This window comes from Proteus sp. fly-1013 (assembly GCF_040140245.1).
GTDB lineage: Bacteria > Pseudomonadota > Gammaproteobacteria > Enterobacterales > Enterobacteriaceae > Proteus > Proteus mirabilis_B.
Map to the genome: position 1 here is coordinate 21,997 of NZ_JBEEWD010000002.1, position 230,686 is coordinate 252,682.

The window sequence follows — 230,686 nt, forward strand, 5'->3', positions numbered from 1 at the left end:
TGGTGCATCCTGGAGGATTCGAACCTCCGACCGCTCGGTTCGTAGCCGAGTACTCTATCCAGCTGAGCTAAGGATGCAAATCTAAATGGCGGTGAGAGAGGGATTCGAACCCTCGATGCAGCTTTTGACCGCATACTCCCTTAGCAGGGGAGCGCCTTCAGCCTCTCGGCCATCTCACCATATTTAGAACCACTCGAAGAAGTTCTTACTGAACATCTCGTCTCTGTGTGGCGCACATATTACTTTCTCAGCCTAAGAAGTCAAACAATTTTTCTCAACTTTTTACGAATATACGTTTGTTTGAACACTTCACAAACAAACTGATGCGTTTATCATCAAGATTGGCTAAAAAAGTTCTAAACACAATGATATCGCTGATGAAAAATCATTCAAGTATTTTGTTCTCTTAGTAAATAAATTTATTCACACAGCAAATAATTGTGAAGCGAATGATTAGAGGTAAAAAGACTTTCAATTCTGTCAATCAGAATAAACGGATAGTGTAATAATAAATACAGCTCAAGGAGAGCAAAGATAGGAACAAAGAAGGGAATCAAAAGTCTTATAAAGAGAAAAGCGCCCAAACCCGGCAAAAGTGTGGACGCTTACGAATGAATTGTAACTAACTAAAAATAGGAATTAGTTTAGTAGTTATCAGTAGGCTGAGTTTTCTCGGCCTGAATTCGTTGATAGATCTCTTCACGATGGACAGATACTTCTTTGGGTGCGTTTACGCCAATCCGTACCTGATTACCTTTAACCCCTAAAACGGTTACGGTCACATCATCGCCTATCATAAGCGTTTCACCAACTCGACGAGTTAGAATAAGCATTCTTTGCTCCTTGAAAATTTACAAGAGTCGGGTCTCTAGAATTTCCCGGCCATTATCCATCATACATTGTCAATTCGTATAATCATTATTTATCACAAGTAACTCACACTTCATAACAAAATATAAATTTAGTGATTGATTATTTAACGGATTACCAATATCTCTATAAGGCGTTATCCCTACACTAACAGGGATAGCGCCTTTTTTCAGGTTGCTATCGCTTACAGATGCGATTCAACCCACTCGTCAACACTTGCCAAAGCTGCTGGTAAGGCTTCAACGTCAGTACCACCAGCTTGAGCCATATCAGGGCGACCGCCACCTTTACCGCCAATTTGCTGTGCTACAAAACTAATTAGCTCACCAGCTTTAACTTTAGCAGTTAAATCTTTAGTGACCCCAACAATTAAGCTCACTTTACCATCAGAAATAGTAGAAAGCACAATAATTGCAGAACCTAATTGATTTTTTAAATCATCAACCATTGTTCTTAACATTTTTGGCTCAACACCATTAAGCTCACGAACTAAAAGTTTGATACCTTTCACGTTTTTAGCTTGACCACCTAAAGAGGAACTCTCTTGAGCAGCTTGCTGATCTTTTAGTTGTTGAAGTTCTTTTTCTAATAAACGATGTTTTTCTTGGACTGTTTTGATTCTTTCGACCAAGTTTGTACCATCGCTTTTTAGAACTTGTGCAACAAGAGAGATAAGATCTGATTGTTCATGAATACTCTCAATTGCTGCAATACCAGTAATCGCCTCAATACGACGAATACCAGCTGCCGTACCTGACTCACTGACAATGCGGAATAAACCAATATCACCCGTTCTAGAAGCGTGAGTACCGCCGCAAAGCTCAGTAGAGAAGTCACCCATGGTTAAAACACGAACTCGTTCGTCGTATTTTTCACCAAAGAGCGCCATCGCACCTTTTTCTTTTGCATCTTCAAGATCCATTAACTCAGTGACAACTGGTGAGTTAAGACGGATTTGCGCATTTACAATATCTTCAATTTGTCGTAATTGTTCTGGTTTAACCGCTTCAAAATGAGAAAAGTCAAAACGCAGATACTTATCGTTAACTAAAGAACCTTTTTGAGTAACATGCGTACCCAGAACTTGGCGCAATGCTGCGTGCAATAAGTGTGTAGCAGAGTGATTTAAACGAATAGCATCACGACGAGCAATATCGATAGTGGCATTGATTTTATGGTTAACAATAAATGACCCTACGTTAACTTTACCAATATGACCAATAGCTTTACCGTATTTTTGCGTATCTGTGACTTCAAACAGGCTATCTTTACCTGTTAGAACACCTTTATCACCAACCTGACCACCAGACTCTGCATAAAATGCGGTTTTATTTAAGAAGATAATACCTTCTTCACCTGCTTTTAATTCAGTGACTGATTGCCCGTTATGGAAAATAGCGGTAATTGTGCCCTGCTGTTCATCATGATCATAACCAGAGAACTCACTGCGGCTATCCACTTTAATTAAACTATTATAGTCAGTACCGAAACCGCTGGATTCACGAGCACGTTTACGTTGCTCTTCCATTGCGATTTCAAAGCCTTTTTCATCAACTTTGATATTTCTTTCACGACAAACATCAGCGGTTAAATCGATAGGGAAACCATAAGTATCATAAAGGCGGAAAGCAGTCTCACCAGGAAGAACGTCATCTGTTAATTGAGCAAGCTCTTCATCTAATAGTTGAAGACCACGTTCTAATGTACGAGCAAACTGCTCTTCTTCCGTTTTTAATACTTTTTCAACGATAGCTTGTTGACGTTTTAACTCTTCACCAGCTTCTGCCATAACTTCAATTAATGGAGCTACTAACTTATAGAAGAAGGTATCTTTTGCGCCAAGCATATAACCATGACGTACTGCACGACGAATAATACGACGCAATACATAGCCACGACCTTCGTTAGAAGGAATAACACCGTCGCAAATAAGGAATGAACAAGAACGAATATGATCTGCAATAACGCGTAATGATTTATTACTTAAATCTGATGCATTAGTTACTTTAGCAACTGATTCAATTAACAAGCGGAATAAATCAATGTCATAGTTAGAGTTTACATGCTGTAAAACAGCTGTAATACGCTCTAATCCCATACCAGTATCTACAGAAGGCTTTGGTAATGGGTCCATTGTACCGTCTGACTTACGGTTAAATTGCATGAAGACGATGTTCCAGATCTCAATATAGCGATCGCCGTCTTCTTCTGGTGATCCTGGAGGTCCGCCCCAAATGTGGTCACCATGATCATAAAATATTTCTGTACAAGGTCCACAAGGGCCTGTATCCCCCATTTGCCAGAAGTTATCTGATGCAAATGGTGCGCCTTTGTTATCACCAATACGGATGATTCTTTCTGCTGGAATACCAATTTCTTTATTCCAAATATCATAAGCTTCATCATCTGTGGCATATACTGTTACCCAAAGTCTTTCTTTAGGTAAGTTGAACCACTCTTTGCTTGTTAATAATTCCCAAGCAAAATTGATTGCATCATGTTTGAAATAGTCACCAAAACTGAAATTACCTAGCATTTCAAAAAAGGTATGGTGACGAGCGGTATAACCCACATTTTCTAAATCGTTATGTTTACCACCAGCGCGCACACAGCGTTGCGCGGTTGTCGCTCGGGAATAAGGTCTATTATCCAATCCAAGAAATACATCTTTGAATTGGTTCATCCCTGCGTTTGTAAACAGCAATGTTGGATCGTTATTTGGAACCAAAGAACTGCTAGGTACTATTTGATGTCCTTTAGTATGAAAAAAGTCGAGAAACGCCTGACGGATCTCAGCGGTGCTTTTGCTCATAATTATCCCGAAATCAAGCTGGAAAAACAGAAATTAGAAATCTAGTTAGTGGAGGTTTATTGTTACCTCTACTTAGCCAACGAATACATAAGTAGGGATAAGATAGAATTTCTTCTGTCAGAAGTAAAACCCCCGATAAACTTATTCGTGTTGACATTGTAAATCGTCTAGTTTTTTTCTGAAAGTGGGATTGTTATCTGAGAATGGGACTTTTCTCTATTTAAGAGCAATTATCTTGGGAAATGTTAACAACTGAAAGTATTTTCATTTTGTAATTATTAAAAAGTATTTGTTATTACTGATTTTTTATGGAATTACTCTCTATACGTTTCTTTTCTACAAATAATCTCTTTTTCTCATGGTAATTAGTTATAAACACATAAGCACCATTACTTAAATAAGATATTAAGAGCACGATAACTTACTAAAATAAAAGCGCTTGTCAGTATAAAATTCACCTTACATCTCAACAAACCTTTAAATACAATTTAAATTAGATCCAAATATCTTGAAGATATTTATCTTTATATGTCAATTATTTACTATCTGGTGCAACCAGATTATCGTAATGATTCTTATTTAGATTAATTATTGATAAGAATATATCACCAAAATTTCACTATATAAAATTTCATACAACTACAAAAAATAGATTAGTAAAAAATATCGTTATATTAAATAAAGTAGTGTTAAAGGCTATTTTTTATAGGAAGAAAACAAAATAAGGCTAATTTTAACCCTATTTTGAATAAAAAATACGACATATAGCAAAAAGGAAGCCTTTTTAGAGCTTCCTTTTTAAGTGAGTTAAATCACATTAATTGACTAGTGTTTTACAACTACGATAATCGTAATATGTTTTAATACGCATTCAATTTAGCAATTTAGGTATTTAGGTATTTAGGTATTGGCAAAAGAATTATTCTTCTGTTTCTTCAATATCTGCTGCATTATCGCTATCGTTAGTAAAATCAGCTGCGCTAGTAAATTCGCCAGCATGATTTAATAACATTTCACGTAATTTGGTGTTTAACTCATTGTACATTTCAGGGTGTTCTTTTAGGTAAGTTGTTGCATTGGCTTTACCTTGACCAATTTTCTCACCATTGTAGCTGTACCATGCACCTGCTTTCTCTACCAATTTATGTTTAACACCTAAATCAATCAGTTCACCAAAGGTATTGATACCTTCGCCATACATAATTTGGAATTCAGCTTGTTTAAATGGTGCTGCAATTTTATTTTTCACCACTTTAACGCGTGTTTCACTACCAACAACTTCATCACCGTTTTTAACAGAACCGATACGACGAATATCTAAGCGTACAGAAGCGTAGAATTTAAGTGCATTACCGCCTGTTGTGGTTTCTGGGTTACCAAACATAACACCGATTTTCATACGAATTTGGTTGATGAAAATAAGTAATGTATTTGAGTTTTTCAGGTTACCCGCTAATTTACGCATAGCTTGGCTCATCATACGAGCCGCTAAACCAACGTGTGAATCACCAATTTCGCCTTCAATTTCTGCTTTTGGTGTTAAAGCGGCAACGGAGTCAACAACGATAACATCAACAGCACCAGAACGAGATAATGCATCACAAATTTCTAAGGCTTGTTCACCAGTATCAGGCTGAGAACACAGCAGGTTATCAATATCTACGCCCAGTTTTTTAGCATAGATAGGATCTAAAGCATGCTCAGCATCGATAAATGCACAAATTTTGCCTTCACGTTGAGCAGCTGCGATAACTTGTAGAGTTAAGGTAGTTTTACCAGAAGATTCTGGGCCATAGATTTCAACAATACGACCACGTGGTAAACCACCAGCACCTAAAGCAACGTCTAATGATAAAGAACCCGTAGAGATGGTTTCAACGTTCATGGAACGATCTTCACCCAGACGCATGATAGACCCTTTACCAAATTGCTTTTCAATTTGACCAAGTGCTGCGGCCAATGCTTTTTGTTTGTTTTCATCAATAGCCATGTTATCTCCCTCTGGGCAGTGAAACATAAATATGGGTCACTACCATTAAAACGTATATGATTTTGCTTGTTGAAACTCATTATACTGTATAATCATACAGTATCAAGTTAATTATTAATAATTTCTTTAAGTATTGATTTTAAAGAAAAAACAACAGATTCAGCTCTTACTTGCTCTCGTGAACCACTGAATATACAGTGTTTTGCCGTAGTTTGAATACCTGTTGGTGTTTTCATTGCAAAGCCGAACCAAACTAAACCAACAGGTTTTTCTTCACTCCCACCACCGGGTCCGGCAATACCACTAACAGATACTGCAAAATCTGCATTAGCTGTTATTAGTGCCCCTTTAGCCATTTGAAGAACGACTTCTTCACTCACCGCGCCGTATTTAAGCAAAGTTTGTTCATCAACACCTATCATTTCATGCTTTGCTTCATTGCTATATGTTACAAAGCCACGGTGATAATATTCAGAACTTCCTGCGATATCCGTGATAATTTTCGCAATCCATCCGCCAGTGCAAGATTCAGCCGTTGTTATCGTACTCTTCTTTTCAATTAACGCTTTACCCACCTCAATACTTAGGCGGGTCATTTCATCGTAATTTATCATTAAGGTTCATCTAACCTCTATTCTAAATCTCACTGTTTAAGATTTTTTTCTGGTGCAATCCCATAACCATAAACCACCAATTGCTAAGGCAAAGATAGCACCAAAGCCAATCCCGATAGCAACGACAGAGACACCAATGCTCGTAACTAGTGAGAATAATCCAAGCATTAATAGCATTGCCGTATTTTCACCTAAGTTTTGTACAGCGATAGCATTACCAGCACCCACACTGTGCTTTCCTTTGTCTTGTAATAACGCATTCAAAGGAACGACAAAGAAGCCACCAAAAACACCGATGATGATAAGGATTAGATAGGATGGAATAATTGAAGTTTGCAATGAGAAGTAAACAACACCAAGACCAATTAAAATACCGGCAGGCATGCAGCGGCGTACTGTTTTTAGTGTCACAAATTTAGCGGCTAATCCAGCACCGACCACAATACCAATGGCAACCATCGCATTTAATACAGTAGGTGTTGTATTATCAGTCATACCTAAAGCAATAGGTACCCATTGAACCAGTAAGAAACGCAATGTGACTCCCGCGCCCCAAAACATGCTGGTTCCCACTAAAGAAAAGCGACTTTCTTTATCAGCCCATAAAGTACGTGTAGCTTCAAGAAACTGAATAAACATTTTTTTAATGTTCCAACCACGACCAATTTGAGCTGCTGATAATTTAGGTATACCAAAGTTAACAAATACCGCTAAGGCATACATTGCCGCGCAAACACCTAATGCAAAAACAATGTTCCAATCTGAGAGCAAACCACCAATGACTGATCCCAATAAAATAGCAGCAATGGTAGATGCTTCCATTAAGCCATTTGCTTTAACTAAACGCTCGCCATCTGTTAATTCACCCAAAATGCCATATTTAGCAGGAGAATAAACAGCTGCGCCAATGCCGACTAAGGCATAACCAAGGAAAGGGTCTGAGCCTACACAAATAAGAAATGCACCTACGAATTTTAAAAGGTTGCCACTGAGCATAACCCTACCTTTAGGATTACGATCAGCAAACTGTCCTACAAAAGGTGCTAAGAGAATAAAAGCCAGCACAAAGACCATTTGTAAAACAGGCTGGCTCCACTCTGGGTAAAGCGCCGATTTAAACTGAGCAAGGATCGCAAACAATAATGCATTGTCAGCAAAAGCAGAAAGAAATTGCGATATCAATACCGCTTTCATTCCTTTACTCATTAAAGGAGGCTGGCTAATATTCTCTGACATTAGTTATTTTCCTGTTCAGCAAGTTTTTTCAATGAGACAAAATCCGTTTTCCCACTTCCTAAAACAGGAATTTCTTTGATAAAACGAATATCCTTTGGTACAGCAATTTCAGCAACACCTTCCGATTTTGCCAATGCTGACAGCGTACTACGATCTAATTGCTTATCGGTTGTGAACAGGACTAATGATTCACCTCTGCGCTTATCACTTATAGTCACAACAGCGTGCTCACCTTTAGATGCTTTACGTGCAAGTTGCTCAACACCCTCAAGAGAAACCATTTCACCCGCAATTTTTGCAAAGCGTTTTACACGCCCTTTAATAGTACAAAAACCTTCACTATCAATAGCAACGATATCACCAGTGTCGTACCAACCTTCTTCGTCAATACCTTCAGCATTGGTTGCTACAGGGACTTCCAGTTTTTCAGGTGATTCAACGCGTAAATATCCCATCATTACGTTAGGACCACGTAGTTGTAGTCTACCGCCTTCGGCAATACCATTCATTGGAATTAAGCGCCCTTCCATACCGGGTAACAAACGCCCCACTGTATGAGCTTTGGCACTCATAGGCACGTTGATTGAAACAACAGGTGCGCATTCTGTTACACCATAACCTTCTAAAATACGAATACCGAATTTCTCTTGCCATAAAACACGAGTCGATTCAGAAAGCTTTTCAGCTCCAGCAACCACATATCTGACTCTGGCAAAATCATAAGGGTGGGCAAATTTTCCGTAGTTTCCTAAAAAAGTTGATGTACCAAACAACACCGTACAGTTTTGGTCATAGACCAATTCAGGCACAACTCGATAGTGTAACGGACTTGGGTAAAGAAAAACGCGCGCCCCCAAGCAAATTGGAGTCAGTAAACAAGCGGTTAAACCAAATGCATGGAATAACGGCAATGCTGACATAAATTTGTCTTTCGGTGAAAAATCAGCAATAGCGCGAATTTGATCAACATTAGCCAATAAACTTGAATGACTATGAACAACACCTTTAGGCGTACCTTCAGAGCCTGATGTAAATAGAATAACGGCTGCATCATGTGCGTCTTGCGGTAACATCGCTTTTTTAGGCGTAACTAGGTGTTTGAGGACCCAGCGTTTATCTTCACTGGTAACAGTATCTTTTAGATCCTCAAGATAAATCCAATTCGCTTCTGGGGTTTGCTCAGGAATATGTAATAAATTCCCTTTTTCTAAAAATTGACGTGATGTAAAAATGATTTTGATTGATGCGGCTTTCATCGCATTTTGTACACCTAAACTACCCGCCGTATAGTTAAGCATTGCCACAACACGTTGACGCATTGTTGCACCTAATAGTGCAGCCGCAGTGACGGTTGTATTTGGAAGCAGTAAACCGATACGCTCTTTGGGCTCTGTATAGCGCTCAATTAATCGGCTGATCCCTAACGTTTTTTTCAGTAACCCTTGATAAGAATCTTCTTTTAGATTGATATCAGAAATTAGCGGACTAAATCGACCATATTGAGACATTGCCTGTAAAAATGCTTCATACAGCGTGATATTAGGGCGCGTTTGCATGATGGCTTCCATCATGATGTCACGCATGGCTTCACCCGCTAATCGGCGACGCTCAGAAGACTTTTCAGCTTTTGGCATCGGTAAATCAACAGCAGGAAGTACCTTGATGGTGATTTTAGGAAAGAATTGAGATTTTACTCGTAAGCTTTTACGTACTCGTGAAAAATAGCTGAATTCAGCTCCTTCAATTCTAACAGGAACAACTTTAGCGCCTGATTTTGCGGCAATAAAAGCAGCACCTTCATAAATTTTCATCAAACCATTTGTTACTGTGATCCTTCCTTCTGGGAAAATCACAACAGGACGACCTTTATCCACTTCTTTAACTAACTGACGAACAGCCATTGGGTTGGCGGGATCTAAAGGTACGATATCAGCATAACGACCTAACCATCTTGTCGTTTTTGCAGAAGCAACAGAGGTATAAACAGCAAACACAGGATTAATAGGCAGGAATAAGCGTAATAATATACCATCAATAAAAGAAGTATGATTTGGTGTAATTATACATTTTTCATATTGTGAAAACTGATTAACAAGTCCTTCAATTCTTATTCTAAATAAGAATTTAAATAGTGTTTTAAAAAACGCTATCAACATCATATCCATATCTCATTTTGCTATAATTAGCCTTACTATAAATAGGATGTGATGAAAATAAAATAGATGTTCCCTGTTTTATCCTTTATATCAGACGACTTCTTAATTATTTCGTGAGTTTTGCGAGAATTGCCTCAATAATCTCATTAATAGGTAATCCAGCATCCACAATAATATCAGCACATTGCAAATATAAAGGTTCACGTTTAACCAAAACGTCATTCATTTCTGAAACTAACGTTTTCCCCGTCAAACTTGGTCTTTGTGCTTCATTCGGATCTTGGGACAAACGCTCAACTAAAGTTCCAAGAGATGCCTGTAAATAAATAGTAACACCTGAAGATTTCATATAAGCACGATTTTGATCTGCCAAAATCATACCGCCACCTGTTGAGATAACTTGATTAGGTTGGCTAACTTGGACGAGCGCTTCTGATTCAGTTTGTCGAAAAAAATCCCAACCTTTCTCTTGAACCATAGTCGATATAGTTTGTTGATATTTTTGAGTTATCCAATCATCCGTATCAATGAATCTATAATTTAACGCGAGGGAAAGTGCTTTACCTACTGTTGTTTTGCCTGCACCTCTAGGTCCGATAAGGTAAATTGTACTATCCATAAAATGCACTATCTCCATAGTGTGTTCCCTTTTAGGGGTGTAATTAAAAATTTACATGCTGTAAAGTATAAAATATCATACCTGATGTAACAAAAAAATAAAGCCACACTTTAGAAAAGTATGGCTTATTTATTCATATTAACAATTAGCTACGAATTGTATTATCGCCGTAGCCAATCCATTTATAGGTCGTTAGAGCATCTAATCCCATCGGGCCTCTAGCATGTAATTTCTGTGTACTAACAGCAACTTCGGCACCTAAACCGAATTGTCCACCATCAGTAAAACGCGTACTTGCATTAACATACACCGCAGCCGAATCAACTTGGCGAACAAAGCGATCAGCATTTGCAATAGATTGCGTTAAAATAGCGTCAGAGTGTGCAGTTCCATAACGGCGAATATGACTAATTGCTTCAGTTAAACCACTTACCACTTCTACATTTAAATCAAGTGATAACCATTCATCGCAATAATCTGCATCTTTCACATCAACAACAGTAGCTCCGCCTTTTTTCAGCCCTGCCAGTGCCTTTTCACTTGAATGTAAAGTCACTTTTTGAGCTGCCATAGCATCGCTTAACAGTGGTAAAAATAGATCTGCAATATTCTCGTGTACTAAAAGCGTTTCTAAAGAATTACACGCGCTTGGACGTTGTACCTTTGCATTTACGATAACCGTTAATGCTTTTTCTAAATCTGCACTCTCATCCACAAAAGTATGGCAAACACCGATACCACCAGTAATAACTGGAATGGTTGATTGTTCACGGCAAAGTTTATGCAGCCCTGCTCCGCCTCGTGGAATAAGCATATCAATATACTCATCCATTTTTAGCATTTTAGCGACTAACTCACGATCAGGCTTATCAATTGCCTGAATAGCGCCGGCTGGAATACCACATTTTTCTAATGCTTGTTGAATAACCGCAACAACTGCTTGGTTAGTGTGATGAGTTTCTTTTCCGCCACGAAGAATAGCCGCATTACCTGTTTTCAAACATAAAGAAGCAACATCAATCGTAACATTAGGGCGAGCTTCATAAATAACACCCACAACACCCAGCGGCACACGGCGACGCTCTAAACGTAAACCGCTATCTAACATACGACCATCAATAACTTGACCCACAGGATCTTCTAAGCGACACACTTGTCGAACATCATCGGCGATCGCTTTTAAACGTGCTGAATTAAGTAATAAACGATCAAGCATAGCGGCATTGATATTGGCTTCGCGAGCCGCTTGCATATCTTTTTCATTTGCTGCAAGAATTGACGCTTCTTGTTGTTCTAATAAATCAGCCATAACTAATAATGCCTGATTTTTTTGCTCTGTTGATAGTTGAGCTAAATGCCAAGATGCCTCTCTTGCAGATTTACCCATTTGTTCTAACATCAGAAGGCTCCTTAGCTAACAATCATATCATCACGATGCACAGCAACACTGCCATACTCGTAACCTAAAATTTGACTAATTTCTTGTGAATGGTGCCCTGCAATTAAACGCAATGCATCACTATTATAGTGCGCAACACCATGAGCGAGATCTTTACCTTGTAAACTTTGAATGCGAATAACACATCCACGAGAGAAATCGCCTTTAATCTCTTTGATACCTTTTGGTAAAAGGGAGCTACCTTTTTCTTTAATTGCGTTTTCAGCCCCTTCATCAACTACTATTACACCAGCAATTGGCGCACCAAAGATCCACCGTTTACGCGCTTCTAATGGACTTTGTAAGCCATGAAATAATGTTCCAACAGGTTCATCATTGATCACTTTGGCAATAACTTCAGGTTGTACGCCGGCGGCGATGACAACATCAATACCCGCGCGTCCTGCAACGGTTGCTGCTTGCAATTTTGTTGCCATACCACCCGTGCCTAGACCAGATACGCTATCACCCGCCATTTGGCGTAACTCATCATTGATATCAAAAACTTCAGGGATCAGTTTAGCATCTGGATTACTACGAGGATCAGCCGTGTAAAGCCCTTCAATATCCGTTAGTAATAACAGCTTATCAGCACCACCTAAAATAGCGGCTAATGCTGACAAGTTATCGTTATCACCCACTTTAATTTCAGCAGTGGCAACAGCATCATTTTCATTGATAACGGGAATAATATGGTTATCTAACAGCGCATGTAATGTATCACGCGCATTCAGGAAACGTTCTCTATCTTCAATATCAGCACGTGTTAATAGCATTTGACCAATATGAATACCGTAGATAGCAAATAACTGTTTCCATACTTGAATTAAGGCACTTTGCCCCACAGCCGCAAGCAACTGCTTTGACGCAATAGTTGCGGGCAAATCAGGATAATTCAAATACTCACGTCCTGCTGCAATTGCACCAGAAGTAACAATAATAATCCGGTGCCCTTTTTCGTGTTGTTTAGCGCATTGGCGAACCAGCTCAACAATATGAGACTGATCCAGACGTCGTGAACCACCAGTAAGTACACTCGTCCCTAATTTAACAACCAGCGTTTGGCTGCTACTCATAACATTTACCATTCTTGTTGATTATTTAAAAAGATAATACACAGTTTTATCAGGAGAGAAGCGTTATGCCAACTGACATAACGCAAAATCTATGAAAAGTTGCCCTAACACAAAATTAGGGCTGAATGGGAAGAGGAAATTTGTTCATTTTTTCATCGGGGATGAGTGTCATCTCTAATTCACTCACCGCAAGTTGAAGAAATTCATGAAAACGAATAAGTGTTTCATTGATTGACTCAACAACATCATTCTTACTTATGTTCTGATGGAGCCAATCACCATTTTTATCGAATAGCCCAATTTGATAATGATAAATAAGCTGTTCATTATTACGTTCTAATTCCATCCACCAGCCCCAAAACTCTCGTTTTTCCGGCGCGACTTTTTTATTTACACAAACTGCTAAACAGTCAAAAAAGAACTGGCTCTCTTGGCATTGTTGCTCTCGGATATAAGGCCCGATTTGAGCAAAACGCTTTAATAACTTACCTCGGGTAGGGTTCAAAGATGAAGTCATAAATTCAGTCTCCTTAGAAACTCTACTGTTATATAATCTAATATAATTAGCAAGTTATTGTTCAAAATTAATTATATTAATTTATCATAGATCCAATCTGCACTTTTTTGTAACGCGAGCTCTAAACCTTCATAAAGCGGTTTATCATTAATAGCAAGAATGTCACCATCCATAGAGGAGCGTGCAATTAATTGCGAATCCTCTTTAGGGCTCATTTCATCCCCTTTCCAATAAACCCCCATCATAGGAACAGGCATACGTCGCCCAATCAAACCTTGGTTTTTCAGAGAATAACTGCTTAACGATAATCGAAGATTATTCTCGTCAATATTCCATAATCCTAAGCGGCTTGCTAACACATCAAGATACATCACAGGAATTTTTTTCTGTAATTCAGCTTGGGTAAAGAAAGTGTGGATCAACGGACCTAAGGCAACAACACCTTTAATCAATTTTGGGTAGATATAAGCTAAACGCACAGCAATATTACCGCCAAAGCGAAACCCCATCACACCAACACGAGTATGATCAATCCAAGGTACTTCAGAAAGTTGCTTTAGAACTTCACCTTGTAAATGGCATGTATCTTCCGTTAGTTTTTGTTTTACTGAATAACCAATTGCGGGCATATCCAGAGTTAACATTGCAATACCTTTAGGGGAAAGATAGTCACGGAAGAAGCTAACATAATCGCTTTGTAAGCCGTCTAATCCGCCGCAAAATAACACGGTAGGATAAGGGCCTCTACAATCTTTGGGTAAATGTAGAAAACCTGTTGTCGTCCCTTTTCCTTCTAATTTAAATGTCAGTTTCTTGACTTCAAAAGAAGAAAATTTCGTCGCATTCTCAAAGGCTTTCATCGACAAAATAACGGCTTGATCCGCTAAAAAATCACCATTAATAAAGGGATATGCGGCAATACTATAAAGATGAGCGGCTTGTAACCAACAATCTGCTGCAGCATCACCAGACTCTTCACGTAATGCTTTTTGTTGCCAGATCATCGCTTGATGCGACCACTCAAATGACCAACCACCTTTACGATACCCGATAACAGTATCAATAAATTTATCATCACTACGAGGGGCATCCTGTACCGCAATTCGGCTTAACACCTCTTCTATCTCAATAGGAGAAATTCCACGCCAAATCCACAGTAAACGTTGAATAGTTCGATACCAATTTTGTTGGCTCGTACCATTAAGCACGCTATAGGTATTAATATTCGATTTTGGATGGGTATACTGAATTAGCGTTGAGGTTTCAGCGTGTTTTGCTCGTGGCTTAAATAAAGTTTCAGAAAGATTCGTATTGTTTGCCATATCACTCTTCAAATCAGTGGATATCGTATAAAGGGGCTTAAAAGTCTGGCTTTATCATAGCATGAAATTGACTGGAACAATGTGTATCACGACAAGCAATCGCACGAAGACATCATTAAGAGGAAGAGAAAAAAGCTTCAAAACAAAAATCCCCGCCTAAGCGAGGATCTCAATTAAAACAGCAAAACGAATGCTATCGACTTATTTTTGATCGCAAACTGGTGGAATAAAGGCAACACCCATATCCCAAGGCTGTTCAATCCATGTATTTTGCGGAATATCAACCACAAAATCATCCACTAAAGGACGCCCTTCTGGTTTTGCAAAGATAGTGACGAAATGCGCTTTTGGATACATGTCACGAATAACTTTAGCAGTACCACCAGTATCAACTAAATCGTCAACAACGATAAAGCCTTCACCATCACCTTCTGCTTTTTTTAAGATTTTGAGGTCGCGCTGATGATCGTGGTCATAGCTAGAAATGCAGACTGTATCCACATGACGGATACCTAATTCACGAGCAAGTAATGCAGCAGGGACTAATCCCCCACGGCTGACAGCAATAATGCCTGTCCACTGTTCGACTGGTAATAAACGTTGCGCCAATTGACGGGCATGTATTTGCAACATATCCCACGTTACAACATATTTTTCGCTCATAATATTGTGATCCTAGCTACTTGAATTTCGAGAGAAGCTTTTTTGCGGAAAAAAAGGTTGCGCGAGATTATAGTGATTTGAGCGCCTAAAAACCAGAGAAAACGTGAAAACAGGTGAGATTATCCTCATTTTTTTCTGTAATGTCTTTTTATGATTAAAAAACGAACTATATAAAAAATGAATGCAAATAGAGATCTAATTTCTTAGATAGAGATGTGAATAGAATGACGCATTCATCAGAAGAAAGTGATATTCTCAACTATATTGGCGTATAACGCTCAGAATAATAAAGCTAACCCTTAAAATAGCGGTAGGCTATCAATAACACAGATGCTGTTAGAGGAGATCCATCGTGTCTGAACTATCTACTCTATCCCCACAACCACTATGGGATATTTTTGCAAAAATTTGTTCGATTCCACATCCATCACATCATGAAGAAGCCTTAGCTTCCCATATTCTTTCTTGGGCAAGTGAAAAAGGTCTTTTTGCACAGCGCGATGCAGTTGGCAATATTTTAATTCGTAAACCAGCAACTAAAGGCATGGAAGATCGTAAAGCCGTTGTTTTACAAGCACACTTAGATATGGTGCCACAAAAAAACAACGACACCGTTCACGACTTCACTAAAGATCCGATTCAACCTTACATTGATGGTGAATGGATCAAAGCTAAAGGCACTACATTAGGTGCTGATAATGGCGTAGGTATGGCATCTGCATTAGCTGTTTTAGCTGACGATACTGTTAAACACGGTCCATTAGAAGTCCTGTTAACTATGACTGAAGAAACCGGCATGGACGGTGCATTTGGTTTACAACCAGGTTGGTTACAAGCTGATATTCTTATCAACACAGACTCTGAAGAAGAAGGTGAAATCTACATGGGTTGTGCGGGTGGTATTGATGTTAAAACCACAGTAAGCCTTTCTTACGATGCTATCCCAGCAGGTCACATTGTTAAGCAACTGGTTCTGAAAGGATTAAATGGTGGTCACTCAGGTGGTGATATCCATTTAGGTTTAGGTAACGCAAATAAATTATTAGCGCGTTTCTTAGCGGGTCATGCAGAAGAATTATCACTGAAATTAATTGATTTCCACGGTGGTACACTGCGTAATGCTATTCCTCGTGAAGCAAACATTGTTTTTGCAATTCCTGCAGATAAAGCAAGCCAACTAGACGCAGTAAAAGCGAAATTTGAAGCTCTGTTAAAAACTGAATTAGCTATTGCTGAAAAAAATCTGAAAGTTGAATTAATTGATACAACAACAGATAAAAAAGTTTTCACCGCAGATTGCCAAGAGCGCTTAATCAACCTACTTAATGCTATGCCAAATGGCGTTATTCGTATGAGTGACGACGTTGAAGGTGTTGTTGAAACTTCATTAAACGTAGGTGTTGTTAGCATTGTTGACGATAAAGTAGAAATCCTATGCTTAATTCGTTCTCTGATCGATAGCGGTAAAACCTATGTTGTTAGTATGCTGACAGCATTAGCAAAACTGGCTAAAGCGGATATCGAAACCAAAGGCGGTTACCCAGGTTGGAAACCAGATGCAGACTCTCCTGTTATGCATTTAGTTCGTGACACTTACCAACAACTGTTTGATAAAGTGCCAAACATCATGGTTATCCACGCGGGTCTTGAGTGTGGTCTGTTCAAAAAACCTTACCCAGATATGGATATGGTTTCTATTGGGCCAACAATCCGTGGTGCTCACTCACCAGACGAGCGCGTTCACATTAAGAGCGTCGGTCAATACTGGCAATTATTAACTGCAATTTTAAAAGCGATCCCTGCTAAATAATTTTGCTTTAATGTTAATAATGAAACCCGCTTAATTGGCGGGTTTTTTGTGCCTAAAGCTATCACCAAAAAATAAATTATCCCCTCAAATCACACGCCATTTCCCTTAAAGATCATAATTTATTCCTCATATAGCCAATTCCACAATCACTTATTCCATTATGGAATAAAAAATAAATCTTAATAAATTAAACATATAGAATGCTAATCATTATCATTAGCATTAATATTTCCGGAGTGATATTTTCATGGCTTCCGCATTTAAAGTTAAAAAATAAAAAATCAAAGGGTTCTATTGTGTCTAATAAAAATTACGTTGCTAGCGTCTTTCTCGCCTTACCTCTAAGTTTACTCTCTGTTCAAATTCATGCGGCAGTCAATCAAAATGTCCCTGAAAAGATAATTGTTACAGCATCTCCATCGCAAGATCCTCAAGCGCCTGTTTCCGGTTTTGTGGCAACAAAAACGTTATCAACAAATAAAACACCGAGTGAAATTGAAAAAACACCACAATCCATTAGTGTGATCACACGTGATCAAATGGATGCTCAAGATGTCAGTTCAGTTTCTCAAGCATTACGTTATACGCCCGGCGTTTTCACAGAATATCGTGGAAGTTCTAATCGTAATGATGAGGTTTTTATTCGTGGATACAGTTATGCACCCCGTTTTCTTGACGGCCTAAGTTATGGAATGGGCGCTTCATCATCAACTGGTGCAATTGATCCCTGGTTATTAGAGCGCGTTGAAGTTGTTAGAGGGCCAGCATCCGTTCTTTATGGCCAAGTTAATCCGGGTGGCCTCGTGGCAATGACAAGTAAAAGACCAACCGCAACCCCTATTCGCCATATTCAAGTACGAGCCGGCAATGATAAATTAGCAGAAACTGCTTTTGATTTTTCAGGTGCATTAAGTGATGACAATCGAGTGCTTTATCGCCTAAACGGTGTTGCAAAAACACAACACACTCAAATAAAAAACTATAAAGAAGAACGTTTTGCACTTGCACCTGCTATTACTTTCTTACCTAATGAACAAACTCGTTTAACACTGTTAAGCTTTATTCAGCAAGAGCCTGAAGCTGGGTATCGTAATTTTTTACCTGCTTATGGAACGGTTAAAAGTACTCCAGCAGGTACTATTCCCTTTGATTTTGATGTTAACAATCCCGATTACCATAAATCATGGCGTCAACAATATGGTATAGGCTATGAATTTGAACACGAATTTAGTGATTCACTAAAAATTGTACAAAATGCTCGATATAGCCATATTAATCAGAAATATAAATATCTTGTATTTGGCTCTTTAAGAAAAGATAACCCTTATGTTCTTGAACGCCGAGCGCAACAAGAGCAGCGTGAAACAGATACTTTAGGAATAGATACTCGTTTACAAGCCGATTTTACCACTGCAAAACTTAATCATACTGTGATTGCTGGTATTGATTATCAGTGGAGCAAAGATCAAGATAATTTGCTCCGAGCAATGGGTTCAGAGTACCATCTTGACTGGCGTGATCCTAATTATCACTATCCAATTGATATGAGTTTACAAAAACCTGCGACCGATCAGCTACAAAAACGTGATCAAATCGGGTTATATCTACAAGATCAGATCCAATGGAAAAATTGGATCTTACTTGCAGGCTTACGCCAAGATTGGGCTCAAGTTCGTACTCATGATTTCTTAGCGAAAAGCTATGATCAACAAGATGATAATAAGTTAACGGGTCGTGCAGGACTTTTATATGCTTTTGATAATGGTATTTCGCCATATATTAGTTATAGCACTTCGTTTGAGCCTAATTTACAAACTCGCCGAGCACCAGGAAGTGCCCCTTTTGAACCTAGCGAAGGTCGTCAATTAGAAGCAGGAATAAAATACCTCACACCAAATGAGCAAACATTGGCAACACTCTCTGTTTATCAATTACAACAACGTAATGTTACTAACTACAATGCTGAAAAAGCGTATTTCGAACCAGTGGGTGAAATTAGAAGTCGTGGTGTTGAAGCTCAAATTAATAGCCAATTAACTGAAAATATTTCATTTATCAGCAGTTATGCTTATATCGATACTGAAGTAAGAAAAACCATTATTGCGGGAACACAAGGAAAAGAACTCCCTAGAGTTCCTAAGCATATGGCATCACTTTGGGGTCAATATGATGAAACATCTGGACTATTTAATGGCGCTAAAGCGGGTGTTGGTGTCAGATATGTAGGTGTATCTCAAGGCGATACCAAAAATACAGTTAGCGTACCCGCAGTGACTCTTTACGATGCGATGATTGGTTATTCATTAGGTGAGCTATCACCTTCTTTAAAAGGTGCTGAAATTCAGCTTAATATGAATAATATTGCGAATAAACATTATGTTGCATCTTGTGCTGGTGATACTGCTTGTTTTTATGGTATTGGCAGGACAATGACAGCAACTATGAATTATCGCTGGTAATACTATATAAATTAACTAAATAGATTAACTACATACATTAACTGCGTTAACCATAGTCTATCTGTTGATCGACTATGGTTTTTTTAGTTTTTATAGCGCCAAAAGAAGTTGTCGTTCTATTTGTGGATCTTGCAAGGTGACATGAAATCCGATCAAGCGCACACCTCTGCCATTTCGACGCTCATGCCATGCTTGATAGGCAATATTGATTAAATCGGCTTTTTCTAAAATAGGATGAGTATGCTCTTGTGTTGTTAATTGAAAATCATCAAATTTTAACTTAACGCCCTGCCTTGCTATTCTTAGATCCGGTTTAACTTTTGTTAGTCGCCTTTCCAATTCACTATATAATCCGTCAAGTAATGCCAAGCAATCATCCCAAGAATTAATATCTGAAGCAAAAGTACGCTCAACTCCGACTGATTTTCTAAGTCTATCTGGGTTAATTTCGCGTTCATCGATACCATGACTGCGTTCCCATAAATTTTGACCAAATTTTCCAAACGTTTTTACTAAAGAAATGACATCAGTGCGACGAATATCAGCGCAAGTTTCTAACCCCATTTCTTGCAAACGAGCAAATGTCACCTTACCTACACCCGGTATTTTATTAAGTGGTAATTTTAAAATAAAATCATCGACTTGTTCTGGTGTAATAACAAATTGCCCGTTAGGTTTATTCATATCAGAGGCAATTTTTGCAAGAAATTTAATCGGTGCAATACCTGCGGATGCCGTGAGATTTAACTCATCAAAAATTTGTTGGCGAATTTCTTGAGCCATCAACGTTGCTGAGCCATGACAATGCTTACTGTCAGAGACATCAAGATAGGCTTCATCGAGTGAAAGAGGTTCAATAAGGTGAGTATAACGAGAAAAGATTTGACGTATTTTTGCTGATGTCTCTTTATAGAGAGCCATCCTACCGGGTAGCACTTTTAAGTGAGGACATAACTTCAACGCTGTTGCTGTTGACATAGCACTACGAACACCAAAACGACGAGCGGGATAATTCGCCGTGCAGATCACACCTCGACTAGAGGCATTGCCTCCAACCGCAATTGGGATCTCTTTTAGTGCTGGATTATCTCGTATTTCAATCGCAGCATAAAAACAATCCATATCAACATGAATAATTTTACGCATACAATCACCTCACTTATTTACTGTTTAAATATACAGTAAATAAATATTAACTACAATTTTTATTCGCTCTTATCTCCCTCTATTGAGGTGTATTTCTCATAAAAATCTGAATTAGTCTGTTTATTTATAGAATTGTCACAAAGTGATGATAGATTGTTTTTGCTCGTTGATTAATTACATTAATTTTAAATATTGTTTTGTAACTATATATAAAACAAGGAAATAATTTTTCATGATCAAATTATTCATCGCTATTTCTCTCTTTTTTTATTCTGTAATCCTTATGGCATCTCCTAAAATTATCGCACATCGTGGTGGCACAGCTGATGCCCCTGAAAATACTGAAATTGCTATAAAAACAGCGCTCTCTAATCAAGCTGATGCAATTTGGATCACTATTCAATTATCGAAAGATAATATTCCTGTCCTTTATCGCCCTAGCGATTTAAAAAGCTTAACGAATGGGCAAGGTAGTGTTTCTGACTTTACTGCACAACAACTGAAGCAATGGGATGCCGGCTATAAATTTGGTGAAGCTCAGCAATTTCCTTATCGAAATAAAGGTGTCACCATTCCGACATTGGATGAGATCTTAACTCTATTCCCCACAACACAATTTTATCTTGATTTAAAATCACCAGATGCTGATCCAGCAATCCAAGGAGAAGCATTAATAACCGTACTTCGTAATCATAACGCACTGGATAGAACTCGCGTTTATTCTACAAATACCGCATTTCTTGATGCCTTACCGACTAATGTACAACGTTTTGAAAGCCGTGATATCACTCGTGATATTTTAGCCAATATCACAATGAGCCATGTTTGCCTGTTACCTGAAAATTTAGATATTACTCGTTGGTACGGACTTGAGCTTCACCGCAAAGTCGAGGTTGTTGAGAAGTACACATTAGGAGAAGCGCGTTCCGCTTCAGTTCTGAGTTGGGATAAAGATGCAATGTCTTGTTTTCGTGCTGGTGGCAATGCTCATATTGTCCTTTTTGGGATCAACACAGAGAAAGACTATATTCAGGCTACTGAATTAGGTGCTGATGCGGTTATGGTTGATTCACCCGCAAATATGAAAGCATTTAGAAAAGAGTAAGCGCCCTCACTTTTATCTTAGTTTTCTTAGAAAGAAATAAAAAAGAGTGATGTAAATATATACATCACTCTTTTTCTTATTCTTATATCTTACTCAAAGAATTCTATTTTTATTAAGCAATTCTTCTCTTGCTGCATCTTTTGCCATACGTTTTTTACGTGCATCACAAGGTTCTGGGCAATCACACTCTTTCTCAATGCCCATAGCACCTAAACCACCACAGCTACCTTGAAGGCTTTTACGTTTTACAATATAGCCTAATGCCATACCAAAGAAGGCAATCAAGAATAAGATGAAGGCAAATAGAAATATTTTTAACATAACCTTCTCTCCTTAAATTCTACTTTTTCAAGAATGGGGCAAACGCTTTACTATAACGCTCTTCAAACCCATTTTCAGTTTTCACTATCATAAAGACAGGAATATTTAGTTCGTTTGCTACTGCTAACCCTTTTTCAGGCCCTAAAACATTCAACCCTGTTGAAAGACCATCAGCACTCATGCAAGTTGGCACAATCACAGTAATAGAAACAAGGTTATGTTTAATAGGGTGACCTGTGGTTGGGTCAATAGTATGAGAAAAACGAACACCATTTTCTTCAAAATAGTTACGATAGTCACCAGAAGTGGCAATTGAGTTATCACCCGGTTCAATAATTAACTGAACACTCTGTTTTGTACCGTCATTTGCTGGTTTTTCAATCGCTATACGCCAAAGCTTGTCATTTCCATTCACGCCTTGGGTTCTTACTTCGCCACCAATATCAACCATATAGTTAGTGATATTCTGTGAAATTAAATATTCAGCTACAGCATCAACACCATAGCCTTTAGCAATTGAAGAGAGATCAACATAAAGTTCAGGGATCTTCTTAATTAACGAATTACCTTCAACAGCAAGATAATCAATTCCAATCCACTGTTTACGTTTTGCTAATTCATCTTCAGAAGGTTGATGCGTAAATCGGCCTTCTGGACCAAATCCCCATAAATTCACTAACGGCCCCACAGTCACATCTAAAGCACCATCAGTCATTTTATTAATGCGAATAGCTTCACTAACTACTTTTGCTGTCGCAGGTGAAACAGGAAATGGAGTATTAATTTCACGGCTTTGATTGAAACGACTGAGTTCAGAATGAGGACGATATGTTGACATTTGATCGTTAACTTCTTCAAGAATACGATCAATCTCTGTTTGTAAGACGTTTTGTGGAGGTGAATTACTATCAGGAACATATTTAATCGAGTAATAAGTTCCCATGGTTTCGCCTTCTAATACCTGCTGTTTTTCACCACATGCAGATAATAGAACTAATGCAGACAGCATCACTATCCAATTTATCATCTTTCTTTTTAACATAACTCTCTCTTCTGATCATGAGCGCCCACATAAGTGGGCGCTTGTCATTTCATTCATTTATGCTTTATCGGAAGTTAGGATCAACCTCCAAAGTCATCCAGCATAATGTTTTCATCTTCAACGCCTAAATCTTTGAGCATTTTAATAACTGCTGCGTTCATCACTGGCGGTCCACACATATAGAATTCACAATCTTCTGGTGCTGGATGATTTTTGAGGTAATTCTCAAACAACACATTGTGAATAAATCCAGTATAGCCAGTCCAATTATCTTCAGGTAATGCATCTGAAAGTGCGACATTCCATGTGAAGTTTTCGTTTTCTTTTGCAAGCATATCGAAATCTTCAGTGTAGAACATTTCACGAACAGAACGTGCACCATACCAGAAGCTGATTTTGCGTTTAGAATGTAAGCGCTTCAATTGGTCGAAGATATGTGAACGCATTGGCGCCATACCTGCACCACCACCAATAAAGATCATCTCAGCATCGGTTTTCTTAGCAAAGAATTCACCAAATGGTCCTGAAATTGTCACTTTATCGCCCGGTTTTAATGACCAAATATACGATGACATAATTCCTGGTGGCACATCAGGATTACGTGGCGGAGGTGTTGCAATACGCACGTTTAACATGATGATGCCATGCTCTTCAGGGTAGTTCGCCATTGAATAAGCACGTACAGTGGTTTCTTTAACGTCAGAAACATAACGGAATAAATTAAATTTATCCCAATCTTCACGATACTCTTCTGGTACATCAAAATCTTCATAACGTACCGTATGAGGAGGACATTCGATTTGAATAAATCCACCAGCACGGAAAGGTACAACCTCACCTTCAGGGATTTTTAACACTAATTCTTTAATGAAAGTGGCTTTATTATCATTTGAGATAACTTCACATTCCCACTTTTTAACACCAAAGATTTCTTCTGGTAATTCTAATTTCAAGTTGTTTTTTACGTTTACCTGACATGCTAAACGACAACCTTCTTTAGCTTCACGCTTGTTAATATGCGAAAGTTCTGTCGGTAAAATATCACCGCCACCTTCCAGCACTTTAACGCGACACTGACCACAAGAGCCACCGCCACCGCAAGCTGATGAAATAAAAATACCTTCGTTTGATAATACGTTAAGTAATTTATCACCTGCTGGTGCATCAAAACTTTTTTCTGGGTCTCCATTGACCTCAACTGAAATATCCCCTGTATTGACCAGTTTTGATTTTGCGAACAAAATCAACGCTGTTAACACCAATACAATCAGGGTAAACATCACGACACCTAGAATAATTATATCCATGAGTTCTTCTCACCCTTTATAGCTGAACACCAGAGAAGGACATGAAACCTAATGCCATCAACCCTGTGGTGACAAAAGTAACGCCTAACCCTTTCATACCTGCCGGTACATCCGCGTACTTCATTTTCTCACGAATAGAAGCCAGTAATACGATGGCTAACATCCAACCAATCCCAGAGCCGAAACCATAAACAATAGATTCACTAAAGTTATAGTCACGTTGTGCCATAAATGACACACCACCGAAAATGGCGCAGTTAACGGTAATAAGTGGCAAGAAGATCCCTAGTGCGTTATACAGCGCAGGGAAATAACGGTCTAAAATCATCTCTAGGATTTGTACCAGTGCCGCAATCACACCAATGAAAGTGATAAAGTTTAAGAAACTTAAATCAACACCTTCCATCAATGCATTATCACGTAACACATAGTTGTAAACCAAGTTATTCAACGGTACAGAAAGACCCAGAACAACAGTAACAGCGATACCTAATCCAAAAGCTGTTTTTACGTTTTTAGAAACGGCGAGAAATGTACACATCCCTAAGAAGAATGCGAGCGCCATATTCTCAATAAAAACAGCACGAACAAACAGGCTTATATAATGTTCCATGGCGATTAGTCCTCTTCAACCTGTGCAGGTTTTAATGTACGTAATCCCCAAATTAGCAAGCCAATAATAAAGAACGCACTTGGTGCTAACAGGAATAAACCGTTTGGCTGATACCAGCCACCATTTTGGACAGATTCCATTACTGTAATGCCGAATAATTTACCAGAACCAAAGAGTTCACGTAAAAAACCAACAAGGATCAAGATAACGCCGTATCCTAAGCCGTTACCAATACCATCCATAAAGCTTTCAACAGGAGGTGCTTTCATCGCATAAGCTTCAGCACGACCCATTACAATACAGTTAGTAATGATAAGACCAACGAAAACAGATAGTTGCTTAGAAATTTCATACGCATAAGCTTGTAGTATTTGGTCAACAACGATAACTAATGAAGCAATAATCGCCATTTGAACAATAATACGAACACTACTTGGTATGTAATTACGAATTAGTGAAATAAAGAAGCTTGAGAATGCAGTAACCAAAGTTACCGCTATTGTCATCACTAATGCGGTTTCAAGTTTTGTTGTTACCGCCAATGCAGAACACACACCTAATACCTGTAAGGCAATCGGGTTGTTATCTAACAATGGCCCAAGTAAAACTCGTTTAATTTCTTTTGTATCAGCCATTGATCTCTCCTTCACGAACTTTTTTCAGGAATGGGCCGAAACCTTTTTCACCTAACCAGAAATCGAACATATGCTGGATACCATTTGAGGTCAGTGTTGCACCAGAAAGTCCATCAATGCCATAAGGATTACCAGCCGCTGCGCCGCTACGCACAATTTTAATTGCAGGTACGCCTTCTTCATTAATTAAGCGCTTACCTTTCCACTGTGCTTTCCATTGAGGGTTATCAACTTCACCACCTAAGCCTGGCGTTTCACCATGAGCATAATAGGTAATACCTTTAGAAGTCACACCATCAATATCAACCGCAATAAATGCATACATCACAGACCATAAGCCAGAACCATAAACAGGTAGAACGACTTCTGTAGTTTTGCCTTGTTCATCAAGAACAAAATACACTTCTGCGGTATTTGCACGTCGGCGAATTTTTGCTGCATCGTCTGCTGGAGATAATGCAATGGAAGTATCATCACTACGTAATGCAGTATTTAAATCAAAATTGCCTTTACTATCAGTCAGTTCACCTGTCTGGAAATTAACAATTTTTGCTTTAATACGAGTGTCATACACTTTCAGTACATCTGTAGCACTCATTTTAGGTACGAGCAGACCCGCAACATCAAGAATATTACGTTGTTTATCAAGAAGTTTTTGCTCTTCTTGTTTAGACTTCAGTCCAACAGCCGCTCCTGCTACTACCACGGAACACACTAGACATAGAATAAATACAACGAGGAACGTTCTTGCGACGCTATCTTTGTTTTTCTCTTTAGCCACGAGCTTTTCTCCGCTTAATATTCGCCTGAACAACCACGTAATCGAACAGTGGTGCAAATAAGTTTGCGAATAAGATTGCCAGCATCATACCTTCTGGGTAAGCCGGATTGACGACACGAATAAGCACAGCCATTACGCCAATCAAAATACCGTAAGCCCATTTACCTTTATCAGTAAACGATGCGGATACTGGATCTGTTGCCATAAACATCATACCGAAAGCAAAACCACCTAATACTAAGTGCCAGTGCCAAGGCATTGAGAAGAGAGGATTGGTATCTGAACCGATGAAATTAAATAGGTATGACATTGCAATCATGCCCACCATTACCCCAGCAACAATACGCCATGAAGCAATGCGAGCAAAAAGAATGACAGCACCACCGATTAAAATCATCAGTGTTGAAACTTCACCGATCGACCCTGGAATATATCCAAGGAAAGCATCCATCCAAGAGATAGGTTGTTGAGTGACGGTATTTACTAATGCACTTTCACCCGATACAGACCATTGTGACAATGGTGTTGCACCAGAGAAACCGTCAGCCGCAGTCCAAACTAAATCACCTGAAATTTGAGCCGGATAAGCAAAGAACAGAAATGCACGACCTGCCAATGCTGGGTTTAAGAAGTTACGCCCTGTCCCACCAAAGATTTCTTTCGCGATAACAACACCAAACGTAATACCTAATGCAGCCTGCCAAAGTGGTAATGTTGGCGGTACGATTAAGGCAAATAAGATTGATGTAACAAAGAAGCCTTCGTTAATTTCATGACCACGAATAAAGGCAAAAAGAACTTCCCAAAATCCGCCAACCGCAAAAACAACTAGATAAATAGGTAAGAAGTAAGTTGCACCAAGTAGCATCTTACTTGCCCAACCCGCATCTGTTGTTAATGATGCGCCGAGGAATTCAGCAAGGCGATAGTGCCAATCTGAAGCAATGATTTGCTGTAATTCAGCACCACTATATAACTGATTAAGTGCAGGGATCGCTTGATGACCTACGTTATACATCCCCCAAAACATTGCTGGGAAAACGGCTAACCAAACTAAGATCATCATGCGTTTTAGGTCAATGGTGTCACGAACATGACCGCCATTACGCGTGACAGTACCTGGCGTATAAAATACCGTGGTCACTGCCTCATAAAGTACGTACCATTTTGCTAATTTGCCACCGGGCTCAAAATGGTGCTCTACTTTTTCAAATAAATTTTTCAAACCCATGAGTTACCCTTCCTGCTCAATTTTGGTCAATACTTGGCGCAGTGCTGGGCCATACTCATATTTGCTTGGGCAAACATAAGTACATAATCCCAAATCTTCTTCATCCAATTCCAAACAACCTAATGCTTGAGAACTGTCAGTATCACCTACAACTAAATCACGTAATAAATGCGTTGCCATAATGTCTAACGGCATCACACGCTCATAGTTACCAATTGGTACCATTGAACGTTCGCCACCATTCATAGTGGTTGTGAATGCAAAGCGTTTATTTTTTAAGAAGTGACCGATAGTGGTACGAGTGATAGAAAATTTATCGCTACCCGGCATACCCCAACCAAATAACTCTTTATCACGACCTTCACGTAATACAGAAACTTGGTTATGGAAACGACCTAAATAGTGATGAACCTCATCAGATTTCCATCCCCATAATACAGAGCCAGAAATAATGCGGTTTTCACCATCAACTAATTGATCTTTAGTTAACTCATAGAGATCAGCCCCTAAACGAGTACGCACTAAACGAGGTGCTTTTACTTGAGGGCCAGCTAATGCAACAACACGTTCTGTATATAAAGAACCTGTTGTAAACAGATAACCAATAGCAATAACATCTTGATAATTTAAATGCCAAACCATTTTCTTAGTACTAACAGGTTCTAAGAAATGGATATGCGTACCGACTAATCCTGCTGGATGTGGGCCTGCAAATTGGTTATAGCTAATTTGTCCGTCATTTAATTTTGTCGGTGATTTTTCACCATGACAAACATAGACTTTCCCTTCGGTTAAACGAGTTAAAACAACAAGGCCATCATTAAATGCCTTCTCATTTTGCTCAATAATAACCATAGGATCTGCTGCAAGCGGATTTGTATCCATTGCAGAGACGAAAATGGCAACAGGTGTTGTGCCTAAATGCGGAGTACGGCTATAAGGACGAGTCCTTAACGCAGTCCACATTCCCGAATTAACAAGGTTAGTTTCAACTTGTTCGCGGGTCAGGTCTGAGAGCGTTGAGCTATCATAACGGTTAAAGGTAATTTCTTCGTCGCCATCAATTTCGATAACGATAGATTGGAACACACGACGTTCGCCGCGGTTAATTGCAACGACTTTACCACAAGCTGGGCTGGTGAAAACAACACCGGCATTCTTTTTATCTTCAAAAAGAATTTGCCCTTTCTTTACATGCTCACCTTCCGAAACCACCATAGAAGGACGCATACCGACATATTCTTCGCCTAGCAATGCTACGCGTCGAATCGCGGGTCCGTCTTCTATCACTTGGGCAGGCGCTCCTGCAATTGGGAGGTCGAGTCCTTTTTTAATTTTAATCATAAGATTTGCACAAGTTTATCAGTTAAACCCTAAGCTACAAATTCACCCCGAAAATGTAGCGACTCTGTAATAAAAACATCTTAAGGTGTTTTTGAACCCTAAGTTATTTATCTCCGATAATTGTTACTATTTTCTCTTATTCTGCCGAACTGAATTTTATCATCTCAGCCTAAACCTGTCTGACTATTCGAGTGATTTAGCTCAAGCAAATGGGAATATTATTTTGACTGAAACGTTAACAACTCGTATAAACCGAATTAAAATATCATCTTTTTCGACGAGCGATTAAATTTCATACAGAATATTTTGTAAAAGAAAAGAAACCATATCAGATTTTAATTTACAAATTTATTGCTTCATAGCAATCTACGATCTACTTTATCAACAAATTTTAAGCTATTTTTCTGATAAAACCATGACCAGTCACGCAAAACTACTAATCAGTTTTTTAACATTAATGTTAACTTCCTTATTAGTTAACGCTGAAAACAGTTCAAAATTTCTAATGAAACCTGTCACAAAAAGTACAGGTCAGCCTATCTATATTCAGATTTTTAAAGAAGAGAGCTTACTTGAACTTTATACGGAAAAATTAGATGGGCAATTAGAAAAAGTACGTACTTACCCTATTTGTAGCTATTCTGGAGGTCTTGGTCCTAAAAAGTTTCAAGGTGATTTAAAAAGCCCGGAAGGTTTTTATCAGGTCAACTTTTCGCAATTAAATCCGAACAGTCGATTTTACCGAGCTATTAACCTAGGATTTCCTAATCAATATGATAAATCAAAAGGATACACCGGCGACTTTTTAATGATCCACGGAGCATGTAAATCGGTTGGTTGCTATGCAATGACGGATTCGGTGATGGACGAAATTTATCAGTATGCGGAATTAGCGCTACAAGGAGGTCAATCTACGATTGATATTCATATTTTTCCATTTAAGATGACCGCTGAAAATATGAAAAAACACCAGTACTCAAAAGATATAGATTTCTGGCAACAGCTTATGCCTGCCTATCAATATGTTGAAGAACGCAAACAAATTCCATCTGTGACCGTTCAAAATGGGCGTTATTCCGTTAATAGTACGTTGGCTTCATCTAATAGCGTAAGTCCTGTCCTTAACTTATCGCAAAATAGCGAAAGCAAATGGCTACAGAATACGCACACCACGATCAAATAAGACAAACTCGCCAGCGGGAATACGCTGCCAAGATTCATTTCCAGTCAATGGTAATGTTGAAATAACAGAAACCACATCATCTGATTGTGTGTGTTGCTGGAAATCAATTTCTACATCTTGATCAAGCAATTTTGCTTTGCCAAAAGGTGCCTTACGCGTGATCCAGTGTAAGTTAGTTGAACAATATGCCATTACAAATCGACCGTCCGACAACAGCATATTAAAGACCCCTTTTTGCTTTAATTGAGAGGCTAAAATAGCGATAAAACGAAATACAGCAGGCCAATTCACAGGAGTTCGTTTATAGCGATTTTCAAGTTGATTTAAGATCCAGCAAAAAGCTTTTTCACTATCTGTCTGCCCTATCGCCCGAAAACGCCCTGTCTCAAGAGATTGATAACCTTTCAGTTGACCATTATGCGCATAAGTCCAGTTTTTTCCCCATAATTCACGGGTGAAAGGATGGGTATTTTCTAAAGAGACATTACCTCGATTCGCTTGGCGAATATGAGCGATCACAGCCTCTGATTTAATCGGGTACTCTTGAACAAAGCGAGCGACTGGTGAAATTGCGCTGGCTTGAGGATCTTTAAATGTACGACATCCCAATCCTTCGTAGAAAGTAATTCCCCATCCATCTTTATGAGGTCCTGTCTTTCCACCTCGAGGAATTAAGCCACTTAGACTGAAGTTAATATCTGTCGGTACATTTGCACTCATGCCTAACAACTCACACATCGCTCACTCCTTCTTGTCGATGTTTATTGCTAATTTATAGCAATATCAACAAATTATTTTTCCATTTCTTTTTCAATTAATTGGATCAGAATATGGATAACTTTGATATGAATTTCTTGAATACGATCAGCGTAACCGAAATGAGGTACACGAATTTCAATATCTGCTGTACCGTCCATTTTTCCGCCATCTTTCCCCGTTAACGTAATGACTTTCATGCCTTTCTCACGCGCAGCACTAATTGCTTTGATGATATTGCCTGAATTGCCTGAGGTTGAAATACCCAGCAGAACGTCACCTTCTTTACCCACTGCTTCAACATAACGAGAGAAGATATATTCATAGCCAAAATCATTACTCACACATGAAATATGGCTTACATCTGAAATAGCAATGGCAGGATAACCAGGGCGATTTTCACGATAGCGTCCGGTTAACTCTTCTGCAAAATGCATTGCATCACAATGAGAGCCACCATTACCGCAAGATAATACTTTACCGCCTGCTTTAAAAGAATCTGCTAATAACACCGCAGCTTTTTGGATAGCTTCAATATTTGCATCATCTTGAAGAAAGCGAGAGAGTGTATCTGCTGCTTCTGTTAATTCACCACGGATAAGATCTTGGTACATAGGATTTTTACTCCAGAAAGGGTAATCGAAATTTTCTGTTTCTCAGTGTAACGGATTAAATGTCATGAAAGAAGATACCTATTATCGACAAATGCTAACTTCTCTCATTTACGAATAATTTGTGAGCTATATTGTAATTAGAATGTAAATATATTGATAAAAGTTAGTGACTGGATTAGATCTAAATAACAAACAACAGGTCTGACCTCTGATCTCTTGCTAAATACAGGAGTTTATTATGACACTACTCAGTATCGTACTTTTTATTGTTCTTGTTGGCGTACTTAGTTATCGCAAATTCGGTATTGCGGTAAGTAGCCTCGCACTTATTGCTTATACATTAGTAATGGGTATCGCCAATATTTGGAGTTACTGGTTACTCCTCCCCGTTGCATTGGTTTTATTACCCTTTACTATTCCTTCTATTCGTAGAGCTTATATCTCAGTACCTGCACTTAAAGCATTTCAAAAAGTCATGCCTTCTATGTCTAAAACAGAACAAGAAGCTATTGATGCAGGTACAACATGGTGGGAAGGTGAGCTTTTCCGTGGTGCTCCCGATTGGAAACAACTTCATAATTACCCTAAACCACAGTTAACAGCTGAAGAACAAGCTTTCCTCGATGGACCTGTCGAAGAAGTTTGCCGTATGACAAACGACTTTGAGATCACACATGAATTAGCTGATTTACCTCCTGAAATTTGGCAATACCTTAAAGATAATCGCTTCTTTGCGATGATCATTAAAAAAGAGTACGGCGGATTAGAGTTTTCAGCCTACGCTCAATCACGCGTATTGCAAAAACTGTCGGGAGTATCTGGTATTTTAGCCATCACCGTGGGTGTGCCTAATTCTTTAGGTCCCGGCGAACTGCTACAACACTACGGTACTGATGAACAGAAAAAACGCTATTTACCCGGTTTAGCCAAAGGCGATGAAATTCCTTGTTTCGCATTAACAAGCCCTGAAGCGGGCTCCGATGCAGGAGCTATTCCTGACAGTGGCATAGTCTGTATGGGTGAATGGCAAGGCGAGCAAGTACTTGGTCTTCGTTTAACATGGAATAAACGCTATATCACGCTTGCCCCTATCGCAACCGTATTAGGATTAGCATTTAAATTACGCGATCCTGACCATCTATTAAGTGATGACGAAAACCCAGGCATTACCTGTGCGTTAATTCCAACTGATGTCAAAGGTGTTGAAATCGGTCATCGCCATTTCCCACTGAACGTACCATTTATGAATGGACCGACTCGCGGTAAAGATGTTTTTGTTCCTATCGATTACATCATTGGTGGACCAAAAATGGCAGGTCAGGGCTGGAGAATGCTGGTGGAATGTCTCTCTGTTGGTCGAGGCATCACTCTACCTTCAAACTCTACTGGCGGATTAAAAAGTGTGGCTATGGCAACAGGCGCTTATTCTCGTGTCCGTCGTCAGTTCAAAATTCCAATTGGTAAAATGGAAGGCATTGAAGAGCCATTAGCTCGTCTGGCTGGTAACGCCTATCTTTTAGATTCGGCGGCAACCTTAATTACTACGGGTATTATGCTGGGAGAAAAACCTGCCGTATTATCCGCTATCGTAAAATATCATTGTACTCACCGAGCACAACGGGGCGTTATTGATGCAATGGATATCGTTGGTGGTAAAGGGATCAGCCTTGGGCCATCAAACTTTGTCGCACGCTCTTATCAAGGTTCTCCAATTGCCATCACGGTTGAAGGTGCCAATATTTTAACTCGTAGCATGATCATTTATGGTCAAGGTGCTATCCGTTGCCATCCTTATGTATTAGATGAAATTGCAGCGGCACGAGATAACAATCTACACGATTTTGACCGTGCTTTATTTGGTCATATCGGTCACGTGGCAAGTAACACCTTACGCAGTCTATGGTTAGGTATCACCAATGGACGATTAAGTAATTCGCCAACTAATGATGAAACTCGTCGTTATTATCAACAAATTAACCGTCTGAGTGCCAATATGGCGCTGTTATCTGATGTTTCAATGGGTGTTTTAGGCGGAAGCTTAAAACGTCGTGAGCGTATTTCAGCACGCTTGGGTGATATATTAAGTCATATCTTCCTCGCATCTGCCGCACTTAAGCGTTATGAAGATGAAGGTCGCCATACCGCCGATTTACCTCTCGTACATTGGAGCGTAAAAGAGTGTTTATACCAAGCTGAAAATGCGATTGACGAACTGCTACGCAATTTCCCAAGCCGTGCTGTTGCTGGCACTATGCGAGCAATTATTTTCCCACTGGGTAAAGCTCAAAAATTACCATCAGATAAATTAGATAGCAAAGTGGCGCAACTTATCCAACAACCGTCTGAAACCCGTGATCGCATTGGTAGAGGTCAATACTTAACACCAAGCGAGCATAATCCACATGGTTTAATGGAAGAAGCACTGCTGGATATTTTAGCGGCTGAACCTATTTTCGACCGTATTTGTCGTCTCTATGAGAAGAAATTTAACTTTACTCAATTAGATAAATTAGCGGACAAAGCACTGGCTGATAAACGAGTAACTCAAGAAGAAGCTGATATCTTACGTAAAGCAGAACAGAGTCGCTTACGGAGTATCAATGTTGATGAATTTGACTTTGATGCATTGGCGGTGCCAGCAAAAAAGCCGAAAGCTGACAAAGTCAAAACAGACAAAGCAGCCTAACAATCGAGATAAAGGGAAATATTTCCCCTGATAGAACACAAACACCTCATCACTTTTAGTCATGAGGTGTTTTTTTATTAAGAACAAACTATTAAGACCAAAAAATTAATTAGAGATCTAACTCCAATGCTAATAACTCTTCTATTGTTTGGCGACGACGAATTAATTGAGGAACGCCTTCTGTTATCAACACTTCAGGAATAAGTGGTCGGCTATTATAATTTGATGACATTGACGCACCATACGCCCCCGTATCATGGATCACTAAATAATCGCCCACCTGTGCTTGAGGCAATAAACGAGGAACAACCGTACCGCCCTCTTGCTGAGTAAAAACATCACCCGATTCACACAACGGACCTGCCACAATAGTCTCTTGTAATTCTATCATTGGTTTTATTTGACCATGACTGTCTAAAACTGAAATCTGATGATAACTGCCATACATTGCAGGACGCATTAAATCACTAAACCCAGCGTCCACCAGCACATAATGACGGCTTCCCATTGATTTAACTGCTCTCACTTGTGAAATCAATACACCGGATTCAGCCACTAAAAAACGTCCCGGCTCAATCTCTAACTCAACAGAATGCCCTAAGTGTTGTGCAATACGTTGGCGTGCTTTATCCCATAAAGAAAAATAGTGATCCAAATCGACCGTTGCATCACCTTCTTGATAAGGCGTTGATAATCCGCCTCCTGCCGAAATCGCTTGAATATCAACTTGAGAGGTAAGCACTTGCTCTACCATTGCATCGCAGACACTAGCAAGATGTTGATAGTCAACACCCGAACCAATATGCATATGAAAACCAACTAGAGTTAGATTATATTGCTGGATCACAGCTAACGCTTCTGGCACATCTTCATACCAAATACCATGCTTACTGTTTTCACCACCTGTATTGGTTTTTTGACTATGCCCATGACCAAATCCGGGGTTAACCCTTATCCAAACTGCATGACCTTGGTTACGCTCACCTAATTGACGGAGCATATCAATAGAGCCAGCATTAACAGGAATATCTAACTCAACAACACGTTCAATGGTTCTTTCATCAAGTAAATCAGCCGTAAAGACAATCTCACTTTTTTCTCTGCCACCTTGATAACCGGCAACTAAAGCGCGTTCAATCTCCCCCAATGAAACAGAGTCAACTTTGACACCCTGTGCTTTCATTAAACGTAAAATATGAATATTGGAGCACGCCTTTTGAGCAAATCGAACTACATCAAAAGATTTAAGCTGGGCAATACGCTGAGAAATTGTATCGCCTTGATAAATCCATAATGGCGTTCCATAGGTTTGTGCTAATTGGTATTGAGCCATAGTTATTGATGTTGTCATGTTATCTACTCATAGAAGTCACTGGTGAATAAAATCATTATTTATGAACTTACAAGGGAATAAAAATATCAAATAAGCTACACTCTATTCATCTGTGATATAGGAATACAAGATGAAAGCTCCTTTTAATTGGCGACATATTGAAATTTTTCATGCAGTGATGACTACTCAAAACCTTACTGAAGCCGCAGAGTTACTGAAAACATCACAACCTACTGTCAGTAGAGAGCTATCTCGTCTTGAACATCTATTAGCATTTAAATTATTTGATAGAATAAAAGGCCGCTTACAGCCCACAACTGAAGGATTACGCTTTTTTGAGGAAGTACAGCGTTCTTATTATGGTTTAGATAGAATAATTAACGCTGCTGAAAATATTCGCCATTTTAACCAAGCAGAATTGAATATCACCTGCTTACCCGCATTTGCTCAATCATTATTACCTTCAATCTGCCGACAATTTCTAGATAAATATCCTGACGTCAATTTAACTATTGTCCCTCAAGAATCCCCTTTATTAGAAGAGTGGTTATCCGCACAACATTACGATTTAGGATTGGTAGAACACACACAAACACCAGCAGGAACTCAACAAGAGACTGTGCTTACACTCAATGAAGTTGCAGTTTTACCCAAGTCACATCCATTGTGTAAAAAACCATTGTTGTACCCTACTGATTTTCAAAATGAACGTTTTATTAGCCTGTCAGCCAATGATAGCTACCGACAATTAATTGATACCGTATTTATTAAAAATAGAATTGCACGGCAGTTAGTGATGGAAACGCAAAGTGCCGCCTCTATTTGTGCAATGGTGAGTGAGAATATCGGCATTTCAATTGTTAACCCTATTACCGCACTTGATTACCTAGATAAGTCTATTTGCCTTCGTCCTTTAAGCTTTACTATCCCTTTTACCATCAGCTTAATTACCCCATCACATCGCCCTTCATCACAACTTGTTACCTATTTTATTGATGTGATGAAAGAAACATTATCAGATTATCCTAAACGGCTAACCCAAGCTTTTACCCGATAAAGCAAGCCAATAAGGTGATGATGAAAACCACTCTACTAAGAAATCCAGCAATACTCTAACGGCTGCGGGCATATTTTGCCGGCTCGCTAAAACCGCATAAATTCCCATCGGCTGAGCTTGATAGTCAGACAAAATTTGTTCTAATTCACCACTTTCAATATAAGGTTTGGCTGAGTAATAAGGTTGTAGCGATATACCAGCTTCTTTTAACGTAGCTTGCAATAAAACAACCGATTCATTTGCGCTTAAATTCCCCCCAACAGGTACTGAATAACGTTCGTCACCTAAATTAAATTCCCACAAGCTACGACCAAAAAATCGGTAAGTTAAACATTGATGCTGAGCGAGTTCATCTGGCGTTTGAGGTATACCTTTTTTTGCTAAGTAATCTTTATGAGCACATACCACAGAAAGACATGTCGCGAGCGAGCGTGCGATTAAGTTAGGCTCAAGGTGATTCGTAATACGCAATGCGATATCAATACGTTCTTCCACCAAATTCACGGTTTGATTAGTAATTTGCAAATCAACCGCAATTAAAGGATAACGCTGCATAAATTCACATATTGCCACTGACAAAATACTATTTGCTAATGATTGTGAACTGGTAATACGAACAAGCCCACTGATTTGATGACGCTCTTTAGGAATATTAGCGGGTATACGTTCGGCCATTTCTAATAGCTGTACACTCTGTTCATATACCATTTCGCCTACTGATGTTAGGCTTTGTTTGCGTGTTGTTCTATGCAATAAGCGCACTCCTGCCCACTCTTCCATCTCATTTAAATAACGCGTCACCATAGCTCTAGACATACCTAGATAATCAGCAGCTTTTATCATGCTCCCCTGCTTCACAATGGTTACAAACACTTCTGATGCTTTTATTTTATCCATTTGATTTACTCGATTTACGCAACAATCAATTGCCTAAAATAGGGTTTTTCTCTTGTTTTATGCAACATATTATAGTCAGCAACAACATTATGGAGAAAACAAAAGATGAAAAAATTACTTCCTTTAACACTTGCAACTACCGCATTCTTCGCAACATCAGCATTAGCAACTGATTTAACATTAGATATATATAACCCAGGAGAAGCGAGTGTTTTCCCTGTTTCTTCTGAAATTATTTATGGCGATAAAGATGCCGTTTTAATTGATGCACAATTTCAAAAAAATGATGCTCAAGCATTGGTTGATAAAATAAAAGCCTCTGGAAAAAATCTGACTTATATCTATATCAGCCATTCTGATCCTGACTTTTATTTTGGGTTAGATGTCATTACTGATGCATTTCCAAATGCTAAAGTGATTGCAACAGCACCCACAATTAAAGCCATTAACGAAACTCAAGCAGGAAAACTTGCCTACTGGGGACCTGTACTTAAAGAAAATGCCCCTCAGAAAATCATCATTCCTGAAGTATTAAAAGGCGATAGTTTTTCTCTAGAAGGTGAAACCATTTCAGTCAAAGGCTTAGATGAGCAATCTCCAGATAGAACATACCTTTATGTTCCAAAACTTAATGCAGTAATGGGTGGTGTTTTAGTCTCTGAAAATATTCATGTTTGGTTAGCCGATACTCAAACTGTGGAAGAGCGCCAACATTGGGTTAGTTCGTTACAGCAAATAAAATCGCTATCCCCAAAAACCGTTATTCCTGGTCACTATTTACCAAAAGCAACGTATGATCTACAAGCCGTTGACTTCACAATGAATTACCTAACTGAGGCTGAGAAAAATCTTGAAAAAACGAAAAATTCAGATGAATTTATTGCAGCAATGGAAAAAAATCATCAGAATTTAGCAGATAAATCAAGCCTAGAACTTAGTGCAAAAGTACTAAAAGGAGAGATGCAGTGGCCTCAGTAGCAAGCAATACAGGTAATACCCAAGGTACTAAAATATTGCACTATGTTTATGATCCTCTTTGTGGTTGGTGCTACGGCATTGCTCCCCTGATTGAAGCGGTAAGCAATACGTTTCCAAATTCCATTAAGTTACATGGTGGTGGATTGTTTACACCAGCTAGAGCTGTAACGGGTGGTCAATCATGGAAAGAGCATGTTACGCCAATTGATGAGCGTATTAGTCAATTATCAGGTCAAGTTTTTAGTCATGCATATCATGACGCTCTTGGTAACACTGAAATGGTATTAAACTCACTGCTACCTATTTCAGCCGTTCTTGTTGCTGAAATAATGGGAAAGCGAGATGTTTATTTACTAAAAGCATTGCAAGAAGCCTATTACCTTGATGGCTTAAATATCAGTGATAAAGACACTCTGCTATTTATTGTGAAAAAACTTGGTTTTGATGTTGAGCAGTTTGCATCTTTACTGTCTGAAATTAGCGAAACACAAATTCAGCAACATTTAAGCCAGACACAACAATTAATGTCCCAAGTTAATGGTCGCGGTTTTCCGACTTTATTTATTGAAGATAACCAAGGTTACCACCTGATACCAGTTGAAAAATATTTAGGTGATACAAAACGTTGGCAGCAATTTATACAAGAAAACCTATAATCTTCTTTTCAGTGTGCTGATTAATTTCCGCACACTGTTTTCTTTATTTCGGTTCTTATTATTTTCTTTTTTATACACATCTAGAAACTTTAAATCTCTTTAAAATCAAACAATTGAAGTCAATTAGTTGAAATAACTGTAAGGCAAAAAATTGAAACCTAATACCATCAATGTTGAAAATGAAAGGCAAGAGCCAAATGCCACTTTTTTGATATGGTCTTTTGTTGCTATTAATACCGCACAATACACACTTAACCCTAAAAAAGAGCCCAGCAAAAGAATATACGGTAATTTTTCAAATCCACACCATGCCCCAATAGCACCAAATAATTTCACATCACCAAAACCTAAAACACATTTTTGGCAAATAAAATATCCCCATAAATAGATGCTATAAAAAAGTCCAACACCTCCTAAAAAACCATAAAAAGCATGATTGAAAGATATTAATCCATATACTGTGTAATTACACAATAACCCTAAAAATATTAGCCAATAAGTCAACGTATTAGGCAGAAGAAAATAATCAGCATCAAAGAAAGAGAGCATCAATAAATAAAAGCTTAATACTGAAAGTATTATCAATAAAGAAAATGAGTTAATTGAAAAAAACCAGTATAAACAAACGATAATGTAACTCAGTGTAAGTTGTTTCCGTCGAGTTTTAGGTAACAAAAATAATAATGGAAAAGGTAGGCAAAACTTAATAAAAACAAAAAAATCAGTCAAAAAAGAAAACAAAGGTGTTTTTATAAAACAAGAACGGCTTAATGGCATAAATATCTACTCCTTAGATACATCGTTATCCTTGTTAAGCAACTGTATAAGAGGCTCCATTTAATGCCGAGATTTTTCTTTAGAATGACAATGAAAACATGAAATTTTGCGACAAAACACGCAATAAGATCCACGCTATAATAACGACAAAAGCAAAGTGATAACTTGCATGCCATAATGTCATGCGTATGATGCATATCACATATTTTATTTATCACGGTTAACCATCTTTTACGTAAGGGTTTCACGTTATGCGTATTCCTCGCATTTATCATCCAGAACCACTCACAGCGGGTACTCAAACAGCATTAGATGAAGAAGCATCTAATCATGTTGGGCGTGTATTAAGAATGTCTACGGGGCAAAAACTAGCACTGTTTGATGGTTCAAATCAGGTATTTGATGCTGAAATCATAGAAAGCACAAAAAAGTCAGTCACTGTGCAAATCAATGAAGGCATTGTTGATGATAAAGAATCCCCTCTCGACCTCCATTTAGGACAAGTGCTTTCACGAGGCGAGAAAATGGAGTTTACTATTCAAAAATCAGTTGAGTTAGGTGTTAATACGATCACTCCACTGATCTCAGAACGCTGTGGTGTTAAACTTGACCCTAGCCGTTTAGAGAAAAAACATCAGCAATGGCAAAAAATTATTATCTCGGCATGTGAACAATGTGGCAGAAATAGCATCCCACAATTAATGCCAGTGATGTCATTAGACGAATGGTGTGCTCAAGATGATGGTAGTTTAAAACTCAATTTACATCCTAGGGCTAACCAAAGTATTAATACCTTACCCTTACCTGTTAAAAAAGTGCGCTTATTGATTGGCCCTGAAGGTGGACTTTCCCCTGAAGAAATCGCCATGACAGCAGAGCACCATTTTACTGATATTTTATTAGGTCCTCGTGTATTAAGAACTGAAACAACAGCGCTCACCGCAATCACCGCTTTGCAGGTTCGGTTCGGCGATCTGGGATAAAGGAGAAGTAATGATTAAATTAGGTATTGTGATGGACCCAATTTCATCCATCAAAATCAAAAAAGACACCAGCTTTGCCATGTTATTAGAAGCGCAACGTCGTGGCTGGGAAATTCATTATATGGAGATGAACGACCTTTACCTACACCAAGGTGAAGCACGCGCTCACACTCGTTTACTCAGCGTAGAAGAAAACCCAGAAAAATGGTTTGAGTTTGGCAAAGAGCAAGATATTGCTTTAGGTGAACTTGATACCATCTTAATGCGTAAAGATCCGCCTTTTGATACCGAATTTATTTACGCAACCTATATTTTAGAACGCGCTGAAGATATGGGAACACTGATAGTTAATAAGCCACAAAGCTTACGTGACTGTAATGAAAAACTCTTTACTGCATGGTTCCCAACATTAACACCAGACACCTTAGTGACTCGTGAAGCTAAGCATTTACGTGCTTTTCATGAAAAACACGGTGATGTCATTTTCAAACCATTAGATGGCATGGGTGGAGCATCAATCTTCCGCTTGAAAAAAGACGATCCTAACGTAGGTGTTATTATTGAAACACTCACAGATCACGGTCATCGTTTCTGTATGGCACAAAATTTCCTACCTGAAATTGTCGATGGTGATAAGCGCATTCTAGTTGTCGATGGTGAACCTGTTCCTTATTGCTTAGCGCGAATTCCTGCAAAAGGTGAAACTCGAGGCAACTTAGCCGCTGGTGGTCGTGGTGAAGCTCGCCCATTAACAGAAAGTGATTGGGCTATTGCGCATCAAGTTGCACCTATCCTTAAACAAAAAGGTCTTATTTTTGTTGGATTAGATGTTATTGGCGATCGCTTGACTGAAATTAACGTCACAAGTCCAACATGTGCGCGTGAAATTGAAGCGGCTTATCCTGATGTTTCTATTACAGGCATGTTAATGGATGCAATTGAAGTACGCTTAAACAAGAAAAACTAACTTTTAGACACTGAGATTAAAGGGTTTAAAAGTATGAACCTAGCCCCCACATATTAATCAATAAGCGGTATACATTAAGAAATACAATGTATAAAAGGGCTAGGTTTTTTAATAAAAATGATCAGGGAACAGTACTACTATTATGAATTTACTTAACCATTTTCTTATTGCTATGCCTTCATTAAGCGATCCGTTATTTGAACGCTCGGTCGTCTATGTTTGCGAACATAATGAAAACGGTGCGATGGGTTTAATTATTAATAAACCTATTGAAGATATCTCTGTGGAAGGTGTATTAGATCAACTGGAAATTTTTTCGACTGATAGAGATGAAGCAATTAGCTTACAAAAACCCGTGATGTCAGGAGGCCCTGTTGCAGAAGAGCATGGTTTTATCTTGCACACTCCAGTTTCAGGCTTTAGTTCTAGTATCAAAATTAGTGACAGCACGATGATCACAACTTCCAAAGATGTATTAGAAACCTTAGGTACAGCAAGACAACCAGAAAAAACATTAGTCTCTTTGGGTTATTCTAGTTGGGAACAAGGTCAATTAGAGAAAGAAATTTTAGAAAATAGCTGGCTAACCGTTGAAGCTTCACCTCAAATTATTTTTGATACCCCTATTGCTGAACGTTGGCATAAAGCCGCTGAATTAATTGGGATTAATATCCACACCATTTCACCGATAGCGGGTCACGCATAATGTCAAACAGAACGGTAATGGGCTTTGATTTCGGCACAAAAAGCATTGGCGCCGCTATCGGTCAAGAAGTTACAGGAACAGCAAGACCTTTAGCCTCATTTAAAGCAAAAGATGGTATTCCTGATTGGACTCAAATCGAAAAAATCATAAAAGAGTGGCAACCTGATCTCGTGGTTGTCGGCTTACCTCTTAATATGGATGGCACCGAACAGTTAGTCACAACTCAAGCTAAAAAATTTGCTAATCGCCTTCATGGTCGATTTGGTGTACAAATTGCCTTGCATGATGAACGCCTTAGCACCGTAGAAGCTCGCGCTCATCTTTTTGAGCGTGGCGGTTACCGCTCCTTAGATAAAGGCAGTGTAGATGCCGCATCTGCCGTTATTATTCTTGAAAGCTGGTTTGAACAGCAACTCTAAAAAATAGCTTCCAACGGATCATAGTCGCCTATTTTTACTTATAAGTTATCACTCAGCTTGAATTAAACCTTCATGTTGGCGTTGCTGCCGACTTAACATGAAGGTTTGCATACCGTATTCACTACCTGTTTGCATTAATGTTGTCACTTGGTGGTATTTTCCTTCTCTAATAAGATGTGAAATACCCTGCGTGACCTGCATTATTTCAAATAACGCCACACGTCCGCCTTCAATTGAAGAAACTAACTCTTGTGAAATTATCGCCCTTAAACTGCTCGCTAATTGTGATGAAATCCATTGTCGCTCATTACCTGTAAATACATTTGTCACGCGCTCAAGTGTTTGTGCCGCCCCTTGAGTATGCAATGTAGCCAGCACCAAATGCCCTGTTTCTGCTGCCGTTAATGCCAACTTAATACTTTGTGCATCTCTTAACTCGCCTAACATAATGACATCTGGATCTTGGCGCAGAGCGCTCTTTATCGCATTTGCAGTATGTTGAACATCTCGCCCTATTTCCCTTTGCTGCACAATGCTTTGCTTATTGCTGTGTATAAACTCAATAGGATCTTCTAATGTCAAAATATGCTGACGTTGATATTGGTTTAAATGATTGATCATTGCCGCTAATGTCGATGATTTCCCACTTCCTGTTGCACCAGTCACCAAAATAAGTCCATGAGAATAGTTGTCTAAAAGTGTTGAAACCGACTTGGGTACTCGAAGTTTATCTAAAGAAGGAATTTGTGTTTCAATTATTCTTAATACAGCTGAAATGCCTTTTTGTTGGCGAAATAAATTAACACGAAGTCGCTGCCCACAAGACAGCGTGAGTGCTGTATCAACTTGCCCTTCATTCTCAAAAATTTGCTTTTGAGTGTTGCTCAAAAAAGGCAAAAACCACGCTAATAGACTATCGGAAGTGATAGGTTTACATTGATTTTGTTGATAAAGTATTCCATTGATCCGCAATCGTGGTACATCACCACAACAAAGGTGCAGATCCGAGGCGTTATGCTTTACACTATATGCAATTAAATTTTCCATTTTCATCTTATTATCTCCTGAGTTGCCATGAATACTATTAAACAGAATCTCGTCAATGTCAGGTCTCACATTGACACAGCAGCGCAGAAATGCGGCCGTTCTTCAGAAGAAATAACACTACTTGCAGTGAGTAAAACAAAACCTGCGAGTGACATCGAAAAAGCAATAGCGTGTGGACAAACTGAATTTGGTGAAAACTATGTCCAAGAAGGTGTTGATAAAATCAATTATTTTGCTGATAACCACACCTTAGTTTGGCACTTTATCGGCCCTTTACAGTCAAATAAAACACGTCTTGTTGCTGAGAATTTCGATTGGTGCCATACCATTGATAGATTGAAAATCGCTCAAAGATTAAGTGACCAACGTCCTGACTCATTGCCACCAATAAATGTCCTTATTCAAATCAATATTAGTGATGAGAACAGTAAATCAGGTATTAATCTGACTGAACTTGATGGGCTAGCGGCACAAATTTCTATTCTATCAGGCATTAAATTGCGCGGATTGATGGCTATTCCAGCACCTGAAAGCAATTATGACAAACAAGTTGAAGTACTAGAAAAAATGCATCTTGCATTTAAACAATTGCAATCTCAATATCCCGATATAGATACCTTATCTATGGGAATGACAAGTGATATGGAGGCTGCTATTGCTTGTGGTTCAACACTCGTTCGTATTGGAACAGCAATTTTTGGCGCAAGAGATTACGCGACTAAGTAAAAATAGAGGTTTATATGGAACATCGTAACATCGCATTTATTGGCGCTGGAAATATGGCTCAAGCCATTATTGCAGGATTGGTTCAAGGTGGATATCCAGCAAATAAAATAACCGTCAGCTCACCTTCTGCCATTCGCCGTGAACCACTAGAAAAAGAGTTCGGTATTCATAGTACTAATAACAATATTGATGCGGTTCAGAAAGCGGATGTTATTGTGTTGGCAGTAAAGCCACAAATGATGGAAGAAGTTTGTAAGCCCTTACAAAATATCGATATGAGCAAAAAGTTAGTCCTCACTATCGCTGCTGGCATCCCCGCTACTCGTTATAACGACTATTTTGCAACTCAATTACAGCTTGTTCGTATTATGCCAAATACTCCGGCTCTTGTAGGTAAAGGCTTAAGTGGTATGTTCGCTCACAATTCACTTTCATCTCAAGATAAACAGTTTGCCGATGAATTAATGAAAAGTGTCGGAACAACCGTTTGGGTAGAGCAAGAATCTGCCATCAATGATATTATCGCCGTTGCTGGTAGTGCACCCGCTTATTTCTTCTTGTTTATGGAATCAATGCAACAAGAAGCAGAACGTTTAGGTTTTTCACCTGAAGTGGCAAGAGCTATTGTGCAACAAGCAGCAAGTGGTTCTACCGCCTTAGCAGAGAAACAACACATGTTACCTTTCTCAACTTTACGCGAGCAAGTAACATCAAAAGGTGGGACGACCGCAGCTGCACTTATGCAGTTTTATGAAGGTAAACTACCTGAAAGCGTCGCTTCTGCCATGCAAGCTGCGATTAAACGTGCGCAAGAAATGGAAAAACAATTTTAATTTCATCAGGGCCAACTAATGAATTTTTTAAATTTCGTCATTCTGACTCTTCTTCAACTCTACACATCCGTACTGCTATTACGTGTTTGGATGCAATGTGTCAGAGCTGATTTTTATAATCCTTTTTCACAATTTATCGTCAAGATCACACAGCCAATTGTTCGCCCATTGAGAAGTATTATTCCTTCTATTGGTCCTATTGATACAGCTTCAGTTTTATTAGCCTATATATTAATTCTGCTAGGTATTATTATTCCATCTTACTTATCAGGAACATCAATTCCTTTCTCTTTAATGTTCCCATTTGCCTTTATTGAACTGCTCACAGCAGCAGGTAAGATGATTTTCTGGTTGATCATTATCCGCGCAATTCTTAGCTGGGTAAGCCAAGGTCGTAATCCAATTGATCGCCTTTTATTTCAATTAACAGAACCTTTAATGGCTCCAATTCGTCGTGTCATTCCAGCGATGGGCGGTTTAGATTTCTCTGCAATGATTGTTATTCTTGTGCTTTACGCCCTGAATTATCTGCGTGTAGACGTTTTACAATGGCTACTTAGCGTAACGCTTTACTAAGGATAACACTCATGCAAAAAGTAGTTCTCGCAACAGGAAATCCGGGAAAGGTCAAAGAGCTAGCCTCTTTGCTTTCTGATTTTGGTTTAGATATTGTTGCTCAAACAGAGCTTGGTGTTGATTCTGTTGAAGAAACAGGCCTAACTTTTGTTGAAAATGCGCTGATTAAAGCACGTCATGCAGCAAAAGTAACCGGTTTACCGGCCATTGCCGATGACTCAGGTATTTCAGTAAATGCTTTAGGCGGTGCTCCGGGAATTTACTCAGCACGCTATGCGGGTGTTGATGCAAGCGATCAACAAAATCTGGATAAATTGCTTGATGCAATGAAAGATATACCTGCTGAAAAACGCCAAGCACAATTTAACTGTGTATTAGTTTATATGCGCCATGAAAACGATCCAACTCCGCTGATTTTTCACGGTATTTGGCACGGTGTATTAAGCACAGAAATGCATGGTGAAGGTGGATTTGGCTACGATCCTATTTTCTTTGTTCCGGAATTAAATTGTACTGCAGCACAATTGACTAAAGAGCAAAAAAATCAGCATTCGCATCGTGGTAAAGCACTTAAATTAATGTTGGATGCCCTTAAGAATGCTTAAGTTGCCTCCACTAAGTTTGTATATTCATATTCCTTGGTGTGTACAAAAATGCCCTTATTGTGATTTCAACTCACACACACTAAAAGGCGAAGTTCCACATCAGGAATATGTGCAACATTTACTCAATGACTTAGATGCCGATCTTATTCACGTTGGTTCACGTGAAGTCCAAACTATATTTATTGGTGGTGGTACACCTAGCTTATTAAGTGCTGAGTCAATGGCTGATTTACTCTATGGCGTCAAAGAGCGCATTGCGGTCAGCCCTAATGCAGAAATTACCATGGAAGCTAACCCAGGAACCGTAGAAGCTGAACGCTTTGCTGGATTCCAACGTGCGGGTGTAAATCGTATTTCTATTGGTGTGCAAAGTTTTGGTGACGATAAGCTTATTCGCTTAGGGCGCATTCATGATGCTGATGAAGCTAAAAATGCAGCTCGTTTAGCCAAAGAGTTAGGCTTACATAGCTTTAATTTAGATTTAATGCATGGATTACCAGACCAATCATTATCTCAAGCGCTTTCGGATTTACAGCAAGCAATAGAGTTATCTCCACCGCATTTGTCTTGGTATCAATTAACCATTGAACCCAATACACAATTTGGCTCTCGTCCACCGAAATTACCTGATGACGATATGCTGTGGGATATTTTCTCAGAAGGCGATAAATTACTGACAGCCGCAGGTTATCAGCAATATGAAACATCGGCATATTGCAAACCAGGCTTTCAATGTGAGCACAACTTAAATTATTGGCGTTTCGGGGATTATTTAGGTATCGGTTGTGGTGCTCATGGAAAAATAAGCTTTGAAGATGGTCGCATCATGCGAACAGTAAAAACCAAGCACCCTAAAGGTTTTATGGAAGGTCGTTATCTCCACCAGCAAAATTTTGTTGATAATGATGACCGTCCATTTGAATTTTTTATGAACCGTTTTCGTCTATTAGAAGCATTTCCAAGACAAGATTTCAGCGATTACACTGGGCTTTCTGAAGACGTTATTCGCCATCAAATAGATGAAGCTTTGGCCTTAGGTTATATCAGTGAATCAGACACTCACTGGCAAATTACACCTCATGGCAAACTCTTCCTCAATTCATTGCTTGAGTTATTCCTTTAATATTGCTGATTTCAAATAACTAGCTTAAAAAAATGCCCATACTGATTAATCACAGTTGGGCATTTTTCTTTATTACAAACCTTAAAACATCATAAAAATCTTAAGGTTAAATCAATTAAAGTGCGTTTTCTACCGCTTCAATTTGTTTAGTTAAACTGTCTAAACCACCGCCAGAAAGATACCAAAGATCAGCTTGTAGATAAATAATACCGCTATTTTTATAAGCCGAGGTTGTTTTGATTACCTCATTTTCAAATGTTGCTTTGTCTAATTTATCAGCGCCAATAGCTTCGCTACGATCCACAATTAAAATAACATCAGGATTAGCTTTTGCGATCATTTCAGGTGTTACAACACGACGTTTGCCTTTCTCTTCTTCAGCAACAGGCGGTAATTCGGCTCTTTTGGCTTTAATAACATCATAAACAACACTTTGATTATTAGGCATTAAATTGCCAGCGTTATGTAATAGTACTAAAACTTTTTTGTCAGATCCTGCTGCTTTTTTCTGGGCTTGCTCAATAACAGTATTTAATTTAGCAATTTGCTCTTGAGTCACTTGTTGTTTATCAAATAATTCACCTAATAATTTGATATTTGACTCAACTGAATTGAGATAGTTTGCGCTGTTAGTACCTAAATTAACGGTTGGTGCAATTTTCGCTAAAGCCTCATATGATGCACCTTGGCGACCCGTAATAATAATTAAATCAGGTTTAATTTCGGCTAATTTTTCTAAGTCAGGCGCTTTCATACCACCTACATTAGCAACGTTGCTTGCAATACTTCCTTTAATATAGGCAGGCGCATTACCTAACGGTAGCCCAACTACTTTATCGGCTAAACCTAACTGAATTAAAGAATCATAAAGACCAAAATCAAATAGAACCACTTTTGAAGGGTTCTTAGTGACCGACGTTTCACCTAATAGATGTTTAATCACCATCTTGTCATTGTGCTGGCTAATAACTTGGTTAGGTTGGTATTCGATTGGCGTTTTGCTTAACGCAGAGAAACTGGTTACAGAAAGGATAGATGCGATAACTAAAGGAAGGATCTTCTTCATTAATTTTGCCCTGTTTAAGTGGAATACTCAAACAGGGCATTCTAAACAGCTCATCTCATAAGTCAATTGAATAAGAATGATTTTCATTATTGTTTTCAATTGTTGTGAGATAGAAATTTATATACTCTAAATAATTCAAGATCTCGCTTGAAGAATGACGAGTATCATTATTTTTTTAGAGAATTAACAAGCTCCACTCGTTGACTCTCCATTTGGGTTATTTTGCTACAAGCTTGCTGACCAAATTGAGTAAATGCAGCTTCTTGCTGTTTCCACTCCTGATCTATAATTTTTTGAAAACCATCTAAGTTTCCTAATAGTCCGCCCAAGGCTTTTTTACTGTCACCACCAGCTGCTGCTAATAACTGTTTTTTTCTCAATTCATTAATGCTGTCTTGCAACATACCACCTAGGCTACTTTCTACGATTTCACGACCTTTGGCTTCGACTTCTTTTATGGCTTGAGAATGGAATGTAATGTTATTCGGTTCTATGCTGACCACTCTATCCATTTGCTGATTAAGATCTTTCTCTAATCTACTTAATCTATTAAGGATATTGCTATCTTTACCAAAAGCTTCAATCACCACTTTATCAAGCACTTTGCGAGAATCTTGCAGTTTTACCCCTGTTTCAGTTCTTAACCAAGGTACGTCTCGTCTTACTGTGGCTTGATATTTCTTTGCTAGTTCTTGTTGCTGTGGTGTCAATGAGGCACTTTTTTCATTTTGAAACAATGTACCATCAGGATAAATCACCATTAAACCATGTGAACCTGCGACTTCAACAAATTCAGAGGTTATGCGTAAATCATCTTTTGGCATTACAGCGCAATCAAAACTTGGTGATGCATTTGCTGTACCCGCAACAAAAAATAGTGTGACAGCAATATTTCTTAAATTCATAACAACTCTCCTGAAAACACACCTAAAAAATTGAACGCCCTACTTTGTTTGCTAATAATTCAAGTGCTGCACAACCTGCTAATGAGTTACCTGATTTATCCAGCTCTGGTGACCAAACTGCAACTGTAAAGGCATCTGGAACAACAGCAATAATGCCACCACCTACGCCTGATTTTCCGGGAATACCGATACGAAACGCAAATTCACCGGCACCATCATACATGCCACAAGTTAACATTAACGCATTTATTTGGCGGGTTTGTCTTGGCGTAATAATCTGATTTTTATTACCCACACATGTGCCTTGATTAGCCAAATAGCTAAAACATTGCACTAACTCAGTGCAACTCATCTCTATTGAACAATAGTGAAAATAAGTTTCCAGTACCGTAATAACATCGTTCTCAAAATTACCAAAAGATTTCATCAAATAAGCGATAGAGGCATTTCGACTAAGATGCTCCATCTCTGATTTTGCAACCACTGAGTTATAACAAATATCAGGAGTATCAGTGAGAAAACGGATCACTTCTAACATTCTTTGCTTAGGCGCACTTAATCGAGACTGCAACATATCAGTGATAACAATGGCTCCCGCATTAATAAAGGGATTGCGCGGTATTCCTTTTTCCATTTCTAGCTGTATTAAGGAATTAAAAGGCAGCCCTGATGGCTCTTTTCCTACACGTTGCCAAATTTCATTTTCTTCATAACGTGTTAAAGCAAGCGTTAAGCTAAGTACTTTAGAAATTGATTGGATTGAAAAACGCTTATCTGCCATGCCTGATTGATAGAGTTCACCATCAACCGTATAAACAGCCATAGCAAGCTGCTCTGGAGGTACTTGAGCTAATGCGGGGATATAATCCGCGACTTTTCCTTGCCCGATTAATGGGCGAATTTGTTGCAAAATATCTGACAGTAATGCATTAGATAACGTTGTAGTCACAGTCCCTTCCCCAGACAGACAAGGGCATCCTTTTGGATGCCCTTGTTATTATTTGCTAAATGTATAACTTTCTATCAATCCCACCAAACATCAAATAGTTCAGAGGTCTGTACATCTTGCATTTTGCTTTCTTTTAGGAAGTTTTCGACTAATTGGCGATGCTCTTCTGTACATTTACCAATTTGTTGTAAGCAGATTAAGCCTTCCCAGCTCAGGTAACCACTTGCATCAAATGCCAGCCCATTTGGCTCAATAACTTTGAGGATCAGTTCATCAACAAAGCGATCTACTTCCTCAATTGGGGTATTTTCTGGGAAAGTCCATTTAACTGAGAAACCTAATTCCTGAAATTCATCGATACGCATTTTTTTGCGTAAGCGGCGACTACGTTGTTTAGCCATTATTTTACCCTCTTAAACATAAGATCCCAGACACCATGCCCTAAACGATGACCGCGTTTTTCAAACTTAGTCACAGGGCGTGTTTCTGGTCGTGGTACATAATCCTGAGTTTCTGACAAATTCTGATAACCTTCAACACTTGTCATTACTTCAAGCATATGTTCTGCATATGGTTCCCAATCTGTCGCCATATGAAAAACACCATCTAACGTTAATTTTTTTAAAATTAATTCTGCAAAAGGCACTTGAACAATACGGCGTTTATTATGACGCGCTTTGTGCCATGGATCAGGAAAGAATAACTGAACCATTTTTAAGCTATTATCAGGGATCATATGATTGAGTACTTCAATCGCATCGTGACACATGACTCTCAGATTGCTTAATTGTTCTTCTTCAGCACTTGCAAGACAAGCACCAACACCCGGTGCATGTACTTCAATACCGAAATAATTATTTTCTGGTGTATTTTTTGCCATAGTCACGAGCGATGCGCCCATGCCGAAGCCAATTTCTAAAATTACAGGCGCTTCGCGTCCAAAAACCTGACTGAAGTCGATGGGTTCCGGTTGATATTCAATGCCAAAGGCAGGCCACTGTGTTTCTAATGCTTGCTCTTGACGAGGTGTTAAACGACCTTGTCTACGAACAAAACTACGAACGCGTCGTAAAGCACGCCCCTCTTCATTGAATTCCGGAGAAATTACATTCTTGATCATGTCTAATACTGTCAGTCGTTAGGCCAATTATTTACTTAAAATCGTTATAATGTCGCAATAGTGCAACTTAACCGACATTATCCAAAGATCACTAAGTTTAGCAAGAGTCACACATAGAAGCATCACTCTATAAGATAAATATTAAGAGTGTTTACAGTTTATTCTCTCTGTGGTGCAATCTTACCTTAATCAGAACATGAGTTAATAAAATAAAACATGATGGAAGCTCTGCAATTTTCGCAAGTCGTACTCAATTGGTATCACAAATATGGGCGCAAAACGCTCCCTTGGCAGCAAGAAAAAACGCCTTATCACGTATGGTTATCTGAGGTAATGTTGCAACAAACTCAAGTTGCGACGGTTATTCCTTATTTTGAGCGTTTTATTGCACGTTTTCCTGATGTCAACGCATTAGCTAAAGCGCCTCTCGATGAAGTACTTCATCTTTGGACAGGCCTTGGTTATTACGCAAGAGCCAGAAACTTACATAAAGCAGCACAACACATTGTAGATAAACATCAAGGGCAGTTTCCTGATACCTTTGAGGACGTTTGTGCCTTACCTGGTATTGGGCGTTCAACTGCTGGTGCTATTTTATCGTTATCACTGAAAAAACCTTATCCAATTCTCGATGGTAATGTGAAGCGTGTTTTAGCACGCTGTTATGCAGTCGAAGGCTGGCCGGGTAAAAAAGAAGTTGAAAATAAGTTGTGGGAGATCAGCGAAAATGTCACCCCAATCGAAGGTGTAGAGTATTTTAATCAGGCGATGATGGATTTAGGTGCAATGGTTTGCACAAGAAGTAAGCCTAAATGTGAGTTATGCCCATTAAATACTGGCTGTATTGCTTATGCTCAAAACAATTGGGCAGATTATCCTGGGAAAAAACCGAAAAAAGTTATCCCAGAAAAAACAACTTATTTTCTTATTTTACAATATGATAATCTTGTTTGGTTGGATAAAAGACCACCAGCAGGAATATGGGGTGGGTTATTTGCCTTTCCTCAATTTGAAACAAAAGCGCTTTTAGAGCAGTGGTTAACTGAGCATGGGCTCGATAATAATGAATCAGAGCAACTGATTTCATTTAGACATACTTTTAGCCATTTTCATTTAGATATTGTGCCAATTTGCGTAAAACTCTCAGCGTTTACCTCTATGATGGAGGAGCAAAAAGGACTTTGGTATAACTTACAGACACCTGCAACCGTAGGGTTAGCAGCACCTGTAGAGAATTTACTTAGACAATTAGCCTAAGCTAATACCTGCGATATTGAGGATTTATTATGAGCAGAACTATTTTTTGTACTTTCCTTAACAAAGAAGCTGATGGACTTGATTTTCAGTTGTACCCAGGAGAAATTGGAAAGCGCATTTTCAATGAGATCTCAAAAGAAGCATGGGCTCAATGGATGGCAAAACAGACCATGCTTATCAATGAGAAAAAACTTAACACCATGAATCCTGACGATCGCAAACTATTAGAACAAGAAATGGTGCGATTTTTATTCGAAGGTCATGATATTCATATTGACGGCTACACACCACCTGAAAAATAATATTCACTTTTCCAGAGCCTTTAAGGCTCTGGTATTTTATTCACCATAGCGATGCAATTGACCATGAAAAAAATCCTTCTCTTGCTGATTATCGCCCCTCTACTCATTTCATGTAGTAGTCAACCATCAAAAACATTTGAACCCGATTACGCAAAGGATACCAATGCGTTCGATATTCTTATGGGGCAATTTGCCAATAATATCGAAATGATTTGGGGTATGAAGGAAGTATTAATCGCAGGCCCTAAAGACTACGTAAAATATACCAATGCTTATAAAACACGTAGCCATATTAATTTTGAAGCCGGTACGATCACCATAGAAACTTTAGGTGATGATGCACCTCAATTTCAATTGCATAAGGCGATAGTCACAACGTTATTGATGGGCGAAGATCCAGGCTCAATTGATCTCTACTCTGACGTTAATAATATTCCTCACAGTACAGAACCTTTTTTATTAGGACAAGTACTTGATAACACAGGGCAATCTATACGTTGGGAGTGGCGTGCCAATAAATTTGCAGATTATCTGATTGCCAATAAATTAAAAAAACGCCAATCCGGTATGAACACTATTTGGTATGTCACCCTTAATCTTGTTCCTAATCACCTTGATCAACGTGCTCATAAATATTTACCGTTAGTACAACAAGCTGCGGCTAAATATGGTGTTGAACCATCATTGATCTTGGCAATTATGCAAATTGAATCAAGTTTCAACCCATATGCGGTGAGCAGTTCTGATGCACTCGGTTTAATGCAAATTATGCCAGCAACGGCAGGACGAGATGTATTCCGAATGCAAGGCAAATCAGGACAACCAAGTCGTAGTTACTTATTTGATCCCGCTAATAATATCGATGCAGGTGCAGCTTATATTTCGATACTGCAAAACAGCTACCTTGGAGATATCAAAGATCCTGTTTCACGCCGTTACGCCGTTATACAGGCTTACAACGGTGGTGCAGGTAGCGTGTTGCGGATATTCCACAACGATAAGAAACAAGCCGCGGCTATGATTAACAATTTAGAGCCAACGCAGGTGTATACCACATTACGTAATAAGCATCCTGCCGACCAATCTCGTCGTTATCTTGAGAAAGTCAGTACAGCTCAACGTAACTATCGATAGTTGATACTTAGTCTAAAAATAAAGCTTCCTCAATGAATTTGGGGAAGCTTTTTTGTTATTAAGGCTCTATAAATGGCTTTATCGTCATGGATTTTTTAAGTATCACAAAACACTTTCAGCTTTATTTTTACTCATTTTCTGCGACAAATAGCGTTTTATTAATCAATAAGTTTAAAAAAACAGCAATCAAACAGTTTTGTGATAAATAACGTTGACGAGCAAGGCGATATCGGGTTTAATACGCCCCGTTGCCCGAATAGCTCAGTCGGTAGAGCAGGGGATTGAAAATCCCCGTGTCCTTGGTTCGATTCCGAGTTCGGGCACCACTATTTAGAGAAACCAGCCTTAGGGCTGGTTTTTTGCTTTCTGCGCTTTATAAATTTTTTAGATCCCCTTTTCTTAAAGTCTACCTTGATCCTTAACTTGTTCACTCAAAATATTATTTTTTCTTTATGCTTCTGATAATGACTTCATGTGAATTGCTACAGTATTTAGATAGCAATCTATTCTCTTTTTAATATAATGAATTCTTAAATTAATCTAATGTAATTAACTTTAGAATAAATTTAGCTTTAGGTGAACATGAAGTTTAATTATACAAAAAGGAAAATAATTAATGTCTAATAATATTTATTTAAGAATAAATGGAAATGTTCAAGGAAATATTTCAGCTGGATGCTCTTCTTACGATTCACTTGGCAATAAATACCAAAGCTCTCACTTAAATGAAATATTAGTTATAGCGTCCACATTTGATATATCAAGAAGACAAAATTTAAGTCATGCTCCTCTTTCTATAACCAAACATGTTGATAAATCAACACCATTACTAATTACGGCAATTACAAATAACGAAATTTTAAAGTGTGAAATTGATTACTATAGAACTTCTCATACCGGCGCCCAAGAGAAATATATGACGGTTGTTTTAACAAATGCTTCTATTGTCAATTACTCACAAATACATGCAAGTACCTTAACTCAAAGTGATTCATTACCTAGCGAAATTATCACTATACAATATGAAAGTATTACCTGTAACCATATAATGGCAGGAACGTCTGGATATAGTATTTCTGAACTAAGTTAATCAGTAAAAATTTAATGGTGAATTTAATATCTTGATTCACCATGAATTAAATCTATTTTTCATAAAACATCAATATGATAAATTATTTTTTTTTGCCAAATGTCAGTGAGATACAAAGGTAAAGTGCAAAAAAGAGACAGCTATAGCGAATAATATCTTTATTACCAGACCTTATAAATAATTCACCAATAAAAAATTTATCACCAAATTTGAATATAATAAGACAACAACTTCCACATAAACCAACAACTGCAAGATAAATAAGATCTAAAAATCTATTTTTTTTACAAAGAATATAGAGTTGAGTTTTATATAAAATGAAAAATAAAAAGAATGAAGATAGATAAAATAGAAAAAGCTCCAACCAGCCAAAAGGAAAAGGTGATAATACATCAAAATCATTCACTTTTATTTCCCTCTTCATATAAATCGTATGTAGAATAAATAGCCATACCGTCAAAGAAAATTTCTGACATAAGAGGCACTCTATCCATTGTTTTCCATGATGTTATAAAATCACTCTTTATATAGTGAAATAGTTTCCATGAATCTTCTTTAAGAACTGGTTTCAATAATGATGCACCAGATAAACTTAAATCAACCACATTATAAAACATATCCGCTTCATTATCGCCATAACCTAAAGCTTTAGATGCTGCTCTATATCCGTTTCTTACAGGTCCACTATATTCTTCTCTAAATAATAAATAATATCCATTTTCAATCATACTATTTACACCTTGAGATACCATTCCAACCCCTAAACTACTACATAATGTTCCGACAGATCCCACACAAGAACCTCCCCCTCCATATATTTGCATTGCTCCGCTGACAAAACCTACTTGTTTGAGTATTAATTTATTATTTTCCTCATTTTCTTCTTTTTTACGTATTGTTTCAAAAAGTGCATATTGCATTATACTTCGATTTCTTAGTAAATTATCCTGTAACTCCAATCTTTCAATTTCATCGGAGATATTATCTAATCCTGCTGATAAACTTAAGCAATAACTACTTACCTCTAACTCTGTTCTAGCAATCAGTTGTTCTATATCATTTAAGAACATCATTCTTGCAAAAGAATCACCAATATATTGATAGGCAAATTTCATTGCTATTTTTCTTAAATAACTGGATTCTCTTCTTAATGTATCTCTATACACATCACTATAACTATAGTCTAGCTCATACTCAGTCATTTCTTTCACATCCTTATTGAAAATAAAAACTTAAGTGATATCTCATCCGAATTATCGGCTACTATAGTGTAATGTTTAACAACCCTTATCAATAGTGAATGTTTAGTTTTCTACTTATTATAGAGATAAAAGTTCATTCAACTAAAAAGATAAAATAAATAGACTATAAGCCTAGATATATAAGATAAGTAATTATTCACCTTAACAGTTGGAAAGTTAAATTTATATAAACACCTCTATATATTTACACGTTATTTATGATACTTACAGGTAAACCCAACATTTCCCTGATAATGTTATAAATATTATTTAATATAAAAACTGATATCTTTATTAATACAAAAAAAGTCAGGAATATTTTTAATCATCTTTATTATTAATATATAAATCACAATTTAAGTAATTTTTAAAACAATAAATTTACTACCAATAATAATTCTTATTTTCATTTTTAAATTAAAAATATAATTTTAAATATTCTTAATATAAAAAAGCGATCGCTTTTATAACATTTATCACACAAATTAAGTTCATTTAAGAAATACTCTAGATATATATCTCCTTTTAATTAATACCTACCTCACAGAATATGAAATTCACCTGAATTGTCATTGACGAAATATAGCTACAGCAGTAAATATAATAAGCAATGATCATAAAAACAGTGACCATCTTTAAAGATGGCTTTTTTAATCCTTAAATTGTCTCATTTTTTAGACAAAGAGATATTACAGAAACCACGGGAGAATTCTCTTATGACTCAACAAGATACAGCACCTCATTATTCAATTGATGATATGAAAGCGTTAATTGAAACAATGCAAATTTATAAAAAAGATAACAGTGGCAAAGGGATCACTCGTATTGCCTATGGCGAAGAAGATGAAGCCGCGCATCTGTATCTTGCTGGTTTAATGAAAGAAGCTGGGCTTGAAGTTTATCGTGATGGTATTGGTACACTTTACGCACGTTTACCAGGTAAAGATCGCTCACTACCCGCAGTAGGTACTGGTTCTCACCTTGATACTGTACCTCAAGGTGGCGCTTATGACGGAGCTTTGGGTGTTATCGCTGGTTTTTATGCCTTAATGCAATATAAACCACAACAACTTAAACGAGACCTTGAGCTGGTTGTTTTCCGTGCAGAAGAATCTAGCCGTTTTGGTTTTTCATGTATTGGCAGTAAGGTTTTAACAGGCAAAATAGATAGAGCTCGCTGGGAACAAAATAGAGATGATGATGGCAATAACTTCTTTGAAGTTCTGAAGTCTTTAGGCTACCAACATGATAATTTTGATAATTGCTTAATCAAAAAAGATCGTTTTAGCGCCTTTGTTGAGCTGCATATTGAGCAAGGTAAACGTCTTGAGAATGACAAGAAAACTATCGGTATTGTCAACGGAATAGCTGCGCCAACTCGTTTCTCGGTTACGGTTAATGGCCATGCAGATCACTCTGGTGCGACACCAATGTATCAGCGCCAAGATGCTCTAGTTGCAAGTGCAGGCATTATTACAGACATCAACCGCGCGGCATGTACTGAAGCTGTTTATGGCACTGTTGGTACAGTGGGTAAGCTCAATGTTGTACCAAACTCCATGAATGTTATTCCAGGACAAGTAAAATTCTCAGTGGATATTCGTGGTATTGATACTGAAAGTATTCAACGTGTTGTACAGCGTTTAAATAATAGTGTTGAAAAAGCAGAAAAAGATTTTGGTGTCGCTATTGATGTTCAACCGATTTCTGCTGAATCGCCAGTGAAACTAGATGATTCAATTTGCCAAGTTATTGAAAGCTTGTGTCAAAAACACGATATCAACTATATGACAATGCTAAGTGGTGCTGGCCATGACTCAATGAATATGGCTCCGCTTTATCCAACAGCAATGATTTTTACACCATCTGTCGCGGGTATTAGTCATCATCCTGATGAATTTACCGAATTTAGCGATATTGCTGTTGCAGCGGATTTATTAGCTGAGACATTAGGTACACTAGCAAATCAATAATGGCTAACTATTTGTTTTAAAAGATTAATAGCATCATCACCTTTAGTGGCTTTTAACCATAACTTATCAAAGAGGGATTGGTACTGAAATATTGCCTCAGTTGAAGAAGTCACTGTCGCGATGCCCGTACTGACATTAGGAAACTCACCTAAACGGAACGGGCTAACGGCTAAAGAAAGAGGTACTTTATCTTGATAAAATAATTGGAAAGTTAGAGACGGCATAGTATCTGAAATAATTGCAATATTAAGATAACTATTTTTTTGTTCTAACTTTTCAATTAAATGAAGAATTTCATTTTTTGCTCGCTCTTTTCTTTCTTGTTGCAGTGTTTTAGTTAAATTAACCGAACCTAGCATGCCAACATAAAGAAATTTTTCAATTTGCTGTTGGCTAATAAGGTTATAAATATGGGGTGAATGTAAGGACTGATGTTTCTTACGCTCTTTTAAAATAGATAAAACTTCTTGTTGTTTTTCAGACAAAAGATTTAAGGGCGATGCCTCTGTTAGCATTTCAACCAATGTTTTGTCATAACAATCTGAAGTTAATAAGTAAGAGAACGGTTCGAAGTGGGTATAAATATGTGAAGATTGAGTTTCAAGTTGGCGCATTCGTTCAAAAAAGCCATTTGCACTTGAATAATATTCAGTATTAATGCCTAACAAACTGGTTAACGAGGTATTTAATAATCTAGCAAGATTATCTAGTGTCTCAATTTTAACGATTTCGCCTTTTTCTAATCGATATACAGCAGCACGAGAAATGCCCAAGCTTTCGGCTACATCTTCAGCTTTTAATGAAGAGGCTATACGGTAAGCACGCAAGCGATAGCCAATGGATTGGTAATCTATTTTTTCTCTAGGTATGTAAGGCATATTTATAATTGGCTCCCAAATGCACAAAGTACCAGGGTAAAGTAACGGCACAACAATAATACGTTAGTTCAGATAGTTTAAATTAAACCAAAAATAAAAAGAATCACCTTCCTCACAATGAGGTAAATAAAAGAAGTTTGCAGTAAAAAGTTAGTCTATATCAATAAACCTGTCTCCTAGCAGGTAACCTCACCAGGGTTAAAGTAGCAAAAACAAACAATAATAAAAAACTAAAAGGCGTTGTAATTGATATTACAGCGCCTTTTTCATTATTTAATTAACTAAATGCTCTAATACCATTGCGCCAGCCCCTTGAGATACGATTTCATAAGCGTGGCTTGCTGGATAAACTTCTGTTTTTATATTTGGGAAAAGTGCGAGTTTAGTTTCAATCGTTTTTTTAACCGTATCAAAAAACGTATATTTAGGTATTAATGTTCCACCACAAACCACAATATCAGGTTGGAGCATTAAAATCGTATTGGCAATAGCAAGCCCGTAGTAATAAGCGGCTTCTTCTAATGCATCAATACACAAAGGATCACGCATTTCAATTGCCTGAAAAATAGTGTGATAATTAATTTCATCATCAACACTAACAAGCGATGTTAATAAGGAGGTTTTTCCTCGCCTTATTTGATGAATAACGTTATTTTTTATAGCATCTAAAGAACAGAGTGTATTTAAACAACCGTAAGAGCCACATTCACATAATGGCCCTTTTACATCAATCGTCATATGACCAAAACAATTCATAGTCGCTGAAGTATCAGTTAAAAACTGATTGCCAATAATGGCACATCCTCTTACTTCGGTATCACAAGAAGTAAATAAAAATCGTTGTGTTTTTTGGCGGTAATATAAACGAAATTCAGCTAAAGCGGCAAAATGTACTCCGCTTCCTACAGTAACGTAAGTAGGAATTTTTTTACGTAATAACGTCTCTAATTCGCTGAACTCTTCATCAAGGGATTTTGAAGTCAATTGATGCTCAACAACATGCTCAATAGAAATTCCTAATCCTAAAATTTTTTCATAGCTGATTTTATTTTTTAATAACAAGGCATCAATTTTAGGTAATAGCTTATCTGTCATTTCATATGCAGATAAATAAGGCTCTGGCGATATTTTAATTTTATCCAGCATATTAAGTTTTAAGTCCATTAGCACAATGGTTGAATAGACTTTGCTTAATTCAATACCAATCAAAAACACCCCTTCTGTATTAATATTATACAAAATAGGTTTTCGTCCACCGGTTGATTCCCCTAATTCTGCAGTTGTAATTAATTGAAGCGCATTTAACTCGTCCAATAAACGAGCACAAGTCGCAGGCTTCATTTGTGCTAATTCGGTCAACGTTTCTGTTTTTATCGGTCCATTTTCTGCCACTAATTTGTAAAGGCTTTTTAGTTTCAATGCTTTTGAAGTCTTAGAAGACTGAAGTTCTTTTAAATTTTTCAATAGCATAACGATATCCTTTATTAAATTATTGAGAAGCAAAAAGAGGGATATCGCTATCTTACTGTAAAAAAAGCAATAGTTCCTTAATCAAAACAAACAACATGATCTTAATCTCAAAATGAGAAAAAGAAAGTTGTCCATTTTTGTTTATCAGGCAAAGTACTCTCAACCACTATTTAAAACGTAATGACGATTTACACAGGAGAGAGTCATGCATCAGGTTTCTGAAATTAATAAAGCAAAAGAATTTGTTCAATCTAAAACCACAGAAAAACCAACGATTGGGATCATTTTAGGCTCAGGTTTAGGCCCTTTTGCCGACACATTAGAAGATGCAGTACATATCCCGTATCACACCATTCCACACTTTGCAGCATCTGGAGCCGTGGGACATGCTAATGAATTAGTGATTGGTAAAATTGCAGGAAAAACAGTTGTTGCAATGAAAGGTCGTTTTCATTACTACGAAGGTGTATCACTTGATGAAGTCACCTTTCCTGTTCGTGTAATGAAAGCATTAGGTGTTGAAAAACTGATTATCACTAACGCATGTGGTGCCGTAAACACTGAATTTAATCCGGGCGACCTTATGCTAATTACGGATCACATTAACCTGACTGCAAATAACCCACTGATTGGGCCAAATAATCCTGAACTCGGCGTTCGTTTTCTGGATGTTAGTGAAGTTTATAACAAAGCAATGCGCCAAATCGTTCTTGATATTGCTAAAGAACAAGACATTACCTTACGTCAAGGTGTCTATGCATGGTGGACAGGTCCAACTTATGAAACACCAGCAGAGATCCGCATGATAAGAACATTAGGTGCAGATGCCGTAGGCATGTCAACCGTTCCTGAAGCACTGATAGCTCGCCATTCAGGTATTGATACCATTGGTATTTCATGCTTAACCAATATGGCTTGTGGCATTTTAGAACAACCTCTTAGTCATGATGAAGTCATTGAAACAGCAGAACGCGTAAAATCTACCTTCTTAAAGCTTATCAGTGAAGTGATCTCTCGCTTATAACTTTCTACCAATAAGAGAAAAAGTGGATCATAGATAGCTGCCTATGATCCACTTAAATCAATATCCCCAACAGTGGAGATTGTTATGGGTATAAAAATACAGCTCAAAGGCATGATGTTTATGCAATATTTTATCTGGGGAAGTTGGTTGATTACCCTAGGTGCATACATGATGCAAACATTAAACTTCACAGGGATTGAAGTTGGATTAGTTTATGGCTCTAAAGGTATTGCGGCTCTAATTATGCCTGGTTTATTAGGTATCATTGCCGATAAATTTATTCCTGCAAATCGCTTATATATTATTTGTCATCTTATTTGTGCTGTTGCTTTATTCTTTGCCGCTTCAGTGACAGATCCTTCGATTATGTTCTGGGTTATGTTTATTAATGCATTAGCATTTATGCCAACCATTGCACTTTCAAACTCCATTGGCTATTTTTGTTTAAATAAGCATAAATTAGATTCAGTTGCGCATTTCCCCCCTATTCGTGTATTTGGTACGATAGGCTTTATTGTTGCAATGTGGTGTGTCAGCTTATTTAGATTAGAGCTTAGCAATACTCAATTATATATTGCATCCGTTGCATCGCTTTGCTTAGCGCTCTATTCATTCTGTTTACCTAAAATTCCAACAGCACAGCATAAACAATCCACATCTTGGGCTTCTCGCTTAGGGTTAGATGCTTTTGTTTTATTTAAAAAACCAGTCATGGCAATCTTCTTTTTATTTGCGATGTTATTAGGTGCTGTACTTCAAATTACAAATACTTTCGGCAGCCCATTTATTCATGATTTTGCTAAAAATCCTGAGTTTGCAGATAGTTTAATTGTTCAATATCCATCAATTTTACTATCAGTATCACAAATGGCGGAAGTTGCCTTCATTCTAGCAATTCCTTTCTTCCTAAAACGTTTTGGCATTAAAAAAGTCATGCTAATAAGTATGATTGCATGGACTTTACGTTTTGGATTATTTGCATATGGCGATCCTTCTCCTTGGGGTTTTGTATTGCTGATGCTTTCGATGATTGTTTATGGCTGTGCATTTGATTTCTTTAATATTTCAGGCTCTATTTATATTGAAAATGAAGTTAAACCTGAAATAAGAGCCAGTGCTCAAGGACTCTTTATGACCATGGTAAATGGCGTTGGTGCATATGCGGGCTCTATTTTAAGTGGTATGGTTGTTGATCATTTTACTGTCAATGGTATGAAAGATTGGCAATCAATTTGGTTAATATTTGCATCATATACATTAATACTAGCAATTATCTTTGTGTTTGCTTTCAAGGAAAATAGAAAACTAGCGCACTGATAATCTTTATACATCACTTACTATCTTATATTAATGATAATAAATCGATAAAAAGGTTTATTATCATTTTTATTTATAATTAATTTTAAAATTTAATATATTTCGAAGAATTCCTTTTTTAAAGGCAAAAAAACCATTAACACATAATATATTAAAGAAAAATGGACTTTAAAAAAGGAAATGAAATGTCACAAAATAACCATTCACCAGAATTTATTACTGTCATCAATGTAATAAAAAATTACTCACCTTTTAAACGATGGAATAAGAAAAATAAAGACGATATATTTACAGAAATAACGTATAGCTTTCCCGATTGGAGTAGTTTGAGAGGTGACGAGTATAAAACAATCACTACGCTAAATAAGTATCAAGAAGAAATAGCTGAGAAAATATTACAACAATGGTCTGATATTACAAATATTAAATTTATAAAGAAAAACAATAAATACGACACCAATATAAAATTTGGTGTTTATAACAATGTGAATGAGATAACGAAAGACACCTCTCATTTAGTCACCGGTGTTGCTACTTTTCCAGATAACAATACAAATCCAAGTAAAAGAATAGAGAAAGTCATCGATTACAGTGATGGCGGACATGTTTGGATCAATATATCCTCGACTGTATGTATAAAAAAATTTAATAAAAAAGAAATGACATTAGAACAAAAAAATGAAGTTAATTTATTTAAAGAAAAGTCAGACAATATAAAATATTATTATTTAGAAACAAACTCACATATCACCTTATATAAAAACAGTAATGAAAATAGCCATATTAACAATCAACCTATAATATTATCCAAAGGAAATGGAGAAACTCAAACTTATATACATGAAACAGGGCATGCTCTTGGTCTACCTCATACCTTTAAATGGAATGACTATAATAATCCTGATGTTGAAGCTAATACTTTTAAATATACAGTGATGACATATCGATATCCCCAAATAGAAGAAGCTGATTTTGGAGGGCTTTACCCTATCTCTCCATTATTAATTGATATATATGTTATTCAGAAATTCTATGGGGTAAACGTAACGACTCGAACGGATGATACTATCTATGGTTTTGATTCTAATACGCAAAGAGACCATTATAGCTTAACTTCACCAGATGATGTCATGATCACCTGTATTTGGGATGCCGATGGTAATGATACTCTAAATTTTTATAAATATAACAAAAAGCAAAAAATAGATCTCAATGAAGGCGCTTTTTCTGATACTGGAGGGTTACGAGGTAATCTCTCTATCGCATATGGTGCCATCATTGAGAATGCTATTGGTGGTATTAATGATGATATTATTATTGGTAATAATGTTGATAATCATCTTTATGGTAATAACGGTAACGATATTATTTATGGTAATAATGGCAATGATATACTTCAAGGAGGGAAAGGCAATGATTGGCTTTATGGCGGCGAAGGTGATGACATTCTGTATGGCTCTGATGGCAATGATATTCTTTGGGATGACAATGGATGCAATCAACTTAGTGGAGGAAAAGGAAGGGATATATTTATATTAAGTCTTGGTCATAATAATAGCCATAATAAAATTATGGACTTTAATAAAAATGAAGATCTCCTGCTATTCTCTGATGAAGATGATCATATTTTTAATATTATCGATTTAATTAAAAATAAAAAAATCATTGTTTTTAATGACAATGAAAACGTAGAAAACACTACAAAAATATCCATTTCAGAAGAAATTAAATCTATAAACCATCTTCATACAATAGAACTTGTTGGTTATTTTTCTTTTGATGATATATTTAATAGCTAACACATAAAGTAAATAAAAATTAAAACAAGATTATGATATAACTTAGATCAATTAAATATAATATTTAAGTTATATCTTTTCCAACAAAAATAACGAAATAAAATAATAACAGAAAAAAAGATCCCACTAGGAAAGATAACTTTATTTTTATTAACTTAATTAAATTATTCTGACTTAAAACACACCTCACTTCACAATTATTTAAAAACATATTTTCCCCCTCTAGATTAATATCAATAAGTGGCTATCTTTATTATCGCTGGCGCTCGCCAGATAATTAAACTATTTTCAACATGAAAATAAACTTAACCTAAACTTGATATCCGGAGGATATTATGGGTTCTTCTTTATTAAAAAAAGCAGTAGGATTATCTAATGTTTCTGATTTATTAGATAAGAGTGGAATTTTTTATAATTTCTCAGCTAAGACTCTACCTTCTTTTGATTATGATACCGCAGGAAAACATATCGCACGTGAAGATTCCACATGGAATGGGAAATATGTTATCGGTCAAGCCGCAGAAGTAACGTATTCATTCCCAACTTGGGCAGGTAAAAAGTTTAATGATTTTGGTGATAAAAATCCCTATGGATTTAATTCAACACAGAAAGAACATGCAAGACAATCTTTAGATGCATGGTCTGATATCGCAAATATTAAATTTACAGAAGTAGGACCAAATGTGAAATCAGATATTACTTTTGGAAATATTACTGATCCATATGGCAAATTCCAAGCTTATGCAACATTACCAAATACCCATGATTATTATGGGCGTGATGTTTCAGGCCAAGCTTGGTTTAGTGATTATTATTATGCAGGTAATACAACGCCTGAATTAGGTAATTATGGTCGCTTAACTATTATCCATGAAATTGGTCATGCTCTCGGTTTAATGCACCCTGGAGATTATAACGCAGGGCAAAATGTACCGGGTTATTTAAAATCTGACTACGCTGAAGACAGTCGCCAATATACTGTTATGAGTTATTGGGAAGAATATGAGACAGGTGCGCATTTCCAAGGTGCTTATGCAGGCGCTCCTTTACTTCATGATATTTCAGCAATGCAATACCTCTATGGTGCAAATACAACAACCAGAACAGGTGATGATGTTTATGGTTTCAACTCAAACACGGGTATTGATTATTACACTGCAACAAGCAGTAACGATAAATTAATATTCTCTGTTTGGGATAGTGGTGGTAACGATACTTTTGACTTCTCAGGATATTATCAAGATCAAGTTATTGATTTACGCGAGGGTCATTTCTCTGATGTTGGCGGACTACAGAAAAACGTTTCTATTGCACAAGGCGTTACAATAGAAAATGCAATCGGTGGCTCTGGTAATGATATTATCTATGGAAATGATGCTGATAATATTCTCATCGGTGGCGGCGGTAACGACATACTGTATGGTGGCGGCGGCCAAGATACATTATGGGGTGGTACAGGTAGCAATACCTTTGTTTATAAAGAGATCTCTGACTCTTTAGTCTCTGCCGCTGACAAAATAATGGACTTCAAATCGGGTATTGATAAGATTGATTTATCAGAATTAATCGAAAATACCTTTAGCCATAAATTCCTTAATTTTGTTGATAATTTTACAGGTCGCTCAGGTGAAGCAACCATTAAATATGATCAATCAACAAACTCAAGTGAACTTGCTATTAATGCTTATGGTTATGGAAATAGCCCTGATTTCAAAATTGACATTGTAGGATTTGTTAATTACGAAACTGACTTTATTGTTTAAGTTGTCATTGGGTAGGAGAGAAGTATTTCTCCTACCTTTTTACCTATACGGAGCTATTTTTATATTTTTTTATTAAAAAAAAGATAGATTTATCGCTCCGTATAGATAGAAGAAATGCAGTAAATAGCAATAAACAGATAGGAATAAAATCAGGAATAACATTATGCCAGCAAGTAAACACAATAATGAAATAACAAATATTATAAAAAAGAGAAAGAAAGTATTTCTTTCCATTGGAATATTCACAGCCTTAATAAATATTTTAATGTTAGTTCCTTCCATTTATATGTTACAAGTTTATGATCGAGTCTTACCGTCAGGCAATGAAATGACTTTATTAATGCTAACGCTCATTATGTTAGCATTATTTATTTTTATGGGCGGATTGGAGTATTTAAGAAGCATTATTGTCATTAGAATGAGTAACAAACTTGATTTATCCTTAAACTCAAGAATTTATACTGCTGCATATCAAGCAAAATTGAATAAAACTCCCGGTATTAATTCCTCTTTAGCATTTAATGATTTAGTGACTATTAGGCAATTTATTACAAGTCATGCTATTTTTGCTTTTTTTGATTTACCTTGGTTCCCTATTTATCTTCTTGTTATTGCATTATTTAATCCATGGTTAGGATTATTTGCATTATGCGGTGCGCTCGTTTTATTTTCATTGGCAATTCTTAATGAGTATTTATCTCGATCATCATTAAAAAAGGCCAATGAGTTTGCTAATCAAGCACAAGTAATACAAGGTCATCATTTTGAACATCCACAGCCTATTGAAGCAATGGGAATGCTAGGTTATTTACGAAACCAATGGCAAATTGCTCACTTTAAATACCTACAAGCACAAACTCATGCAAGTGATAATGCAGCCGGTGTCAATGCAATAACAAAAGTCACTAGAATGGCACTGCAGTCCTTAATGTTAGGATTAGGCGGATGGTTAGCAATAGATAATACAATTAGCCCAGGAATGATGATTGCAGGATCAATACTATTAGGTCGTGCTTTAGCCCCGATTGAACAAGTTATTGGTGTATGGAAAAACTGGGATAGTAGTAAAGAAGCTTATAAAAGATTAACCACACTACTAAACGCGTATCCTGAAGAAAATAAAAAAATGGCCCTACCTGCCCCTAAAGGTGAATTAACGGTCAATATTAATCAAGCTCAATATCCTCAAACGGAACGTACTCTATTAAATAATATTCATTTTTCACTCAGCCCGGGTGATGTACTTGGTGTTATTGGCCCTAGTGCTTCAGGAAAATCCTCTTTAGCTAAATTTATTGTTGGCATATGGGAAGTTAAAACGGGTGCCATACGCCTTGATAATGCAGATATATATCAATGGAATAAAAGTGAAGTTGGTCAATATATTGGATACCTTCCCCAAGAAATCGCTCTTTTTCCCGGTACAATTGCCGAAAATATTGCTCGTTTTTCTGAGATAGATCCTCAAAAAGTCACTCAAGCTGCAATGATGGCAAATGTTCACGAGATGATTTTACGTTTTCCTGATGGATATGAAACCGTTATTGGTGCTCATGGTGAAGGATTATCAGGTGGGCAACGACAACGTATAGCGTTAGCACGCGCATTATATGGCAACCCTACACTGGTTGTTTTAGATGAGCCAAATTCTAATTTAGATGATTTGGGCATTAAAGCGTTAATGCAAGCAATTCAAATGCTTAAACAAAATAAAAAGACCGTTATATTAATTACGCATCAAAAACAATTACTCTCAGTGACCAATAAACTCTTAGTTCTTTTCGATGGTCACACTAAATTATTTGGCTCTACGACAGCCGTTATTGCTGAATTAAATAACTCATCAGCAATAAAGAGTACGCCAACGCCAGCAACCACACCTATTACTCAAAGCAATATTTAATATTGAGAAAACTATTATGATCACAAAAAAAAATGAAATCGATATCGTTCATGGCATTTCAGATGATCCTAGGAAATTCTTAATAATAGGATGGTCAGTTATTCTTTTAGGTCTTACTATTTTTATTTTTTGGGCAGCCTTTGCCCCCTTAGATAAAGGGGTATCAGCGAAAGGAAATGTTTCAATTTCAGGTAATAAAAAAAGTGTTCAAGCTTCAGTAGAAGGTATTATTACTGATATTTTAGTAAAGAATGGCGATAATGTAACCGAAGGTCAAACACTTATTCAATTAAGCCCTATTCAATCAAAAGCTTTAGTAAAATCCCTATCAGAACAATATGATAATTTACTTATTACTCAACAACGCTTATATGCTCAATTAAATGAAAAAACAGAGTTCACCTTAGATCCTAATGAAAAATATTATTCTCCTTCAGAGAATTTAAATAAATTATCACTACTTCAAAACAAGTTACTTAATGAAAAATATATAGAATTGCATAGTGAAATAAATGGCTATAACGCTATTATTGATGGAGTTTCTAATCGTTTAGTTCATTTAAAAAGATCCACACAAAATAAACAGCATCAAATTAATAGTTTACAAAATCAAATCAAAGATTTATACACACTTGCTAATGAAGGCTATATTCCTCGCCATCGTTATCAAGAAATTGAGCGTGAACTCGCTGAAAATAATAACCATCTTAATGATACATTTGGACAAATAAGTACATTAGAAAAACAAAAGTTGGAATATGAGCAAAAAATATTGCAACGCAATGCTAATTTTTACCAATCAGCACGTACTGAGCTTAATCAAGTTCAATTACAAATGAGTGAAACAGAAAAACAACTTATCATCGAAATAGATAAACTAAAAAAGATGCAAATTACTGCCCCTATTTCGGGAATAGTAATGGATTTATCTGTTTTTACCCAAGGTGGTGTTGTAAGAACAGGTCAAACATTAATGGAAGTTGTTCCTCAAGATCATCAATTAATTATTGAGGCACGTTTAGCCCCTCACCTTATTGATAAAGTCACCCTTGGTCTTCCTGTTGATTTAATGTTTAGTGCATTCAATCAAAATACAACACCTAAAATTCCTGGAGAGGTAACATTAATTTCAGCGGATAGACTTATTGATGAAAGGACAACAGAACCTTATTACCAAGTTTTTATTAATGTTAAAGATAATACTCTTCTTACAGAAAACAAAAATAAATTAAAAGCAGGAATGCCGGTTGATGTATTTATTAATACAGGCGATCGCTCATTACTAAATTATCTCTTTAAACCTGTTTTAGATAGGATCCATACTTCATTGACGGAAGAATAATGATGCGAATAAAAAAACTCTCTGCCATTATATTTATATGGATGCTAAGTTTTCACGCTTTTGCCATCAGTTTGTCTGATCTCTATTTCTTAGCAGTAAAAAATGATCCTACTTTTAATGCTGCGATTAAAGAACAGGTTGCGGGGAAAGAATATGAAAATATTGGACTATCTCAATTACTCCCAAGCGTACATGTAAACTATCAAAACAACCCACGAAATTGGCAACGAAAAGTTTATCCTATTAATACGAATCAAGGAGAAATGGAACGCACTGAATACCAAAATTATCAAAGCCATTCTGTCAGTGCCATTATTAGCCAACCACTCTTTGATTACACCGCTTTTAGTGATTACAAATCATCAGTAATAAAAACATTATTATCTGACAGTCGTTATCAAGTGAAGTTTTCCGAACTTGTTATAAGATTAGTGGATAATTATATAGAATTGGCTTACGCACAAGATAAATTATTATTGAATCTTTCACAGCAAGAGATTTATAAAAAACAACTAACATCAAGTCAGCGTTTATTCGAGTTAGGCGAAGGAACAAAAACAGATATCTCAGAGATCCAAACACGATTATATTTAACTCAATCTCAATATACAGATATTCAGCTTGAGTTAGATAATGCTAAAAATAAACTAAGCTCAATGATTGGTACATCACTACCTTATGCAGAGCATATAGCAAAATTAAGCAATAATCGTTTTATATTACAACCTATCACACCCAATAATTACGAGTCATGGGAAAACGAAGCTATGCAAAGCAATCTCAATATCCAAACGGCTCGTTATGAAATGGCAATAGCAAAACAAGAAGTAGAAAAAAATAGAGGTGAATTTTTCCCAACAGTACAACTCTATGCTTCTTATTCTAATAGCGATTCCGATAGCAATAATACCGTAAATCAGAAATATCAATCAGCGAACGTTGGTTTTTATGTCAGTTTACCTCTATTTAATGGTGGAAAAACAACAGCTTCAATGCGCCAATCTACTGCACTATATCAAATGAGCGCTTTTGAAAGAGATGCAATTATCCAGCAAATTAGACAAGAACTACGTCATCAATACCAAATATGCACAACGAGTAATATTAAATTGAATGCCTATGAGCAATCTGTTTCTTCTGCTAAATTGCAATTAGATGCAACTCAAAAAAGTTATATTGGCGGACAAAGAACAATGGTCGATGTTCTTAATGCCGAAGAATTATTATATCGTGCTCAACAAGATTTAATTAAAGCTAAATATGATTATATTCAGGCTTGGACATTATTACATCAATATACTAATACATTAGATATTGAGAAAATAAAATTAATTGAAGGCTATTTTCAATAGAATTGCTAAATTTTTTAATAAGAAATATTAATGTAATTATAAAAGTCCTAGATCATGGATAGAAATAGGACTTTTAATTATAAGCAACTGTTGATTACTTATTTTAGCTAGCGGGTATCATCACTTCTTTTTAGTACCGTACAACATTAATACACGGTGAGTAAGAGCAATTGATGCTAGACCGATAAAACATTCAGCTAGGAAAATCAGCATAAATTACCCCCATTCATAAGTACATTTTGTTTGGGCGGGGGTTCTGATAAAGTAAAGTGACTTGTCATATAGTGCTTAGCTAACTCCGATTTAATGGACACGTTTTAAACCTACCATTAAAACTAAAAAGAGCAAAATATATTTCTCAACAAAATCCATTTCTGGGCTTTGATCACATAAAAACAACACAAAAAATCAAATCTATGTCATTTTAAAGCTAAAGTTAAATTTACTTTTCTTTGATAACCATCTTTTGAAAAATAAAAATAGACTTTTAAATCAGTTAATTAAAGAAAACGAATGTTAAATTACCCTGTTTTTCTACAATAGGTTTTACCTTTAATTGACTTATCACTGATAATATTTCTTTTCGCTCAGGTCGAACTAAAACAATCGCAAGCCCTTGATAGTTATTCTCTTCAATTAAGTTAACTAACTGGTTAAGATCATAATATTTATTTTGCACATCAGGATATGCCAGACCGTAAGCAAGCTCCCCCTTCGTCTCTGTTAAACGAATATCAGTGCGTTTTAATCCCCACGCTAAGGACGTTCCGATCCCGATTTCATCGGTTAAAATATAAGGCTTATCGGCTAGCTCACTATAATAGTGATTAATTGCTTTTTCAGGGGTACTTTTGCTTTCTATTTTATGAGGAATGGCATACCCAATTGCTAGACTTAATCCTATCGAGCAAAACAGAGTCAGTAAACGTGTGGGTTTAAAGAATGACGCAATTCCCATCACACTCCAAAATAAGAAGCCCACAATACCCAGCAGCGCTTTATATTGCTCATTTGTTTCATATAACGTAAATCGTGTAGAGAACAGCGAATAAACAATAATAGAAACACCAACAAGCCCAAAAACCGTGTTTATGGTCGCATTAATATTATGAATTTTTTCATTTTGTTTATTTTTTAGCTCTTCTATGTAATGTGCAATCAAGATAGAGAGTGGCACAAAACAAGGTAACATATAGGTTAATAACTTACCGCTGGAAGCGGAAAAGAATGCAAAAAATAGGAATAACCAAAACGAAAAATAAAGCGTTCCCTTTTTCAAGAAAATAGCCGATTTAAGAGCACCAAATAAAAACCCTAACCACGGCAAAATACCCAAAATAACAATAGGTAAATAAAACCACATAGGTTGCGATCTTGCTGAATCCTTTTCAACAAAGCGTTGAACGTGTTCAATCCAAAAGAAGTAGTGCCAATAATCAGGGGCTTGAAGTGCAACGGAAATCACCCAAGGGCCTGCAATAACAAGCATAGAGATAAGCGCTATTGGCGCATAACAAAGGACTTCTTTAAAACGAGATAAGCTAATTGCGGTTACAATAAAAACTAATGCAGGTAATACAACAGCAATAAAACCTTTAGTTAAAAAACCTAATCCACAGAAAACACCGACTAAAATATAAGCACCGGTTTTTGACTTTCTATTTTGTGCAGATAATCCACTTAAGAAGTAATACATCGCAATAGTGACAAACATTGTCACTATTGGATCAAGAATATTGTAGGTACCAATTGCTAACACAAGAAATGAAGATAAAAAGACAACTAGCGCATTAAACGCCAAAGCACGGTTATGCCAAACGAGCATAGCAGCACGATAAACAAATAAGCCAGTTAATAAGGTTGAAGTCACAACAACAATACGAACAGAAAAATTACCGCCACCAAATAACCATTGTGCAATACTGTTTAACCAATACCCCAATACTGGTTTTTCAAAATAGCGAACATCCAGCATGTAAGGTACAGACCAGTTACCTGATACCAGCATTTCTCGGCTAATTTCAGCATAGCGGATCTCATCTGGTTGCCAGAGTAGTCGCGTTTCAAGAGGAATTAAATAAGTTAAAAATATAAAAATAAAAAGTAGAAACCATTTATATCTTTCTACAAAATCAACACGCATATATTCCCCGTTAAAATAAAACAATATCATCTTATACGAACTACTCACTTAGAATAGCTATCCTATAAAAGATTCAATTATTATTTATTAAATTATAATTAATTAATAACTTGCTTTATTTTTAACCAACCGAAATGATACTTAAGAAACATTTTACCCATAGAAATCAATACAATGAAGCATTCTCATTGAAAATTAAAATAATGAAAGATTAATCTTTTATTAAATAACCGGCGTCTTTTTATTAAAATATTATCTAGATAATATTAAAAAATAGAGGATAAAAATTAAACATAAACAGAAAATAAACAAAGTCTATAAATAAAAAAACCAGAAGGAACTTATTCTGGTTTTTGATTACTTTATTTAATTATATGATGATAAAAATCTTATTTACTAAACTCTTTAAAAGCGCCCATGGTGTTGGATGCATACATAACTGAAGGGCCACCGCCCATATAAATAGCAACACCTAATGCTTCAGCAAGTTCTTGTTCTGTTGTGCCAAGCTCCACAAGTGTTTTTGTATGAAATCCAATACAACCATCACAACGATTCGCGACAGCAATTGCAATGGCGATCAATTCTTTTGTTTTTGCATCTAAAGCGCCTTCTTTACCACCCGCTTTTGTCGTGCTCATAAACGCTTTCATCACTTCTGGAATATTTTGAGACAACGCCCCCATGTTGCTGGCAATGTCTGTTACTATTTCTTTGTACTTGCTCATTTTTGATCCCTTGATAATATATTTATTTATATAATATAAAAATATAATATCAAATTATATAATCTAAGCAAGTCAATTTAATTTGAGGTGATCTTTTCTATTGCGATAGTTACCAAAAAAGAGGTTTAAAGTGTCTATTTTAGATGAATGGGCTGAACGCCATATCGAAAAAGCGTTACAAAAAGGGGAACTTTCATCACTAAAAGGTGAAGGGAAACCACTGATCCTTGATGATAATAGCCATGTTCCAGAGTCACTTAGAGCAAGCTATCACTTATTAAAGAATGCCGGTTTTTTGCCACCTGAAATGCAAGACAGAAAAGAAGCCTTATCTCTAGCAGAAATCCTAAGTACGTTAAATGAAGCGGGAATAGAAGATGGATCACTGCAAAAGCGTTTGACATTACTTGAGTTAAAATTGCAACAAGCAGGTTTAGATACCCAATTTTTACATGCAGACTATGCCACACAACTAACAGAAAAATTGGCAAATCATAAAAAAGAAACCAGACAAAAATAATGAAATATCAAAATAGAAAAAGCCTATACATCCCTGTATAAGCTTCCGTCATCGCAGAGAATTAACCTGCTGTTGGAGAATAATACGTTGGTGAGCCAGGTCCTACTGGTAAGTTGAATACAAATACCCATAAGTAGAACAATAATGACCAACCAATTAAGAAAATCACGGAATATGGCAACATCATAGAGATCATGGTGCCAATACCTGTGTCTTTCTTATATTTTGTTGCGACTGCTAATATCAAACCAAAGTAACTCATCATTGGTGTAATAATATTAGTGACAGAATCGCCTATTCGATATGCCGCTTGAATTGTCTCTGGTGCATAACCGGCAAGCATTAGCATTGGTACAAAGATAGGTGCTGTCACAGCCCATTGTGCCGATGCTGAACCAATCATTAAATTAATAAAAGCACAGATTAAGATAAAGCCTAAGAACAGCAACCCACTTGGCATATCAATACTATTAAGTAGCGCAGCACCCTTAACAGCAATAACCTGACCAATGTTTGTCCAACCAAAGAACGCAACAAACTGAGCCGCAAAGAAAATAATCACTAAATAGAGGCCAAGCGTACTCATCGAATTCGCCATAGCGTCAACGATATCTTTATCTGTACGCATTGTCTTAGCAATCCATCCGTAGACAATACCCGGTATTGCAAAGAATAAGAAAATAAAGACAACAATAGATTTTAAGAAAGGAGAATTACCAATAAGCCCTGTTTCTTGGTTTCTCAATATGCCATTTTCAGGAACAACCGTTAGCGCCAAAATCACGCCCATCACAATAAATGTCCCTGTTGCAGCCCATAGTGCTTTCTTTTCTAGTGGCGTAACTTCAGCAGCATTCCTTAAATCATTTTCTTCATCATCAAGTTCGTTACCGTTATAAGGCCCTAGTTGAGGCTCAACGATTTTTTCCGTAATGAAGTAACCTAAGAAAGTAATAAGGAATGTACTGACAAACATAAAGTACCAGTTTGCTTCAGCACCAACGATATAGGTTGGATCTATAATACGCGCAGCTTGCTGTGTAATACCCGATAATAACGGATCTATCGTTCCTAAGAGTAAGTTAGCAGAATAACCGCCTGAAACCCCTGCAAATGCAGCCGCTAGACCAGCAAGTGGATGTCGTCCTAACGAATGGAAGATAATCGCTGATAACGGTATCAGTACCACATAACCTAATTCAGCCGCAGTATTAGACATAATACCAGCAAACACAATTGCTAATGTGGTCATCTTGCGAGGTGCTTTCATTACCACTAAACGCATCACCGCAGATAATAAACCTGCTCGTTCAGCAATACCGACACCTAATAACGCCACCAGCACCGTACCTAAAGGTGCAAATCCAGTAAAGTTTGTAACGATATTTGCCAATATACGACGGATACCATCCGCATCTAACAAACTAATAATATGGATATAGCCATCTTCTGCACGTCCTTTTGCGCCTTCTGGTCGGGGATCTTGTACCGTAACACCGAAGTATTCACCAACTGCCGAAGAGACAAGTAAAATAGCAATTAAAATAATAAATAAAATAACGGGATGGGGTAGTGCATTTCCTAGCCATTCCACCGTGCGTAGAAAGCGACTGCCTCCCTGTTTTTTTGTTTGCATCATTTATCCTTTTTATAAAAAAAACAGAAAATGCACAGTACACAACCCTTTTTATTATGACTATCTGTTAATCCTATTTATAAATACCTTATTTAAGATAAAAGCCATGACAAAATTGTTAAATAAAATATTTTTTACCATAATAAACAACTAATTAAAAATTAATCATACAATTACAAATCACTTGCATTAAAATTAATTTATAATATCTAAAATTAAAAAATGTGCATAAGGTAACATTTTTTAACATTTTCATGATTATTTATTAACCTTTTCCGACTAAAAATATCTTCAATTAATAGTCAGAAACGATTAAACACTCAGATAAACCTGATAGTAACGGTTGTAATTACTATAAAAGGGAAAATAATGACGAATAAATGGTCAGGATAGGTTAAAACTTTAGATTATTTGTAACATGAACAACTAATATTGCAGTAGATATTGAACGTTCAACTATACGTAGAATGAAGAATTGCTGATCTGAGCAAAGAAAGAGAGAAATCGTAAATTAAAGATTTAAAAATAATGATGTTGATATTTTAAAGATAAAAAAAGAGGACAAAATTATATTTTGCCCTCTTTATCTACTACTCAATGAGAAAATATTTGTTGATTAGAAGATAATATCTGGCGTAGTTTCTGCCATAAAATATATACACTTATTTGCGTGTCTATCTTCAATCTCTTCTTCAATGTGAAAACAATCTTCAAAAAACCAGTAAATTGGGGTTCTTAAATAGACAGCTAATGTCACAAGGTAACTCAAGTCTATTTTATTTAACCCGCGTTCATAACGTGAGAACTGTTGTTGGCTAATTCCCAATTGATCGGCAATATGACTGCCTGTATAACCAAGCTCTTTGCGTTTTTTCTGTATTCTTTTGCCAACTAGTTCATTCACATTGATGTCTATAAGATCATAATCCATCATGCTTTAACCTACTCTATTTCTACTATGGCAATGTTAAAATCATAGCCCCAGAACCTGAGAAGAATCCAGCATCTACACGGCCATTAGTGTGCAATTCTGAAGTCACGGTTACAGGTGTTGCTCTATTTTTAGGAACATAAATGATTGTGCCATCTTCACCAAGATATTCTCCTGCATCGCTTCTTAAATATAAGTCTGCATATAAACTATTATCTGGGCGTAAAGGAACGTGCTCACTCGCCATACCCGTTGCAATAACTTTTACCGTCATATCTTTATTACAGGTGACATGGATCGTTTGTGAACGACGGGCGTTCTCTATTTCATTCTCATTAATTTGACCGTAATCCAAATCCACAGAACCATTGATAATTTGGCAAGCACCTACAGGTGGAGGGGCAATACCACATGATGATCCTGGTAATAAATACCCATCATCAGAAATCCCCCCTGAACTTTTTTGATAAAACAAGCCCACACATTCTTGAATAGTATCAAGAGGAACACCTCTATGCTTTGCAACATCCGGGCCATAAGGTAATGGTAATCTCCCACTATTGCGAACTGCAATGCGCAGTTCTTCCATGGTTCTATATTTTTCAGCATCTCTAAGAATAACTTTTGTTCTTGAACCACCGGAACCATCAGCTTGGTGTCTGTGGTTTATAGTGATATAGCATTTTTTCCATCCATAGCATGGATTTAATGTACCCGGAGGTTCAGGGTCCCAGCGCTGAATAATAAAGGTATAGTTAGCACCATCATTATTATTCCCTACTGGTTTTGATTCCGTAATATAAGAAAATATTGCTGCCATTGATGATGCCGAAAAAAGCATCATCACACTAAATATAAATAATGCTGATAATCGTTTTGGGGTAAACATATTAACCTCAATCGTAAAGATTAATCATAATTCAGATGGAATGTGGCTATTGCACTAAAACGACCTCGTTTTATTGATTCATTTGCAATAGCATTGGGTTCTGCTTGTATAAATGCACGGAACCTTAAAATCGAATCCCCTGAATTTAAGGCGATATTGCTGGTTTCCTGATTAATCCGCAGTGGACTACCATCAGAATTCTCTAAGCCAATGGCAATACCTTCAGCTTGGCTTCCTACACTTAATGCAAGAAAACCTCGTCCTATCATTGCCTGATTTTCAGTGCCACTAAATGTCACCCTGACTTTCTTATTAATAGAAAGATCACATTCTGATAAGTGAATTTGAAATGCTTGGCTATTTGTTCTGCCCGCACCAATATAAAATGTCTTATCAGGCACATTACCAAATTCAAGAGAAATGGTTTCATCACCCGGCTTTATCACACAAGGTTCATCCACCAACGTGCCATAAAGTCGCATATTATTCGGTGCTGCATTGGCTGTTGCCATACTTCCTATCAGTATCGTTAGCCCGTAAATAACAGGAAGCGATAATGTCTTGATTTTCATTTTCACTCTCCTATTGATATTCAGCGAGCAATGTTGCAGTGACTTCAAATGGACCTTTTGCCAATGTGCTTCCTGGTTTTTTGACAGGTACAGCTTGAATAATTGGTGGTTTACTTGGCGATATAATGACACGTTCATTTAAAATAAAAGGTTGGCCATCTCGTATCATATGAATAGCTAGATTTGCCATATTGGTTTGTAGTCCCGCATCATCAAATTGGCTTTTAGGGCCAATGATTGACAAGGTAAGATCCCAACCTTTTATATTTTGATCGCACTTTAATGTGTAATTCACCGGTTTTGTGTAATTAATTCCATCAATCCGATTAATCCCCACATTGTCGCCAAAAAAAACTTCGATTAAGTTATTATTTTCGATCACACAAGGTGGTGGTATTAATAATGTTCCAAATAATTTTAGATTAGGTTCGTCTGCTGCATTGACTGATAATGGAGCCATTACAAGTAGAGTCATCAAACAAACATGTTTCAATTTGCTATACACAGTCTCGGCTCCTTACTGATATTCAATGCGAAGTGTCGCGATTGCCGAAAAATCACCACCGCTTAATGTTGCTGAATAATCGCGAACGGGGATTGCCTCAAGAACCGGTATATTCGGATAAGTAAAGTTTACAGTTTGCCCTAATCGCAACAATTTATTTTGATAGAGAATACGGACACCCAACCCAGTAATATTTGTTTTTAGCGCATTACTATCAAATCCAGCACCCCCACCAACAACCGAGATTTTCATCGCATTAGTCGGCATTTTTTTACATTCAACTTTATAATTAATGGGGCGTTTATAGTTAGTACCATCAATACGCGTACTCATTACTTCGCCAAAATCGACCTCAACCATCTGCCCATTATTAATGACACAAGGAGGCGGCGCGATAACATAACCGGTGATATTTATAGGCACCATACCGGGTGTAATAGGTACAGCTCTAGGCGCAAATGTACTTGATGATGTATTTGCAACAGCAGCTGAACTCAGGACACCAGTAAATGTTGCCATTAATAAAATCAACACTGCTTTGCTTGTGTTTAACCGCTGTTCCATATCCATAAATAAACCTATTAATTTCCTGCTGCTGTTTCTACAACCTTACAGTCATTACCACTACAGCTAAATTTTAAACGAGGGCGTCCACCGTAATCATTGATGTAACTTAATACAGGTGATGCACCAAATGCAGAGGCTTTCAAATTAAGATTTGCACTACCTTTAGGCTCAACCATTAAAGGTACAAATCCATCCAAGCTCTCTCCTTTTAATCCCGTTAATCCATCAACAATAGTGACATAATAAGGTGTTGGATTATTAACTTGGTAGGTATCTCCTTTCTTTGTTAAGGTGATTTTTTCCTGCCAAGGATTTGTTAAATCTGTCTGCGTTGCATAAATAGCTGCTGGACGATAAAAGAGTTTAATACGCGTTTGTAAAGCAATTTGTAAAACATTCGCTTTATCGCTACGTGGTGGAATTTCACGTAAGTTAAAATAAAACACACTTTCTCTATCTTGAGGTAACTTAGCGACATCAGGTAGCCCTTGTATTTTTATTTGGCTTTTATCACCTGGTTCAATACGCTGAATAGGTGGCAGAACGATTAATGGACTTTCTACTTTTTGCCCATTGATATCTTCCATCCAACCTTGTGCTAAATAAGGTAGATCTTTATTTTGATTACTAACATTCAGGCTGACAGACTTATCAGCTCCATTAAAAATGACACGAGTTCTATCCAATGCAATCGCAGCAATGGCTTGTTGAGTGAATACCATGCCAGTTAATAATGTGGTTGCTACAATGAATGAGCGCTTTAATAACATCATCTTTAATTACTCTTTTGTTTATAAAATCGTTTAATTTTTCCCTTCTCAACCTTCTGTTTTAACAAGCTGTGGTTGAGATGGTGATTCGGTTCTCTCTTCTGCTGGAGAAGATATTGATGGAGTGGCTCCACAAGTTAATAATAGTGAAGAAATAAAATAACCTTCATCTAATTTAGGAACTTGTACTGTGCACTGTTTTTTACCACTCCAACGTACGTCTAAAATATCACCTGAATTTATTCCACTGAGATAAACATTACCGCTATCATTCACGATCCCCAATTCACGCCCTTTCGTGGTGGTAATGCTTGCTCCAAATGGTGGATAAGTACCGTCTTTCAAACGTACGATTGCCATCGCTTTTTGCCCTGCAATAACATCAAACTCACGGTAACCAATAGCCCCTTCAGTCAGGGTTAATTGTTGTATTGAACGTACCGCATCGACATCATCAGGTAATTTATCTAAATCGATTGTTGCACTATTGCGATAATAGTTATTAATATCTGGAAGTACTGCTTTACCAAAGGCATTGGTGTAGCTTACTGCCCCTAAACTTCTCACTGGGACTCCAGAAACGCCATTAGTATCAACTAATAGCCGCGCCGCTCCCGGCATTGCTGTACGGTGGAATGCGCCACCTTTTGGTGTCAATGTTGCCCCACCTTGGAATGAAAGTGATGCTGAGGTATTTTCACCTTGAATATGGCTTGCACTTGCAGTGACTAATGCAGTATCACCATAACGAGTATAATAAGCGTCAGCTGAAGGACGACCACGGCTACTTAAACCAGCACCTAAACGATAGTTATTATTGTCATCAAGACGGTCGAAATAACTTACGTTATGTGAATTACCGTGTTTATTAATCACAGTGTTATAGCTAATTGTGGCTTTATCACTCCACGGCATACTGACGTTCAGATAAACACCATCATCATTCGTGCCATTAAATTTGTTGCGATATGCTGACAAGTTAAAGTTAATATTTTTAAACTTACCAATATCCATAAACTTAGATAAAGATAAGTTGTAGTAATCGTTATCAGGCTTATTCCAATAAGTTTGGTGGTTATAGTTAAGATAAGCACTCAAACCTATATCTGGGAATTGCTTACTTAATGTTATGGTATAGAGCTCTTTGTTATTATCGCGGTTATTGTCACGATAACGACGATCCAAATATTGATCCATACTCATAAAGTCACGTTCTGAGAAGCGATAACCGGCGAAAGTTACCTGACCATTAATTTCTTCAAAACGTTTAGAGTAACTGACTCTATAAGAACCACCGTGATAGTTGTTACCATCATTAGGAATTTTTGCCCATGAATGTGTCGCATCAAATGAAATTGCACCTAATACCATCAAGTCACGACCAATACCTAAAGAAACAGAATTATAATCCCCTGCAACTAATGACCCCCCATAGAGTGACCAACCATTAGCAACACCCCATGAAAACTCACCCATTGCAAAAACAGGCCCTTCTGTCTTGTGATCCATATCAGAAGGTTTACCTGCTGATAATTTATATTGCACACGACCCGGACGTGTTAAGTAAGGGATACTTGCGGTATCCATTTGATATTCTTGTACTGAGCCATCTTGCTCTTCTACTCGAATATCAAGCTTACCACTCACTGCATCATTAAGGTTTTGAATACGGAATGGACCCGGTGCGACTTGAGTTTCATAAATAACACGGCCTTGCTGACTAATTGTTACTTTAGCATTAGATTTCGCAACACCCGTTACTTCAGGAGCATAACCGCGTAAGTTTGGTGGTAACATCTGGTCATCAGTCAGTAAGCTGATACCTGTAAAACGGAAATTATCAAAAACATCAGAGCGTGAGTAAGTTTCACCCATAACAAGGCGAGCCCCCCACTGAGTGATTGCTCTATAAAGATAATACTGGCTCCAATCCCAATCATTTTCTGAACTACTATTAACGCCTGTTGTGTGTTGATAGCTTGCTTGCCAATCAGCACGAAAGCGCCAAACACCTAAGTTCGCACCCGCAGTACCGCTCCCTGTTACTTGTTGTGTTTGCTTACCGTTTGCAGGATCATTAACGTTAGCATTGACGTTATAGTCAAAAATAAGACCTGAAATCCCCTCATCCCAACGAGAAGGCGGGTCCCAGTCCTCAGTTGAATATTCGACATAAGCTTGAGGAATGGTAACTATAAAGCTACCCGCACCTAAGTTAGTGCTTGTTGTCATACCCGGTAATGAAGATTCATCAAGACAGGCGTCGCCATCTTTCCACGTTACCGCTTTAAGCCACTCAGGCTTCAACGTAAATTGATTGACCAATTCGCGAGGAATACAAGGAATACTCGCTTTAGGATCATTTTCGGGAACAATATAATTAACAGTATAGAGATCGGGTAATTCATTATTATTAACTTTAACAATGAATTCATATTTTCCCGGCATAATATAGCCAGCACGAGAGAAGTCAGATAAATCAATATTTTGTTTATCTTTAAGATCAAGAATATCAGAGTTAAACTCGATGTCACTAGCAGCAAATACCATATTAGAAGCACTTGCCATACCAGCAATAATTAAATAGATCAGTGCCGCAACAGGTCGAATAGTATGCTGATTACTCTTTTTTTCTGCGTTTCGTGAAGCAGTTTTGAATGATTTAGCCATAAATAATCCAACCAATCCATTTAATAATATTCGAGTTTAAAACGCAGGGTTGCTTGATAATTACCTGCTCGTGGAATTTCGTTATTTTTGACGAGCCTTGCTTGATATAGCAAAGACAACGATTTTGTATCAATATCCACAGGAGGTAGAGGTTTCCCTGGTATTGCCAATCTTCCATAACGGTCAGCAATAGCTAACGAAACACCTTTCGCGTCACCAAAAAGTTGGAATAATCCGTTCTGTGCGGGGCCTTCAAAAGTAGCAATAAAACGAGGACGTTCAGCTTTCGTACCTTTTTGGTCAACAAGAGAACATTCTGTTAATCGAATAGAGAAATATTCAATAGGTCCTTGGCCTTCGACGGCTAAGGTAGGAATAGACACGGTACTTAAAGAAATAACTTGCTCTCGGCTTCCTGCTGAGATGGTACATGTTGGCTCTAAAATAGAACCTTGTAGACTAACCACGCCGAATCGCTGATGTGATTTTACATCTTGTTTTATGTCGGTCACTGCCATTACAGGTTTAACAAATAATCCTGTTGCAACAAGTAATAATAGTGGCACCATTTTGCGATTCATTGCACTCTACTCCATAAAATAAACCATAAAAAAATAATGCTAGAAATGAAGCCCTATACATCCTTATACAGGGCTTAAAAAAACATCTATTATTGGTAAGTTAATGCGAAAGTTGCGATCGCAGTAAAGTCACCTGGTACAGCTGCATCTGTTGCAGAACCTTTTAAGTAAGCTGCAAAGTTCAGATCGTTGTTACCATCACGTAATGTTTGAGCTTTAGTTGGTTCACCTAATTTGATTTGTGTACCACCTGCATCAGTAATAACAACTGCTGCATTTTGTGCTAAACCTTCGATACCTAAAGAGCCAGGCAGGATAGCCGCTGCTTCAGCACCAGTGAAAGTAGTTTGAACTGTTTTATAAGTTTCAGTAGAGCATTGCAGTAATTTGATTTTGAAAGTGTTAGAAACGCTACGGCCGCCATCTTTCAGTGCATTTGCTGAAACTTGTCCTAGTGGAACACGTTGGTCACCTGAGTTAGGATCAATTGAACATGGAGCATCGATGATTGAACCCCAAAATTCTACAGTACCATGACCTTGATCAGCCGCGAATGCAGAACCAGCAGCAACTGTTAAGCCTAAACCTAAAACTAAACCTAATTTATTTAATTTCATCTTTATGTTTCCTGAAAATATAAGAACGAAGATATTTAAAATAATAAAATTCAATATAAGCAAATTGCTTAAATGAATGACACACTAAATAGAGTTTCTATATTTTGATAAATTTCATCTAACCAATTTCATATTTAATTATGAAACTAGATAAAGGAACCGTATCAAGTTGGATATATTATTCGCTCGGGTTTTATTTAAGTCAAACCACCCAAAATTAATTAAACCTATTTTATTAATTTACTGATATTAGGTGTATTTTTTACATTTTCATACAAAATATTACTTTTTGAAAATGACGAAATGGAATTTAAAACTAATCAAATACTCTTAAAAAGAGAAATATGAGATTTAAATTCTGCCATCTCAAAATTTAAAGTTAAAAGATCTAACTGTCTTTTTACGAATAGGAGTAATTGTCAATTAAGTAACATTTTATTATTTATTTATCTTAACCTAATATAACCAAAATTTTACATATTGAAACAAATCAAATCTAATATATTGATTTATAAGTAGATCAAAATAATGAATTTGTTAATTGATTTATTATCATTATTTACTCCCATGCGGAAATCACATTAAATAAATCTTTTAATAATAATCTTAAATTGAATTGAATATTAAAAAACCAACCCTAATAACACATAACTCATTGTATTTGATTGATAAATTAATAATTACATCTTTTATAGTTACTCATATTTACAATAAATAACATAAAAAGAGTAAAAGCATTATAATGCATTGATTTATAATTAATTATACAAATAAGTCAGTCAATAATAGAGTGTTTTGATAATAATTTAACACTTAGATATAAGCATTTATACTTAAGAAATTGAAGTCAAAAAGCGAGTTTTTTATACGACTTGCATTTTTTGATTAAGAACACTCCTATATGTTAACTAGCTGATAATTCAAAAAAGAAATTCGTGTAATGCTCATTTCCCCCTCAAAAAAACCAAAAATCTAATCATTTGATTGAGAATAATTACGCCTTTTTTGGGTAAAAAATTTAATGTATTTACTAAGAGCTACTTCAAACATTTAAATTATTTATTTATTGGATTATTGACTATTTTACGTATTGCTACTAATTTTATTATTAGCTTATTCATATTATTACTTCCCCACAGAATCCACATATTTTTATCCAAACAGAAACACATTAAAATACATTTTATTCACATTAAACATATATTAGCTTAACATTACTCATTTGAAGCGTATATATATTAGTCGTTATTACTTGTTTTTTAATTATCAAATCTTTTTCAATAAGAATATTGGAATTTTTTTATCTTTACGATAAATTAGGAATAGTTTTATATTATCTGAATAGATTTAACTCATTTTCGAATAGTTAATTAATTTAAAGAAGTAAGTTTTAAGGTATATATTGGAAACAATCTTTTATCGACTAAATGATAACAAGTTAATAATTTAAATAAAAATAGAGAATTCCATTAATATTATTTAATTATTCAACTCACCACCTCTTAATAAGAATGTCATTATTAGAAGTTCTTTATTTAATAAATTAAGTTAGCTTTATTTATCTTTTTCATGATGTAATAAAAAAAAGACATTTTTAACCTAATAGAAGCCTATATTTGCAAGACACTCGCTTTAAGAGTATTCCGATCCCGCTTTTCAAGAAAAATACCTGTTTTAGATAATTATTATCATCATAAAATGATAACTTTACTTTTATGACCAATTTTTTCCTCTTATCAAAGTGTAAAAATTGATTATCTATCCTCACTCTTTTTTGCTGATTACACGATCAATAACTCAAGTTTAACTAACAGTACTTAGTATTTTTTAGCATAAAAAAAGGGCAGGGTTTCCCCTGCCTTACCAATTTGGTAATCAATCAAAGAAAAAGCATACGCTCTAAAACACCAAGTTTGAGTTCCTTTTAGCGATATGCATTAGTATAAAAAAACATCAGGCATCGCTTCAGCAGTGATGCTACTGCGTTTATCAATTCGCTGATTTTCAGATGAAGATTTCGAGGTAAAGCAGTCTTCGAAAAACCAATAAATAGGAGTATTCAAGTAATTCGCTAACAAAACGAGGTAACTTAAATCTATTTTATTCATTCCTCTCTCATAGCGAGAAAATTGCTGTTGGCTTACACCTATTTTTTCAGCAATCTGCACACCGGTATAACCTAATTCTTTACGTTTTTTCTGAATTCTCTTGCCAACTAATGCATTAACATCAATATCTGTAAAATCGTAATTCATCATAATATTCACCCATTATCATGATTAAGGCATCGTTAAAATAATTGAACCTGAACCAGAGAAATAGCCCGGTGCAACGCGACCATTGGTATGTAAAACTGATTTAACCTCTACGGGTATCGTTCCATTTTTAGGAACATCAATGACAGACCCCTTTTCTCCCGGGTGTCCATCAAGAAATAAATCGGCATAGAGACTGTTATCTGCTCGTAATGGCACTCGTCCACTATCTGAACCTGATGCAATAACCAGAACTTTCATTGCCAAGTTACAAGTCACATTAATATTTTGAGCGCGTTCCGCATTTTCCAAACTCACTTCATCAATATCGCCATAATTTAGGTTTACAGCTCCTTCTGTTATTTTGCAGGCACCTACTGGTGGCGGCGCGATACCACATAGTGATCCTGGTAATAAACGTCCATTTGGAGACCAACCTCCTTCCTTAGATTCATAAAATAGTCCAACACACTCTTGATTTGAGGTTAACGGATCACCATCGTGTCTTGCCGTTCCTTGTATTGGAAAACTTTCAACTTTCATTACTGCTTCACGAACCCCTGCTAAATACTGTTCCTTTTCAACACGAACAATACTTCTTACTGCCGACCCCGGAGAACCATTAGCATCATGTTTATGGTTAATGGTTATCCAGCATTTACTCCAGCCATAACAAGGATTGGGAGTATAAGGATCTTCAGGATCCCAACGCTGAATAACATAGGTATAAGTGGCGTGAGCTGGCTCACCTTCAGAATGTGTAATATAAGAAAAGATAGATGCCATCGTAGGTGCTGAAAACAGCAAACCTATTGCAATACATAAAGCCGGAAGTCGCTTTAATATGGACATATAAAACCTCAACCCTAATAATTAGTCATAATTCAAATGGAATGTGGCTATTGCGCTAAATGGGCCGCGTTTAATGGACTGATTAGCAATCGCATCCGGCTCCCCTTGAATAAAGGCATAAAAATTTAAAATCGTGTCATCTGCATTTAATGACATTTTGTCTGTTTCTTTATTAACAGGTAGCGCATTTCCATTTTCAGATTCCAGTCCAACAGCAATACCCGCCGCTTGACTACTTGGGCTGATCGCTAAAAAACCTTGTCCTGCCATGGCTTGATTTTCATCACCTTTAAAGGTGATTTTGACGCTTTTACCAATCGTTAAGTCACATTCAGACAAACGTATTTGAAACAACTTGCTGGGTGTTCGTTGATACGCATAAAGGTTTTTATCCGGAATATTGCCAAAATCTAACTCAACGGTTTCGTCTCCGGGCTTTATGGTGCAAGGCTCATCGACCAGTATGCCGTGAAAGCGCATATTATCTGGCGCAGAGAAAGCGGTTGATGTTAATCCCATAAATGTGGCAAAACCCAATACGAACGGGATCGATAATCTTGTTATATTCATCAATACGCTCCTATTGGTATTCAGCAAGCAGTGTTGCAGAAACTTCAAATGCACCTTCAGGCAAAGTGCTCCCCGGTCTTTTAACAGGTACTGCTTGGATCACCGGTGGATTATCGGGTGATATCGCAATACGCTCGTTTAATTTAAAAGGCTTACCATCTTGCGTGAGATGAATACCTAAATCAGGAATATTGGTTTGTAGCGCTGCTTCATCAAACTGTGTTTTAGGGCCAATAATAGAAAGCCCTAAATCCCAACCTTTTAAATTTGGATCACAGACCAATCGGTAATTCACGGATTCGGTGTAGTTAATGCCATCTACTTTATGAATACCTACATTGTGCCCAAAATAGACATCAATCAGTTCGTTGTTACTGATGACACAAGGTGGTGGCACTAATAAGGTGCCAAACAATTTCATATTAGGTGCGTCTGCGCTCATGACAGAATAAGAATTCAGTAATGCAATCAGGCACATGTACTTTAATTTATTCATCTTCTGACCTCTTACTGATAATCCACATGCAGTGTGCCACTTGCGACAAAATCACCACCCACTAAGGCTTCATTCTGATCACGAACAGGAATAGCTTCTAATTCAGGTAAGTTGGGATAGGTAAAATTCACCGCCTTACCTAAATCTAATAAGTTTCCTTGATACAGAATACGCACGCCCAATCCTGTAATATTTGTTTGTAGCGCATTTGAATCGAAGCCAGTTGCGCTACCCGTGACATAGACTTTCATCGCATTTGTCGGCATTTTTTGGCAAGTCGCGGTGTAGTGAATAGGCTCTTTATAACGAACACCATCAATACGTGTACTCATCACCTCACCAAAATTAACTTCGATCATTTTGCCGTCATTAATTAAGCAAGGCGGGGGCGCAATGACATTCCCCGAAATATTGATATAAACAATTCCCGGAATGACATCTTTCACCGCTCTAGCGGGTAAATTCGCAACAGCAGTAAAACTTAGGCCTCCAGTAAACGTTGCCAAAATAAGAATCAACACTGCTTTGCTTGGGCTAAACCGCTGTTCCATTTTCATAAAATAGACCTATTTAGTTTCCTGCTGATGTTTCTGCGACTTTGCATTCATTGCCATTACAAGTGAATTTCATCTGTGGGCGTCCACCGTAGTCATTGATGTAACTGAGTACAGGTGATGCACCAAATGCAGAAATATGCAGATTTATCGTTCCTGTGCTTCTAGGGGCAATCATGATCGGTTCAAAACCATCGAGGCTTTTTCCTTGTAATCCTGTTAGCCCATCCACTAATGTCACGTAATAAGGTGTTGGGTTATTCACTTCGTAGCGATCACCTTTCTTTATTAAGGTGATTTTTTCCTGCCAAGGATGGGTGAGATCCGTTTGTGTGGCATAAATTGATGCTGGGCGATAAAACAGCTTAATTCGTGTTTGTAATGCAATTTGCAACACGTTAGGTTTATCACTACGAGGTGGAATTTCACGCAAGTTGAAATAGAAAACGCTTTCTCTATCTTGTGGTAACTTGGCAATATCTGGTAATGACTGCACTTTTACTTGGCTTTTATCGCCCGGCTCAATACGCTGAATTGGAGGTAAAACTAATAATGGGCTGTCAATACGTTCTCCATTTTCATTTTCCATCCAGCCCTGAGCCAAGTAAGGTAGCTCTTTGTTTTGATTGCTGACATTTAAGCTAATAGATTTATCTGCACCATTAAAAATGACGCGCGTTCTATCTAAAGCAATCGCAGCAAGGGCTTGACTAGTAAAGACCATTCCAGTCAATAAAGTGGTTGTTACAATGAATAAGCGCTTTGATAACATCATTTTGAATTACTCTTTTTGTCTGAAATTATTTTTATCTTTCCCTTCTTTCCTAACCTTATTGTGTAATCAGTTGAGGCTTAGGTAAGGGCTCTGTTCTTTGATTGATTGTCGAAGGTGTTGTATCTCCATCACCACAAGTCAGTAATAATGAAGACATAAATAATCCTTCAACTAATGTTGGAATACGGACTTTGCACTGCTCCTGACCATTCCAACGCACACTCAATACATCATCACTATTAATCCCCGTCAGATAGACATTCCCACCATCATTGACAATACCAAGCTCACGCCCTTTCTCGGTTGTGACACTGGCACCAAATGGTGGATAAGTTCCGTCTTGTAAGCGAATGACAGCCATGGCTTTTTGTCCCGAAACCACATCAAAGTGGCGGTAGCCTATTGCACCTTCTGTTAGGGTTAATTGTTGAATTGAGCGTAATGCTTCAGCGTTATCTGGCATCTGATCAAGGTCGATACTGGCACTGCTGCGGTAATAATCATTGATATCAGGTAGTACGGCTTTACCAAAAGCATTGGTACGAGTAATAGCGCCGATACTTTTCACTGGTACATCAGAAATACCATCTGTATCAACCAATAAACGAGTACTACCAGTACGACTTGTTCGGTGTAATGCACCACCTTTTGGTGTTAATGTTGCTCCACCTTGTAGTGATAATGTGGCTGATGTGTATTCGCCATTAATATGGCTCGCACTGGCAGTGACCAATGCAGCATCAGCATAATGCATGAGATAGGCATCTGCGGATGGTTTACCGTTACTGCTTAAACCAGCACCAACACGATAGCTACTATTGTCATCAATACGATCGTAATAACTGACATTATGTGAATTACCGTGCTTATTAATCACAGTGTTGTAGCTAATGGTCGCGCGATCACTCCAAGGCATACTGACATTCATATAAACGCCATTATCATTGGTGCCATTAAATTTATTGCGAAACGCCGACAAACTGAGATTGATATTTTTAAAGCTACCAATATCCATCGTTTTGGCTAACGATAGGTTATAGTTATCATTATTAGGTTTATTCCAATAAGTCTGATGACTATAGTTTAAGTAAGCACTCAACCCCCATTCAGGGAACTGCTTACTAAACATAATGGTATAAAGCTCTTTATTGTTATCTTCTTCACCACCACGATAACGGCGATCTAAATATTGATTCATACTCATAAAGTCACGTTCAGAGAATCGATAGCCTGCGAATGTCACTTGGCTATTTATTTGTTCAAAACGTTTTGAGTAACTTAAGCGATAGGAACCACCGTGATAACGCTTATTATCACTTGGAATTTTTGCCCAAGAATGTGTCGCATCAAAAGAGATAGCACCCAGCGCCATCAGGTCACGACCAATACCAGCAGAAACCGAGTTATAATCTCCCGAGACTAATGAACCACCATAAAGTGACCAACCGTTACTGATCCCCCATGAGAATTCACCCATACCAAAAATAGGGCCTTCTGTATTACGGTTCATATCCGACGGTTTACCCGCAGATAATTTATATTGCACTCTGCCGGGACGTGTTAAATAAGGAATACTTGCAGTATCCATTTGGAACTCTTGAACAGATCCATCTTGCTCTTCAACACGCACATCTAATTTGCCACTTACTGCATCATTGATGTCTTGAATACGAAACGGTCCCGGAGCCACCTGAGTTTCATAGATCACACGACCTTGCTGGCTAATCGTTACTTTCGCATTTGTTTTTGCTACTCCCGTTACTTCAGGGGCATATCCCCTTAAGTTAGGCGGTAGCATATTGTCATCCGTAGACAAGTTAACCCCAGTAAAACGGAAGTTATCGAAAATGTCAGAGCGTGAGTAGGTCTCCCCCATTACAAGGCGAGCCCCTAATTGCGTAATTGCTCTATAAAGATAAAGCTGGTTCCATTTCCAACTATTTTCAGTGCTATCAGGAAGACCCGTTGTATGCTGATAACTTGCTTGCCAATCGGCACGGAAACGCCAAACACCAAGGTTTGCTCCCACGGTTCCTAAACCTGTAACTTGTTGGCGCTGTTTCCCTTTAGCAGGATCTGTCACGTTAGCATTGACGTTATAGTCGAAAAGTACGCCTGAGATACCATGATCCCAACGAGACGGTGGATCCCAGTTTGGTGCTGAATATTCAAGATACGCTTGAGGAATAGTAAGAATAAGATTGCCATTTCCCAGACTTGCATTTACCGTCATTCCGGGAATAGAAGAGATATCAAGACAACTTCCATTATCTTGATATTTCACTTTTTCAGCCCATTCAGGTTTGAGCCCTATTTGGTGGATCAATTCTGGTGGTAGGCAAGCCTCGCTACCTTTAGGATCATTAGCTGGCACAACATAGTTAATGTTATAAAGTTCAGGGAGTTCATTATTATTCACACGAACAACAAACTCATATCGGCCGGGCATAATATAGCCAGCACGAGAGAAATCTGATAAGTCGATATTTTGCTTATCTTTTAGATCCAAAATATCGGCATTAAATTCAATATTACTATTTGCTAAAGCTGAACTTGAAATACTGGAAGCGCCAGTAAGAATTAAATAGATCAGTACAGCAACAGGCCGAATAGTATGTTGTTTTTTCTTTTTTTCCGTCCCTAAACCAACGGTTTTGAATGTTCTAACCATAAGTTATCCAACCCGATCCATTTAATAGTATTCCAGCTTAAATCGCAGCGTTGTTCGGTAATTTCCAGCTTTTGGTATTTCGTTGTTTTTGACTATTCGCGCTTGGTAAAGTAACGCCATTGATTTAGAGTCAATACCAACAGGGGGTAATGGCTTACCCGGAATTGCTCGTCTGCCATAACGATCAGCTATCGCTAATGACGCACCTCTTGCTTCACCAGAAAGTGCAAAATTACCATTCCCGTTAGAGGGGCCTTCAAACGTTGCAATAAAACGAGGGTTGTCCGCTTCCTGACCTTTTTGTTCAATTAGCGTACATTCCGTTAATCTGATAGAAAAATACTCAATAGGTCCTTGCCCTTCAGTCACCAGCATTGGAATAGAAACCATTGTCAGTGGAATAACTTGTTCACCACTTCCTGCTGCAATCGTGCAAGATGGTTCTAAGATCGAGCCTGAAAGATTAAGTACCCCAAATCGCTGATGCATGTTTTTATCTTGTTTTACATCACTCGCTACTGCTGTTGTTGTCAGTAAGCTGGCAATAAGGCATAGCCATAGTGGTGTCATCTTGCGATTCATATTTTTCTCCGTAAGAAAAAAATCGTTAAAAATAGACACAGGAAAAAAAGCCCTGTACATCCTTGTACAGAACTTATTTTTTCTTACTGATAAGTCAGTGCGAAAGTTGCGATTGCAGTGAAGTCACCAGGAACAGCAGCTTCTGCAGAAGAACCTTGTAAGTAAGCAGCAAAGTTCAGATCGTTATTACCATCACGTAATGTTTGAGCAGCACTTGGTGTGCCTAATTTGATTTGTTTGCCACCAGCATCGGTGATAACAACAGCAGCATTTTTAGCAATACCTTCAATACCTAAAGAACCTGCTAAGATGTCTGCATCTTCTGAACCAGTGAAGGTTGTTTGAACAGTTTTATAAGTTTCTGTTGTGCAATTCTCTAAAGTGATTTTAAAATCACGAGAATTACTACGACCGCCATCTTTTAATGAAGCAGTAGAAATTTGACCTAATGGAACAGTTTGATTTTCTGAATCAGGATGAATAGAACAAGGTGCATCAATAATTGAACCAACAAATTTAACTGTACCGTGACCTTGATCAGCAGCAAATGCAGAACCTGCAGCAACAGATAAACCTAAGCCAAGAACTAACGCTAATTTATTTAATTTCATCTTTTTTGTTTCCTAAAATATAAAGGACGAAGACATTAAAAATAATAAATTCACTAGGAATAAATAATTCCTAATTGAATGACTCACTTATTGAGTTTTTGAATTTTGGTATATCAATGCCCGTCCTAAACGAAATTAAATATCGTTAGAAACAAAACAAAATACACCAAATTGTTTTGTTAAAAATTTTCATCTCGAAATTAAACACATTTAGATAATCAATCTTTAAATATCGGAAAAAGAGTTTATAATTCTAAGTGCAAATACTATAATTTGTGAAAAAAGTAAAAAAATTTATTTCTGGATTTTAAACAAAGTAACCAATCATGTTCGCTTTTTAAAATAATGATAAATATCAATATGTTAATTAAGTTGTGATATGTAGTTAACATTAAATTTGACTTAAGTGAGAAGCCAGAGAATAATAGTAAACAATTTGGTGTATTCTGTTTATTTCTCTAAAAATGCTTGAATTCCTATCTCTGCTCGTTTTTCACTTTTCCAATCAATAACTTTCATTTTCTAAAAATAAATAAGCTTTCAATAAACTTGTTTAAAATGAACAAGTAAAAGTGAAAGCATAAAAAAAATACAACTCTTTATTGATGCATATTACTTGTTATAGTGATGCAACAATTGACTTTTGTTCCTTGTTATCTCATTGAAAAGGTTATGAAAAATGAAGCAACGTAAGTTTCTTACACGTTTTGAGATCAATTCTATTTTGAAGCAAGCCAAGGAAGGACGGTATCCAGAAAGAGATTACTGTATGTTTTTAATGTGTTTTTTACATGGATTTCGCGTTAGTGAGCTATGTAGATTAACCCTCAGCGATATTGATTTGGAAAGTCGGATACTCTATGTCAGACGTTTGAAGGGGGGGTTATCTACAACGCAGCCAATTATCGAAGAGGAGTATGAAGCGTTAGTTAACTGGTTGAAAAAACGAGAAACATGGAGAGAAGCAGATTCTGAATGGGTGTTTTTATCTCAAAAAACGGGTCCAATTTCGCGTCAACAAGTCTATGGATTACTTCGCCGTTTAGGTAAGAAAGCTAATGTATCCATTACTCCTCACCCTCATATGCTGCGCCATGCATGTGGCTATGCTTTAGCTGATTTGGGGCGAGATACACGTCTAATTCAAGATTATTTAGGACATCGTAATATTTCACATACCGTTATCTATACCGCTAGTAATTCAAAACGCTTTGTTCACATTTGGGATATAAGAAATTAACAATTACTTTTTTATTAGTATACACTATGAAGATTAATACACTAAATATAGTAGGCTATATTTTTTCAATAAGAATAAAGTTAATTTTTAATATAATTAAGAAATTTAGGATTTGTTTTATACTAAATAAATAACTGCGGTTGTAGATATTAATAAGTTATTAATAATTCCTTTTTAATTAAAGAATGACTCAATATAAGTATTCATTTTATGATTATCTTTATTGGTCAATAATAAATTTAATATCAGAGATTATTTATTAATAATACTAAACATTAATTGTTTGAATTTTGAACAGTAAATAAGGGCTTAATTTAAAGATCACTTTAATTCTTTAACTTGTATTCATTTGCATATCAGCACACGCTTTCATATCTCACTATCCCCAACGTTACCGTTTGGGGATAGTTATGAATTATCTTAAAAAAACACCATTATCCTTTTACACAAACAACCTGCCGTAGTGTATGAACAACCTCAACAAGTGATAACTGAGCCTTCATAACAGCATCAATATCCTTATAAGCCATCGGAATTTCATCAATCACATCTTCGTCTTTTCGACATTCCACATGGGCTGTTGCTCGAATTTGGTCTTCAACACTAAAGGCTTTTTTTGCTGCTGTTCGGCTCATTACGCGTCCTGCGCCATGGCTACATGAACAGAAACTTTCGGCATTTCCCTTACCTCTAACAATAAAGCTCTTCGCTCCCATTGAACCCGGAATGATCCCCATTTCACCTTTTTGAGCAGAAACGGCACCTTTTCGAGTCACCAGAACTTCTTCACCAAAATGCATTTCCTTTTGCACATAGTTATGGTGACAGTTCACTGCCTGTTGCTGAGTCGTAAAAGGTTTAGTTATTTGTGTTGATAATGCCGCCAACACGCGTTCCATCATGATTTCACGGTTATGACGTGCAAAATCCTGTGCCCATTCTACGGCTTCTATATAGTCATCATAGAAAAGCGTTCCTTCTTTTAAGTACGCTAAGTTTTTATCTGGCAAGTTAGCGATATGTTCTCTCATGTCTTCTTGTGCCATTTGTATAAATAACGTACCGATAGCATTACCAACACCGCGAGATCCACTATGTAGCATTACCCAAACATTATCTGATTCATCAAGACACAACTCGATAAAGTGGTTTCCTGTTCCTAATGTACCTAGGTGACGATAGTTATTCGTATTTCGTAAACGTGGGTACTTATCCGTTAAAACCTTAAAACGCCCTTCAAGTTGTTGCCAATGTTGATCAACAAGTTTAGGTGGGTTCTTCCATGAACCACGATCGTTCCCTGACTGATAACTTGTTCGTCCATGAGGTACTGCTCTTTCTATTGCCGTTCTTATGGCAAATAAATTATCTGGCAGATCATTTGCGTGTAATGATGTTTTCACCGCAATCATTCCACATCCAATATCCACACCAACAGCAGCCGGAATAATCGCACCTTTTGTTGGGATAACACTTCCTATTGTTGAACCTTTCCCTAAGTGAACATCGGGCATTACTGCCATATGTTTAAAAATAAAAGGCATCTTGGCGGTATTGATAAGTTGCTTTAGAGCATCTGCTTCAACAGGTACACCATTTGTCCACATTTTGATTTCCGCAGTCCCTGCTTCTTTTACTATTTGATGATCCAATATCATGCCTGTGCTCCTTTAATTTGTACTAGCCCGTTTAATACTTGGTCTAAACCGCCATAAACGGAAATCTTATCAATACGTTCTGCAATACGTTCTACGGTTTCTAGCTCTTTTAATCGTAGAGCTACTGGATTGTTTTCCATCACTTTCGCCGTATTTAATAAAGAACGTGTCGCGGATGTCTCTTCTCTTCGACGTATAACATTAGCCTGAGCTGATTTTTCAGCCTCAACCACTTGCGCTAAAATCGTTTTCATTTCGCCCGGTAAAACAATGTCTTTTACCCCTAATGAAGCCACTTCAATACCATATCCTTTAGTCACTTCACTGATTTTTTCACTCACTAAACTATCAATCAGTGTTTTATTTTCTAATAATTCATCCAACGTTCTTGTTCCTACGGCTTCACGTAACGCAAATTGCAACTCTTTATATAAGAACTCAAGAGGTGAACTCAGCAGTTGGTACGCTAAAAGCACATCGCGATAACGCCAACTCGCTGACAAATTAATGCGTAATGTCACTTTATCTTTCGTTAAGATCTCTTGACCACTGACATCGAGTGTTTGTAACCGCATATCAACGACTTCAACATCAACTTTGTGCTGATAACGCCAATAACCTTTTAATCCCGGTGGTAATAGTGATTGAGTTTCGCCATTAACACGGATAATGCCCGCATGCCATGTCGGAATATCCACACTTAATACACCTTCACTGCCTTTTATCGTCTGGTTACGTAATTTTGGATGCTGTAATTTTTTAACCAAAGCTGGCGAAACTTCCAATTCATTTGCTGACAACACTTCCATTGAGCGCTGTGCATAATTCCAATAGAGACGTCGAGTGCTCGGCGCTAAGATCTCTTTGAGTGAGCCATTTTCATAAAGTAAGCCAATCTCTTCATCAGATAGCACAATATCAAAACAATATTCACTCACCCATTCTGGATGATATTGGCGTAAAAATTCGGCTTTCTCTCTTTCAATTGCAGGACCGTTCAATTCCACCGGCTCAACACTTAATTGACGGCGAAGATCGAAAAATTTATGTTCACCCATAGTAAGGACATCAATATATTCATCGTCCTTCTTTAATAAACCCAGTTGTCCCTGTTTCACTTTTATTGTTGTTCTTATCATCATTGCTTCCTTTTTCTCTTCTTTATTATTGGCTTTCTTTTATTACCATTTTTATCGTGACTTGCTTTCCACGAACAAACTTGGCGAAATCGAAGGGAAAACAAGAGAGGAACGATACTTTGTTTGTCTCTTCTTCTGCCTTCAATCCAGCGTAGTTGCTGGTGGATAAGCAAGGTGACGATACTGCTGTCACAACGATTTTTTATATTTAATTTTACATTTGGATTTGTAATGGTTTTGGTGTCAGGAATCGAACCTGAAAATAACCCTCTTCACCTACAGAGTCCCGATGTGGAGGAACACATTTAGATAACACCACAAAGTGTTCTTTATGTGCCTACCAGATTTAAAATCTGCTCAAGACATTAATAATATTGCGATGATCGTGCCAAGTTTTTAGAATCCACCAAGAATATTTTTAATGCATTGTTTTAATTGATAAAAATATCTTTAATTCGATTTTCAAATATTTAGCTATTGAATTAAAATCGATAAAAACTTATCTTTTTATCTATACATTTATAAATATAGATAAAAAGATAAGTAGGGATAACTTAATGAAACGCAAAGTGGTAATTGGTGTTTTAGGTACGACATTAGATAAACGAGGTAAAAGCCATAAAAGATGGAATTCATGGCGTCCAACAATTTCTATTTGCCATCAAAAAGATTTCCCCGTTAGTCGATTGGTCATGATCCATCAACCCAATGATTCAATGCTAGCGTCAAAAATCACTGAAGATATTCATACCGTCTCTCCTGATACAGAAGTATTACCTTACGAAATTGATATTTGTGATCCTTGGGATCTGGAAGAGGTTTACAGTCACTTTCTTGATTTCGCAGTGAATTATCCATTTGATACTGAGAATGAAGAATATTATGTCCATATCACAACGGGTACTCACATCGCTCAAATTTGCTGGTTTCTACTGACTGAAGCGCACTACTTACCTGCAAAACTATTACAAACCTCCCCTTCTTCTAAAATCGAAAATGAAGATGGTATCAAAACAATACAATCAGCCACGGGAAGTTATGCTGTTATTGATCTCGATTTAAGCCGTTACACAAAACTAACGAGCCGATTTGAGCACTACCATAATGAATCACTCTCTTTCTTAAAATCAGGGATAGCCACACGCAATGAACGTTTTAATGCTTTAATCGCTCAGATTGAACGAGTGGCATTACGCTCTGTTGCACCTATTTTATTAACCGGTCCCACTGGAGCCGGGAAATCATTCCTTGCTCAGCGTATTTATGAATTACGACAATCTCGCCATTTTGTAAAAGGCCGTTTTATCGCTGTTAACTGCGCCACTTTGCGCGGTGACAATGCAATGTCCACTTTATTTGGCCATGTAAAAGGGGCATTTACAGGTGCGTTGCAAGCCAGACAAGGCTTATTAAGGGAAGCCGATAAAGGAATTCTATTTCTTGATGAAATAGCGGAATTAGGACTTGATGAACAAGCGATGTTACTGAAAGCAATAGAAGAGAAATCTTTTTATCCTTATGGCTCCGATACTGAAGTGCAAAGTGATTTTCAGCTAATTGCGGGGACGCATCGAGATATGGACAAGCAAATTGCGAAAGGCCTTTTTCGTGAAGATCTCTATGCGAGGATCAACTTATGGTCTTTTTCTCTGCCCGGTTTAGCCGATCGTAAAGAAGATATTGAGCCTAACATCGATTATGAATTGCATCACTTTGCCAAGCTTTATCAAAAAGCAATCCGCTTTAACTCTGATGCAAAATCACACTATATTCGATTTGCAACATCTGAACAGGCATTATGGCGTGGTAATTTCCGTGAACTTAGTGCTAGTATAACGCGAATGGCAACACTTGCCGAAAATGGTCGTATTACCCTTCCTCTTGTTGATGAAGAAATTAATCGTTTAAAACAAAATTGGGGAGTTGCTTCCTCTTCTTTATTTAATAGTACTGATATTGATCTTTTCGATCTTAGCCAACTCAATACCGTTATCAAAACGTGCCAGCAATCATCAACACTCTCAGAAGCCGGTAGAAAACTTTTCGCAGTATCAAGACAAAATAAAAAACAACCCAACGACGCCGATCGCCTACGTAAGTATCTTGCGAAATTCGATTTAAGTTGGGAACAAATTCGACATGGAGAATAATATTTCATTATGGAGCTCACTTTTTTAGGCACTAACGCAGGCGTTCCTTCTAAAGAGAGGAATGTCACCAGTATGGTGCTTGATTTACAAAATAAACAAAAAAGTATGTGGATGTTTGATTGTGGCGAAGCGACACAACATCAAATATTGCATACCCGCGTAAAATTACCGCGTTTAAATAAAATTTTTATTACCCACTTACATGGCGATCATATTTTTGGTTTACCGGGATTACTTTGTAGTCGCTCAATGGGCGGAACAGAAACACTGTTAACAGTGTATGGCCCTACGGGTATCAAAGCCTTTATAGAAACAGCGTTGACATTAAGCCAATCCTATTTAACTTACCCTATTAATGTTGTCGAAATTGACGAAGCGGGTTTTCTGTTTGAAGAAGAAGGTATGAAAGTAAGCTGTGAAGCACTTTCTCATCCTGTACCTTGTTTTGGTTATCGCTTAGAAGAAGAAAACAGCCCAGGTAAATTAGATGCAGAAAAACTGAAAGCCAACAATATTCCTGCGGGTGCTTGGTTACAAGAGTTAAAACAAGGTAAAACCATTACATTGCCAGATGGAAGAGTCGTTGACGGCAAAGAGTATATTGGCCCTGAAACAAAAGGTCGTTGTATTGCAATTTTCGGTGATACGCAACCCACACCAAATGCATTAAAACTGGCTAATAATGCAGATGTTATTGTTCATGAAGCGACGTTTAAACATGAAATGGCAGAGCAAGCGAATAGCCGTGGACACTCAACTACTGTGCAAGCGGCACAGTTAGCTAAAGAGGCTAATGTCAAAAAGCTGATTATCACGCATATTAGTAGTCGCTACTCACCCGAAGACTGTGTTGAATTACTCAAGGAAAGCCAACAGATCTTTAGCCATACTGAAATGGCTTCTGATTTTGAGGTATTTAAGTTGTAGTTGCGTTTTCACTAAATAGCAGTGGCGATATAAATAACAGTGGCGATATTATGTCGCCATTGTTATAAGTCATACTTCACTCATCGACGTATATTTTAATGAGTTATCTATAACGTCGTGCGTTTTATCTTTCCATCTTGCAAAATAAAATTAACTTTTCCATCCCAGAATTCAGCTAAGAAAATATCTTCTGGTTTCTCAATATGTTGATTTTTCATCTCTTCTTGAAGCCATGCTTCATCTTTTTCTATTTGCGCTAATTCTGATGTTCGAATAACACCATCTTTCATAACAATAATCGAAGGCATTTTTGCACCGTCACATACCACAGTGATTTGTCCATCAGGTTCAATTTGCGCGTAATTAACCTCTTGAAACGAATGAATACCTTGTGCATGAAGACGAGACGTTATATTTAAAATGTCTATTTTGTTCTTTTTCTCCATGATGTTTTCCATTATAAATTCGCCTTTCTTTATAATGGGAATAGGATTACCAATAGTCACTGCACGGAAAAAATTGAATCGCTTACTGATATAATTAAGCAACGAGATAAAACAGACACCAATTAAGAAGACGGTAATATATTGATAAAGAGGGATCGCATCGGTGTAAATCACCCCACCCATAATGCCTCCGAGTACAAAATTACCAATAAAATCAATAGGTGTTAATTGAGAGAGTTGAGTTTTACCCGATAAATTCATATGGGCTAATATGATAGTAAAACCAATAATAAATTTGATAATAACCAGAAAGTAATATTCCATTTGCGTCTCACATTTCCAATAATTTCTGCACTTATTATAAAGCAGAAAATCTCACCCAGATAAAAATCTAAATTATTTTTGATGATATTTGACTAAGAAAAAACACTTAATATACTTAGGTTTGTTGATTTTAAGACTCACACTATACTTATTACGATCATTTATTCGTAATATCTTACTATCAACTCGATAGCTTCTCGCCTTTTCTAGTTCTTACGCGGGATATCACTGAATTGTTTTTGAACACACATTTTGGAGAAAAAAATGAATAAAAAACTACTTACTTCATTGGTTCTAGCGGGTCTTGTTACTATTACAGCAGGTTGTGATGATTCATCTAAAAAAGTTGATGAAGGTATTGATAAGGCAAAAGAAACAGCAACTCAAGTAACTGAAACGGCGCAAGATAAAGCCAAAGAATTGACGGAACAAGCCAAAGATAAAGCTGCCGACTTGAAAGAAGATGCATCCGCAAAAGCAGATGAATTAACACAACAAGCTCAAGAGCTAAAAGATAAAGCTGAACAAAAAGCGGCTGAGCTAAAAGCGCAAGCTGATGAAAAAACAGATGCCCTGAAAGAGAGAATTTCACAAAAAACTGATGAACTAAAAGATGCAAGTGCTGCAAAAGCAGAAGAAATTAAACAAAGCCTAGAAGCTGAAAGCAATAAATTATCTGAAAAAGCCGCTGAGCTAAAGCAAGATGCGAGCAAAACAGCAGATAACCTGATGCAAGAAGCAGACAACAAGGTTGATCAGCTAAAAGGTGATGCATCAAAAACCAGCGATGATGTGAAACAACAAGCTCAAGAGACTGAAAATAAAGCGCTTGATAAAGCAGATCAATTAACAGATCAAGCCAAACAAAAAATTGATGATTTAAAAACTGAAAATAAATAATCTGATTTCAGTTTTTTTGATGGATCTAGAGCCAGTAAATTTTTACTGGCTTTTTTTGTACAAAAAAAAGACAGGGGTTGATCGATTAAGCAAAAAATGTAACCATGTTCTCCTTTTTTCAACAGGAGAAACCTATTAAAGAGCGAAAGCATCTAGCATAAAAAGTTATTAATAAATTGATTTAACTGTGTTTTTCTTCATTTTGCGGAAAAGATAATTTACTTCCGTTCTTTTATAAAACATCTTTCCAATTTGGTGTTTTATTCAAATTTTCTTATGAACTTTTCTTTTCTGATGACATAAGCAATCAGAAAGTGGGTAGCGAAAAGTCTCTTTCTAGGAAAATAACAAAAAATAGGTTAACTATGAGTCAACAAAACGATATAACCCCTCAAAAAGTTAGGATGAAAATTAATCCTCCCGTTTTTTATACATCTGCACTGTTAATTTTACTGGTCGTTGGTTTCTCTGCATTATTTCCAGAGTTGGCTAATGATAAATTAGGTCATCTTCAGGAAAACCTCTTCACGAATGCGAGCTGGTTCTACATTCTAGCCGTTGCATTGGTTTTGCTGAGTGTGACTTATTTAGGCCTTTCTCGTTTTGGTCAAATCAAGTTAGGGCCGGATCATGCCCGTCCCCACTTTAGTTATTTTGCTTGGTTTGCCATGCTCTTTTCAGCAGGAATGGGAATTGGCTTAATGTTCTTTGGTGTTGCTGAACCCGTTATGCATTACCTTATGCCCCCGACAGGTGAAGCTCAAACCATAGAAGCCGCAAAAGAAGCGATGCGATTAACCTTTTTCCACTGGGGATTACATGCATGGGCAATTTATGCCATTGTCGCTTTGATCTTAGCGTTTTTCTCTTATCGTCATGGCTTGCCGTTAACACTGCGCTCGGCACTTTATCCAATCATTGGTGATCGCATACATGGCCCTATTGGTCATGCTGTTGATATTTTTGCCGTTATGGGAACCGTATTTGGTGTCGCAACTTCTCTTGGATTTGGTGTTCTGCAAGTTAATGCGGGTTTAAACCATCTTTTTAATGTCCCCATTAATCCAACCGTGCAAGTCATATTGATTGTTGTGATAACAGGGCTTGCAACTATTTCAGTTGTTTCTGGATTAGAAAAAGGTATCCGCTTTTTATCTGAACTTAACTTAGGATTAGCGGTAATTCTTCTTTTATTAGTCATTATTCTTGGTCCAACCGTATTGATATTAAAATCATTTGTTGAAAATACGGGAGGATATCTATCCGAAATTGTCAGTAAAACTTTTAATCTTTACGCATACGAGCCAAAATCGAGTGATTGGTTAGGGGGATGGACGCTACTTTATTGGGGTTGGTGGCTTTCATGGTCTCCATTTGTAGGGATGTTTATTGCCCGCATTTCTCGTGGACGTACTATTCGTGAATTTGTTGTGGGTGTTCTGTTTGTTCCTGCCGGCTTTACCTTACTTTGGATGACCGTTTTTGGTAACACAGCAATTCATTTAATCAAAGATAAAGGTGCAGAAGCTCTCGCAAATATCGTACAGCAAGATGTCTCATTGGCTTTATTTGAGTTCTTAAATTATTTTCCATTTTCATCTGTTTTATCTTTCTTTGCGATGTTGATGGTTGTTGTCTTCTTTGTGACTTCAGCCGACTCTGGTGCAATGGTTGTTGATACTTTGGCTTCAGGTGGTGATAGCGAAACACCTGTGTGGCAACGTATTTTCTGGGCGGGCTTAATGGGCGTTTCTGCAATTACTTTATTGCTAGCGGGTGGTTTAACTGCGCTACAAACAGTCACCATTGCGAGCGCACTTCCCTTCTCAATGGTATTGCTTGCTTCTATTTATGGATTAATAAAAGCATTGCGAGTGGATGTATATAAACGTGATAGCCAACAGCTAACGACAATTGCGCCACCAGCAAGCCGTAATCCGATCCCTTGGCAACGCCGTTTAAGAAATATTGCCTATTTCCCTAAACGTTCTCATGTAAAACGTTTTATGGATGAAGTGATCCAACCCTCAATGGAAATGGTATCTGCTGAGTTAAGTAAACAAGCGACGCAATGCATTATCCATAACGAAGAAGAGGATCGAATTGGTTTTGAAGTCGATTTAGGCGATGACATGAATTTCTTCTATGAAGTTCGTCTGCGTTTTTATACTCAACCTGCCTTTGCTTTAGCTGGATTAAGTGATGAAGAAAGAGACGAAGAACATAAATATTATCGCGCTGAAATTCATTTAAAAGAAGGTGGACAAGACTACGATGTAATGGGTTGGACGAAAGAACAAATCATTCACGATATTCTTGATCAGTACGAAAAACACATTCACTTCTTACATGTATTAGGTAAGCAATAATTTTGCCTGAGTGAAAACAACAAAAAGGAGATGCCATAGCATCTCCTTTTTTCTTATCAAATAACTTATTTCTCTGATTGTTCAACATCATCTGGATTAAGTGCAATCAACTCTTTTAATAATCCAGTTAGTCGTTGTAGTTTTTCAGTGGAAAACTTTTGCTCAAGTAATTGATAGCCTTCTTCAATTTTAGGCTGAATTTTATCGTATAAACTTTGCCCATTGGCAGACAGTGAAACGAAAAGTTTACGTTGGTCACTCACAGGTTTTAAACGACAAATTAGCTCATCTCTTTCCATTCTAATAAGAATACCCGTTAGACTTGGTCGAAGAATACACGATTTTTGTGCTAATTCGTGGAAATCAATAGAGCGTTTATCCGCAAGTACGCGAATGATCCGCCATTGCTGTTCTGTCAGATTATGCTCTTTAAGAACAGGTCGAAAAAAACCCATCGCAGATTCCCGTGCTTGTAATAGCGCGATAGTTAATGATTCATGCATAATCAAGAAGCTCTTTATATGGTGTTATAGGTGAAATGACAAAATATCACTCAATATAGACAGTGAAAAAGTACCGCTGTTTATGGTTTATAAAATGACTATATTCTAAGAATAGACTAATTGTTACAATTATTCATATTAACAAATAAATAAAGTTGACTCAATTTTTGCAATTTTATTCCCTTTGTGCAATTTATCACCCATGCTTCTTTTTCGTGTTAATTTCACCTTCTGCAACATCTTGACCTATACGCAATTTTCATCAATTGGCAATTTGTGTTATCTCTCAACCAACTAAAAAAAGTAGCCTGATTTGCCTATTACCCTACCTCTAAATTAGGAATAATGGCGCTTAGCGATAAGGTTGTCTCACAGTTTTTCGAGATAAAGTTAACAGGTTGTAACAAAGAAAGATTGCTATCTTTGTTCATGCGCGGTAGCGTTACGGCTTTAAAACAACGCAACAAAGAAACCGGCAATAACATTACAACTTTGTTAGCGGAGTAGTTAGGTAATTTATTAGTTATCTAACTAATAATTATTTTAAGTGAAGACGCCCACAGACGAGAAGTCTGGCAGTAGGAGTAAATAATGTCTGAGGAAAAACAGGCTAACCCACTTTTTCGGGATGCAATGGCAAGCTTAGGTGCCGCAGTCAATATCGTGGCAACAAATGGCGATGCAGGATGTTGTGGCTTAACAGCAACAGCGGTATGTTCTGTTACTGATAACCCACCTACCGTGATGGTTTGCATCAACAGTAAAAGTCAGATGAACTCTATTTTTCAAGAAAATGGAAAATTGAGCATCAATATATTGAATCATGAACAAGAAGAAATGGCATGTCATTTCGCCGGAATGACAGGACTCGCGATGGCAGATCGCTTTACTCAACCTGGATGGCAAAACGGACAATTACAACAACCCGTATTAATAAATGCGCTTGCCTGCCTTGAAGGTGATATTTATGATGTGCGCCAAGTTGGTACACATTTTGTTTATATGACCGAAATTAAGAATATTTCTGTACGTGAAGATGGTGATGGACTTATTTATTTCAAACGTCGTTTCCATTCTGTTAAAAATGAACAAGTACCCATCCCTGTTTAAATTTCACTTATTTTACCTCAAGATAAAAACGCACTTTTAATAAGGGCGTTTTTTATTGATTATCATCACAATATAAAATTAAATATTTATTTATATTAAGTGAATACTTATTTAATTAAATAACATTAGCTAACTTTTAGGTATTTATTAAATATTTATTAACATCTGTTTGTTATAAAAGAATAATTTTTAATTATAATGAAAAATTTCTTTCTAGAATCAATCAGTCACATAATCAAAAACATTTCCCCTCTACTTTTATTCTTTCTCTTTATTTAATTTACTCAGATTAAAATATAAACAAACAATAATCTAATTGGTTATATTTTATACCAAAGATCAATTAAATGACTTTATTTGAAAATAAACTAATGAATATTTTTTTCAATCTGGTATTAATCTTACCCACAGTGTGATCAACCTTTGAGAAGTCATTCTATCAATATATTAGTCTACTCGACTTGCTGATTACCTTCTTAAATTTGCAAACATCACTCTAAATGCGACAGATAATGTTACCGTTGTGTAACATTCCTCGTGAATGTGAGTAAATAACATCGTTGTTGAAAATAAATAATAATTAGGGGCATTACAGATATGGATAAACCCGCTCAAGTCGGTTTATTACAACAGCCTAAACCATTCTTTATGATTTTCTTTGTAGAATTATGGGAACGTTTTGGTTACTACGGCGTACAAGGTATTCTTGCCGTTTATTTTGTTAGTAAACTCGGTTTCTCTCAAGAACAGGCTTTCATTACTTTTGGTGCATTCTCTGCATTGGTTTATGGGCTTATTTCTATTGGTGGTTATGTTGGTGACCACTTATTAGGAACAAAACGAACAATTGTTTTAGGTGCTATTGTCTTGGCTATCGGTTATTTCATGACTGGTATGTCAATTATGTATCCTAATTTAATTTTCTATGCATTAGGAACTATCGCTGTAGGTAATGGTTTATTTAAAGCCAACCCTGCCAGCCTATTAGCAAAATGCTATCCACCTAAAGATCCCCGTCTTGATGGTGCATTTACGCTATTTTATATGTCGATAAATGTTGGCTCATTAATTTCTTTATCTATTGCGCCAGTACTTGCCGATCATTATGGATATGCACTGACTTATAATATTTGTGGTATTGGCTTAATTATCGCCTTATTGGTTTATTTCTTCTGTCGTAAGATGGTAGCAAATATTGGTTCTGAACCAGACCATTTACCAATGAATTACAACAAACTGCTATTAGTCATTGCAGGATCTGTTGCAATGGTATTTGTTTGTGCATGGTTATTGCACAACGTAATGATTGCAAATATTGTTTTAGTCAGCTTGTCTATTATTGTTGTCTTCATTTATTTCCGTGAAGCATTTAAACAAAAAGACCGTGTTGCGCGTAATAAAATGTATGTTGCTTTCGTTCTGATGTTAGAAGCGGTTATTTTCTACATCCTTTATGCACAAATGCCTACCTCACTGAACTTCTTTGCTATTCACAACGTTCATCATAATTTATTGGGTTTTGAGATCCACCCTGTCAGCTTCCAAGCCTTAAACCCATTCTGGATTATTATTGCGAGCCCAATCTTAGCCATCGTATATAGTCGTTTAGGCGCGAAAGGCAAAGACTTCTCAATGCCAGCGAAGTTTACCGCAGGTATGCTTCTGTGCTCGTTAGGATTCCTTACAGCGGCAGCTTCAGGTATGTGGTTTGCCGATGCTCAAGGCTTAACATCACCTTGGTTTATCGTTCTGGTTTACTTATTCCAGAGCTTAGGTGAACTGATGATCAGTGCGTTAGGTTTAGCAATGGTTGCAGCGTTCGTACCGCAATACATGATGGGCTTTATTTTAGGTATGTGGTTCTTAACACAAGCAACGGCTTACCTGTTAGGCGGTTATGTAGCAACTTTCACAGCTGCACCAGAAGGTATTACTGATCCACTACAAACATTACCTATTTATACTGATGTATTTGGCAAAATTGGTATTGTGACCTTAATTGTAGGTATTGTTATGTGGGCAACCGTACCTTTATTAAATCGTATGATGAAAGAAGAAAGCAAAGACGCTAAAGTCACAGGCTGATCTTCCAAATAATATATTGCTCAATTTAAGCGTCTATTTATCAATAGGCGCTTTTTTATATCTGCTTTATCTCAACGTTAGGTTTCATTTCGTATTGGCTAGATATCCCTAATAGGGCCGCATCTACATTCCCTCACACCCAATTTTAATAATAAATATTGCCATAGCCAAACTACCTAATCGCTTTTTATCAGGCATAAAAAAACCCGCCAAATAAGCGGGTTTAGTTTAATCTTTAAGAATGACTCAATTACAGAACATCAACTGAATTCAATTCTTTAAATGCTTGTTCTAAACGAACAACCATTGATGCTTGTGCTTGACGTAACCAGTTACGTGGATCGTAGTATTTCTTGTTAGGTTTATCAGCACCTTCTGGGTTACCTAATTGGCCTTGCAGATAGCCTTCGTTCTTTTTGTAGAACTGTAAGATACCATCCCAAGTTGCCCACTGAGTATCGGTATCGATATTCATTTTGATAACGCCATAACCAACAGCTTCTTTGATTTCTTCAGCAGAAGAACCAGAACCGCCGTGGAAAACGAAATCTAAGCTATTGTGTGGCAGATTGAATTTCTGTGATACGTAGTCTTGTGAGTTACGTAAAATTTTTGGCGTTAACTGGACGTTACCTGGTTTATAAACACCGTGAACGTTACCGAAAGATGCCGCGATAGTGAAACGAGGGCTTACTGCGCTCAGTTTTTCATATGCGTAAGCAACATCTTCTGGTTGAGTATAAAGCGCAGAGCTGTCCATACCTGTGTTATCAACACCGTCTTCTTCACCACCAGTACAGCCTAATTCGATTTCTAAAGTCATATCGATTTTAGCCATACGCGCTAAATATTTAGCACAGATTTCGATATTTTCTTCTAATGATTCTTCAGATAAGTCAATCATATGAGAAGAGAACAGTGGTTTACCTGTTTTAGCGTAGTGTTTTTCACCCGCATCTAACAGACCATCAATCCATGGTAATAATTTTTTAGCACAGTGGTCAGTATGCAGAATAACAGGAACACCGTAGTATTCAGCCATTTGATGCACATGGTGAGCACCAGAAATTGCGCCTAAAATAGCAGCTTGCTGTGGTACATCAGATTTAAGACCTTTACCTGCGATAAATGCAGCACCACCGTTAGAGAACTGTACAATAACAGGAGAACGAACTTTCGCAGCAGCTTCTAACACAGCATTGATTGAGTCAGTACCTACACAGTTAACCGCAGGCAGAGCAAATTTGTTTTCTTTTGCTACTGCAAATACTTTTTGTACATCATCACCAGTGATGACACCCGGTTTCACGAAATCAAAAACTTTAGACATGTAATAAGATCCTATATTTGGAACAGGTAGAAAATAACTTTCTACCTGTATGAGCTGACTTAATTACTGTTTAGCGCGTTCTTCTAACATTGCAACAGCAGGAAGTTTTTTGCCTTCAACGAATTCTAAGAAAGCACCACCACCGGTTGAAATGTAAGAGATTTTGTCTGCGATATCAAATAAATCAATAGCAGCCAGCGTATCACCACCACCTGCGATAGAGAATGCGTCGCTATCTGCGATTGCATTAGCGATGATTTCTGTACCTTTGCGGAAGTTAGGGAATTCGAATACACCTACTGGACCATTCCACAGGATAGTTTTCGCATTTTTCAGGATTTCTGCTAAACGCTCAGCAGTTACATCACCGATATCAAGTACTTGTTCATCATCTTTGATGTCACTTGCTGATTTTAAAACAGCATCTGCAGTTTCAGAGAATTCAGTCGCAACGCGAACATCACTTGGTACTGGAATATCACATTTTTCCATCAGCTTTTTAGCATCATCAACAAGGTCTGCTTCATATAAAGAGCGACCTACTGGATGACCTTCTGCTGCGATAAAGGTATTTGCGATACCACCACCAACGATTAATTGGTCAGCAATTTTTGATAAAGAATCTAATACAGTCAGTTTAGTTGAAACTTTAGAACCACCAACAATCGCAACCATTGGGCGAGCTGGTTTATCTAATGCTTTACCTAATGCTTCAAGTTCTGCTGATAACAGTGGACCCGCACAAGCAACTTGTGCAAATTTAGCAACGCCATGAGTTGACGCTTGAGCACGGTGAGCAGTACCGAATGCATCCATTACGAATACATCACATAATGCAGCATATTGCTTAGACAGAGTTTCGTCGTCTTTCTTTTCGCCTTTGTTAAAACGAACGTTTTCAAGAACAACTAATTCACCTGCATTGACTTCAACACCATTTAAATAGTCTTTAGCAAGGCTAACTGGTGCAGTTAATTTGTCTTTCAGATAGTCAACAACTGGTTTTAAAGAGAACTCTTCGTTGTACTCACCTTCGGTAGGACGACCTAAGTGAGAAGTTACCATCACTTTAGCGCCTTGTTTTAACGCGGCTTCAATTGTTGGTAAAGAAGCACGGATACGCGCATCTGAAGTCACTTTACCATCTTTAACTGGAACGTTCAGGTCAGCACGGATAAGAACTCGTTTACCCGCTAGGTCTAAATCGGTCATCTTAATTACAGACATGATGAATCCTCTCATTGATTCTCTAAAATTTAGTAATCTTCTGTTCAGTGCGTCGTATTATTACGCGACACCGTCATTAAAACATGATTATTTAAAACCAGTTGCAGCCATTGCTAACGTTGTATCAAGCATTCTGTTAGCAAAGCCCCATTCATTATCACACCAGACTAAAGTCTTGATCAGGTGTTGCCCACTGACTCTTGTTTGTGTGCCATCAACGATTGCACTATGAGGGTCGTGGTTAAAATCAGTTGAGACTAATGGCAATTCTGTGTAATCCACTATACCACGAAATGCGCCAGTTGCTGATTTTTGAATTAACCGATTGACATCTAACACATTTACAGCAGTTTTTACAGTGACACTTAAATCAATTGCCGTCACATTAATTGTAGGAACTCGTACAGAAATTGCCTCAAAATGATCCTTAAATTTCGGGAAAATTCGAGTAATTCCTGCTGCCAACTTCGTATCAACAGGAATGATAGATTGTCCTGCTGCACGAGTGCGGCGTAAATCCTTATGGTATGCATCAATCACGGGTTGATCGTTCATGGCTGCATGGATTGTTGTTACTGTTCCTGATTCTATATTAAACGCGTCATCCATCATTTTAATAATGGGAATAATACAATTCGTTGTACAAGATGCGTTTGAAACAATTCGGTGCTCTTTTTTTAGTTCGTGTTGATTGACACCAAAAACGACAGTTGCATCTAAATCAGTTGTACCGGGATGAGAAAAAAGTACTTTCTTTGCGCCTTGTGCAATATGTGCTTCACCATCAGCACGAGAGCCATAAGCACCACTACAATCAAGTACGACATCGATACCAAGTTCACCCCAAGGTAAATCAGTAATATCAGCGTGGTGAAAAAGACGAATAGTATCATCACCCACTTGCAATAAATCGTTATTAATTCGTACATCCCAAGCAAAACGTCCATGACTAGAGTCATACTTGAGAAGATGCCCAATACCTTGTGCATCAGCCAATTCATTTATTGCAACAACCGTTATTTCAGCTCGTTTACCTGATTCATAAAGCGCTCTTAACACATTACGCCCTATACGACCAAAACCGTTAATAGCGACTCTGATTGTCATGTGACTCCCTTGATAACTTGTGATTCGCAACCGCTTAGAATAATAGAGCAAGATACTAATCAACAACGATAAATCAAGTAAATCTAGAAATTGTGCAGTCACCGACACTTTAGGATTAACTGAAACGGTTCAGCTTACTGGTAATCAGATTACGAGAAATGAGAGAAGATCGCAATAGTAAACAAAGATGGAAGGATAAAAAAAGAGCACATCTGAGAAATTCTTCCCAAAAATGTGCTCTTGTTAACACTTATTGATTATTTAAGTAAAGATTTTGCCTGTGTAACCACATTTTCAACAGTAAAACCAAACTCTTCAAATAGTTCGTTTGCAGGTGCAGATTCGCCGAAGCTACGCATACCTACAATCGCACCATCTAAACCAACATACTTGAACCAGTAGTCAGCAATACCTGCTTCGATAGCAACACGAGCTTTCACTGATGTTGGTAATACTGCTTCACGGTAATCTGCATCTTGTTTATCAAATGCATCAGTTGCTGGCATAGAAACAACACGTACTTTACGGCCTTCCGCTGTCAGTTGTTCATAAGCGCTAACCGCTAATTCAACTTCAGAGCCTGTTGCGATAAAGATTAATTCTGGAGTACCAGCGCAATCTTTCAGGATGTAACCACCCTTCTCGATATTTGCCAATTGCTCTGGAGTACGTGGTTGTTGTGCAAGATTTTGACGAGAGAAGATCAGAGCTGTTGGGCCATCTTTACGATCAATTGCATATTTCCATGCAACAGCTGATTCAACTTGGTCACATGGACGCCATGTGCTCACGTTTGGAGTTACACGCAGGCTAGCCATTTGCTCAACAGGTTGGTGAGTTGGACCATCTTCACCCAGACCGATAGAGTCATGAGTATAAACAAAGATACTGCGGATCTTCATCAGTGCAGCCATACGTACAGCATTACGTGCATATTCCATAAACATCAGGAAAGTCGCGCCGTAAGGAACAAAACCGCCGTGTAATGCAATACCGTTCATGATTGCGGACATACCGAATTCACGAACACCGTAATGGATGTAGTTACCCGCTTTGTCTTCGTTCAGTGCTTTAGAACCAGACCACATAGTCAGGTTGCTTGGTGCTAAGTCCGCAGAACCGCCCATGAATTCTGGTAATACTTTACCGAATGCTTCTAATGCATTTTGAGATGCTTTACGGCTTGCAATGCTTGAAGGGTTTTGTTGCAGATTTTCAATAAATGCTTTGGAATCTTTTTCCCAGTTTGCTGGTAATTCACCAGAAACACGACGTTTGAATTCAGCCGCTAATTCAGGGAACTGTGCTGCATATGCAGCAAATTTAGCATCCCATGCAGCTTCTTTTGCTTTACCCGCTTCTTTTGCATCCCACTCTTTATAAATTTCTTGTGGAATTTCGAATGCGCCGTATTCCCAACCTAACGCTTTACGTGTTTCAGCGATTTCTGCATCACCTAATGGAGAGCCGTGAGAATCAGCAGTACCTGCTTTATGAGGAGAACCGAAACCGATAGTGGTTTTACAAATCAACAGTGAAGGTTTGTCAGTGATTTGTTTTGCTGCTTCAACAGCGGCTTTAATGCTTGCTGCATCGTGACCATCAATGCCACTGATTACATGCCAGCCATAAGCGTCGAAACGTTCTGCTGTGTTATCAGTAAACCAACCATGCACTTGACCATCAATAGAGATGCCATTGTCATCATAAAATGCAATCAGTTTACCTAACTGTAATGTTCCCGCTAAAGAACACACTTCGTGAGAGATACCTTCCATCATACAACCATCGCCCATAAAGGCGTAGGTGTAGTGGTCAACGATGTCATGACCAGGACGGTTAAATTGAGCCGCTAATGTACGTTCTGCAATTGCAAAACCCACTGCGTTTGCAATACCTTGACCTAAAGGACCTGTTGTTGTTTCAACACCAGCGGTGTAACCATATTCTGGGTGACCAGGTGTTTTAGAATGCAATTGACGGAAGTTTTTCAGATCATCTAAAGAAAGATCATAACCAGATAGGTGCAGTAAGCTGTAAATCAGCATTGAAGCATGACCATTAGATAAAACGAAACGGTCACGATCAGCCCAGTTAGGGTTAGTTGGGTTATGATTTAAAAAATCACGCCATAATACTTCTGCAATATCAGCCATACCCATAGGGGCGCCAGGGTGTCCTGATTTAGCTTTTTGCACAGCATCCATACTTAAAAAACGGATCGCATTAGCAAGGGTTTTACGAGTGGTCATTTTCTACTCCAAGTCGGATAAAAAGCATCTAGATAGCTGATTCTCTCAATGCGGGCAAAAAACCGCAATATAAAAAATCCACAAAGGTGGCTATCGTAATTAGCATAAAGCAATAATTCTTTGATTTGCACGGCATTTTTTACGATCAAAGCGGAAAATAACATTACACCACCGCATTGTTGCGCAACAAAAAGCAAAAAAGACAATGATTTGCGCAATTGAGAAGCGTGCTATTAAACCTTAGCTTGATATGACTAATCAAGATAAAATTTTATTGCTGAATTATCCATCAAATCAAATAAATACCGTATTTGTTTTAATTATAGCCTAATAACTGACTGAACTTGTTACAAGGACGTAGAATTATAAGAGCTTAAAAAAGATAAAAAGCAGATAATTCACTGATTCAGTAATAAAAATTTTATTTACATCATATATAGCTAAAAGGAAAAATCAGCGTAACGTAAATGTTACTTTTTAATATCAATAGCAAAGAATAAATTTAATTCTATTTGTCCCTGTGAGTGAAAACTCTTTTTAAGCAACTGACGATTAAATCACCACTAATTTCTTTTTATAAAAACCTATCGGAAAATGACCTTGGTAGTAAATCTGAATGATCTTTTCCCAGCTGTCACCATAATTGAAGTATTTTTCAGTAAGATACTGCCTAAATGCGTAACATATCGCATTTCTTGCTGCAATTTTGAAGTTATGTGCATCGTATTGAAATTGACTATCTGGTACAGGGAAAGCTTTTAGACTCTCTATCACAGCTTTACTGACGACTAATCGCATCTCGACCAAATCTTTGGGATATTCTTGTTTTATATAGAAAGGATCATCTTGCGTGGGAGAAGTTGGCAACCATTCGACACTTAAAGAGGATTCAAAACAAGTTTGGATACTTTGAAAATAGATAATTTTCTTATCATCAATGCTTCCCTTTCCCATATTAGAAAAGAAAGGTGTAATGCTGACTTTTTGTTGGATTTCGTTAAAAAAGCTCATGGATAATAGACTCAATTATTTCTACGTTAACTCTGTCTGGTTTCAACAAATTTCATATTGCCAAAAAAAATATAACCTCTTCTTCTATATAAGAATTAAAGGTCATAATTCTGAAAAAACACCTTATTTATTATTCAGATCCATTCCACATTTTAGCTTAACTATTATTATCTTCCACTAACGCTAAAAAATGATCTTGAAGATCACCTTGTATTTCTTCGTTATCATAAATAAGCCGAAAATCTTCATCAATATTATTAACGAAATGAGTACCGTCTAGCATTCCGAATATTGTTGATGCCGTATCTGTCATCACGATTTCCATCATATTAATCACTGACTTTCTTTCTTCTTCTGATAAATTAACAAAAATCTTATTCACTTGAGAGAAAGCACCTTTATGATAACTTTCTGGATCTTGTCTATTTAACCTTTCACTATATTGCTTAAGATTATCTTCAAATAACTCTTTGTATATTTCATTGATAACAAGTTTATCTTTTTTCATTATTTTCCTTTGTATTAAAACCAACGCCCCATAGGTGAATTCTCTCTCAAATTTTTGTCAATCAATTCTGGCGTAATGATATTTTGTTCAATAACAGGAAGCATGATTTCATCTAAAATTTCGCAATCAATATGACAACCGGTATTATGAAATATAAGGTTTAGAGCTTCATTAATTAATTCTTGCTCACCCTGTTCTTTCATTTCAAGAATAAATTGAACAATTGCTTGTTTTATCTCTTTATTTTTACTGTATTCGGCTTGTTCAGTTTCAAATTCTTGATAATAAAAATGCTCGAGCGTTTTAGATAGCATACTTAAACGCAAATAAAATTCCGTGTTCATAAATTAATCCTAAATATCCCTAAGACTATGATTTGATACCGCGCAGGCTGTCTTTCACCAATAGCAAATAAACCAAGCAACTGCATATTTTCTTTTTTTGATTTTTGAATATCACACATTACCGATAAACCATCATAGGTATAGCGCGTTCCTAGATTTAAAGTAAGTCCTTTTACCTTATTTATTACCTGCTGTTTTACCTCTTTATCTAGGCTGTTTAAGTCTCTTAATTGCGTTACGCTAACTGACATATCCTCATCATAATAAGGACATTGAATAAGGTGATTTAGCTGATAAAAATCATCTTCAAAACCATTATAAACTAGCTCTTTTTTCTTTATATTTTTCATCTTATTCAGGTTTTAATTGATGCCAAAATGAAGTTGTTTGAGATGAGGTTAGGTCAATAATTCTATCTGGTGAAATATCAGTTAAAAACAGTGTGGCAACTGCGCGAAAAAAAGCAAAAAAATTCACTGCAATATGTTCAAAACTATCCATAGATGACTCACTTGTCATTGCAAAAACATTCCCAGTTAGAGTATTTAATAAGATGGTATAAGGATCTGACAATGCAATAACAATGATGTTTTCAGGTCGTTTATCACCAATCCACCATTGAGCAAACTCATTGGGGCTATTTAGCATAAGAAGTCTTTCAAGATAATCTTCACCACAGCCAAAACTGATATTAAATAATGAGAAATTATCTAAATTATAGAGAGAGATAAAAGAGGTAAAATCATCAGGAAGAGAGAGTGTTAGCGTCTGTTCTAGCAAACCGAAATCTGTAAGTGGTGTTTTTCTTTTAAAAAGCATTAAATCATTAAAATCCTCTCCTAAAGGAGAAAATTTATCTTCTAGCGCTTTTGTGATTTCATCAAGCGTTAATAGCATGCTCAGCCCAGCCTAAATTAATTTTTAAACCAGCTAATCACCATTATATTCGCCAATATAATGTAAATTATTATAGGTTTGATTATTGCTCTTTTTGATAACAAGTTCAGGATCTTGATACCAAAATATAGCGTTAGCACTTTTAATTCCTAGTTCTTCACATTTAGCTTTAATAAACGATATTTCACTTTCATCAACAGCAGCATCTACCAAAACTTCATCAAGCGTAACATTGTTATCAAAACGAGGGATAACACCAATAAAATCTTCGTCGTACCACACTATCCCCAGATCTTTGCAGAATCCACATACTCTATAATTAGGAGAGTCAATTCCGTCTTCCTCAGAGTAATCTAACTCAAAATAATGCATATACTCTTCTTCAGAAGAAAAATTACTGCCAATCCATAAATGTACTCTATTTTCCATATTGATTACCCTGCGAAATGCCATTGTGCATAGTATTAATATCATTAATAAATTCTAAGATAGTGATATCAAATATTGAAAGCAAGAAATAGTGGCTTAGAAAAATACGGGAAGAGAAAATTGCTGAGGCTGTAAAACGCAAAAACCCCAGCATAAATGCTGGGGTTTGGAATGTTGGCGGAACGGACGGGACTCGAACCCGCGACCCCCTGCGTGACAGGCAGGTATTCTAACCAACTGAACTACCGCTCCGCGTATCCTTTCGGACGAGGTGAATATTACGAATCTCTTGCCTTGTCGTCAACTGTTTTTCTAACAAAAAGATGCATTTGGATAGTTTTTAATCTCAACTAACCATTTCTGCTTTTTTTATATTCAGACTGCCTCATCATTTGATGCCGGACGCCATAAACAATGTCCGCCTTTCTTTTCAACTAGGTCTAATCGAGACTCATGCTCGGCAAGTTCTTCTGCAGTTGCTCTTATTACTCTTAATCCTAAAACGGGGCGTTCAATACGCTGAATATCATTTTGCTCTTGTTCGTTACTTGATTCACCATCCATTGAAAATGCTAGTGCTGTTTGTCCACCGGTCATCGCCAAGTAAACATCAGAAAGTATTTCAGCATCCAATAACGCGCCGTGAAGAGTACGTTTAGAGTTATCTATTAAGTATCTATCACACAAGGCATCAAGGTTATTTCGTTTACCGGGGAATAATGCCCTCGCCATTGCAAGGCTATCGGTAATTTGGCAGAACGTTTCAGTAGGCGGAATATCCCGATTAAGCTTTCTAAACTCATAATCCATAAAGCCGATATCGAACGATGCGTTATGAATGATAAGCTCTGCGCCACGAATATATTCTAAAAATTCATCAGCGATATCAGCAAAAGAAGGACAATCCTCTAAAAACTCATCACTAATACCGTGAACTTCAAACGCTTCGGGATCAACTAATCTTTCAGGCTTAATATAAACATGGAAATTTCGCCCTGTTAATCGACGATTGATAACCTCTACGGCACCAATTTCAATGATATTATGACCTTCATAATGAACGCCCAGCTTATTCATACCGGTGGTTTCGGTATCAAGTACAATTTGTCGTGTGATTGGAGTGCTCATAATCCGTTTTTATGTCAGACTTAGGGTTAGTTTTTCGTATTAATCAAAAAGGATAAGTCGCCTTTATGCACAAGCAGGTAGAAATATTCACCGATGGTTCATGCTTAGGCAACCCAGGCCCCGGTGGTTATGGCGCTATTTTACGCTATCAACAACATGAAAAAACCCTGAGTGAAGGTTTTTTTATGACCACCAACAACCGAATGGAACTTCTTGCCGCTATCGTAGCATTAGAAACATTAAAATTCCCTTGTAAAATTACACTGACAACAGATAGCCAATATGTCAGACAGGGTATTACGCAGTGGATCCACAGCTGGAAAAAGCGCCAGTGGCGTAAAGCAGACAAAAGCCCTGTGCTTAATGTCGATTTATGGAAACGCTTAGATAATGCTATTACTCGTCATGAAATTGAATGGCATTGGGTAAAAGGCCATGCAGGTCATGATGAAAATGAACGTTGTGATGAATTAGCAAGAACGGCGGCTCAATCACCCACACAAGAAGACACTGGCTATATTGAAAGCCAGAAAGATAAAACAGCCAACGAGTAATGTTTTATGGCTCTGAGTGATTGCGTGTAGCCCCTAAAACTCGACCTTTTACACTCATGCGAGGCAATGCAAATTTCAACGCTGTGGGTGTTAAAGGAAGCGTTCTTTTGCGAGCAATAATTAAATTTAAACAGCCACCAGTGTGATAGCGGCTACCATCACGTTTTATTGGTCTTGAAAATGGCATAATCTGAAAGTTCTGTTGTGTCATCACTTCGTAATTTAGCACACTAAGCCAATCAATTTGGCGACGAAGTGAAAACATACGACTTGAATAAGGCTGTTTTTGTCGCAAAAGAGGCGTGCATTTACCCAGTCCTAGTAAACTAGTAGGGTTAAAACTCGTTAATACTATCCAGCCATCATCAATTAAAACACGATCAGCTTCTCTTAATAGCCAATGGGGATCTGCACTATAATCAAGTACATGAGCCATAAGGCAAACATCAACCGATTTATTTTCAAAGGGTAGATAATCTAAAGACGCGATAACATCCGCATTTATTGCATTCGATGTCACATTGACTTGATGTGAAACGATACTTAATTTGGTATCCAGTTCGGCACTGAGTTGACCGAGTTTCAGCAAATGAAAGCCATACATTTTCGGCCACCAGTTTTGTAAACGCAGTTCAATCGCCATGCGATAATATTCCCCCCAAGGAATATCACGCCAAGAATCCGGCATTGTAATTGGTTTTACTGAACGCGCTGCTTTCATCGTTTAACCCTTTATATTTTATAAGTAAGGTAACTTATATGGAGCTTATCAGAATTCCTGCTTTATCCGATAACTACATTTGGCTATTAAGTAATGAAAATAGTGAATGTGTGATTGTAGATCCGTCACAAGCCAAACCTGTTATTGAAATGCTCTCACAACGCTCACTAACACCTATCGCGATTTTATTAACCCATCATCATGACGATCATGTTGGTGGTGTTGCTGAACTTGTAAAAAAATATCCTAACATCGACGTTTTTGGCCCACAAGAAACACAAAGTAAAGGGGCTGAAAATATTATTCATAATCAAGAGCGCATTATTGTTGGCTCTTTTACTTTTAATGTGATTGGCACACCAGGCCATACATTGGGTCATGTTGCTTATTATTGTGAGCCCTATTTATTTTGTGGCGATACACTTTTTTCTGGTGGTTGTGGTCGTTTATTCGAAGGCACCGCACAACAAATGTTCAGTTCATTACAAAGATTGAGTTCTTTACCTGATAACACATTAATTTGTTGTGCTCATGAATACACCCTATCAAATATGACCTTTGCACATCATATCATGCCAGAAAATGCACTTATTACCGATTATTTAGCCCAAGTTAGTGAAATGCGTAAAAATTTACAACCTACTGTGCCAATAACACTGAAAAACGAAAAGAACATTAATCTTTTTTTGAAATCTGACGATATTGATTTGCAAAGGATTTTAGGTATAACCACTAATACTTATGCTCCAATTAAGACATTTACAAAATTAAGAGAATTAAAAGACAACTTTTAATTCCTATTGGTTGTTTTATTTTGGCACACTAAGTATCATTTGGTTCAAAAAACACACAGGATGAATTTTTCTATTATGAAGACAAAAGCGATTTTGTTCTCCATATTGCTACTGGCAGGTTGCCAGCAATCGGAGAACATTAAACCTAATTTGTCTGCGATCACACCAATATCAACGAAAGGGACTTCAACTTCTCACCAACCTCAATATGATGTAAAAACCAATTTATGGGGTTATGTGGTAAGTGAATTGAAAATGGACCTCCCTGAAAATGAAAGGATCTCGCAGCAAGAATTATATTTTTTAAATAATCCCAAACATATACAGAGCGTTGCTGCTCGTGCTGAGCCTTATATGTATTCGATTATTGATGAAATTGAAAAACGTGAATTACCGATGGAGCTTGCACTTGTTCCTGTCGTTGAAAGTGCGTTCAATCCCCATGTTACCTCTTCTGCAAATGCAGCGGGTTTATGGCAATTTGTACCAATAACTGGTAATTACTATGGTTTGGCACAAAACCAATGGTATGACGGTCGTCGTGATGTCATGGCATCAACTAAAGCGGCACTTGATTTGCTAGAGCGCTTGTATGTGATGTTTGATAGTGATTGGGCACTTGCCCTTGCTGCTTATAACGCTGGTGAAGGCCGTGTTATGCAAGCAATAAAGGCAAATGAGAGTCAAAACTTACCAACAGATTATTGGTCGCTTTCTTTACCTAAAGAAACGATGAATTACGTACCGAAAATTCTCGCGTTAAGTAAGGTTATTCGTGAAAACGAACAAGATATTACCTTTCCCAAAAGCAACTATCGCGATAAAGCATTAGCTTCATTTGATGTCGGTGAGCAAATCACGTTAAATAAAGTCGCTGAATTAAGTCAGTTACCTATTAATACCGTGAAAGACTATAATCCCGGCTATAAACGAGGAATAACTGCACCGAATGGCCCTCATGTCATTATGTTGCCTCGCAATAAGCTTGACCAATTCCGTAACGCTTTTGAAGATGAAGCTGTATTAGAAACTATTCGCTTGGCTGTTGCCAAAACGAATCAATCTATTAAGCAAGAAGGCGTTTATAAGGTTCGTTCAGGGGATTCGTTTTACGCTATTGCTCGTCGCTATAATATGAGTATAAAAGACTTACAGCGTATTAATGGGTTAAATGCAAAGAGCACTTTGCTGGTTGGTCAGACATTAAAAATTCATAATGCAGGTAGTGTCAGTAGCACTACAACAACGAAACCAACAAAACCTTCACCAAGCTATTATAAAGTGCGCCAAGGTGATTCTTATTACAGTATTGCCCGTCGCCACGGCATTAACCTAAAGCAGTTAATGAGCTGGAACGCTGACATTAAAATGTTAAAACCGGGTACTCAATTAACACTGTATGTAAAATAGTCTTCTGTACTTTAGTTTCTTTAAAGCCATCAATATATTTAATACCTTAGAGGTGATAAATAGAGATGGCTTTTTTCTTTCTTCTCTATGGGTGATCCCTCCCAAGAAAAACGCATCTTTCCATTCTTTTAATTCTTTTCATTCTTCCCTTTATTCCTTTCCCTCTATTTGAGTTCGTATGATTACGACGCCATCTATTACTCCAAATGATAGGCAATAAAAAAGCGCCTGATATTTAACTATCAAGCGCTTCGTTTTTATCTCTATTTGATTAATTTAGCGTACTAACTTATAGCCAGAAGAACCAAGCAAACAGAGAGATAACTAAGATACACACTAAGTTCAGTACACCACCGACACGTACCATCTCTGTCTGTTTAATATAACCAGAGCCAAAGACAATCGCATTTGGTGGGGTAGCAACAGGTAACATGAACGCACAAGATGCACCGATACCGATAATCATAGTTAACGCCATTACTGGCATACCTAATGCTTGTGCAACTGTTGCAAAGATTGGTACTAATAACGCCGCACTCGCTGTATTACTGGTAAATTCAGTTAATACGATGATGAAGGTTGTTACTGCAAGGATAATCACGAACCAGTGGCTTGCACCGAAGGTTTCTTTCATGAAATCTGCCATTACAAGGCTTGCACCAGAAGACTGTAAAATAGCGCTCAGTGTTAAACCACCACCGAACAGCATTAATACGCCCCACTCTGTGTTTTCTTGGATTTGGCTCCAACTTGCTACACCTGTTACACCGATAACAATCGCTGCACTGACTGCAATGACAGTATCTAAATCTTTTACACCACCAAAAGCACTGCTGATGAAAGAGCTGAAGATCCAACATACTACGGTAACTAAGAAGATAATCATGGTGATAACACGTTTGTTATTCCACTCTAACACTTCTAATTTCAGGTCAAATTTATGTTTTAAGTTAGGGCGTAGCATCAGGTACATCACAATAAACATGATAGGCAATAACACCACCATGATTGGAATACCGTACTTCATCCACGTGATGAAATCTAAGTTCAACTGAGCCGCTGCAATCGCATTTGGTGGGCTACCAACCAGCGTACCTAAACCACCGATACTTGCACTATAAGCAACACCTAATAATACGAATACAAAAGTATTGCGCTCTGAACGAATATCTAAGTTAGATAAAATACCTAACACTAAAGGTAACATCATCGCCGCTGTTGCTGTGTTACTGATCCACATTGAGAGTAATGCGGTAACACCAAATAACAGCAATACAGCAATTGAAAGTTTACCTTTTGCAATCATCAACAAGCGGTTAGCAATTAAGCGATCTAGCCCTTGAATATGAAGCGCTGTCGCTAATGCAAAACCACCGAAGAATAAGAAAATGATGGGATTCGCAAATGACTTTAATGACTCATTGGTATTCATTAGCCCAAGTACAACGGCTAAAATAGGTATAAATAATGCTGTTATCGTAACGTGAATGGCTTCTGTCAGCCATAACACCCCCACAAACACCATTAATGCTAAACCTGCATTGGCCTTTGGATCATAAGGTAAAAATTCTAGCAGAAGCAGTAATAACACCACATCAATAGCTAGAATGATTAACCCTCGTTTGTTTATCGGGCTCGACTTCGCCGATGGGGCTAAATTGGACGCGTCCATGATAATACTCCACATTAGCTGATATGAACATTAGGTTCACTAAGCCATAATTGTTAACGAAATAGGTTATATGTGAAATATAAAAACATTTCTCGTCATTGAAAATGCGCAAAACTAATAATTGGGATCTCATCCACGAGAATTAACCAATTTATTAATAAAAGAGTAATAATTGAACACTATTTCCTCTTACACATCACACTTTTTCAAAGATGTTAAGAATAAATATTCTGTTTTTTCTGAAAAAAAATTAAAAAAAAGAGGAGAACTTAAGGTTCTCCCCTTTCAAATTAATAAGATTTTTTAATCAAAAGTGCAAGATTATGCTTGGCCTTTAACTTCTTTCAGACCGTTGAAAGGTGCTTTGTTACCTAAAGCTTCTTCGATACGGATCAGTTGGTTGTATTTAGCAACACGGTCAGAACGGCTCATAGAACCTGTTTTGATTTGGCCTGCTGCTGTACCAACTGCTAAGTCAGCGATAGTTGCATCTTCAGTTTCACCAGAACGGTGAGAGATTACAGCTGTGTAGCCTGCATCTTTCGCCATTTTGATTGCTGCTAAAGTTTCTGTCAGTGAACCGATTTGGTTGAATTTGATCAGAATTGAGTTAGCGATGCCTTTGTCGATACCTTCTTTCAGGATCTTAGTGTTAGTTACAAACAGGTCGTCACCAACCAGTTGGATTTTGTCACCAAGAACTTTAGTTTGGTATGCGAAACCATCCCAGTCAGATTCGTTTAAACCATCTTCGATAGAAACGATTGGATATTGTTTAGTCAGTTCTTCTAAGTAATGAGTGAACTCTTGTGAAGTGAAGGTTTTGCCTTCGCCTTTCAGTTCGTAGTTACCCGTTTCATTGTTGTAGAACTCAGAAGCTGCACAGTCCATAGCCAGAGTAACGTCTTTACCTAAAACGTAACCTGCTTTCTCAACTGCTTCTTTGATAGCAGCTAATGCAGCAGCGTTAGATTCTAAGTTTGGTGCATAACCACCTTCGTCACCAACTGCAGTGTTCATACCTTTTGCTTTCAGCACTTTTGCTAAGTGATGGAAGATTTCTGAACCCATACGCACAGCTTCTTTCAGAGAAGGTGCGCCAACTGGTTGGATCATGAATTCTTGGATATCAACGTTGTTATCTGCGTGCTCACCACCATTGATGATGTTCATCATTGGCAGAGGCATAGAATATTGACCGTGAGTACCGTTCAGATCAGAAATGTGCTCATACAAAGGCATACCTTTCGCAGCAGCTGCTGCTTTTGCGCTTGCTAAAGAAACCGCTAGGATTGCGTTTGCACCAAAGTTTGATTTGTTTTCAGTACCGTCTAAATCGATCATGATTTTATCGATGTTAGCTTGGTCTTTTGCATCCTGGCCAAGGATCGCTTTAGCGATTGGACCATTAACAGCTGAAACTGCTTTCAGAACACCTTTACCTAAGAAACGTGATTTATCACCATCACGTAATTCTAAAGCTTCGCGAGAACCTGTTGATGCGCCTGATGGAGCAGCCGCCATACCAACAAAACCACCTTCTAAGTGAACTTCTGCTTCAACTGTTGGGTTGCCACGAGAATCAATAATTTCACGACCAAGTACTTTAACGATTTTGGACATTCGGTTTTCCTCTGTACAAGTTAAATTTCCGAGAAGAGATACCCTATCTCTTCTCATATATCCTATTTCAGCAGGCCTTTTTGGTTATCAAAGGCTGCTTTCACAAAGCCTGCAAATAACGGATGGCCGTCACGCGGCGTTGAGGTAAACTCTGGGTGGAACTGACAAGCAACAAACCAAGGATGGTTTGGATTTTCAATAATTTCCACCAGTTTGTTATCTACTGAACGACCTGCAATACGTAAACCCGCATCTTCGATACGTTTTAATAGTAGATTATTTACTTCATAACGGTGACGATGGCGCTCTGTAATGGTGTTTTTGCCATACAGTGTACGAACTAAGCTATCACCACTTAAATGGCAAGGCTGAGCACCAAGGCGCATCGTGCCACCTAAATCACTTTCATCTGAACGCACTTCAATGTTGCCATTTTCATCGCGCCATTCAGTAATTAATGCGATAACTGGATATTTGCAATCTGGTGCAAATTCAGTGGAGTTTGCGCCTTCCATACCAACGACATTACGTGCAAACTCAATCATAGCAACCTGCATACCTAAGCAAATGCCTAAGTAAGGGATTTTATTTTCACGCGCATATTGAGCAGCCATAATCTTGCCCTCAACACCACGTTCACCAAAACCACCTGGTACTAAGATTGCGTCTAACCCTTTAAGCATTTCTACGCCACGGGTTTCAACGTCTTGTGAATCAATTAATTTGATATTTACAGTAACACGGCTTTTGAAACCACCATGTTTTAATGCTTCAATCACTGATTTATAGGCATCTGGTAATTCAACATATTTACCAACCATACCAATGGTGACTTCGCCTTCAGGATTAGCTTCTTCGTAAATAACTTGTTCCCACTCTGCAAGATTTGCAACTGGGCAATCTAAGCTGAATCGTTTACAGATATAATCATCTAATCCCTGTGATTTCAATAGTGCAGGGATTTTATAAATGGAATCGACATCTTTTAATGAAATAACCGCTTTCTCTGGCACATTACAGAACAGTGCAATTTTAGCACGTTCGTTTGCAGGAATAACGCGGTCTGAACGGCAAATCAACGCATCAGGCTGAATACCGATCGACAGTAATTCTTTTACAGAATGCTGAGTTGGCTTGGTTTTCACTTCACCAGAAGCGGCTAAATAAGGCACCAATGTTAAATGCAGGTAGAATGTGTGCTCACGGCCCACTTCTGCAGCCATTTGGCGAATCGCTTCTAAGAATGGTAAAGATTCGATATCACCAACCGTCCCGCCGACTTCAACTAAAACGACATCATGGCCTTCACCGCCACGGATGATGCGTTCTTTGATTTCATTAGTGATATGAGGAATAACTTGAATTGTAGCCCCAAGATAGTCACCACGGCGCTCTTTGCGTAATACTTCAGAGTATACGCGACCTGTCGTGAAGTTATTACGACGAGTCATTTTCGTGCGAATGAAGCGCTCATAGTGTCCTAAGTCGAGATCAGTCTCAGCACCATCGTCAGTGACGAAGACTTCCCCGTGCTGAATTGGGCTCATAGTACCTGGATCGACGTTGATATACGGATCCAACTTCATCATGGTGACATTGAGTCCACGGGCTTCGAGTATAGCCGCCAGAGAGGCTGCGGCAATGCCTTTACCCAGAGAGGATACGACCCCGCCGGTCACAAAAATATAATTCGTTTTCATGCTGAACCTGAAAGTTTAGGTGTATTAGGATGATGGATATAACTGGACGGGAACACAGTATACCCGAACCTTATTTTCGCTACAAACATTCTTAGTAGTATAAAGTTCTTTTTCATCACGCCACTTATCCGTTTAAACACGAAAAAACAGTAAAAATTCAATAAACTAAACCCGTGAAAATATTTCTCAAGCATTTTAGCTTAATCCTTTCAGCTAAGATACCACTTTTAGAAAAGAGATGCTTTATTTTTTTCACGACATTAAGTGTAGCAGGTTTATAGCGAGATCTTTTGCTTATGATCATGCTTTTAATTTTTTTGAGGTTAATCACATTTTTAATGCAATAAAATGTAACTACAATATTTAAAATCACCTAAAAACAAAAAAACGAAATTACCTTTTATAATTTCGCTTTTTAAAATTTTTTATAAAAATAGCTGAAAAAACGAGATGTTACAGGCTATTTTTATCGCATTTTATGTCACGCTAGTGTTAATTTGCGAGTCACTATTCACTCAATCTGTTGTTTCTTTGCTTTCTGCCAACAGATCTCCATCTCTTCCAATGAAGCATTTTCTATGCCTATGCCATCTTCCGAGAGTGTTTTTTCAACAAAGCGAAAGCGTTGTTCAAATTTACGGCATGCTCGATTTAATGCTTGTTCTGGTTTTTGTTTTAAATGCCGAGATAAATTTACAACTGAAAATAGTAAATCACCCAATTCATCTTCAATTTTAGACGCATCTTGAGGCGTTTTTTTCACCTCAGCCATCACTTCATCAATTTCCTCAAACACTTTACCTAAAACAGGTTCAAGTTCATTCCAATCAAATCCAACAGAAGCACATCGTTTCTGAATTTTTTCTGCTTTCATCAAAGCGGGTAATGTGGCGGGAATATCATCTAATAATGAAAATTGTGCTTTTGCCTCACGCTCTTGCGCTTTAAGTTTTTCCCAGCGATGTTTTTCTGTTGATAAATTGTTTTCGCTTTCAGAGGCAAAAATATGAGGATGACGACGTTCTAGCTTATTACTAATGGCGTCACAAACATCATTAAAATCAAATAACTTTTGCTCTTGCGCCATGCGTGAATAAAAAACAACTTGATAAAGTAAGTCGCCTAACTCTTCTTTTAAATCAGTAAAATCTTTACGAGTAATAGCATCTAACACCTCATACGTTTCTTCTAATGTATAAGGTGCAATAGTGTCAAAAGTCTGCACTTTATCCCATTCGCATCCAGTATTAGGATCACGTAGCTGCGCCATAATTTCTAATAAACGAAAAATTTCACGATTTTCTGACATCATATTGCCTTTTAAATAAGAGTGAGCTTTATCCTGTTTAACACATTTTTAGATAAAAAAATGCCGAGAACAGTTGTCTCGGCATCTTATCATTTTAATGTTTTAGTGAGAAAAGCGTTTCGCCTCTATCACATCAGGCAACTGATTAAGTTTTGCCAAAATACGACCTAATACTTGGAGATTATAAATCTCAATATTCATGTCGATTGTCGCAATTTGTTGCTTCACATCACTACGGCTACTGACGCCTAGTACATTCACTTTTTCATTCGCTAAAATAGTGGTGATATCACGTAATAATCCACTACGATCATTGGCAACAACACGAACGACTAATGAATAACCGCTAGAATAATTCTCTCCCCATACCGCATCAACGATACGTTCTGGTGCATGAGAAAGCAGTTCAGCAAGTTGCTCACAGTCTGCTCGGTGAATCGAAATACCACGACCTTTAGTAATAAAGCCGACAATATTGTCACCCGGAATAGGTTGGCAACAACGTGCGATATGATGCATTAAGTTACCCACACCTTCGACAACAATGCTTCCACCTGATCCTGTGGCTCTAGGTGCTGGCGTTTTGTTTTCAAGTGTCCGCAGAGCTTCTTTATCTTCATCTTCCGCAGTGGCTTTATTTAATTTACTTTGAATAAAGTTCACTAACTGGTTAATTCTGATATCACCGACACCAATACCAGCTAATACTTCATCAACACTATGCACGTTATAACGCGCAATCAGCAGTTTTTCTGCTTCTTTCATGTTGATATCCATATGCGCCAATTCGTTATCTAAAATCTGGCGTCCAGCAAGAATATTTTTATCGCGATCTTGCTTACGGAACCAATTATGAATTTTCGCACGCCCACGACTTGTGGTGACATAGCCTAAGTTAGGATTTAACCAATCACGACTTGGATTAGGGTGTTTTTGCGTGATAACTTCAATTTGATCGCCCATCTGTAATTGATAGCTAAACGGTACAATACGCCCGCCAATTTTCGCCCCAATACAGCGATGTCCCACATCACTATGAATATGATAAGCAAAATCAAGTGGTGTTGATCCCGCAGGTAAATCAACTACATCACCTTTTGGTGTAAAGACGTAAACCCTATCATCAAAAACTTGGCTCCGGACTTCATCCAACATTTCGCCAGAATCTGCCATCTCCTCTTGCCATGCAATCAGTTTACGTAACCATGCAATACGGTTTTCATAACTGCCTGTACCGCCTTTCGTTGCAGCGCCCGTTGCACCTTCTTTATATTTCCAGTGCGCAGCCACACCCAATTCGGCATCTTCATGCATTTGGCGAGTACGAATTTGAATCTCAACTGTTTTGCCTTCAGGTCCTAACACAACAGTATGAATAGATTGATAGCCATTAGGTTTTGGATTTGCGACATAATCATCGAATTCATCAGGTAGATGACGGAAATGCGTATGCACAATCCCTAATGCCGCATAGCAGTCTTGAAGGCGTTCAACGACGATACGTACCGCTCTCACATCAAATAACTCATCGAATGCGAGATTCTTTTTCTTCATTTTGCGCCAAATGCTATAGATGTGTTTGGGACGTCCATAGATATCTACATCGACATTCTCTTCTTTCATATAACCACGTACTGTACTGACAAAATTATCAATATACTGTTCGCGATCGATACGACGCTCATGAAGTAAGCTTGCTATTTTTTTGTATTCATCAGGATGAAGATAACGGAAACAAAAATCTTCTAATTCCCATTTTAATTGACCAATACCCAATCGGTTGGCTAATGGTGCATAAATATTAAAACACTCTTTAGCAGCCAGTACGCGCTCATCTTCTGTGGCATCTTTCACTTCACGTAAATGGGCAATACGTTCTGAAAGTTTAATGACCACACAACGGAAATCTTCCACCATAGATAACAGCATACGGCGCACGTTATCTACCTGAACCGAACTTGTTTCATTAGTGTGTGTCGCTTTTAATTGGCGTATGGCATCCATCTCCATAACACCACGCACTAAGCTCCAAATAGCATCACCAAAGTGTTCAGTAATAATTTCCTGATCAATAAGATTTTCTTCAGCAAGTGGGAAAAGAAGCGCTGCCCTCATGCTGTCTTTATCCATGCTTAGTGTCGAAAGAAGCTCAACCATTTCAACACCACGCCACAATAACAGTTCGGCATCTTCACGCCCTTGAACAGTACGATGGCAGTATTCCCAGGTTTGCATGATTTCACTACCCGCATTGACATGGGTTAAGTTCAAGCTATTGACCCATTTATCAACAGCAAACTCTCCTGCAGGTGTTAAGTGAGCACTTCTTACTGCAACCATATTCTCTCCCTACACGGTATAAATCTTATTTGCGACTTATTTACTGGCTAACTGTTTATTTTCGACTAAACAGTGCCATTGATTCCAGATGACCCGTTTGTGGAAACATATCCAACATTTTTAAACCGGTTAGCTGATATCCAGAATCTAATAATATCTTACTATCTCTGGCTAACGTGGTCGGATTACAGGAGACATACACGATTTTTTCTGCGGATAACTTCACAATATGTGACATTACCTCCAAAGCGCCAGCTCTCGCGGGATCTAACAACACTTTGTTAAACCCTTCTTTCGACCACGACATCGCAGAAAAATCAGCCGATAAATCTGCATGCCAAAAATACGCATTACCTAGTTGGTTTAGTTCTGCATTCTTTTTCGCCATTTCAACTAGCGCAGGTACACCTTCGATACCCACTACTTCACTGACATGTTTTGCGATAGGTAAAGTGAAGTTACCCATACCACAAAACAGATCTAACACGCGATCTTCTGGCGATAAATCAAGCCATTCAATAGCTTGAGCAACCATCTTAGGATTTATTTCATCGTTTACTTGAATAAAATCAGTAGGTGCAAAACGTAAATTTAGACCTTCTATTTGATAGAAGGGTTCCTTCTCAATTGAAGTTAATCGTGCTATCTCGCTATTATCACCTGCAAGATACATCGTAACTTGATGAGTTTGAGAGAAATCACGCAAACTCTGTTTATCACTCTCTGACAATAGTGATAAATGACGTAAAATCACCAACGGCCCATTATCAGCGAGCACCATTTCAACATGCCCTAAATCACGTACTGATGTTAATTGTTTAAGACATGTCCAAAGAGGAGACAATAAATCATTTAACTGAGGTTTTAATACTGGGCATTTTTTTATCATGACCAAATCATTAGAGCGTTCTTGGCGAAAGCCCATTACCAACCCCTTTTCAGGCTGATAACGCAAACCCAATCTTGCTCTACGACGATAACCATATTCAGTCCCAGCAATAACAGGCTCCGCTGAAATTACCACACCCGTTTCACGTTTAATAAGATGTGATAACACACTTGCTTTTGTTGTACGTTGTAGCGCAATCGGCACATGTTGCTGCTGACAACCACCACAACGCTCATAATATTCACAATGAGGCGTTATACGCTGTCCACTGGTAGTTAAACGCTTAATAACCTCGCCTTTAGCAAACTGGCGCTTTTCTTCTGTTAAACGAATACGAGCAGTTTCTTGTGGGAGTAATCCTTTTACAAAAATCGTTTTGCCCTCAGCATGAGCAATACCTTGACCATTTGCATCCAATGCACTGGCGGTCACTTCCAGAGTTGTCGCCTGTTTTTTCGCAGGACGTTTTTTAGGGGAATAAAACTGCACCATAGTATTAAATTAAGTATCAATGACGGATTAACAGTGAAATGACATCGTTTTAGAATACGCTGTATGTTTTTCAGCGTTACATGAATGACTATGCATTTCAGAAGAAAACATGGGGAGAGTATAACATCGAACAAGTTATTTACTTAACTGATATAAGCAATATTTTTGTTAAATTGAGAAAACTTTTAATGATAACAACCTAAGACACTCGTTTTATGGATTTTATATTGTTCTATAACTAACAAATATTATATATAACTTTTATATTGAATATATTTACAATTAATAACATCTATTTTCTGTTATTTTAATAAATCTTTATTATCTCTAAGAAAAGTCTAAAAATTATCACCAATCAATTAGATAGCATTTTTCTTAATGATTACAAATTAATCACAAACCATTAATTTTCTATATTCTTCATAAGCATAATGATCAGTCATTCCACTGATATAATCTTGAATTAATCTGGTACGATAATAAAACTCTAAAATTTTTCCTCTTTCAGTATTTATATCATTTAGCTTTTCTAACATTTCGTTATAAGCCAGTTTATGTTTAACAGAAAGCTTATGATATAACCGCGTCTCAATGACATATTTAGGATGTTCGTTATATTTATGCAATTTTAAAAAATCTTCAGTTGATAATAAAAGCAAGGGCTTATAGATATCGAGTAATCCACTGATCACGCGATACCCTTTCATTTCAAGCTCTTCAACTTCAGGATGGCTAAACACCCATTTTTTAGCGACACTTTTTAAGGTTGTTAATAAACGATGCTCAGCACTATTCCCTTCCAATAATGCATGGTTAAAACTTCCTTCATAAACTTGAGGAAGATTTTTTATAAATCGATGTGCCGTATAAGGGACTAATTTCCCTGTAATATAAACTCGTAAATACATAAAGAATTGATCTTGCATACTGCGTTTGGCTTCATTTTGATCGACTTTTTTATAAGCACGATTCACAGTAATATCGAATAGATCACCTTCGGTCACATCACCATTTTCACGCCACGCATCTCGTAAAAGCTGAACAAGGCGGTTGATATCAAAAATCCCCTTTTCTACTGCATCATCTAAATCTGCAATGCAATACGAAATGTCGTCAGCAGCTTCCATAATATATGTGAGAGGAAAGCGACAGAACTCACCCATATTTAGTTTTTCTTGTACTTCTTTTACGAATGCTAATTCAGACCAGTAATACCCCGGTTTCTTCATTAAATAGCTATATTCTTTAGGGACTTCACCTTGCCAATAAGCAGGACGGGTATATTTTAATACACAGCCAATTTGAGCATAGGTTAAATTCAATTTAAGAAGATGATGCGCCATTCGAATAGCTTGAGCATTACCCTCAAATTGACATAAATCTTGGCGTAAAGTTTGTCGCAATTCATTTAATTGCACTTTAGCTGAATACTGCATAGGGATAAACGGACAACTATCAAATTCGGCTGTCGCCTCTGGTGATAATACTTTTTGAAACCAATGCTTAATCGCAGCCTCACCAAAATGACCAAAAGGTGGATTACCAATATCGTGCATTAAGCACGCCATCTCAATTAAACTTTCAAGGCTATCGATGCGATCAATTAAGCCATACACTTCAAGCTTATTTTGTTTTTTTAATTCACCGATAATTTGTTTAGCGATATAACGACCAATTTGCTGAACTTCAAGAGAATGAGTAAGACGGCTACGTACTGCGGAATTTTGCTCTAAAGGAAAGACTTGTGTTTTCTGTTGTAAACGTCGAATGGCTGCTGAGTTAATAATACGGCCACGATCACTTTCAAATTGACGAGAAACCTGTATTTCATCGTTAATATCGATATCACTGCTGTTATATTTGCGTTGATAATTTAACTTCAGCTTAAAATCGATCATTTCTGTCCTCTTTCTGGTTTCGATGAAACGAATTCTCTATTCTTTGTGTTATATCGTGTTTTTCCGATAGATGTTAAACTCTATTTAAATTTCTATTTATTATTAACCTACAAGTGAGTATGACACAATGAGAGTTGGCGTAATAGGTGCAATGGAGCAAGAAGTCACACTTCTGCGTGAGAAAATTGAAGATTGCCAAATCTTATCTCGTGGCGGTTGTGAAATTTATACAGGCACAATCAACGGTGTTGATGTTGCATTATTAAAATCAGGTATTGGTAAAGTTGCGGCTGCGATTGGTACAACCTTATTGCTTGAGCATTTTCGCCCTGATGTCGTTATCAATACTGGCTCTGCGGGTGGTTTAGACTCGAGATTAAATGTCGGTGATATCGTTGTTTCAACAGAAGTTCGCTATCACGATGCAGATGTGACTGCGTTTGGTTATGAACCAGGTCAAATGGCGCAATGCCCACCTGCTTTTATTGCAGATCCTAAACTTGTTAGCATCGCAGAAGAGTGTATTGAATCGCTAAAATTAAATGCTGTTCGTGGTTTAATTTGTAGTGGTGATGCATTTATTAATGGTGCAGAGCCTTTAGCGCGTATTCGTCGTACATTCCCAGATGTTGCTGCCGTAGAAATGGAATCCACCGCGATTGGTCATGTTTGCCATCAATTCAACACACCATTTGTTGTGGTTCGTGCTATTTCTGATGTGGCTGATAAAGAATCGCATTTAAGCTTTGATGAGTTTTTATCTGTTGCTGCAGAACAATCGAGCTTAATGGTGACAGCGATGTTGGATAAATTAAAAGACTAATTAAGTCGAGATAATCCTAATATCGTTTTATCAATACCCCACCTTTATTTTTTGTTTATTCTAAGATAAAAAATAGGTGGGTATTTTTTATTATCGGAAAAGTAATGCGTTTATTTATCAATCTTGGATTATTACTCTGTTCATTATTTGGGCTAAGCTTTGCCATTGCTATCACACCTGCTGATCGTGTTATTACATTATCGCCATCAGCCACTGAAATGGCTTACGCCGCAGGTATGGGGGATAATATTGTCGGAGTTAGTGCTTACTCCGATTATCCAGAGGCTGCCAAAAGTATTGAACAAGTCGCTAATTGGCAGGGTATTAATATCGAACGCATTCTATTATTAAAACCTAATTTAGTGATTGCATGGCAAGGCGGTAATCCACAACGCCCATTAGATCAGTTAAAAGCTTTGGGTATTCCTATCATTTATTCTGATCCACAAAGTATTGAAGAAATCGCAGACGATCTCGTTACTCTTTCCAGTTATAGCCATCATTCTGATATTGCAATAAAAAATGCACAAAAATTACGCCAGCAATATCAAGTGTTACAACAGCAATATGCATCAACTATATCGAATCACTCCAAGAAAAAAGTATTTATTCAATTTGGGATGCAGCCGTTATTTACTACATCAAACAGCACATTACAAAGCCATATCACTGAACTTTGTGGCGGTGAAAATATCTTCGCTAATAGCCCTGTGGCATGGCCTCAAGTAAGTCGTGAGCAAGTACTTACAAAGCAACCTGATTTAATTATATTTAGTGGTAAAGCAGATCAAATACCTACAGTACGAGCATTTTGGCAACCTCAGCTTACTGTACCGGTTATTGCTATTGATGAAGACAGTTTTAGCCGACCTGCACCGCGCATTATTAATGCAGCACAGCAAATTTGTGAAGCAATAGCAACGAACCATTAGCAAAATAATTAATTACTCAATAGCCACTAATACACAACCCTTTAAACAACCACATTGCACTTTATGCCCTTCTAATGCGACGGGAATTAAACAGGCAATTTCATATATTTGCTTTGCTAATAAAGAACCGCTTAATACGGTTCCTTTAGTATTGGTAGTATCATTTTTTTAAATAATTTTTCGTCCTTGGATTGTGCTACGCATGTTTATATATCCTTTTATAAACTATAAACAGTAAACTTAGCTAAAAAATCTAAATAGAATGCTTAATTGCTTCCGATAATTTATCTTCGATTTCTTTACAAGGTGGCAACTCTTTATCAACCAGAACAACTTGTTGTTCTATTTGTTTATCAAGATCTTTGGGAATAGGCGCTTCTCTAAAAATAGAATATTTTTTTCTTGTGTACTTGCCTTCAATCAAAGGTGCTAATCCATAAAATAAATATTTGGTAATATATCCTAATCCCCATGCTTTATCATTACTACTTCCTCCTCCTAAAAAACTAAACATCGTTAAGTTTGGATAATATTTATGTTCTATCAACTTATTATTTTCATCAACTCGATATAAAATAAATGCTAATGTTGGTTTCATATCTGAAAAATTAATTTGAGAATATTTAGCAACATAAACATTCATTTTCATATCCCAAGTATAAAATAATTGTTTTTCTCGATCACATATTAGATAAGGTCGATTTCTTGCAATAAATCCAAAATAGATCATTGGTAATGAACATAATAGAGGGGCTAAAGATAAGAATAATTCAAGAGCAATACTTTTTTTGTATAGAAAGTCATTGTTATAGTAATTATAATGCCAAAAATCAAAAAAAGAGAGGTGGCCATTTTTTATATAAATATCTTCATAAGACTCTTTTATTTCTCTTTTTTTTGAAATAAAAAACTGCTCGCTTATTAAACTTCTTTTATATTCTAAACTATTTAGAAATCTTTTTTCAGTTTGCTTCCAAGGTTCAATATAAATTGTTTTAACGCCATAGCTGAAAGCCCAAAGTAAACCGATAACAAAAGGGATCGCTAACATAGTCCTGCCATTAGAAAAAGCATGGCGTATGACTAATCGTAAATTATCTATTTTTTCCACAAAATCAAGCGCACCAGCTTGATATTGAGTCATTTTTGATGTTTCTGTTTGTAATAGTGATTCACAGTGATCACTGAGTTTGTGTTTTTGTTCCATCGTGGATATCAATCTATATTAATCATCAATAAAGAACCGCTTAATACGGTTCCTTTAGTATTGGTAGTATCATTTTTTAAAATGATTTTTCGTCCTTGGATTGTGCTACGCATTTTTGACTTTCTTTTTATCGATTTCGGCTAAAATGCAGCTTACTTGTTGCTCAAAATCAGTAGGGAGTGGGTTTTTATTAAACCAAACAAGCGGTTTTCTTCGACTATAATTAGTCTGGCTAATTGCATCTCGACCTTCTTTCATAAACGTATTAATAAAAGTCACAAAATGCTTATTTTCAGCCGTTCTACTCACTAAAAGACCTGTTGAGTATGAAATATTGGGTTTAAAATAGCCTTCTATTAATTTTCCTGTTTTTTTATCAAGACAATAAAGTTTTAAGAACATTAATGTACCTGCATAACCAAATTCAGCATCACAATAACGTGTCACTAATAACTGTCTGGAATTCCAGACATAAAGAATTTGCCGCTTTCTATCTACTTTTAATACCACCCAAGGCATATAAAAAATAATTAGCCCCATTAATATCATTCCAATTAATGGCATAGAAAATAATGCGATATCTTGATAGATGGCATTTTTAGTTCCTTGATAAAAGTTGCCAGAATAATACGCTTTTAAGTAATCCCAATAATTAATTTTCTGGTTAAAATATGGCTTGTATTTATTAAATACAATTACCCAATCTTCACTTAATTCTAAGTTATTCTTATTATATTTATTCTCAACCAAAATAACATCATCAATAAACCCCCTCTTCCCATAATAAATTTTTTCATATTTATCATGTAATAAATAAATAAAACTAAAAAAAAGCACAATAAAAATAGGAATAGCCATATTCTTGATAATATTTCTATTAGGAGAATCAATTTCACATTTATCTTCAGTTAACTCATTTAAAAAATCAAAGTCTTTTAACTTAACACTTGAGTTATAATTATCATTATCTGCCTTAAAAAGATTCATTTCTATTTTATGAGGATGATTTGTACCAATAAATAAACTTGCCATTATCTTTCCATAAAAATGATTAATTACTCAATAGCTACTAATACACAACCCTTTAAACAGCCGCATTGCACTTTATGCCCCTCTAACGCGACAGGGATATTGTTTATTTTCATCATGGTATCCCCCTCAATAATTTTGCCTTTTTGCTGACAAGCAGGGCAATAAACTTCATCGCCTAAACAGGCAATTTCATGTATTTGCTTTGCTAATAAAGAACCGCTTAATACGGTTCCTTTAGTATTGGTAGTATCATTTTTTAAAATAATTTTTCGTCCTTGGATTGTGCTACGCATGTTTATATATCCTTTTATAAATTATTAACAGCAAACTTAGCTAAAAAATCTAAATAGAATGCTTAATTGCTTCCGATAATTTATCTTCTATTTCTTTACAAGGTGGCAGCTCTTTATCAACCAAAACAACTTGTTGTTCTATTTGTCTATCAAGATCTTTGGGAATAGGCGCTTCTCTAAAAATAGAATATTTTTTTCTTGTGTACTTGCCTTCAATCAAAGGAGCTAATCCATAAAATAAATATTTGGTAATATATCCTAATCCCCATGCTTTATCATTACTACTTCCGCCTCCTAAAAAACTAAACACCGTTAAGTTTGGATAATATTTATGTTCTATCAACTTATTATTTTCATCAACTCGATATAAAATAAGTGCTAATGTTGGTTTCATATCTGCAAAATTAATTTGAGAATACTTAGCAACATAAACATTCATTTTCATATCCCAAGTATAAAATAATTGTTTTTCTCGATCGCATATTAGATAAGGTCTATTTCTAGCAATAAAACCAAAATAGATCATTGGTAAAGAACATAATAATGGAGCTAATAGTAAAAACAAGTCTAAAATAATGCTTTTCTCTCTTATAAATGAATTGCTATAATAATAGTCCCAATAATTTATAAAAGAAAGTTTTCCATTCTGAATATATTTCTTTTCTAATTCATCATTATCCCTATGCTGGGGTAATATAAATATATTATTCTTATTATCTTTCTTATCTAATATTCTAAGGAAAAGAGATTCTGTATTTTTCCAAGGATCAATATAAATTGTTTTAACACCATAGCTAAAAGCCCAAAGTAAGCCGATAACAAAAGGAATCGCTAACATAGTCCTTCCATTAGAAAAAGCATGGCGTATTACCAAACGTAAATTGTCTATTTTTTCCACAAAATCAAGCGCACCAGCTTGATATTGAGTCATTTTTGATGTTTCTGTTTGTAATAGTGATTCACAGTGATCACTGAGTTTGTGTTTTTGTTCCATCGTGGATATCAATCTATATTAATCATCAATAAAGAACCGCTTAATACGGTTCCTTTAGTATTGGTAGTATCATTTTTTAAAATGATTTTTCGTCCTTGGATTGTGCTACGCATTTTTGACTTTCTTTTTATCGATTTCGGCTAAAATGCAGCTTACTTGTTGCTCAAAATCAGTAGGGAGTGGGTTTTTATTAAACCAAACAAGCGGTTTTCTTCGACTATAATTAGTCTGGCTAATTGCATCTCGACCTTCTTTCATAAACGTATTAATAAAAGTCACAAAATGCTTATTTTCAGCCGTTCTACTCACTAAAAGACCTGTTGAGTATGAAATATTGGGTTTAAAATAGCCTTCTATTAATTTTCCTGTTTTTTTATCAAGACAATAAAGTTTTAAGAACATTAATGTACCTGCATAACCAAATTCAGCATCACAATAACGTGTCACTAATAACTGTCTGGAATTCCAGACATAAAGAATTTGCCGCTTTCTATCTACTTTTAATACCACCCAAGGCATATAAAAAATAATTAGCCCCATTAATATCATTCCAATTAATGGCATAGAAAATAATGCAATCTCTTGATAAATTGCATTTTTTGTTCCTTGATAAAAATCACCAGAATAATAAGCTTTTAGGTAATCCCAATAAGTGACTTTTTGGTTAAAATATGGCTTGTATGCATCATATATTTCTTTCCAACTATTGCTAACTACAGAATATTCTTTATCATAATCTTTCTCATATATTTTCACACTTTCTTCAAATCTTATTGTTCCATAATAAATTCGTTCACATTTATCATGTAATAAGTAAATAAAACTAAAAAAAAGTACAATAAAAATGGGAATAGCCATATTCTTGATAATATTTCTATTAGGAGAATCAATTTCACATTCATCTTCATTCAATTCATTTAAAAAATCAAAGTCTTTTAATTTAATATTGGAATTATAATTATCATTATCTCTCTTAAAAAAATTCATTTCTATCTTATGAGGATGATTTGTACCACTAAATAAACTTGCCATTAATTTACCTTATCATTAACAAAACCAATTAATTCCTTGTTAAGTTCAAAATCTTTATATCTCCTTGGAGAAATAATATTTTTCCCTTCATCAACCTTATAATACCAATAAATTGATGATATAGACTCTGTTGGATTATAAATATCCTGTTTATATTCAACATCAAAAGTAATAATAAAATTCCCATCTTTATCAAAGCAATTTTTTTCTATAGCACGAGCTACTGCCTTTTCTAGTGATGTTTTAAAAATCTCATTATACTTTTTATTATTTGACAAATAATATCTTCTAGAATTAAACTCCATAAAAAAAGAAAGATCTTTATAATACTCCGACAAATGATACTTCGCTGAATCATAGTCATCTGCATTAGAAACATAAATATTTTCAATTAATTTATATTCTACCTCAGAAATACCAAATTTAAAATTCGGCAATATAAATCTGTAAGATAAACTACGTTTATAATCATTATTATTAGAAACAACATTTTTTATTTCTATTTTAGGAGAGAAAAAAATATTATAAAATTCTTGTAATTCTATTTGAAAATAATGATGGTTTTTATCAAATTTATTTATATATTTTTTAAGTTGATTTCCAATTTTACTATCTCTTTCACTATTTTTATCTTTTTTACCATAAGCAATATATTGATTACCTTTACCCCAAAAACAATTTTGTAATAATTTCTCCAATGCTCCCCATTCATATTTTTTACTATAAATATAACTTCCAATGAGTCCTAATATCCCAATAATAATTAAAGGCCACCCAATAGGATTTAAAATAGCCAGAACTCCAGCTTCAGCACCTAAAGCCATTATACCTAAAGATAATGCCAGTGAGCTAAAAGCTTCTGTAACTTTAGCCCAAGCAAACCCATCATTACCTATTGTAAAAGCTGAATTAGATTCAAATAATGGAAGTGCAAAACCAAGAATTATTACAGCCCATGAAATTCCTTTTAAGGCAACCTTACTAAATCGAGCATTAATTTCAGGTAATGTCATTCTTTTTAAAAACATACTATATCTAGGATTAATAACAAGGCTTGCATATTTTTGCATAGTACTTTGAATATCAAAAATAGCTTGTATACTTGCAAATAAATGATATCCCATTTGCAATGAATATATACTTCGTGCTTGTAAAGCTAATGGATTATTTTTTTCAAATTCAGTTGGATATTTAGTTGTAGCAAGCCCAATAATTCCACTAACAAGCCAAAAAACATCTTTTGCAATAAGAGCTGTTGCACTTACATCATAAAAATTAAAATTTGAATTTTTATTTGACTTTGAATTCTTGTTTGTGTTTAATTTTTCTGATATCCATTTAAAATTTGGCAAATTTATTACTACATTATTACCGGCACCTTTAATTCTTTCTTTCCAATTAAACATTTTATCCATTATTTTTTGATTATTTATTGAAAATGAAGGTTGTTGTTTTAACTTGTTTATTAATTTATTAAATTGCTCCCCAGTCATTTCACTAAAATTAGTGTAACTTACATAAATACCAAAGTAGGATAAAATTGCAGGAAGGATCTTATTGGCTATTATATCTACTCCTTTTAAACTGATCCCTCTTGAATGAGTAGAAATATTCTTTAATTTATTATGAGTATGTGTAAAAGCATAACCTAATGAATCCCAAAAAATAAAAATTGCAGATTTTACTACTGGAAGTATTTTTTCACTTAACTTCTCATTACTTTTATCTCTAACCTTATCTTGAGATAAGATATAAAATATCACTTTTGCAAAGCCTGCTAGAAAATCATCATCTTCCTTGAAGGAATATAATGAATCAAGTAATTCTTTTCCTGCTTTTGAACTATGTAATGGATGTAATAATGTAGAATGAAGTTCACAATAGCTAACAAGATCTCTTAAAAAATCACTATGCCAAACATTACTTTCTTCTAGTTGTTCTTTTATTAAAAAAACATGATCTACATAGTTTTGAATTCCGCCTATTTTAGGTGCTATCATAGAACTCGTTAGAAATTCTTGATAGAGATTAACAATGTTTAATTGGATTTTTTGAAAATCTAAATAGCAATTTTCAATTTGTGCCGTATATTTATTTAAATCATCAAATTTTATACTTTTCTCAAGGATTTCTTTTAGCTCTTTCCCTGCTTCAGGAGACATACTTTCACTTTTTGTCTGTTCATCAAGTTTCTTAATAAATGTTCCTATTGTATTAGGATAACTCCAATGCCCTTGAAATAAAGTATAAATACCAGTAACAAAGAGATAAAGTGATAATATATCTTTTTGATAACCGACAGGATCATAAAGAATTACTAGAGTAGCATTTTCATTCTCATCTAATGTTTTCTGAAGTTGATTAACAAGCTTTTTCGTATTTTGAGTAACACTTATATTGCCTGTTACTTCTGAAAAGTACTCACCTGGTAGATCCCGTTTTATTTTCTTAGCTTCATCAATAAATGTTTCAAATTTTTTCTCCTCATTTTTATAGTCTTCGATAAGTGCAGAAATATTTTCTTCCGTTGGTTTAATACAATAATCATTTTTTTCTAAAGATATCAAGTTAATGAATTGCATGAAAGATTTTCTATATTTTTTATTTTTGATAATCTTTTTTAAGATATAAGGAGATAGTTCTATATCACTAAATAAAAAAGATGCATTAATGACATCTTTTTTTATTGTCAAATAAGGATATTGTTTTTTATCTTCGCTGGTAATTAATTCACCTGATTTTTCATCGATAAAAACAGTATTCTTAATGAATTTTTCTTCCGCTACTCCATTTTTTTTCGCAGATAAACCTTCAGAACTATCATCCCCCTCATTATATAATTTTTCATTATAAGAATAATTTATTTGATGTTCAAAAATAATTAAATTACCAATCTTATTATTTCTTGTTGGAAACGATCCCTCTTCAAAAATATAGATCCAGCCTTGTCGTAATAAACGAGCTGAAAATCCTCGATTCTCATCAACACTGCTTGCATTAAGTAATGTATCTATAGGAGGTGGTAATGCAGCTTTTGCTTTTTCATTACCATATAAATTCGAATACGCATACCTTACTGGATACACTGCTCTATGATCATCTTCACATGGACATACAACTGCATCTGCTTGTAAATTACGAGGACTCATTTCATTTATTTTTTGAACAACATCAACTGTATTAGTCTTTTTTTCAGTTTCTGTTGTAATTTTATTTTTTTCCGTCATGAGTTCACTCCTTGATTATTTGAACAATATGTATAGCGATGATAGCTAAAAAGAACTTGGTTATGTTTATAAGGCATTGCATATTCAGTCGCCTCTTTCCATTTTTGAAGATCATTGCGACTGATATAACGAGCCAATAAAGTGTATAAAATAGCTTGTGTCTGTGTGATATCTTCTAAAAAACTTTGATTAGCTAATTTTAGACAATAGTTATCTAATTCAATCGCATTATTTTCATTAGCATCTGGCGAAAATTGAATAATTAACTGTTTTGCTTTTGTTATATTCTGTATTAATGTTAGATTTGAATAATATCTATACAACCTCTCATTAATAAATAATGATTCTCTTACCCCATCATCATTTAAATAGTGAGGATCAAATGTAATTTTAACACCATCAATATATTCTTTATTATAACCATAGAACGCATTGATACCACTAACAACATTAAGAAGTTGTCCTTCCTTTAATGATTCAATAAAAGGAATAAAATGTGTAACATCATAAAATCGGAAAAAATTCCACGTATTTAACTTTTGGTTATATAAATAAGTTAATTTTCTTAATTGACGATGTAATTCAAAAAATGGTTTAGTACTATTTAAAAATAATCCTAATGTTCCTTTATTTGGCATACACATATAGTCATCTAATAATTGTTGCCCTGCTTTATTAGATAAAATTTGTACTAGATAGGGTGCATTATCTTCTAAACTGGTTTGAGTCTCTCCTTGATAAAGAGGTTGCCAAGGCAAACAAGAGCCATATAACATAGGAATGAGTGATCGCCCTGTTTGACGCAGATATTCTCCGCTATCAATCACTAAATATAATGTACAACCATTAATAAACTCAGGAGAACCTGACTGATAATAAATATCGCCTTTTTCCGAAGGAAGTGGATTTGTTAGGTTTTTTTCATCAATAAGAATAGCATTTATGTGTTCACTATTTTGTTTACGTAATTGACGAATTAAAGGTAATTCAAGTTTATTGCTTCTTTTAATAAACGTTATTGCAGGAACAATATCATCATATATTGCGGCACTGTACTGATTTTTATATTGGCTAAAATAATGGCGCATTTCATTAATAGCTTGATCTTCATTTTCCCCTAATAATGTCATATAGCCACAGAACTTTTCACCCTCTCTAGTATAGTGGCATTGCGCTACCCAATAATTTTGATAGATTTCATTTATTGTCGAAGTCATTATGGCGTATCCTGCTTTAATGCTTTTGCTCGACAATCTTCCGATAATGGAAGCCCTTCATTTACAGCAGCTTCCAATGAAGGTACAACTTCCGGAGCTCCGCCTACAATAGAAACATTCCCTCTTAGTGTAATATTTCCAGTAATAGTGACACCTTGAGCATCCAGTTGAATGCTTCCTGATTTCCCTTTAATTATCATCGTTTCACTGGCTTGTAGAGTATGTACTTTGGTATGAGAATGAATACCACCAGCAACTGTCAATTTATAATCATTTTGTATATCACATTGTTTATTTTCACCTACTTCTTGAAAATGACTGGCATGGATCACTTCTTTCCAATGATTATCAATCCGAGTAATGCGATCTTTACCAATTTGCTCGAATTGATTGACACCTACGTTAAGGGTTTGCTCATTAACTATACGAATAAATTCATCATGACAAACCTCATGTTTGCGATCATTTGCAACTTCATGAGATTCATTTTTACCAATATATTGAAATTTATTATGGTTAATATGCGTATTTTGATCCCTCTGCGCATGTAAATACACTTCTTCACGTCCGCCGGCATCCTCAAATCGCAGTTCATTAAACCCAGTACCCTTATGGGTCTTGGTGCGAAATGTGGTTCGGGTTTTTTCTTTGGGTAAATCAAGTGGGGGAGCATTACGACCGTTATAGGTGCAACCGGTGATAATTGGTCTATCAATATCGCCATTTAAATAAGACACAATCACCTCTTGCCCAATGCGAGGGATCGCCATAAAGCCGTAGCCATCGCCATTCCAACCCTGTGCCACTCGCAACCAACACGAACCACTATGATCAGGCTTTCCGCGTCTATCCCAATGAAAATAAACTTTTACCGCGCCCTGTTCATTGGTGTAAATCTCCTCACCCTCTGGACCAACGACTGTCGCCAACTCATCACCATCCGCCAGCGGTTTATAATGAAAAGGCGGTCGCCATTCCTGCGTGCCGGGAATAAAAGTGACATTATTTGAAAGTTGAGTTCCCTCACCGCCACCGTTATCCGCAGAGGGCTGTACGCCATGATGCGAAACGCTGATCACCTGCCAACGTGAATTCATACGCGCACTTGGGTGATTGGTTAAGGTAAACACTTTGCCCGGCATTAACGCAAAACAGTTAGTGCTTGCTGAGCCTGTTTGACGATAATTTTGAGATTGCTCATAGCGTAATTGATTTAGCGGCTGCGCTTCTGCCTCTTCTTGAAAACGGCCATAGCTTTCAAAAACAGGGTGTTGCTGATGAACGTCACCCGTTGTGTTTTGTGATAACGGGTAAGAAGGACGTATTGGGTTATAATCTTTGTCAATACGCACATCACTGCATAAACGTTCGGTATAGCGCCATGTGGTGGCAGTGGTATCCGTAATATCGGTTTCTGCTTGTGGGTTATACGTCAGCGTGATCCCCGCCGTCATCCCTAAATGATTGTCGCTATAAAACAGTTTTGGCCCTTCTTCAAACCAAAAATTGATCCCTTCTTCAAACGCTAAACGACACCAGAAGGCATAAGCGGATTCGCGCTTTTGCGTGATATAGCGGCGAGTTTGATGCAGTTCGGGTTGATAGAACTGGTTGTCATATTTGATATGGGCTTCATCTAGCAATTGCTGAAGAATTTGAGGTACCGTTTTATGTTGGAAAATACGGCTATCTTGATTAAGCGTCATTACCCACATTTCAGGACGAATAACAAATTGATACCACGTTTTAACGCCGTCGGTGTTGCCTTGTTCAGCACTCGCCAGTAAGCCTTGAACCGTGCGGATTGTTTTACCGTCACGACTGACAGTTAATGATGAAGCCACACCTAATTGGTTGGCAAAATCAATATCACGTTGCTCACTCACCGCGTGTATCGAAAGCGTGAAAAGCTCTGATAATCCTTCGTTTAAATCAAACTGAGTGACTTGAAAAGTACTTTTAGGTAAATCGCCAATTTGGCAAGTAAACACTAACCCTGTATGAAGTAATCCCTTTCCTAGGGTGTCGAGTAATTCGCTGTATTTTTTAATGCGAGCTTGCTGTTCAGAGAATGTCATCCCTATTTCAAAAGGGCGAGATGATGCCGGATCATCTAATACCAAACGAGGTTTAGGGGTATTGTTAGCGTCATTCGTTGACATAAAAGCTCCCATTTAAATGTGACAAACACGCAATAAAAAAGACAAAAAATGCAGAGAACAATGGGCTCATGACAGAGCCCATAAATAAAGTGTGAAGAATTAACCTTCGAGTGGTGCACGCCAGTCGTCAGAGCCTGATGTCCCTGCAACGGTGTGTTCCCAATCAATTTTGCGATAAGAAAGAGATACTTCGATCAGTTGAGTGAAGTCAGACTTAGTCGGATCTTGGCAGTGTGGCATTTGGCAATCGATATTCACGATGGTGGCATCAGTTAATGTGGTGGTGAAGAAATGCTCTTGCTTCCCTTCAACCGAGGTGCGATACCATTTTAATGTGATTTTTGGCAACATTTCGCCCGAGGCTAAGGCGTTATACAGCAGAGGAACCGCTTTGTTTAACGCCACCGTAAAACGGAAAGGTTTATGCGCACGTTGACCTGAAGGCTGACCCGATTGTGGATCAGTGGGCACAGTCACTACATGAGAGAATGCTTGCACCAGCATTTCATCTTCGTGGCCTTGAACATAAATATTTCCTACTGATTCAGCCGTAAATGCACCCGCAGTAATATTGCCTTGGGTTTTTCCTTCAATGGAGATATAGCATGGAGTTGGCATGGCAAGTCCTTAATTAACTATCAGTTATTGTTTCTCAACAAAACTATTATTGTTGATGTCCTTTTCAAAAAATCAGCCAGTGCGCACTGCGATTTGATTAGAGTAGCTTAAGTAATTTTGGAAGGAAGTAAAGAAAGGGGCAGAGAGAAAGGACGTTGTATCCTCGTAGGATAAGTGACTTAGCGTAAAATAATTGTTCAGACGTTATTTACTGCTTTCGTTTCTTAAAATAAGTGTATTTACTTACATCATTCTCTTTCGCAAATGTCCGAAATCTCGCTAAAGCCAGCCAGTTCTAATGTACATGGATTTTTAATATGTAACAAAGTGTGTATTTTGTTTCAATTTGTAACAATATTGATTTATAAGGAAAAAATAACCCTATTTTCAAAATAATAAGCAAACTACGATTTTTATTCTCAAAGGACAAAAAATCCGCACCTAAAATTTAGTGTATCGCAGAAGATTTATTTAAATAGAGGAAAAAATATCACCCATAGAGTGATTTTATGAAATAAGCTCAGAAAGAATAAATAACGAAAAGAAGAGAAGAAAAAAGAAGAGAAGAGAAGAGAAAAAAGAAAAGAGTAACCAATAAACTTTCACAGACAAAAGTTGTGAGCGAGCAAGAAGTTATCCGCGACAGACAGTGCGCAACAAACGAGCATACATAAGTATGTGAGTCTTGTGAGCACACTGTCTAACAAAGGATAACTTTGACGCAGCCACAACCTTTCAGATCAGATACTGAAAGAGGAACCGCAACCACACGTACTCGTAGCATTAGGATTCGTCACAATAAAACGCGACCCCTCCAATCCCTCAGTATAATCCACACAGCCGCCCACTAAATACTGCAAACTCATCGGATCAACCACTAAGGCAACGCCTTGTTTTTCTATGGTCATATCACCTTCATTCATTGCATCATCAAAGGTAAAACCATACTGGAATCCGCTACAACCGCCACCCGTGATATAAACACGTAAACGCAGATTTGGATTTTCTTCATCCGCAATCAAATCTTTTACTTTATTTGCAGCCGCGTCAGTAAATTGTAACGGCAGAGCCATATCATCACTCATTGTTCACTCCAGACTGGGTATTCCAGCAAAAAAACAGCCAGCAAAAATTTATATTTCTTGCTGATATAATGTGATGATTATCTAATACCTGCTCATAACCTTCAAGTTTGTTGTGGACAAAATACACTTTTTGCTACCTATCGCTTTTTACGATAAATCACGCACCCACAATAACAGTGATAAATCAAAATGTTGTTGTCGTGTATTTGGCTTCATCTGCGTGGTGCTTTAGAATACGCCTTAATCTTACGCTCACCCATCATTAGGAGTCTGACATGAGCAAGTCTGAAACGCTTTATAATCTCGCACAACAAGTGATCCCCGGCGGTGTCAACTCACCTGTTAGAGCATTTAACGGTGTAGGTGGAACCCCTCTTTTTATTGAACGTGCTAATGGTGCGTATATTTATGATGTTGATGGACGAGCTTACCTTGACTATGTCGGCTCATGGGGACCGATGGTTTTAGGTCACAACCACCCTTCCATTCGTCATGCTGTTACTGACGCGGTACAAAAAGGCCTAAGCTTTGGCGCACCAACGGCTGCTGAAGTTGAAATGGCAAACCTAGTCACTGAACTGGTACCTTCTATGGACATGGTTCGCATGGTGAACTCAGGTACAGAAGCGACAATGAGCGCTATTCGCCTTGCTCGTGGTTACACGGGTCGTGACAAAATCATTAAATTTGAAGGTTGCTACCATGGTCATGCAGATTGCCTATTAGTTAAAGCAGGCTCTGGCGCGCTAACGATGGGACAACCAAATTCACCGGGTGTACCCGCTGATTTTGTAAAACACACCTTAACCTGTACTTACAACGATTTAAATTCTGTACGCCAAGCATTTGAAAATTACCCTGAAGAAGTCGCTTGTATCATTGTTGAACCTGTTGCGGGCAATATGAACTGCGTACCACCAAAAGCAGACTTCTTACCGGGCTTACGTGCATTATGTGATGAGTTTGGTGCATTGCTGATTATTGATGAAGTTATGACAGGTTTTCGCGTGGCATTAGGTGGCGCACAAGCTTATTACGATGTTGATCCTGATTTAACATGCTTAGGTAAAATCATTGGTGGCGGTATGCCAGTGGGTGCATTTGGTGGACATATGGAAGTGATGTCTAAACTCGCACCAATTGGCCCTGTTTATCAAGCAGGTACTTTATCAGGTAACCCAATTGCAATGGCAGCAGGTCTTGCGTGTTTACACGAAGTATCACAACCCGGTGTTCATCAAACATTAAATGAACTAACAACAATGCTGGCTGATGGTTTACTTGAAAAAGCACAACAAGCGGGCATTCCAATGGTTATAAACCATGTTGGCGGGATGTTTGGTCTGTTCTTTACGGATGCAAAAGAAGTCACTTGCTATCAAGATGTGATGAACTGCGATGTTGAACGCTTTAAACAATTCTTCCATTTAATGCTAGAAAAACGTGTCTACCTTGCACCTTCTGCATTTGAAGCAGGCTTTATGTCTATTGCTCACACTAAAGAAGATATTCAACGCACTATTGATGCAGCGGAATATGCTTTTGCTCAGATGAAGGGCTAATATTCGATTCGTTTTTTAATAAAAATAAGATGCGAATAAACAAAAAACGGCACTTATGTGCCGTTTTTATTTTAGCTAATCTATGTGATTACTTACTCAGAAAACAAATCTTTTAACCATTTCGGGGCGCCACTTTCATCAGTATCTTGCTGAACAGGTGTGCATAATCCATCTGGATTTGCTGTCCATACAGGTAAAGTACGAACACCGCCGCCATAACAAGCAAAGTTACCTTGAGCATCAACAGACATCTCTGCGATATCTTCTGGCACTGGTGGATTTAATTTCAGCGGTGCCTGATTCTCTAAATAATTACGGTACAGCAACAATGCCCCGGTTGAACCCGTTAAGTTCGTTGGGCCATTATTATCGCGTCCCATCCACGAAATCGTCACTTCTTTGCCATCTATTCCCGCAAACCAACTATCACGGAGATCGTTAGTGGTACCGGTTTTACCTGCAAGGTTGTAATTACCAAATTTTGGTTTTAATACGCGCCATGCTGTTCCCGAATTCACCACTTGTTGCATACCAAATAGCGTCATATAAGCAGCTTGAGGTGAAACAGTTGTTTCAGCTTGAGGATAACTTTGGTAAAGCACTGTACCATCTTGGGCAATCACAGAACGCAATGATGACAATTTTGCGCGATTACCTAAACTACCAATTGTTTGGAAGGTTTGAGCCACTTCCATTGGTGTTAAGTTTAATGCACCTAATAACATCGCTGGCACTTTTTCTAGATTTTCCGCTGGTGCGCCTAAGTTGATCCATGTTTTGATCACTTGGTCTAATCCCACTTCTAAACCAAGATTTACTGTAGGTATATTACGTGAGGTTGCTAACGCATCCACCAGCATTAATTTACCTTTATAACCACGATCGTAGTTACGAGGTTGCCAAGGTTTCCCCCCCGGAATAGGCACTGAAATCGGTTCATCAGCAAGCCATGTATTTAAACGAAAACGCTCTGGCTCACTTAATGCGGTTAAATAGGTCGCGGGTTTTGCCAAAGAGCCAATCGAGCGACGGGCTGATAATGCACGGTTAAAACCTGCATATTGTGGTTGAGATCCCCCCACTAAGGCTCTTACTTCACCACTTAAGCGATCCACAACAACCATCGCCCCTTCAAGATCGTCAATTTTACGAACTTTACGGATATCCGCGACACCCACTTCAACCGCTTTTTCAGCTGCATCTTGTGAGACAGGATCTAATGTGGTGAAAATTTTTGTACCTGATAAATCTTTCACTTTATCGCCCAAGGTTGTTTGTAACTCTTGGCGAACCAGTTGCATAAACGCAGGTTGAGGTGTTAACGCTTCGCTACGTGGCTTCACACCCAAAGGACGCGCACTAAGCACATTGTAAAGCTCTTGGTCGATTATCTCTTGGGTTTGCAGTAGTTTTAATACCACATTACGGCGCTCTAACGCTGCTTTAGGGTTACGCCAAGGATTATAAGCAGATGCACCTTTAACCATACCCACTAAAAGCGCTTGCTGATCAAGGCTTAATTCATCAACAGGACGACCAAAATAGTAAAGGCTAGCTAAAGGGAAGCCTCGAATTTGTTCATCGCCACTTTGCCCTAAAAAAACCTCATTAAGATACAGTTCTAAAATGCGATCTTTGCTATAACTCGCATCCATAATGATCGCCATATAGGCTTCATTAAGCTTTCTTTTTAACGTTCTTTCGTTAGTCAAAAACAGGTTTTTCACTAACTGTTGCGTTAAGGTACTCCCACCTTGAACTGCTTTACCTGCCGTAAAGTTCGCTAATACTGCACGGCCAATAGAATAAAGGCTGATACCGTCGTGCTCATAGAAACGGCGATCTTCTGTTGCAATTAACGTATCCACTAATAATTGTGGAAATTTATCCCTTGCTAAGAATAAGCGTTGTTCACCATTTGCAGATTGCATCATGGTAATTAATTTAGGATCAAGACGGAAAAAGCCAAATTGCCGTTGATTATCCATGTTAGTAATACTAACCAAGGAATTTTGCTCAAAGGCTAATTTAGCTAAAATTTGTTCTTCACGACCATCAGGAAAATCGAAAGGTCGGCGCAACATTTCAATCGTGTTGCCTCTTACCACAAATTCGCCGGGACGAGTGATTTTGTTAACATTGCGGTATTGCATACCCTCAAGTAAGCTCACCATCTCTTTTTGGCTATAATTCATGCCCGGTTCTAAGTTAACGGTACGTCCGTAAACCGCGGCAGGTAATTCCCAAACATTGCCATCAAGGCGCTCTTTAATTTGAGAATGTAAATAAACACCATAAATGCCCATTAAAACCGCAACCACAATGGCGATTTTGACAAATAACCAAAACCAAGAACGACCTCTTTTGGTTTGTTTCGCTGGTCTTTTCTTTCTACTCATGAACTGTATCTCTCATTAAAACCCCTTTATCACGGGATAAAGAAGCCTAACATTGTCGCTATTTTTCTGTGTGATCCCACAAGAAAGCTCTCAAATACGAATAAAACTAGGGTAAAACTAATATTCATTTATTGGCTATATTTTTTTACTCGCCGTGTGGGTGCGGTATCTGCGGGTGAGTCAGGCCATAAATGCTTGGGATAACGCCCTTTCATCTCTTTTTGCACCTCTTTATAACTTCCTGCCCAAAATGTCGCCAAATCTTGTGTTTTCTGAATAGGTCGATGAGCTGGTGATAATAACTCCATCACAACGGGTAATTGACCATTCGCCACAATAGGGCTTTGCTGTTCGCCATAAACCTCTTGAATGCGGATAGCGATCACAGGAGGTAACTCCAAATCATAGTTGATAATCACTTTTGTGCCTGTTGGCGCCAAATAATGCGTCGGAAATAAGCTTTGAAGCAACTGATTTTCATGCCATGTTAATTGGTTTTTTATAATCGTATTAATATCAACTTGTTGTAACGCTTTTAATGTCTGAACTTCTCCCAGTTCAGGCAATAACCATGTTTCTAACGTTTCAAGTAACACCGTTTCTTCTAAATCAGGTAATAAGGCTTCTGGGCACCATTTTTTTGCCAAAGAAAGGCGTATAAAAAGCTGTTGAGTTTCTTCATTCAGTGCTAAAGCATTTAAACCGTTATCTCTCAGCCAATTCAATAATGCTTGCTGCATTTGCTGTTTATTGGGTTTGTCTAATTGGCGCTGGCTTAAGGTTAATCGCCCTAATTGGCGTTGTTGCCATGCGACCAACGTACCGCGTTTTTCATCCCATTCAACAGTCGTATTATTTTCAATAAGCTCTGGAAAAGTAGCTGATATTTCATCGATATTAATCGGTAGTGCTAATAAAATGCGGACATCAGCATAATGCACATTTTGTAGTAATAATGGTGCTAAGATCCACGGTGTATCACTTATTGAGTGCGAATGTTCCATCATGGCACCTTGCCCATTCGCTAAACGAAAACGACCTTGATTATCTCGATTTTTAGCAATCCTATCAGGAAATCCAACCGCTAATAATAAACCTAATAATTCAGGGCAAAACGTCCCTTTCCGGTGTTGAGAAAGCTGTTTTTCACGTCGTGTCCAGAAGGTGTTTTTTTGTTGAGCAATCCACTCCAGATTAATTTCTTGTCCTCGGAGCGGCTCTTCTAAGATTGCACATAAGCGTGCTGCCGTCGCAAGATGATTGTCACTTTGCTCACTTGCATAATCTAAGATAGCAGCGAGTCGAGGCTCTATGCCCCATTGCGCCATGCGCGAGCCTCGTGCAGTTAATCCACCTTGTTTATCTATTGCACCTAAACGATACAATAAATCTTGAGCGGCATGTAATGCTTGAGGTGTTGGCTTATCCAACCAATTCAACTGATTAATGTCGCGACAACCCCACTGCAAAACAGAAAGCCATAACGACGATAAATCACTACTTAAAATTTCAGGTATTTGGTGAGAAGCAACACGCTCAGCCTGCTCTTGGCTTATTAAATGCCAGCAAATACCAGCCTCAAGACGTCCTGCTCGTCCAGCTCTTTGTGTCTGTGATGATTGGCTAATTCTTTGGCGCAATAAACTAGTGACACCGCTTTTCAAATCAAATTGAGCTCGTTTTTCAATAGCACTATCAAGAACCAAGCGAATACCTTCAATAGTCAGACTGGTTTCTGCAATATTGGTGGCAAGGACGACTTTTCGATAGCCTTTTTCTGTCGGCTCAATCGCTTTTTGTTGTTCTGCTAATGAAAGCGCACCATAAAGCGGAAATAGCAAAACATTGTTATCTACTTTATCTTTTAGTATTTCTGCAACACGCACTATCTCTGCACTACCCGGCAAGAATATCAACATAGAACCGGTTTCTTGTGCTAATAATCGCAACGCCATTGTGGCAATTTCTTGTTCAAAAGGTTGATGCGTACTGATAGGAGAATACACTCTTTCGACGGGGTAACTGCGCCCTTGAGCACTGATCATGGGGGCATCTGGTAATAGTGAAGTGAGTTTTTGGTTATCTAAGGTTGCAGACATAATCAAAACACGCAAATCATCACGTAACCCCATCTGTACATCAAGCAATAGAGCCAGTGCTAAATCTGCCTGCAAACTACGTTCATGAAATTCATCTAAAATCACTAGGCTTACGCCAGCCAACTCAGGATCTTGCTGTAACATTCGGTTTAGTACTCCTTCTGTTACCACTTCGAGTCGAGTTTGTGAACTGACTTTGCTTTCCGCCTTCATTCGATAGCCTACCGTATTTCCAACATCTTCATTTAATTGACTGGCTAAACGGTAAGCAATACTTTTAGCGGCAATTCGTCTTGGCTCTAATAAAATGATTTTGCCATCAAAGCAATTTTGCTCCAGCAAATAGAGCGGAAGCGCCGTGGATTTACCTGCACCAGTGGGTGCATGAAGCAAAACTTGTGGGGATTGTTTTAATGCAGTAACGATTTTTTCTGTTACATCAAAGATTGGCAATAAATGCACACAGGCTCCATGGCTCATTAACTTTCTTGGCTAGGCATTGTAGCATTAGCGCTTTATTAAAGGTCGTATTTTCATCGGAGTCGTCATGAAATTTGAGCAACCGCTACAATCTGCCACTTTACTAAAACGATATAAGCGTTTTTTAGCAGACGTTGTTACCCCAAATGGGGAAGAATTCACGCTCCATTGCGCCAACACAGGTGCAATGACGGGATGTGCGACACCCGGTGATACCGTTTGGTACTCCACCTCTTCAAATGCAAAAAGAAAATATCCGCATAGTTGGGAACTGACTCAAACTCAAACCGATGATTGGATTTGTGTAAATACCTTAAGAGCGAATGGAATTATTGCTGATGCTATTGAGGCGGGTGACATTCCAGAATTATCTGAGTATGACGAGATAAAACGAGAAGTGAAATACGGTAGTGAGAACAGCCGTATTGACATTTTACTTAAATCAAATCATAAAGTTGACTGTTATATTGAAGTGAAGTCAGTCACCTTGCTAGACAACGGTATGGGCTATTTCCCTGATGCAAAGACAGAACGCGGTCAGAAACATCTTCGAGAGTTGACGGCTATCGCAAAATTGGGTTTAAGGGCTGTCTTATTCTACGCAGTTCCCCATACTGGGATTACGGAAGTGACTGTTGCTAAAGAGATTGACCCAGCCTATGCTTCACTGCTAAAAGAAGCCAGTGATGCAGGGGTTGAAATCTTGTGTTATCGCATCAATATTAGTGAATACAATTTAACAATTGGACAGCAATTACCTTTTATTTCAAATAGTTAATTTGAAACCGTGGTATTAGTTAAGCATTTTTTAACTAAAAAGGGACATTTACTTGCGTGCCTTCACACCATGAGAAAACTTATTGAAGGAATAATTGCTATCCTCGCGGGCATCTGCTATTTATAGCGCCCTATTTTTTCCCCTTCCTGTTTTGAAGGTGGGGATTATTCAGAAATGCGTATGTAGGAGAAGCATTATGCAAGAAGGGCAAAAGCGTAAAACATCGTCCATGAGCATTCTCGCTATTGCTGGCGTTGAGCCATATCAGGAAAAAGCGGGCGAAGAGTACATGAACGAAGCCCAATTAGCGCATTTTAAGCTAATACTTGAATCTTGGCGCAATCAGCTCAGGGATGAAGTCAACCGCACCGTTACTCATATGCAAGATGAGGCGGCAAACTTCCCCGATCCCGTTGACCGTGCTGCACAAGAAGAAGAATTCAGTCTTGAGCTGCGTAACCGTGATCGTGAACGTAAACTCATTAAGAAAATCGAGAAAACACTGAAAAAAGTCGAAGATGATGACTTTGGTTTCTGTGAATCTTGTGGAGTGGAAATCGGTATTCGCCGTTTAGAAGCTCGTCCTACAGCCGATTTATGTATCGACTGTAAAACATTAGCTGAAATCCGTGAAAAGCAGATGGCTGGCTAATAATGAGCAAACGCCTCGACCTAATACGTTGAGGCGTTCATCTGAATCTTTCGATGCACGAGATTACAGACTATATTGGGCGCTTTGCGCCATCGCCAACGGGTCAACTTCATTTTGGCTCATTGGTTACTGCACTTGGCAGTTATCTTCAAGCTCGCGCACACCACGGGCGTTGGCTTCTACGCATCGATGATATCGACCCTCTTAGAGAACCTCCCGGTACTGCATCCCAAATTATTCGCACATTAGAACATTATGGTTTGTTCTGGGATAAAGAGATCCTCTATCAATCGCAACGCCATGATGCTTACCGTGAAATTTTACACACTCTTTGGAAAGAAGGTGTTTGCTACCATTGTCATTGTAGCCGTCATCGTTTACATGACTTAGGGGGCGTGTATGATAACCACTGTCGTCACCGTGAGCCACTCACCAATAATGTGACTCCTTTTGATAAAGAGAGTGCATGGAGGTTGATCCAACAGCATCCTGTTTATCATTTTGAAGATGTTATTCAAGGTACATATTATTCAAAGAGTACGTCTATCGTGTTAGAAGATATGATTATCCACAGAAAAGATAACTTATTTGCGTATAATCTAGTGACGGTAATTGATGATAGTTATCAGGGTGTAACCGAAGTTGTTAGAGGTGCTGATCTACTTGATCCCACGTTGCGACAAATCAGTTTACATAAACAACTGAATTTACCTATTCCGCGTTATGCTCATTTACCTTTAGCAATAAATCATGACGGTAATAAATTATCAAAACAAAATCACGCGCATGCGTTGCCAGATACTGATCCAAGACCCGTCATTATCGATGCTTTACGGTTTCTCAATCAGCCTATTATTGCGGGTTGGCAAGATTATTCGTTAGCATCATTGTTAGAGATTGCGACTGCACAGTGGTCACCTTCTGAGATTTTAAAACAAAATCATCAGCAACAAGGGTATGAATAAACCACACAAAGCATTCTCAAAAAATGTTCAGTAGGCTATGATTAGCCGCTTAATTTTTTTAATTATTAGAATTTATTATTCGAGGTGTCATATTTTTAATCGAGTAGCACATTTCTGCCGTAATCTGCTAGGGCGACAAACAACGTCATCAGACACACAACCGGTAGCAAGTGAAAGGCCAGTCACTGCATCTGACCGACCAATACAAGAAACACAGAAACCTGTGCGTCGGCGTCCTGCTATATCCGCAGACCGTCCCCGTAAAAAAAAGAGTAATAAAGAAAAGGCGAACGGGAGTGATTTGCCAATGACTGTGATCCCAAGAGATCAACACCCAATTTCACGTAAAGACATCAGTGATAATGCATTAAAAGTGCTTTATCGCCTCAACAACTCAGGCTTTCAGGCTTATTTAGTGGGTGGTGGTGTCCGTGACTTATTACTGGGAAAAAAACCAAAAGATTTTGATATTGCCACTAATGCAACACCTGAAGATGTACGTCGATTATTCCGCAACAGCCGTTTAGTCGGTCGTCGTTTCCGTCTTGCTCATATTATGTTTGGCCCTGAAGTGATCGAGGTTGCGACTTTCCGCGGCTCTCATGAAGATCATGAGGTTTCAGACAATAACCAATCTCAGCAAGCACAAAGCGGCATGTTACTGCGTGACAATATTTTTGGCTCAATTGAAGAAGATGCCATTCGTCGTGACTTTACATTAAACAGCCTTTATTACGGTGTTGATGATTTTGCTGTACGTGATTACGTTGGCGGTTTATCGGATCTAAAAGCGGGTATTATTCGCTTAATTGGCGATCCTGAAACGCGCTATCGCGAAGATCCCGTCAGAATGCTTAGAGCCATTCGCTTTGCCAGCAAATTGGATATGCAAATTGCGCCTGAAACCGCAGAGCCAATTGGCAGACTCGCCCCTTTATTACGTAATATTCCATCGGCTCGCCTTTTTGAAGAGTCACTAAAATTATTACAAACAGGGCAAGGCTACAAAACTTACAAGTTAATGTGCCGCCATCAATTACTTGAGCCACTGTTTCCGCTGATTGCTTCTAAAATGACGGGGCAACATGATACGCCGATGGAGAGAATGTTAGATCAAGTTCTCAAAAATACAGACTATCGCATTAATAAAGAGATGCGAGTCAATCCGGCGTTCTTATTTGCAGCAATGTTGTGGTATCCATTAATTGAACATGCCGAAAAATTAGTCCAAGAAAGTGGTCTTTCTTACTATGACTCTTTCTCTATGGCAATGAACGATATTTTAGATGAGCAATGCCGTACTATTGCGATACCAAAACGTATTACCACAACAATGCGTGATATCTGGCAATTACAGCAACGTTTACCTAAACGCCAAGGCCGTCGTGCGAATAAATTACTTGAGCACCCTAAATTCCGTGCAGCGTTCGATTTACTGGAATTACGTGCCAATGTACAACACAATCCAGAGCTTGAAGCGTTAGCAAGTTGGTGGGCTGATTTCCAAGCGTCTAACAATACGCAACAGCGTTCAATGGTATCTGAATTAGGTCAAGCACCTGTTCGCAAACGTCCGCGTCCACGTAAACGCCCTCGTCATCCAAGTGCAAAACCTGCATCTAGACAAGAGAGCACCAATGAATAAACAGAAGAAACGTGTTTATATCATTCTGGGAAGTAATTTGAATTCACCTGACGATCAGGTGAATTCAGCGATTAAAGCAATCAGTGAGATCCCACAAACAACATTGATTGCACAATCATCTTGGTATCGTACTCGCCCAATGGGACCTCAAGATCAGCCTGATTACCTAAATGTCGCTGTTGCGATTGATACAACATTAGCGCCAGAAGAGTTACTTGATAACACTCAAGCGATTGAATTGGCGCAAGGTCGTGTTAGAAAAGAAGGTAATCGTTGGGGACCAAGAACGCTTGATCTTGATATTATGTTATTTGGTGATGACGTGATCCAAACCGAGCGATTAACCGTACCTCATTACGGACTTAAAGTACGTGAATTTATGCTTTATCCATTAGCTGAATTAGCACCTGATCTTCGCTTTCCTGATGGTGAGTTATTAGCAGATAGACTGGCGTTAGTGCCTGAAAATGGCATGGAAAAGTGGTAACTTCACACTAATACGCTCTTAATGCTAAAGGTTGATACTGCAAAAAACATAAACAGTATCAGCCTATCTCTTCTCCTTTGCTTTCCCTCAATTTTTCAAACGTCCCTTACCGCCTCAATATCTAAGCTTTTCTATATTTATTTTTCACATATAACCAATTGATGAATATAAATAAAAATTATCATTTGTTATTTTTTATTACTCATTTAGTTACTTTTTCTTCGTTTTTAGTCCTTAAATGCTACAATCGAAAGCGGCTTTATTTTGATAATCCAATATTTTCTTTAATAAACAAACAATTATGTGAAGTAATTAATTTTATCTACACACAAAAAAACGACAATGATGGAGTTTGTTACAATGAAACCCACTACGCTTTCAACGCTAAATCGCTATAAGCAAGAAAAGAAAAAATTCGCCACCATCACCGCTTACGATTCAAGTTTTGCCCGCCTTTTTGCACAAGAAGGTATTCAAGCCATGCTGATTGGTGATTCGTTAGGAATGACATTACAAGGTCATAACAGCACGCTACCCGTTACTGTTGAGCAAATTGCCTATCACACCCGCTGTGTAAGAGCAGGCGCACCTAATGCCTTCTTAATTGCTGATATGCCCTTTATGTCTTATTCAACACCTGAACAAGCTTGCCTTAATGCTGGCATTTTGATGCAAGCGGGTGCCAACATGGTGAAAATTGAAGGTGGAAGCTGGTTAATTCCTACCGTTAAAATGCTGGCCGAGCGTGCAGTTCCTGTCTGCATCCATTTAGGATTAACGCCCCAGTCAGTTAATGTTTTCGGGGGTTACAAAGTCCAAGGTAGAGGGCACGATGAAGCCGAACAATTAAAACAAGATGCTATCGCTCTTGAAAATGCAGGTGCTCAATTGGCGGTATTGGAATGTGTTCCTGTTACTCTAGCGAAAACAATTACAGACGTATTAACAATGCCTGTTATTGGTATTGGCGCGGGTAATGTTACTGATGGGCAAATTCTTGTGATGCATGACTTATTGGGTTTAACTCCCCAAGCACCTAAATTCTCAAAAGATTTTTTACAAGAAGCAGGATCATTAAAAGGTGCTGTCAGCCTTTATGTTCAACAAGTTGAACAAGGTCTGTTTCCCGAAGAAAAACATTCGTTTAACTGATTTATTATCTTAATTATCAATATCGTTTAAAGGAGTCACGCCATGCTAATTATTGAAACTACGCTTATCTTACGCAGAGAAATCAAGCGATTAAAGCAAGAAGGTAAACGCATTGCATTGGTTCCAACAATGGGTAATCTTCATGAAGGTCACCTAAAACTAATTGAAGAAGCCCGTATTCACGCGGATGTCGTGATAGCGTCTATATTTGTGAATCCACTTCAATTTGATAGAGAAGCGGATTTAGCAAACTACCCGCGCACGTTGCAAGAAGATTGCGAGTTACTACGTGATAAACATGTCGATATTATCTTTGCACCTTCAGCGAAAGAGATGTATCCACACGGTATGGAAAACCAAACCACCGTTGATGTGCCTGTATTATCTACCGTATTAGAAGGTGCAAGCCGTCCTGGTCATTTCCGTGGTGTCACAACGGTTGTCAGTAAGCTTTTCAATCTTGTACAACCTGATGTTGCGATGTTTGGAGAAAAAGACTTCCAACAACTGCAAATTATCAAAAAGATGGTAAGTGATTTATGTATGGATATCAGCATCGTTCCTGTTGCTATCGTTCGTGACAAAAATGGTTTAGCGCTCAGTTCGCGCAATCGCCTATTATCTGATAGCGAAAAACAACAAGCCCCTGCACTTTATCAAGCGATGCAAGAAATCGCAGAACAATTAAAGTCGGGTGATCATGATGTTAATCAGTTACTGCAAAATGCAAAAAACACCTTAGAGCAGCAGGGTTTTCGTACAGATGAGTGCTTTATTTGTGATGCAGATACACTCACACCATTAAGTGAAGAAAGCCGTCGAGCCGTTGTTTTAATGGCGGCATGGCTGGGTAATACACGCCTTATCGATAACCAGCAAGTTAATCTAGTGTCTTAATTATTAGAATATAGGAAACACAACAATGCTACGCACTATGTTACAAGGCAAACTTCATCGCGTAAAAGTGACACAAGCCGATCTTCATTATGAAGGCTCTTGTGCAATTGATCAGGATTTTATGGATGCCGCAGGTATTCTTGAAAATGAAGCGATCGATATTTATAACGTTGATAATGGCGAACGTTTTTCAACTTATGCCATTTGTGCAGAAAGAGGTTCACGAATTATTTCTGTCAACGGTGCTGCCGCTCGTCGTGCCGCCGTTGGTGATCGCTTAATTATTTGCTCTTATGTACAAATTCCTGACAGCGATGCGCGTAGCCATAAGCCAAATATTGCATATTTTGAAGACAACAATGAAATGAAGCGCATTGCCAAAGCGGTGCCTGTTCAAGTTGCTTAATCAATAAAATATTGTCCACTTCCCATAGGCAGAGGTTCCCTGCTTATGGGAAATAATAACAAGAACAATAAATAACCTATTGTTATTACTTGCTTGTCACGATTCACCTTGATAAAAACGAGATATAAGGTTCAAAACCGGGTTTCTTCTCCATTTTTCCTCGCTTATCTTTCTGTAGCTTGTTATAAATCATATAAGTATTGTCTGACTACTCTCTGACTAATAAAAAATTATGATAAAAGTTGCTTTAGTAGATGATCACATTGTTGTGCGTTCTGGTTTTGCACAACTCCTCATGCTAGAACCCGATATTCACATCGTGGGTGAATATTCTAATGGGCAAGAAGCATGGCCTTATTTAGCACATGACGATATTGATGTTGCCGTTATGGATCTCTCTATGCCCGGCGAAAGTGGTCTACAACTCCAAAGCCGTTTAAAACAAAAGCGCCCTGATTTTCGAACTATTATTTTAAGTATCTATGACACCCCAGCCTTTGTTCAAAGTGCGCTAGACTCTGGTGCTCGTGGTTATTTAACCAAACGTTGCGGCCCTGAAGAGTTAGTACAAGCGGTACGCGCTGTACATCAAGGTGGTTGTTATCTCTGTTCTGATGCCATGAAAGCATTGCGACAAACACCTGAAAAAGAAGATGCACTACATACTTTAACACCTCGTGAAAGAGAGATCTTTAATCTGTTAGTTCAAGGTGTTAATGTCAAAACTATTGCCGTACAACTTAATCTTAGCCATAAAACCGTACACGTTCATCGAGCCAATGTACTGGGTAAATTAGGCTGTGAAACCACCATCGATTTAGTTCATTTCGCCTTAAAGAATCAGTTGATCACAGGCTCGCTGTAATATGAAAAGAGGACTGCGTTTTCTTCTTCAATCCCTCTTTTTATTACTCACCTACTCTTTACTTTGGCTATCACTTTGGGTGATTGGCTTCTATTTAAGTAAAAATGGGCAACAAGCTGCCCTTTTCTTACCCCAAGGTCTACGACTAGCCCTGATAATTTTACTCTGGCGTCGCTTTTGGCTTCCGATGTTATTTGCAGAATGGGGGCTTTATTACTGGTTGGCGCAAGAGCAATTAATTACCCACACCATTATTTATCTGTCTCCAATACTAAGCCTCGTTGTTGCGCTAGAAGTTCAGCGTATTTGGTGGCGATATCCTCTTTATTGGCAACGCTTAACCCTATTAATTGGTGCCGTAGGTTTTAATAGCCTACTACAAGCCTTTATTCTCGGTTTCTTTATTAATACCACCAGCGGGATTTTCCTCACATCGGTAACGGGCGGCATATTACTCGCGCCTTTTGTCTTTTTACTTTATGAATATCTTCGTGAATTACAAAGTCGCGCCTTAGTCTCTGATGGTACTCCCGATCCTCCGTTAAGAACGTCTTTGCTGATGTGGGGATTTCTATTTTGCCTGATCGGGTTAAGTGCTCAGTTTTTCTTAACCCCCGAAATAGAGCGCTTATTAGTTATCCTTGTGTTTATTCCTAATGTCTTTATGGCTTATCGTTATGGCTGGCAAGGTGGCGTTTTATCCGCACTGTTAGGCAGTTTGATTATTACTTTTGCTCGCCAAGTTAATGGCGCTTTTAATGATTTGCGTGAGTTAGAAATGTTCTTAACCACACAAGCCATTATCGGTATTGGCTTAGGGATTGCGATTAGTCGCCAACAGCAACTTGCTCATAATTTACGTCATTACCGTTTACGCCTAGAACAAGAGTTACAAGCTCGTCGTGATCTAATGGAAAAACTGGTTCATACCGAAGAGGACGTTAAAAAAGCCATTGCTCGCGAATTGCATGATGAAATTGGGCAGAATATTACGGCGATCCAAATTCAATCAATGCTAATCAAAAGAACTGCGGATAACGACAAAACACGCCAAACCGGAGAGCAAATTGAACGGCTCGCCCTACAAATTCATCAATCCACACGTCAACTACTCCGACAATTACGCCCTCCTGTTTTGGAGGAGATGTCGCTTGAAAAAGCCCTTCATCATTTAATCAATGAGTTTGCTTTTGATGACAACGGCATTACCTGCAATTTTAATTACTCGTTAGATAAAGAGCCTGAAAACGAAACCATTATTTTTACCCTCTACCGTTTGGTGCAAGAGCTGTTAAACAACATTAGTAAGCATGCTAATGCAACCTATATCCAAGTCTCACTGACTCAAAATCAAAATCGTTTACGGCTAATTATTAGTGACAATGGCGTTGGTATGTTGCCGACATCATTATCAGCACAACAAGGTAGTGGCTTTGGGTTACGCGGCATAGAAGAACGCATTCGCGCTTTAGGCGGAGAATGGGAAGTGATTAACCATCACGGTACGAAAATAATTGTTAACTTACCCACAAATTCAAAAGAAAACAGTGAAAACTAAGAATAAGTCTTAGTCATCTACAACCTTATCTCATTCTTTTTCGCGACATTTTTTTTACATTTGCAACATCAAAGAGGATGTTATGTCAGGTAAAAATTCGGCATCAATTAATAAGACCTATAATTTTTGGCGCAAAAATTTAATGCTGTCGATGATTATCGGTTATGCCACTTTCTATCTCACACGTAAAAGCGTCAACTTTGTCATGCCCGTTATGCAGGTTGAATTGAATTTAGATAAAGGAGATATCGGTTGGATAGCCAGCCTTTTTTATCTCACTTACGGTTTATCTAAATTTGTTTCCGGTATTTTCCATGATAAATGGGGATACCGTTGGTTTATGGGTGTGGGATTAGTCATGACAGGCATTATGAATATTATTTTTGCCTATTGTCTTTCATTTCCCGCGCTGCTTTTGGTCTGGGCACTAAATGGTTTCTTTCAAGGCTTTGGTTGGCCGCCTTGTGCAAGGTTGTTAACACACTGGTATTCACGCAATGAACGCGGTTTCTGGTGGGGATTATGGAATATCTCAATCAACCTTGGCGGGATGAGTCTTCCCATTTTAACTGCGTGGCTAGCGACGCATTATAGTTGGCAAGTCGCACTGCTTGTTCCCGGTATTATCGGCATCATCATCGGGTTGTGGTTGTGTGTACGATTAAAAGGTACTCCCGCAGAGGAAGGGCTTCCTACTGTGGGTGTGTGGCGGCGCGATGTTTTTGAATTACGTCAAGAGCAGTCATCTCCCCCTAAACCTATGCTAACTATTTTGAAAGAGACCATTTTATTTAACCGAATGATTTGGTTACTGGGTTTTTCCTATATTTTGGTTTATCTCATACGTATGGCGATTAACGATTGGGGAAATATCTGGTTATCAGAAACACATGGCGCCAACTTATTGAGTGCTAATGCCATTCTCTCTTTGTTTGAAGTGGGTGGCTTACTCGGGGCGTTATGTTCAGGCTGGGGCTCGGATTTATTATTCCGTGGCCAACGAGCACCAATGATATTGCTGTTTTCACTCGGGCTTTTTACCGCAGTAACAGCACTTTGGTTAATTCCAATTCATCATTATGCTTTGCTCGCAGCTTGTTTTTTTAGTATCGGTTTTTTTGTGTTCGGACCACAGATGTTAATCGGGCTTGCTGCAACAGAATATTGCCATAAAAATGCAGCAGGCACGGTAACTGGCTACTTGGGATTGTTTGCCTATTTAGGGGCAGCAATGGCAGGTTGGCCATTAAGTCAGGTCATGGCGCATTATGGTTGGACTGGAATGTTTGCATTATTAACCAGTGCTGCGGCCTTAATGGGACTCTTACTAATGCCGTTGTTGATTGCTGATGTTAGCAAACAAGAGCATTTAGTTCGCCCACTTTCATTTTCCGATGACGACACATTTAAAAGGTTCTGAACATGAAATTGAAAACCCTCTCTACACTCGTTGCTGCTGGTCTGGCTCTTTCTGCGGTTAGCTTATCAACAAATGCAGCTGGTCGCTTAGTAGTTTACTGTAGTGCGACAAATGCAATGTGTGAAGCTGAAACAAAAGCTTTTGCCGAAAAGTATGATGTTAAAACGACCTTCGTTCGTAATGGTTCAGGAAGTACTTTAGCTAAAATCGAAGCTGAAAAACGTAATCCACAAGCTGACGTTTGGTATGGCGGTACAATGGACCCTCACTCACAAGCGGGTGAAATGGATCTACTAGAGCCTTATGTTTCTCCTAACCTCGATCAAATCATGCCACAATTCCGTGATCCCGCGAAACGCAAAGGGAACTACTCTTCTGCGGTTTATGTCGGTATTTTAGGTTTTGGCGTCAATAAAGATCGTTTAAAAGAAAAAGGCATCGCAATTCCAACGTGCTGGAAAGATTTAATTAAACCTGAATATAAAGGTGAAATTCAAATCGCTGATCCACAAAGCTCAGGTACAGCTTACACTGCACTGGCAACCTTTGACCAATTATGGGGCACTGAACAAGCCTTTGATTATCTGAAGAAAATCAATACCAACATTTCTCAATACACCAAATCAGGTATTGCTCCAGCACGAAATGCAGCTCGTGGTGAAGCCGCTATTGGTATTGGTTTCTTACATGACTACTCATTAGAAGTTGAAAATGGCGCTCCACTTGAATTGATTTCACCTTGTGAAGGTACTGGCTATGAAATCGGTGGTGTGAGTATCATTAAAAATGCCCGCAATATGGATAACGCAAAATTATTCGTAGATTGGACTCTCTCAAAAGAAGCTCAGGAAATTAGCTGGAAAGAAGGTAAATCTTACCAAATTCTAACCAATACCTCGGCTGAATCTTCACCAATGGCACTGAAATTATCAGACTTAAAACTCATTAACTACGACATGGATAAATATGGCGATAGCGAAGTGCGTAAAGAGCTGATTAATAAGTGGGTTACCGAAGTAAAAATGGGTAAATAGCTCATTAACAGAGCGAGATAACCTCTCGCTCTCTTTTTCTCATAATAATAAATACATTTACTCTCGGGGGATTTATGTCTCACACACTCGCTTTACCTGAAAAAAAGAGGCGGGATCCCATATTTTTATGGATCCTAATTGCATGGATGGCATTTGCTTTACTGCCGTCATGGAGCCTTGATTACGGTCTTTTAGATTCTACCGCAGATGAATTACTCACCTCTTACGGCTGGAGTAGCGTTAATATCAGTTGGCTCTGGTTTTTATTACCGAGTTTACTGTTATTTCGCCCATTAACTGCCCCTAAGCGTGAAAATCGCTCTCGCCACTATTTTGATGCAGGTTTTGCGCTGTTTTGTGCATTTATTGCAATCGTTAGTGCTACCCTCGAAGGACGTGGTTTAGGTTATTCTGCGATCATCCTCTTTATTTCTCTGGGAATGATCATGAAAACCGCCTTAACACGCCTTGAATGGCTGGGTGGTGATAGCTTTGTTATTGGCTCTTTAATCGCCGTTGTTGCACTGATTGGTGCCTTTATCATCTTCCCAAGTATCGCTATTTTTATTCCGATGTTTAAAGATAGCGCGGGCAATTTTGCACCTTTTGAGTTTATCGCTATTTTAAGCCAAGCTCATATTGTGCAAGTGATGCTCAACTCTATTGTGCTCTCTATCGCAGTGGGTATCGGTTGTACTTTCTTTGGTTTAATTCTGGCAATTTATACGTCTCGTATTGCGGTACGTTCTGCCATTATTGGTCGTGTATTTTCTATCTTACCTATCGTTACGCCTCCTTTTGTTGTCGGTTTAGGGGTGACTTTAATGATGGGACGCTCTGGCTATGTGACAGAGTTTCTCGCCACTTACGCAGGACTTGAAAATACCAACTGGTTATATGGTTTTACAGGGATTTGGTTAGCTCAAGTGCTCGCCTTTACCCCAATGTCATTTATGATTTTAGATGGCGCCATAAAAACTATTCATCCTTCATTAGAAGAAGCGTCTTACACCTTAAGAGCTAACCGCTATCAAACCTTCTTTAACGTCTTTATGCCGTTACTTAAGCCCGCGTTAGCCAATGCGTTTTTAATTGTAATTGTGCAATCTCTCGCCGACTTTAGTAACCCGCTGGTTTTAGGGGGCAACTTTGACGTTATTGCCACACAGATTTACTTCTATATCACGGGCTCTCAACTGGATTATCAATCAGCCAGTACATTAGGTGCGTCACTGTTAGTTTTCTCACTATTAGTGTTCTGTGTGCAGTATATGTGGATTGGTAAACGCTCTTACGTCACGGTATCTGGTAAATCTTATCGCGGTGACGTTCAACCTCTTCCGTCTTCATTGATTGCATTTGTGACTACTGTTTTAGGTATTTGGGTTGTCTTTAATATCCTGCTTTATGGCAGTATTTTCTACGGCAGTTTCACTGTTAACTGGGGGGTTGATTACACCTTAACACTCGACAACTTTATCAAACTATTTGGTCAAGGAATGAGTGACGGTGCATGGCCTTCGTTGTTAGATACCTTGTTATATGCAGGTATTGCAGCACCGATTACAGCCATTCTAGGACTATTAATTGCCTATATCGTGGTACGCCAAGACTTTAAAGGTAAGAAAAGTATCGAGTTCACGACAATGCTTTGTTTTGCTGTACCGGGAACCGTCGCAGGTGTCTCTTATATTCTTGCGTTTAATGACTCGCCTTTCTACTTAACGGGAACGGCTGCAATTGTCATTATCTCTATGACAATGCGTAATGTGCCGGTGGGAATACGTGCAGGTATTGCGGGATTAGGACAAATTGATAAATCGCTTGATGAAGCCTCTCTAAGTTTAAGAGCGAACTCAATGAGAACTATTTTCTATGTGCTATTACCGTTATTACGCCCTGCTATTTTATCTGCGCTGATTTATAGCTTTGTGCGTGCCATTACCACAGTCAGTGCCATCGTTTTCCTTGTTACACCAGATACTCGCGTTGCCACCGCTTATATTTTAAACCGTGTTGAAGATGGTGAATACGGCGTCGCAATTGCCTATGGCTCGATTTTAATCGTTGTGATGTTGGCAATTATTTTCTTATTTGACTATTTGATTGGCGAAGCCCGTGTTTCACGCTCTAAAGCCAAAAATGCACAGTAATACGGAGTATAAATCATGACACAACAACATTTCGTTGAACTGAAAAATGTCGTTAAGCGTTTTGGCTCAAACACGGTTATTGAAGAGCTCAGCCTGTCTATTCCACAAGGCAAAATGGTTTCATTATTAGGGCCTTCAGGTTGTGGTAAAACCACGGTATTACGTTTAGTTGCAGGGTTAGAAAAACCGACCGAAGGTAAGATTTTTATTGATGGTGAGGATGTTACTGACCGCTCAATCCAGCAACGTGATATTTGTATGGTGTTTCAGTCTTACGCCCTTTTCCCTCATATGTCTTTGGGGGAAAACATTGGCTATGGCTTAAAAATGCTAGGACGTCCTAAAGCTGAAATTAAACAACGTGTTTCTGAAGCCTTAGAGCTGGTGGATTTAGCCGGTTTTGAAGACCGCTTTGTTGACCAAATATCTGGTGGCCAACAGCAACGTGTTGCCTTAGCTCGTGCGTTAATTTTAAAACCTAAAGTACTGCTTTTTGATGAACCATTGAGTAACCTTGATGCGAACTTACGTCGTAGTATGAGAGAGAAAATTCGTGAGTTACAACAACAGTTTAATATCACATCTCTTTATGTAACCCATGACCAAAGTGAGGCATTTGCGGTTTCTGATATGGTTTTAGTAATGAATAAAGGGAAGATAATGCAATTAGGCTCACCGCAAAATCTTTATCGCCAACCCGCATCTGAATTTATGGCAAGCTTTATGGGGGATGCCAACTTATTCCCAGCGACATTGGGCGCTGATTATGTTGATATATTCCAATATCGTTTACCAAAACCAGATACATTTAATACGACTAAAACAGAAGTGAGAGTCGGTGTTAGACCTGAAGCGATCACCTTATCTCAACAAGGCGATGCTTGTCAGCAATGCAAAATTGTCCATGTCGCTTATATGGGACCTCAATATGAAGTGACAGTGGAATGGCAAAATCAAACTTTGCTATTACAAGTCAATGCCACACAACTTCAACCTAATGTCGGCGATAGCTATTATCTGCAAATCCATCCTTATGGCATGTTTATTTTAGAATAAGCATCTTTAGCCTATTTTCTTATTTATCTTCAAGGCGCCATTATGGCGCCTTTTTACCTCTTCTTTTTTACATCCTTTCTTTTATTTTTTTATTATTAAATTACAAAAACTTATAGTGTTTTTATTATTTTAAAAAAATCATCACTTGCTAATGATAATTATATTTACTTACAATATTTACATAATGTTATGTTATAACATTATAAACAAAGGAGGGTGAATGGTATGAAGAAATCTATTTTTAACTACACAACACTTTTTATTTCAATAAGTTACTCTTTATTTGCAAATGCAGTCCCTGCAACAAAGTCAAAAGAAAGTCAGAATAATGAGGTATTAAAGGTCTATTCAACACCTTTACAGACACCACAAGAGAAAATGGCAATCCCCGTTGCCGTTCTGACTCAAGAAGATCTACGCGCTAATCGGAGTGCATCTATTGCAGAAACGTTAACATCCTTGCCGGGTTTTCATGCCAGTTTTTTTGGCGGTGGTTCGGTACACCCTGTTATTCGTGGAATGTCAGGAAATAGAGTCAAGGTATTACACAGTGGTAGTGAGCTTATGGATGTTTCATCTATTGGCGCAGATCATGCGATCACTAGTGAACCCTTTTTAAGCCAGCGTATTGAAGTATTAAAAGGGCCTGCAACATTACTTTATGGAGGGGGAACAATTGGTGGTGCAATAAATGTTATTGATAGCAAAATTCCTATGTCAGTACCTAAAAAAGGCTACGAGGGTGAATTACAGTATCAATACGATTCTGTTTCTAAAGGAAATACAGGAGCAGCCGGATTAACATTAGGGCAAGATAATTTAGCGCTGCGTATTGAAGGTACTAAACGTTATCAAAGCGATTACAAACAACCAGAATCTTTACATCAAGGAGAACCTAGCCGTTTAGCCGGTTCTTATCAAGATAACCAATCTGCAAATATCGGTGCATCTTGGATCTTCGATGATGGTTATATTGGTATTGGTTATGGCGAACAACATCGTCGATATGGGTTACCTGGTCATACTCATTTTCACGATCACGATGAAGATCACACTCACTCACCTATTACCCCGCCTTTATCTGGTCATCATCATCATGATCACAATCATGAATACCCTGATGAACAACATGAACATGGTATTCCTTATATTGTTATGGAGAGTAAACGATGGGATCTACGTGGTGAAAAAAACAATCCATTTGCCGGTATTGAATCTGTACGTTTCAGTGCAGCCAGAACCGATTATCATCATGATGAAAAAGAAGGCCATGAAGTCAGCACCCAATTTAAAAATAAAGGAGATGAATTAAGGTTTTCTTTTACACATCAACCAATTTTAGGCTGGCATGGCGTTATTGGTGGGCAATTTAATCAACGTGATTTTAGTGCTGACGGAGAAGAAGCCTATGTTCCCGCAACAAAAACAAAAAATCACTCACTCTTTTTATTAGAAGAATATCAATTAGGTGATTTTCGCTATGAATTAGGATTTCGCCAAGAGTGGCAATCACTGTTAAATAGAGAAACTCAAAAAAACAATAAACAAAGTGCATCTTCTGTTTCTGCCGGATTAGCGTGGAATTTGACACAAGACTATTTTTTAAATCTATCACTATCACACACAAAAAGATTACCCGTTGCAGAAGAGCTATACGCGAATGGTGTTCATGCAGCAAATCGGACTATTGAAAAAGGTGATCCTAATTTAACTGCAGAGACTGCAAATAATATTGATATTGGAATAACGAAAGTAACTGGAGATACTCAATTCAATATTAGTGCCTATTACAACCGTATAAATAATTATATTTATGGCCAATTTACTGGAGCTGAATTAAATAATGGCTATCGTTCATTACAATATGTTCAACATGATGCACAATTTAAAGGTGTAGAAGGAAATATTGATTATTACTATAACCAAGACAGCTTAATTGGTATTTCTGGTGATTATGTCAGAGCAAATTTACTGCATAACAAAGGAAATATACCAAGAATACCAACTTATCGATTAAGTACTTATATTAAACATAGTTTTTCAGAAAACTTAACAGGACAAATCAGTGTTGACCATTTTGGGAAACAGAATAAAACAGCCGAGTATGAAACACCTACGGTTGCTTATAACACAGTTAGCTTAGGCAGTGAATATATTGGTTATTTAGATAACACCGATTATACCTTGTATGCCAAGATTAATAATCTCTTTGATGCGAAAGGAAAAGATAGCACTTCTTATATTAAAGATGAAATGTATTTACCAGGTCGTAATATTATCTTAGGCGCTACTCTTACATTCTAATATAAATATCATGAAAAAAAGTAAACTCTCTATTATCTTACTTATGCTTTTGTCATCTCCTTTATATGGAAAAGAGAGTCATGAAGATAAAAGCAAAGAAAAAGAAATCCCAAACGATGTAATAAAAGTTAAAGGTACACTAATAAAAAATAAAGAGACCTTCTCTTCTTTATTACTTAATAATCGAGAAGAAATAAAAGGAAAACAACTTGATCAAATAAAAACGAATACTATTGGTAATACCGTTGCAAAAGTCGCTGGAGTACAAGCCGAAGGTTTTGGTCCTAATGCTGCAAGACCCGTTATCCGAAGCTTATCAGGAAACCGTGTCGGCATTTTAGTCAATAATCTACCAATTAATGATATTTCATTTATTAGTGGAAATATGCCTATACCCATTGATATGAATAGAATTAATGAAATATCGATCAGTAAAAATTCTGAAGCCCTCTTTTATGGTGGTGGCACAAGCGGTGGTGCTATTCATTTATGGGATGACAGAATAATGACACAGTTACCAGAAAAAGCGATTTCAGGTACAGTGACATTTAATGGCAGCACTAATAACGGTAATGGTGGCTCTGCAAATATTAAATTCAGTGATGAACAAAATTGGATTTTTAATCTTTCTGGTGCATCAAAGCGTGTCTCTAGATATAAAATTCCAACACATTCTAAAGCCGGGGCTTGTTACAGCTTTCAGCAACTCAAAGAACACTTTGCATTACGAGATCAATGCCAAGTGGATATGAAAGTTTTTACCAGTCGTAATCCTGAAGCTTATCCTTATATTAGTGAATTCTGGAAAAAATATAAGATTGAATATGAGTTAAGTGAAGACGATAAATATACCTTTAAAGATAAAGATTATTTTTCAGGTATTGGCTATGTAGATAACGAAGCTAATTCACAATATAAACCCGGAAGTCCTACATCTATTGAACATGTTACTCCCCCTAAACATTATGTTGAAAATAATAATAAAGAGATCCCAAATAGTTTCCTAAAAAGCCAAAGTGGTAATGCATCTCTTTCTTATATTCGGGATGAAGGCTATATAGGTTTATCTGTTACTGACTTTCAGACGTCTTACGGTGTACCGGGATATGCTTATCTCACCACAAAAACCAGCCGAGAAATGTATAAACCTGTTTCGGTTTCAAACCATAATCGGCGGATAGATATACAAGGAAAACATGAACACTTAACACCTTTTTTAAGGGACAGTGCTTTTTATTACTCTTATTCTGAATCTAAAGACGAAGAATTAGTGGGTCAAATCGCATCATCAGTCTTTGAGACTAAAAATCACCAATTAGCATTGGAAACTGCGCATGTGCCACTTTTCAATCGATTGAATGGCGCTATTGGCGTTAATGGTAATTATCGTGATCTAAAAACCTCTGGTTATGATGCTTATTTACCGAGTGTATTAACCAACGAATACGGCATATATTGGGTTGAATCTCTAACTTTATCTCCTTTTGAAATTACTGCGGGATACCGTAAAGGCCATACTAAGCACCATCTTAATATTCCAGATAATTATAATAGCGGTAGAGGACAAGGTTCGAATTTACAAAACCGTGATTTTGATACGAGTGCAAATACATTAGCATTATCTTTTACACCGATTGATGAATGGACATTAAAGCTACAACAGAATATTTCTTATCGAGCACCAGAAATTAATGAGCTTTATACACATGGACCTCATTATGCTTATCTGATTGAAGAACAAGGTAATAGTCAATTTAATACAGAGAAAAGTAAAAGTATTGAATTATCATCTGTTATTGAGATTGGTAATTTCTCTAATAAACTTAATTTATATAAAACTGACTACAGTGATTTTAAATTTAGGCGATTAACGGGTGTCAGCCGTGGTGGTGTTACCGTTATGGAATGGGATGAAACTGATCTCGAAACTAAAGGGCTAGAATACGAATTTAAATATTTATATGAAATGCCTCACGAGCATAATCTTACATTTACACTATTCGGTGATTTTGTCGAAAATAAGAGTAAAAGAAAGCTGTTTATTGCCGGTAATTACTTACCAAACTTACCTAATGAAAAACATGGTATTAGTATTAATTATCAACATGATGAATTAACAGCATTTAGTAGCGCAACTTACTATAAAAAACAGAAAGAGAGTGGTGGATTAATGTATGGTGGAGATATTACTTTTCCTTCCTATACTTTAGTCGATGCAGGTATTGGTAAAAAATATCACCTTGATAATCTAGATGTTTCGGTTGATTTTATTATTAATAATCTCACCAATACTGAAGCAAGGCCCGCATCTTCTCAATTAAAATACTTAGCCCCATTACCGGGTCGGAATTATGGGGTAAATGTCAAAATTGATTTTTAATCTATACAGATCCAACAAGAGATAAAGTAAGCGAGGCACCCAATGGGTGCCTCTTTTTTATAATAATACTACGACATTTTCCCCTGGTGTGACATCCTGGTGTGAATGTTTGATGTAACACTTGGTGTAACACATTGCTACGCTATTATTGTTTTAGATACTAATTAGAGATACTTGTACTACTCCCTTTATTTTTTAAGATGCTATCAGAACAAAAGCTGATAGCACCCGTTCTACGCTCTATTTTCCTTGAGCGAGATATTTTTGCATTTCATCCGCAGGAACCATACCACCGCCAGTCGCCCATACTAAATGCGTTGCATTTTGCATTTTCTGACTGTCTAGTGATAAACCTTGCAGATAATCTTTAGCTTGAGTGACATGAACAGCACCTGTCATTCCTGCTAAAGCCGAAGGTTCTAACTTAATCCCTTCTTCTTTATTTAATAAACTGAGTAAGTCATAAAGCTCTTGGTCATCAATAGTGTAATAACCATCAATTAAGCGCTCCATTGCACGACCTACAAAGCCTGATGCACGACCAACGGCAAGACCATCAGCGGCAGTGACGTTATCAATACCAATTTCTTGTACTGAGATGCCTTCATGTAATTGGGTATAAACGCCCAATAACATACAAGGTGAGTGCGTTGGCTCTGCAAATAAGCAGTGTACTGCGTCACCAAATGCCAGTTTTAGTCCAAAAGCAACACCACCAGGGCCACCACCAACACCACAAGGCAGATAAACAAACAGAGGATGTTCACTATCAACACGAACACCTTGTTCTTCAAATTGGTGTTTTAAACGTAATCCCGCTACCGCATAACCCAAGAATAATGTTTTTGAGTTTTCATCATCGATAAAGAAACAGTTAGGATCTTTCTCTGCTTCTTTACGACCTTCTTCTACTGCGATACTGTAATCTTGTTCATATTCAACAACATTCACGCCATGTGAGCGTAATTTATCTTTCTTCCACTGACGTGCATCAGCAGACATATGAACACTTACGCTAAAACCTAATTTCGCACTCATGATCCCAATAGACATACCTAAGTTGCCTGTTGAACCTACCGCGATACTATATTGGCTAAAGAATTCACGGAATTTATCAGAAAATAATTTTTCATAATTATCATCTGTACTTAATAATCCCGCGTTAATCGCCAATTTCTCAGCATGAGTCAGTACTTCATAAATTCCACCACGTGCTTTAATTGAACCTGAAATAGGCAGATGACTGTCCTTTTTCAAACGCAATTGACCGCTAATGGAGGTGTTATAACGCTTTTCAAGAGCAACTTTCATCTTAGGAATATCAATCACTTCTGATTCGATGATCCCTTTAGTAACCGCTGTTTCTGGAAATGCTTTAGCTAAATAAGGTGCAAAACGTTGTAACCGTGCTTGTGCGTCAATTACGTCATCTTGTGTTAAACCAACATATGGAAGTCCCTGGTCAGTGGTGGTCACTTTTGGGTTAAACCAAACCACTTCTTTTAAGTCCACTAAGTCATTAACTAGTGGAAAATTACTTTTTAATTTATTTATATCTATATGGCTCATAGTCGTTCTCTTTTATATGACAAAAGAAAGCATAAATGTACCGCCTAATGCGACAAAGGAGGCAATAAAGGTCGCGACACTGTAAAAACGAAAAGTTTCACTTAAAGTTGCATTACAATACTGTTTCACTAACCAAAACAGTGAGTCTGTGACGATGGTACAACCAATAGCACCTGAACCAATTGCTAATGTAATGATTTCAGGGCTAATGTCTGGGTATAAAGGCATGAGTGGTGCAACAATTGCAGTAGCGCCCATCATTGCAACAGTTGCAGAACCAACGGCAGCATGAAGGATAATGGCGACTAACCAAGCCAATAAAATTGGATGCATATCTAAGTTAGAAAGAATTAACGCTAAAGATTCACTTAAACCACTACCTTTTAAAATGCCGTTAAAAGCACCACCCGCACCAATAATTAATAAGATGTTGGCAATAGAGCTAAAGCTATCTTCTGTTTTCTTTAATAAAGTATTCATGCCCATATTACGGCGAATACCTAACACATAATAAGCAACAAAGGCAGCAATAAACATCGCAGTAATTGGGTTACCAATAAACTGTAATGCAGTATAAACCGATGTACCTTTCGTCATATTTAATTCTGCTGCCGTTTTTATCAGCATCAGAACAATCGGTAATAAAACAGTAAACAGAGTCGCACCTAATGAAGGTAAATCTTTTTCTTCACGAATTTCCATATCAGAAAATTCTTCAGGTACGGTTTTAAATGGTAAGCGCTCGCCTAATATTTTTAAGAATAAAGGACCACCAACTAAAGATGCGGCTAAGCCCACTGCAAGACCCGCAACAATAACGGTTCCCATATCTGCCCCTAATTCATTAGTCACGAACAGAGCGGCAGGATGAGGAGGAACAATACAGTGAACAGCCATTAATGCTGTACATAATGGGATAGCTAATTTTAATAATGATGTATTTGTTTTTTTCGCAATTGAGAAAGCAAGAGGAATAAGTAATACCACACCCACTTCAACAAAGAGTGTAATACCACAAATAAGACCAACCAATACCATAATAACGTCTGGAGATAACCAACGGCATTTTTGCAATGTAATACCGATGCGTTCTGCGGCACCTGATATTTCCATCATCTTACCAAGAATAGTACCTAGACCGATAATTGCTGCTAAAAATCCTAACGTACCACCAATACCATTTTCAATCGCATTTACCATTTCTAAAGGGTTCATCTTCATTGCAGTACCCACAAAGAAGCTTGCCAATAGTAAGGCTAAAAACGGGTGAAACTTAAGTTTTATTATAGTAAAAACAATGAGCAAGATACTAATTATAAGAGTACCTAGCACCCATAACGTTGAATCCATATATCCATCCCAAATATTTTATTTATTGTTAATCATATTGAATATTAATCATTCGGCACTTACAAATGATGAAAATTTACACTAAGATGAACTCAATTAACTCAAATAAGTGATCTTAACCACAAATAATCACATTTTGATGAGTGATAGCATGGTATTTCATCTTAACATTACCTTGATTGTTAACTAACGTTACTATCAATAATAAAATGAGAATAAAAGAATGTTTGAATCTTCTAGCGTGATTTTAAGAAATAAACGATTATCCAGTTATCAATTAGCAAGACTTCACACTTTTGAAGCGACAGGTCGTCACCTTTCATTTGCTTTAGCAGCAGAAGAATTGTCATTAACTCCCAGTGCTATTAGCCATCGTATTAATACACTAGAAGAAGAATTAGGAATTAAGCTATTTAACCGCTTTCATCGCCGAATTGAACTAACAGAAGAAGGTGAACGTATTTATTGGGCACTTAAAAAAACGTTAGAAGACATTAACCAAGAAATTTTAGATATCCATAACCAAGAAATCTCTGGTGTACTTACTGTTTATTCACGTCCTTCCATTGCGCAATGCTGGTTAGTGCCTCGTATTTCAGATTTTACTGAACGTTACCCATCCATTGAATTAAATCTACTCACAGGAAATGATGATATTAACTTTCGAGGTTATGGTATCGACCTCGCAATCTATTTTGATGATAAGCAACTGCAAAATCTTTATTGTGAAGATTTAATTTCAGAATCTATTATTCCTGTATGCAGTCCCGAATACGCGAAAAGACATGAGCTTATCAGCAATATTCATCATCTTTCTAATTGCACTTTGCTACATGATAGACAAGCGTGGAGTAATAACTCTGATTTTGATGAATGGCAAGCTTGGAGTGAATATATGGGGCTTTCACTTTTTCCTAATCGCAGTAATATCTGTTTTGACCGTTCTGATCTTGCTGTTATTGCTGCTGTGAACCACTCAGGGGTGGCAATGGGAAGAAAACGTTTAGTACAGAAACAACTGGCTAATAAAGAATTAATTATTCCTTTTGATAATAGTGAGCTGTTTTGTGCTCAGCGTTACTACCTTGTCACTAGAAATGAAAAGAATAACGCTAAAGTACAGCTTTTCATTCAGTGGCTAAAAAAACAAATCAAGGAAAGTATGTAATTTCTTAAGGAAAATCCGATGAAAGAGATGACCTTTTCAACACAACAAATTATTGCGATTGCAGAATATGCAGGACTAACTGTCAGTAATAAAGAAAATATCACAGAAAATAAACGCTATATCCTAGTTGATTTACTGGATGTAAAAACAGATGAAGGGCTTTATTACGGGGCTGCGGTGCTGGATTTTAGTAACGTTTATCGCAAAGCGCGTATTTTAGAATTTAGCGACGAAGGCTATCAACGTGCCCAAACTCGAGAGAAACAAATTCAAGACTATAAAAATAATCGAAAAGCCCAAGAGCCTGATACTTACCAGCCTTCTATTCATCGATATAGTCACTATACGGATTTTCAAATAAACCTAACCGCTATTTATCGTCGTTATGGTTATGAAATCGAATTTGATGCAGAAACCGAAAAAGTTTGGAGCTCTTTAGATCCCGATGGTGCGTCATTCGATTTACTCAAAAATGCCGATGATGCGCTTTCTTTATTAGAAGATTGTGAAATGACATGCTCTTATCATCAAGAAAACAAAGTATGGTCTGTCACTTCAGTAGAAAAAGACACTGTTGAACATAAATCACTCAACCGTGCTATTGCCGAATGCTTTTTATTAATGACAGATCATTATGCCGATGATTGGCCTAATATTGAAAACATTCTTTATTAAAACAAAAAATCATAAATAAAATCATTAATTATCAAGTCATTATAGTTAATGATTTTAGATTTTATTACTAAGAATAGAATCTAACTCAAACACCGAAAGGCATCATTCTCACGGTAATAGTTAATTTCTTCAACTACCCACTGCAAGTTTTTTTGTTGAGCTTGCTGGGTTTGATAAAATAACGCTAAATCACAAACGACCATCCAGCCTCGTAAATTTTTATCTTCAACAATTTTGGGCATTTCCAGATCTTCATCATCAAGGTAAATCTCATCATCAGGTAATTCTTGAAGATAATCCCAAGGAATATAATAAAAAATCGCCTGATTAGGATCACTATTCCAAGTTGCAATTTCCGTATAAATCCACTCATTAGATTCAAGTGTTGAAAGCGATGCTAATAACTCACTAAGCGTTTCAAATTTTTGTATCATTCTATTTCTCACTAAGTATTCTGGTTATTTTTAAAATAAACCCGCCAATTAGGCGGGTCTATTATTTCTTAATTCTAAACACCTATGATTTTATTTAGTTAAAAAGTGTTTATCTTCAATCACGATTAAAGGCTCAATATCACTCTCTTTTTTAATCACCAAAGTTGGGTCTGAACGTAAACAGCAACCACCATAATGCCCGCCAACAGTAAAGGTGCAAACTTGGATATAACGATTTGCCACTTTTGGTAAGCACCATAGTTCTTGGTAAATATTTTCTTGATGATCAAACTGGCCATTGGTTTCATCTAAGATATTCTCTTTATGATCCACTAAACCAATGTTACTACCACAACGTCCCGCAATAGGTTTAATTGCATAACCACTTTGTGCAAGACGAGGAGTCACCGTGAAATCAGTATCTAATAAATAAGGGTTATCAGGGAACAATTGCCATAAAACCGGTAAAATGGCTTTATTACTAGGAATTAGTGTCCAAAGAGGCTCAAAAACTGTAATTTCAGGACGTAAAAGCACATCTACTAAACGTACTTCATCTTCAGGATGTCCCGTACGAATAGGGATCAAAGCTTGTTGCTCACTCTCTTCTCTTAGTTGGTCTAACGCCGTTTCCCAAGCCCATGTTTTCCAGACACATTCAACGACACGTTTGTCTGCATCAATTAATTGACCACGACTATTCCAATGAAGCTCATCTAATCCACGTAGAATTTTACTGTTATAGCCTGCTTGAGTCAGCGATTGTTGCATAAAGAGAGCATGATAATCTTCTTCACTATCATCATCTTGAAGAATATGCACAAAAGGTTTCGCATCACTGTGTTTCCAAGCATCGGCTAATGCATCAAGTAAGCGTTCGCCTGGGTTAAAACCGTCTTTGATACCGCCTTTCTGTGCCCATTTTTCGATAATTAAGCCCGCTTCTGTATGGCAAGAGGCAGAGTCAGCATTATATTCATAAACTTTGACACCGCGTTCATCCATGCAAAAATCCAATCGTCCGGTGATCATTTGATGGCGTCTGTTTTGCCATGATAAACGGATACGAGGCCACAACACTTCAGGGATATCGAATAAACGCAGTAACTTATCGTCTTTCAACACTTTTTCTGTTGCATGTAGATACATCAAATGCATTTCATTACTTGCGCGAATAAGTTCCTGCTCCGCACTTTCTGAGATGGAGAAATATTCATAGCTATCTTGATTGATAATGTGACCGTGTTGTGCAAGGACATAGGCTTTTTCTAGAGGCGAGCTTTCATCTAACCACTTGCCATCTAATTGACCTTTATTATCAAGCTGTTCCGCATGAATATTTAACAATTCTGGCGCAATTTTAGGTTGAGGAAGGCTGTAAGCATTTGGCTCTGTTTGGATCATCCAACCTAATAGGGTGGTATTATCAAAGGTATCTTGAATAAAGTAGCCGTTATCCGTCACTTTAAGAGGTAATTCTCTTGTCCATTGTTGCCCTGCGGGTAATCGAGTGTGAATAACATTTTGTTCTGCAATACGAATTTTATCTTCAAGAACTTCAGTAATAACAGCAACATGCCCAGTTACTTTAAACTCACCACCTTCTTGCCAAATCAGTAAAGCACCCACTGCTGGAGGTTGTTTACTACCATTTGCAAAGGCTTGTAATGGCAATATATCGTCATCTATGGTTTTACGTAGAAAACGCAGTGAGAAGATCTCATAAGCCATTCCCACATCAGTAAATACAGCCCCATAATGCAAATAGAGAAAACGGCGAGCAAACTCGACACACTGCCACTTGTGCCCCATATATTCATTACCAATATAACTACGGAATGAATCATTAGCGGCATAGTCTTCTTTATCAATACTGCTGTAATCTGAAGAGTAAATCGCGACACCACCAGGCGCATAGCCTAACAATGTTCCAAATGGTTCATGACGAATGATATCTTTTACATTCATAATCTCGACCTTGACGATAAATAGATAATTACCCTGCAACACTTATAATCTTGCCTAAGTATTATAGTTAACAATCTTAACGCCGTAGCCTATTAGATGTGAATGTAATTTTATAAATTTCAATAAAGTGAGGATAGTTGTTTGAATTTAACACGAGTTTAAGAAAGGAAATCTCGACGATATAAAAAAAAACTCAAAAATAACCCATTATAAAAAAGCATAAAAGGCATTTTCGAGTATAAACACAGTCAAAGAGGGCTTTATCTTTTTTGTTATAGCCTCATTATTTACTCTTTATTAATCATAAATGCGAGCACAAATAACAGATAAAATGGCGTTTTGGCAATATATAGCACTGTTTATCAAAAAATTCTCGATTATCCTGCTAGAAAAAATAAGGATATCAAAATAGTTTAATGAAAATTAATATCATCTTATAACATGACGGGTATAAATAATTCATCCAATTAACCGATAACACATTAGTATGGATTTTACTCATTCAAGTCGGAGTGCTTGTTTATTTTGAAGATCCATCACGGAAACTTGATATTCAATTTATTGGATATTATTGGTGGTTGATAGGAAGAATGAGGTCACTAATGTCAAAGATTTATCCCATTTCTCAAATTATTGGGCATAAAATTCGTAAACAACGCCAGCAACTTCGCTTGTCAGCAAAGGTTGTCGCTGAACGAGTCGGTATTAGCCAGCAACAATTTTCACGTTATGAGAATGGGCTATGTAAGATTGATGTTGATATGCTCTTTCATATTGCACAAGAGCTAAAAGTCACCCCTGCATTTTTCCTACCGCCAAATGAAGAACAAGTTTCTGCTGTGGCATTGACACAATCCAAACAGTTTTGGAGTGCTCAAAGTCAAATTTAATATTCTTGGTATGGAAATCTTCTGCTTTATCTTCTCATTAAGATAAATAAGATTTCCATATATCATTCTTAATTAGATGATTTCATTGAGCATTATTACCTAGAATTATTAATTCCTTTCATATATTTCTTTTAGAACAACAAATTTTTTTCTTTTATAAAATAGAATGTTAACGCTATTTTCACTGATTTCCCTGCCAACTTAAGCGATATTTTTCGTATAGATTATCTCCTATTTCTAATACAAATTATGCTAACCTTATTAAGAATAATAACGATTATCATTCAACAATAAGAGTTAAACATGAAATATCGCTATGCGCTCTCTCTCACTGCACTATCATTTCTTTCTGCATCTGCATTAGCTGTTGAGTATCCAGTTGGTCACCCTATTCTTAAAAATGGTATGGAAATTCAAGGGGTTTACCTCCAACCTATCACCATGGATACTGAAGAAGGTCATCATGCGATGAATCACTTAGCTGCCGATAAAGCAGATATCCATTTAGAAGCAGATATTCATGCCACAGAAGATAATCCGAATGGGTTTGCTGAAGGCGATTGGATCCCCTACCTCACCATTGAATACACCGTAACAAAATCTGATGCACCAGCGAAAAAACAGCAAGGCACATTTATGGCAATGGTTGCCAATGATGGTCCTCATTATGGTGAAAACTTGAAGCTGGACGGAAATGGTCAATATAACGTGACCTATAAGATTTACCCGCCTTCATATAACAAAGATATCGCTTTTGGTCGCCATATCGATAAAGAAACTGGCGTTGCACCTTGGTTTGAACCCTTTGAAGTGTCATGGGATTTCACCTATAGCGGTACAGGCCGTAAAGGTAGTTACTAATTAGCTTGATAACGGATAAATCCAATCATTTGGATTTGTCCTTTTTCCCTTTTTTAAGTGAAACGCTGATGATCAAAACTCTCTCTAAATACACATTATTACTACTCCTAATGGTGACATCCTCTGTTTTTGCAGCAGAGAAATACACTGTTGAATTAGAAATGAAAGATGGCGAGCTTATCCCACAAGTACTTGAAGTACCTTCCAAAACACCGATACGAATAAAAATTCGTAATACAGGTACTAGCCCTGTTGAATTTGAAAGTACACAGCTACGAAAAGAAAAAGTATTAGCGCCGGGCGCAAATTCTGTCGTTGTAATCGCACCACTAAAACCGGGTCGTTACACCTTCTTTGATGATTTTCACCTTTCTCATCCTCAAGGTGAAATTGTTGCAACTGAAAAGGCAGAGTAAATATGGGACAAGTTCTGTTTGTTGTTTGGCGAGAAAGTTTTGAAGCACTATTAGTGGTAGGCATTATTTATGCGTGGATAAAACGTTCACCAACACCACAACAAGGTATGAAATACTTGTGGGGTGGCGTGATATTAGGGCTATTTCTTGCCGTTATTCTAGCGCTGAGTATTTATGGTGTATTTAGCTCGCTAGAAGATATGTGGCAATCTCTATTTATGATCACAATGGAAATCCTCGCCTGTGTGCTTATTGTGCAGATGGTCTATTGGATGAATGGGCAAGGAAAATCATTAAAAGCAAATATAGAAAATGAACTCACCCAAAAAACACAACAACAAAGTGCATGGGGTATTTTACTGATTATTGCCATTGCGATTGCCAGAGAAGGCAGCGAAGTGGTGGTTTTTCTCTCTAGCCATATAATGGCTCTTAATACACAAACAGCACTACCTTTCTTTATTGAAGTCTTTATTGGCTTACTGGTTGCGGCATTCACACTATGGCTATTTTTGCTGACTTCAAAAGTTATTTCATGGCGCTATTTCTTTACCGTAACAGGTTTTTTATTACTATTCCTTGCTGTTTCTCTGTTATTAAAAGCCGTAGAAGAAATTGCAAATCTACTGATTGAAATGGATTTTGAATTACCTGATTTCTTTATTTACCCACTTTGGGATATTAGCCATATTCTTGATGATTCCAGTATCTTTGGTAATTTTCTAGTTTCATTTTTCGCTTATCGTTCTCAACCTATTGGCTTAAGCGTGGTGACATTTATTGTCTATTGGGTGATTGTTGCACTGTTATTTAAGCGGGGTTCACGCCATGCTAAATAATGCAAAATCGAAAAGTAAAAAGATCACCACTTTTCTAGTTATCTTGTTATTTTCTTTTCCTGTTTATGCCGAAAAAATTATTCAGGGCATTATTCAAGATAGTGAAAACATCGTTATTGCCAAAGGGGATATCCCTACTCCCAAAAAATTCGAAACTAATATTTTAAATTATCGAGAAAAAGCGGTTGAACAATTAACGCTAGTTGAAAAATCGCTCGATAAATTAATCGAGAATAGTGAAAAAAATCAGCTTATTAATGCGCAAAATGCTTATCAACAAGCGCATTATCATTATGAGGTTATTCGCTCTATTATCGCCCTTTTTGGGTCAAGTGAACGTTTATTAAATAATCGGGCTGATTTCTTTCTTGAAAGAGAAAACTCACCTCGTTTTTCAGGATTTCATTTAGTTGAATATCAACTGTTTAAATTAAAAGATCTTCAAAAAGCCACGGAGTCGGCAAAAGCCCTTTTAAGAGACATCAGTGACTTAAAAAAACGTGTTGCGATTGAAGATATCCCTATTCCTAAATTGGTTCAATCTGCGGGTGATAGCCTAGAGTTTATTTTGACTGACAAACTCGCTGGTATTGAAAATCAATATTCAAACAGCGATCTGGGTGATAGTTATGCCAATTTATCTGGATCACGCCTAATCGTAGAGATCTTATCGAACCACATTCCAACGGCTGAATATCAATCTCTTATCAAACAATATGACGATATTGGTGCTCTACTTTTAAAATATCAGCGTAATGAAGGTTTATTCCAGCCTTTAACGGCGCTTCCTGAAACAGAAAAAAGTTGGCTTTTTTCTCAAGTGACACAATTAGCAGAGCAAGTAGCGAACTTACGTAGCACGCTCAATATTGATGTCTACTATCACTATAAAGAAGCAAGTGATGAAAAATAAAACTCTCTTTAAATCGCTATCAAAAAATCCTGTTAACCTCAATAAGCGTACAACGTTAAAGTGGCTAGGAGGAAGCTTATTACTCGCCAGTATGGGAGCTAAAGCAATAGAAAAACAAGAAACTTCATCAACTCCGCGTTATCAACGCGCTATTGCTTATTTAGGTCAACATCAAGCGGGCGTTATTACACCAGAACAAAAACATGCCTCATTTATTGCACTTAATCTGACAGTAACAAGCGCCGAGGATGTAAAAAGAATATTCACAATACTGACACAACGAATTGCATTTTTAACTCAACCCAGAGAACTTCAACAAAGAGCTAATCCACACCTTCCTCCTGCTGAATCGGGTATTTTAGGAACACAATTACACCCCGATGAATTAACCGTCACCGTCGCTTTAGGCGATAGTTTTTTTGATAGTCGTTTTGGTTTTCATGCTAAAAAACCTAAGCGCTTAGAGCCAATGAAACCCTTTCCTAATGACAGACTCGATCCTAAATGGTGCGGTGGCGATGTATTGCTGCAATTGTGTGCGAATAGCCAAGAAAGCGTGATTTATGCATTAAGAGATATTCTAAAACACCTGTCTGGTAAGGTTTATGCTGTATGGAAAATTGACGGTTTTCTTCCTGCTCGTGATATCGATAATCGACAAACGCCGATTAATCTTTTTGGCTTTAAAGATGGCTCTGGTAACGCACCGTCTTCAGATAATAGCTTGATGGACTCTCTTGTATGGATCACTGAAAAACAAAAAGAGCCACAGTGGTGTTTAGGTGGGAGTTATCAAGCGGTTCGTCTTATTCGTTTTGCTTTGGAATTTTGGGATAGAACGCCTCTTGAAGATCAAGAAAATAACTTTGGTCGCCATCGTTCAACGGGTGCGCCAATAGGTATGAAACAGGAAATGGACGATCCTCAATTTGAAAAAGATCCTCACGGTGACAGAGTGCTATTTGATTCTCATATGCGACGAGCTGAACCAAGAAATCCAGAGCGTTACAGTGCAAAACTACGCCGACGTAGTTATAGCTACTCGTTAGGATTAACGCCTTCAGGTCAACTAGATATGGGGCTGATTTTTATCTCGTTTCAAAATAACCTTAAAAAGGGCTTTATTGATACGCAAAAACGTTTAGACGGTGAACCTTTAGAGCGTTATATCAAACCTTTTGGTGGTGGATATTACTTCGTGTTACCCGGTATATCTCAAGAGGGTGATATTCTGGCAAAAGGGCTATTTGATTAATCAACACACGATTTTAGGCACTTTGCTTTTTCTGCAAAAGTGCCTAAATAACGCCTTTAGCAAATTAGCGGGAGAAATGCGCCATTTTTGCTTTTAATGCATTGCCCAGTTCCATTTGCCTTTCGGGTTCAATAAATCCCATCGTCAATACTGCTGCCACCATTTCCCCTTTTTTATTAAGTACAGGGCATGAAATAGATTGTGCGCCTGGAATGCCTTCTGCCGGCTCATGACGAATAGCAAAACCTTGTTGGCGAATAGTATTTTTCTGCTTTTGTGATAAATCAGCTTCAATTTTTAAATCACTAAAAGTGGCAAAAATAGCACCCGCCGCACTGACTTTATGAGGAACAGGAGTATCTGGTAAAAAATCGATATCAACATGTTTAAAGCTACGGTTATAACGAGCTAAAAACAGTTGATTTCCTTGAGAAATTACCAGTCCCGTAGACATATTCTGTTCGTCTCTAAATTCACATAATAACTGATTAATCTCATCTACAAAGGATTGTGGCTTTGGCGTCGCCTGTGCTAAAAAAAGAATTTTACTGCCCAAACAATACTGGCTTCCTTCACTCTCTTGATACAGCATTTCAGAGCGACAAAGTGAAACTAAATATTTATGTAAGCGACTTTTTGAAAGCGAACAGGCTTTTGCAATATCTGACGATCGGGCAATACCTCCATTCGAAGCAATAAATTCAAGAATGGTAATAGCGATATCAACCGAGTTAACTCCTTGAGAATTCTGCATTTATTTTTCCCACACCTATTCGTTATTTACTTTATTTTATGACGATATCCCATTATTCTTTTTTTGTCATTTTTACTAGTTTATTTCACTGAAACCTTATTTTAAATAGGGCTTTTTAATCATTTTCTATCGATTATTTTCTTTGTCTATTTTTAGATGATCTAACTCAAGGTTAACTATATATGAATTGGGTTTATATATAGTTAACTTTTCTTGTGCGTGAGAATGTCTATGTCTAAAAATCAAAAATGGGAATTAAATAGAAGAACGTTGTTAAAAGGAATGGGCGCCATTGGCGTGGCTGCTCTTTCTCCTAACGCGTTCAGTCTAGTTAATGAAAATAAACCCATATTTAACCAGAAACCACGGATCAAATTATCCGAGTATAAAACCTTTCGTTCAACCTGTGCGATGGAATGTTTGCACTGTAACCTAACAGCTTTTACACATAAGGGGAAACTGATCAAAGTTGAAGCCTCTGAAGGCTTTAATGTGAAATGCTGTTTGCGTGGAATGAGCCGAACTAAGTGGGTATACCATAAAGATCGTCTCACCACACCTTTATTACGTGTTGGCGAAAAAGGAAAAGCAGAATTTAAGCCGATCAGTTGGGATGAGGCGCTTGATCTTATTGAAAAAAACATCAGAGAAACCATTGATAAGTTTGGCAATGAGGGGCTATTTATCTCCACTCATGCGGGCAATATGGACTCGATTAAAAATGATATGGGTAAGGCATTTTTCGATTATTTGGGTGGCTCAACAAAACAAGCCGGCTCTTTATGCTGCTCTGCGGTAACGGCAGCGATGATCCCAATGGTAGGTCTGCGCTATGCAGATACTCGAGATACCGTAAAAGATAGTCGCTATATTCTTTGTTGGGGCAATAACCCTGCTGTCACCATGCAAGCATATTTTAAAAACTACAACCAAGCTCGTCGAAATGGCGCCAGAATGGTGGTTATTGATCCTCGCTTTAATGAAACTGCCGCTAAAGCAGATGAATGGATCCCGATTGTACCCGGTACAGATACCGCCCTCGCATTAGGTATGATCAAAATTATTATTGAAGAAAATCTCACTGATAAACCTTTTTTACGTGCGCATACAGGTGCTGTTTATCTTGTTAACGCACAACAAAAACTATTACGCCAATCTGATGATGACCAAGATAGCTATCTGGTTTTTGATACCTTGAGCCAGCAACTTGTTCACCATGAAACACCCAATATTGTTCCTGCGTTAACTCATGATGAACTACCCGCTAATGCTGATTATGTGACGGTCTTTGAGCAAATTTATCAACAAGCACAGCCTTGGACTATCGAAAAAACAAGTCAAGAAACGGATATTCCCAAAGAAACCATTATTCGCTTAGCACGCGATTATGCCACCACCAAACCGGCAATGATTGTGCAAAATATGTCAGGTGCTCAACGAACAGAATTCGGTGCTTATGTTGCCGCAAGCCAGTTTTATCTCGCTTTATTAACTGGCAATATCGGTAAAAAAGGCGCTGGAATTTGTGATGCAGGCGGTGCTCGTCAAATGGCGAAATTTAGCCCAATTATTCCACCAGCACCGAATGCAAAACCCATCAAACCTATCCCTGTTGCAAAAGTGGGTGATTGGATTGTCAATGAAAGACCACATCCAATTAACTTTTGGTGGATCATGACAATGGGTGTGATGACGCAACTTCCTAATACCAATATGGTGCGTAATGCACTGAAAAAAGTCCCTTTTGTTGTTGTCGCTGATAACTTGATGTCATCCACGGCTCTTTATGCTGATCTCGTACTTCCTGTTACCACTATTTTTGAAGATACCAGCTTAATGGCAGGAGTTCGTAGCCAATATGTGCAATTAATGGAAAAAGCCGTTGAGCCACCAGGAGAAGCAAAACCTGATTACTGGATCTTTGCTCGTCTTGCTGAGCGCTTTGGCTTTGGTGAAGTCTTTAATCAACCTATTGAGCATTACATTGATGCTTGCCTTAAAGGTTCTGGCATTACTCGTGAAATGCTGGAAAAAGGTCCAGTGCGTCCAGTTGAGGGTGATTGGATCCCATTTAAAGATGGTGTTTTCCGGACCTCAACGAAAAAAGCGCACTTCTTTATTGAAGAGTGGCAGGGTAAAAATTTCTCCCCTGTTGTCACCTATTACCCAGTAAAAGAGTCCACAAAAGGCTCTCCTGAACTTGCCAAAAAGTATCCTCTGATGGCAGTGCAACGCAAACTCGCCCGTAGTGTTCACTCCAGTCATGGTATGAATGAGTGGATCTTAGAAGTACAGCGTAATCAACCTAATATTCTTATCCATCCTAATGATGCCTTAGCTCGCGGTATTAAAGATGGTGAATGGGCTATCGCGTTTAATGATCGAGGTGAACACCGTGCTATTGCCGTTGTGACCACTCATATTAAGCAAGGTGTTGTCTCATTGGATAATGGATGGTGGGAACAACAAGGCGGAAGTAGTAGCCATGTCACCAATGATCACGTAGAGCCTTTGGGTAATGGTCATTGCTGTAATAGCACCTTAGTTAACGTAAGACGGGAGGCATGATCATGGCGAAGAAACAGTATGGTTTTCTGATAAATACCAAAGATTGCTACGGTTGCCGTACCTGCTCTATGGCATGTAAATCTGAAAACGTAACACCTCCCGGCGTGCTATGGCGTCGTGTTCGTGAATTCAACGAAGATCAACCTAATGCACAAGCTTTTATTACTATGTCTTGTAACCATTGTGATGATCCACAGTGCCTAAAAGTCTGCCCTGCTGATACTTATACCAAACGAGAGGATGGTATTGTCGTGCAAGATCATGACAAATGTATTGGTTGCCAGATGTGTATTATGGCATGTCCTTACAATGCGCCTGTTTATGATCCGGTTGAAGGCAAAACCAGCAAGTGCAATATGTGTGCAGATAGACTGGATGAAGGCTTGAAACCACGTTGCGTTGAATCTTGCCCTACGGGTGCCATTGAATTTGGCGAAATTGAAGATTTACGTAAAAAACATACGACAAACTGGGCTTTATTAGAAAAACGCTATGGCGTTCCTGATCACACCATCAGTAACCCTAATATTGTCATTATTGGTATGGAGGATTAATCATGCATGATTATCAACTGCCGTTAGTCCTGTTTACGGTAATGAGTCAATGGGGCATTGGTGCGGTATTAGCGCTTTCACTGTATCAATGGCAAAACCAGACTCAAAACGTTGCAATGCTAAGTACCAAAGCATTACGAACAACCATTGCGCTGATTTGGCTGATTGAGGTTCTGGGCTCATCAATGTCAATGGGACACTTAGGTGATCCGCTTGGTGCATATCGTTCTGTTTTCGGTATTGCCCACTCTTGGTTAAGCCGTGAAGCAATTGCCTTCGTTATGCTTAATGGGTTGATTTCATTATGGGCATTAGCAAGCTGGGTACAACCGAATGCTATTCGCCGTAATAGTTTGATTGGATTGTTTTGTGGTGTGATTGGTTTACCTATTATCTTGGTTACAGCGCAAATCTATTACCAAATGCAAGCACACCCGTTATGGCATACACCAGCAACACAAATTAGCTTTATTGGAACAGCGCTACTACTTGGTTTTGGCTCGATGATCCCTTGGTTACGTTTACAAGGTAAAACAATTAGCAATTCATTAAAAATAGGAACATTTATCGGCGCATTATTAGTACTTGTGGGATTAGTTATGAGAGCGCAAGTACCCGGTGCAGATGTGGCAAGCCTATTATTATGGTGGCAAGTCATTGCTAGTTTGATTGTGGGTATTTGTATTATTACGTTGTCTGACAATGCTTCATTTACCAAAACATCGCTTTCTGTTATCGCTATTTTGATGCTTTTTAGCGGTGAAATCACAGGAAGAATGCTGTTTTATGGCAATGTCATGGCGCAAGCACCTTGGTTCTAAATTTGTTATTTCTCTAGGTTAAATGGCTGGATTAAATGGCTGGGTTAAATAGCTTAGCTTGTTTGCTTATTTAACCTAGTTTTCATCCCCGATGTTTCACTTGATAATTTTATTTACCTTAACATTACCTTTAATTTTGCCCCGAATTTATTCGGGGTATTTTTTTATCTCACCCAATATTATTGATTTTGCTTTATCGGCACTCTTTTTATCTTTGATGAAATAATCATCTAGCTATCTTTATCAATAATAGGCAAAATTAACCTTAATGATTTAGCACAATTCCCTGTTTACTATTAGAAAAGAGAGCGCTTCGCATGACTGGATTAATTATTACCATCGCGTTATTGGGTCTTATTTTTTATTATTACAACCGTATTATCTCTATGCGTGAAGCTGTTATCTCAAGTGAAACTGAAATTTCAGTACAATTAGATCGTCGTGGAAAAGTGTTTGACAGCTTATTGGCCACCGTAAAAAAATACCTCAGCCATGAGTCTGAAGTCTTTACTAAAATCACTGAATTAAGAACACAATCCCAAAGCGCAAATACCAAAGAAGCCAAAGCGGCTGAAGATGAGTTATCAAAAATTGTCTCAAGTGGTGCCATTAATGTTGCGGTTGAAAATTACCCTGAATTAAAATCCGACACCATCATGGCAAATTTACAAGAAGAGATTGTTTCGACAGAAAATAAACTCTCTTTTGCAAAACGCGGCTACAACCGTACTTTAGAACAATATCGCGCTTTCATCGCTTCTATCCCTGCGGTATTTATCGTCAAGATTTTCCCAAGCCTTGTTATTGATAAAGAGTACTGGCGTCTTGATGAAGGAACCATTAAAGCAGAAGAAGCGCGTCGCATTAATTTCGATTAATTTTATAGTAATAAGAGATAATTATTACTTCTAGATTGATAAAAACAGCACTTAACGGTGCTGTTTGGAGTCACTAATGGATTTCAGAAATGTTCTACGAAAAAATGCTATTCGAACTCGTTTTGTTATAGCAACATATTTACTCTTAATGCTTATGATCGGTTTGCTGGTGGATACGGCTATTGGGGCAAATCCCTATTTAGATCTTACTGATAATATGTGGGCATTTCTGACGTTTCAATCTCTTCCCATTGCTTCACTCATTATTTTAGCTATCTCGATTTTATTGCTTCTCTTTATTCATTTTAAAGGGCATAAAATCATGCTTACAGGAATGAATGCGCGATTAATTAGCCCTGATGACACCTTAAATGCACAAGAGCGCCAATTACTCAATATTGTTGAAGAGCTTAGTTTAAGTGCAACTCTGGGCTACATTCCTAAACTCTATCTTCTTGATACACCTGAAGCCAATGCTTTTGCAGCTGGCTGGTCTGAGAAAAATGCCTTTATTGGCGTAACAACGGGTTTATTAAGTCGCCTTAATCGCCAAGAAGTACAGGCTGTATTAGCTCACGAAACAGGGCATATTATTCATGGTGATTCACGACTGACGTTATATGTTGGCATATTAGCCAACGTTATTTTGACGGTAACAAATATCTTTGGCAGTCGCTTATATATTGCCTCTGGTAATCGAGGTGGTAAAAGTAATGATGCTGCAAGCAAAGCTCGATTGATTTTAATTATTCTAAACTTTGTTTTGCCGATCATTACACAAGTACTCTATTTCTATTTATCCCGAACTCGCGAATATATGGCGGATGCGGCGGCGGTTGATTTAACTCAAGATAATCAAGCAATGATTAATGCATTAAAGAAAATTTCAGCACAGCATGACACTGAAAATTTTGAAGATGGTTCGACGGGACGAGCTTATCGTAAAGCCGCTTTTATTTTTAATAAAGGGGACTCATTTTTCTCAACGCACCCTTCCATTGAAAATAGGATCGCAGCGCTAGAAGGTCGAAAGACATTTTAATTCGTACTAATACAATGCAGAAAAAGAAAAAAGCGTTTGTACCTGTTTATCAATACGGTACAAACGCTTTTTTAATTCTTATTTCTTAGCAACAATCCGATTAACGGTGTTTTTCACCGTGATGAAAAATAGCGGTACGTAAACGCTCTTGTTGCTCATAACGTAGTGGAAATTCAATTGTTTTATCTTTACCTAATTCCACTAAAAGTTCATTCATGGTTTGAATACTGGTTGTAGCAATCGCATCATCAACCTGTTTAACCATTTCATTATAATGAGACATTGTGATCTCCTTTTTCTCATAAAAATCTTAACCGCTATCATATTACAAGAAAGAGAAATTCTATATTTTTAGTCGCACAAAGCATGATTAAATTGAGTTAAGTGGCTTATTTTTTGTCTCTTGCCCCAATAACATCACCGCTAATATTCCAATCACAATCGAAAAACTGAAAATCAGAAATATTGAGCTTATCTCAAATTGATATTGAACCAAATATCCCACCATTAAAGGCCCTAATATTCCGCCAATACGTCCTATTGCCGTTGCAGTTCCGGCACCTGTTGTTCGAATTCCATCGGGGTATTGTTCTGGCGTATAAGCGTATAAAGCCCCCCAAGCACCCAAATTAAAGAATGATAACAACATACCGAAAATAAGCAGTGTTGCAGTTGAATCAGCAACACTGAAATAATAAGCACTAATGGCAGTTCCTGCTAAATAAGTCACTAAAACAAACTTTCGCCCATAACGCTCAATTAACCAAGCCGCCGTAAAATAACCGGGCAACTGCGCTAATGTCATAATAAGCACATATTGAAAGCTCTTAATTAAGCTAAAGCCTTTTAACATGGCAACACTAGGTAACCATAAGAAAATACCGTAATAAGAGAAAACAACACAAAACCATAATATCCACAGCATAAGCGTTGAACGACGATATTGCGGTGACCAAATTAACGCCATTGATTGGCGAATCGATAAACGTGTTTTTTTCTGTGAAATATGCGATGAGGTAGGTTCAGGTAATTTTGAACGTAAATAGAGAGCATATACTGCGGGTAATGCACTTAATAGCATCGCCATACGCCAGCCATAATCAGGAATAATAAAATAAGCAATCAACGCAGCAATTAACCAACCGACAGCCCAAAAACTCTCTAATAAAACAACAATTCTGCCTCGTTCATGGGTTTCAACACTTTCACTAACAAGCGTTGAGGCAACGGGTAATTCGCCACCTAATCCCATTCCAATAAAGAAACGTAAAACAAGTACCACCATCAAAGAGCTTGCTAATGCCGTTAATCCACAACCTAAGCTAAACAGTAACAAAGTAAAGATAAAGACGGGTTTGCGCCCTTTTCTATCAGCCATAATGCCAAACACAAAAGCGCCAACAGCCATTCCAATTGAGTTTACACTACCAATCCAACCCAATTGTGATGCCGTTAGTCCCCAATCTTCTTTTAATGCTGTGAGTAAGAATGCGAGTAATCCCACATCCATTGCATCAAAAGTCCATCCCATACCTGCAATACATAAAAGCTTATTACGAGAAATTGCCTCAGGTGCTTTACCTGTTTGGCTTGCCGTTGTCATTACATTTCCTTTTTATCTCCTGCTAAAGTGTTTAGTATACTAAACAAGAAAATTCTCTTTGTTAATAGCAAAGTCATCATTTAAAGAAAAATTAACATTCATGCTGAAAAAATAGCTAAAAAAAATCGGTATCTCTAAATAAGATACCGATTTCAACTTTTATAACTTTCTATTTTGCTTTTTTGATTAGCTTCTTAAACCACGGCCTTTTTCGATTAAATACCATGCAATAACGTAAAACACAGCAATGAAAAGACACAAAACACTAATCGTTACGGTTAAAGAGACATCCGTAATGCCCAGAAAACCGTAGCGGAAACCACTAATCATATAAACAATTGGGTTAAGCTTGGATACACCTTGCCAAAACTCAGGTAGTAGTGAAAGTGAATAGAACACACCACCTAAATAGGTTAATGGTGTTAAAACAAAAGTTGGGATAATACTAATATCATCAAAGGTTTTCGCAAAAATTGCATTTAATAATCCGGCGAGAGAAAACACAATTGAGGTCATCAGTAATGTCACCACCACCATTGTCCAAGAATGTATTTCTAGCGGTACAAAAAAGAGTGAAACTAAGGTCACTAAAATACCAACACAAATACCTCGGGCCATACCACCACCAACAAAACCGGCAATAACAACATGCGTTGGCACTGGTGAAACTAATAATTCTTCAATACTACGTTGAAATTTCGCACCAAAGAAAGAAGAAGAAACATTTGCATAAGAGTTTGTTATTACTGCCATCATAATCAAGCCAGGAACAATAAACTGCATATAATCCACACCGCCCATATCGCCAATTCGTTTACCAATCAGGTTTCCGAAAATAACGAAATAGAGAGACATGGTTATTACTGGTGGAATTAATGTCTGTACCCAAATACGACCAAAACGGGTGACTTCTTTAATCCAAATTGTTTTGAGGGCTACCCAATACAGCTGAATCATTCCCTCTCTCCTTCTACTGTATGCTCTTCATTCACTAAGTGAACAAATAATTCTTCAAGGCGGTTGGCTTTATTTCTCATACTTAACACTTGAATACCTTGTGCATTAAGTTGAGCAAAAACACTATTTAGTCCTTGCTCTCTTTTAACATCAACTTCTAATGTAGATGTATCGACCAAGCGATATTGATAATTTTGTAATTCAGGTAGTGGGCTCTTCGGTGCTAAATCTAAAATAAAGGTTTCAGACTCTAATTTACTTAATAGCCCCTTCATACTGGTATTCTCAACCAGTTCACCACGTTGAATAATACCAATATTCCGACACAGCATTTCTGCTTCTTCCAAATAGTGTGTGGTTAGAATAATGGTCGTGCCTTCAGCATTTAATTGTTTTAAAAACGTCCACATTGAGCGACGTAATTCAATATCAACACCTGCGGTAGGCTCATCAAGAATAAGTAATTTAGGTTGGTGCATTAATGCACGCGCAATCATTAAACGGCGCTTCATTCCCCCAGATAAAAAACGCGCTCTATCTTCGCGCTTTTCCCATAAATCTAACTGGGTTAAATAAATTTCGGCACGCTCTAATGCCAATTTACGAGGTACCCCATAATAACCGGCTTGATTGAGTACAATTTGTAATACGGTTTCAAAAGGGTTGAAATTGAATTCTTGTGGCACTAATCCTAATTGACGTTTTGCATTGACCATATCGGTATCAGTGTCATAACCAAATACTTTGACTTTACCGCTACTCTTATTAACTAAAGAGCTAATAATACCAATTGTGGTCGATTTGCCTGCGCCATTAGGGCCTAATAAAGCATAAAAATCGCCAGCCTCAACGGTGAGATCAATTCCTTTTAGCGCTTTTACGCCATTGTGATAAGTTTTCGTTAACTCCGTTAACTCCAATGCATACGTCATATGTGGGAATTACCTTTTATCAACTGCATTATTCAGCATTAACTGAGCTGAAATCAGAAAATAAGCTTAGTTCAAAGAATAAAATGGAATAAGTTATTCTAGAGAATATTCAGTGGCAAATAAACCGTTTTAGGGCTTATGACACAAACGAATAAATAAATATTTTTTAACTATTACAATAATAAAGAATAAGAGATGGAGAGAAAGAAAATTAGCCATCAAGGCTCAAGGTTCTTTTATTTCTTACGAATATTCTGATGTTTTAATAAATTTATCCCTTGATGCAATCATTTAGCCTAATTGATACCAATAAAATTATTGCCTTTGTTTCTCAAGTTTACTGATGAATATTATCCCTCCATTTATCACCCCAATCAATGTTGCTCTTTATTTTTATCCTTTTTACTTTCAGAGTAAAAATAAAACCAATAATAACAATCATTAGTTTTATTTACGTAATATTTGCAAGTATCTATTTTTGAATAATACAACGGCAGGTTTAACAAACAGTTATCTTTTTATACATTTGATTTACATCAAGGAATGTATTGATAAATTCATTAAACAAATGCTATAAAAAGATCTATCTTATTTGAAAGCGAAAAATTACAAGCAATTATCTGTCACTTGGCTTTAAAAAGCCCTCTGATTAATTCAAAAGTAATGGTATAAAAATACCCTTTCTTAATGGATCTCTCGCATCCAACAATAACACAAGAGCTATTTCGTGTTGGCGTACTGTCAGCGCAAATGGTGGGAAACCGAATTTACAGGCAGTCACGTCATGATGAGAAAAATTGAAGAGCTGTTAGCCAATAACAAGCAATGGTCAGAATCTGTTACTGAAGAAAATCCTCAGTTTTTTAAAGATCTCTGTAAAGGTCAAAAACCTCACTTTTTATGGATTGGTTGCTCTGACAGCCGCGTTCCAGCAGAAAAATTAATTAACGCAGCACCGGGTGACTTATTTGTTCACCGTAATGTAGCAAACTTAGTCATTCACACTGACTTAAACTGTCTTTCTGTGATCCAGTATGCGGTTGATGTATTACAAGTCGAACACATTATTGTCTGTGGTCACTATGGTTGTGGTGGTATTGAAGCCGCTATTGAAGGCACCGAATTAGGACTTATCAATAACTGGTTACTGCATATCCGCGATATCTGGTACAAACACAGTTCTATGTTAGGTGAACTTGCACCACAAGATAGATTAAACCTACTTTGTGAGCTAAACGTTATTGAGCAAGTTTATAACCTTGGTCACTCAACAATTATGCAAGCAGCGTGGAAGCGTGGGCAAAAAGTGATGATCCACGGTTGGGTTTACGGTTTAAATAACGGTGAACTACACGATCTTGATGTCACCTCTGATAGCCGTGAGAAACTTGAACTTTCTTATCGTCAAGCAATGGCGAAATTGAGTCATCCACGTTAATAAGATACTTTCGATTAAATAACAAAAACCCGCCTAAAGCGGGTTTTTTTATAGTTTTAAAATATATAGTTGCCTATTTGGCAACAACAAAGAAAGATGCTAGTCTGTTGACAAATAGGAAACAAGGGGCAGGGAATGCACGTAATATCACGAGAGCCTTTTGATTTAGCATCTATACGTTTCCCCAATTGTGCTCAAGCACTTACCGATGCTTATAGAACGCTAAAACAGAATACTTATCAAACACCTGAAGCATTAAAAAAGTCTTCCCAAGTTTAGATAGGATGAAGTATAGAGAAAAATGGTGGGTTATCGATATTGGTGGAAATACGCTAAGGATCCTATTTTTTGCGGATTTTGAACGCGACAAAATATTTGTGAAACATATTTCTACTCATGCTGAATACGATAAACTCATTGATTACTATCGGAGAACAAAAGAATGATGATTGTTGATGCAATTAAGGCTGCTAATAGCCTAGTCAATATAGTTCCTATTCTTGGTCGTAACCAATCTCGTAAAGACTATGAAGAGGGTGTCAAATTAGTTGAATACTTAGTAGAACACGACCCAGATAATCCTTTAATTGATATGCTTTGTCATAAAATTGACGAATATGAAAATAGCGCACCTGAATTTGGAGCTTTCAATGCAAGACTCAATCAATGTGATGATGCAATTGCAGTTTTACGCACATTGATGGATCAATATCAGCTAAATACGACTGATTTTAAAGAAGAATTAGGCTCACGCTCTTATGTAAGTCGTATTCTCAATGGTGAACGTAATCTCACACTAGAGCATATTAAAAAACTGGCAGCTAGATTCAATGTACCTGTGTCTATTTTTATTAAGTAATGCCGATAAAAAAACCCGCCTAAAGCGGGTTTTTTAACTTCTATTTTAAGTAAATAAATTACTCATCTAATAATGTTACATGCCCAATATAAGGCAGGTGACGATAACGCTGTGCGTAATCAATGCCATAACCAATAACAAATTTATCTTCGATGGAATAACCAATCCACTCAACAGGAACATCAACTTCACGACGAGAGGGTTTATCCAATAAAGTACAGATAGAAATAGAAGCGGGCTCACGTAAGCTTAAAATCTCTTTAACCCGATTTAAGGTGTTACCTGAGTCGATAATATCTTCAACAATCAGAACATCTTTACCACGAATATCTTCATCGAGATCTTTAATGATTTTAACGTCACGCGTTGACGTCATACCATTACCGTAACTTGATACAGTCATAAAATCGACTTCATGGTTCACGTCAATTTCACGACATAAATCTGCCATAAAAATAAAAGAACCCTTTAACAAGCCGATTAAGACAAGATCATGTTGACCTTGACGTGGGCGGTAATGTTCTGTGATTTCACGACCTAGCTCAGCAATACGCTGTTTGATCTCTTCTTCAGAGATCATGACATCAACAATATGTTTCATGATTAATTTCGATTGGGTTAACGGGGAAAGCAAACGATTGTACCAGAACTTCCTTCATCATGCGATGATCTGATTTAATGAAAATAAAGGCACAAAATATTAATTCCATGCCTTTTATTAATTTATCTTACTGATATTAATGATTTTTATAGTGATAGATTATTTACTAACAGTAAAACCTGCCATCATTCCAGTATCTTCATGTTCTAATAAATGGCAGTGCGCCATAAATGGATGTGCTTTTGTCGCCAAATGATCAAACTTCACCAAAATTTCGCTAAATTGCCCTTCAACTTTCACGATATCTTTCCAACCTTGGCGATGCTTCTCTGGCGCTCTGCCATTTTCAGATAAAATGCGGAATTGTGTACCATGAACATGGAATGGATGTAACATCATATCGCCACGCCCAGAAACAACCCAACGTTCGTAAACACCTTGTTTCACATCAAATGCAGGTTCAGTCATTGAGAATGGAATACCATTGATACTGTTAGCATTATAGATATCTAAATCACCATTACCATGACCGCAATTCATGCCACTGCCGTTACCTTGGCGCATATGACTCATTCCATGATGAATACCCGCTAATGCTTTATCACCATAACGCTCTGTTAATAGCATCATACCTTGCATATCTAAACGCATATCCATACGTAGATGTAATGTGCGCGTGGAAAGATTGCTTAATGTTGGTAGTGCAGGAATAAGTGCTAATTGCTCAGGTAAAAGACCTTGTCCTTTTTCTGCTGATGGTAACAAGCGTAATACAGGTAATACATTATCAAATGGCGCTAAAACCATTCCCATTTGACGCACGGGTAAAGTGACAATATCAAAATCGCGTCCATCAGAGGTATCCACTAAAACTTCAAAGCGCTCCCCCATTAAAATAGGTAATTCAGTCACTTTGACTGGCTCGGCGAGTAATCCACCATCGCTGGCAATCACATACATTGGTCTGCCATCACTTGTAGCAAGGTTTAAACTACGCGCATTACAGCCATTTAAGAAACGTAATCTAACCCAACCTTTTGGTACAATATGCTGTGGTTGAATAGCGCCATTGGTTAACATCATATCGCCAAACCAACCAATTGCAGCACTCATTACGTCGAGTTGATAATCGATTTGTCCATCACTGTCTAAACGCTTGTCTTGTAAAATAACGGGTAAATCATCAACTCCCCAGCGATTAGGCAATTTACGGCTTGCGGTTTCATCATCTTCAATAATCACTAACCCGCCTAATCCCATGGCGACTTGTTGTCCGGTAACACCATGAGTATGAGGATGGAACCAACACGTTGATTCAGCTTGATTGGGTGTAAAAGTGACAGTACGAGATTTTCCTGGCTCAATCATTGCTTGTGGGCCGCCGTCTTCTTCACCACTGATTTCAAGTCCATGCCAGTGAACGGTTGTTGTCTCTGGTAATTGGTTATTGATATTAATTGTGACGGGTTGACCACGTTTAAGTTTCAATGCGGGGCCTAATAAACTGCCGTTATAACCCCAAGTGGTGGTGTTCGCAGTAGGTATAAATTTAGAAATACCTTGTTGAATATTCAGAACAATCTTTTGTTGAGCATCGGGGGTAATTTGAGGTGGAATAGCCAATGAAGGCGTGTTACTTTGGGCAAACGCAAAACGACTCCAACTTGGTAATAATGTTACAGCACTTAATGTGGCGCCTAATTTTAAAAATTCGCGACGTTGCATAATGTATTCCTTTGAATAAAAACAAATTATTTTGTATTTATCGAAATAAGATGAATAAAGAAGTTTTGTAAACTATTACCAATGCTAAAGTTTCCCCTTACTGGAAGGTCAATTTAAAACCCAACAAAACAGCGGGTCTTTGCAAAACTTTTAACTACATTAAGTCAAATAACAAAACTTGCTAAATCATCACACAAAGGAACAGCACTCCTAATGAAAAAAATGTTCGCCTTGTTCTGCACACTAACGCTTTCTTTTACTATGCTCTTTTCTTCAAGTACAAAAGCGTTAACTTATACACAAGCAGAAGACTTGGCAGATTTAACCGCCATCTACCTTTTTTTAAATAAAGATTGTGGTTATGAGCAGATATCAAAATCTAAAATTGAAAGAGCCTTAATGGTCTTTTCTCGCTCACAACAATGGGATGTTAGTAATTACTCGACATTGCCAATGGGTCAATTGAATGAAGATAGCTACAATGATCTAAAAGGTATTGAAGTATCACACAATAAGAAATGCCAACTGTTAGCTAATAAATCACTCAGTTTATTAAACTATTAATGCCTCTATTAAGTTGCAATTGGATTGATAAAATAAGATAACCTCTTGAAATAGCATGCTTATGCTACAATATAAAGCAGCTAAATAGAGGTTATCAAAGAAACAAAACTTCCCTTCTATCTTTTATTCTTCTTTGTGCTGATTATTTTTCTTCTGTTTATATTCATTCCAATATAAAGCTACTGATGGAATGCTTTGAATAATCAACATTCTAAAAATATGATTCGACATAACAAAAGCAGCATCTACATTCATCGTTATAGCCGCAAATGTCATGGCTTCCATGCTTCCTGGCGCCCAAGCTAATACTAATGTAGCCCAAGGAACACCCGTTAAATAAGCCGCTCCCCATGCAACAATCACCGTTAAAATCACATTAATAATAACCACTTGCACAGAAGAAAAAGCATTTTTAATTAGTGATGAGAGAGGGAAAACAACAAAGTGTGCTCCGATATTCATACCAATTAAAACCATGCTCAATTCATTAAGTAGCATGGGAAAAGCAATGGATTCACTAACAAACGATTGAACCAGTATCGCACTGCCTAATGACGTTAACATAAAGGGCGCAGGGAATCGGATTTTCTGCAATAAAAGCCCTGAACCTAACCCTAAAGCAACAATCAATAATAGCCACAACAATGAAATAAGGGTCATTTCAGGTATAGCAAACTCGGGCATATTGGCTTTATCGGCTCCGACAATAAAACCCGCCATAATAATCAGCACCATTAAACGAATAGTATGAGAAATAACAATTTTTTGGGGTGGCGTTTTCGTATGATCAGTTAATGCTAAAATAGCAGCCATCGCACCGGGGACAGCTCCAAGCATTGATTCTTCTTTTGTCCAACCAATATGACGGTGGAACCAAAAATAACTCACAAAAAATTGAATAGCTAAACAAACAACAAGGGTGAGTAATAAAATCATTAAATTATCAGCACTGCCTAAATGAACTTGGTTAAACATTAGACCAACCGATGTTCCTAAAGTAAGCTGAATAAAGGTTAATGTATGTTTAGGAACCGCAAGCTCCCATTTAAAACGATAAGCAATAATGACAACAATAATTGGCCCAAACATCAAAGCCATAGGTAAGCCTGATAGTGTGAGAACACCACCAATTAAAGCACAAAATAAGATACCTGGTAGAGTTTTTAAAAACGACATGTTGTGTTACTCAGTTTTTTTAATTATGGTTTTATCCTAGCATTTATATAAATATTTAATAACCAAATAGTGATAATGTAATTATTATTTTTCTTAATATTAAGAGCCGATTATGTCGTTAAAAATGACTACAAATCCAACACCGAATGAGATCAATGAAATTTATGAAGGATTATTGACTCACAACCTTCGTTATATTCAGATGGAACAGTACACACCACTGGCTGTTTTTAAGGAAGAAAACGGTAAAAAAATAGGTGGGATCACTGGGGATATTTTAGGAAATTGGCTGCGTATTCGTTATTTGTGGGTAGATAAAGCCCATCGAGGACAAAATATAGGTACAGAATTACTGCAAGCAATGGAAAATACCGCAAAAGAGAAAGGTGCCAAATACGCTGAAGTCGATACCTTTAGCTTTCAAGCTCTGCCTTTTTATCAAAAGCAGGGATTTGAGATATTTGGCACCCTAGAAAACTATCCTGTAAGTGATAAAAAATATTATTTAAGGAAAGATTTATGAACCTTAACTTAAAATAGTTAGTCACTCAGTTCTTCATAAGAAAATGGCATATAATTAGAGGACTTTATTTCTAGCTTATTTTTATCTATTTCATCATATTTTTCTATTAAATCATTAATAGAGGATTGATCCTCATTACTAATATCTGGATCTATTTCATTAGCATTTTTTTCGGTATTATAATTTTTATATTCCCATTCTAAACCTTCACTTAAATTATTTATAAATTCATCAATAGTTCTCATAATATTATCTAATAACTCTTTTTTACCAACCAGCTCAGAATAACCAATCTCACTTAAAAGATGATTCAATAATTTATCTATTTCATTTCTATCAAAAGAAAAATCAATGTCACTATCAAATAAATTAGCTATTTCCTCAAAGCTCTTAGTAAAATCCTCTGTAGAAGCTTGAATTTTATTATAGAAACTATTCTGTTTACTTAATCCTGAAGAATAATTGGGTTTAATGCTCTCTAATTGTTCTTTCATAGAATGAATAATTTGAGAAAATGCTGTCATTTTTTCTAATGGTATATTTAGTTCTTTATTTTCAGACATTGGAAGCACTAAGCTTTCAGTCACTATATTGCTAAGTTTATAAAGATTTGAAAGTACATTTTTAATGGAATCTTGAATATCGTTAGAGTAAGAAAGATTATTCTTTAAAATATTGGCGGATTCTCTTCTAAAATCAAACTGTAAATTTTCTATTTCACTAAAATATCTTTGATTTAATAAGCTTGAATCACTAAGACTAACGTCTGCATGATAACCACTACTATGAATACTGGAAGAATCATCACTAAGTGAGCTAATAGATGTTATATCACTTGTTGAACTAGAAGTGCTGCTACTCATATATTCGTTGTAATTGCTGCTATTAACACTTAGAGTATTATCTTTTCTATTTTTAGCTTCTATATTATCATCTGTATTTATACCCAAAGTTTGAGTTGTTATTTTTCTTTTATTCTCATAATACTCATTCATATACTTTTTAATCCAAACGTCTTTAGTATCACGATGTGAATATGCTATACCAGAATCATTATGTTCTCCTTTCAATATTGAATACATTATATTATGCAAAGTCTTGAGTTCGGATTTATCAAAAACATGACTTATGATATTTAAATTATCATCTGATATAGAAACTAAAAAATTTATTTTAGAAAGAAACTTTTCTTTCTCTTTATTTGTGGAAAAATTTTCTAATATATTTTCTTTTTTATTCAAAAGTATCTTTTCTAATTTATAGGTATCTAATACTTCACTGTATATTTTTTTAATATCGTTACTTTTAATTCTAGAAACTCTCTCTTCAAAAATGTTCTTGAACACATCAGCAAATTGCTCATCACTCACATTATTAGATTGATGACAAAAAAACTCTGCTCTTTTTAATTCATTTAAATAATTAAAGAAACTATATCTATCTTTGATACTGACATTTTCATTTTCTATTAAAGACAAGAAATGGTCTATTTTTTTCTCTTCAATTATTAATTTATTTTTTATTTCAATAATATTTTCCAAGCTACTCTCAATATTTTTACTTTTATCCTCCAAGATAATATTAATTTTCACCCTCAACTCTTTATTATTATCTATTAACGAATTTAATTTTTCACGATTATTTACTATTGATTCCAACTCCTCATTATCATTTATCAACCCCTTGAAACTATCATTATTTTTCAATATTTCCTTAAGATCATTAACATTGATCGACAATAAATTTAATTGATTTTCTTTTTTTTCTAATTTTATTGAATTTTCTTTTTGTTGCTCAATTCCATTATGAAACCTCTCTTTTAAGATATTTATTTCATCTTTATATTTAACGATGCATCCTTTTCTATTTCCTATTCCCATTCTTCCTGTTTTACTCACCATTAATAATGTTGAGAAACGCCTCATTCCATTAACTATTTTTTTTAATAAATTAAATTTTGTTGTTGTATTGGAAATTTTCTTTATATTATTAACTATGCTGAGTTCCTTATTATTTAAAAAACTATTCTCAGTTGAAAAAGAGACTTTTCTCTCAAAATTATTTATATTACTTAAATCGATCATATCTTATCTCCTATCTATTAAAATTATCTACAACATATTTTATTCCTTTTATTTTTTTAGATTTATAAAAATCACACAATGTTAATCAGTCAACCACTTTCAATAAAAATACGACATATTATAAGACTCAAAAAATAGAAATAAAAAAAGATATCAACAAGTGATACCTTTTTTTAAGTTTATTTATTCTTTAGCAATAGCTAATAATGAAAGATCACTACTCTTTTAAATCGTTATACACAGTCGCTCTTGAAACACCAAGATATTGTGCGGTAATTTCCATTGCCTTACGCAATGAAAGATAGCCTTCATCCTGTAAACATAGTAGTAATTCGCGTCGTTGATGTGGCTTCAATGCTCTTGGTGTCACTGAATAAGTCGCAGAAAATTCATCGATACGTTTTTTCAGCGAGTCTTCAGTCACTGAACTAAAGGTTTCAATAATGTCATTACCTTCTTCAAGGGTCGCAAATTGGTTCAGCACCATTTGTAATCCTTTGATCATTGAAATATCAATATTTAAACATAACGCAGCAACGTAATTACCTTGCTTATCTTTAATACCAATAGAGGTACTTTTTGCTGTTCTACCATCAGGAAATTGGTTCGGGTAATTAGCCACTATTTGAGGGAAATTAGACGATTCAATACGCGCCATTCCCAATTCAGTTGCTCTATCCCCCACTTTTCTACCTGATAGATTATTTTCAATGACCATAATGGTATTTTCACTATCGGTTAGATCATGAAGTACAACTTCACAAAAAGGCGATAATGTTTTACCAATGCCTTGTGCAATAAATTGTAGTTGTTCTACCAGCCACTCTTGGTCTTCTGTTTTGTGTGACATAACGATCCCTGCAATAGCTAAAACGTAAATGATTTATACAATTTTAACTGATTTATTCAAATAATTAATCGTTATCTGCGGGATAATCAGATTTTGCCTGATTTAAAATAGCTTTTGCCATCCATTGAGTCATATCAATGACCTGTTGATCATCCATTTTCCAGATATCTTTCATTACCAAAAAGACTTCAGACCCATAAATTAAAGAGAACGATTTAATCACCTTATCCCACATTTCTTGAGGATAATGTGATTTTAATGGCTCAATAACTTTGAGTAAAATCTCTTTACGATGACCGCGAATAAATCGTTTTTCTGCATATTCACTTGATTGCCTCTCTTTTGCCCATTGCTGCAATGAAACTTGCAATGCGCCACGTAGCGCACCTTCATGTTTAAACATCTGTGGATAGGCAAGATTGAGCAACTCAGTAATGCGTTGTTGCGTATTATCTTCAGGAGTAGGTGTCCATGCAATGATCGGCGCTAAACTTGCGTCAACTGTGGCACTAATTAAATCACTTTGTGTGGGAAAATAACGATATGCGGTTGCTCTCGAAACACCTGCATGTGCCGCTAATTCCGACACTGTCGGTAACATTCCTTGCTCAAAAAGCCCCAATGCTGTTGTCACCAATAATTGATGGGTTCTTTTTCGTGTACCGGACATTGCATCCGTTTCATCACTGTAACTCATAGAAGATCCTTCGTTATTTCTACACTTTTATGTGTCTGGCTTATCTTAAGCTAAATATTCACAACACTTGACGTTTACTTTAGGTGATTAATCGCACCTTATCGACCTTTTATATACAAAAAATAAAAATAATGAGACAGGAGTCTCAAAACGATGCTATGATAAATGAAACTCGAGTCTCATTATGATTATAATCTATTCGTCGATAATCATAAAAGGTATGGGAAGGCTTATGAAACAGTATTCTGGTTCTATTTATATTGCCACAACGCTTGATACTAAAAGTGCTGAGATTTTTTATGTCAGTGATTTAATTAAAAAAGCAGGCCTCCCTGTTAAAACCGTTGACTTGACAACCAAACCCACGGCATTAGCTAGAGAAGCTGATGTCACAGCAACAGAAGTTGCACGCTTTCACCCAAATGGCGAAGAAGCTGTTTTTTGTGGCGATAGAGGGAAAGCAATAGAAGCGATGTCTATCGCATTTGAACACTATTTAACCCACTGTGATGATGTCTTAGCCATTCTTGGGCTAGGCGGATCAGGGGGAACGGCACTGATTACACCAGCAATGCAATCGCTGCCAATTGGTGTACCTAAATTGATGGTATCTACGATGGCGTCTGGTGATATTTCAGGCTATATCGGTGCAAGTGATATCTCAATGATGTACTCCGTTACAGATGTATCCGGCTTGAATCGTATTTCTCGTAAGGTACTAAGAAATGCGGCAAATCAAATAGCTGGCGCTGTTTATTTTTACCAAGAAGAACAAGTTGTTGATAAACCGGCTGTTGCATTAACGATGTTTGGTGTAACTACGCCTTGTGTACAACAACTCACACAAAAACTTGAAAATAATTATGACTGCCTTGTTTTTCACGCAACAGGAAGTGGCGGTAAAGCCATGGAAAAACTAGCAGACAGTCACTTACTTCATTGCGTGCTTGATCTTACAACAACAGAAGTATGTGATTACTTGTTTGACGGTGTGCTTGCTTGTGATGAAGACCGTTTTGGTGCAATCGCCCGTACCAAAACCCCTTATATAGGTTCTTGCGGTGCATTAGATATGGTGAACTTCGGTCGCCCTTCTAGTATTCCTGAGAAATATAAAGGGCGTCAATTTTATCATCATAATGCGCAAGTCACCTTAATGCGTACAACACCAGAGGAAAACCGTCAATTAGGTATCTGGATCGCTGAAAAACTCAATCAGTGTGAAGGTCCATTGCGGTTTGTATTACCACAGGGCGGTTTTTCAGCTCTGGATATTGAAGGAGCCCCTTTCTGGGATCCTCAAGCGAACCAAGCTTTTTTTGATGCATTTATAACAACATTTAAAGAGACAGAGACTCGTCAATTAGTCATCAGTCCTTATCACATAAACTCCGCTGAGTTTACTCAGCAAATTTATGATTTACACCAGGAACTTATTTGTTAACCACGGAGAAAGAAGAATGACTCATTCACGTGAAACGTTACTAAAAAAATTCAATGAAATGATTGCACGCCATGAACCGATTATTGGTGGTGGTGCAGGTACAGGACTTTCAGCTAAGTGTGAAGAAGCCGGTGGTATTGACCTTATTGTTATTTATAACTCAGGTCGTTACCGTATGGCTGGTCGAGGATCTTTAGCGGGTTTATTAGCTTATGGTAACGCTAATGAAATCGTTATGGATATGGCAAAAGAAGTATTACCGGTTGTTAAACATACACCTGTGCTTGCTGGTGTTAACGGTACAGATCCATTCTGTAACTTCGACAAATTCTTAGATGAAGTTAAAGCAACAGGCTTTGCTGGCGTACAGAATTTCCCAACAGTAGGTCTGATTGATGGTAATTTCCGCGCTAACTTAGAAGAAACAGGTATGGGTTATGGGCTTGAAGTGGATATGATCCGCAAAGCCCATGAAAAAGGTTTATTAACCACACCTTATGTCTTTAGCCGTGAAGATGCGATTGCAATGGCTGAGGCTGGCGCAGATATTATTGTCCCTCATATGGGGTTAACAACTGGCGGTAATATTGGTGCTGAAACAGCATTAACATTAGCGGACTGTGTTCCTTTAATTAATGACTGGGCAAAAGCGGCAAAAGCTGTGCGTTCTGATGTTATTGTACTGTGCCATGGTGGCCCAATTGCAACACCTGAAGATGCACAATATATCTTAGATAATTGCCCTGACTGCCACGGTTTCTATGGTGCAAGCTCAATGGAACGCTTACCAACAGAAGTGGCATTAACCGCAACTACCAAAGAATTTAAAAGTATTAAACGCTAATTCAAAATCATCAAGTTTGCCTAAGCGTTAATCCATATTGCCCACTTTATGTGGGCAATATTTTATGCAGAGAGTCTTAATTGAAATTAGACCAATTTGGCAATTAATGTATTTAAATCACCCGCTAAGAAATCAACAGGTGGAATTTCAATAACAGTATAAGCGCCTGCACGTTGTTTCATACTGGCTCTTGCGGCAGATACCATAAATTGAGAGGTCAATGCAGGGTTGTTAATACGCATTGAATATTCAAATAATTGATTATGAGTTTTACCTGATACCCCTTTATGGGTCATATGAACGCCATGCCCCACATCTTTTAAGCTATCAACACAATCAACTTGCTTAATATGGGTTTCATCAGAAGAGAAATAGCTATCTGCTTTAATAGCTTGCTCTACTTGATTAAAATTCGCCCCTTCTTCCAATTCCACGTAAACCATACGGCGATGAACACCTGTACCTAATGGAATAGTCATTGAAAGTGCATCTTTGACACCATCAATGGCCTTAGCCGCAACGCTGTGCCCCATACTCATTCCTGGCCCAAAGTTAGTATAAGTAATCCCTTTTGGCGCCATAGCTAACATTAAAGTACGAACAATAGAATCGGAGCCCGGGTCCCATCCCGCAGAAATAACAGCAACGCGGTCATGTTTTTTCGCAACTTCATCTAATTCTGTTTTTAATGACACAATTTCACTGTGAACATCAAAACTATCTACTGTATTAATCCCTAAGCTTAAAATAGATTTTGCTAACTCTTTAATCGCGCGTGTCGGTGAGCATAAGAGTGCAACATCAATATTACCTAATGTTTTGATATCGTTAGTTACAGTAATATTTTGCAGTTCTTCTGGGATATTATTGATATCACGACGAACAACACCCATTAATTCAAAATCTTGAGCTGCTTGAACAGCTTCTAATGCAAATCGACCAATATTGCCATAACCGACAATCGCCACTTTTATTTTAGTATTCATTAATTCCCCTGACTTTAACGTTAATCATCTCTTAATGATAATAGTGATTAGTTATCAACGAATAAACCATATAAACATCTTTTTTGCCAGATAAACATTATTTGCGCTATTACCTTATAAATAAACCTTGTAGAATTCCCTATCTTCCTACGCGTTATATTAATAATATCGATTTCACTCTGTTTTTAAGAAGGTTTTCAATGCATCAGTCTGATGTAGCGGATCGCTCGCTTTTTTCCCTTAGTTGGCCAATATTTATAGATATATTCCTACATCTAGCCACTCTTTTAATTAATACCTATATGGTAAGCCACGTTTCTACCGCTTACTTAGCAGCAATGGGTGTAGGTAACCAAGTCTTTGACCTGTTTATCACCATCTTTAGCTTTATTAGTGTGGGCTGTAGTGTTGTTATTGCACAATACTTAGGTGCAGGTAAAAGAGAAAAAGCCAGCCAAGCGATTCATATTTCTATCGCTTTTAACTCTTTGCTAGGTATTAGTAGCGCTTTGATCATTCTTTTCTTTGGCTACAATATTCTACATATCATGAATACGCCTGAGCATTTAGTGCAAGATGGCTATAACTACCTACATATTATTGGTATTTGCCTTATTCCTGAGGCAATTTCGATTATTCTTGCAGCTTGTCTGAGAGTCTATGGCAAATCTAAAGCGGCTATGTATGTCACATTGATAGCCAATATTGTTACCGTTATTGGTAATATGATTGTGCTTTATGGCTTCTTTGGTTTACCACAATACGGATTAGTGGGTGTTGCTTGGTCTACTGTTGTCGGCCGTATTATCGCCGTGATTTTACTGTGTGGATTACTGTTCTACGGTTTACGTATTAAATTCGAAGCCAAACAACTCGTAGTGTGGTCTAAAAATATGTTAGGGAAAATCCTACATATCGGTTTGCCTGCCGCGGGAGAAAACTTGGTTTGGATTTTACATTATATGACTGCATCTGCCTTTATTGGATTAATGGGTGAAGTCCCTCTTGCAGCACAAACGCTCTATTTCCAATTGTCATTATTTTTAATGCTCTTTGGAATTGCGATTAGCATTGGTAATGAAATATTAGTAGGCCATCTAGTCGGTGCAAAGCGCTTTGATGATGCTTTTGTTAGAGGTTGGAAAAGCTTAAAAACAGGCGTGATATTTACGATTGGGGTAGTTATTGTTTATTGGTTTATGCGTGATCCTATTTTGTATTCCATTACAGAAGACCAGCGCATTATCGACCAATTGATCCCACTGTTTATTTTGTCCGTCTTTTTAGAGCCAGGTCGTACTTTTAATATCGTAATGGTAAATGCCTTACGTGCGGCAGGCGATGCTAAATTCCCTCTTATGACAGCAATTTGCTTTATGTGGGGGGTGGCTATTCCGGTGGGTTATTTCCTTGGTATAAAAATGGAAATGGGCCTAATTGGTATCTGGATTGGCTTCCTTTGTGATGAGTGGTTACGTGGATTAACTAACGCATGGCGTTGGCGATCTCGCAGATGGCAAACAAAGCGCTTGGATATATAATAATCGAACTTCCCCCGATATTGTTATCGGGGGAATATATTAAATAATATTATTATCTTTAAACTTTAGGCTTTTTAAAAGGATAATAGAATTTATCCCTCTCTTTAAATCTTCATTTAATTTTATTTTATTATTATTTGATTTATTAAAATCCTCTATAAATCGAAAAATAAATCGACTAATTAAAAAAAACTCTTCTACTTCATACTGCTCTTCATATTCTTCACATAAAGAAAACAATTCATTTAATGAAATATTATTTAAACATTTAATTAGATTATCTTTGAAAATGCCTTTTATTTTTTTATTTTTAGAAACAACGTCAGATAAATCATTAATTAATTCTAATTTTTCACTTAAAGAGTAATCATCATTCATTGTTTCATAAATATTTTCTTCAACAATATCCTCTATAAAATCTTCAACAGAAAAATTGGTAACTCTTAGTTTATTAATATCATAATTTTTAATTTCTAGCTCACTAAATATTGACTCAATTTCTTTCTCACTTAAATCAACAAAAAAATTAAACTTCTTATTATTAATGGATAAATTCTTATTAAAGAGATAACTATCAGTATTATCATCATAATGAACTTCATAAGAATTGGTAACATTACCTACACTCTTACTCATTTCCATATAAATGGGTTCATCTTCTATTAAGCCTTTATCATTTAAATATCTCACATCAGAAATTTTATTTACTGAGTTCTCTATTAATAATACAGAGCTAGGTTTAATGTTAAAATCAATACTTGATGATTGATTTGATAAATATGAAGAACTTCCTTGTAGCGACCCACTTATCTTTTCGATAATCATTATTATCATTCCATTAGTTTAACATAGATACTATTCTATATTTTGATTTTCCTATTTCTATCATTTATCTACCATCTATAAATTTAGTTTTTATAAAGAACACACTCAACAGCATTATTGATATCATCGCGTAAAAAATGTTTGTAATTATCAATGCTTCCAAAATTAGATTTTATTTTATCGTCTGAATTTAATATAGTATCTACTATTGACTCTAAATAATTATTTTTAGTTTTTTCTAAAGAGATTGCATCTCCAGAAAATAGAATCCATTTAGAATGAAATTCTAATTCATTCTTAAATTGTATGATTTTTTCTTTCTCTAATGTAGATATTTCCTCCAAAGAGGAGATGATATCATTAATTACACTCTCTTTTATTTTATCACTTTTTACTTTTCTTTGAGCGTAAGAGAATGACTTGTCAAAAACTTCATTAGTTTCATTAAGTTCTTCTTTATTTATTTTTTCTTTGCTATCTAACTTTGTCGTTTTATTTTCACTCTGATTGTTTTTATTTTCAATATTAGAAATACTTTTTCTTAGCCCTAAGAAATTATTTTTCATATTAAAACTTGGCTTTATAAAACTAATAATTGTATTATAACAACTTAATACCACTCCATTTAAAACATTTTTAATTTTATCCCCTTTATTTTCAATGTTTTTTATCGCTAAAAATGTACTTCTAATCATATTATTTATATACATATATCCCCCCTAGTCATTTTAGGAGAATTAAACCGTATATCATAATTAGCTTCTATCAATTAGTTACGTTCTTTTGTTCATTATTTGTGATTATATTCTATAAAAAGGTTAATAAAATATAACTATTTAATAAAATAAAACATTAAAATAAATAATGATTATTTTTATATTTTTAAAACATCTAATGTTTACAATGCTTTTTCCATGATTAAGATCACAGAAAAACATCCCCATAAGTTAAATAAAGTATCCTCACCTACAAAAAATACTATTTTTTTTAATAAAGAAAAAACCAAAAATTAAATAATAATCAACATTAAAAATTTATTGTAAAAATAATAATTTTTCTATAATTCCCTATTGTTTTTTTTATGATACAAGTAGATGTTAGTCTTTTCTAATAAGCAAAATCAGTAAGTATTAGTACAGAGAATACAATTAAAAACATAATGGAGTATTGTCATGAATCTCGTTGAACGGTTTATTTCTTATACAAAAGTTAACACCACCACAAATAGGGAAAATGGCGCAGCTGGTATTATGCCTTCTTCAGAAGGTCAGCGAGTCCTAGCTCTACAATTAGTCGAAGAGTTAAAAGCTTTAGGTGTTGAAGATATCAAAATTCGTGATACTGCGATTGTTACCGCGACACTGCCTTCTAATCTTGACTATGAAGTTCCAACCGTTGCTTTCTTTGGCCATTTAGACACTAGTGCAGAACAAACTAATGACACCAAAGCGCAAATCCTACCTTATAAAGGTGGCGATCTTTGCTTAAATAAAGAACTTGAGATCTTTTTACGTCAAAGCGAATTTCCTGAATTAGAAAACTATATTGGTGACGATATTATCGTAACCGATGGTACTAGCTTATTAGGTGCTGACGATAAAGCGGCTATCGCCTCAATTATGGATATGTTGCAGTACTTTAAACAACATCCTGAAGTGAAACACGGTACAGTTAAAATTGGTTTTGTACCCGATGAAGAACAAGGTTTACGTGGTGCAAAAGTCTTTGATACTAAAGAATTCGGTGCTGATTTTGCCTATACATTAGATTGCTGTGGTATTGGTGAATTAGTATATGAAAACTGGAATGCAGGAGATGTTGAAATTACCTTTACTGGTGCTTCAGCTCACCCAATGTCTGCAAAAGGTAAATTAAAAAATTCACTGTTAATGGCACATAAATTTGTTGCAATGCTACCGGGCGGTGAAGCACCAGAGTATACCGAAGGCCGTGAAGGTTATTATTGGGTCAAGCAATTAGCAGGTAATAGCGCTCGTACTGTATTAAAAATGGATGTGCGTGATTTCACCGAAAAAGGTTATGCACAACGCATGGCATTTTTAAAACAACTTTCAGATTATTGTGAAGGTTTATGGGGTGAAGGCTCTGTGACTTGTAAACTTGCTGACCGTTATGCCAACGTCTTTAATAGCCTGCAAGGCGATAACCGTTACCCTATCGATATTGCTGTTGCCGCTTATGAAGCGAATGGCATTACACCTCGCCCAATTCCAATGCGTGGTGGTTATGACGGTGCCGCACTCTCACAAAATGGTCTGCCTTGTCCTAATATTTTTACTGGTGCTCATAACTTCCACTCTATTTATGAATATCTACCAGTTAAATCACTTTACGCTGCCAGCGATGTCTTAAAATCTGTCGTTAAGATCACAGCTGAGCGCTTTGCACCTGGAGCTAAGGCATGATCCAAATTCTTGCGGTCTTAATTGTCGTTGTTATTGTCGCTAGAATGATCTTGAAAGGATATAAAGCAGAGCCTGTCTTGTTAGTTGCTGGTTTAGCCTTAATGGCGCTAACAATGATGTTTGGTTGGGGAGATATTCTTCCTAAAAATGTCAAAACAACAGGTATTGGCTGGTTAGATCCTTTTGAAGTAATGCGTGATCTCTTTAGTAGTCGTGCGGCTGATCTTGGTTTAATGATCATGGCACTGATGGGATTTGCGCATTATATGGATCATATTGGCGCTAATGAGGCCGTTGTACGTGTTGCAACCCGCCCATTGAAAAATATGCGCTCACCTTATGTGTTGCTATTTTTCTCTTTTTTACTCGCGAGTATTTTGCAGCTTGCTATTCCTTCAGCAACTGGATTGGCCGTTCTATTAATGGGTACGATGTTCCCGATTATGATAGGACTTGGCTTATCCCCAGCATCTGCTGCGGGCGTGATCGCAACTTCATTAGGCGTTGCTTACACCCCAACTGCTATTGATGCCATTCGTGGTGCAAAAGCGGTTGACTTAGGGGTTGTTGAATATGTGCTTTATTACCAAGGCCCTGCGGCGATTGCAACCGTATTAGCTGTTGGTATTACACATATCTTCTGGCAGCGCCATTGTGACCGCAAAGCCGGATTTGTGCCTCAGTTAGGCAAAATGTCTGAAGAAGCAAAGAGTGATAAAAATGTACCCGGCTTTTATGCCTTACTGCCAATGTTACCTATTATTATGGCAGTAAGTTCATCAAGCCTATTTGTTGAAGGCATTCACCTTGATGTGGTCACAATTGTATTGATTTCAATGGCAATTTGTATGCTGATTGAAACATTACGCTTACGTGATTTTAAATCAGTGTGTGCAGGCTTCCAGCATTTCTTAAAGGGTATGGGTTCTGCATTTAGTAACGTTGTGGGATTATTAGTCGCAGCGGGTGTTTTTGCTCATGGTATTAAAGTCAGTGGTGCAATTGACAGCCTGATCGTGATGGCGGAATCTGTTGGCTTACCACCATTTGCAATGGCATTGGTCTTCGCTATCGTAACATTAGCTGCAGCGATTATTATGGGTTCAGGTAATGCGCCTTTCCTTGCATTCGTTGAACTTATTCCACAAATCGCCCATAGCATGGGTGTAAACCCAATTGCGATGATTTTACCAATGCAACAAGCGTCACATATGGGACGTGGTATGTCTCCAGTGGCAGGTGTTATCATTGCAGTATCTAGTGGCGCGAAATTACAACCATTTGATGTTGTAAAAAGGACTGCAATACCGCTTATGGTAGGTTTTGTTTTCCACAGTGCTATTATTGCTATCTTCTATTATTGATAAATATACCTGAAGCAATATTTGTTGCTTCAGGTTGTTTTCAAATAATAAACATATTAAAAATAGACAAAGATATTTTATTGTTATTTTTATAAATAAAAACTAGTTACCTGTTTTTCTAAATATAGACTTAATTATTTATTTAAAAAAAACATCAAAGCTATCATTATGAAAATATTAACAAAATAATAAAGCATTATTCTTATACACTAAAATTTAATGAGCCTATTATCTGCTTTGTTAAAATAAAAATGTGATATTGAAAACATTCATTATTTTTATTTTAACGATTCTGAGTTAGCCCACATTCAGTATGATGATTATACTAGCAATAGAATTGTGTATTCGTTCTATTGCCTTTTTATTTAATCTTATCGTCAATTTTTTAAATGATCTTATTTAACTTCATTTTTATCCTCCTTAATTTATACACTAGATAAAAAATATTCCTTCTTTAGCACTCATAAATGACATTAAAGAGTCAGAACGTTTGCTTTTATTTTATGTGGAAAAAATTACCAATACAGAAGCTATAAAGGGTAATATTTTCTCAAAATTTGTACAATGTTAGTAAATTCAGAAAAAACTTTCTCCAATAAATTCAGTATGATGATGGTATTAAAAATAGAATAACCCTTTGAATTCTCATACTGTTTATTGGATGCATGCAATGAAAGAACAATTATCTTCTCGTTGGAAAATATTGATAGCGGCAGTTAAGCAACAAGTTAAACCCGCTTTAGGTTGTACTGAACCTATCTCGCTTGCATTAGCGGCTGCAACAGCAGCAAGTTACTTACAACACCCTATTACCCGCATTAGTGCAGAAGTTTCTCCCAATTTAATGAAAAACGGTATGGGCGTAACTGTACCAGGTACGGGTATGGTGGGATTATCCATTGCCGCGAGCTTAGGTGCCGTTGGGGGTGATTGTAATGCAGGTCTTGAAGTATTAAAGAATGCAACGCCAGATAACGTTGAACAAAGTAAAGCACTATTAGCGGCTGGCATTGTGAATGTTTCAATTAAAAAAGCGTGCCAAGAAGTTCTATATAGTGAAGTGACTGTTGAAGATGCTGAAAATAGCGCAACCGTAATTATTGCCGGTAATCACACTAATATCGTTAAAATTATTCATAACGGCCATGTTGTTCTTGATAATACTTGCGATGGCGCAGAACAGTCTGCATCACCTTGTGAAATTAAAGAAACGTTAACCCAAACTAATACCCAAGAAATTTACCAGTTTGTTACCCAAACTCCAGTAGAAGAAATTTCTTTTATCCTTGAGTCAGCACACTTAAATGATGCGCTATCAAAAGAAGGCTTGAACAATACTTATGGTTTACATATTGGGCAAACTTTACAACGCCAACAACAGCGTGGCTTATTAGCAAAAGATTTATTATCAGAAATCATGATCCGTACTTCTGCGGCATCTGATGCTCGTATGGGTGGTGCCGTTTTACCTGCAATGAGTAACTCTGGCTCAGGTAACCAAGGTATTGCTGCAACGATGCCTGTTGTGGTAGTTGCTGAATATTTACAAGTTGGCGAAGAAAAAATGGCAAGAGCATTAATGCTTTCCCATTTGCTCGCTATCTATATTCACCATAAATTTCCTGCACTATCTGCATTATGCGCGGCAACAACAGCATCAATGGGCGCTGCTGGTGCAATTGCATGGCTTATGGATGAACGTTACGAATCTATGGCTATGGCAATTAGTAGCATGATTGGTGATATCAGCGGTGTGATTTGTGATGGTGCTTCAAATAGCTGTGCGATGAAAGTCTCAACCGGAGCAAGTGCCGCTTATAAAGCTGTATTAATGGCGCTAGATAACACTTATGTGACAGGTAATGACGGTATTGTCGCTCATGACGTTGATTCTACAATTGAAAATCTGTGTGCATTGGCAAGCCGTGCAATGCAACATACCGATGTTCAAATTATTGAGATCATGGAATATAAAGCTGTTGCCAATGGCTAATTTGAGCGTTTAAAAAAAAGCACCCCATAATGTTGGTTATTATGGGGTGAAACATAAGATCCTAGGAACAGGACCCTCCTCAAGTCAGGAGCTTATCAATATTCGTTACTGCTATTTACAACTACTATGGTTGGTTCAATGACTACGGTTACAGCTCTACTTCTTACTACTTTCTAACACTCACTACAGGGTATTAGGTTAATGAGCCTTTTCTTCTGTACTAGGCATCAATGCATCAAAACTAGCTCTTATCTCTTGTTCTGGTAATTGAATACCGATAAAAACCAATGTGCTTTGGCGTGTTTCATCTTCATGCCACGGCCTATCCCAATCAGCACTATAAAGACGTTGTACACCTTGGAATAACAAACGATTAGGTTGGTCTTTAATATTTAATATCCCTTTATAACGCAAAAGATTATCAGCGAAGCTTAATAGTAATTTTTCCATTACGTCTGAAACTTCTTGCAACTCAACGGGATAATCAAATTTCAATACAATCGAATTGATGTCATCTTGCTTATCAGCCTGATAACGGAACAGAGGCTGTTTTACATCGAGATTATCGTTCAACATAAAACCTTTTACGTTAAACAGTAATCCTAAATCAATTTGTCCATGAATAACGGTATGCACAGGTGCTCTGGCATTAATACGTCTTAGTCGTGCCATTAGTTCAGGAGAGGCAGGTGCAACATCTGTTTTCGTTAATAAGATGCGATCAGCATAACCAATTTGTGATTGTGCTATCGTAAATTGATCCAGTTGTTGCTGAGCGTGAACATTATCAACAAGCGTGATAATGCCATCTAATAAGTAGCGCTGGCAGATAATTTCATGAGAAAAGAATGTTTGGCTAATAGGGCCAGGATCAGCCATGCCTGTACATTCAATAACTAATCTATCAAACTCGATTTCACCACGATCAAGGCTGTCACATAAGTCTAATAGCGTGTCTTCTAATTCATTCGATTTGCTACAACAAATACAACCATTGGTCAGCGTTTTAATTTGAGTGGCTCTATCACCAATGATTTCATCATCAATCGGTACTTCACCAAATTCATTTTCAATAACAGCAATTTTATAACCATGCTCTTCATTGAGCATATGACGTAAAAGTGTTGTCTTTCCTGATCCTAAAAAACCGGTCAGTATTGTCACTGCAATAGGTTCCATCATTTATCTCCTTTACGGATCATTAGCAACAGCGAAAACCGCCTTTACCATCACCACCGCCATAACGGGCTTCCTGACGCTCACGGAAAAACTCGTTATAGGTCATAACAGGCTTATCTGGATGGTTATCTTTCATGTGTTGCACATAATTATCGTAATCAGGAATACCTATTAGCATACGTGCTGCTTGTCCTAGATATTTTCCAGCTTGTCCTAAATTACCAAACATAAGTTTCTCCTAAGCCCCGCACTGGCAAGCCAGCACGGGGGTTAACCTAACTACCTAAAATTAGTGACCTGAGGACACTTTTACATCTTTTGGCATAGGAACATATGGTGTTTCTTCTGCTGTTACTTCTGGGTTTTTACGTGCTTTCATTGCAGTACGGAAACCGTAGAAAATGATGCTGTAAACAACCACTAAGAACAGAATACTTAAGCCCGCATTGGTGTAGTTGTTAATTACAATATGATTCATATTGGTAATTTCAGCCGCAGTTAAGTCGGCACCACCTGCTAAGATCTTCGCTTTGTACTCATTTGCTAAATAGAAGAAGCCTTCCATTTGTGGGTCATCACTGAGAAGTTTCAGACCTAATGCCCATGTTGTACAAATTAATAACCATACTGCAGGAACCACTGTCACCCAGATATATTTAGTACGTTTCATCTTAATTAAGATAACAGTACCTAATACCAGAGCAACCGCCGCTAACATTTGGTTTGAAATACCAAACAGTGGCCACAAGCTCTTAACACCGCCTAATGGATCAACAACACCTTGATATAACAGATATCCCCATAAACCCACGCAACCCGCTGTACCAATAACACCCGGAATGAATGAGTTTGTTTTCTTCAGGTAAGGGATAAAGTTACCTAACAAGTCTTGGAACATAAAGCGGCCAGAACGTGTACCTGCATCCAACGCTGTTAAAATAAAGAGCGCTTCGAACAAGATACCAAAGTGATACCAGAAGCCCATATCCGCAGCAGGAATGATTTTATGGAATACCATTGCAATACCAACTGCTAAGGTAGGCGCACCACCAGCACGGTTTAACACAGAAGGCTCACCAATATCTTTCGCCGTTTGTAGAATTTCTTCTGGCGAGATAACAAAGCCCCATGAACTAACCGTTGCAGCAGTATGTACAGTAACTTCTCTCAACTGCTCCATAATAACTGCTGTATTTTCACCACCTAATTCATGAAGGTTTGGCATAGTAATACCTAAACCTGCTGGCGGTGTATTCATTGCAAAATACAGACCTGGCTCAATGATAGATGCAGCTACTAACGCCATGATCGCAACGAATGATTCCATCAACATTGCACCATAACCGATAAAACGCGCATCCATTTCATTTGCGATAAGCTTAGGTGTTGTACCTGAAGCAATCAGTGCGTGGAAACCAGAAACGGCACCACAAGCGATAGTGATAAATAAGAATGGGAATAAAGCCCCTTTCCATAATGGACCTGTACCATCGACATATTGAGTAACCGCTGGCATTTTCAGTTCAGGGTTTAGGATAACAATACCAATTGCTAAACCAACGATAACCCCAATTTTCAGGAACGTCGCTAAGTAGTCACGAGGCGCAAGGATCAACCAAACTGGCAGTAATGCAGACACGAAAGCATAACCGATAAGACCAAAAGTGATGGTTGTATCTTTAAAGGTTAACGCAGGTCCCCAGTATGGGTCGTGAGCAATAACGCCACCAAACCAAATCGCAGCAATCAGTAATACAATACCGATAACAGAGACTTCACCGACACGCCCTGGACGGATATAGCGCATGTAGATACCCATAAACAGGGCAATTGGTACTGTTGAACAAACAGTGAACACACCCCATGGGCTTTCTGCTAATGCTTTAACAACGATAAGTGCAAGTACTGCAAGAATGATGATCATGATAAGGAAACAGCCGAATAAAGCGATAGTACCCGGAATAGGACCCATCTCTTTCTTTATCATCTCACCAAGTGAGTTACCATTACGGCGTGTTGAAATAAACAACACCATAAAGTCTTGTACGGCACCAGCAAGCACAACCCCAGCTAATAGCCAAAGTGTACCCGGTAAATATCCCATCTGCGCAGCAAGTACTGGACCCACTAAAGGACCTGCACCCGCGATAGCCGCAAAGTGGTGACCAAATAAAACATAACGGTTAGTCGGAACATAGTTCAAACCGTCATTATTAAGAACAGAAGGTGTTGCTCTAGTTGGATCAAGCTTCATCACTTTTTGAGCGATGTAAAGACTGTAATAACGATAAGCAACTAAATAAACGGCAACAGAAGCAACAACTATCCATAGCGCACTGACGTGTTCACCACGGCGAAGTGCAACCACTGAAAGACAAAAAGCACCGATAATCCCGAGGATCACCCAAGGTACGTGCTTTAAAAATGCATTTTTGTTCATGAGACACCTTTTTTTCAGGCAAGACCGAACAGCCAAAGAGTAATGCGGGACAGCAGAGAATGATTTGAGCGAATCTGAGAAATAACTGCCCGCAGCTACATAATAAGAATTCTGACACGGGAATGGTGTGACTAAATCTCTTAGCGGTTGTATAACGAATTAAGCGGTCTGTTTTCTCAGTTAAGTGGTTTTGCTATTTTTAAATAGTGATTTTTTTGTGATCGAGATAACAAATTTATGACTTTCAATAAGTTAGAAAATCTCCAAATAGAATAAAACCTCCTTTTCTCTAACAAAAAAGGAGGTTTTTTATAACATTATTTAATTGAATAGTAATTATTCGCTAAATTGGACTGATATCAAAAGTACATTACCTTTTCGAGCAGGTGAACCATTAAAACGCCATTGATATGCAGCATCAATAACAGCATTGTCTATGCTTATATCACCACTGCCAGATTTCAATAACACCACAGTAGGAATACCTTGAGGATCAACATCAAGTTGTAAGATCATATCCCCTGTTTTAGGTGCCGAGTCAGGTGCATTTACTTTTGGTAATGCCTGATCACTACCTTTGATATTCGCTGATGAGAAATCAATACTAAATGTCCGATTTGATTGCTCAATTTTATCGGTATTTAACGGTAAGCGAACAGCTTTACTATTCGGATCTGATGCGGGTATTGCACGTTGAGCTAATTGAATTTGTGTTAAGTCATCACTGAGATAATCATCTGAAGGCTTAACTTCAACACCTTCCGGTAAATAGCGCATATCCATTCTCGCTCGTAAGGTCTGATAGCGCTCTAATCGAGCACCTTCAAGTGTAGCTATCACCATTCTCATTTCTAGCATTTGCATTAAAGAGCTAACACTCTCTTGGGATTTTTGCTGTGTTGCCTTAGCAAATGCACCTGCCGCAATTTCAGGATCTTCGTCTAACCATGTTATTCCCCACCCTAACCAAACATCTTCACGAACGGGTTCTAATGCAATAGCCTGTTCAAAGTGAGTACGCGCATTAAGTAATAAAGTTTGCCAATACTCTTTATCTTGAGGATAAATTTTAGGAGAGCGGAATAAATTATTTGTCCCGATGTTGTAATATTGCAATTCAAAACGTGCCACTGTTCTCACGATATCAGCATTATCCTGATGAAGAGCGAGTTTTTCATTTAAAAAGCGAATGCTATTATCCCAACTTTCATGGTTATTTTTACCATCAGGCAATGTTTGCAACTCTTTTAAGATAGCTTGTAACGCTGCACGCTTTTCTTGCTGTTGTTTAGATAATCTAGGGTAATAAGAAGCATAAGGATCATAGTTAGAGCGAGTTACTTCTCTTCCATCTTCTAATTCAGGTGCTTGCTTTTTCAGTTCTGTATAAGCATTTTCAGTCAGTGTTATCCCTTTTGCATCTTGTCTCGCATAAGCTTTAACCAATGTTATCAATGTTGATTGTTGCTTAACCGCATACTCTTTCCAACCAAGACGGGTACTTTCAAAACGGACTGTCACACGTTGGCGATATCCGTCTTTGTTTGGCATAAAACGCCAATAACGAGCGGCTTTAACCGCTTGATCATCAAAAACATTAACACCACTACTGTTTTGCACCCAAAGCCCTGAAATACGCCCTTGAGGATCAACATCAACGGATAAAATAACATCTGCTCGAGGGATATATTTTCTGATTGTTGGATAACGTATCTCAGTTAAGTTTTTCACTTCATTAGGTGATTCAACTATCACTTCTCCGGGATACTCTTTTCCCATCATTGATTGCATTTCAATATAAGTGGTTAAATCATTATTAATTGCATTACTCACTGGTAATCGCTGATTAGCAAGCTTAGTAACTTCTTCTGGTGGTGTACTGTTTTGTCGATAAAAACGATCTTCAATAACACGCGCTTGTAATATCTGATAAATCTGGCGCTGATTTTCACTAAGCTCTGAAATTGCTTTTTTCAACAATTGTTGTGCCGAAATATCATTATGACCTTGCTTAGCTTGCTTGAGCGTATCTGCCACCATTAAAGCTAACATCGCTTTTTCAATTTGTGCATCCAAAGAACGATGAGCAATATAAGTAAGTGCTAAAACTTGCCATGCCTCAGGTGATAATGGTGCAACAGCAATAACATTAATACCTGATTGCGTTAATTGAGCATCATTACTATTTGAAAGGGAAGCTAATGCCTGAGCAACCATAATCTCAGGTTGATTTAATAGCCAGTCGCCATAAAAATTGAGTGTTTTTACAGCTTCCGCACGTTCTGGTGTTCCCTTGGTATGAACTAAATAAGCTTCTTTCGCTTTTGTCGCTGCAGTCACATCATCACTAAAATAATCCAATCCTGGTAAAGCAATCCGCGCTTTTTCAATAGCGCTAATAGATGCCAGCGCTTTCGGTTGATTAGACCGAATAATATTACGGATCTCATTTTCACTATTAACAACAAAATAATGATAATTTTGCCATTCAGATTGTTCGATATTTTGTAAAACAAAACGACGACGATCTTCTAATTCACTCGTTGGGATCACTGAAAATGACACGCCCAACGTCATTAAAAGTACTAATCCACCACCACATAAATAGTAAATATTTTTAGCTCGCCACGATTGCAATAACATAACAATCGTCATAATAAGAGAGCCTAGCCATAATCCCAGTAAGAAATTACGCTCATCAAAGCGAACAGATGAGGGGAGAATTTTGCTATTAAAACTATCAATCAAGCTAAAGGTTGAAACTAAGAAGGCTGGCAACCAGAAAGGGAACAGTAACGTTATAACGCCAATAATAATCAGGATCAGCTTTATTCTTTTTGTCATGTTATTTTCCCTAAGTTATGGCTTTCTTTTCAAAATATGCATTGAAGGGAAAACAAAAAGAACTAACACAATAATGGCTGAAACCATTAAAAACATCACACTTAACATCGTTATTAGTATTTGCTCAATATAATCCGCTTTGATTAAATCTGTGATCCAGCTAGAACCTAAACTACCGCTGGCTCCTTGTGGGATAAAATTCATTAGTAATACCCCAAAAAACACAGGGACTATCATGGCAATAGCCGTATGTAATATGACTTTGGGTACTTTGTTTATTGCATTTTTAACCGCTATAAATATCGCAGGCGGTTGAATCGGTTTCGCTGGCGTAGTTTGAGTTGGCGCTTGTCGGATATTCGCATTTTGTACTCTTTTTTGACGAATTTGTTCACGTTGCGTTTGGTTTTGTTTCTGAGTAATTGCAACTTGCTGTAACTTCGCCTCTCTTGCACATGCTGCGCAAGCTTTACCTGCAAAATGCTGGTGGTTTTTATCTTTCTGACAAACCAACATTTGCTGCTTTTCAGGTTGTGCATATTCATAAAGCGCCGTCGCCCATATTTTGGCGCTTGGTCTTAATGAAGGCGCACCGGAAAACGCTTTATCAAAAAGAGTTCTTAATTTATCAGGTAATTGTTTATGTCCACTCGCCACACTGGGTGTAATTAAATTATGCGCTTTTACGCCATAACCATAAAAGCGCCCAGCAATACGCCTTGGGATATCCGTAGGTACAGTGTCGTTTTTAGGACGACCACTAAAAGGATGAATACCAAAATTAAGTAATTGAAAAATAATTACCGCTAAGGCAAATCGATCTTGCCACTCTTCTTCTGCTTCTGGAATAGTTTGCTTGGCTTGAAATTCAGGCGCTAAATATTCGACAGTAAATTGCCCAGCAGGATAACGTGTATTCTCGCCTTGAATACTAAATCCATCACAATCGAGAAGAGACATATACAAGCTTGATTTATAAAACCGCAAATTCAGCGGTTTCATATCAATAATGCGGTGCCCTTGTTGGTGCAAAGCATCAATCAATGAACAAAGGTTATAAGCAAGGCTAACTTTCGCCCCCATTCCCGTAGGTAAGCCATGAGCTTTAGCTTGGCGTTCTTGAAGAATGTATTCCAACTCAATCGTATTTTTGACATCAAGTTCAGGCATCACAAAGCCAACAAATTGCTTTTGGCTATTGTATAAACGAGCTTGGGGCCATGCGAGTTGGATAATAGGTGTATCGTCAACAGAGACAGGCTTTAATGCAGGTTCTAACTTCTGCATCGCCGTGATCTTTTTCAGATAATAGGCTTTATCAATTTTGTCATGATAAACTTTTGATACTTGGAAAGGTGCGTTATTAATATGGCTAACGCTACCTGCACCACCGCTTTTTATCAAATTACCTATTTGATAAATCTTACCGTTTTCATCTTGTAATTGCGTAGATACTGATTGAGCTATCCCTTTCTTTCTCGCTTTTACCACAACTCTTCATCCCTGATGCAAATAACTAAAGTTTTATCATCGCCTGTGATTGAGTGTGTTCGAGGATCAGCTAAAGTTCCTGCTAATGCCTCACTTCCGCTATCTTCTGAGACCGTTTTTAAATAACGGATCACGGGGGTAATAAACGGTTCATAAAGGGCATCACACGCTTTATTCATAGCAAAAGGCTGTACACCATCAGACATCAAAACAACCTGTTTTACCGGTTTATTGAGGGGAATAACACGCAAATGTGCTTCCCAATTTTCTGACGTTACAAACCATGTTTGATTCGCATATTCTCCATTTTCAGGCTGTGATACATAACTTGTCCCATCGCAGTATTCCACCACAGCAATACCATCACCCAAATGGAACAAATAGCCACTATCATCACCAACCCAACATGCAACCAGTGTTGATGCATATTCATTAAGTGCACACTGTTTTATTTCTGCATATTCGGCGAGCTGGAGGCGAATATCTTCAATGAGCTGTTTAGCCCCTTGTGTTATCTGTTTTTCGGTTAATAAATCGATATTTGGCCACTCTGTAATTCGTAGCGTAAATAATCGAGCAACAAGCTGAGCCCCTTGTTCACTATAACGAGAAGAGCCTGCACCATCACAAACCGCAGCAATCAGATATTCACCTTTACGACGAATAAAATAAGCATCCTGACAGGGGATTTGACGTTCTTGATGGGCAACGCCTGTCGCAGATGCCCCATAAGCTAACCAATCATTCATCAAACAGGTACACTCGCCCAAGAATCAGTTGAAGGTAATTGTGCTGTGCCACCCGGTGTTGATTGAGAAACCACCTGCATGCTGGCACTTAGCCATAAGAACAGTTCTTTAAATTGTAATCCCTTGAGCATTTTTACACCGTTAACACCATTACGACTAAAACTTCCCATCACTTCAGCTGATGCACCATCAACCATAATAGGAAATACCGCTGTTTTTTGACTTTCTTCGGCTTGACGACAAAGTTGTGCCGCTTGTTCCCATTGATCTGTCGGAACACCATCAGACATTAAAAATAGCCAAGGACGAGTATAAGCAACGCCGGCTTGTTTAAAGCGTTGTTTTTCAGCTTCAATTTCTTCAAGCGCCAGCGTAATGGCTTGCCCCATCGGCGTTGTACCATTAGCCTCTAAAACAGGTGCCGTAAAGTCCATAGCATCTTTCCAATCACCATGAACTGTACATTGGTCGTATCCGCCATATTCAATCACTAAAATACGCACACGTTTCGCTGCAATAACGTCATTTTTTAGTTCTTGTTCAAGTAGCTTAAGACCTTCATTTAGTTGTTGAATTGGCTGTCCATACATACTACCAGAGCTATCTAGTACTAAGATCAGTGGGGTTCTTTGTTCACTATTATCAACCAAGGCTACGTCAGGGATCATCAGATGCTCCATCATTCAGTTATTATTTTTCATGATAATGATTAATGTAACATAAAGACGCAAAATTCATCAGAAAGAAAAAAGCGATAAATTGAAGATAAAGATATTTCTTAGAAAAAGCCCGTCTAAAAGCTTAATAAGCTGATTTTTGGCTAAAATTGCGAAGCTTTTCGAGTCTTAAGATGAAAAAAAAGCACCTCATTACATTAAGTAAAAAGGTGCTTTTTTAATAAACTATTTATGATGTTAATACTGGATTTTTTGGCGTCCAGCAATAGAGTGCGAAAGCGTTGTACCATCGACCATTTCAAGCTCACCGCCCACAGGAACTCCATGGGCAATTCGGCTAGCAGCAATATCATACTGAGCACAAATTTCAGCAATGTAATTAGCTGTTGCTTCACCCTCAACGGTCGGGTTTGTAGCCAAGATCACTTCTGAAATAGTCTCTTGGCTTAAGCGCTCTTCGAGTCTATCTAAACCAATATCCATAGGCCCAATACCATCTAAAGGGGATAAATGCCCCATTAAAACAAAGTATCGACCCGCAAACTGCCCTGTCTGCTCGATAGCATGAATATCCGCAGGACTTTCGACAACACAAATTTGCCCATTTTGCTGACGGCGAACATTGGCACAGATGGTGCAACGCTCTTCTTCAGTAAAGGTTCGGCAATCACAACAATGACCAATTTCAGACATTGCACGCGTGAGTGCTTGTGCAAGTCGCATACCACCGCTTCTATCACGTTGAAGCAGTTGGAAAGCCATTCGTTGCGCTGATTTAGGCCCGACACCGGGTAAACAACGCAACGCTTCCATTAATGATTCAAGAAGTGGGCTGGTTTGCATTAGAATGGCATCTTAAAGCCTGGTGGCAATTGCATACCGTTAGAAACAGAGGCCATTCTCTCTTTTTGCGTTTCATCAATACGACGCGCAGCATCATTAAAGGCAGCAGCAATCAGATCTTCCAGCATCTCTTTGTCATCTTCTAGCAGACTAGGATCGATTTCAACACGACGGCAATTATGAGCACCATTGATAGTGATCTTAACTAAGCCAGCGCCAGATTCACCTGTCACTTCTAAGTTTGCGATCTCTTCTTGCATTTGTTGC

The 230,686-nt window shown here is 37.4% G+C and carries 202 protein-coding genes, 4 tRNA genes and 2 pseudogenes (1 of these 208 cut by a window edge); 84 read left to right on the top strand and 124 right to left on the bottom strand.

Annotation, left to right across the window (positions count from 1 at the left end; all coding sequences use genetic code 11):
- From ABN236_RS04030 to gpt, 14 genes are all read right to left on the bottom strand, one after another.
- Nucleotides 1-77 (bottom strand) — tRNA-Arg (locus ABN236_RS04030).
- Between the two features lie 9 nt (nucleotides 78-86).
- A tRNA-Ser gene (locus ABN236_RS04035) sits at nucleotides 87-179 on the bottom strand.
- Between the two features lie 465 nt (nucleotides 180-644).
- Nucleotides 645-833 (bottom strand): carbon storage regulator CsrA, encoded by a 189-nt coding sequence (gene csrA / locus ABN236_RS04040; protein WP_004244778.1) that lies wholly within the window; start codon nucleotides 831-833, stop codon nucleotides 645-647.
- A gap of 221 nt (nucleotides 834-1,054) precedes the next feature.
- A complete protein-coding gene (gene alaS, locus ABN236_RS04045; protein WP_270754140.1) occupies nucleotides 1,055-3,682 on the bottom strand; it encodes an alanine--tRNA ligase in 2,628 nt (875 codons plus the stop codon).
- Between the two features lie 919 nt (nucleotides 3,683-4,601).
- Nucleotides 4,602-5,672 carry a recombinase RecA gene (recA, locus tag ABN236_RS04050; RefSeq protein ID WP_349473423.1) on the bottom strand — a complete coding sequence of 357 codons (1,071 nt, stop codon included), beginning with the start codon at nucleotides 5,670-5,672 and terminating at the stop codon, nucleotides 4,602-4,604.
- 107 nt (nucleotides 5,673-5,779) lie between these two features.
- Nucleotides 5,780-6,286, bottom strand: a complete 507-nt coding sequence (gene pncC / locus ABN236_RS04055; protein ID WP_349473424.1) for a nicotinamide-nucleotide amidase — start codon at nucleotides 6,284-6,286, stop codon at nucleotides 5,780-5,782.
- A gap of 36 nt (nucleotides 6,287-6,322) precedes the next feature.
- A complete protein-coding gene (gene lplT, locus ABN236_RS04060; protein ID WP_088493493.1) occupies nucleotides 6,323-7,522 on the bottom strand; it encodes a lysophospholipid transporter LplT in 1,200 nt (399 codons plus the stop codon).
- A complete protein-coding gene (gene aas, locus ABN236_RS04065) occupies nucleotides 7,522-9,681 on the bottom strand; it encodes a bifunctional acyl-ACP--phospholipid O-acyltransferase/long-chain-fatty-acid--ACP ligase (RefSeq protein ID WP_349473425.1) in 2,160 nt (719 codons plus the stop codon). Before aas ends, lplT begins: the two co-directional genes overlap by 1 nt.
- A gap of 103 nt (nucleotides 9,682-9,784) precedes the next feature.
- Nucleotides 9,785-10,297, bottom strand: coding sequence for a shikimate kinase AroL (gene aroL / locus ABN236_RS04070; protein ID WP_349473426.1), 513 nt, complete (start codon nucleotides 10,295-10,297; stop codon nucleotides 9,785-9,787).
- A gap of 145 nt (nucleotides 10,298-10,442) precedes the next feature.
- Entirely contained in the window at nucleotides 10,443-11,696 is a 1,254-nt protein-coding gene (locus tag ABN236_RS04075; RefSeq protein WP_349473427.1) for a glutamate-5-semialdehyde dehydrogenase, read from the bottom strand.
- A gap of 11 nt (nucleotides 11,697-11,707) precedes the next feature.
- Complete coding sequence (gene proB, locus ABN236_RS04080; protein ID WP_036911879.1) at nucleotides 11,708-12,811, bottom strand: glutamate 5-kinase; 1,104 nt, start codon at nucleotides 12,809-12,811, stop codon at nucleotides 11,708-11,710.
- A 115-nt stretch (nucleotides 12,812-12,926) separates the two neighbouring features.
- Complete coding sequence (crl, locus tag ABN236_RS04085) at nucleotides 12,927-13,328, bottom strand: sigma factor-binding protein Crl (RefSeq protein WP_075672399.1); 402 nt, start codon at nucleotides 13,326-13,328, stop codon at nucleotides 12,927-12,929.
- A 71-nt stretch (nucleotides 13,329-13,399) separates the two neighbouring features.
- On the bottom strand, nucleotides 13,400-14,650 hold the full coding sequence (gene frsA, locus ABN236_RS04090; protein WP_088493497.1) for an esterase FrsA: 1,251 nt from the start codon (nucleotides 14,648-14,650) through the stop codon (nucleotides 13,400-13,402).
- 201 nt (nucleotides 14,651-14,851) lie between these two features.
- On the bottom strand, nucleotides 14,852-15,313 hold the full coding sequence (gpt, locus tag ABN236_RS04095) for a xanthine phosphoribosyltransferase (protein ID WP_023580994.1): 462 nt from the start codon (nucleotides 15,311-15,313) through the stop codon (nucleotides 14,852-14,854).
- Between the two features lie 352 nt (nucleotides 15,314-15,665).
- Between gpt and pepD the strand changes: the two genes are divergently transcribed.
- Complete coding sequence (pepD, locus tag ABN236_RS04100) at nucleotides 15,666-17,123, top strand: beta-Ala-His dipeptidase (RefSeq protein WP_349473428.1); 1,458 nt, start codon at nucleotides 15,666-15,668, stop codon at nucleotides 17,121-17,123.
- A gap of 296 nt (nucleotides 17,124-17,419) precedes the next feature.
- Nucleotides 17,420-19,582, top strand: a complete 2,163-nt coding sequence (locus tag ABN236_RS04105; protein ID WP_349473429.1) for a TonB-dependent siderophore receptor — start codon at nucleotides 17,420-17,422, stop codon at nucleotides 19,580-19,582.
- Nucleotides 19,583-19,672: 90 nt separating this feature from the next.
- Here ABN236_RS04105 and dinB read toward each other — a convergent pair whose 3' ends face one another.
- On the bottom strand, nucleotides 19,673-20,728 hold the full coding sequence (gene dinB, locus ABN236_RS04110) for a DNA polymerase IV (RefSeq protein ID WP_349473430.1): 1,056 nt from the start codon (nucleotides 20,726-20,728) through the stop codon (nucleotides 19,673-19,675).
- A gap of 232 nt (nucleotides 20,729-20,960) precedes the next feature.
- Here dinB and ABN236_RS04115 point away from each other — a divergent pair, with 232 nt between their 5' ends.
- A complete protein-coding gene (locus ABN236_RS04115) occupies nucleotides 20,961-21,833 on the top strand; it encodes a glycerophosphodiester phosphodiesterase family protein (protein WP_349473431.1) in 873 nt (290 codons plus the stop codon).
- Nucleotides 21,834-21,926: 93 nt separating this feature from the next.
- Here ABN236_RS04115 and nqrM read toward each other — a convergent pair whose 3' ends face one another.
- From nqrM to ABN236_RS04155, 8 genes are all read right to left on the bottom strand, one after another.
- Nucleotides 21,927-22,154, bottom strand: a complete 228-nt coding sequence (nqrM, locus tag ABN236_RS04120) for a (Na+)-NQR maturation NqrM (protein WP_023580998.1) — start codon at nucleotides 22,152-22,154, stop codon at nucleotides 21,927-21,929.
- A gap of 19 nt (nucleotides 22,155-22,173) precedes the next feature.
- Nucleotides 22,174-23,196 carry an FAD:protein FMN transferase gene (locus tag ABN236_RS04125; RefSeq protein ID WP_102949400.1) on the bottom strand — a complete coding sequence of 341 codons (1,023 nt, stop codon included), beginning with the start codon at nucleotides 23,194-23,196 and terminating at the stop codon, nucleotides 22,174-22,176.
- Nucleotides 23,197-23,276: 80 nt separating this feature from the next.
- Complete coding sequence (gene nqrF / locus ABN236_RS04130) at nucleotides 23,277-24,503, bottom strand: NADH:ubiquinone reductase (Na(+)-transporting) subunit F (protein WP_194951997.1); 1,227 nt, start codon at nucleotides 24,501-24,503, stop codon at nucleotides 23,277-23,279.
- A gap of 16 nt (nucleotides 24,504-24,519) precedes the next feature.
- Nucleotides 24,520-25,116 carry an NADH:ubiquinone reductase (Na(+)-transporting) subunit E gene (gene nqrE, locus ABN236_RS04135; RefSeq protein WP_006534792.1) on the bottom strand — a complete coding sequence of 199 codons (597 nt, stop codon included), beginning with the start codon at nucleotides 25,114-25,116 and terminating at the stop codon, nucleotides 24,520-24,522.
- A 5-nt stretch (nucleotides 25,117-25,121) separates the two neighbouring features.
- Nucleotides 25,122-25,751: an NADH:ubiquinone reductase (Na(+)-transporting) subunit D gene (locus ABN236_RS04140; RefSeq protein ID WP_088493503.1), complete on the bottom strand. Its 630-nt coding sequence runs from the start codon at nucleotides 25,749-25,751 to the stop codon at nucleotides 25,122-25,124.
- On the bottom strand, nucleotides 25,744-26,532 hold the full coding sequence (locus ABN236_RS04145) for a Na(+)-translocating NADH-quinone reductase subunit C (RefSeq protein WP_349473432.1): 789 nt from the start codon (nucleotides 26,530-26,532) through the stop codon (nucleotides 25,744-25,746). The genes ABN236_RS04140 and ABN236_RS04145 overlap by 8 nt, the downstream gene beginning before the upstream one ends.
- Nucleotides 26,525-27,763, bottom strand: coding sequence for an NADH:ubiquinone reductase (Na(+)-transporting) subunit B (locus tag ABN236_RS04150; protein WP_088493505.1), 1,239 nt, complete (start codon nucleotides 27,761-27,763; stop codon nucleotides 26,525-26,527). The genes ABN236_RS04145 and ABN236_RS04150 overlap by 8 nt, the downstream gene beginning before the upstream one ends.
- A gap of 3 nt (nucleotides 27,764-27,766) precedes the next feature.
- Complete coding sequence (locus ABN236_RS04155) at nucleotides 27,767-29,107, bottom strand: Na(+)-translocating NADH-quinone reductase subunit A (protein WP_349473433.1); 1,341 nt, start codon at nucleotides 29,105-29,107, stop codon at nucleotides 27,767-27,769.
- Nucleotides 29,108-29,522: 415 nt separating this feature from the next.
- Between ABN236_RS04155 and ABN236_RS04160 the strand changes: the two genes are divergently transcribed.
- A complete protein-coding gene (locus tag ABN236_RS04160; protein ID WP_349473434.1) occupies nucleotides 29,523-30,290 on the top strand; it encodes a L,D-transpeptidase family protein in 768 nt (255 codons plus the stop codon).
- On the opposite strand, the gene ABN236_RS04165 is transcribed toward ABN236_RS04160, so the two are convergent.
- Both ABN236_RS04165 and lpcA read right to left on the bottom strand, forming a co-directional pair.
- Entirely contained in the window at nucleotides 30,261-31,028 is a 768-nt protein-coding gene (locus tag ABN236_RS04165) for a class II glutamine amidotransferase (RefSeq protein ID WP_075672373.1), read from the bottom strand. The genes ABN236_RS04160 and ABN236_RS04165 overlap by 30 nt on opposite strands.
- 53 nt (nucleotides 31,029-31,081) lie before the next feature.
- Nucleotides 31,082-31,660, bottom strand: coding sequence for a D-sedoheptulose 7-phosphate isomerase (gene lpcA, locus ABN236_RS04170; RefSeq protein WP_006534804.1), 579 nt, complete (start codon nucleotides 31,658-31,660; stop codon nucleotides 31,082-31,084).
- A 238-nt stretch (nucleotides 31,661-31,898) separates the two neighbouring features.
- Between lpcA and fadE the strand changes: the two genes are divergently transcribed.
- Nucleotides 31,899-34,346, top strand: a complete 2,448-nt coding sequence (gene fadE, locus ABN236_RS04175; protein WP_349473435.1) for an acyl-CoA dehydrogenase FadE — start codon at nucleotides 31,899-31,901, stop codon at nucleotides 34,344-34,346.
- A gap of 109 nt (nucleotides 34,347-34,455) precedes the next feature.
- Here the strand turns inward: fadE and lysA are convergent, their stop codons facing one another.
- On the bottom strand, nucleotides 34,456-35,697 hold the full coding sequence (lysA, locus tag ABN236_RS04180) for a diaminopimelate decarboxylase (protein WP_349473436.1): 1,242 nt from the start codon (nucleotides 35,695-35,697) through the stop codon (nucleotides 34,456-34,458).
- Between the two features lie 112 nt (nucleotides 35,698-35,809).
- Between lysA and ABN236_RS04185 the strand changes: the two genes are divergently transcribed.
- Complete coding sequence (locus ABN236_RS04185; protein ID WP_349473437.1) at nucleotides 35,810-36,736, top strand: LysR family transcriptional regulator; 927 nt, start codon at nucleotides 35,810-35,812, stop codon at nucleotides 36,734-36,736.
- On the opposite strand, the gene ABN236_RS04190 is transcribed toward ABN236_RS04185, so the two are convergent.
- Complete coding sequence (locus tag ABN236_RS04190) at nucleotides 36,713-37,633, bottom strand: LysR family transcriptional regulator (RefSeq protein ID WP_349473438.1); 921 nt, start codon at nucleotides 37,631-37,633, stop codon at nucleotides 36,713-36,715. The genes ABN236_RS04185 and ABN236_RS04190 overlap by 24 nt on opposite strands.
- Nucleotides 37,634-37,738: 105 nt before the next feature.
- On the opposite strand from ABN236_RS04190, the gene ABN236_RS04195 reads away from it, so the two are divergent.
- Nucleotides 37,739-38,611 carry an MBL fold metallo-hydrolase gene (locus ABN236_RS04195; RefSeq protein ID WP_349473439.1) on the top strand — a complete coding sequence of 291 codons (873 nt, stop codon included), beginning with the start codon at nucleotides 37,739-37,741 and terminating at the stop codon, nucleotides 38,609-38,611.
- The gene (locus ABN236_RS04200; protein ID WP_088493512.1) at nucleotides 38,599-39,267 is read left to right on the top strand and encodes a DsbA family protein; all 669 of its coding nucleotides are present in this window, start codon (nucleotides 38,599-38,601) and stop codon (nucleotides 39,265-39,267) included. Before ABN236_RS04195 ends, ABN236_RS04200 begins: the two co-directional genes overlap by 13 nt.
- Nucleotides 39,268-39,390: 123 nt before the next feature.
- Here ABN236_RS04200 and ABN236_RS04205 read toward each other — a convergent pair whose 3' ends face one another.
- Nucleotides 39,391-40,044: a prepilin peptidase gene (locus ABN236_RS04205; protein ID WP_349473440.1), complete on the bottom strand. Its 654-nt coding sequence runs from the start codon at nucleotides 40,042-40,044 to the stop codon at nucleotides 39,391-39,393.
- A gap of 251 nt (nucleotides 40,045-40,295) precedes the next feature.
- On the opposite strand from ABN236_RS04205, the gene rsmE reads away from it, so the two are divergent.
- The 4 genes from rsmE (at nucleotide 40,296) to ruvX (ending at nucleotide 43,119) form a co-directional block, all read left to right on the top strand.
- On the top strand, nucleotides 40,296-41,027 hold the full coding sequence (gene rsmE, locus ABN236_RS04210; RefSeq protein ID WP_311755401.1) for a 16S rRNA (uracil(1498)-N(3))-methyltransferase: 732 nt from the start codon (nucleotides 40,296-40,298) through the stop codon (nucleotides 41,025-41,027).
- A gap of 10 nt (nucleotides 41,028-41,037) precedes the next feature.
- The gene (gshB, locus tag ABN236_RS04215; RefSeq protein WP_349473441.1) at nucleotides 41,038-41,994 is read left to right on the top strand and encodes a glutathione synthase; all 957 of its coding nucleotides are present in this window, start codon (nucleotides 41,038-41,040) and stop codon (nucleotides 41,992-41,994) included.
- Between the two features lie 142 nt (nucleotides 41,995-42,136).
- On the top strand, nucleotides 42,137-42,700 hold the full coding sequence (locus ABN236_RS04220; RefSeq protein WP_023581015.1) for a YqgE/AlgH family protein: 564 nt from the start codon (nucleotides 42,137-42,139) through the stop codon (nucleotides 42,698-42,700).
- Nucleotides 42,700-43,119 carry a Holliday junction resolvase RuvX gene (ruvX, locus tag ABN236_RS04225; RefSeq protein WP_088493515.1) on the top strand — a complete coding sequence of 140 codons (420 nt, stop codon included), beginning with the start codon at nucleotides 42,700-42,702 and terminating at the stop codon, nucleotides 43,117-43,119. Before ABN236_RS04220 ends, ruvX begins: the two co-directional genes overlap by 1 nt.
- Before the next feature lie 48 nt (nucleotides 43,120-43,167).
- On the opposite strand, the gene ABN236_RS04230 is transcribed toward ruvX, so the two are convergent.
- Nucleotides 43,168-44,172 carry a type IV pilus twitching motility protein PilT gene (locus ABN236_RS04230; protein WP_088493516.1) on the bottom strand — a complete coding sequence of 335 codons (1,005 nt, stop codon included), beginning with the start codon at nucleotides 44,170-44,172 and terminating at the stop codon, nucleotides 43,168-43,170.
- A gap of 21 nt (nucleotides 44,173-44,193) precedes the next feature.
- Here ABN236_RS04230 and ABN236_RS04235 point away from each other — a divergent pair, with 21 nt between their 5' ends.
- Genes ABN236_RS04235 through hemW form a run of 5 tightly spaced genes read left to right on the top strand, consistent with a single transcriptional unit; the run spans nucleotide 44,194 to nucleotide 48,029 of the window.
- Nucleotides 44,194-44,892, top strand: coding sequence for a YggS family pyridoxal phosphate-dependent enzyme (locus tag ABN236_RS04235; protein WP_088493517.1), 699 nt, complete (start codon nucleotides 44,194-44,196; stop codon nucleotides 44,890-44,892).
- Nucleotides 44,893-44,906: 14 nt separating this feature from the next.
- Complete coding sequence (proC, locus tag ABN236_RS04240) at nucleotides 44,907-45,725, top strand: pyrroline-5-carboxylate reductase (RefSeq protein WP_349473442.1); 819 nt, start codon at nucleotides 44,907-44,909, stop codon at nucleotides 45,723-45,725.
- Nucleotides 45,726-45,743: 18 nt separating this feature from the next.
- Nucleotides 45,744-46,301, top strand: a complete 558-nt coding sequence (locus ABN236_RS04245) for a YggT family protein (protein WP_088493519.1) — start codon at nucleotides 45,744-45,746, stop codon at nucleotides 46,299-46,301.
- Nucleotides 46,302-46,312: 11 nt separating this feature from the next.
- Complete coding sequence (locus ABN236_RS04250; protein WP_088493520.1) at nucleotides 46,313-46,906, top strand: XTP/dITP diphosphatase; 594 nt, start codon at nucleotides 46,313-46,315, stop codon at nucleotides 46,904-46,906.
- The gene (hemW, locus tag ABN236_RS04255) at nucleotides 46,899-48,029 is read left to right on the top strand and encodes a radical SAM family heme chaperone HemW (RefSeq protein ID WP_349473443.1); all 1,131 of its coding nucleotides are present in this window, start codon (nucleotides 46,899-46,901) and stop codon (nucleotides 48,027-48,029) included. The genes ABN236_RS04250 and hemW overlap by 8 nt, the downstream gene beginning before the upstream one ends.
- 115 nt (nucleotides 48,030-48,144) lie before the next feature.
- Here the strand turns inward: hemW and ABN236_RS04260 are convergent, their stop codons facing one another.
- The 5 genes from ABN236_RS04260 to trmB form a co-directional block, all read right to left on the bottom strand.
- Entirely contained in the window at nucleotides 48,145-49,095 is a 951-nt protein-coding gene (locus tag ABN236_RS04260) for a siderophore ABC transporter substrate-binding protein (protein WP_349473444.1), read from the bottom strand.
- Between the two features lie 167 nt (nucleotides 49,096-49,262).
- Nucleotides 49,263-50,000 (bottom strand): DUF2884 family protein, encoded by a 738-nt coding sequence (locus ABN236_RS04265; protein ID WP_349473445.1) that lies wholly within the window; start codon nucleotides 49,998-50,000, stop codon nucleotides 49,263-49,265.
- Nucleotides 50,001-50,022: 22 nt separating this feature from the next.
- Nucleotides 50,023-50,949, bottom strand: a complete 927-nt coding sequence (glsB, locus tag ABN236_RS04270; RefSeq protein ID WP_270754158.1) for a glutaminase B — start codon at nucleotides 50,947-50,949, stop codon at nucleotides 50,023-50,025.
- Nucleotides 50,950-51,023: 74 nt separating this feature from the next.
- Complete coding sequence (locus ABN236_RS04275) at nucleotides 51,024-51,350, bottom strand: YggL family protein (RefSeq protein WP_023581025.1); 327 nt, start codon at nucleotides 51,348-51,350, stop codon at nucleotides 51,024-51,026.
- A complete protein-coding gene (trmB, locus tag ABN236_RS04280) occupies nucleotides 51,350-52,069 on the bottom strand; it encodes a tRNA (guanosine(46)-N7)-methyltransferase TrmB (RefSeq protein ID WP_088493525.1) in 720 nt (239 codons plus the stop codon). The genes ABN236_RS04275 and trmB overlap by 1 nt, the downstream gene beginning before the upstream one ends.
- 216 nt (nucleotides 52,070-52,285) lie before the next feature.
- Here trmB and mutY point away from each other — a divergent pair, with 216 nt between their 5' ends.
- The 5 genes from mutY (at nucleotide 52,286) to ABN236_RS04305 (ending at nucleotide 55,852) form a co-directional block, all read left to right on the top strand.
- Nucleotides 52,286-53,326 carry an A/G-specific adenine glycosylase gene (mutY, locus tag ABN236_RS04285; RefSeq protein WP_349473446.1) on the top strand — a complete coding sequence of 347 codons (1,041 nt, stop codon included), beginning with the start codon at nucleotides 52,286-52,288 and terminating at the stop codon, nucleotides 53,324-53,326.
- 29 nt (nucleotides 53,327-53,355) lie between these two features.
- Nucleotides 53,356-53,628, top strand: a complete 273-nt coding sequence (locus ABN236_RS04290) for an oxidative damage protection protein (RefSeq protein WP_088493527.1) — start codon at nucleotides 53,356-53,358, stop codon at nucleotides 53,626-53,628.
- A gap of 63 nt (nucleotides 53,629-53,691) precedes the next feature.
- Nucleotides 53,692-54,762 carry a membrane-bound lytic murein transglycosylase MltC gene (gene mltC / locus ABN236_RS04295; RefSeq protein ID WP_349473447.1) on the top strand — a complete coding sequence of 357 codons (1,071 nt, stop codon included), beginning with the start codon at nucleotides 53,692-53,694 and terminating at the stop codon, nucleotides 54,760-54,762.
- Between the two features lie 250 nt (nucleotides 54,763-55,012).
- Nucleotides 55,013-55,088, top strand: a tRNA-Phe gene (locus ABN236_RS04300).
- 290 nt (nucleotides 55,089-55,378) lie between these two features.
- Nucleotides 55,379-55,852, top strand: coding sequence for an Hcp family type VI secretion system effector (locus tag ABN236_RS04305; protein WP_193016301.1), 474 nt, complete (start codon nucleotides 55,379-55,381; stop codon nucleotides 55,850-55,852).
- Nucleotides 55,853-55,934: 82 nt separating this feature from the next.
- Here the strand turns inward: ABN236_RS04305 and ABN236_RS04310 are convergent, their stop codons facing one another.
- Together ABN236_RS04310 and ABN236_RS04315 are read right to left on the bottom strand one after the other, a co-directional pair.
- Complete coding sequence (locus ABN236_RS04310) at nucleotides 55,935-56,258, bottom strand: hypothetical protein (protein ID WP_088493530.1); 324 nt, start codon at nucleotides 56,256-56,258, stop codon at nucleotides 55,935-55,937.
- Nucleotides 56,251-57,054, bottom strand: coding sequence for a DUF4225 domain-containing protein (locus ABN236_RS04315; protein WP_349473448.1), 804 nt, complete (start codon nucleotides 57,052-57,054; stop codon nucleotides 56,251-56,253). Before ABN236_RS04315 ends, ABN236_RS04310 begins: the two co-directional genes overlap by 8 nt.
- Before the next feature lie 755 nt (nucleotides 57,055-57,809).
- Between ABN236_RS04315 and ABN236_RS04320 the strand changes: the two genes are divergently transcribed.
- Entirely contained in the window at nucleotides 57,810-59,066 is a 1,257-nt protein-coding gene (locus ABN236_RS04320) for a Zn-dependent hydrolase (RefSeq protein ID WP_349473449.1), read from the top strand.
- Here ABN236_RS04320 and ABN236_RS04325 read toward each other — a convergent pair.
- Nucleotides 59,060-59,944: a helix-turn-helix domain-containing protein gene (locus ABN236_RS04325; protein WP_088493533.1), complete on the bottom strand. Its 885-nt coding sequence runs from the start codon at nucleotides 59,942-59,944 to the stop codon at nucleotides 59,060-59,062. The genes ABN236_RS04320 and ABN236_RS04325 overlap by 7 nt on opposite strands.
- Before the next feature lie 273 nt (nucleotides 59,945-60,217).
- Nucleotides 60,218-61,414, bottom strand: coding sequence for an ROK family protein (locus tag ABN236_RS04330; RefSeq protein WP_349473450.1), 1,197 nt, complete (start codon nucleotides 61,412-61,414; stop codon nucleotides 60,218-60,220).
- Between the two features lie 205 nt (nucleotides 61,415-61,619).
- Between ABN236_RS04330 and ABN236_RS04335 the strand changes: the two genes are divergently transcribed.
- From ABN236_RS04335 to ABN236_RS04365, 7 genes are all read left to right on the top strand, one after another.
- Complete coding sequence (locus ABN236_RS04335) at nucleotides 61,620-62,438, top strand: purine-nucleoside phosphorylase (RefSeq protein WP_088493535.1); 819 nt, start codon at nucleotides 61,620-61,622, stop codon at nucleotides 62,436-62,438.
- An 84-nt stretch (nucleotides 62,439-62,522) separates the two neighbouring features.
- A complete protein-coding gene (locus ABN236_RS04340; protein ID WP_088493536.1) occupies nucleotides 62,523-63,755 on the top strand; it encodes a nucleoside permease in 1,233 nt (410 codons plus the stop codon).
- A gap of 185 nt (nucleotides 63,756-63,940) precedes the next feature.
- Nucleotides 63,941-65,554: a M10 family metallopeptidase C-terminal domain-containing protein gene (locus tag ABN236_RS04345; RefSeq protein WP_349473451.1), complete on the top strand. Its 1,614-nt coding sequence runs from the start codon at nucleotides 63,941-63,943 to the stop codon at nucleotides 65,552-65,554.
- A gap of 335 nt (nucleotides 65,555-65,889) precedes the next feature.
- Complete coding sequence (gene zapA / locus ABN236_RS04350) at nucleotides 65,890-67,317, top strand: ZapA family metalloprotease (RefSeq protein WP_349473452.1); 1,428 nt, start codon at nucleotides 65,890-65,892, stop codon at nucleotides 67,315-67,317.
- Nucleotides 67,318-67,480: 163 nt separating this feature from the next.
- On the top strand, nucleotides 67,481-69,220 hold the full coding sequence (locus tag ABN236_RS04355) for a type I secretion system permease/ATPase (RefSeq protein ID WP_349473453.1): 1,740 nt from the start codon (nucleotides 67,481-67,483) through the stop codon (nucleotides 69,218-69,220).
- Between the two features lie 16 nt (nucleotides 69,221-69,236).
- The gene (locus tag ABN236_RS04360) at nucleotides 69,237-70,562 is read left to right on the top strand and encodes an HlyD family type I secretion periplasmic adaptor subunit (RefSeq protein WP_349473454.1); all 1,326 of its coding nucleotides are present in this window, start codon (nucleotides 69,237-69,239) and stop codon (nucleotides 70,560-70,562) included.
- Nucleotides 70,562-71,914 (top strand): TolC family outer membrane protein, encoded by a 1,353-nt coding sequence (locus ABN236_RS04365; RefSeq protein WP_349473455.1) that lies wholly within the window; start codon nucleotides 70,562-70,564, stop codon nucleotides 71,912-71,914. The genes ABN236_RS04360 and ABN236_RS04365 overlap by 1 nt, the downstream gene beginning before the upstream one ends.
- A 496-nt stretch (nucleotides 71,915-72,410) precedes the next feature.
- On the opposite strand, the gene arnT is transcribed toward ABN236_RS04365, so the two are convergent.
- Together arnT and ABN236_RS04375 are read right to left on the bottom strand one after the other, a co-directional pair.
- Nucleotides 72,411-74,057, bottom strand: a complete 1,647-nt coding sequence (arnT, locus tag ABN236_RS04370; protein WP_349473456.1) for a lipid IV(A) 4-amino-4-deoxy-L-arabinosyltransferase — start codon at nucleotides 74,055-74,057, stop codon at nucleotides 72,411-72,413.
- Nucleotides 74,058-74,446: 389 nt separating this feature from the next.
- On the bottom strand, nucleotides 74,447-74,785 hold the full coding sequence (locus ABN236_RS04375; RefSeq protein WP_006534886.1) for a carboxymuconolactone decarboxylase family protein: 339 nt from the start codon (nucleotides 74,783-74,785) through the stop codon (nucleotides 74,447-74,449).
- Nucleotides 74,786-74,915: 130 nt separating this feature from the next.
- Between ABN236_RS04375 and ABN236_RS04380 the strand changes: the two genes are divergently transcribed.
- Nucleotides 74,916-75,305, top strand: coding sequence for a DnaJ family domain-containing protein (locus ABN236_RS04380; RefSeq protein WP_349473457.1), 390 nt, complete (start codon nucleotides 74,916-74,918; stop codon nucleotides 75,303-75,305).
- Between the two features lie 61 nt (nucleotides 75,306-75,366).
- On the opposite strand, the gene ABN236_RS04385 is transcribed toward ABN236_RS04380, so the two are convergent.
- The 19 genes from ABN236_RS04385 to ABN236_RS04475 all read right to left on the bottom strand — a co-directional run bounded on the left by ABN236_RS04385 (nucleotide 75,367) and on the right by ABN236_RS04475 (nucleotide 94,409).
- Nucleotides 75,367-76,941, bottom strand: a complete 1,575-nt coding sequence (locus ABN236_RS04385) for an AbgT family transporter (RefSeq protein WP_088493544.1) — start codon at nucleotides 76,939-76,941, stop codon at nucleotides 75,367-75,369.
- Nucleotides 76,942-77,557: 616 nt separating this feature from the next.
- Nucleotides 77,558-77,875, bottom strand: coding sequence for a helix-turn-helix domain-containing protein (locus ABN236_RS04390; protein ID WP_270754170.1), 318 nt, complete (start codon nucleotides 77,873-77,875; stop codon nucleotides 77,558-77,560).
- A 22-nt stretch (nucleotides 77,876-77,897) separates the two neighbouring features.
- Complete coding sequence (locus ABN236_RS04395; protein WP_349473458.1) at nucleotides 77,898-78,761, bottom strand: MrpH family fimbial adhesin; 864 nt, start codon at nucleotides 78,759-78,761, stop codon at nucleotides 77,898-77,900.
- 20 nt (nucleotides 78,762-78,781) lie between these two features.
- Entirely contained in the window at nucleotides 78,782-79,333 is a 552-nt protein-coding gene (locus ABN236_RS04400) for a fimbrial protein (RefSeq protein ID WP_349473459.1), read from the bottom strand.
- A 10-nt stretch (nucleotides 79,334-79,343) separates the two neighbouring features.
- A complete protein-coding gene (locus ABN236_RS04405; RefSeq protein ID WP_502929608.1) occupies nucleotides 79,344-79,838 on the bottom strand; it encodes a fimbrial protein in 495 nt (164 codons plus the stop codon).
- Between the two features lie 12 nt (nucleotides 79,839-79,850).
- Nucleotides 79,851-80,408 carry a fimbrial protein gene (locus ABN236_RS04410; RefSeq protein WP_349473460.1) on the bottom strand — a complete coding sequence of 186 codons (558 nt, stop codon included), beginning with the start codon at nucleotides 80,406-80,408 and terminating at the stop codon, nucleotides 79,851-79,853.
- Between the two features lie 11 nt (nucleotides 80,409-80,419).
- Nucleotides 80,420-81,178 carry a fimbria/pilus periplasmic chaperone gene (locus tag ABN236_RS04415; RefSeq protein WP_349473461.1) on the bottom strand — a complete coding sequence of 253 codons (759 nt, stop codon included), beginning with the start codon at nucleotides 81,176-81,178 and terminating at the stop codon, nucleotides 80,420-80,422.
- A 45-nt stretch (nucleotides 81,179-81,223) separates the two neighbouring features.
- Nucleotides 81,224-83,845, bottom strand: a complete 2,622-nt coding sequence (locus ABN236_RS04420; RefSeq protein WP_349473462.1) for an outer membrane usher protein — start codon at nucleotides 83,843-83,845, stop codon at nucleotides 81,224-81,226.
- Between the two features lie 20 nt (nucleotides 83,846-83,865).
- Nucleotides 83,866-84,426, bottom strand: a complete 561-nt coding sequence (locus ABN236_RS04425; RefSeq protein ID WP_349473463.1) for a fimbrial protein — start codon at nucleotides 84,424-84,426, stop codon at nucleotides 83,866-83,868.
- An 89-nt stretch (nucleotides 84,427-84,515) separates the two neighbouring features.
- On the bottom strand, nucleotides 84,516-85,043 hold the full coding sequence (locus tag ABN236_RS04430; RefSeq protein ID WP_194951958.1) for a fimbrial protein: 528 nt from the start codon (nucleotides 85,041-85,043) through the stop codon (nucleotides 84,516-84,518).
- Between the two features lie 1,937 nt (nucleotides 85,044-86,980).
- Nucleotides 86,981-87,301: a helix-turn-helix domain-containing protein gene (locus ABN236_RS04435; RefSeq protein WP_088493554.1), complete on the bottom strand. Its 321-nt coding sequence runs from the start codon at nucleotides 87,299-87,301 to the stop codon at nucleotides 86,981-86,983.
- A gap of 21 nt (nucleotides 87,302-87,322) precedes the next feature.
- Nucleotides 87,323-88,150 (bottom strand): MrpH family fimbial adhesin, encoded by an 828-nt coding sequence (locus tag ABN236_RS04440; RefSeq protein ID WP_194951957.1) that lies wholly within the window; start codon nucleotides 88,148-88,150, stop codon nucleotides 87,323-87,325.
- A 21-nt stretch (nucleotides 88,151-88,171) separates the two neighbouring features.
- Nucleotides 88,172-88,720: a fimbrial protein gene (locus tag ABN236_RS04445; RefSeq protein WP_194951956.1), complete on the bottom strand. Its 549-nt coding sequence runs from the start codon at nucleotides 88,718-88,720 to the stop codon at nucleotides 88,172-88,174.
- 10 nt (nucleotides 88,721-88,730) lie between these two features.
- Entirely contained in the window at nucleotides 88,731-89,216 is a 486-nt protein-coding gene (locus ABN236_RS04450) for a fimbrial protein (RefSeq protein WP_023581062.1), read from the bottom strand.
- A gap of 11 nt (nucleotides 89,217-89,227) precedes the next feature.
- A complete protein-coding gene (locus ABN236_RS04455; protein ID WP_088493558.1) occupies nucleotides 89,228-89,773 on the bottom strand; it encodes a fimbrial protein in 546 nt (181 codons plus the stop codon).
- A 13-nt stretch (nucleotides 89,774-89,786) separates the two neighbouring features.
- A complete protein-coding gene (locus ABN236_RS04460) occupies nucleotides 89,787-90,545 on the bottom strand; it encodes a fimbria/pilus periplasmic chaperone (RefSeq protein WP_194951955.1) in 759 nt (252 codons plus the stop codon).
- A gap of 55 nt (nucleotides 90,546-90,600) precedes the next feature.
- Nucleotides 90,601-93,216 (bottom strand): outer membrane usher protein, encoded by a 2,616-nt coding sequence (locus ABN236_RS04465; protein ID WP_349473464.1) that lies wholly within the window; start codon nucleotides 93,214-93,216, stop codon nucleotides 90,601-90,603.
- A gap of 21 nt (nucleotides 93,217-93,237) precedes the next feature.
- On the bottom strand, nucleotides 93,238-93,786 hold the full coding sequence (locus ABN236_RS04470) for a fimbrial protein (protein WP_153050571.1): 549 nt from the start codon (nucleotides 93,784-93,786) through the stop codon (nucleotides 93,238-93,240).
- 95 nt (nucleotides 93,787-93,881) lie between these two features.
- On the bottom strand, nucleotides 93,882-94,409 hold the full coding sequence (locus tag ABN236_RS04475; protein ID WP_023581066.1) for a fimbrial protein: 528 nt from the start codon (nucleotides 94,407-94,409) through the stop codon (nucleotides 93,882-93,884).
- Nucleotides 94,410-95,088: 679 nt separating this feature from the next.
- Here ABN236_RS04475 and mrpI point away from each other — a divergent pair.
- Nucleotides 95,089-95,649, top strand: coding sequence for a phase variation DNA invertase MrpI (gene mrpI / locus ABN236_RS04480; RefSeq protein WP_102949403.1), 561 nt, complete (start codon nucleotides 95,089-95,091; stop codon nucleotides 95,647-95,649).
- A gap of 434 nt (nucleotides 95,650-96,083) precedes the next feature.
- Here mrpI and ABN236_RS04485 read toward each other — a convergent pair whose 3' ends face one another.
- Genes ABN236_RS04485 through ABN236_RS04495 form a run of 3 tightly spaced genes read right to left on the bottom strand, consistent with a single transcriptional unit; the run spans nucleotide 96,084 to nucleotide 98,639 of the window.
- The gene (locus ABN236_RS04485; RefSeq protein WP_088493562.1) at nucleotides 96,084-97,307 is read right to left on the bottom strand and encodes an RtcB family protein; all 1,224 of its coding nucleotides are present in this window, start codon (nucleotides 97,305-97,307) and stop codon (nucleotides 96,084-96,086) included.
- Nucleotides 97,304-98,443 carry a slipin family protein gene (locus ABN236_RS04490; RefSeq protein WP_349473618.1) on the bottom strand — a complete coding sequence of 380 codons (1,140 nt, stop codon included), beginning with the start codon at nucleotides 98,441-98,443 and terminating at the stop codon, nucleotides 97,304-97,306. The genes ABN236_RS04485 and ABN236_RS04490 overlap by 4 nt, the downstream gene beginning before the upstream one ends.
- A gap of 28 nt (nucleotides 98,444-98,471) precedes the next feature.
- Complete coding sequence (locus tag ABN236_RS04495) at nucleotides 98,472-98,639, bottom strand: hypothetical protein (protein ID WP_162556831.1); 168 nt, start codon at nucleotides 98,637-98,639, stop codon at nucleotides 98,472-98,474.
- Between the two features lie 364 nt (nucleotides 98,640-99,003).
- On the opposite strand from ABN236_RS04495, the gene rtcR reads away from it, so the two are divergent.
- Nucleotides 99,004-100,596 carry an RNA repair transcriptional activator RtcR gene (rtcR, locus tag ABN236_RS04500; protein WP_349473465.1) on the top strand — a complete coding sequence of 531 codons (1,593 nt, stop codon included), beginning with the start codon at nucleotides 99,004-99,006 and terminating at the stop codon, nucleotides 100,594-100,596.
- A gap of 9 nt (nucleotides 100,597-100,605) precedes the next feature.
- Nucleotides 100,606-101,523, top strand: coding sequence for a ribonuclease Z (gene rnz / locus ABN236_RS04505; protein ID WP_349473466.1), 918 nt, complete (start codon nucleotides 100,606-100,608; stop codon nucleotides 101,521-101,523).
- 107 nt (nucleotides 101,524-101,630) lie between these two features.
- Here the strand turns inward: rnz and ABN236_RS04510 are convergent, their stop codons facing one another.
- Entirely contained in the window at nucleotides 101,631-102,293 is a 663-nt protein-coding gene (locus ABN236_RS04510; RefSeq protein WP_349473467.1) for a DUF421 domain-containing protein, read from the bottom strand.
- Between the two features lie 264 nt (nucleotides 102,294-102,557).
- Here ABN236_RS04510 and ABN236_RS04515 point away from each other — a divergent pair, with 264 nt between their 5' ends.
- Entirely contained in the window at nucleotides 102,558-103,193 is a 636-nt protein-coding gene (locus ABN236_RS04515; protein ID WP_349473468.1) for a hypothetical protein, read from the top strand.
- Nucleotides 103,194-103,558: 365 nt separating this feature from the next.
- A complete protein-coding gene (gene betT, locus ABN236_RS04520) occupies nucleotides 103,559-105,562 on the top strand; it encodes a choline BCCT transporter BetT (RefSeq protein ID WP_088493568.1) in 2,004 nt (667 codons plus the stop codon).
- 65 nt (nucleotides 105,563-105,627) lie between these two features.
- Here betT and hpaR read toward each other — a convergent pair whose 3' ends face one another.
- Nucleotides 105,628-106,065, bottom strand: a complete 438-nt coding sequence (gene hpaR, locus ABN236_RS04525; RefSeq protein WP_349473469.1) for a homoprotocatechuate degradation operon regulator HpaR — start codon at nucleotides 106,063-106,065, stop codon at nucleotides 105,628-105,630.
- Nucleotides 106,066-106,656: 591 nt separating this feature from the next.
- On the opposite strand from hpaR, the gene hpaC reads away from it, so the two are divergent.
- Together hpaC and dtpB are read left to right on the top strand one after the other, a co-directional pair.
- Nucleotides 106,657-107,175: a 4-hydroxyphenylacetate 3-monooxygenase, reductase component gene (gene hpaC / locus ABN236_RS04530; protein WP_349473470.1), complete on the top strand. Its 519-nt coding sequence runs from the start codon at nucleotides 106,657-106,659 to the stop codon at nucleotides 107,173-107,175.
- Between the two features lie 597 nt (nucleotides 107,176-107,772).
- Nucleotides 107,773-109,260, top strand: coding sequence for a dipeptide/tripeptide permease DtpB (gene dtpB / locus ABN236_RS04535; RefSeq protein ID WP_349473471.1), 1,488 nt, complete (start codon nucleotides 107,773-107,775; stop codon nucleotides 109,258-109,260).
- A gap of 250 nt (nucleotides 109,261-109,510) precedes the next feature.
- On the opposite strand, the gene fbaA is transcribed toward dtpB, so the two are convergent.
- The 12 genes from fbaA to dnaQ form a co-directional block, all read right to left on the bottom strand.
- A complete protein-coding gene (fbaA, locus tag ABN236_RS04540) occupies nucleotides 109,511-110,590 on the bottom strand; it encodes a class II fructose-bisphosphate aldolase (RefSeq protein WP_088493571.1) in 1,080 nt (359 codons plus the stop codon).
- 63 nt (nucleotides 110,591-110,653) lie between these two features.
- Nucleotides 110,654-111,817 (bottom strand): phosphoglycerate kinase, encoded by a 1,164-nt coding sequence (gene pgk / locus ABN236_RS04545; protein WP_088493572.1) that lies wholly within the window; start codon nucleotides 111,815-111,817, stop codon nucleotides 110,654-110,656.
- 87 nt (nucleotides 111,818-111,904) lie between these two features.
- Nucleotides 111,905-112,924 (bottom strand): erythrose-4-phosphate dehydrogenase, encoded by a 1,020-nt coding sequence (gene epd, locus ABN236_RS04550; protein ID WP_075673402.1) that lies wholly within the window; start codon nucleotides 112,922-112,924, stop codon nucleotides 111,905-111,907.
- Between the two features lie 257 nt (nucleotides 112,925-113,181).
- Entirely contained in the window at nucleotides 113,182-115,176 is a 1,995-nt protein-coding gene (gene tkt / locus ABN236_RS04555) for a transketolase (protein ID WP_088493573.1), read from the bottom strand.
- 552 nt (nucleotides 115,177-115,728) lie between these two features.
- On the bottom strand, nucleotides 115,729-116,187 hold the full coding sequence (locus ABN236_RS04560) for a hypothetical protein (protein WP_349473472.1): 459 nt from the start codon (nucleotides 116,185-116,187) through the stop codon (nucleotides 115,729-115,731).
- A 157-nt stretch (nucleotides 116,188-116,344) separates the two neighbouring features.
- On the bottom strand, nucleotides 116,345-116,695 hold the full coding sequence (locus tag ABN236_RS04565; RefSeq protein ID WP_088493577.1) for a hypothetical protein: 351 nt from the start codon (nucleotides 116,693-116,695) through the stop codon (nucleotides 116,345-116,347).
- A 14-nt stretch (nucleotides 116,696-116,709) separates the two neighbouring features.
- Nucleotides 116,710-117,039, bottom strand: a complete 330-nt coding sequence (locus tag ABN236_RS04570) for a hypothetical protein (protein ID WP_349473473.1) — start codon at nucleotides 117,037-117,039, stop codon at nucleotides 116,710-116,712.
- Nucleotides 117,036-117,389, bottom strand: a complete 354-nt coding sequence (locus ABN236_RS04575; RefSeq protein WP_349473474.1) for a hypothetical protein — start codon at nucleotides 117,387-117,389, stop codon at nucleotides 117,036-117,038. Before ABN236_RS04575 ends, ABN236_RS04570 begins: the two co-directional genes overlap by 4 nt.
- A gap of 1 nt (nucleotide 117,390) precedes the next feature.
- Nucleotides 117,391-117,936 carry a nuclease gene (locus ABN236_RS04580; RefSeq protein ID WP_349473475.1) on the bottom strand — a complete coding sequence of 182 codons (546 nt, stop codon included), beginning with the start codon at nucleotides 117,934-117,936 and terminating at the stop codon, nucleotides 117,391-117,393.
- Nucleotides 117,937-117,969: 33 nt separating this feature from the next.
- Nucleotides 117,970-118,365, bottom strand: a complete 396-nt coding sequence (locus ABN236_RS04585) for an immunity 22 family protein (RefSeq protein ID WP_349473476.1) — start codon at nucleotides 118,363-118,365, stop codon at nucleotides 117,970-117,972.
- Between the two features lie 175 nt (nucleotides 118,366-118,540).
- Nucleotides 118,541-118,617: transfer RNA gene (locus ABN236_RS04590), tRNA-Asp, on the bottom strand.
- Nucleotides 118,618-118,740: 123 nt separating this feature from the next.
- On the bottom strand, nucleotides 118,741-119,493 hold the full coding sequence (gene dnaQ / locus ABN236_RS04595; protein ID WP_349473477.1) for a DNA polymerase III subunit epsilon: 753 nt from the start codon (nucleotides 119,491-119,493) through the stop codon (nucleotides 118,741-118,743).
- Nucleotides 119,494-119,558: 65 nt separating this feature from the next.
- Between dnaQ and rnhA the strand changes: the two genes are divergently transcribed.
- The gene (gene rnhA, locus ABN236_RS04600) at nucleotides 119,559-120,047 is read left to right on the top strand and encodes a ribonuclease HI (protein ID WP_311755381.1); all 489 of its coding nucleotides are present in this window, start codon (nucleotides 119,559-119,561) and stop codon (nucleotides 120,045-120,047) included.
- A gap of 4 nt (nucleotides 120,048-120,051) precedes the next feature.
- Here the strand turns inward: rnhA and ABN236_RS04605 are convergent, their stop codons facing one another.
- Nucleotides 120,052-120,768, bottom strand: a complete 717-nt coding sequence (locus tag ABN236_RS04605; protein ID WP_349473478.1) for a methyltransferase domain-containing protein — start codon at nucleotides 120,766-120,768, stop codon at nucleotides 120,052-120,054.
- A 38-nt stretch (nucleotides 120,769-120,806) separates the two neighbouring features.
- On the opposite strand from ABN236_RS04605, the gene gloB reads away from it, so the two are divergent.
- Complete coding sequence (gloB, locus tag ABN236_RS04610) at nucleotides 120,807-121,562, top strand: hydroxyacylglutathione hydrolase (protein WP_088493584.1); 756 nt, start codon at nucleotides 120,807-120,809, stop codon at nucleotides 121,560-121,562.
- Between the two features lie 75 nt (nucleotides 121,563-121,637).
- Nucleotides 121,638-122,972: a murein transglycosylase D gene (gene mltD, locus ABN236_RS04615; protein WP_349473479.1), complete on the top strand. Its 1,335-nt coding sequence runs from the start codon at nucleotides 121,638-121,640 to the stop codon at nucleotides 122,970-122,972.
- 289 nt (nucleotides 122,973-123,261) lie between these two features.
- Here the strand turns inward: mltD and ABN236_RS04620 are convergent, their stop codons facing one another.
- The 7 genes from ABN236_RS04620 to dgt form a co-directional block, all read right to left on the bottom strand.
- Complete coding sequence (locus tag ABN236_RS04620) at nucleotides 123,262-124,644, bottom strand: SLC13 family permease (protein ID WP_088493586.1); 1,383 nt, start codon at nucleotides 124,642-124,644, stop codon at nucleotides 123,262-123,264.
- A gap of 321 nt (nucleotides 124,645-124,965) precedes the next feature.
- Nucleotides 124,966-126,267, bottom strand: a complete 1,302-nt coding sequence (eno, locus tag ABN236_RS04625; RefSeq protein WP_349473480.1) for a phosphopyruvate hydratase — start codon at nucleotides 126,265-126,267, stop codon at nucleotides 124,966-124,968.
- A gap of 62 nt (nucleotides 126,268-126,329) precedes the next feature.
- Nucleotides 126,330-127,967: a glutamine hydrolyzing CTP synthase gene (gene pyrG / locus ABN236_RS04630; protein WP_075673391.1), complete on the bottom strand. Its 1,638-nt coding sequence runs from the start codon at nucleotides 127,965-127,967 to the stop codon at nucleotides 126,330-126,332.
- Nucleotides 127,968-128,478: 511 nt separating this feature from the next.
- Complete coding sequence (mazG, locus tag ABN236_RS04635) at nucleotides 128,479-129,276, bottom strand: nucleoside triphosphate pyrophosphohydrolase (protein ID WP_109393323.1); 798 nt, start codon at nucleotides 129,274-129,276, stop codon at nucleotides 128,479-128,481.
- A 102-nt stretch (nucleotides 129,277-129,378) separates the two neighbouring features.
- Nucleotides 129,379-131,616, bottom strand: coding sequence for a GTP diphosphokinase (gene relA / locus ABN236_RS04640; RefSeq protein WP_088493589.1), 2,238 nt, complete (start codon nucleotides 131,614-131,616; stop codon nucleotides 129,379-129,381).
- A gap of 55 nt (nucleotides 131,617-131,671) precedes the next feature.
- Nucleotides 131,672-132,997: a 23S rRNA (uracil(1939)-C(5))-methyltransferase RlmD gene (gene rlmD, locus ABN236_RS04645; protein ID WP_349473481.1), complete on the bottom strand. Its 1,326-nt coding sequence runs from the start codon at nucleotides 132,995-132,997 to the stop codon at nucleotides 131,672-131,674.
- Nucleotides 132,998-133,386: 389 nt separating this feature from the next.
- Nucleotides 133,387-134,895, bottom strand: coding sequence for a dGTPase (gene dgt / locus ABN236_RS04650; protein ID WP_088493591.1), 1,509 nt, complete (start codon nucleotides 134,893-134,895; stop codon nucleotides 133,387-133,389).
- A 127-nt stretch (nucleotides 134,896-135,022) separates the two neighbouring features.
- Between dgt and mtnN the strand changes: the two genes are divergently transcribed.
- Together mtnN and btuF are read left to right on the top strand one after the other, a co-directional pair.
- Nucleotides 135,023-135,718, top strand: a complete 696-nt coding sequence (gene mtnN / locus ABN236_RS04655) for a 5'-methylthioadenosine/S-adenosylhomocysteine nucleosidase (RefSeq protein ID WP_270754192.1) — start codon at nucleotides 135,023-135,025, stop codon at nucleotides 135,716-135,718.
- A 104-nt stretch (nucleotides 135,719-135,822) separates the two neighbouring features.
- A complete protein-coding gene (gene btuF, locus ABN236_RS04660) occupies nucleotides 135,823-136,650 on the top strand; it encodes a vitamin B12 ABC transporter substrate-binding protein BtuF (RefSeq protein WP_349473482.1) in 828 nt (275 codons plus the stop codon).
- Between the two features lie 12 nt (nucleotides 136,651-136,662).
- On the opposite strand, the pseudogene ABN236_RS04665 reads toward btuF, so the two are convergent.
- The 11 genes and pseudogenes from ABN236_RS04665 to erpA form a co-directional block, all read right to left on the bottom strand.
- Nucleotides 136,663-136,854, bottom strand: a pseudogene (locus tag ABN236_RS04665) (PAAR domain-containing protein).
- A 49-nt stretch (nucleotides 136,855-136,903) separates the two neighbouring features.
- The gene (locus tag ABN236_RS04670; RefSeq protein WP_349473483.1) at nucleotides 136,904-137,857 is read right to left on the bottom strand and encodes a hypothetical protein; all 954 of its coding nucleotides are present in this window, start codon (nucleotides 137,855-137,857) and stop codon (nucleotides 136,904-136,906) included.
- Between the two features lie 105 nt (nucleotides 137,858-137,962).
- Nucleotides 137,963-138,889 carry a hypothetical protein gene (locus ABN236_RS04675; protein WP_349473484.1) on the bottom strand — a complete coding sequence of 309 codons (927 nt, stop codon included), beginning with the start codon at nucleotides 138,887-138,889 and terminating at the stop codon, nucleotides 137,963-137,965.
- Nucleotides 138,890-138,912: 23 nt separating this feature from the next.
- Nucleotides 138,913-139,182 (bottom strand): PAAR domain-containing protein, encoded by a 270-nt coding sequence (locus ABN236_RS04680; RefSeq protein ID WP_165125637.1) that lies wholly within the window; start codon nucleotides 139,180-139,182, stop codon nucleotides 138,913-138,915.
- 49 nt (nucleotides 139,183-139,231) lie between these two features.
- On the bottom strand, nucleotides 139,232-140,176 hold the full coding sequence (locus ABN236_RS04685; RefSeq protein WP_349473485.1) for a hypothetical protein: 945 nt from the start codon (nucleotides 140,174-140,176) through the stop codon (nucleotides 139,232-139,234).
- A 105-nt stretch (nucleotides 140,177-140,281) separates the two neighbouring features.
- Nucleotides 140,282-141,208, bottom strand: a complete 927-nt coding sequence (locus tag ABN236_RS04690; protein WP_349473486.1) for a hypothetical protein — start codon at nucleotides 141,206-141,208, stop codon at nucleotides 140,282-140,284.
- A complete protein-coding gene (locus ABN236_RS04695) occupies nucleotides 141,208-144,435 on the bottom strand; it encodes a toxin VasX (protein ID WP_349473487.1) in 3,228 nt (1,075 codons plus the stop codon). Before ABN236_RS04695 ends, ABN236_RS04690 begins: the two co-directional genes overlap by 1 nt.
- A complete protein-coding gene (locus ABN236_RS04700) occupies nucleotides 144,432-145,652 on the bottom strand; it encodes a DUF4123 domain-containing protein (RefSeq protein WP_349473488.1) in 1,221 nt (406 codons plus the stop codon). Before ABN236_RS04700 ends, ABN236_RS04695 begins: the two co-directional genes overlap by 4 nt.
- The gene (locus ABN236_RS04705) at nucleotides 145,652-147,814 is read right to left on the bottom strand and encodes a type VI secretion system Vgr family protein (protein WP_349473489.1); all 2,163 of its coding nucleotides are present in this window, start codon (nucleotides 147,812-147,814) and stop codon (nucleotides 145,652-145,654) included. The genes ABN236_RS04700 and ABN236_RS04705 overlap by 1 nt, the downstream gene beginning before the upstream one ends.
- Before the next feature lie 99 nt (nucleotides 147,815-147,913).
- A complete protein-coding gene (locus ABN236_RS04710) occupies nucleotides 147,914-148,432 on the bottom strand; it encodes an Hcp family type VI secretion system effector (protein WP_036933014.1) in 519 nt (172 codons plus the stop codon).
- A gap of 740 nt (nucleotides 148,433-149,172) precedes the next feature.
- Nucleotides 149,173-149,517, bottom strand: a complete 345-nt coding sequence (gene erpA / locus ABN236_RS04715) for an iron-sulfur cluster insertion protein ErpA (protein WP_088493601.1) — start codon at nucleotides 149,515-149,517, stop codon at nucleotides 149,173-149,175.
- A gap of 275 nt (nucleotides 149,518-149,792) precedes the next feature.
- Here erpA and hemL point away from each other — a divergent pair, with 275 nt between their 5' ends.
- The gene (gene hemL, locus ABN236_RS04720) at nucleotides 149,793-151,079 is read left to right on the top strand and encodes a glutamate-1-semialdehyde 2,1-aminomutase (protein ID WP_109407918.1); all 1,287 of its coding nucleotides are present in this window, start codon (nucleotides 149,793-149,795) and stop codon (nucleotides 151,077-151,079) included.
- Nucleotides 151,080-151,171: 92 nt separating this feature from the next.
- Here hemL and mrcB read toward each other — a convergent pair whose 3' ends face one another.
- Together mrcB and hrpB are read right to left on the bottom strand one after the other, a co-directional pair.
- Nucleotides 151,172-153,478, bottom strand: a complete 2,307-nt coding sequence (gene mrcB / locus ABN236_RS04725; RefSeq protein ID WP_349473490.1) for a bifunctional glycosyl transferase/transpeptidase — start codon at nucleotides 153,476-153,478, stop codon at nucleotides 151,172-151,174.
- A gap of 128 nt (nucleotides 153,479-153,606) precedes the next feature.
- Nucleotides 153,607-156,039, bottom strand: a complete 2,433-nt coding sequence (gene hrpB / locus ABN236_RS04730) for an ATP-dependent helicase HrpB (RefSeq protein ID WP_349473619.1) — start codon at nucleotides 156,037-156,039, stop codon at nucleotides 153,607-153,609.
- Between the two features lie 85 nt (nucleotides 156,040-156,124).
- Here hrpB and sfsA point away from each other — a divergent pair, with 85 nt between their 5' ends.
- The 16 genes from sfsA to ABN236_RS04810 all read left to right on the top strand — a co-directional run bounded on the left by sfsA (nucleotide 156,125) and on the right by ABN236_RS04810 (nucleotide 175,809).
- Nucleotides 156,125-156,835, top strand: a complete 711-nt coding sequence (sfsA, locus tag ABN236_RS04735) for a DNA/RNA nuclease SfsA (RefSeq protein ID WP_088493604.1) — start codon at nucleotides 156,125-156,127, stop codon at nucleotides 156,833-156,835.
- Nucleotides 156,836-157,031: 196 nt separating this feature from the next.
- On the top strand, nucleotides 157,032-157,487 hold the full coding sequence (gene dksA, locus ABN236_RS04740; RefSeq protein ID WP_023580786.1) for an RNA polymerase-binding protein DksA: 456 nt from the start codon (nucleotides 157,032-157,034) through the stop codon (nucleotides 157,485-157,487).
- Between the two features lie 53 nt (nucleotides 157,488-157,540).
- Nucleotides 157,541-158,452, top strand: a complete 912-nt coding sequence (gluQRS, locus tag ABN236_RS04745; protein ID WP_349473491.1) for a tRNA glutamyl-Q(34) synthetase GluQRS — start codon at nucleotides 157,541-157,543, stop codon at nucleotides 158,450-158,452.
- Nucleotides 158,453-158,489: 37 nt separating this feature from the next.
- Nucleotides 158,490-160,097, top strand: a complete 1,608-nt coding sequence (pcnB, locus tag ABN236_RS04750) for a polynucleotide adenylyltransferase PcnB (RefSeq protein WP_349473492.1) — start codon at nucleotides 158,490-158,492, stop codon at nucleotides 160,095-160,097.
- On the top strand, nucleotides 160,090-160,584 hold the full coding sequence (gene folK, locus ABN236_RS04755; protein WP_270754202.1) for a 2-amino-4-hydroxy-6-hydroxymethyldihydropteridine diphosphokinase: 495 nt from the start codon (nucleotides 160,090-160,092) through the stop codon (nucleotides 160,582-160,584). Before pcnB ends, folK begins: the two co-directional genes overlap by 8 nt.
- Nucleotides 160,585-160,944: 360 nt before the next feature.
- Nucleotides 160,945-161,736, top strand: coding sequence for a 3-methyl-2-oxobutanoate hydroxymethyltransferase (panB, locus tag ABN236_RS04760; RefSeq protein WP_349473493.1), 792 nt, complete (start codon nucleotides 160,945-160,947; stop codon nucleotides 161,734-161,736).
- Between the two features lie 42 nt (nucleotides 161,737-161,778).
- Nucleotides 161,779-162,633 carry a pantoate--beta-alanine ligase gene (panC, locus tag ABN236_RS04765; RefSeq protein WP_349473494.1) on the top strand — a complete coding sequence of 285 codons (855 nt, stop codon included), beginning with the start codon at nucleotides 161,779-161,781 and terminating at the stop codon, nucleotides 162,631-162,633.
- Between the two features lie 25 nt (nucleotides 162,634-162,658).
- Nucleotides 162,659-163,039, top strand: coding sequence for an aspartate 1-decarboxylase (gene panD, locus ABN236_RS04770; RefSeq protein ID WP_064719124.1), 381 nt, complete (start codon nucleotides 162,659-162,661; stop codon nucleotides 163,037-163,039).
- Between the two features lie 232 nt (nucleotides 163,040-163,271).
- The gene (locus ABN236_RS04775) at nucleotides 163,272-163,904 is read left to right on the top strand and encodes a response regulator transcription factor (protein ID WP_023580792.1); all 633 of its coding nucleotides are present in this window, start codon (nucleotides 163,272-163,274) and stop codon (nucleotides 163,902-163,904) included.
- Between the two features lies 1 nt (nucleotide 163,905).
- Entirely contained in the window at nucleotides 163,906-165,462 is a 1,557-nt protein-coding gene (locus ABN236_RS04780) for an MASE1 domain-containing sensor histidine kinase (protein ID WP_349473495.1), read from the top strand.
- Between the two features lie 67 nt (nucleotides 165,463-165,529).
- Nucleotides 165,530-166,882, top strand: a complete 1,353-nt coding sequence (gene uhpC, locus ABN236_RS04785; RefSeq protein ID WP_227719039.1) for an MFS transporter family glucose-6-phosphate receptor UhpC — start codon at nucleotides 165,530-165,532, stop codon at nucleotides 166,880-166,882.
- 2 nt (nucleotides 166,883-166,884) lie between these two features.
- Nucleotides 166,885-167,916 carry an ABC transporter substrate-binding protein gene (locus tag ABN236_RS04790; RefSeq protein WP_069368510.1) on the top strand — a complete coding sequence of 344 codons (1,032 nt, stop codon included), beginning with the start codon at nucleotides 166,885-166,887 and terminating at the stop codon, nucleotides 167,914-167,916.
- 74 nt (nucleotides 167,917-167,990) lie between these two features.
- Nucleotides 167,991-170,069: an ABC transporter permease gene (locus ABN236_RS04795; protein ID WP_194951913.1), complete on the top strand. Its 2,079-nt coding sequence runs from the start codon at nucleotides 167,991-167,993 to the stop codon at nucleotides 170,067-170,069.
- A gap of 15 nt (nucleotides 170,070-170,084) precedes the next feature.
- A complete protein-coding gene (gene fbpC, locus ABN236_RS04800; RefSeq protein WP_088493614.1) occupies nucleotides 170,085-171,125 on the top strand; it encodes a ferric ABC transporter ATP-binding protein in 1,041 nt (346 codons plus the stop codon).
- 225 nt (nucleotides 171,126-171,350) lie between these two features.
- A complete protein-coding gene (locus tag ABN236_RS04805) occupies nucleotides 171,351-173,429 on the top strand; it encodes a TonB-dependent receptor domain-containing protein (RefSeq protein ID WP_349473496.1) in 2,079 nt (692 codons plus the stop codon).
- A gap of 10 nt (nucleotides 173,430-173,439) precedes the next feature.
- A complete protein-coding gene (locus ABN236_RS04810) occupies nucleotides 173,440-175,809 on the top strand; it encodes a TonB-dependent receptor domain-containing protein (RefSeq protein WP_349473497.1) in 2,370 nt (789 codons plus the stop codon).
- 240 nt (nucleotides 175,810-176,049) lie between these two features.
- Here the strand turns inward: ABN236_RS04810 and dsdA are convergent, their stop codons facing one another.
- Together dsdA and dsdX are read right to left on the bottom strand one after the other, a co-directional pair.
- Entirely contained in the window at nucleotides 176,050-177,378 is a 1,329-nt protein-coding gene (gene dsdA / locus ABN236_RS04815) for a D-serine ammonia-lyase (protein ID WP_349473498.1), read from the bottom strand.
- A 12-nt stretch (nucleotides 177,379-177,390) separates the two neighbouring features.
- Entirely contained in the window at nucleotides 177,391-178,728 is a 1,338-nt protein-coding gene (gene dsdX / locus ABN236_RS04820) for a D-serine transporter DsdX (protein ID WP_100159298.1), read from the bottom strand.
- Between the two features lie 223 nt (nucleotides 178,729-178,951).
- Here dsdX and dsdC point away from each other — a divergent pair, with 223 nt between their 5' ends.
- Together dsdC and ABN236_RS04830 are read left to right on the top strand one after the other, a co-directional pair.
- Complete coding sequence (dsdC, locus tag ABN236_RS04825; RefSeq protein WP_349473499.1) at nucleotides 178,952-179,896, top strand: DNA-binding transcriptional regulator DsdC; 945 nt, start codon at nucleotides 178,952-178,954, stop codon at nucleotides 179,894-179,896.
- 18 nt (nucleotides 179,897-179,914) lie between these two features.
- Nucleotides 179,915-180,571 carry a hypothetical protein gene (locus ABN236_RS04830; protein ID WP_349473500.1) on the top strand — a complete coding sequence of 219 codons (657 nt, stop codon included), beginning with the start codon at nucleotides 179,915-179,917 and terminating at the stop codon, nucleotides 180,569-180,571.
- Between the two features lie 80 nt (nucleotides 180,572-180,651).
- Here ABN236_RS04830 and ABN236_RS04835 read toward each other — a convergent pair whose 3' ends face one another.
- Together ABN236_RS04835 and gss are read right to left on the bottom strand one after the other, a co-directional pair.
- Nucleotides 180,652-181,005, bottom strand: coding sequence for a hypothetical protein (locus tag ABN236_RS04835; RefSeq protein ID WP_194951906.1), 354 nt, complete (start codon nucleotides 181,003-181,005; stop codon nucleotides 180,652-180,654).
- 90 nt (nucleotides 181,006-181,095) lie between these two features.
- Entirely contained in the window at nucleotides 181,096-182,973 is a 1,878-nt protein-coding gene (gene gss / locus ABN236_RS04840; RefSeq protein WP_349473501.1) for a bifunctional glutathionylspermidine amidase/synthase, read from the bottom strand.
- A gap of 602 nt (nucleotides 182,974-183,575) precedes the next feature.
- Here gss and ABN236_RS04845 point away from each other — a divergent pair.
- The 6 genes from ABN236_RS04845 (at nucleotide 183,576) to efeB (ending at nucleotide 188,147) form a co-directional block, all read left to right on the top strand.
- Nucleotides 183,576-183,863: a helix-turn-helix domain-containing protein gene (locus ABN236_RS04845; protein WP_072063612.1), complete on the top strand. Its 288-nt coding sequence runs from the start codon at nucleotides 183,576-183,578 to the stop codon at nucleotides 183,861-183,863.
- Nucleotides 183,864-184,166: 303 nt separating this feature from the next.
- On the top strand, nucleotides 184,167-184,724 hold the full coding sequence (locus tag ABN236_RS04850; protein WP_161711213.1) for an iron transporter: 558 nt from the start codon (nucleotides 184,167-184,169) through the stop codon (nucleotides 184,722-184,724).
- 68 nt (nucleotides 184,725-184,792) lie between these two features.
- Nucleotides 184,793-185,140 carry a cupredoxin domain-containing protein gene (locus tag ABN236_RS04855; RefSeq protein WP_349473502.1) on the top strand — a complete coding sequence of 116 codons (348 nt, stop codon included), beginning with the start codon at nucleotides 184,793-184,795 and terminating at the stop codon, nucleotides 185,138-185,140.
- A gap of 2 nt (nucleotides 185,141-185,142) precedes the next feature.
- Nucleotides 185,143-185,979 (top strand): FTR1 family iron permease, encoded by an 837-nt coding sequence (locus tag ABN236_RS04860; RefSeq protein WP_318619986.1) that lies wholly within the window; start codon nucleotides 185,143-185,145, stop codon nucleotides 185,977-185,979.
- Nucleotides 185,969-186,892, top strand: a complete 924-nt coding sequence (locus ABN236_RS04865; protein WP_349473503.1) for an EfeM/EfeO family lipoprotein — start codon at nucleotides 185,969-185,971, stop codon at nucleotides 186,890-186,892. The genes ABN236_RS04860 and ABN236_RS04865 overlap by 11 nt, the downstream gene beginning before the upstream one ends.
- Nucleotides 186,882-188,147: an iron uptake transporter deferrochelatase/peroxidase subunit gene (gene efeB, locus ABN236_RS04870; protein ID WP_194951902.1), complete on the top strand. Its 1,266-nt coding sequence runs from the start codon at nucleotides 186,882-186,884 to the stop codon at nucleotides 188,145-188,147. The genes ABN236_RS04865 and efeB overlap by 11 nt, the downstream gene beginning before the upstream one ends.
- 64 nt (nucleotides 188,148-188,211) lie before the next feature.
- On the opposite strand, the gene ABN236_RS04875 is transcribed toward efeB, so the two are convergent.
- Complete coding sequence (locus tag ABN236_RS04875; RefSeq protein ID WP_349473504.1) at nucleotides 188,212-188,901, bottom strand: IclR family transcriptional regulator; 690 nt, start codon at nucleotides 188,899-188,901, stop codon at nucleotides 188,212-188,214.
- A gap of 231 nt (nucleotides 188,902-189,132) precedes the next feature.
- Between ABN236_RS04875 and ABN236_RS04880 the strand changes: the two genes are divergently transcribed.
- From ABN236_RS04880 to htpX, 5 genes are all read left to right on the top strand, one after another.
- A complete protein-coding gene (locus tag ABN236_RS04880; protein WP_194951900.1) occupies nucleotides 189,133-191,469 on the top strand; it encodes a molybdopterin-containing oxidoreductase family protein in 2,337 nt (778 codons plus the stop codon).
- A 2-nt stretch (nucleotides 191,470-191,471) separates the two neighbouring features.
- Nucleotides 191,472-192,023, top strand: coding sequence for a 4Fe-4S dicluster domain-containing protein (locus ABN236_RS04885; protein ID WP_072070981.1), 552 nt, complete (start codon nucleotides 191,472-191,474; stop codon nucleotides 192,021-192,023).
- A gap of 2 nt (nucleotides 192,024-192,025) precedes the next feature.
- The gene (locus tag ABN236_RS04890; RefSeq protein ID WP_349473505.1) at nucleotides 192,026-192,844 is read left to right on the top strand and encodes a dimethyl sulfoxide reductase anchor subunit family protein; all 819 of its coding nucleotides are present in this window, start codon (nucleotides 192,026-192,028) and stop codon (nucleotides 192,842-192,844) included.
- 317 nt (nucleotides 192,845-193,161) lie between these two features.
- The gene (locus ABN236_RS04895; protein WP_088493630.1) at nucleotides 193,162-193,722 is read left to right on the top strand and encodes a LemA family protein; all 561 of its coding nucleotides are present in this window, start codon (nucleotides 193,162-193,164) and stop codon (nucleotides 193,720-193,722) included.
- Between the two features lie 76 nt (nucleotides 193,723-193,798).
- Nucleotides 193,799-194,764 carry a zinc metalloprotease HtpX gene (gene htpX, locus ABN236_RS04900; protein ID WP_311755363.1) on the top strand — a complete coding sequence of 322 codons (966 nt, stop codon included), beginning with the start codon at nucleotides 193,799-193,801 and terminating at the stop codon, nucleotides 194,762-194,764.
- Between the two features lie 100 nt (nucleotides 194,765-194,864).
- Here htpX and ABN236_RS04905 read toward each other — a convergent pair whose 3' ends face one another.
- The 4 genes from ABN236_RS04905 to ABN236_RS04920 form a co-directional block, all read right to left on the bottom strand.
- Nucleotides 194,865-195,047 (bottom strand): DUF2526 family protein, encoded by a 183-nt coding sequence (locus ABN236_RS04905; RefSeq protein ID WP_088493632.1) that lies wholly within the window; start codon nucleotides 195,045-195,047, stop codon nucleotides 194,865-194,867.
- Between the two features lie 87 nt (nucleotides 195,048-195,134).
- Nucleotides 195,135-196,367: an MFS transporter gene (locus tag ABN236_RS04910; RefSeq protein WP_349473506.1), complete on the bottom strand. Its 1,233-nt coding sequence runs from the start codon at nucleotides 196,365-196,367 to the stop codon at nucleotides 195,135-195,137.
- Nucleotides 196,368-196,553: 186 nt separating this feature from the next.
- The gene (locus ABN236_RS04915) at nucleotides 196,554-197,324 is read right to left on the bottom strand and encodes an ABC transporter permease (protein ID WP_088493634.1); all 771 of its coding nucleotides are present in this window, start codon (nucleotides 197,322-197,324) and stop codon (nucleotides 196,554-196,556) included.
- Nucleotides 197,321-198,256, bottom strand: coding sequence for an ABC transporter ATP-binding protein (locus ABN236_RS04920; RefSeq protein ID WP_075674123.1), 936 nt, complete (start codon nucleotides 198,254-198,256; stop codon nucleotides 197,321-197,323). The genes ABN236_RS04915 and ABN236_RS04920 overlap by 4 nt, the downstream gene beginning before the upstream one ends.
- Before the next feature lie 784 nt (nucleotides 198,257-199,040).
- Between ABN236_RS04920 and can the strand changes: the two genes are divergently transcribed.
- The 3 genes and pseudogenes from can (at nucleotide 199,041) to ABN236_RS04935 (ending at nucleotide 200,553) form a co-directional block, all read left to right on the top strand.
- Nucleotides 199,041-199,694, top strand: a complete 654-nt coding sequence (can, locus tag ABN236_RS04925) for a carbonate dehydratase (protein WP_036932822.1) — start codon at nucleotides 199,041-199,043, stop codon at nucleotides 199,692-199,694.
- 135 nt (nucleotides 199,695-199,829) lie between these two features.
- A pseudogene (locus ABN236_RS04930) lies at nucleotides 199,830-200,140 on the top strand (type II toxin-antitoxin system HigB family toxin).
- Nucleotides 200,137-200,553, top strand: coding sequence for a helix-turn-helix domain-containing protein (locus ABN236_RS04935; protein WP_088493636.1), 417 nt, complete (start codon nucleotides 200,137-200,139; stop codon nucleotides 200,551-200,553). Before ABN236_RS04930 ends, ABN236_RS04935 begins: the two are co-directional and overlap by 4 nt.
- A gap of 58 nt (nucleotides 200,554-200,611) precedes the next feature.
- Here ABN236_RS04935 and hpt read toward each other — a convergent pair whose 3' ends face one another.
- Nucleotides 200,612-201,154 (bottom strand): hypoxanthine phosphoribosyltransferase, encoded by a 543-nt coding sequence (gene hpt / locus ABN236_RS04940; RefSeq protein WP_036932823.1) that lies wholly within the window; start codon nucleotides 201,152-201,154, stop codon nucleotides 200,612-200,614.
- A gap of 159 nt (nucleotides 201,155-201,313) precedes the next feature.
- On the bottom strand, nucleotides 201,314-202,879 hold the full coding sequence (cueO, locus tag ABN236_RS04945) for a multicopper oxidase CueO (RefSeq protein WP_349473507.1): 1,566 nt from the start codon (nucleotides 202,877-202,879) through the stop codon (nucleotides 201,314-201,316).
- Nucleotides 202,880-203,092: 213 nt separating this feature from the next.
- Between cueO and ABN236_RS04950 the strand changes: the two genes are divergently transcribed.
- Complete coding sequence (locus tag ABN236_RS04950) at nucleotides 203,093-203,443, top strand: YacC family pilotin-like protein (protein ID WP_349473508.1); 351 nt, start codon at nucleotides 203,093-203,095, stop codon at nucleotides 203,441-203,443.
- A 123-nt stretch (nucleotides 203,444-203,566) separates the two neighbouring features.
- Here ABN236_RS04950 and ABN236_RS04955 read toward each other — a convergent pair whose 3' ends face one another.
- Nucleotides 203,567-204,619, bottom strand: a complete 1,053-nt coding sequence (locus tag ABN236_RS04955) for an AbrB family transcriptional regulator (RefSeq protein ID WP_088493639.1) — start codon at nucleotides 204,617-204,619, stop codon at nucleotides 203,567-203,569.
- A 112-nt stretch (nucleotides 204,620-204,731) separates the two neighbouring features.
- On the opposite strand from ABN236_RS04955, the gene ABN236_RS04960 reads away from it, so the two are divergent.
- Complete coding sequence (locus tag ABN236_RS04960; protein WP_194951893.1) at nucleotides 204,732-205,142, top strand: GNAT family N-acetyltransferase; 411 nt, start codon at nucleotides 204,732-204,734, stop codon at nucleotides 205,140-205,142.
- A gap of 17 nt (nucleotides 205,143-205,159) precedes the next feature.
- Here the strand turns inward: ABN236_RS04960 and ABN236_RS04965 are convergent, their stop codons facing one another.
- The 3 genes from ABN236_RS04965 to ABN236_RS04975 all read right to left on the bottom strand — a co-directional run bounded on the left by ABN236_RS04965 (nucleotide 205,160) and on the right by ABN236_RS04975 (nucleotide 208,773).
- Nucleotides 205,160-207,226 carry a hypothetical protein gene (locus ABN236_RS04965; protein ID WP_349473509.1) on the bottom strand — a complete coding sequence of 689 codons (2,067 nt, stop codon included), beginning with the start codon at nucleotides 207,224-207,226 and terminating at the stop codon, nucleotides 205,160-205,162.
- Between the two features lie 217 nt (nucleotides 207,227-207,443).
- A complete protein-coding gene (locus ABN236_RS04970; RefSeq protein ID WP_075674283.1) occupies nucleotides 207,444-208,076 on the bottom strand; it encodes a helix-turn-helix transcriptional regulator in 633 nt (210 codons plus the stop codon).
- A gap of 64 nt (nucleotides 208,077-208,140) precedes the next feature.
- On the bottom strand, nucleotides 208,141-208,773 hold the full coding sequence (locus tag ABN236_RS04975; RefSeq protein ID WP_072063633.1) for a TetR/AcrR family transcriptional regulator: 633 nt from the start codon (nucleotides 208,771-208,773) through the stop codon (nucleotides 208,141-208,143).
- Nucleotides 208,774-209,005: 232 nt separating this feature from the next.
- Here ABN236_RS04975 and ABN236_RS04980 point away from each other — a divergent pair, with 232 nt between their 5' ends.
- Entirely contained in the window at nucleotides 209,006-210,217 is a 1,212-nt protein-coding gene (locus ABN236_RS04980; RefSeq protein WP_349473510.1) for a Tm-1-like ATP-binding domain-containing protein, read from the top strand.
- Nucleotides 210,218-210,233: 16 nt separating this feature from the next.
- A complete protein-coding gene (locus tag ABN236_RS04985) occupies nucleotides 210,234-211,061 on the top strand; it encodes a phosphoenolpyruvate hydrolase family protein (RefSeq protein WP_088493647.1) in 828 nt (275 codons plus the stop codon).
- An 86-nt stretch (nucleotides 211,062-211,147) separates the two neighbouring features.
- On the opposite strand, the gene ABN236_RS04990 is transcribed toward ABN236_RS04985, so the two are convergent.
- Nucleotides 211,148-212,047 carry a diaminopimelate dehydrogenase gene (locus ABN236_RS04990; RefSeq protein ID WP_349473511.1) on the bottom strand — a complete coding sequence of 300 codons (900 nt, stop codon included), beginning with the start codon at nucleotides 212,045-212,047 and terminating at the stop codon, nucleotides 211,148-211,150.
- 200 nt (nucleotides 212,048-212,247) lie between these two features.
- On the opposite strand from ABN236_RS04990, the gene ABN236_RS04995 reads away from it, so the two are divergent.
- On the top strand, nucleotides 212,248-213,588 hold the full coding sequence (locus ABN236_RS04995) for an MATE family efflux transporter (RefSeq protein WP_088493649.1): 1,341 nt from the start codon (nucleotides 212,248-212,250) through the stop codon (nucleotides 213,586-213,588).
- A gap of 39 nt (nucleotides 213,589-213,627) precedes the next feature.
- Here the strand turns inward: ABN236_RS04995 and ABN236_RS05000 are convergent, their stop codons facing one another.
- Both ABN236_RS05000 and ABN236_RS05005 read right to left on the bottom strand, forming a co-directional pair.
- Complete coding sequence (locus tag ABN236_RS05000) at nucleotides 213,628-214,413, bottom strand: hypothetical protein (protein WP_349473512.1); 786 nt, start codon at nucleotides 214,411-214,413, stop codon at nucleotides 213,628-213,630.
- Between the two features lie 83 nt (nucleotides 214,414-214,496).
- Entirely contained in the window at nucleotides 214,497-215,123 is a 627-nt protein-coding gene (locus ABN236_RS05005; RefSeq protein ID WP_349473513.1) for a hypothetical protein, read from the bottom strand.
- Nucleotides 215,124-215,585: 462 nt separating this feature from the next.
- Between ABN236_RS05005 and pepT the strand changes: the two genes are divergently transcribed.
- The 3 genes from pepT to ABN236_RS05020 all read left to right on the top strand — a co-directional run bounded on the left by pepT (nucleotide 215,586) and on the right by ABN236_RS05020 (nucleotide 220,196).
- Nucleotides 215,586-216,839 carry a peptidase T gene (gene pepT, locus ABN236_RS05010; RefSeq protein ID WP_194951885.1) on the top strand — a complete coding sequence of 418 codons (1,254 nt, stop codon included), beginning with the start codon at nucleotides 215,586-215,588 and terminating at the stop codon, nucleotides 216,837-216,839.
- The gene (dcuC, locus tag ABN236_RS05015; protein WP_088493653.1) at nucleotides 216,836-218,203 is read left to right on the top strand and encodes a C4-dicarboxylate transporter DcuC; all 1,368 of its coding nucleotides are present in this window, start codon (nucleotides 216,836-216,838) and stop codon (nucleotides 218,201-218,203) included. Before pepT ends, dcuC begins: the two co-directional genes overlap by 4 nt.
- A 670-nt stretch (nucleotides 218,204-218,873) precedes the next feature.
- Nucleotides 218,874-220,196 (top strand): L-cysteine desulfidase family protein, encoded by a 1,323-nt coding sequence (locus ABN236_RS05020; RefSeq protein ID WP_349473514.1) that lies wholly within the window; start codon nucleotides 218,874-218,876, stop codon nucleotides 220,194-220,196.
- Between the two features lie 198 nt (nucleotides 220,197-220,394).
- Here the strand turns inward: ABN236_RS05020 and yjiA are convergent, their stop codons facing one another.
- From yjiA to ABN236_RS05065, 9 genes are all read right to left on the bottom strand, one after another.
- Nucleotides 220,395-221,375: a GTPase gene (gene yjiA, locus ABN236_RS05025; RefSeq protein WP_270754520.1), complete on the bottom strand. Its 981-nt coding sequence runs from the start codon at nucleotides 221,373-221,375 to the stop codon at nucleotides 220,395-220,397.
- A gap of 22 nt (nucleotides 221,376-221,397) precedes the next feature.
- Nucleotides 221,398-221,604 carry a YbdD/YjiX family protein gene (locus ABN236_RS05030; RefSeq protein ID WP_004245057.1) on the bottom strand — a complete coding sequence of 69 codons (207 nt, stop codon included), beginning with the start codon at nucleotides 221,602-221,604 and terminating at the stop codon, nucleotides 221,398-221,400.
- A 60-nt stretch (nucleotides 221,605-221,664) separates the two neighbouring features.
- The gene (locus ABN236_RS05035) at nucleotides 221,665-223,815 is read right to left on the bottom strand and encodes a carbon starvation CstA family protein (protein WP_194951883.1); all 2,151 of its coding nucleotides are present in this window, start codon (nucleotides 223,813-223,815) and stop codon (nucleotides 221,665-221,667) included.
- A 336-nt stretch (nucleotides 223,816-224,151) separates the two neighbouring features.
- Entirely contained in the window at nucleotides 224,152-226,659 is a 2,508-nt protein-coding gene (locus tag ABN236_RS05040; protein WP_349473515.1) for a TonB family protein, read from the bottom strand.
- A gap of 15 nt (nucleotides 226,660-226,674) precedes the next feature.
- A complete protein-coding gene (locus tag ABN236_RS05045) occupies nucleotides 226,675-228,150 on the bottom strand; it encodes a DNA-binding protein (RefSeq protein WP_349473516.1) in 1,476 nt (491 codons plus the stop codon).
- Entirely contained in the window at nucleotides 228,144-228,899 is a 756-nt protein-coding gene (locus ABN236_RS05050) for a PP2C family serine/threonine-protein phosphatase (RefSeq protein ID WP_349473517.1), read from the bottom strand. The genes ABN236_RS05045 and ABN236_RS05050 overlap by 7 nt, the downstream gene beginning before the upstream one ends.
- A complete protein-coding gene (locus ABN236_RS05055) occupies nucleotides 228,899-229,567 on the bottom strand; it encodes a vWA domain-containing protein (protein ID WP_227336451.1) in 669 nt (222 codons plus the stop codon). The genes ABN236_RS05050 and ABN236_RS05055 overlap by 1 nt, the downstream gene beginning before the upstream one ends.
- Before the next feature lie 246 nt (nucleotides 229,568-229,813).
- The gene (recR, locus tag ABN236_RS05060) at nucleotides 229,814-230,419 is read right to left on the bottom strand and encodes a recombination mediator RecR (protein ID WP_270754244.1); all 606 of its coding nucleotides are present in this window, start codon (nucleotides 230,417-230,419) and stop codon (nucleotides 229,814-229,816) included.
- Nucleotides 230,419-230,686, bottom strand: partial view of a YbaB/EbfC family nucleoid-associated protein gene (locus ABN236_RS05065; protein ID WP_023580840.1) — the 3' portion only. Its footprint extends 62 nt past the window's final position; only the last 268 of its 330 coding nucleotides appear in the window; the start codon falls outside the window, past its right edge — the gene reads right to left on this strand; it ends in the stop codon at nucleotides 230,419-230,421. Before ABN236_RS05065 ends, recR begins: the two co-directional genes overlap by 1 nt.

Excerpts from the sequence above, each read along its gene's own strand:
- csrA (WP_004244778.1), bottom strand. The coding sequence starts at position 833 with ATGCTTATTCTAACTCGTCGAGTTGGTGAAACGCTTATGATAGGCGAT.
- alaS (WP_270754140.1), bottom strand. The coding sequence starts at position 3,682 with ATGAGCAAAAGCACCGCTGAGATCCGTCAGGCGTTTCTCGACTTTTTT.
- recA (WP_349473423.1), bottom strand. The coding sequence starts at position 5,672 with ATGGCTATTGATGAAAACAAACAAAAAGCATTGGCCGCAGCACTTGGT.
- pncC (WP_349473424.1), bottom strand. The coding sequence starts at position 6,286 with ATGATAAATTACGATGAAATGACCCGCCTAAGTATTGAGGTGGGTAAA.
- lplT (WP_088493493.1), bottom strand. The coding sequence starts at position 7,522 with ATGTCAGAGAATATTAGCCAGCCTCCTTTAATGAGTAAAGGAATGAAA.
- aas (WP_349473425.1), bottom strand. The coding sequence starts at position 9,681 with ATGATGTTGATAGCGTTTTTTAAAACACTATTTAAATTCTTATTTAGA.
- aroL (WP_349473426.1), bottom strand. The coding sequence starts at position 10,297 with ATGGATAGTACAATTTACCTTATCGGACCTAGAGGTGCAGGCAAAACA.
- ABN236_RS04075 (WP_349473427.1), bottom strand. The coding sequence starts at position 11,696 with ATGTTAGAACAAATGGGTAAATCTGCAAGAGAGGCATCTTGGCATTTA.
- proB (WP_036911879.1), bottom strand. The coding sequence starts at position 12,811 with ATGAGTAGCAGCCAAACGCTGGTTGTTAAATTAGGGACGAGTGTACTT.
- crl (WP_075672399.1), bottom strand. The coding sequence starts at position 13,328 with ATGACTTCATCTTTGAACCCTACCCGAGGTAAGTTATTAAAGCGTTTT.
- frsA (WP_088493497.1), bottom strand. The coding sequence starts at position 14,650 with ATGGCAAACAATACGAATCTTTCTGAAACTTTATTTAAGCCACGAGCA.
- gpt (WP_023580994.1), bottom strand. The coding sequence starts at position 15,313 with ATGAGCGAAAAATATGTTGTAACGTGGGATATGTTGCAAATACATGCC.
- dinB (WP_349473430.1), bottom strand. The coding sequence starts at position 20,728 with ATGCGTAAAATTATTCATGTTGATATGGATTGTTTTTATGCTGCGATT.
- ABN236_RS04115 (WP_349473431.1), top strand. The coding sequence starts at position 20,961 with ATGATCAAATTATTCATCGCTATTTCTCTCTTTTTTTATTCTGTAATC.
- nqrM (WP_023580998.1), bottom strand. The coding sequence starts at position 22,154 with ATGTTAAAAATATTTCTATTTGCCTTCATCTTATTCTTGATTGCCTTC.
- ABN236_RS04125 (WP_102949400.1), bottom strand. The coding sequence starts at position 23,196 with ATGTTAAAAAGAAAGATGATAAATTGGATAGTGATGCTGTCTGCATTA.
- nqrF (WP_194951997.1), bottom strand. The coding sequence starts at position 24,503 with ATGGATATAATTATTCTAGGTGTCGTGATGTTTACCCTGATTGTATTG.
- nqrE (WP_006534792.1), bottom strand. The coding sequence starts at position 25,116 with ATGGAACATTATATAAGCCTGTTTGTTCGTGCTGTTTTTATTGAGAAT.
- ABN236_RS04140 (WP_088493503.1), bottom strand. The coding sequence starts at position 25,751 with ATGGCTGATACAAAAGAAATTAAACGAGTTTTACTTGGGCCATTGTTA.
- ABN236_RS04150 (WP_088493505.1), bottom strand. The coding sequence starts at position 27,763 with ATGGGTTTGAAAAATTTATTTGAAAAAGTAGAGCACCATTTTGAGCCC.
- ABN236_RS04155 (WP_349473433.1), bottom strand. The coding sequence starts at position 29,107 with ATGATTAAAATTAAAAAAGGACTCGACCTCCCAATTGCAGGAGCGCCT.
- ABN236_RS04160 (WP_349473434.1), top strand. The coding sequence starts at position 29,523 with ATGACCAGTCACGCAAAACTACTAATCAGTTTTTTAACATTAATGTTA.
- ABN236_RS04165 (WP_075672373.1), bottom strand. The coding sequence starts at position 31,028 with ATGTGTGAGTTGTTAGGCATGAGTGCAAATGTACCGACAGATATTAAC.
- lpcA (WP_006534804.1), bottom strand. The coding sequence starts at position 31,660 with ATGTACCAAGATCTTATCCGTGGTGAATTAACAGAAGCAGCAGATACA.
- fadE (WP_349473435.1), top strand. The coding sequence starts at position 31,899 with ATGACACTACTCAGTATCGTACTTTTTATTGTTCTTGTTGGCGTACTT.
- lysA (WP_349473436.1), bottom strand. The coding sequence starts at position 35,697 with ATGACAACATCAATAACTATGGCTCAATACCAATTAGCACAAACCTAT.
- ABN236_RS04185 (WP_349473437.1), top strand. The coding sequence starts at position 35,810 with ATGAAAGCTCCTTTTAATTGGCGACATATTGAAATTTTTCATGCAGTG.
- ABN236_RS04190 (WP_349473438.1), bottom strand. The coding sequence starts at position 37,633 with ATGGATAAAATAAAAGCATCAGAAGTGTTTGTAACCATTGTGAAGCAG.
- ABN236_RS04195 (WP_349473439.1), top strand. The coding sequence starts at position 37,739 with ATGAAAAAATTACTTCCTTTAACACTTGCAACTACCGCATTCTTCGCA.
- ABN236_RS04205 (WP_349473440.1), bottom strand. The coding sequence starts at position 40,044 with ATGCCATTAAGCCGTTCTTGTTTTATAAAAACACCTTTGTTTTCTTTT.
- rsmE (WP_311755401.1), top strand. The coding sequence starts at position 40,296 with ATGCGTATTCCTCGCATTTATCATCCAGAACCACTCACAGCGGGTACT.
- gshB (WP_349473441.1), top strand. The coding sequence starts at position 41,038 with ATGATTAAATTAGGTATTGTGATGGACCCAATTTCATCCATCAAAATC.
- ABN236_RS04220 (WP_023581015.1), top strand. The coding sequence starts at position 42,137 with ATGAATTTACTTAACCATTTTCTTATTGCTATGCCTTCATTAAGCGAT.
- ruvX (WP_088493515.1), top strand. The coding sequence starts at position 42,700 with ATGTCAAACAGAACGGTAATGGGCTTTGATTTCGGCACAAAAAGCATT.
- ABN236_RS04230 (WP_088493516.1), bottom strand. The coding sequence starts at position 44,172 with ATGAAAATGGAAAATTTAATTGCATATAGTGTAAAGCATAACGCCTCG.
- ABN236_RS04235 (WP_088493517.1), top strand. The coding sequence starts at position 44,194 with ATGAATACTATTAAACAGAATCTCGTCAATGTCAGGTCTCACATTGAC.
- proC (WP_349473442.1), top strand. The coding sequence starts at position 44,907 with ATGGAACATCGTAACATCGCATTTATTGGCGCTGGAAATATGGCTCAA.
- ABN236_RS04245 (WP_088493519.1), top strand. The coding sequence starts at position 45,744 with ATGAATTTTTTAAATTTCGTCATTCTGACTCTTCTTCAACTCTACACA.
- ABN236_RS04250 (WP_088493520.1), top strand. The coding sequence starts at position 46,313 with ATGCAAAAAGTAGTTCTCGCAACAGGAAATCCGGGAAAGGTCAAAGAG.
- hemW (WP_349473443.1), top strand. The coding sequence starts at position 46,899 with ATGCTTAAGTTGCCTCCACTAAGTTTGTATATTCATATTCCTTGGTGT.
- ABN236_RS04260 (WP_349473444.1), bottom strand. The coding sequence starts at position 49,095 with ATGAAGAAGATCCTTCCTTTAGTTATCGCATCTATCCTTTCTGTAACC.
- ABN236_RS04265 (WP_349473445.1), bottom strand. The coding sequence starts at position 50,000 with ATGAATTTAAGAAATATTGCTGTCACACTATTTTTTGTTGCGGGTACA.
- ABN236_RS04275 (WP_023581025.1), bottom strand. The coding sequence starts at position 51,350 with ATGGCTAAACAACGTAGTCGCCGCTTACGCAAAAAAATGCGTATCGAT.
- trmB (WP_088493525.1), bottom strand. The coding sequence starts at position 52,069 with ATGATCAAGAATGTAATTTCTCCGGAATTCAATGAAGAGGGGCGTGCT.
- mutY (WP_349473446.1), top strand. The coding sequence starts at position 52,286 with ATGATGGAAGCTCTGCAATTTTCGCAAGTCGTACTCAATTGGTATCAC.
- ABN236_RS04290 (WP_088493527.1), top strand. The coding sequence starts at position 53,356 with ATGAGCAGAACTATTTTTTGTACTTTCCTTAACAAAGAAGCTGATGGA.
- mltC (WP_349473447.1), top strand. The coding sequence starts at position 53,692 with ATGAAAAAAATCCTTCTCTTGCTGATTATCGCCCCTCTACTCATTTCA.
- ABN236_RS04305 (WP_193016301.1), top strand. The coding sequence starts at position 55,379 with ATGTCTAATAATATTTATTTAAGAATAAATGGAAATGTTCAAGGAAAT.
- ABN236_RS04315 (WP_349473448.1), bottom strand. The coding sequence starts at position 57,054 with ATGACTGAGTATGAGCTAGACTATAGTTATAGTGATGTGTATAGAGAT.
- ABN236_RS04320 (WP_349473449.1), top strand. The coding sequence starts at position 57,810 with ATGACTCAACAAGATACAGCACCTCATTATTCAATTGATGATATGAAA.
- ABN236_RS04325 (WP_088493533.1), bottom strand. The coding sequence starts at position 59,944 with ATGCCTTACATACCTAGAGAAAAAATAGATTACCAATCCATTGGCTAT.
- ABN236_RS04330 (WP_349473450.1), bottom strand. The coding sequence starts at position 61,414 with ATGCTATTGAAAAATTTAAAAGAACTTCAGTCTTCTAAGACTTCAAAA.
- ABN236_RS04335 (WP_088493535.1), top strand. The coding sequence starts at position 61,620 with ATGCATCAGGTTTCTGAAATTAATAAAGCAAAAGAATTTGTTCAATCT.
- ABN236_RS04340 (WP_088493536.1), top strand. The coding sequence starts at position 62,523 with ATGGGTATAAAAATACAGCTCAAAGGCATGATGTTTATGCAATATTTT.
- ABN236_RS04345 (WP_349473451.1), top strand. The coding sequence starts at position 63,941 with ATGTCACAAAATAACCATTCACCAGAATTTATTACTGTCATCAATGTA.
- zapA (WP_349473452.1), top strand. The coding sequence starts at position 65,890 with ATGGGTTCTTCTTTATTAAAAAAAGCAGTAGGATTATCTAATGTTTCT.
- ABN236_RS04355 (WP_349473453.1), top strand. The coding sequence starts at position 67,481 with ATGCCAGCAAGTAAACACAATAATGAAATAACAAATATTATAAAAAAG.
- ABN236_RS04360 (WP_349473454.1), top strand. The coding sequence starts at position 69,237 with ATGATCACAAAAAAAAATGAAATCGATATCGTTCATGGCATTTCAGAT.
- ABN236_RS04365 (WP_349473455.1), top strand. The coding sequence starts at position 70,562 with ATGATGCGAATAAAAAAACTCTCTGCCATTATATTTATATGGATGCTA.
- arnT (WP_349473456.1), bottom strand. The coding sequence starts at position 74,057 with ATGCGTGTTGATTTTGTAGAAAGATATAAATGGTTTCTACTTTTTATT.
- ABN236_RS04375 (WP_006534886.1), bottom strand. The coding sequence starts at position 74,785 with ATGAGCAAGTACAAAGAAATAGTAACAGACATTGCCAGCAACATGGGG.
- ABN236_RS04385 (WP_088493544.1), bottom strand. The coding sequence starts at position 76,941 with ATGCAAACAAAAAAACAGGGAGGCAGTCGCTTTCTACGCACGGTGGAA.
- ABN236_RS04390 (WP_270754170.1), bottom strand. The coding sequence starts at position 77,875 with ATGATGGATTATGATCTTATAGACATCAATGTGAATGAACTAGTTGGC.
- ABN236_RS04395 (WP_349473458.1), bottom strand. The coding sequence starts at position 78,761 with ATGTTTACCCCAAAACGATTATCAGCATTATTTATATTTAGTGTGATG.
- ABN236_RS04400 (WP_349473459.1), bottom strand. The coding sequence starts at position 79,333 with ATGAAAATCAAGACATTATCGCTTCCTGTTATTTACGGGCTAACGATA.
- ABN236_RS04410 (WP_349473460.1), bottom strand. The coding sequence starts at position 80,408 with ATGGATATGGAACAGCGGTTAAACACAAGCAAAGCAGTGTTGATTTTA.
- ABN236_RS04415 (WP_349473461.1), bottom strand. The coding sequence starts at position 81,178 with ATGATGTTATTAAAGCGCTCATTCATTGTAGCAACCACATTATTAACT.
- ABN236_RS04420 (WP_349473462.1), bottom strand. The coding sequence starts at position 83,845 with ATGGCTAAATCATTCAAAACTGCTTCACGAAACGCAGAAAAAAAGAGT.
- ABN236_RS04425 (WP_349473463.1), bottom strand. The coding sequence starts at position 84,426 with ATGAATCGCAAAATGGTGCCACTATTATTACTTGTTGCAACAGGATTA.
- ABN236_RS04430 (WP_194951958.1), bottom strand. The coding sequence starts at position 85,043 with ATGAAATTAAATAAATTAGGTTTAGTTTTAGGTTTAGGCTTAACAGTT.
- ABN236_RS04435 (WP_088493554.1), bottom strand. The coding sequence starts at position 87,301 with ATGATGAATTACGATTTTACAGATATTGATGTTAATGCATTAGTTGGC.
- ABN236_RS04440 (WP_194951957.1), bottom strand. The coding sequence starts at position 88,150 with ATGTCCATATTAAAGCGACTTCCGGCTTTATGTATTGCAATAGGTTTG.
- ABN236_RS04445 (WP_194951956.1), bottom strand. The coding sequence starts at position 88,720 with ATGAATATAACAAGATTATCGATCCCGTTCGTATTGGGTTTTGCCACA.
- ABN236_RS04450 (WP_023581062.1), bottom strand. The coding sequence starts at position 89,216 with ATGAATAAATTAAAGTACATGTGCCTGATTGCATTACTGAATTCTTAT.
- ABN236_RS04455 (WP_088493558.1), bottom strand. The coding sequence starts at position 89,773 with ATGAAAATGGAACAGCGGTTTAGCCCAAGCAAAGCAGTGTTGATTCTT.
- ABN236_RS04460 (WP_194951955.1), bottom strand. The coding sequence starts at position 90,545 with ATGATGTTATCAAAGCGCTTATTCATTGTAACAACCACTTTATTGACT.
- ABN236_RS04465 (WP_349473464.1), bottom strand. The coding sequence starts at position 93,216 with ATGGTTAGAACATTCAAAACCGTTGGTTTAGGGACGGAAAAAAAGAAA.
- ABN236_RS04470 (WP_153050571.1), bottom strand. The coding sequence starts at position 93,786 with ATGACACCACTATGGCTATGCCTTATTGCCAGCTTACTGACAACAACA.
- ABN236_RS04475 (WP_023581066.1), bottom strand. The coding sequence starts at position 94,409 with ATGAAATTAAATAAATTAGCGTTAGTTCTTGGCTTAGGTTTATCTGTT.
- mrpI (WP_102949403.1), top strand. The coding sequence starts at position 95,089 with ATGAAGCAACGTAAGTTTCTTACACGTTTTGAGATCAATTCTATTTTG.
- ABN236_RS04485 (WP_088493562.1), bottom strand. The coding sequence starts at position 97,307 with ATGATATTGGATCATCAAATAGTAAAAGAAGCAGGGACTGCGGAAATC.
- rtcR (WP_349473465.1), top strand. The coding sequence starts at position 99,004 with ATGAAACGCAAAGTGGTAATTGGTGTTTTAGGTACGACATTAGATAAA.
- rnz (WP_349473466.1), top strand. The coding sequence starts at position 100,606 with ATGGAGCTCACTTTTTTAGGCACTAACGCAGGCGTTCCTTCTAAAGAG.
- ABN236_RS04510 (WP_349473467.1), bottom strand. The coding sequence starts at position 102,293 with ATGGAATATTACTTTCTGGTTATTATCAAATTTATTATTGGTTTTACT.
- ABN236_RS04515 (WP_349473468.1), top strand. The coding sequence starts at position 102,558 with ATGAATAAAAAACTACTTACTTCATTGGTTCTAGCGGGTCTTGTTACT.
- betT (WP_088493568.1), top strand. The coding sequence starts at position 103,559 with ATGAGTCAACAAAACGATATAACCCCTCAAAAAGTTAGGATGAAAATT.
- hpaR (WP_349473469.1), bottom strand. The coding sequence starts at position 106,065 with ATGCATGAATCATTAACTATCGCGCTATTACAAGCACGGGAATCTGCG.
- hpaC (WP_349473470.1), top strand. The coding sequence starts at position 106,657 with ATGTCTGAGGAAAAACAGGCTAACCCACTTTTTCGGGATGCAATGGCA.
- dtpB (WP_349473471.1), top strand. The coding sequence starts at position 107,773 with ATGGATAAACCCGCTCAAGTCGGTTTATTACAACAGCCTAAACCATTC.
- fbaA (WP_088493571.1), bottom strand. The coding sequence starts at position 110,590 with ATGTCTAAAGTTTTTGATTTCGTGAAACCGGGTGTCATCACTGGTGAT.
- pgk (WP_088493572.1), bottom strand. The coding sequence starts at position 111,817 with ATGTCTGTAATTAAGATGACCGATTTAGACCTAGCGGGTAAACGAGTT.
- epd (WP_075673402.1), bottom strand. The coding sequence starts at position 112,924 with ATGACAATCAGAGTCGCTATTAACGGTTTTGGTCGTATAGGGCGTAAT.
- tkt (WP_088493573.1), bottom strand. The coding sequence starts at position 115,176 with ATGACCACTCGTAAAACCCTTGCTAATGCGATCCGTTTTTTAAGTATG.
- ABN236_RS04560 (WP_349473472.1), bottom strand. The coding sequence starts at position 116,187 with ATGAGCTTTTTTAACGAAATCCAACAAAAAGTCAGCATTACACCTTTC.
- ABN236_RS04565 (WP_088493577.1), bottom strand. The coding sequence starts at position 116,695 with ATGAAAAAAGATAAACTTGTTATCAATGAAATATACAAAGAGTTATTT.
- ABN236_RS04570 (WP_349473473.1), bottom strand. The coding sequence starts at position 117,039 with ATGAACACGGAATTTTATTTGCGTTTAAGTATGCTATCTAAAACGCTC.
- ABN236_RS04575 (WP_349473474.1), bottom strand. The coding sequence starts at position 117,389 with ATGAAAAATATAAAGAAAAAAGAGCTAGTTTATAATGGTTTTGAAGAT.
- ABN236_RS04580 (WP_349473475.1), bottom strand. The coding sequence starts at position 117,936 with ATGCTATTAACGCTTGATGAAATCACAAAAGCGCTAGAAGATAAATTT.
- ABN236_RS04585 (WP_349473476.1), bottom strand. The coding sequence starts at position 118,365 with ATGGAAAATAGAGTACATTTATGGATTGGCAGTAATTTTTCTTCTGAA.
- dnaQ (WP_349473477.1), bottom strand. The coding sequence starts at position 119,493 with ATGAGCACTCCAATCACACGACAAATTGTACTTGATACCGAAACCACC.
- rnhA (WP_311755381.1), top strand. The coding sequence starts at position 119,559 with ATGCACAAGCAGGTAGAAATATTCACCGATGGTTCATGCTTAGGCAAC.
- ABN236_RS04605 (WP_349473478.1), bottom strand. The coding sequence starts at position 120,768 with ATGAAAGCAGCGCGTTCAGTAAAACCAATTACAATGCCGGATTCTTGG.
- gloB (WP_088493584.1), top strand. The coding sequence starts at position 120,807 with ATGGAGCTTATCAGAATTCCTGCTTTATCCGATAACTACATTTGGCTA.
- mltD (WP_349473479.1), top strand. The coding sequence starts at position 121,638 with ATGAAGACAAAAGCGATTTTGTTCTCCATATTGCTACTGGCAGGTTGC.
- ABN236_RS04620 (WP_088493586.1), bottom strand. The coding sequence starts at position 124,644 with ATGGACGCGTCCAATTTAGCCCCATCGGCGAAGTCGAGCCCGATAAAC.
- eno (WP_349473480.1), bottom strand. The coding sequence starts at position 126,267 with ATGTCCAAAATCGTTAAAGTACTTGGTCGTGAAATTATTGATTCTCGT.
- pyrG (WP_075673391.1), bottom strand. The coding sequence starts at position 127,967 with ATGAAAACGAATTATATTTTTGTGACCGGCGGGGTCGTATCCTCTCTG.
- mazG (WP_109393323.1), bottom strand. The coding sequence starts at position 129,276 with ATGTCAGAAAATCGTGAAATTTTTCGTTTATTAGAAATTATGGCGCAG.
- relA (WP_088493589.1), bottom strand. The coding sequence starts at position 131,616 with ATGGTTGCAGTAAGAAGTGCTCACTTAACACCTGCAGGAGAGTTTGCT.
- rlmD (WP_349473481.1), bottom strand. The coding sequence starts at position 132,997 with ATGGTGCAGTTTTATTCCCCTAAAAAACGTCCTGCGAAAAAACAGGCG.
- dgt (WP_088493591.1), bottom strand. The coding sequence starts at position 134,895 with ATGATCGATTTTAAGCTGAAGTTAAATTATCAACGCAAATATAACAGC.
- mtnN (WP_270754192.1), top strand. The coding sequence starts at position 135,023 with ATGAGAGTTGGCGTAATAGGTGCAATGGAGCAAGAAGTCACACTTCTG.
- btuF (WP_349473482.1), top strand. The coding sequence starts at position 135,823 with ATGCGTTTATTTATCAATCTTGGATTATTACTCTGTTCATTATTTGGG.
- ABN236_RS04670 (WP_349473483.1), bottom strand. The coding sequence starts at position 137,857 with ATGGAACAAAAACACAAACTCAGTGATCACTGTGAATCACTATTACAA.
- ABN236_RS04675 (WP_349473484.1), bottom strand. The coding sequence starts at position 138,889 with ATGGCAAGTTTATTTATTGGTACAAATCATCCTCATAAAATAGAAATG.
- ABN236_RS04680 (WP_165125637.1), bottom strand. The coding sequence starts at position 139,182 with ATGCGTAGCACAATCCAAGGACGAAAAATTATTTTAAAAAATGATACT.
- ABN236_RS04685 (WP_349473485.1), bottom strand. The coding sequence starts at position 140,176 with ATGGAACAAAAACACAAACTCAGTGATCACTGTGAATCACTATTACAA.
- ABN236_RS04690 (WP_349473486.1), bottom strand. The coding sequence starts at position 141,208 with ATGGCAAGTTTATTTAGTGGTACAAATCATCCTCATAAGATAGAAATG.
- ABN236_RS04695 (WP_349473487.1), bottom strand. The coding sequence starts at position 144,435 with ATGACGGAAAAAAATAAAATTACAACAGAAACTGAAAAAAAGACTAAT.
- ABN236_RS04700 (WP_349473488.1), bottom strand. The coding sequence starts at position 145,652 with ATGACTTCGACAATAAATGAAATCTATCAAAATTATTGGGTAGCGCAA.
- ABN236_RS04705 (WP_349473489.1), bottom strand. The coding sequence starts at position 147,814 with ATGTCAACGAATGACGCTAACAATACCCCTAAACCTCGTTTGGTATTA.
- ABN236_RS04710 (WP_036933014.1), bottom strand. The coding sequence starts at position 148,432 with ATGCCAACTCCATGCTATATCTCCATTGAAGGAAAAACCCAAGGCAAT.
- erpA (WP_088493601.1), bottom strand. The coding sequence starts at position 149,517 with ATGAGTGATGATATGGCTCTGCCGTTACAATTTACTGACGCGGCTGCA.
- hemL (WP_109407918.1), top strand. The coding sequence starts at position 149,793 with ATGAGCAAGTCTGAAACGCTTTATAATCTCGCACAACAAGTGATCCCC.
- mrcB (WP_349473490.1), bottom strand. The coding sequence starts at position 153,478 with ATGAGTAGAAAGAAAAGACCAGCGAAACAAACCAAAAGAGGTCGTTCT.
- sfsA (WP_088493604.1), top strand. The coding sequence starts at position 156,125 with ATGAAATTTGAGCAACCGCTACAATCTGCCACTTTACTAAAACGATAT.
- dksA (WP_023580786.1), top strand. The coding sequence starts at position 157,032 with ATGCAAGAAGGGCAAAAGCGTAAAACATCGTCCATGAGCATTCTCGCT.
- gluQRS (WP_349473491.1), top strand. The coding sequence starts at position 157,541 with ATGCACGAGATTACAGACTATATTGGGCGCTTTGCGCCATCGCCAACG.
- pcnB (WP_349473492.1), top strand. The coding sequence starts at position 158,490 with ATGATTAGCCGCTTAATTTTTTTAATTATTAGAATTTATTATTCGAGG.
- folK (WP_270754202.1), top strand. The coding sequence starts at position 160,090 with ATGAATAAACAGAAGAAACGTGTTTATATCATTCTGGGAAGTAATTTG.
- panB (WP_349473493.1), top strand. The coding sequence starts at position 160,945 with ATGAAACCCACTACGCTTTCAACGCTAAATCGCTATAAGCAAGAAAAG.
- panC (WP_349473494.1), top strand. The coding sequence starts at position 161,779 with ATGCTAATTATTGAAACTACGCTTATCTTACGCAGAGAAATCAAGCGA.
- panD (WP_064719124.1), top strand. The coding sequence starts at position 162,659 with ATGCTACGCACTATGTTACAAGGCAAACTTCATCGCGTAAAAGTGACA.
- ABN236_RS04775 (WP_023580792.1), top strand. The coding sequence starts at position 163,272 with ATGATAAAAGTTGCTTTAGTAGATGATCACATTGTTGTGCGTTCTGGT.
- ABN236_RS04780 (WP_349473495.1), top strand. The coding sequence starts at position 163,906 with ATGAAAAGAGGACTGCGTTTTCTTCTTCAATCCCTCTTTTTATTACTC.
- ABN236_RS04790 (WP_069368510.1), top strand. The coding sequence starts at position 166,885 with ATGAAATTGAAAACCCTCTCTACACTCGTTGCTGCTGGTCTGGCTCTT.
- ABN236_RS04795 (WP_194951913.1), top strand. The coding sequence starts at position 167,991 with ATGTCTCACACACTCGCTTTACCTGAAAAAAAGAGGCGGGATCCCATA.
- fbpC (WP_088493614.1), top strand. The coding sequence starts at position 170,085 with ATGACACAACAACATTTCGTTGAACTGAAAAATGTCGTTAAGCGTTTT.
- ABN236_RS04805 (WP_349473496.1), top strand. The coding sequence starts at position 171,351 with ATGAAGAAATCTATTTTTAACTACACAACACTTTTTATTTCAATAAGT.
- ABN236_RS04810 (WP_349473497.1), top strand. The coding sequence starts at position 173,440 with ATGAAAAAAAGTAAACTCTCTATTATCTTACTTATGCTTTTGTCATCT.
- dsdA (WP_349473498.1), bottom strand. The coding sequence starts at position 177,378 with ATGAGCCATATAGATATAAATAAATTAAAAAGTAATTTTCCACTAGTT.
- dsdX (WP_100159298.1), bottom strand. The coding sequence starts at position 178,728 with ATGGATTCAACGTTATGGGTGCTAGGTACTCTTATAATTAGTATCTTG.
- dsdC (WP_349473499.1), top strand. The coding sequence starts at position 178,952 with ATGTTTGAATCTTCTAGCGTGATTTTAAGAAATAAACGATTATCCAGT.
- ABN236_RS04830 (WP_349473500.1), top strand. The coding sequence starts at position 179,915 with ATGAAAGAGATGACCTTTTCAACACAACAAATTATTGCGATTGCAGAA.
- ABN236_RS04835 (WP_194951906.1), bottom strand. The coding sequence starts at position 181,005 with ATGATACAAAAATTTGAAACGCTTAGTGAGTTATTAGCATCGCTTTCA.
- gss (WP_349473501.1), bottom strand. The coding sequence starts at position 182,973 with ATGAATGTAAAAGATATCATTCGTCATGAACCATTTGGAACATTGTTA.
- ABN236_RS04845 (WP_072063612.1), top strand. The coding sequence starts at position 183,576 with ATGTCAAAGATTTATCCCATTTCTCAAATTATTGGGCATAAAATTCGT.
- ABN236_RS04850 (WP_161711213.1), top strand. The coding sequence starts at position 184,167 with ATGAAATATCGCTATGCGCTCTCTCTCACTGCACTATCATTTCTTTCT.
- ABN236_RS04855 (WP_349473502.1), top strand. The coding sequence starts at position 184,793 with ATGATCAAAACTCTCTCTAAATACACATTATTACTACTCCTAATGGTG.
- ABN236_RS04860 (WP_318619986.1), top strand. The coding sequence starts at position 185,143 with ATGGGACAAGTTCTGTTTGTTGTTTGGCGAGAAAGTTTTGAAGCACTA.
- ABN236_RS04865 (WP_349473503.1), top strand. The coding sequence starts at position 185,969 with ATGCTAAATAATGCAAAATCGAAAAGTAAAAAGATCACCACTTTTCTA.
- efeB (WP_194951902.1), top strand. The coding sequence starts at position 186,882 with ATGAAAAATAAAACTCTCTTTAAATCGCTATCAAAAAATCCTGTTAAC.
- ABN236_RS04875 (WP_349473504.1), bottom strand. The coding sequence starts at position 188,901 with ATGCAGAATTCTCAAGGAGTTAACTCGGTTGATATCGCTATTACCATT.
- ABN236_RS04880 (WP_194951900.1), top strand. The coding sequence starts at position 189,133 with ATGTCTAAAAATCAAAAATGGGAATTAAATAGAAGAACGTTGTTAAAA.
- ABN236_RS04885 (WP_072070981.1), top strand. The coding sequence starts at position 191,472 with ATGGCGAAGAAACAGTATGGTTTTCTGATAAATACCAAAGATTGCTAC.
- ABN236_RS04890 (WP_349473505.1), top strand. The coding sequence starts at position 192,026 with ATGCATGATTATCAACTGCCGTTAGTCCTGTTTACGGTAATGAGTCAA.
- ABN236_RS04895 (WP_088493630.1), top strand. The coding sequence starts at position 193,162 with ATGACTGGATTAATTATTACCATCGCGTTATTGGGTCTTATTTTTTAT.
- htpX (WP_311755363.1), top strand. The coding sequence starts at position 193,799 with ATGGATTTCAGAAATGTTCTACGAAAAAATGCTATTCGAACTCGTTTT.
- ABN236_RS04905 (WP_088493632.1), bottom strand. The coding sequence starts at position 195,047 with ATGTCTCATTATAATGAAATGGTTAAACAGGTTGATGATGCGATTGCT.
- ABN236_RS04910 (WP_349473506.1), bottom strand. The coding sequence starts at position 196,367 with ATGACAACGGCAAGCCAAACAGGTAAAGCACCTGAGGCAATTTCTCGT.
- ABN236_RS04915 (WP_088493634.1), bottom strand. The coding sequence starts at position 197,324 with ATGATTCAGCTGTATTGGGTAGCCCTCAAAACAATTTGGATTAAAGAA.
- ABN236_RS04920 (WP_075674123.1), bottom strand. The coding sequence starts at position 198,256 with ATGACGTATGCATTGGAGTTAACGGAGTTAACGAAAACTTATCACAAT.
- can (WP_036932822.1), top strand. The coding sequence starts at position 199,041 with ATGATGAGAAAAATTGAAGAGCTGTTAGCCAATAACAAGCAATGGTCA.
- ABN236_RS04935 (WP_088493636.1), top strand. The coding sequence starts at position 200,137 with ATGATGATTGTTGATGCAATTAAGGCTGCTAATAGCCTAGTCAATATA.
- hpt (WP_036932823.1), bottom strand. The coding sequence starts at position 201,154 with ATGAAACATATTGTTGATGTCATGATCTCTGAAGAAGAGATCAAACAG.
- cueO (WP_349473507.1), bottom strand. The coding sequence starts at position 202,879 with ATGCAACGTCGCGAATTTTTAAAATTAGGCGCCACATTAAGTGCTGTA.
- ABN236_RS04950 (WP_349473508.1), top strand. The coding sequence starts at position 203,093 with ATGAAAAAAATGTTCGCCTTGTTCTGCACACTAACGCTTTCTTTTACT.
- ABN236_RS04955 (WP_088493639.1), bottom strand. The coding sequence starts at position 204,619 with ATGTCGTTTTTAAAAACTCTACCAGGTATCTTATTTTGTGCTTTAATT.
- ABN236_RS04960 (WP_194951893.1), top strand. The coding sequence starts at position 204,732 with ATGTCGTTAAAAATGACTACAAATCCAACACCGAATGAGATCAATGAA.
- ABN236_RS04965 (WP_349473509.1), bottom strand. The coding sequence starts at position 207,226 with ATGATCGATTTAAGTAATATAAATAATTTTGAGAGAAAAGTCTCTTTT.
- ABN236_RS04970 (WP_075674283.1), bottom strand. The coding sequence starts at position 208,076 with ATGTCACACAAAACAGAAGACCAAGAGTGGCTGGTAGAACAACTACAA.
- ABN236_RS04975 (WP_072063633.1), bottom strand. The coding sequence starts at position 208,773 with ATGAGTTACAGTGATGAAACGGATGCAATGTCCGGTACACGAAAAAGA.
- ABN236_RS04980 (WP_349473510.1), top strand. The coding sequence starts at position 209,006 with ATGAAACAGTATTCTGGTTCTATTTATATTGCCACAACGCTTGATACT.
- ABN236_RS04985 (WP_088493647.1), top strand. The coding sequence starts at position 210,234 with ATGACTCATTCACGTGAAACGTTACTAAAAAAATTCAATGAAATGATT.
- ABN236_RS04990 (WP_349473511.1), bottom strand. The coding sequence starts at position 212,047 with ATGAATACTAAAATAAAAGTGGCGATTGTCGGTTATGGCAATATTGGT.
- ABN236_RS04995 (WP_088493649.1), top strand. The coding sequence starts at position 212,248 with ATGCATCAGTCTGATGTAGCGGATCGCTCGCTTTTTTCCCTTAGTTGG.
- ABN236_RS05000 (WP_349473512.1), bottom strand. The coding sequence starts at position 214,413 with ATGATTATCGAAAAGATAAGTGGGTCGCTACAAGGAAGTTCTTCATAT.
- ABN236_RS05005 (WP_349473513.1), bottom strand. The coding sequence starts at position 215,123 with ATGTATATAAATAATATGATTAGAAGTACATTTTTAGCGATAAAAAAC.
- pepT (WP_194951885.1), top strand. The coding sequence starts at position 215,586 with ATGAATCTCGTTGAACGGTTTATTTCTTATACAAAAGTTAACACCACC.
- dcuC (WP_088493653.1), top strand. The coding sequence starts at position 216,836 with ATGATCCAAATTCTTGCGGTCTTAATTGTCGTTGTTATTGTCGCTAGA.
- ABN236_RS05020 (WP_349473514.1), top strand. The coding sequence starts at position 218,874 with ATGAAAGAACAATTATCTTCTCGTTGGAAAATATTGATAGCGGCAGTT.
- yjiA (WP_270754520.1), bottom strand. The coding sequence starts at position 221,375 with ATGGAACCTATTGCAGTGACAATACTGACCGGTTTTTTAGGATCAGGA.
- ABN236_RS05030 (WP_004245057.1), bottom strand. The coding sequence starts at position 221,604 with ATGTTTGGTAATTTAGGACAAGCTGGAAAATATCTAGGACAAGCAGCA.
- ABN236_RS05035 (WP_194951883.1), bottom strand. The coding sequence starts at position 223,815 with ATGAACAAAAATGCATTTTTAAAGCACGTACCTTGGGTGATCCTCGGG.
- ABN236_RS05040 (WP_349473515.1), bottom strand. The coding sequence starts at position 226,659 with ATGACAAAAAGAATAAAGCTGATCCTGATTATTATTGGCGTTATAACG.
- ABN236_RS05050 (WP_349473517.1), bottom strand. The coding sequence starts at position 228,899 with ATGAATGATTGGTTAGCTTATGGGGCATCTGCGACAGGCGTTGCCCAT.
- ABN236_RS05055 (WP_227336451.1), bottom strand. The coding sequence starts at position 229,567 with ATGATCCCTGACGTAGCCTTGGTTGATAATAGTGAACAAAGAACCCCA.
- recR (WP_270754244.1), bottom strand. The coding sequence starts at position 230,419 with ATGCAAACCAGCCCACTTCTTGAATCATTAATGGAAGCGTTGCGTTGT.